The following is a 215,259-nucleotide window of genomic DNA, read 5'->3' on the forward strand; positions in this document are numbered from 1 at the left end:
AGGATGGAGGCGTTATCCGCCGTGCCGGTCATACGGAAGCGGGAATTGACCTTGCGCGCATGTGCGGCTCCGAGCCGGCAGCCGTTATTTGCGAGATCATAAAAGAGGACGGTACAATGGCCCGACTTCCGGATTTGATTGCTTTTAAAGAAAAGCACGACCTGAAGCTGATCACCATTCAAGGGATGATTGCTTACCGGAATGCCAAGGAGAAGCTTGTTGACCGCATTGTCGAGGTAGAGATGCCGACAGACTTTGGTCAGTTCCGGGCGATTGCTTTCTCCAACCAGGCAGACGGCAAAGAGCATATTGCTCTGGTCAAAGGCCAGATCAATCCGGAGAAGCCGGTGCTTGTCCGCGTTCATTCGGAATGTCTGACGGGGGACGTATTCCATTCGCATCGCTGCCAGTGCGGTCCTCAGCTGCAGTCGGCCCTCAAGCAAATCAATGAGGAAGGCAGCGGTGTCCTGCTCTATATGCGTCAGGATGGTCAAGAGCTTGTGAACAAGCTCAAGTCTTACGCGCAGCTGGATCAAGGCGTGGAAAAAGCCGATGCCAAGCCTAAGCTGGATCTTCGCGATTATGGGGTTGGCGCACAGATTCTTCGTGATCTTGGTGTCCGCCAAATGCGTCTGTTGACCAATAATCCGCGCAAGATCAGAGGGCTGGAAGGCCATGGAATCGAGATTGTCGAACGCGTGCCAATTGAGATTAATCGTTCGACGAAGTAAACAAGTAAGGCAAGATAATAGAAACAACAAAATGGAGATAACCAACTAGGAGGATTTATTATGCCAAACGTATTTGAAGCAAGCGTAGTATCGGAAGGACTTCGATTTGGAGTTGTTGTTGGACGTTTTAATGAATTTATCTCGGGCAAACTGCTCAGCGGCGCGCTTGACGGCTTTAAACGCCATGGCGCGAATGAAGGGGATGTCGATATCGCTTGGGTACCGGGGGCTTTCGAAATTCCGCTTATCGCGCAAAAAATGGCGGAGAGCGGCAAGTACGATGCGGTGATTACCCTTGGTGCCGTAATCCGGGGATCAACTCCTCACTTTGATTTTGTCTGCAACGAAGCGGCAAAAGGCGTAGCTGCAATCGCATTAAAAACAGGCGTTCCAACGATTTTTGGCGTATTGACGGTTGATTCGATTGAGCAAGCGATTGAACGCGCGGGTACAAAAGCAGGAAATAAAGGGTATGAAGCTGCTGTTTCCGCAATAGAGATGGCAAATTTGTCGAAATTACTGCATAATTAGAGTAATAGCTCAAATTATGCTGCGTTACTTGTTATAGGACGTCAGCCGTTTGCGCCACATGGCAGGGGGATCGTAAGAAGTGACGATGCACTACAAGTTGGAATCCTTTGAGGGACCGCTCGATTTACTGCTTCATCTTATCGATAAGTCAGAAATCGACATCCATGAGGTTTCGATTAGTGAAATAACGGATCAATATATGGAGTACTTGAATGCGATGAAGGAGCTCGAGCTGGAGCTTACGAGCGAGTTTCTTGTCATGGCGGCAACCCTGCTGGCCATCAAGAGCAATCAGCTTCTGCCCAAGCCTCCCGTATTTGAGGATTTCTTTGAAGAATGGCAAGATGACGGGCTTGATCCGAGAGACGAGCTCATTCAGAAGCTGGTTGAATATCGTAAATTCAAGCAAATTGCAGAGCAGCTTCGGGAGAAGGAACTGGAGCGCAGTCTCATCTATTCCCGCGAGCCGGATGATATGACGCCTTATATGAAAGAAGAGATCGTCAATCCGCTCGAGGGCTTGCATGTCTCCGACCTGATTGCCGCATTTCAGCGGGCGCTGCGCAGAGCGGCACGCCGTAACATTGTAGCAACCGTGCAGCGGGATGAAATCTCGGTTAAGGACCGGATTCGGGATATTGTTGACGTTCTGAAGCAGTTCGAGACCGTACGATTCTCCCGTCTGATCCGCGAGAACATGGGCAAGCATGAGATTGTGGTCACGTTCCTGGCTATTCTGGAGCTTATGAAGATGAAACATATTCGCTGCTTCCAGCATCAGCTGTTCGATGACATCGTCATTCACTGGAGAGGAGAAGCAGCGGACAATGGATTATCCGAAACTGAAATCGATTATTGAAGGCTTGTTATTTATGGCAGGAGACGAAGGGCTGAACAAACGTCAGCTTGCCGATATTCTACAGCTTGAGGCTGATTTGGCTGCAGATCTGGTCTATGATCTGCATCGCGATCTGGCTCGGGAGGAGCGCGGAGTTCAGGTAACGGAGGTAGCAGGTGCTTACCGGATGACAACCAATCCGGATCATGCGGCATATTTCGAACGCATGGCGTACACCCCAACCCGTTCCCAATTGTCGCAGGCTGCCCTTGAGACGCTGTCGATCGTCGCGTACCGCCAGCCGATTACCCGTATCGACATTGAAGAGATTCGGGGCGTTAAGAGCGACCGGGCGATTCAATCGCTGGTATCCAAGGATTTAATTGAAGAAGTGGGACGGGCCGAAGCCATCGGCAGACCGATCTTGTACGGAACAACGAAATCATTCCTGGATTATTTTGGCTTGCCGAATATAAAAGCCTTGCCGGAGCCTAAACAAGTCGATATTGATGAAGCCCTGGAAGAGCAGACGCAAATGTTGTTCGAACGCCTTGGCGAACGTCAGACGACAATTGATGAGTTTATCCCTGTGCACGAGAACAAGGAATCATAGAATTGTTAAGTTTTTCAAAAGAATGGTCAAAATGGTGAACGTTTGGTCCGTTATTTCCCGTTACAGCGGGATAACGGACCTTTTTACTTTTTTATCTAGTGACAATAGCGCTGAAAGTTGGTTATAATGGCGGTTGTTCTTTTTTTATAAGCAAAGGATGAACCTGTTCCTACAGGGGATTCTAGCAGTAATGGCATACGATGGATGGCAGGAGGTAATACCACTGATTGAGCTTCTAGACATAAGAAAAACATACGGCAGCAGCGTAGAAGCTGTTAAAAATATAAGCCTGACTATTCAGAAAGGCGAGATTTTCGGCATTATTGGACATTCCGGGGCCGGAAAGAGCACCTTGCTCCGCTGCGTAAATTTGCTGGAGCGTCCGACTTCCGGTTCGGTTAAGGTGGGAGACGTGGAGCTTACCCGGTTATCGACGAATCAGCTGCAGAAGGAACGCCGCAGAATCGGAATGATTTTTCAGCATTTCAATCTGCTCTCGATGGCGACTGTCCGCGATAATATCGCGTTCCCGCTGGAGCTTGCGAAGATGCCCAAAGCGGAGATCAAGCAGAGGGTAGACGAGCTGCTGAAGCTGGTTGGACTGGAGCAGCATGCGAGCAAATATCCCGCACAGCTCTCGGGCGGACAGAAGCAGCGCGTGGGGATCGCAAGAGCCCTTGCGAACAATCCGGATGTGCTGCTTTGCGACGAGGCAACATCGGCGCTTGACCCGCAAACGACAAACGCGATTTTGTCATTGCTGCTTGATATCAATCAGAAGCTTGGCATCACGATCTTGCTAATTACGCATGAGATGCATGTCATTCGTTCCATTTGCGATCGCGTTGCCGTTATTGACGGCGGCGAGATTGTAGAGATGGGGGATGTATTGGATGTCTTCCTGAAGCCGCAGCATTCGATTACGAAGGATTTCGTCAGCCAGATCGCCGATTCCTTCGATCCGCGCGAACTGATCAACACAAGGAGCGGCAGGCTTGTGAAGATCAATTATGTTGGCGAGATTACGTACGAGCCGCTGTTGTTTAACGCAGTGAAATCAACTGAGGTTCAGTTCACGATACTGCAAGGAACGGTTTCCCGCATGAAGAATACGCCATATGGACAATTAGTAATCGAATTTATCGGAGCAGACGGAGAGATTGACAAAGTGCTTGACGAGCTTCGGGCAAAAGGGCTGGAAGCAGGTGATTTGAAATGATGCTGAAAAATACCATTGATTGGAGCCAGGTGCGCTGGGAGGATATCTGGCCGGCCACCAAGGATACGCTGACCATGCTTGGCGTCTCTCTTTTCTTTACGGTTATTTTCGGACTGCTCATTGGCGTTGTCCTGTTTCTAACCTCAAGAAAGCAGCTGCTTGAACAGTCAGTTGTCTATTTCTTTATGTCCATTGTCGTCAACATTTTGCGCTCCGTTCCGTTTGTCATCCTTATGATTCTGATCATGCCTATGACAAAGGTGCTCACAGGTACAACGCTTGGCGTACAAGGAACGATCCCGCCGCTTGTTGTGGCTGCCGCGCCGTTCTTCGCCAGATTGGTGGAGACTTCGCTGCGCGAAGTTGACCGGGGCGTTATCGAGGCGGCACAAGCGATGGGTGCTTCCAGATGGGATATCGTAAGACGAGTCATGCTGCTCGAAGCTAGACCGGGCCTCGTGGCAGGGATTACCATTACCGCGGTTACGCTTGTGTCTTACACGGCAATGGCAGGCGTAATTGGCGGCGGCGGTCTAGGTGACCTTGCCCTTCGATATGGTTACCAAAGGTTCCAACTGAGCGTCATGATTGTTACGGTCCTGCTGCTCATCATTTTGGTTCAACTCCTGCAGATGGTAGGCGATCATTTGGTTCGCCGGTTCAGCCGGAAGTAAGGTGGACAACATAGAAGCAATATACAGAAGATGGAGGAACAGAAAATGAAGAAATTTGGTTTCATCCTGCTTGCGCTTACGCTTGTTATCGCATTATCCGCGTGCGGCGCAAAGAAAGAAGAAAACAACGCATCTGCGGGAAACGGCAATGACACGGTGAAAGAAGTCACTTTAAAGGTTGGTGCCACTCCGGTACCGCATGCAGAAATTCTTAATTTCATCAAGCCTGCATTAAAAGAACAAGGCATTAACCTTGAGGTTGTCGAATTCAACGATTATGTACAGCCTAACACGCAATTGTACGAGAAGCAGCTGGACGCAAACTTCTTCCAGCATACGCCTTATCTGGATCAGTTCAACAAAGATAAAGGCTACGACCTTGTAAGTGTAGCAGGCGTTCACATTGAGCCAATGGGCGCTTATTCGAAAAAAGTTAAAAGTGCCGATGAATTGAAAGACGGCGCTAAAGTAGTTATCCCGAATGACCCTACCAACGGCGGCCGTGCGCTTCAGCTGCTTGCTGCAAACAACCTGATTAAGCTTAAGGACGGCGTAGGCGTGGCCGCTACCGTTCATGACATTACGGAGAATCCGAAAAACCTGAAAATTACGGAGGTAGAAGCTGCTACTCTTCCTCGCGTTCTGGGTGAAGTAGATCTAGCCTTGATCAACTCCAACTTTGCCCTTGAAGCAGATCTTACGCCAACAAAGGATGCGCTCTTCATCGAAGGAAGCGACTCCCCATACGTTAATATCCTGGTGACTCGTCCAGACAACAAGGACTCCGAAGCCATTAAGAAATTGGCTGCCGCTTTGCAGACGCCAGACGTGAAGAAATTTATTGAAGACACTTATGCGGGTGCGATTGTACCGGCATTTGAATAAGCTATTGAAGGCAGGAAAACCGTTCCGATTATTGGAGCGGTTTTTCTTTTTGCAATTAATCCCATTATTCTTATAGGATAAATAAAAATTGGTGTTGTGGAACAAATTGGTACATGCTATGATCTTCTCGTAATCTACCTTATTGAATCTATTACAACTATTACAGCTATCACAGCTATTCGGGATTCAGAGCCCTTTCTGATTAGAAGCTAAATTTAAGGAGGAATGCATCATGTCGGTTGGACATTTTGATACGCAATGGAATTCGCGGGATGGGGAGCGTTCTCTCATTAATGTCACACCAAGCTCCAGACGCATTCAAGTTGTTATTAACGGCAAGATCATTGCGGACAGCAGACGGCCCCTTATCGTGCATGAAAAAGGGCTTGCTCCATGTTACTATTTCCCGGTGGAGGATGTCAGGATGGATTTATTGAAACCTTCCGAAACGATAGCCCGATGCCCTTATAAAGGTATTGCAACCTATTGGCATGCTAATGTTCTGGGCCGGAAATATTCGGACGTGGTTTGTAGCTACCGCAAGCCTCTTCCCGGGGCTCTTAAAATCGCCCGGCTTCTTTGCTTCTGCAATGAGCAGGTTGATGCCGTATATGTGGATGGAAGACGATGGATTCCGGAGGATGAGGACAGGCTGCCTTGCGGAGGTGCGTCGTAGATTGCCTCTTTGGTTTCTCTAGCAAGCAGTAACCCCTGGGATTCTTACATCCCGGGGGCTTTTTTGCATGAAATCCGTTTGCCAAGACATACTACTTATATCTATTTTCGGAAGTATGGAGGAAGCATGGAATGATCGGTTATCCGTATTTATGGGTACTTGCAGCCGGTCTCATTATTGTGCTTTTCCTGCTCATTATCTTGGTATCACCGGTTGAAATTCTTGGTGAATTGAGACGTGATGGAGAGAATGACGACATCGAGATCAAATTTAAAGCGGTCTTTGGTTTACTTCGCTATAAGATGAAGATCCGCTCGCTTGATTTCAGCGGCAAGGCTATCCGTCTGCACGAGCATTTAATGGGTACAAGCATCGGCATGAGCAGCAAGAATGAAAAAAATGATGAGATCGACACGCATCGAGTGATGGTTGGAATCGAGAAATATAAGCGCGCTGCGGCCCTAACCCATAACTTGTCTCATTGGGCTAAGCAAACGCTGGCCAAGGTCAAGCTGGAGGAGTGGAAATGGTCAAGCTCCGTTGGCACGGGAGACGCGATGTGGACGGCTATGGCTACCGGCTTATTGTGGTCGGTCAAAACGACAACCCTTGGCGTTTTATCTCAATTCGTTAAGCTGAGGGCAGAGCCTCGGGTTGAGGTGAAGCCTGTTTATACCCAGCCCTGTTTTACGACGGAATGGTCCTGCAGAGCCAAGATCGGCTTTGGCAATGCAATTATGTCCGGCCTGCATCTGCTCGTTCGGTTGAAGAAGGCGAAGGAAGGCGTGCAAGCCTGGCGGAGCCTTTTGTTTAAGTCTTAGCGTGCACAATTATGGAGTTGACGATTGGTTCCATACATAGTCCACCCCCGTGATGAGCACAATACCAAAAGTGTAGGCGAGTCCTCATCCATAACGCACAAACACAATTTAACTTCAGGAGGAGTCACAATGCCAGAACATCCAATTCAAGGCCTAATGCAGACCGCAATGGAAAACATCAAAGAGATGGTCGACGTAAATACGATTGTTGGCGATCCCGTTCAAACGCCGGACGGCAGCATCATTATGCCGATATCCAAGGTTGGCTTCGGCTTTGTAGCCGGCGGCAGCGACATTCGGTACGACGGATCTGCAACACACGAGCATGCATCGCCTTCTGACGGTCACAACCATCAATCCAGTGCTGTTGGACCATTCGGCGGCGGCAGCGGCGGCGGCGTCTCCATTACGCCAATCGCATTCCTCGTTGTAGGAACGCATGGCGTGAAGATCGTACCGCTTGATAATCAAACGCATCTGATGGAACGCATCATTGATTCCGCCCCTGTTGTATTCGACAAGGTACAGCATATGTTCAAGACGTCGGCGGCAGGTTCAAGTGACTATATAACAGGAAACGACACCCTCATCTAGGGAACTGCCCGCAAGGGCAGTTTTTCATTTCTGGGGGCAGGCATGTCTTAATCTGCTCTCAGGAAGCATATACTGTACAAGGTGAGGGCTGACGATAGGAAAGGAGCAACGAAAACGTGAAAGTTACTCGCCGGATAGGAATCGTACTATGGGCAGCAAGTTTGATTTGGGGGACAAGCTTCCCCGCATCCGTACAAGCGGCACCAAGGCCGTATCATACAAGTGCGAATGCTTCCGCGATTATTGACGTGAAGTCGGGAAGATTGCTGTATAACGAGAACGGAGATCAATCCATGCGGATTGCGAGTTTGACTAAGATTATGACAGCCATTGTGGCTATCGAGCACGGTAAGCTGTCGGACAAGGTAAAGACAAGCAAGAGCGCGGTTGGCAAAGAAGGCTCATCCATCTATCTGCAGCTTGGCGAGGAAATGACTCTGCTTAATATGCTTTACGGATTAATGCTCCGTTCCGGCAATGATGCGGCCACCGCGATTTCGGAACATGTGGGAGGCTCTGAAGAAGGCTTCGTTCATCTCATGAACGAGAAAGCGGAGATGCTTGGTCTAACGCATACGCAATTCAAAAATCCGCATGGCCTTGATGCGGAAGGACATTATTCGTCTGCCAATGATCTTGCTAAGCTGACAGCCTATGCGCTTCGAAATCCGGTGTTTGCCGAGATCGTGAGCACCAAGGTCAAGAGTGTCCCGAATCCGCATGAGAAGTGGAAGTACAGTTGGGCTAACAAGAACAAGATGCTCGCGATGTACGAGGGAGCGGACGGCGTCAAAACCGGTTATACCAAAAAAGCGCTCCGTTGCCTGGTCAGCTCGGCTACCCGGAATGGACAGCAGCTTGCGGCAGTAACCTTGAACGATCGCGATGACTGGATTGATCACCGTCAAATGCTGGACTGGGGCTTCAAAAACTATCCGCTGATGGAAGTGGCAAGCAAGGGTCAGACGATTGCCGGATACCCCTATGCGGTGGGTAATACGTTCTATTATCCTTTAGCCGAAGAGGAGCGGGGCAGTCTGCAGTCCCGGCTGGTCGTTCTTGACATAGCAACGATGAATTATAAGCTTGGGGAACGCGGAGCGCTGGAATGGTATTTGAACGACCAGAAGATTGGTTCCATTCCCGTGTATGATATCGGAAGCGCCAGAATGAGTCTGCCCGAGCGAAAGCCGATGTCGGATGCCGCTATGCTAGATTACAAGAAGGCGGTCAATGAGCGCGGCAGCTTTTTGCATGCGATTACTTCCGTTATCGGAGCATTATTTTGAAATATATGAAGTATAGGACGGCGCAGCCGTTTACTCTTGGCTAATCGGGGGAGGTAAGCCAATTATGGTGAACTGGATATGGTTGTTTTTTATTGTGATCAGTGTTGTTGTAGCGGCCATAAACGGCCGGATTGACGCGGTAACACAGGCGGCATTTGACGGTGCCAAATCGGGGGTGACGATCAGCTTCGGACTGATCAGCATAATGGTATTCTGGCTGGGGATGATGAGGATCGCCGAGGATGCCGGCGTGCTGAAGAAGCTGGCCAAGCTGCTAAGCCCGGTTGTCAGACGCTTGTTCCCTGACGTTCCGCCCAATCACCCTGCGATGGGCTATATTATGAGCAATTTGAGCGCCAACCTTTTTGGGCTAGGCAATGCTGCCACGCCAATGGGAATTAAAGCCATGCAGGAGCTGCAGAAGCTAAATCCTGACCAGCATACGGCAACGCCAGCGATGTGCACGCTGCTTGCGTTAAATACTTCAAGCATTACCTTGGTTCCTACGACGCTAATTGCAATCCGAATGAATTACGGTTCGGCGAATCCTGCGGAGATCGTCGGTACAACGCTTGCGGCAACCTTCGTTGCAACGGGCGCCGCCATTCTGGCAGACCGGTGGTACCGCAGGAAGTCGTCGCCGCCTCCGGGCAAGACGACCTTCCATCCCAAACAAATACCCGTCAATAAAGCGATAGATCCGCCTATGCCTGCATCTGCCTCACTCCGCAACAGTGGAGGTGGGGACATTGTTTGATCTGTTTACCCGAATATCGGCTTGGCTTATTCCTGCCATTATCGTATTTATTCCTTTGTACGCAGCGTTTCGCAAGGTTCCCGTGTATGAGACTTTTATCGAAGGCGCCAAAGACGGCTTTGGCACGGCGATTAACATCATTCCCGCTTTGGTTGGCATGATGGTGGCCATCAGCATGTTTCGGGCTTCCGGTGCCATGGATTTGATGCTTGGCGCGGTGCGGCCTATATTTGACTGGCTGAGCATACCGACCGAGGTATTGCCGCTTGGCATTCTCAGGCCTCTTACCGGTGCAGGGTCGCTTGCCTTTACCGCTGATCTTATCGCCACCCATGGACCGGATTCCATGATTGGCCGTATTGCTTCCACCATACAAGGCAGTACGGATACAACCCTGTACGTGCTGACCGTTTATTTTGGAGCGATTGGCATCCGCAAAACCAAATATGCCCTGAAAGTAGGCTTATTCTCGGATATGGTCGGATTTTTGGCGGCAATTATCATCTGTATGTACATATTCAAGTAGCCGGTGCTTGTGCTTTGCCTTCCATATCGTTATGATGGAGTTTGAGGTGAAAGCATTGGAACGTTTACAGAAAATATTAGCGCAAGCGGGCATCGCATCCCGTCGAAAATGCGAGGAGCTTATTCTGGCCGGTGCCGTTGAGGTGAACGGCGAGAAAGTAACAACGCTTGGAGTGAAGGCGGATCCGGCTGCAGACGAGATTACGGTGAATGGAAGGCCGATCCGCAGCGAGAAAAAGATCTACTTGATGCTGAATAAACCAAGGGGTGTCATCACAAGTGCCAAGGATCCGCAAGGGCGCAAAGTGGTGGCTGATTTTTTGCCTGGAATTAGAGAGCGCGTCTATCCGGTCGGACGTTTGGATTACGATACGGAAGGGCTGCTGATTCTCACGAATGACGGGGAATTTGCCAACCTGCTGACTCATCCGAGTCATCACGTACCTAAGACCTATTATGCAACCGTGAAGGGTGTTCCGCATGGTTCTTTGCTGGATCAGCTGAAGAAAGGCGTTATGCTTGAGGATGGAATGACAGCCCCGGCCGAGGTTGAATACCAGGATATCGACGAAGAGAACAATACGTCGACGATTCGCATCACGATCTATGAAGGCCGTAACCGCCAGGTACGCCGCATGTTCGATGCCATCAAGCATCCGGTGATCAAATTAAGACGTGTCAAATTCGGCGAGCTGGGCTTGCGGACACTGGCGAGAGGGCAGTTCAGACACCTCACTCCGGTTGAAGTGAAAGAGCTTAGAGACCAGGCCCGCAAGACACATAAAGTTCATAAAAAGTAAACGGCGGCAGCGGTTATTGCCGCCCATTTTTCGTTATAATGAATGTATTCTAAGCTGACATCAATGGTGAAATGTAGGTGATGGGACGGGAATGGGCAAGTATCGAAAAACGGTGCAAATTGTCATTCTGCTTGCCGTGCTTGTTGTAGGCGGATATGCCATTGGCAATACCCTATTCGCCGCTAAGGACGGGGGAATCCCGAAGATCGGGGAAGAGCCGCCCGATTTTGCACTAAGCGATTTGCAGGGCAATACGCACAATCTTTCCGATTATAAAGGCAAGGCCGTTGTCATTAACTTCTGGGGGAGCTTTTGCCCGCCGTGCGTGAAGGAAATGCCGGAGTTTGAGCGTCAGTTCGAGAAGTGGAAGGGTTCAGGTCTTGAGGTGTTGGCGATAAATCTAAGCGAAGACACGTTGACGGTGAACAATTTCGTGCACCGGTTCGATCTGAGCTATCCGATTTTGCGCGATGTGAACCGGAAGACGGAACGCAAATACGGGCTGGAATCCTATCCAACAACCTTTTTCGTTAAGCCGGACGGGACCATTCTTGACGTATTTGTAGGCGGAATGAGCGAGAAGGACATTGATTCTCGCGTTGATCAACTGCTTCAGTAAGAAGGACTTGCTATACTAGGGGGTTTCACGGTGTTATCGCTACATAACACGAAATGCGAATGCGGGCATCAGAATGCGGTAGGCACGGTGCTGTGCGAAAGCTGCGGCAAGCCGTTGATCGAAGACGCCGAGAGCGATGCCCCTCTTGAGATGCGCTACGACGGCGTAGCGCGCCGGTCGCAGAAGAGTAATCCGAATCCGATTGATAAGATTTGGAACTTCTTCTCTTCCGTCAAAATCGCCGTATACCTGATTGTGATTACGCTGGTCACGGCAATGCTGGGTACGATATACCCGCAGGAAGGCTCCTTCCTGAACAATTTCAAGCCTTCTGTGTACTACGAGGAAACCTACGGGCTGCCCGGCAAGATTTATTATAAGCTAGGCTTGTCTCATACATACGATTCATGGTGGTTCATTACGCTGCTCGTGATGATAGGCACTTCGCTCGTCATCTGCAGTCTCGACCGCGTGCTGCCCTTGTACAGAGCGCTCAGCAAGCAGCAGATCCGCAAGCACATGCGTTTTATCACAAGGCAAAAGACCGTTTACAACGGTCAGCTTGACGGTGATGCGGAAAAGTGGGTCAAAGAGTTCTCCTCGCATCTGAAGAAAAAGCATTACAAGATACATACAGACGGTACGGCGATGCTTGCCGAGAAGAATCGGTTCAGCCGCTGGGGACCTTATATTAATCATATCGGTCTGATTCTATTCCTGCTGGCCATATTGGGCCGAAGCCTTCCGGGCTGGCAAATGGACAGCTACGTGACCATTCCCGATGGGGACACGGTACAGATTGAAGGAACGAACTACTACGTGAAGAACGAGAAGTTCACCGTCGAATATTACGCGGATGAGGAGCTCCCGCCCGAGCTTCAGGGAACCGTTCGCGCGAAACGTTACGAAACCGCTGCCGTGCTGTACAAATGCACAAGCAACTGCGGAGACAATGCAACCGGGGAACCCGTGCTGGAGGAAGTGAAGAAGCAGGATATTCGGGTGAATCACCCTCTTAAGTACGACGGTCTCAAGCTGTATCAATTCGACTACGATGTTACGCCTAAGCTGAAGAGTGTAAATCCTATGTTGATCAACAAAGAGACCGGCGAATCGTACGGACCGTTTGAGCTGCCGATGAAGGATGCGCCGCTTGATTATACGCTTGGACCTTACAAAATGAAGCTGGCGGCCAATTACATGGAGTTTGGGATTGGCGAGGACGGAGAGCCGGTTACGCTCAGCCGCGATCCGAATGCTCCGGCCTTTATTTTCCTGATTACGGGTCCCGGTTTGCCGGAGAGCGGTCAGCCTTATATCTATTTCCCGATGCAAAAGGATAAAGAAAAGTTTGATCAGGACAAGCTTAATGCTTCTATCGCGGGCAAGCTGGAGATTAAAGTAGACGGCATGGAAAATGTGCATTTCGCTGAAGCCTCCACTTATCTAAACGTCCGCAAGGACAAAGCTCTGACTTACGTCTGGTATGGAGCTGCGATCTCGATGCTGGGCCTGCTGCTTGGCTCTTACTGGCAGCACCGGCGGATCTGGCTGCGAATCGACGACGGGAAGCTGTCGCTTGGCGCCCATACAAACAAAAACTGGTATGGCATGAGAGCGGATGTGGCCTACGCACTCCGGAAATCCGGAATAACGGTAGAACCCAAGTCGCTTGATAACGGAGGGAATAACGCGTGAGTTATGTCGATTTCAGCAGCGATGCCTTCATCGCCGCCTTTTTCTTATATTCCTTTGCATTCCTGTTCTATGTGGTCACGATTGCAGGGAAGAATTGGAGCAACCGCGACCCAGAAAAGCATGAGCAACGCTGGTCGCGGATCTCGTTTGTCACTTCGACGCTTGGACTTATTGCTCATCTGACCTTTTTCTTCACCCGCTGGTTTGGAAGCGGTCAAATTCCGACCAGTAACATGTACGAATTTATTACCTTCCTTGGCATGGCCATTATGATCGCGTTTACAATCGTATACGCGATTTACCGCAAGCCGCTGCTTGGAATGTTCGCGCTGCCGCTAGTGGTATTGGTTGTTGCTTATGCGTCGGTATTTCCGCAGGAAGTTCAACCGCTTATTCCGGCACTCAGCTCGATTTGGCTGAAAGTGCATGTAACTACCGCCGCGCTTGGCGAAGCGTTCTTCGCGGTAGGCTTTGCAGCGGGTCTGATGTACCTGCTTCGCGTGGTGGACTTCAAGCAAACCTCGAAGGAAGCTAGAAGAGATCAATTTTGGGTAGAATTCTCTTTATATACGATCGTGCTCGTTATTGGCTTCATTGCAGTCGTATTTATCTTCCGAGGAGCAGGCTATGAGGCTTCCTTCACCCAAGAGAATGTTACGATTGACAGCAAGGGCGTGGATCATTCCTCGACCGATACGGCGGAATATACGCTGCCGCCAATTGTCAAGCCGTATAACAGCACGGCTGATCATATGGATTCTTTCCTTGGCATGGATAAACCGCTGCTTGAGGCACCAAGCTGGTTGAACGGCGTGAATGCGGGACGTAAGTTAAATACGGTCATTTGGTCGATTATTGCCGGCTCGATTCTGTATGGGCTTATCCGTCTCTTGTTCCGCAAACGGATCGGTGCGGTTATTCATCCGCTTATGGGGGACATTGACCCTGAGGATTTGGACGAGATCAGCTACCGTGCCATTGCGATAGGCTTCCCGGTCTTTACGCTGGGTGCGCTTATCTTCGCCATGATTTGGGCCAATATAGCCTGGGGAAGGTTCTGGGGATGGGATCCGAAGGAAGTATGGGCGCTTATCTCCTGGCTTTACTACAGTGCTTATCTGCATTTCCGTTTATCCCGCGGCTGGCAGGGCAAACGTTCTTCGTGGCTTGCCGTAATCGGGTTTGTCGTTATCCTGTTCACGCTGGTTGGGGTTAACCTGGTCATCGCTGGTTTACACTCCTACGCAGGCGTATAATAATTCCTATGAAAATGATTTGAAAGGAGCAACACCGCATGTCCGACTATGCAAGCCGTATTCTGGTAGTAGATGACGAGGAACGGATTCGTCGTTTGCTGAAAATGTATTTGGAGAAGGAAGGCTATTTGATCGATGAAGCGGAAGACGGCGAGACGGCGCTTCGGCTGGCAACCGTAACCGACTATGCGCTCATTCTGCTCGACGTGATGCTTCCGGGCATTGACGGCGTGGAGGTGTGCTCCCGTTTACGGCAAGTGAAGGCAACGCCGGTCATTATGCTGACAGCCAAAGGCGAAGAGATGAACCGCGTGCAAGGATTTGAAGTTGGCGCTGACGATTATGTCGTGAAGCCGTTTAGTCCGCGCGAGGTGATCTACCGGGTGAAGGCGATTTTGCGCCGCTCGTCCGCTACGGCCTTTCTGACCAAAGAAGTGAATTCGAGCAACAACATTGTATTCCCTCATCTGGTCATTGAGCATGATGCGCACCGCGTATCGGCAGGAGGTCAGGAGGTGAGCCTCACACCGAAGGAATACGAGCTGCTGCATTATTTGGCGGTATCGCCGGATAAAGTTTTCTCGCGCGAGGAGCTGCTGAAGGATGTCTGGAATTATGAGTTCTTTGGCGATCTTCGTACCGTGGATACTCATGTGAAACGTCTTCGCGAGAAGTTGAATAAAGTATCGCCAGATGCGGCTTCGATGATTACGACGGTATGGGGCGTCGGCTACAAGCTTGAGGTGCCGAAGTAATGCGGCTGATCAAACGCTGGGGGCATTTTGCCCTGCATACGGTGGTCGGGAAGCTATGGTGGACGATTATGTTTCTCGTCGCCCTTGTCCTTGTTATTCTCGGGACGTTCCTGCTCCAGTATATTGATATTGCCTTTAAAGATTCTCAGCATCAGATTAAAGTATTGTTTATTGTGGTTGCGATACTAGGCTTTTTGCTTTCTACTTTCTTTGCCTTCTTCCTGTCATCAAGGATTCAACAGCCCTTGCTTCAGTTAAAGAGGGCAGCGGATTCCATTGCTGGCGGTAACTATAAGACGCGGGTGCAAATCCGGTCCTCGGATGAGATCGGGGATCTGGCCAAAACGTTTAACCATATGACCGAGCAGTTAGGTACGCTGATTGATGACTTGAATCATGAGAAAGAGCATCTGTCCAGCATTCTGAGGAGCATGGGGGACGCGGTTATTACGTTTGACGCGGATGGGGAAGTCATTCTGACGAATCCTCCCGGGCATATGCTGGTAAGCCGCTGGTCCGATCTGGAGATGGACATCGATTGGGAAGAGGAAGAAGCTCCTCCGTTCCATGGCGTGCCGGGTCCTCTGCGAGACACGTTCCAGCGCGTCATGCAGTCCGGCCGAGACTGCACCAATAAGGTGCAGGTCATTAACAATGCATGGTCGGTTGTCATGGCTCCGCTCCAGAACGATGGCATTGTCCGCGGCGCGGTAGCCGTTATCCGGAACGTTACGGAAGAGCATAAGCTCGAGAAGCTGCGCCGGGACTTTGTAGCTAACGTCTCCCATGAAATCAGAACACCGCTCTCCATGCTGCAAGGCTATAGCGAAGCGCTTCTGGACGATATCGTGGCTTCGCCGGAGGAGAGGAAGGAGCTCGTTCAGGTTATCTATGATGAGTCCCTTCGGATGGGCAGGCTGGTCAACGACTTCCTTGATATGGCACGGATGGAAGCCGGTCATGTTGAGCTTAGCTTGCAGGAATTCGATCTGAGGAATGTCATTCGCCGGGTTCACCGGAAGTTCCAGGTGTACGCGAAGGAACGTGATGTGAGCCTTATCGCTGATCTGCCTAACGAACCGCTTGCTGTTCGCGAGGCGGATGAAGACAGAATTGAGCAGGTGCTTACGAATCTGATGGATAACGCGCTTCGCCATACGCCGGCAGGCAAATCGATCAAGATTGCCGGTCAGCTGGCCACGATTACCAATCAGCATTATGTGAAGCTGATCGTGGCGGACGAAGGACAAGGTATTCCCAGCGAGGATGTTCCTTATATCTTCGAACGGTTCTATAAGGCGGACAAAGCACGCAAACGCGGAGCTTCAGGCGGTACCGGTCTTGGCCTTGCAATCGTTAAAAACATTATCACGCAGCATAACGGCCGGATCGAGGTCGACAGCGTCCTTGGCAAAGGCACAACATTTACGCTGCTGCTGCCTGTCGAATCGAATCAATAGTTGTCAGTACGCTCCCTTCGGGGAGCGTTTTTTTGTTGAATCGGGAGGATTAATCTTGTTGTTCGTGGAACATGGGGTGGTTTTTGTTGTTTTCGCTCGGAAGTGGGAGGGAGGGGCGGCGGTTTGTTTCGCTTCGCTTTGGTGGCTTGATGGCTCGAGGGACGGGGTAATGCTCTTTCGGCCGCTGTTGTCTGCCCATTGCCTTGGATTGGAATTGGTCTTGGGCAGGCAATGGACAGACAAAGGCGGACGCTCCGCTCCTCAAGAACATTACCCCCCTTACCCTCTCGCGAGCCACCCAGCTCAAAAGACAAATGCCTCACCATGTTGGCGTAAGGCGTGAAGGGCAGCCGTTCCATTACCCCTTCGGGCTCTCGCGAGCCCAAAGGAACATAATTCGGATCGGTATAATGACCGGAATTACAAACCCCTACCTACACCGTGAGGTGGGGTTATGTAAAAAATAGGAAGGGAAATTGTCCTCCAAGCTAGAATATATCTCTGTAGGTGTTTTATGATCTAGAAGAGACATGGGAGCGAATGAACAATGAGCGAATTTAGTCAAAGCTACCATCTCCGTACGGAGAAAAAAGAAGAAGTTATTACCTTACTCAAAGCCGCTGACCGGCATGGGTATGTTTTTGAACCAGTTAACGGATGGGTTGCTTTTACGATCAAAGATGCTAATTTTAATTTGGATGAAGAGGTAATGAAGCAGAACATGGGTCTTTTGGTTCATTATGTTTATTGTGAGGACCATGAATGGAGCCTTTCAGTCGTTGATAAACAAGAAATAGTCTTTGAATACAATTGTGACTGGAATGAGGATATTCTCATTCAACCGGAGCAGTTCGATTCAACTATTCTGCATCGATTGCCTACACAACCAAAACCGGAAATTGACCTCGATTCTCTTCTGTTCATTACAGATTTGGATCAAATATTTGATGCCGAAGCAAGTCCTGCTCATCAAATCGCGGATTACATCGGACTAACGCATTATGATTGGTTATCGGCTGATTATATCAGCAATGATCCTTCCTTTTATGAGGGAGTAATTGAAGTCTGATTTGGGAAATCATCCATTGATATTCTCAAAAGTTCTACTTCAAGTCTTACTACACAAAAACGCCGGACATCGAGGATGTCCGGCGTTTTATCTATTAGAACAATGTAATTTCTTTAGCCGTGTTCAGGTCAGGCAGGTTTGTCAATTGCTCGAGGATGTCTTTGCCTGCGTTTTTATCAACGGTCAGAACCATGATCGCGGAACCGCCAACCAGCTGACGACCTACTTGCATCGTTGCGATGTTCACGTCGTTGTTGCCCAGGAGCGTACCAACGCGGCCGATGATGCCCGGTTTGTCGTTATGCGAGATCAGGATCAGGTTGCCTTCAGGCGTAACGTCTACAGGGAACTTGTCGATTTGGACAACGCGTTCTCCATAGCCTGTGAGCAGTGTGCCTGCAACGATACGTTCTTCTTTTTTCGTACGGAGCGATACGGTTACCAGGTTCGTGAAGTCTTTGGAAGCCTGGGACTTTTGCTGTACGATGTTCACGTCGCGAACTTTAGCAAGGTGCATCGAGTTAACAACGTTTACTTGGTCGGAGCCAAGGTGATGGGACAACACGCCTTTGACAATGTAACGTGTCAGCGGCTGGGTATCAACCTCTGCAAGCTCGCCGGAGTAGCGTACTGTAATTTCTTGCACAGCGCCTTCGGTAATCTGAGCCACCAAGCTGCCGAGTTTTTCGCCCAGCGAGTAGTAAGGCTGCAGCTTGCTCTGCAGGTTAGCAGGGATAGGAGGCATGTTAACCGCGTTGCTGAACGGTTCGTTGCGCAGGATATGCAGCACTTGCTCCGATACGTCGATTGCAACGTTCTCTTGCGCTTCTACTGTAGATGCGCCAAGATGCGGTGTTACGATGATTTTCGGATGAGTCAGGAACGGATGATCTTCAGCCGGCGGTTCTACTTCGAATACGTCAAATGCAGCACCGGCAACGATACCCGCATCAACTGCTTCTACAAGCGCAAGCTCATCGATGATACCGCCGCGTGCGCAGTTAACGATACGCATGCCAGGCTTCATTACTTCGAATTGCTTCTTGCCGATCATATGACGAGTCTCGGGAGTAAGCGGCGTATGAACGGTCATGAAGTCTGCGTTACGAACGATTTCGTCTACGGTAGCCAGCTTAACGCCAAGCTTCTCCGCGCGCTCTTCCGTCATGAACGGGTCATAACCCATAATTTCCATTCCGAATGCTTTTGCGCGTTTCGCTACTTCGCTGCCGATACGTCCCATGCCCAGAACGCCAAGCGTTTTGTTGCGAAGCTCAACGCCGAGGAACGATTTGCGGTCCCAAACGCCGCCTACGGTTTTCAGGTAGGCTTGCGGGATGTGACGGGCAACCGCCATCATCATGGCAAACGTATGCTCGCAAGTTGTAATCGTGTTGCCGTCTGGCGCATTGATAACGATAATACCGCGTTGCGTTGCTGCTTCCAGATCGATATTATCCACGCCTACACCGGCGCGGCCTACAACTTTGAGCTGCTTGCCGGCTTCCATGATACGCGGCGTTACGCGCGTTTGGCTGCGCACGAGCAGGGCGTCGTATTCACCGATAATGCTTACCAATTCGTCTTCGCTGAGTCCAGGCTTTTTGTCGACTGCAACATCTTCTGCGTCTACAAGCTGTTGAATGCCCAGATCACTGATGGGATCCGATACTAACACTTTAAACATATGTAGATTGCCTCCTAAAATTTTTGTGAAGTGCCGACATATGGAGCAAACAAGCGGTCTGCCCGATATGTCGGCACTTCACGTCCATTTGTATTCTAAATAGATGGTCACTAAAACAAAAAACCTCGTCCCGGCACAGAAACGAGAGCGAGCCGGACGAGATGTTCGTCTGTAATACGGCAATCGTTGTTGTTGTTGTCCCTGATGTGTGAAAAAATGCACGCTTTATTATATGTCGAAACGTGATAAAACCGATATGGACAACCGTTACTATTTTATAGCATGGTGGTGGACAATTGCAATGTATAAACTTGATCAAATGTGAAATTTTCGTTATGATTCAAAGCATCACAAGAGATATGATCAGGTCAGGGGAGAGAGACGGTTATGAGTAAGTGGAAAGAATTGGAGCCTGCATTACTGCTGCAGCTGCTTGCGGACGGACAAATCGAGCCGGAGCAGGTTATTGACGTGCGCGAAAGTTTTGAATGGGATTTCTATCATCTGGAATCATCCCGATTAATACCTATGAATACGATCCCCTATAGTCTCGGAACCATTTCGGATGACAAACCGTTATATATAGTATGCGCGCATGGGGTGCGCAGTGCGGCCGTTTGCAATTATTTAGAAGAACAAGGCTATGGCAGCCTCCACAATGTTACCGGCGGAATGGCCGCTATAGCCTCGTTACAAGGATTTCAATATGATTGAGTGTGATTCCGTTTACGAGAAGAATGGGAGCTGAGGCAGCAGGGCCTGCTTATAGAGCTTCGAACGGTTCTCTGAAAAATCTCCGCTGCGCACGGCTTCCGTATCGATAAGCAGATCGGCGATCGCCGTTACCGACTTCAGATTCAGCTTCGCCGGCTGGCCAGAAGAGATAAAGTCATCGATTCGGCTCGTCAGATCCTGCGGATAAAAGACGGTAAGCTGCTCGCGGGAAGCGAGCTGGTCAGCCATAAGCTTGTTTTTGACGATTAGCGGAAGGTTTGACCATTTCTTGATTTCGATTACCTTTGGCATAGTATAATCAGTAGGGATGTTTGGCTCAACCGTTGCTCCCCATTTCATCATGGCGGCGTAATAAGCCTGTTGCGCGTCCAACGCCTTCCGTGCGGCAAGCCGGTAAGAGTCCAGTTGTTCAATTTTACTTTGCAGCTTGGAGACATCCGTTGATCTGGCGCCTGCAGCCGCTGCTCTCGCAGCCTGCTCGAACTGCTCCAGACTACGGATATAATTCGACTGGGCATCGCCCAGGAGCGGAGATTTCTGCATATCGAAGGATGCGGCTTCTGTTCGTTTCGAATGTGCAAGCTCAGCCAATTCCTTCAGCGTAGAGGATGCACTGCCCGGTTTGCCTTGAGCAAACTCGCTCATCGCAGCATCCCAATCGGATTGAAATTCACGGTAAGGCAAAAATACGGTATGATAAAAAGAGACAAGATCCTGCTGCTGGTAAGGACTGCTATCCGGAACCTTCGCAGCCTGCAGCTCTTTCATTTCGTATTTGGTTTCCGTTTTGGACGTTCCGAGCTTTACGCCGTAGAAGAATGCGCCAACGGCACAGACAAGCATAAAGACAAACCCCAAACTAAATATCATTGCGGAACGAGGTAAACGTTTCTCCATCACAAATCTCCTTCTATGGTATTAGATGATGCCGTCGTTTGTGCCCTATCAGTATAGGTGAAATGATCATAAAAGGAAATATGACCTACTTAGACAGGCGGGAAGCTATGAAAAAATTCGATCTCCGTAATATCCACGTGCGCCAATTATCCGTCGATGAGCTTGACGACCGCATGCTGCTAGTAAATCTTTACGTTACGCAAGCAATTACTATTATTATCGGTTTGGTATGGGCATTATTTCAGCGTTCCAATCCATTTCATTTGTTACAATTTCCCGATAATCTTTCCTTCTTATGGTGGGGGCTTGGTCTGGCGGCTGCTGTTATTGTCGTTGACCTGCTTATTTCCAGATGGGTTCCGGAGGAAGCAACCGATGACGGTGGCATCAACGATCGTATTTTCCGCAACAGGCCGGTATGGCATATTGTTGTTATTTCGTTTGTGGTTGCCGTCTGCGAGGAAGTATTGTTCCGGGGCGCAGTCCAGCATTCCTTTGGTCCGTATTGGACGAGCATCATCTTCGCAGCCATTCATGTCCGTTACCTGAAGCATTGGATTCCTACGGGTCTTGTCTTCTCGATCAGTTATGGGTTAGGCTGGATTTATATCGAGTCCGGTACTTTATGGGCGCCGATCCTTGCGCATTTCTTGGTTGATTTGATTATGGGATTAATTATCCGATTCAGGAGGGAGCAGACAGAGCAGTGATGAGCAGAGTGGAGAAATTCGGTAGCTCAAGAGGGAAACGACAACATGTGCAGGCGGCAGTTCAGCCTGGCAACGCGACCGACACGAATGCAGAGGCGCTGCCGCCTAGACGTAAGGTACACCCTTCCAGTGTGCAGAAAGTAACCAAATGGTATTATAATCTTTTATTTCTGTTATTCGTTTGTCTGGTGGCAGGGCTCTTCTATTACGGCTTGCGGTTTACGGAGTGACCTTAATCGTCTCGGGATCGATGAAGGTATACCCCTTCTCCTCGAGCTTTGTAAGCAGGTCGTCGAGTGCGGCAGCCGTCCATGTTAATTCATGCATCAGAATATTGGCCCCGGGATGAAGCTGCTCCAGCACGTTGCTGACCACTTTGTCCGGATTGCCGGGAGACTTTTGCTCCCAATCAAGTGAACCATTCGACCACGTCATGAACAGCATGCCGTGGTTTTTTGCCGTCTCCTTGACGGCATCCCCGCCGGAGCCGTACGGAGGGCGGAAGAACAAGGGTTCCTTGCCAATCAGCGCTTTTACCTCTGTTTGAACATCGGCGATTTGCGATTCGACCTTAGCAGGCTCTTCTTTCTTAAGATCGACGTGATCCCAGGAATGATTGCCGATCGTTTGTCCCCGTTCATGGATCAGCTTCAATAATTCGGGATGCTGCTTGACTCTGTAGCCGTTCACGAAGAAAATCGCCTTTGCTTTATGTTTATCCAGCGTATCGAGCAGACTATTTATAACTTCCTTATTGTGCGGAGCATCGTCGAAGGTAAGCAGAACCGCTTTTTTGGATGTTTTTGCTTCATCAAGAGGGACGAACCGGTATGCGCTTGTCATTTTGTACAGCGGTGTTTTTGCCTCGGGTGTTGGACTTGGCGTCGCTGGCGTTTCGGCTGGCGCTGTAGTCTTGGCGGATGCTTGGGCGGCAGGAGGAGATTGCGCGGCAGCTGTGCTTGCTGACGGCTCAATGCTTGTACCTGTGTTAGTTGCCTTGGTCGGAGAACTGCAAGAGGTCAAAAGTGCTGTAAGGGCAAGAACGGCACAGACAGTGCCGAGGTTAGCTTTGGTCATCAAATCTCCACCTTGTTGTCAGTAGTTTGGCTGCTTTATCCAATTTTAACATACGGTCAAAGGCGTTGCCCGTTTTCCTGAAATTGAGCAGGATGATGCTTGTTGTCGGGGAGAAAATAAATGGTGCAACTATCCCCGAAGGAGGAAACGCATATCATGAGAATCGGCGGGTTCATGTTAGGCGCCGCAGCAGGTCTGGCGGCAGCCGTATACGTATCACGCAAAAGACCCGGAATGGCGGCATGGGCATCCAGCTCGCTTGCGAGCGCATGTTCGTCCATCGGCAAAAGCGCGGCATCCATGATGATGAAAAGAGGGCTTAACAAAGCAGTAGAGGCATCAACGATTGCCCCAAAGCATTCAGACGATACCGCCGGAAAGCAAGGAGGAGGCTGGGAGCAGGTTGAGCAGTTAATCAACAGCGATCCCGGACTTAAGGAGCAGGCGAGTCAGATCATGGCGGAATCGTCTTTCAAACCGCATTAATGAAGCTGCATATGGAATCGTTGATGTACGCGCTTGTTACCGGCGCTGCATAAACGATTCTTTTTTTGCCTAATTTAGGTGCAATCCGGGGACAGACATGATAAAGTAATACATAGTACGATTTGATCATTTTGATCACATCTTACCAATAATTTCATACGCTGTTTACAACAGATGCTGCAGAGGAGGATCCTGTCATGAAAATCGAACGGCTTAGTCAGGACAAGATACGGATTTTCCTGACGTTCGACGACCTGCTCGAGCGGGGGATCCAGAAGGAAGACATGTGGCGCGAAATCCCTAAAGTACACGATCTATTCAGTGAAATGATGGAACAAGCATACAGTGAACTGGGTTTCGATGCCAGCGGCCCGCTTGCGGTCGAAGTGTTTGCCCTCCCCGCCCAAGGAATGGTGGTGATCGTCACCCGTGGCAAAATGAACGGTCAATCCGATGAACGGGCAACCGATGATGAAGACACGGAAGACGAGATATACGAAATGGAAGTTACGATGGAGCAGAGCGATATCGTAATGTATTCATTCAGGGATTTTGAGGATGTCATTAATGTATGCAAACAGCTGCAGGCAGCTTCGCTTACGGAGGATGGACGCTTGTATTCGTACAACGGGAAGTGGATTTTGGCGCTTGAGCCGGCACTAATCGAGACGGCACGCCATAATGCGGTAATTGCCTTGCTTGCCGAATACGGAGAAGCGACATCTGTCACCTACGCAATGCTGGAGGAGTACGGCAAGGTCATTATGCCGTCTCAAGCTGTGCGGGAAATTTGCACTCATTTCTATAATTGAGAAGCACATGGGATTAGAGCATCGGCAGACAAATAATTGTCTGCAGGTGCTCTTCTTGCATGTAATGGGGTGCTTTTGGAATATCGTGATGTATACACGCTCATATTACAAGTAGACAAAGGCGGGTGAACTTGAATTATGGCGGATAACGATGTTTTAAAGTCCACACAGGTAGTTATTGAAGAAGCCCTATTGAAGCTTGGCTATAAAGAGGATATGATTGAGCTCTTGAAGGAACCGATGCGAGTTCTAAGCGTCAGGATTCCTGTTAAGATGGATAGTGGCGTAACCAAGGTGTTCACCGGCTACCGGGCACAGCATAATGATGCGGTTGGCCCGACAAAAGGCGGTGTCCGTTTCCATCCGGCCGTAACGGAAAACGAAGTAAAGGCATTATCGATCTGGATGAGCCTGAAATGCGGCATTGCGGATCTGCCCTATGGCGGAGGCAAAGGCGGCGTCATCTGCGATCCGAGAAAAATGTCGTTTGGCGAGCTTGAGCGGCTGAGCCGCGGATATGTCCGCGCAGTAAGTCAGATTGTTGGCCCGACCAAAGATATTCCGGCTCCGGATGTGATGACCAACTCGCAAATTATGGCTTGGATGCTTGATGAATACAGCCGCATTAGAGAATTTGATTCTCCCGGTTTCATTACGGGCAAGCCGATTGTGCTCGGCGGTTCCAGAGGGCGAGAAACGGCCACGGCTCGCGGCGTTGTTATTATGATTCATGAAGCGCTTGCTCTTAAAGGAATTGAGCTGAATAAGGCAAGAATTGTCATTCAAGGCTTCGGCAATGCCGGAAGTTATCTTGCCAAATTCATGCATGAGGCCGGTGCGAGAGTAATTGGTATATCCGATGTGAACGGAGCGTTGTATAATGAAGATGGATTAGATATTCCTTACTTGCTCGATCGGCGCGATTCCTTCGGCAATGTAACGAATCTATTCCCGCAGACGATATCCAACAGGGATCTGCTCGAGCTGGACTGCGATGTGCTGGTCCCCGCTGCAATCGAGAATCAGATTACGGAGGATAACGCTCCGCGCATCAAAGCAACCATAGTTGTGGAAGCAGCGAATGGACCCACTACTCTCGAAGCGACGAGGATACTATCCGAACGCGGCATCCTGCTTATACCGGATGTACTGGCGAGTGCCGGAGGGGTTATTGTCTCTTATTTCGAGTGGGTTCAGAACAATCAGGGCTTCTACTGGGATGAACAAGAAGTGGATGACCGGCTGCGGGTTATGATGATCCGCGGCTTTAACCAAGTATACGAGATTCATAAATCAAGGAATGTCAACATGCGTCTTGCCGCCTATATGGCAGGCGTACGAAAAATGGCGGAGGCGGTGCGTTATCGCGGCTGGGTATAACCGGCGGCGGGAGCGCTCCGCCGGGTGCCTGGGAGGTGAAACATCGAATTGCTAATGTTTTCTGTGCTGACTGCCGCGGTGGCCCCTGGGGTTTCGCTGCTTACGTATTTGTATCTAAAGGACCGTTATGATGCAGAGCCGATTCATATGGTCGTTCGTATGTTTCTGCTCGGTGTCCTCATCGTCGTGCCGATCGTTGTCATCCAGCGCGGCTTGCAGCTGTGGTTTGGCGACAATCAGCCTGTTCTGTTCTCTTTTGTAGAATCGGCCGGAATTGAGGAATTTGTGAAGTGGTTCGTCTTGTATCACATGATCTATAACCATACGGAGTTCGATGAACCGTATGACGGAATCGTGTATGCAGCTTCGATCTCGCTTGGCTTCGCTACTCTTGAGAATGTATTGTACGCGATTTACTCGCCATCGACCTTTGGAACGCTGCTCATGCGAGCGCTGCTGCCCGTATCCGGTCATGCGCTATTTGGAGTGATGATGGGCTATTACTTAGGCAAGGCCAAGTTCGCTACAGCTTCGAAGCGCAATATTTATCTGACGATCTCTTTATGTCTTCCGCTGCTGCTGCACGGAGCGTATGACTATATTATGATTTCGTTCAAGACTAACTGGATGTTTGTAATCGTTCCGTTTATGGTGGCTCTGTGGGTGTGGGGTCTCCGCAAAATGAACAATGCCAATTCCCGTTCGCCTTTCCGCTTCATCAGCCGCGAGGATGAGGTTAAACTGTAAATCTTCCGTCCATAATGGTTAGTAATAATCATTATAATGACGGAGGCTGGAATGGAACCAAGGGTTAAGGTAACGATACGGTGCAATGTATGCGGCGAGAAGTTTGTTCTGCGCGGCAGACGCGATAAAGGAATGATCGACACCGGCTTCAAGCAATGCATTTGCAACAACATGAATGACCTCGATATTGAAGAACACAGCATTTGACACAGATGCATAAAGCTCCCTTCTGCAAACCAAACTAACGCTAGGTTTTGCAGAAGAAAGGAGCTTTTTTGTTATGTATAAACGACTAAGCGCGGTGTTGTTCCCGATCATGACGCTTTTTCTAATCGGCTCAGTATATTGGGGCTATCAAGAGCATCAAGAGAAAAACTCGATTCTTATAAAGGCTGAGAACCAGTACCAGCGTGCTTTCCACGATCTCACCTACCATGTGGAGCAGCTGCATCAACAGCTCGGGAACACGCTTGCCGTGAACTCCACCTCCCAAAGCTATCATCGCAAGGGGCTCGTGAATGTATGGCGTCTGACCAGCGAGGCGCAAAACGAGATTAACCAGCTTCCTCTGACGATGCTGCCGTTTAACGAAGCCGAAGATTTCTTGTCGCGCATCGCTAACTTCGCCTACAAGACTTCGGTTCGGGATCTGACTAAGCAGCCTTTATCCGAGGATGAGTTCAAGACTCTGAAAACCTTGTATGCCAAGTCGGACGACATCTCCAAAGATCTGTTCAGCATGCAGGAGAAGGTACTGAACGATCATTTGCGCTGGATGGACGTTGAGGTTGCGCTGGCAAAACAGAATTCGCCTAACGACAATACGATAATCGACGGGTTCAAGACGGTCGACAAGAAAGTAAGCGAATATCCTGAAATCAACTGGGGACCGTCCGTAGCAAGCATGTACCAGAAGCGTTCCATTAATATGCTGAGCGGCAAAATGGTTACAGCTGACGATATTAAGAAGCATGTATCGGAGTTCATAGGCGCGAAACCGGCTGAAATCCGCGTCGTGGAGAACGGCAAGGGTACCGAGTACTCCTCCTTCTCCGCCACTGTAACGGAACCGAAATCCGGTCAAAAAATGCAGATGGACTATACGCAAAGAGGCGGCAAGCTGATCTGGTTCATGGATTCCCGTGATATCGGGGAGAAAAAGATCGATCAGGGCAAAGCCCAGGCTTCCGCGGAAAAATTCCTGAATGACCATGGTTTTAAAGACATGAGGGCAGTCAGCTACAATATGTACGACAATACAGGGGCATTTACCTTTGTCAGCACGCAAAACGGCGTGCTTATCTATCCGGAGAAGCTAACCGTTAAGGTTGCGCTTGATAACGGGGAAGCCGTTGGCCTCCAAGCCAACGATTATGTATATGAGCATCATAAGCGCAGCCTGCCAAAGGCGAAGCTTGCCAAAGCGGAAGCCCGCAAGGCGCTTAATCCGGAATTCAAAGTAGCTGGCGAACAGATGGCGCTGATCTTGAATGAAATGGGCGAAGAAGCCTTGTGCCATGAATTTACCGGCAGGGTGAACGGCAGCGATTACCGGATCTACATCAACTCGGAGACGGGTGTCGAAGAAGCGATCGAGGAGCTGTCACCGCTCGACAAACGGACAAATTCCGGCAAATAACGATATAGCTCCCCTCAAATAGGCGTGTTATAATAAACACCAATATGGGAGGGGAGCCAATTGTTGCCTAGAGTAAACCAAATGTTGTTTTTCGAGATCGCTTCTGCTGATGAGGAAGAGGCAGCTGCCCAGTACAAAACCAGAATTGCAGATGAGCTGGAAGATGGTTTGCTTATCGAGAATCCGCTCAATACAGCAACAGGCCGGATGAAGCGGCTTTTTCTAGGGGACGAGCTGTCGGTCTATTATTTATCGGAAGACGGCATTAAACATTATTTCGATTCCCACGTCATTGGCTTCCGGGATGATGATGTTGTCAAGCTGATCAAGATCCGCAGACCGGACCCGGCCCGCATTACAAAGGTACAGCGCCGTCATTTCCTGCGGGTTGCCGCAGACCTTGAAATCGCGGTGAATTTATCCGGCAACATTCGTTTTGTTACGGTGACCGACGATGTAGGCGGCGGCGGCATTTCCTTTATTTGCGACGGCAAATGGTCGATTAAGGCCGGTATGGAGATGGACTGCTGGCTTCTGGTTCCGTATAAGAACGGCACGCTGGAGCATTCTTCCTTCAAGGCAGAGGTTGTTCGCGTCGTTGATCTCGTAACAGGTCGCAAGCAGATTATGAGTAAGTTTATTGCGATCAGCGACAGCGAACGGCAGAAGATTATCAGATTCTGCTTCGAGAGACAGCTGGAATTCAAAGGAAGATAAGCTTGTTTTTGATTGCATAAGATTGGACCTGCCTGCACATCCTATTCTGAAAAAACAGGAAAAGGCAGGGATTTCGGTGCGGATTACGGAAGATGAAGAAGAGTTGAAGAAGCAGATGGATGCCGTCTCGAAACGGCTGGTCAAGGTTGCTTTTATTCTTATAATCGGAGTGATTCTAGCGCAATTTATGCTCCAAAACGACAACATAAGACACTGGCTGACAGATGTTGAGCACTGGGAAGGTGAGGCATACCGCTAGGCTTTTAGCCCGGAGGGACAGCGTTTTTGGGCATCTGTCGTTTTTGCATCTGCGTTTATTGTGTGGTATAATTTTCACGATCGCAGGCGGTGCCTGCTTTTTTCTTGAATTCTAAGCTTTATAAGTCATATCTTATAAAAAAAGGCTTAGCATTCTCCGGAATTTATACATATTTCCGGTAATCTTTTGTTGGCAGCGGTTCATTAGAACCGGCCAAGCCGTAAATGCTTGAGAGGTGCATCAGCATTCGGCCATTCTTTCGATAAGCTTAGGCTATCGATGCAAGAATCATCACGAACAGCCCAAACAGGCTGCTTGTGTGTTAATTCTTTTGAGGAGGTAGGATGTTGGTGATGCAGCAAGACGGTGACAGCGACCGGATTAACATTGCGATAGACGGTCCTGCCGGTGCAGGCAAGAGTACGGTCGCGCGCAAGGTTGCCGAACAGCTAGATTACATTTATATCGATACAGGTGCGATGTATCGGGCCGTAACGCTCAGCGCCCAAAGGGCGGGAATTGAGCCGCGGGACGGCGAGAAGCTGGCTGAGCATGCCAGGACGCTGGATATTAGACTGGCGCCGGGCGAGAGCGGGCAAGCCGTTTTCTTGAACGGCGAGGATATTACGGATCTGATCCGTTCCCGGGAAGTCACGCTAGCCGTATCGCATATCGCAGCGAATGAAACCGTAAGAGAATTGCTTGGCAGACTCCAGCGGCAATTGGCAGAGCGCAAAGGCGTGGTCATGGACGGCCGGGATATCGGTTCGCATGTGCTGCCAAACGCGGAGCTGAAGATTTTCCTAACCGCATCCGTTTCAGAACGCGCGCAGCGCCGCTTCAAAGAGATTGCGGGAACGCAAACGATTACTTTGGAGCAGCTTGAACAGGAAATTGCGGAACGTGACCGGCTTGACGAACAACGAGAGATTTCTCCGCTTATTTGTGCCAAGGATGCTCTTGTCCTCGACAGCACATCCATGTCAATCGATGAAGTTGCGGCTTCAATTGTGAAATTAAGCCGAACCAAATTGGCGGAGGCGAAGTAAACTAATGTTATATGGCATTTTTAGAGCAGTGTTTAATTTCCTATACGGACTATTGTTCCGGCTTGAAGTTCACGGGCTGGGGAATATCCCGAAGGAAGGATCCGTTATCCTCTGCTCAAACCACATAAGCTTGCTGGACCCTCCTGCTGTCGGCATCAGAGTGCCGCGCAAGGTTCATTATATGGCCAAATCCGAGCTGTTTAAGATCCCGGTGTTTGGTCCTCTTATCCGGGCCTGGGGCGCTTTTCCGGTCAAACGGGGCGTTGGCAAGGATGCGATCCGTTCCGCGCTTAACCTTCTTGGCGAAGGGAAAGTGATGGGGATCTTCCCGGAAGGCACGCGAAACAGCGATGGTGCGGCGGCGAAAAAGGGCGCGGCGATGATTGCTTACCGCAGCGGCGCAGCGATTATACCTGTAGCGGTTGTGGGCAATTATAAGCTATTCCGTAAGACGAGAGTATACTACGGCACACCGGTTGATATTTCCGCAATCATAAATGAATCCTCACCGGATAAGCTGGACCGTATTACGGACGCCATTATGTCTCGCATTTATGAGATGATTGAGAAGAACAAATAAAGTTGTTTTAAATTCTGCGTTCCATTCGAGAAAGCAGATTTAAATAAAGTTGGGGTATGAATTGAGGAGGTTATTTCCATGTCAGAAGAAATCAACGTTCAAGACCAGGCAGCATTGGACAACTTTGTGTCCTTGAAAAAAGGCGATACAGTAAAAGGTACGGTCATCAAAATCGATGATAACCAAGCTTATGTAAGCCTTGGATATAAATATGACGGTGTGATTCCGGTTCGTGAACTTTCCGCGGTACAACTGGATAACGCAGGCGATGCCGTTCAAGTTGGCCAAGAGGTTGAACTGAAAGTTGTCAGCATCGACGACGAGAAGGAAAAACTCGTTCTGTCGAAACGTCTTATCGACGGCGAGAAAGCTTGGGACGTTCTGCAAAGCCGTTTCGAGAGCGGTGAAGTATTCGAAGTTGCCGTAGCCGATGTTGTAAAAGGCGGCCTTGTCGCTGACGTTGGCGTACGCGGCTTCATCCCGGCTTCCATGGTAGAGCGTCATTTCGTTGAAGACTTCAGCGATTACAAAGGCCGTACGCTCCGCGTGAAAGTGAAAGAAATCGACCGCGAGAACAACAAAGTCATCCTGTCGCAAAAAGAAGTGCTGGATGCTGAGTTCGAACAAAACAAACAACAAGTCATTGCCGGCCTGCAAGTGGGTCAACAGCTGGAAGGTACCGTGCAACGCCTGACTCCGTTCGGCGCATTCGTGGATATCGGCGGTATCGACGGTCTGGTTCACGTATCCGAGCTGTCGTGGCAGCATGTTGCTCATCCGAAGGATGTAGTATCCGAAGGTCAACAAGTAACGGTTAAAGTACTTAAAGTTGATCCTGCAGCAGGCAAAATCAGCCTGAGCATCAAAGCAGCTCAACCAGGTCCTTGGGAATCCGCTGCTGGCCAATTCAACGTTGGCGACATTGTAACAGGTACGGTTCGCCGCCTCGTTACTTTCGGCGCATTCGTTGAAATCGCTCCGGGTGTTGAAGGTCTTGTACACATCTCGCAAATCGCTCACCGTCACATCGCAACTCCTTTCGAAGTATTGAAAGAGGGTCAAGAAGTGCAAGCGAAAGTGCTTGATTTCAACGCTGCCGAGAAACGCGTAAGCCTGAGCATCAAAGAAACAGAAGAAGCTCCTGAACAGCCTGCTGCTTCCGAGCAAGCTCCAAGATCGGGTAAACCGCAACGTGAGCGTACTCCACAGGTTAAGCCGGAAGATTTGGGCAATAACCCGAATGTCAGCTTGAACAGCTCCAGCATGAGCTACTCGCTGGCTGAACGCTTCGGCGACAAGCTGAGCAAATTGAAATAATTTAATATTGATGAATGAGAGAGGCCATGCCTGATTGCAATTAATCAGGCATGGCCTCTTTTTCTGTTCCCGATTTGCAATAATCGGGAATAGCCCCTTTTATTTGGAGCATAATATGTCAACGAGAGGTGATCTTGCTTGTGAATGCCGGATATATTTCAATCTGGATTATGCTCATGGCTTTCATATTAATAACTACCGGATGGTCGAACCTTGTCGGACTATCCGTGAAGAACAGAAAATGGGTGTTTCTTGCTCTGGCAGTCTGCGCGGCGCTACAGCCGATCAAGGAGACCTTCCATATCGGGCAGGTTCAAATTCATGTCTTTGCGGGCACTATTCTTCTGATGCTCATCACCCTGCTTGCGATGCGAGGACCGTTAGTCTGGGATTCCAGAGGTTACCTTCTGATTTGTGCCCTGCTTGCGGGCATGATCTGGGGAAGCGTCAGGAAAATGTATAGCGTTGACCCTGTGTTTTTCTGGCTGGATCCTTTCCTGGACGGGCCGGTTGTCGCAGGTGTGCTGGCATCGGCTTTTTCCACGAAGGGCCAACATCAGTTTACCGTACTGCTGTTTGCCGGTGCTGCAGCAGAGCTGGTTCATGCCTTGCTGCAGCGCGGGGTGTATGAGGCATCTATCGGCTCCCTGCAATGGTGGGATAGCTTATGGATCGCTTTTGCTACTGCACGAGTCATCAGCCTTTTATTTCAGGCCGTCCGTACCGGCGTTGTCCGTTTTATAGCTATCCCATGGAGGAATAAAGGAGGAAGCTCACCCAAATGAACGCTTATCTAGTTGAGCACAAAATGTTATTAGGCGTGCTGCTCGGAATTGTATTCGGGATCATATCACGGCTTATTATGCTGACTACCGATTACAGGCAATACCCGACTTATCCTCACGGGCGGATTATCCACATCTCCCTTGGAGTTATTGCTGCGGCGCTCGGGGCCGTTGCGGTCCCCGCGCTTTACAATAAAGACTACACGGCGATTACCTTTTTGTCGCTTGCGGCGCAGCAGTTCCGGGATGTGAGGAAGATGGAGAGAGAGACGTTGACCAAGATCGACAGTCTGGAGCTTGTCAGCCGCGGTTCCACCTACATAGAAGGCATTGCCATGGTATTCGAGGGACGTAACTATCTCGTTATTATGTCGGCACTGGTGACTAGTCTGTTCGCGATTATCTGGAATATTTATTTAGGCATTGGCGGAGGAATTCTGTCTCTGTTGTTTGTCCGTTATCTGAAATCAGGCAAAACGATATCCCATATTTGCCGTACGGAAGGTGCCGCGGTGCGGGTTGACGGACCGGACCTGTTCGTCGGGGATATTTACATTATGAACGTTGGCTTGCAGGCCAATCAGGAGATTATCAAGAAACAGGGTATGGGCTTCATTCTGACGCCATATAACCCGAACGGGAAAGTAACCATCAGCAATCTGGGGCAAAGACAGGCGATTCTATATGACCTGTCGACTATCCTGGGCGTGTATAGGGACGATGGGGAGCCTGCTCTTATTCCGATGGCGAAGCTGGATATGAAGGACGGCAGGCTGGCTGTCTTTTTCCTCCCGCAGGAACTGGATATGACGAAAGCGCTCCAGGTCATTAACAAGGTGCCGATTCTGGAATCGGCCGTTCGCATGCCTACGGAAGCTTCGGTTAATAAGGAGGCTGCCAATAATGGCTAAGATTATAGCGGTTGTGGCAATAGAACATGAGAAAGTAGGCGGCGGCGCGCCTATTTTTATTGAGCCGGACGAGAAAGCGATGCAGCAGACCGCCTTTCTCCTCGAGAAAATATTGGATGCCAGCGCGCATGACCTGAAAAACGGAACGATTGTCATTGTAAACCATCATTAAAAGATGAAAAGTTAGCCAAGAACGTTGTTTTTTGCTATGATGATAGTCGTGAGTATTTCTGAAGGAGTGAGCATTGACCTATGGCAAGACCCGTTATTGCAATAGTTGGTCGCCCGAATGTGGGCAAATCCACCATTTTTAACCGGGTGGTTGGCGATCGGCTGGCAATCGTTGAAGATAAACCGGGCGTAACCCGGGACCGTCTTTATAGCCCAGGAGAATGGAATGGTAAAGCATTCAGCATCGTAGATACAGGCGGTATTGAAATCGATGGTGAAGACGAAATTATGAAATCCGTCCGGATGCAGGCTGAGCTTGCAATTGAAGAGGCGGATGTCATTATCTTTATGTGCGACGCGAAATCAGGCGTTACGCATGCGGATGACGAAGTGGCGCAAATGCTGTTCCGTTCCCGCAAGCCGGTTGTTCTGGCTGTCAACAAAGTGGACAACTTGAACCGCATGGACGAAATTTACGAGTTTTATGGCCTGGGCTTCGGAGAACCGATTGCGATATCCGGTTCGCACGGACTCGGGATCGGCGACATGCTGGATGCAGCCATTGAGAAGCTCCCTGAGCTTGAGGACGACGGTTATGATGAGGATGTCATCCGCGTAGCTTTGATTGGACGTCCGAACGTAGGCAAATCCTCGCTTGTTAATGCGCTGCTTGGGGAAGAGCGCGTTATCGTCAGCAACGTGGCGGGAACTACGCGCGATGCCATCGATACGCCATTCGAGCGTGACGGCCAGCGTTACGTGTTGATTGATACGGCGGGTATGCGCAAACGCGGCAAAGTTTACGAGTCCACGGAGAAGTACAGCGTAATGCGGGCACTGAAAGCTATCGAACGTGCCGATGTCGTGCTGGTCCTCATTAACGGGGAAGAAGGCATTATTGAGCAGGACAAACATATTGCCGGTTATGCGCACGAAGCGGGCAAGGCTTCGATCTTTGTCGTGAACAAATGGGATGTTGTCGAGAAAGATGACAAGACCATGCAGGATTTCACGCAAAATATCCGCGACCATTTCCTGTTTATGACCTACGCGCCAATCGTCTTTTTATCTGCGAAGACAAAACAGCGCTTGCATAAGCTGCTTCCAGTCGTGAACCATGTATCGGAGCAGCATGCGATGCGGATCCAGACGCATCTTCTTAATGATGTGGTGTCGGATGCGGTTGCTTACAATCCTCCGCCGACGGATAAAGGCAGACGCCTCAAAATCAATTACGTGACGCAAGTGGCAACCAAGCCACCGACGATCGTTATTTTCGTAAACAATCCGGAGATGATGCACTTCTCGTATGAGCGGTACCTCGAGAATAAGATCCGCGCGGCCTTTGATTTCGAAGGCACGCCAGTCCGTTTGTTCACAAGAAAGAAATCGGATGAAGATTAGGGGAGAAGACGCTTGATATACGCTGTAATCGCGGTTGTTCTGAGTTATTTGCTCGGCTCGGTATCGTTCAGCATCGTGATCGCCAGACTAGTGAAAGGCATTGATATCCGGGAGCACGGCAGCGGCAACGCAGGCGCAACCAATACAATTCGTGTCCTGGGAAAAGGACCGGGCCTGCTTTGCTTCGTGCTTGATTTCGGAAAAGGAATTGCCGCGGTCTTCATCGGCCGCTGGCTCGGGCTTGATGAAGGTGTCGACTGGACGCCCGCTATTTGCGGTCTCGCCGCCATTATAGGACATAATTGGCCGATCTATTTCAACTTTAAAGGCGGCAAAGGAATTGCGACAACAATTGGCGCGCTCGCCTCGCTTGCCTTTGTACCTGCAATTATCGCCGGAGTTGTCACGATTATCGTAATTGCCATAACCCGTTATGTATCGCTTGGCTCGCTTATTTTCGCGGCTTTGACCCCCGTACTTATTTCGATTTTCTATTATTCCGCTCCCGTCTTAACGGTCAGTCTCATTCTGTGCGTATTTGCCTTCGTACGGCATCGTACGAATATTGTAAAGCTGCTGCAAGGAACAGAGAACAAGCTTGGTGCTAAGAAAGGATCGTGATCGGAAGGATGTCGCAAGCAAAGTCGGAACATAAAAGGCGCGCGGCGGTACTGGTTGCAGGCAGCTGGGGAACCGCGCTTGCCGCTGTACTGGCCGGCAATGGATATGATGTACGGCTGTGGACACGGTCTGCCGAGCATGCGGAGCAGATGAATACGAGCGGGACGAACGAGAAGTATCTGCCGGGCGTCACTCTGCCGTCATCGCTTCATGCGACAACGGATATCGAGGAAGCGCTTAGGGACGCGGAGCTGGCTTTGTTCGTAGCCCCTTCATCAGCGATGAGGGCGGTAGCCAAGCAGGCGGCTCCTTATCTGGCTGAAGGCACTTTGGTTGTTCACGCAACAAAAGGCTTTGAAGCGGATACATTGAAACGGATGACAACCGTCTTGTCGGAGGAGCTGAACCGAACTGCCGAGAAGATTGTTGTTCTGTCCGGACCAAGCCATGCCGAAGAGGTGATCCGCAAGCAGCCAACAACGGTAGTTGTGGCGTCTGCGGAATTGAAAGCGGCCGAGCAGGCTCAGGACGCCTTTATGAGCACCTATTTCCGCGTCTATACGAATCCGGATGTAGTTGGTGTCGAGGTTGCGGGCGCCATTAAAAATATTATCGCGCTTGGCGCGGGGCTATCGGACGGACTGGGCTTTGGCGACAATGCCAAAGCGGCTCTGCTAACCCGCGGTCTCGCGGAAATCAGCCGGCTTGGTACGGCTATGGGGGCTAACCCGCTTACCTTTGCCGGTCTTGCGGGCGTAGGCGATCTTGTCGTTACCTGTACGAGCAAGCACAGCCGTAACTGGCGCGCGGGCTCCATGCTGGCCGACGGCACGCCGCTTGAGGAAGTGCTGGAGCGGATGGGCATGGTCGTGGAAGGCGTGAGAACAACCCGGGCAGCCAATGAGCTTGCGAAGCAATATGACGTGCAGATGCCCATTACGGCTGAGCTGTACAGCGTACTCTTTGCGAACAATTCACCGAAGTCTGCCGTTGAGAATTTGATGGGCCGTTTAAAGACGCATGAAATTGAACAGCTAGACTAAGACACGCGCCTATACCATTCATTTCCCCCTCTCATATGATGTTGCAAGGCGAATGCTTATAAGGTCCGCAGCGATATTGAAGGAGGGGAATGTAATGGCTAAAGATCTTTCCAAAGATGTTCTTAACGCAATAAACAAGAAAACAGGCAAAAACATTTCCGAGAATGCGGTAAAGAAGTTGGCAAACGGGGTTTCGGCATCTACGATGCAGAACGAGGATGAGCTCCGCAAGCTGATCAAGCAGGTTTCGGATATGGCTAAGGTTCCGGTATCGGATAAAACAATGAATGACATTGTTAAAGCCGTGAAAGCCAGCGGCATGAGCATAGGCGGTATCGAATCTCTGATCAAAATGATGATTAAGTAAGGATCTGGTCAAAAAAGTCTGCTGGGATTCAGCAGATTTTTTTGGCTTTTTTTGTCCTTTTTTATGCATGATGTTATAATGAGTGTTGCATTTATTACGGTTATCGACTAGGGAGTAGATTAGTTCATGGATCCAATGACGAAGATGTGGGTATCTTTAATCGGAATCGGGTTGATGGCGATCGCAGCCGTTATGATTACGTTTGCCCGCTTAAAGACCAAAGGCATTATAAAGTTTACGTTATCCTTTGTTTCCTTTATTCTGCTTGTATTTGGTTTTCTGTGCGGGCTGATAGCCATTATTTAATAAAGACAACCATACATAAGAACAGCTTGAAAGGAATACTAATCGCATGATTGAATTGAAGGGGAGAACCAAAACAGCGGTTGTTGAAGCCGAGATTGGCGTGACGCTGCTAAAGCTGGCGCTGAAAGCGAAGGTTGACTGGTCTTCGAATTGCACCCGCGGTACTTGTGCCAGATGCCGCTGCTTCATTGAAGAAGGAGGCGCCGCGCTAGAGGGGATAACGGATGCCGAGTGGGACCGGATGGAGCCGGAGGAATTCGAAGAAGGTTACCGTCTTGCTTGTCAAGCTATAGTCAAGAGCGGTGAAATGTCGATTAAGGCAATAAACAAGCCGTATTTCTAGAGTCCGATACGCTGGGGAAGGATGTGCAGTAATGAACCATCATACACCAATAGAGAACGCTCTTGCTGCCATCGTCCGGGCACTTGCGGGAGTGGAGGCTGCGTGGGTCCTGGGAGGCAGCAGCGGGCTGCTGCTGCGTGGAGTGCCGCTTCCCGCCATGCCAAATGATATTGATTTGTACGTAGATGACGATGACTATGATCAGATCTATGAAATACTGAAGCCCTTTGCTACGGATGCCAAGCTGCTAAGCGAGTGCGGCAATTATCGTTCGGTGCTGAGTCATTTTATCGTCGAGGGGATATCGGTTGAGCTTGTCGGAGGCTTCATCGTGCGGGCAGACGGCTCACGCTATATAACGGAGGTCAGAACCCTGTTAAATCCGCATTCGGAGAGCTTTGCTGTAAAGGATGCAGAAGGGGTATGGGATGTTCGAGTTGTTCCGCTTGCGCATGAGCTATGGTTCAACCTGCTTCGCCGCCGTGAGGATCGGATAGCGATGATTATTGACCATTATATGAAGGATGAAACCCGTCATGAGGAAGCAAGAAGACTTATCGAGAAACGCAATGTATTAACCGTTGAAGCGAGAAAACAAATGCATCAGCGGCTTGCTTACCGACAGGCAGGTGCCGTCAAATGAGCGCAAAGGTAACCTTCTGGCCCTCTGGAGTAGGCATCGAAGTGAAGCCGGGGACTTCCGTCCTGTCGGCGGCAAGAAAAGCAGGCGTACTGATTCAGACGCGCTGCGGCGGTAATGCGGCTTGCTTTATGTGTAAAGTGAAAGTACGTCCTGGCAGTGATCTGATGCCGATCGCGGACGAAGAACGGCGGAAGCTGGCCGGGCTTGAAGCAGAAGGCTACAGGCTTGCTTGCCAAGCGAAGGCGAGAGGACAGGTAGAGGTGGATGTTCCGCTTGATCCGCTTCGCGCAGCCGTTCAGAAGCTGCTTGCGAAGCAGGCGGAAGAAAACGATGATTTATGGTAGAACGAGGAGGAGCAGCAAGCGATGTTGGATAAGAAAAGGATGCGAATGACCGGAGCGGCGGGCCGCTTTGTTATGCTTGTTATTTTGACCGTGGCCGTGCTGTCCTTAAGCGGCTGCATGTATCCAAAGAGTGAACTGAAACAAAACCAGGCTGCGCCCAAGGAAGCGGTTCGCAACGTCCAGGCGGCCATCGAGCAGTATCAATCCGAGACCGGCATGCTCCCGATGAAGAACAGCGACGAGGATACGCCCGTCTATGAAAAGTTCCTTGTTGATTTTGCCCAGCTGAAGAACAAGGGGTATTTGAGCTCAATTCCGACAGCAGCTTTTGAGAATGGCGGCAATTATTACTTCCTAATTATTAACGAAGAGACCAAGCCGCAGATCAAGCTGATGAACCTGGTCACCTACCAGCAGATTAACGATATCCAAAGCTGGGTCAATGATTACAAAGGCAGCCATGACGGCCAATTGCCCAAAGGCGAGCAGGCGTATCCGGGCTATTCTTACATAGATTATAAGGCAATGAACAAGAAGTCGCCGGATCTGCGCAGCGAGTACTCTTCCCAGACTCTCGCAGCTATCATGGACGATACCGGCCGCGTCTATACGGATTATGGGATAGACATCATGCAGGCGGTCCAGAAGAAAGGCGATGCGGAGCCTGGTGCCGATGCCGACCTTCGCGCCGTCCTCGTCGATTCGGATATGTATGTCCCGGTAAAAGCCCCGGTCTATCACTGGGTTAATAAAGAGCCGCAGGCTGTTTCAACAGAGACTAAATAAGCCGGGAACGCTTCTGTTTCGAAGTCCTCATTACCGTCCATTACGGAGCGGTAATGAGGATTTTTTGGTATAGAAATCTTTACATCTTCATATAACTCAATCTTGGAAGGGCAAGAACGTGACGACTCAGGGAAAAATTGTGAAAGGATCGGAATAATCGGTAGGCTAGGACAATATGATATTACTAGTCCAACAAAGCTGTACGAGTTGCGTCGCTGGCCTGCCCTCTTGTCCGGTGGAAGGCGGCGAACCGGAAAATCAATTGGGAGGGGATATTCAGTGGAGAAAGTGGACATTTTCAAGGATATAGCCGAGCGTACCGGCGGGGATATTTACCTCGGGGTAGTAGGGGCTGTCCGGACGGGCAAATCAACGTTTATTAAGCGGTTTATGGAAACGGTCGTGCTTCCGAATATTGCTAGCGAAGCCGAGCGCGTCAGAGCCGTTGATGAACTTCCTCAAAGCGCCGCGGGTAAAACGATCATGACGACCGAACCGAAATTTGTGCCGAATCAAGCGGTGCAATTACGCGTCAGTGAAGGACTGGATGTAAACGTCAGGCTTGTGGACTGCGTTGGTTACGCCGTTGAAGGGGCGAAAGGCTATGAGGATGAGAATGGTCCTCGCATGATTACTACGCCTTGGTTCGACGAACCGATCCCGTTCCAAGAGGCGGCGGAGATCGGCACCAGAAAAGTCATTCAGGAGCATTCGACTCTTGGCGTTGTTGTTACAACGGATGGCTCAATCGCTGAAATTCCTCGTGCATCGTATGTAGAAGCCGAAGAACGCGTTATCAGCGAGCTGAAGGAAGTCGGCAAACCGTTTGTGCTTATCATTAACTCTACGCGCCCTCGCAGCGAAGAAGCGATTCAGCTTCGCGGGGAGCTGCAGGCCAAATACGATATTCCGGTTATTACGATGAGCGTCGCAACGATGGGCGAAGAAGAAGTAATGTCCGTCCTGCGCGAAGTGCTCTACGAGTTCCCGGTTCATGAAGTCAACGTCAATCTGCCAAGCTGGGTAATGGTGCTGAGCGAGAACCACTGGCTGCGCAGCAACTATGAGAACTCCGTTCGCGATACGGTGAAGGATATTCGCAGATTAAGAGACGTCGACCGCGTTGTCTCTCAATTCTCCGATTATGATTTCATTGCCAGAGCCGGCCTTAGCGGCATGAACATGGGGCAAGGCGTGGCAGAGATCGATCTCTTCGCGCCGGATGAGCTCTATGACCGCATCTTGATGGAGGTTGTAGGCGTAGAAATCCGCGGCAAGGATCATCTCCTCCAGCTGATGCAGGAATTCTCGCATGCGAAGCGGGAGTACGATCGGTTCGCGGAAGCGCTCGAGATGGTCAAAGCAACCGGCTACGGCATTGCGGCACCAACTCTTGCGGAGATGGCGCTGGATGAGCCGGAGCTTATCCGTCAAGGCTCACGCTTTGGCGTAAGGCTGAAGGCTACCGCACCTTCGATCCATATGATCCGCGTCGATGTCGAATCCGAATTCGCGCCGATTATCGGATCGGAGAAACAGACCGAAGAGCTGGTTCGCTACTTAATGCAGGATTTCGAGGCAGATCCGATCAAGATCTGGGAGTCCGACATCTTCGGCAGATCGCTTCATTCCTTAGTGCGTGAAGGCATCCAGGGCAAGATCGCCATGATGCCAGACAATGCGCGCTACAAACTGCAAGAAACGCTGGGCAGAATTATTAACGAAGGCTCCGGCGGACTCATTGCCATCATCCTGTAATGCTAGAATAGAGAACGGTTGAACCGGCTTTGCGGCCGGATCAGCCGTTCTTTTTGCGTGGAAAGGCTTTAATCCGCCAATGTAACAATTTATTCATTGCAATTATGCGTTGCGATTACTATAATGGCAATTATTGAACGTTTCGATCTTTTTCGACAATATTATTCGTCTTTGTCGAACAATTCCCATTTTCGTGAAATAATACTTAAATTCCGATTGACATACTTGGTAAAAATGATATGATTACAAATAGATTATTCATCTATCATTTGGTTAGATAAAAAGGGAGAGAAGAAGGACATGAAAAAATGGGGTAAACTTTCTTTGACGCTGCTTGTTGCGATCGTTCTTGTTATTGCATCGGCATGCGGAAACAGCAAAACGAACAACAATTCTGCTAACTCTGAACCTAGCAACAATGCTGCTAACGCATCAGAGACACCGGCAGCTTCTGGCAACAGCGAGCTTGACGCATTGAAAGGCAAGAAAGTCGCACTCGTTATGCAGTTTAATACAGGTACATTCTCTTCGCAATATGTAGAAGGCGTGAAAGAGCAAGTCGAGAAATTCGGCGGCACTGCGCAAGTATTCGCTTCGGACAACGACCTGGCGAAAATGTCCTCTAACCTAGATGCAGCAATCAACCAAGGCTTTGACGGCATTCTGATTGACCACGGTCAAGCGGGAGCACTCGAGCAAGGAATCAAGAAAGCAAAAGAAAAAGGCATCAAAGTTGTTGTATTTGACGCTGACGTGAAAATTGACGGCGTACCTGTTCTTCAACAGGATGACCAATCGATGGCTGAACTGACGCTTGAGCAGCTGGCAAATGACGCTGGCGGCAAAGGCAACATTGTTAAAGTATGGGTAGCGGGCTTTGCTCCAATGGAACGCCGCCAAGTAGCATATAAAGCATTCCAAGAGAAATATCCAGACATTAAAGAAATCGCAGCATTCGGTAACGCGAACAACCCGGCAATCGATACGCAAGCGCAAATGGAAGCTATTCTTAAGCAATACCCGAACAAAGGCGACATTACGGCTGTATGGGCAGCATGGGATGAGTTTGCAAAAGGCGCAGCACGCGCAATCCAGCAAGCAGGCCGTACAGAAATTAAAGTATACGGTATCGACATGAGCGATGAAGACCTGCAAATGATTCAAGACAAGAACAGCCCTTGGGTGGCATCGGCTGCTGTAGATCCTAAAGATATCGGCCGCGTTCAAGTCCGCACGTTGTACAAAGAATTCAAAGGCGAAGCTAACGATCCGCTTGTAGTCCTGAATGCTGTGTACGTACACCGCGATAAACTGCCGGCTGAGCAAGTAAGCACAACTCAACTGTCCCAGTACATCGAAGGATGGGGAAGCAGCACGCAAAACTATGAAGACTGGATGAAAGAGCTGGAAGCTGCTAACGGGAAGTAATCCTTAGGCTTGCGAAGCAAGAATTGCTTCGCAATTCTTTTTAAGGTAATGCTTACGAAGTAAGAATTGCTTCGCAATTCTTTTAAGGTAATGCTTACGAAGTAAGAATTGCTTCGCAATTCTTTTAAGCTAATGCTTACGAAGTAAGAATTGCTTCGCAATTCTTTTAAGCTCTAACGAAACGCTGGAGAGGTGCACAAGATGAGTGTTGCAAAGCAATTGCAAATGAAGGGGATCCGGAAAGCTTTTTCCGGCGTCCCCGCCCTCCGCGACGTCGATTTCAACCTGCTTAGCGGCGAGGTTCATGCGCTGCTAGGCGCTAATGGCGCCGGCAAGAGCACGCTGATGAAAATTTTATCGGGTGCATACAGCCAAGACGAGGGTACCGTTACAATCGACGGGCGACAGGTTCATATTGGTTCACCCGGGGATGCCAAACAAATGGGCATCCATTGTGTTTATCAGGAAGTTGATACGGCTCTTGTTCCTCAGCTGAGCGTTGCGGAGAATGTAATGCTCGACAGGATTTCAAGCAAGGGCAGCAGCTTATGGCTGAACTGGCGCAAGCTGGAGAAGCAGGCGGTAGAAACCTTGGCGAGACTTGGAGCTACGATCCCGGTCAAGAAAAAGGCAGGGGAATTGACGCTTGCCGAGAAGCAGCTTGTTCTGATTGCCAGACTGCTGACTGAAAAAGCTAAATACGTTATTTTTGACGAGCCGACCGCACCGCTTAGCCTGGAAGAAGCGGAGCGGTTATTCCGTGTTATTGGACAGCTGAAGGAAGAGGGGATCGGGATCGTGTATATCTCCCACCGCCTTCCGGAAGTGTTTCAGCTTTGCGACCGCATAACCGTTATGCGTGACGGCGAACGAGTCATGACGGAGCCAACCTCGGCCGTATCGATAGATGATGTTGTACAGGCTATGCTTGGCCGTGTATTCGAGGAAGAGTTCCCGAAAACGGAGGTTCCGATTGGAGGACCGCTTCTTGAGGTATCGGGCGTTACACGCGGCCATCATGTCCGCAATGTCAGCTTTCATGCGCGCAGCGGCGAAGTAGTGGCGGTTGTTGGTCTTGTCGGAGCGGGTAAAACCGAGCTGTCGAGAGTACTGTTTGGTGCGGATAAAGCAGACAAGGGCAGCGTTACGATTGCCAAAAAAGTGATCAAGAATATTGAACCGGCCGATGCCATCGCGGGCGGGATTGTGCTTGTGCCGGAGGAACGCCGGAAGCAGGGCATTCTTGTCGGGGAATCCGTTCAGAATAACTTGAGCTTGCCGATCCTGAAGCTGATGACGAGAAGCGGCTTCCTGTCGGGCAAGAAGGAGTCAAATAACGCGGCGGCGATTATCGGCAGGCTGGGAATCAAGACCTCTTCTTCCCAGCAGAAAACCGGCCAGTTAAGCGGCGGTAATCAGCAAAAGGTGTCCATCGGCAAATGGCTGCCGACGGGTGCGGAAGTCTATTTGTTCGACGAGCCGACTAAAGGCGTAGATATCGGGGCAAAAAGCGATATTTTCCGGATTATCGGCACACTTGCGGAGCAAGGAAAGGCTATTGTTTATTTAACATGTGAATTTGCAGAAGCGATGGGCATAGCCGACCGGATTCTTGTCATGTGCGATGGAGCAATCGTGAAGGAATTTGGCCGGGGTGAAGCCACGCAGGAGCTGCTGATGCTGTATGCGAGCGGCGGCAAGGAGGAGCAGGCATGAGAGAGAAGTCATTGGATTTCGTTTTTAAATTTGGATCATTACTTGTTATTGCCTTAGTCATCCTATTCTTCTCGATGTGGGATGAGCATTTCTTTACTTACGCGAACTTATCTGATATTCTGCGGTCGATCTCCATCACGACGTTTGTTGCGATTGGCGTTACCTTCTCTCTGACGGTAGACGGCTTCGACTTGTCCGTAGGCTCTACCGTATCGCTAACGACGGTTGTAACGGCAGCCTTCATGGTCTGGTATGAGCAGCCGTTAGTCGTCGTTATCGTAGTTGCGCTTCTGATAGGTGCTTTGGTAGGCTTGTTAAATGCGCTTCTGATCGTCAAGGTCCGCATTCCGGACATGCTGGCGACACTTGCTGTTATGTACATCGTTGGCGGTATTCACAAGACTTATACAAAAGGTTATTCGATCTACAACAATATGCCTATGCCTGACGGCTCTACGGCCCCGGGCAAGTTCAGCGAATCGTTCTTGTGGCTGGGACAAGGCAAGCTGTTTGGGGTTCCGGTACCCGTCGTGCTGATGGTTATTGCCGTTATTGCCGTTCATCTGTTCTTCAAATACACCAGATGGGGACGCCAAATGTATACGACCGGCGGCAACGAAGAAGCTGCTCGCCTCTCCGGCGTAAGAGTACGACGCATTCGTACGGCTGCCTACGTCGCTTCTGGCATCTTCGCAGCAATCGGCGGTATTTTGTATGCGGCGCGCGTAGGAACCGGTCAGATCGATGCTGGCGCTCCTATGATGATGGAATCGGTTGCTGCAGTCTTTATCGGGTACTCGGTGCTCGGAGCCGGCCGGCCGAACGTAATTGGCACTTTCTTTGGCGCCATCCTGATCGGGGTGCTGCTAAACGGAATGACGATGATGAAAGTGCAGTACTATGCCAATGACATCATCAAAGGCATTGTGCTCGTGCTTGCGCTGGCGGTTACCTTTATTCATTTGTCAAGAAGACGCAGCGGATAAGAAGAAAAATAAATGAAAGTGTCGCTAACCTCTACAGGCTACTTGAAATTGGAAAACGGCTGTATTACTATAAGTTTGTTTGATGTTGAGGTATATTTTTCAAGTTTTCAGTAAATAAGAGGGATAAGATGACTCTTCATTTGCCTTTAGGGGAGGTGAAACAAATGAACAAAACCGATCTGATTAACAAAGTGGCTGAATTGTCCGATCTGTCGAAGAAGGATGCAACGAAAGCTGTTGACGCAGTTTTCGAAGCGATTTCCGATGCCCTTCAAGGCGGAGACAAAGTACAACTGGTTGGCTTCGGTAACTTTGAAGTTCGCGAACGCCAAGCCCGTAAAGGACGCAATCCGCAAACAGGCGAAGAGATTGATATCGCTGCAAGCAAAATGCCTGCATTCAAGCCTGGTAAATCTCTTAAAGACCTCGTCTCCAATTAATTGCATGATTCTAGCGCCCGAACGCAGCCGCGTTCGGGCGCTTTCGTTATGCCTGCTGCCAAGTCTTGCATGTCGGCTCCGGTCTATAGTATAATCGAGCCCAGCAATAGGATGCTAGAGCAGTTCATTAAGCGAGTGCTTACGGCAATTTGGGTGATGATTCATTGAGCGCATGCTTACGAGGTAAGAATTATCACAACTGGCTTAAAGGCAGCCAATTGTGTGACAATTCTTTTTAGGATATGCTTTCGAAGCAATGAAGTCCTCACAATATGCCCCTTATTTAGGCAATTTAGGTGATGATTCATTGAGCGCATGCTTACGAGGTAAGAATTATCACAACTGGCCGAAAGGCAGCCAATTGTGTGACAATTCTTTTTAGGAGGGTTAAGATGGAGCCGACTCAAGGCGATTACATCGTTATCAAAGCGAAGGATCAAGGCGTTCAGGTAATTGGCCTCACGCGTGGTCAGGATACCAAGTTCCATCACACGGAGAAGCTGGACAAGAATGAAATCTTAATCGTTCAATTTACGGACCATACATCAGCGGTCAAAATCCGCGGCAAAGCTTCCGTTATGACCAAACATGGCATCGTGGAAACGGATCAATAAATATACGTGCGGACAAGCTCCCTTGCGCAGAACATGCGTGCAGGGAGTTTTTTTTGTGCATAGCTTGGCTTCTTCGGTTGTAAAATGAAATATATGGATCTATTTCAATCGGGGGGATTCCGTTATGCGTAAGGCATATTTGACGGCGCTTGGTGCAGCGCTTGCAGTAACGGCGGTAATCGGATTGCTGCCACATTCCGGGATTGGCCCAGGCAAGGGAAGAGGCGAGGTGGCTGTCTTTCGTCCCTCCGAGATGAAGAGGCTGACAAGCAGTAATCTGGTTGATGCGGTTATTGGCCTTCAGTTGACAGGCAGCGTAGGGAAGGTAGGGTGGAACCAGGCGGTCCTGACCGTCGAGATGCGCGCGGATGCCGAGATGCAGGCGGAGCGCTGGTACAGGGATATGGAGAAGCTTATCCGGCTGTCCTTCACCCAGATGGAGAACGTAAACCGGCTGCTGATCCGGTACGTGGATTCAAAGGAAAACAGCCGCATGCTGTTTGCGGCGGATATCCGCCGGACGGACAGCTGGCTGATGGACAATCTAAACGAATTGAGCGATGCGGATCCGCTGCATGATGAGCAGTGGAGAAAGCGTCTGCGGATAGCTTATACGTCATTTCTTGAAGAACGGCTTGGCCCTATTGATACTTATTCCACTGCGCCCCTTCCATCCTCCTGACAGACATGTTTCAAATTATTGAACAATTATCTGCCGGCAGCTTGTTTCGTATGCTCAATACCTAAAGTTGTGCTATAATAGTTTAGATTATTTAGCGGCAATATCTGTTCGGAGGCTTACCCCATGAAACCATATCGTATCAAAGAACTCGCATCCAAGTATGTCGAGTATGACATGATCCAAACTTACACCGAGCTTCCTGCCTTTCCGGATCCGAGGCTGCGGCTGTTACATGCTGTGCTGAATGAGCATGGAGCATTAGCGCCAAAGAGCGAGCTGTACTCGCTTGTAGTCTCTCTGGTACAACTGGGCATGGATACGCATGACCTGATTGATACGGAGGAGACAAGGCGCTCAGAGACCGAAATGAGGGCCAGACAGCTGAAAGTGCTGGCAGGCGATTATTTCAGCAGCCGGTTCTACCAGCTTCTGTCGCAAGCCGGGCAGATCAGCATGGTATCCAAGATTAGCGCCGCCGTGTGCGAAGTAAACCGATTGAAAATGGATCTTTACATAAAGATGCAGCAATCGCAGTTAAAGGCGGAAGAGTATTTGAACAAGCTGACTGAGCTGAAAAGCGAAATGTTCCAGCTGTTCACCGGAATGATGGAAGGTGCATTCGTGAAGCTTTGGCCGGAGATGCTGCAAGATGTCAGCCGCTGCGAGACGGTTCTGGACGAAATGGATCGATTTGATTCACCATCCCGGTTTTATCAAAGCTGGGCTTATTGGCATGTCATGCAGGAAGGCACGCCTGAGGAGCAGCAATGCCTCTCTAAGCAGCCGGAGCCATCTGTTATCTATGATCTGCGGGGGAAATATGAACTGCAGAGCAGGCTGGTCTCGAAGCTTAAGGCAGCGGCGGACAGTCTTCGCCATACAGCAGCCAAGCTGGAATCCGACCAGCTGAAGAAAGTCATTCAGGATCTGGCGGATTCATTCCTGGAGAAGATGGCAGCCCATACCCGGGCTTAATGAAATGAGGGAATAGACAGATGAACGCAAACTCTAACTCAAGCTCAAGCTCGAAGGAGCATGTGCACGCGCTCTTCGAGAATATTGCACCGAAATACGATATGATGAACGATCTGCTCAGCTTCCGCAGACATAAGGCATGGCGGAAGTTTACGATGCGGAAGATGAATGTGCAGCCGGGGCAGACGGCTCTGGATCTGTGCTGCGGGACTTGCGACTGGACGATTGCGCTGGCGAAGGCAAGCGGCAGCGGCCAGATCGCGGGACTGGACTTCAGTCAGAATATGCTGGATGTCGGGGCCGTCAAGGTTAAGAATGAAGGCCTGAACGAGCAAATCACGCTCGTTCAAGGCAATGCCATGGAGCTTCCGTTTGCCGATAACTCATTCGACTTTGTTACAATCGGCTTTGGTCTGCGGAACGTTCCGGATTACCTGCAGGTTCTGAAGGAAATGCAGCGAGTCGTGAAGCCCGGCGGCAAGGTCGTATGTCTGGAGCTGTCAAAGCCAATGTGGCAGCCGTTCAAGGGGATGTACTATCTGTACTTCGAGAAGATGCTTCCGATGATCGGCAAATGGGTGGCAAAGCGCTTTGACGAATATAAGTGGCTTCCGGATTCCCTGAAGCTGTTCCCTGATGCCAAGCAGTTATCCGAACTATTCCGGCAGGCCGGATTGCATGAAGTACAAGCCTATCCGCTGACAGGCGGAATAGCAGCGCTTCACATCGGTACAAAGGAGAAATGACAGCAATGATTCGCAAACTACGCATTATTCTTGAAATGATTAAGTTTGAACATTCCGTATTCGCGCTTCCGTTCGCCTTTATGGGGGCGGTACTCGGCACGCTAGCGGTAGAAAAAAGATTGCCGACCTGGGGAGAGATTGGCTGGATTGCACTTGCGATGGTTGGTGCCCGCAGTGCGGCCATGAGCCTTAACCGAGTCATTGATAAGGCAATTGACAAGGCTAATCCAAGAACGGCCCAGCGGGCGCTGCCGGCAGGCCTCCTCAAATCGTTTGAGGTCTTATTGTTTATTATTGTTTCGTTCGTTCTGCTGTTTGTCGCGGCGGCGAACCTCGACCCGATCGCGCTGAAGCTAATGCCGATTGCGGTTATGATGCTTGTTTTATACTCCTATATGAAAAGAATCACTTGGCTCTGCCACGTATTCCTTGGCCTCACGATCGCATTGTCGCCGCTCGGCGGCTGGGTTGCGGTAACGGGCTCGCTCAATGCAGCGGCATGGGTGCTTTACTTTACCGTAGCCTTATGGATTGCCGGTTTCGATATCGTCTACGCGACGCAGGACTACGAGTATGACCGTGATAACGGCCTTCATTCGATCCCTGCGCGTTTCGGTCTATCCGGTGCCTTATGGATTGCAAGAGGCTTCCATGTTATTACGGCAATCGGGTTCTTCGCTTTGTTCTGGATGACGGAGCTGAGCTGGGTCTATCTGATTGGGACAATCGTATCCATTCTGATGCTGTTCTATCAGCACTGGCTCGTACGCCCCAATGATTTGTCCCGCGTGCAAATTGCATTCTTTGGAATGAACGGAACGCTAAGCGTTGTGTTGTTCGTCTTTGCGATGTTTGACCTGCTGGTGGTGCACCAATGGTAGAGTCAAGCACTGGAGGAAGACCTAAACGCTGGGTCGTTGGCATCACCGGAGCAAGCGGGGCAATTTACGGCATCCGGTTGATTGAAGAATTGCTTCAGGCTGAGTATCTTGTGCACGTCGTTGTGACTGAAGCGGGTTGGCGAGTGCTCAAAGAAGAGCTGGGCTGGGATACGACGCGCCGCCAGGCGGCGCTGGAGCAGCGGTTTGGCGAAGCGGTAACGTCAGGCAAGCTGGTGTTCCATCCAAATGCAGATATAGGCGCCAGCATTGCCAGCGGTTCTTTCCGGGTTGAAGGAATGGCCATTGTGCCCTGTTCGATGGGGTCGCTTGCTTCGATGGCAAGGGGAATCTCGGACGATTTGCTTACCCGTGCAGCAGATGTCATGCTGAAGGAAGGACGCAAGCTCATTATCGTACCGCGCGAGACGCCGCTGCACGCGATTCATCTGGAGAACATGCTGACATTGGCGCGCCTCGGCGTAAGAATCATTCCGGCTATGCCGGCCTTTTATTATAAACCGCAATCCATGGACGAAATGATTAACTTCCTTGTCGGCAAAGTGCTCGATAGCATGACGATCGAGCATCATTTATTCAGAAGATGGGGAGATGATCTATCATGACGGGCAGACTGAATAATCCACTTCGCGTAGGCCGGATTGATTATGCGAATGCATGGCCGCTTTTTCATTACCTGGAGGACTATACCGAGCAAGCCGGCATAGATATTGTGCTAAAGGTGCCGGCGAAATTAAACCGGCTGCTGCGCGAAGGGGAGATACAAGTTTCGGCTGTATCTTCCTTTGCTTACGGGATGAATGATCAGGATTATATCCTGATGCCGCATTTATCGGTAGGGTCGGAGGGAAAAGTAAATTCAATCCTTCTGTTCCTGAAGGAACCGATTGAACAATCCCCGCCGGGCCGTATTGCGGTTACGACAACATCGGCAACCTCTGTTAACCTGCTCAAAATTCTGATGAAGAAGCATTATGAGCTGGATCCGGTGTACGAGCCGGCAGAGCCCGACCTGGAGCGGATGCTCGAAGGGGCTGACGGCGCGCTTCTGATTGGAGATCCTGCCATCCGGGAGTCATGGAAGAACAAAGGCCTTACCGTGATTGATCTCGGTGAAGTATGGAATACCTGGACCGGGCTCGCCATGACTTATGCCGTCGTTGCGGCACGCAAGGAAGCGGTGGAGACCTCGCCGGAAGCCTTCGAGCGTTTATACAAGGCGTTTACGACCAGCAAGGAACAAAGCTTAGCGAATCTTGCGCCGCTGATTAACAAAGCCTGCGAACAGCTTGGCGGTGATCCTGCTTACTGGCAAATGTACTTCACATGCCTGAACTATGATTTTGGACCTAAGCAGCAGGAAGGTTTGACCTTGTATTTCCGCTATGCCAAAGAGTTAGGCTTGCTTGACCATGAGGTAAGCCTGCATTTTTATAAAGAAGAATCTCTGCCGAACAGGTGAATGAATGAAACTATTAGACATTTTTGCAAAGTTAAAAGGCGATATGTCCCGAATTGAGCAAGAGCTGGAACGAAGCATATCGTTTGGCGATGAGCTGCTTAGCGAGACGTCTCTTCACCTGCTGAAGGCAGGGGGAAAGCGGCTGCGGCCAGTTTTCGTGCTGCTTGCGGGCAAGTTTGGGCAATACGACCTTGAAAAACTGACGAAAGTGGCCGTGCCGCTGGAACTTATTCATATGTCCTCCCTGGTGCATGACGATGTTATCGACGATGCATCGACGCGGCGCGGCCAGCTTACCGTCAAATCCAAATGGGATAACCGGATTGCCATGTATACGGGCGATTATATTTTCGGCAGGGCGCTCACGATTGCAACCGAGCTGGATAATCCGTTTATCCACCAGATGCTCTCGAAATCGCTTGTGCAGATGAGCATAGGCGAAATGGAGCAGATCCGGTATTTCTTCAATACGGAGCAAACCATCCGCGATTATCTGCTGAGGATCCGGCGCAAGACGGCTCTGCTTATCGCCATCAGCTGCCAGCTTGGCGCTGCGGCGGCAGGGGCGGACCGGGATACGGTGAATCGGCTGTACCGGTACGGGTATAATGTAGGAATGACCTTCCAGATCCGAGATGATATGCTTGATCTGTTTGGTACCGAGAAGCAGATTGGCAAGCCTCCGGGTTCGGATATCCGCCAAGGCAATATTACATTGCCGGTTATTCTTGCTTTGAAGGACGAGAAGGTGCGCGAGCCGCTGCTTGAGCAAATCCGGATTATTCGGGAGCATAACGGAAATGTGGATACGAAACCGGCTATTTCGCTCATTAAGAGCAGTAAAGGCATTCAGCTGGCGGATCAGCTGGCGAATGATTACACCAAAAAAGCTTTGACCGCATTAGAGGGATTACCGGCAATCGGAGCGAAAAAGAATTTGACCGACATTGCGCATTTCGTAGGAAAGCGCAATTACTAAGGGAAACGACGGATTCGCAGAGCCACGAAGGAAGAATTTCTTCGCAATTCTTTAAGCTGATGCATACGCAGCAAGAATTTCTTCGCAATTCTTTTAAGCTGGTGCTTACGATGCAAGAATTTCTTCGCAATTCTTTAAGCAAATGCTTACGATGCAAGAATTTCTTCAAATTTCTTTTAAGGAGGGTACCTAATGGAAAGAACATTTTTGATGATTAAACCAGATGGTGTACAACGCGGTCTTATCGGTGAGATCGTGTCCCGCTTTGAGCGTAAAGGCCTGAAGCTCGTTGCGGCCAAATTTATGGTTGTAAGCAGAGAACTTGCCGAGACCCATTACGCAGAGCACGAAGGCAAGCCCTTCTACGAGCCGCTGCTGAACTTTATTACAGCCGGCCCTGTCTTTGCGATGGTATGGCAGGGAGATAACGTCATCGCCTTAACGCGCGCGATGATTGGCAAGACGGATGCGGTAGATGCTCTGCCCGGCACGATTCGTTCAGATTTTGCCGTACATACGAATTTGAATTTAATTCATGGTTCGGATTCCCCGGAAAGCGCGGCAAGGGAAATTGCGAATTTCTTCGCTCCCGAGCAGCTGGTTGAATACGAACATACTGTGCAGCGCTGGATCTAAGCCATACTTACGCTGTAGCTACAACAGGAGGCGTCCATGTCGGAGGATCTGGATTTCAATCTTTTTATTCAAAGAATGAAGGCTAAGACCAATATTGATTTATCGCAATATAAGGAAGCCCAGATGAAAAGGCGTCTGATAACGCTCCGCCAGAAGCACGGTTATGAAACGTTTGAAGCTTACTGGAAGGCCATTGAGCAAAACCGGAGCCTGCTGAACGAATTTCTGGACCGGATGACGATTAATGTATCCGAGTTCTGGCGTAACCCCAACCGGTGGGAAGTGCTGCAAAGCCGCTTCCTGCCGGAAATGCTTCAGCGGGGCGAACGGCTCAAGGTGTGGAGTGCCGCGTGCTCGACGGGAGAAGAGCCCTATACGATCGCCATGATTCTGTCGGAGCTTGGTGCTCTTAACAAAGCGTCCCTTCTGGCCACCGACTTGGATGCCGTCGTATTGGATAAGGCCAAGGAAGGACAATATCTGGAACGTTCCCTGCGTGATGTACCGCAAGCCTACCGGCAGAAATACTTCCAGCCGGATCACGGGATGTATGCGGTATCGGACAAGCTTAAGAACGCCATTATGTTCAAGCAGCAGAATTTGCTCCATGATTCGTTTGACCAGTCCTTTGATCTCATTGTCTGCCGGAATGTCATGATCTATTTCACGGAAGAAGCCAAGCACTTATTATATCAAAAATTCGCAAAGGCGCTTCGTCCCGGGGGATTGCTCTTCGTCGGCAGCACGGAGCAGATTTTTTCCCCATCGCAATACGGTTTTGAATCGGCAGATACCTTCTTCTACAGAAGAATCGGGTAGCCCCGCCGGGATGTTGATGTATACCGTTTTCCTTCCGCTCCAATACTATGTACAACCGATACTTAATTGGAGGATGAAGATGGACAAGCGACAAGTGATTCATGCTTACCGAAGCGGGATCATATCCATTCAAGAATGCGCTCAAATACTTGGTCTCGACAGCCGGCAGCTGCCCAACCTGATGAGTCAGATGGCAGTGAAGGCGGAGCGGGAAACAGGCAAGCGCTTTGTGAACAGCTAACGCTTTCCATAGCCGCGGATAAGGCGGATGTTGAAGTCAGATATGGCTTTAACATCCGCTTTTTTTTTGCATGGCGCGGCTGTCTTGCGTTTCTTGTCAAAGCCTACAGCCTGTACTATAATGAGCAAAGATGTTTACACATAAGTAAAATGCCCGGAATATGAACAGTTAGGATGGTACAATCATGCGCGAACTGAAAGTTGAGCTTGGTGAACGCTCTTATCCCATTTATATCGGTGAAGGACTTTTGCAGGAGGCGGCCGCTTATTTCAAGAAGCATCAGATCAGCTTGAAATCGCCGCTGCTAATCATTACGGATGAACATGTAGCCCCTAATTATTTGGGATCGCTTGAGAATAACCTTCGCGAGGCGGGTTTTACAGTTGCGAGTACGGTAGTTCCTGCGGGCGAAAGCTCCAAGTCGTTGTCGATGCTGGAGAGTCTCGTTACGAAGGCGCTTGAAGCAGGTCTGGACCGAAAATCAACGATTGTTGCGTTAGGCGGCGGCGTAGTCGGAGATCTTGCCGGATTCGTAGCGGCATCTTATATGCGCGGCGTGAAGTTTGTGCAGATCCCTACGACAATATTGGCGCATGACTCCAGTGTTGGCGGCAAGGTTGCGGTTAATCATCCGCTTGCGAAGAATATAATTGGCGCTTTCCATCAGCCCGAGATGGTGCTGTATGATCTGAATACGCTGCAGTCGCTGCCTCCAAGAGACGTTAGCGCCGGCCTGTCGGAGGTCGTGAAGCACGGTCTGATCTGGGATGCGGAATTTACGGCCTGGTGCGAAGAGAATGCGGACCGTCTGCTAGCCCTTGAGCCGGATGCCCTTGGATACGCCCTGTATAAAGGCTGCAGCGTGAAGGCTGCCGTCGTATCCAAGGATGAACGCGAGAACGATCTTCGCGCGATCCTGAACCTTGGCCATACGATTGGGCATGCCCTAGAAGCGGTTGCCGGTTATGGCGAGCTGCTTCACGGCGAAGCCATCTCCATCGGCATGATTGGCTCAGCAAGACTTGGCTTGCGTTACGGCGCGCCCGAAGAGGTTTATACAACGACAAAACGCGTCCTGTCCAAAGTAGGATTGCCGGTTAAGCTTCCGGAGCATTTTGACGTGGATGCTATTATGGACGCGATGATGCACGATAAGAAATTCAGCGAAAGCACGATGGTATTCGTTGTGCCAACGGAGATTGGCAAGGTGGAGATCAAGAAGGATGTTCAGTCCGCTTGGGTGCGCGAGATCGTCGAGCAATTGAAACTGGAGGCGCAATAAGATGAGCGTAAGAGGAATTCGCGGGGCAATTACCGTTGAGGTTAACGAGAAAGAGCCTATTTTACAGGCAACCCTTGAGCTGTTGAATGAAGTCGTGAAGCAAAATGCCATCGTACCGGATGATATCGCAAGCGTATTTATTACCGTTACGCAAGATCTGGACGCAACCTTCCCGGCTATTGCGATCCGTCAAATGGGCGGATGGGATCTTGTTCCGTTAATGTGCGCGCTTGAAGTGCCGGTTAAGGGCAGCCTGGAGCGCTGCATCCGGTTTATGATTCATTTGAATACAGACAAAACGCAAGCTGAAATTAATCATGTCTATCTCGGCGGCGCGCGCGTGCTGCGTCCGGATTTGTCAAAATCCTAATTGACGTAAGCTGCGATCGGTAGTATATTGAGTACTAACAATAGTTTAGGCAAGAGAAGAGACACAAGACAACAGACAGGTTTTAGAGTTAGTTTAGTTGAGATTCTAAGGGTTTGTATGGGACTTGGAATTTTTTCCGGAGTGAAACTTGAATCGCCGTCAGAGGACGGTGCTGTCGTTTCATTTTGGGTAGCAGGCTTTTAGTTGAGTAGAGATGAGCAGAGTAGAGATGAGTTCAGAACAGTAGAGAATAGAGGCTTGTTATCCCAGCTAAGCGCAGGAAATGGCATGATGCTATTATGCGCCTTAAGTCTATTCCTTATTTGTTTGCAAGCTCATTTGTCATCATCTTTAAATTCAACGCCCCTGCTCCCAGCAGGGGCTTTTTTGATTTTAGAATTTAAGAGGAGGCAATACAATGACAAATGAATTGCAGCAAGTGACGAAGCTGGCCGACAACTACAACATCATTCCGATTGTACGATATATGCTTGCAGATACAGAAACGCCTATCCGGCTGTTCCAGCATTTTGCGAAAGAACAGCATGCTTTCCTGCTTGAGAGTGTGGAGGGCGGAGTGAAATGGGCGCGATATTCTTTTATCGGAACGGATCCGTTCATGATGCTTTACGGCAAGAACGGCAAGATGGTGCTCGAGCATAACGGAGAAAAACAAATCTTTGACGAGAAGCCGATTGAACTGCTGAAAGCACAGCTTCGCGGCTACCGCAGTCCATCGCTTCCGGAGCTGCCGCCGTTCACAGGCGGAGCGATTGGCTACTTCGGTTACGATCTGCTTCAATACTACGAGAACCTGCCGTCGCATCGCATTGATGACCTGCAAATGAATGATCTGCAATTTATGTTCTGCGACCAAGTTATCGTCTTCGATCACTTTAAGCAGCAGCTTCAAATCATCGGGAATGTTCATATCCCTCATGCGCCGACTAATCTGGATATTGAAAAGGCTTATAATCGTGCGGTTGCCAAGATTGAAGCAACGATCGAGCGTTTGCAGCAGCCGATTACCGTTCCGGTAACATCGGGCTCGTCGATTCCGACTGATCCGGAGCTTGGCGATGTGCAATCGAACCTGACGAAGGAACAATTTATTTCGAATGTGGAGCAGGCGAAAGAGTACATCCGCTCCGGAGATATTTTCCAGGTTGTCTTGTCCCAGCGCTTCAGCATCGAGACCGAGGTTGATCCGCTGCATGTTTACCGTGTACTTCGCACAATGAATCCGTCTCCTTATATGTATTATTTGAAAATGGGGGATGAGGTCATCGTGGGAACGTCGCCGGAAGCGCTTGTAAAGGTCGACGGCAACCGAAAAGTGGAGACTCGGCCGATTGCGGGAACAAGACCGCGCGGCAAGATGCCGGAGGAAGATAAGGCGCTTGAAGTGGAGCTGCTTGCCGATGAGAAGGAAAGGGCAGAGCATCTCATGCTGGTTGACCTCGGTCGAAATGATATTGGTCGCGTATCGGAATTCGGAACGGTCCGCTGCGATTCCTACATGGAGATTGAACGTTACTCGCATGTCATGCACATCGTATCGAACGTATCCGGCAAGCTTCGCGAGGACAAAGATTTCTTTGATGCCTTCCTGTCTTGCCTGCCAGCCGGTACGGTGTCCGGCGCTCCTAAGCTTCGGGCGATGGAAATTATCGCGGAGCTCGAGAACGAAGCGCGCGGCGCATACGCGGGTGCCATCGGCTATCTGGGCTTTGGCGGCTCGCTCGATACCTGCATTACGATTCGCACAATCGTATTCAAGAACGGCAAAGCCTACGTGCAAAGCGGCGCGGGAATCGTATGGGATTCCGTGCCGGAGAGCGAATATATGGAGACTGTCAATAAAGCGAAGGCAAGCCTTAAGGCCATTCGCGCCGCGGAAGCGATTTTTGGACAACGCAAGGGTTCGAACGGGCAAGCGGTTAATACGGACTACTATGTAACAAGCGGAGAGGTGTTGTAAAATGAGTTTGGTAACAGAACAGGTAACGATACAGGGAGCTTTAAACAAACTGATGAGCAGCACCGATCTGACTCGCGAAGAAGCCCGGGCGGTTATGGATATTATTATGAGCGGCAACGCAACGTCTTCGCAAATTGCGGGCGTAGCGACAGCTCTTCGCATGAAGGGCGAGACGAAGGACGAGATTACGGGGTTCGCCGAAGTGATGCGCCAGCATTCGAGCCATGTTCAGACCAAGCAGGAGGGACTGCTCGATACTTGCGGAACTGGCGGCTCAGGCATCCATAAGTTTAATATTTCGACGGCATCGGCGATTATAGCCTCGGCGGCAGGGATTCGCGTGGCAAAGCACGGGAACCGGGCGATGTCCGGCAAAGCGGGCAGTGCGGATGTATTGGAAGCACTCGGCGTACAGATCACTCTAACTCCGGAGCAGGCTTCCGAGTGTCTGAATCAGATCGGCATTTGCTTCATGTTTGCGCAGCTGTACCATCCTTCTCTCCGGCATGCGGCTGCGCCGCGCCGTGAGCTTGGCGTTCGTACCATCTTTAATATGCTTGGTCCATTGACGAATCCCGCTGGCGCCGACCGCCAATTGATCGGTCTGTACGACCGTGCCAAGACGTCCACGATTGCAGCAGTCCTAAACGAGCTTGGCGTGAAGCGGGCAATGGTCGTCAGCAGCGTTGACGGTCTGGACGAGATCAGCATCTCGGCGCCAACCCAAATCTCCGAGCTCCGGAATGGCGAAGTCGTATCGTATGAGCTGACGCCGGAAGATCTCGGGTTGTCCCGTTACCCGATCTCCGAAGTGATCGGTGGAGATCCGCAGACGAACGCTTCCCTTATCCGTTCGGTCTTCAGCGGCGAACAACGCGGAGCCTATCGGGATATCGTGCTTGCTAATGCGGGTGCTTGCATCTATGTGGGCGGTTATGCGGATTCACTCCGTGAAGGCGTGGCGCTTGCAGCCGAAATGATTGATTCGGGCAGAGCAAGCCAGCAATTGCAAAAGCTTATTCAGACGACAGGAGAGTTGACTCATGTTTCTTGATAAAATCGTAGTAACGAAGCGGGAAGAGGTTGCTCATCTCGCTTCAGGATTCCAGCTATCGGATTATGAACGCAAAATCGCATCGCTTCCCGAATGCCGCGGCTTCGAGCGCGCCTTGACGGCCAGCCGCAAGAGGGATATTGGATTAATCGCCGAAGTGAAAAAAGCATCTCCTTCCAAAGGACTTATCCGTCCCGATTTTCATCCGGCCGAGCTGGCTGCTGCTTATGAGCGTGCAGGAGCAGATTGCATTTCGGTCTTGACCGACCGTGATTATTTCCAGGGCTCGAACGATTACTTAACCCTTATTAAAGAGACGGTCGGCAATCCGCTGCTCCGCAAGGATTTCATTATTGATTACCGCCAGGTATACGAGGCTCGTCTAATTGGCGCGGATGCGGTACTATTAATTGCAGCAATTCTTACATCATCCGAGCTCTCCGAATTGTATGATACCGCAAAGTCGCTAGGCATGGACGTTCTTGTTGAGGTTCATGACCGCGAAGAGCTGGAACGCGTTCTTGAGCTTGATAAAGCAACCCTTATCGGCGTTAACAACCGCGACCTGAAATCCTTTGTAACCGATCTTCATACAACGGAAGCACTTATCGATCTCATGCCAAAAGACGTGACAGTCATTAGCGAGAGCGGGATTGCGGGACGGAAGGACATAGATTATCTTCAAACGGTGGGAGCCCATGGCGTCCTGATCGGTGAACACTTCATGCGTCAGGCGGATGCCGGACAGGCTGTCATTGATCTTATGGGACCGGTGACGCGGGCATGACGCCATCGCCAAGAATCAAGATCTGCGGATTAAAGGATACAGCTACTATTGAAGCGATGAACGGACTTCCTTTTCATGAGATCGGATTTGTATTTGCGGCCAGTAAACGTCAGGTTGACGGCGAGACCGCGGCTTCCTTGATTACTGCGGCGAAGAAGCTTCAGGCTGCTGGTGGCGAAGCACCGCAGACGGTAGGGGTCTTTGTTAATCCGGCTTTTGAGGGGCTGGAAGCCATTCTGGCCAAGGCGCCTCTTGACGTCGTGCAGCTTCATGGTCAAGAGACACCGGAATTTTGCCGGCTCGTAAAGAGCAGCCTTCACAAAAAAGTATGGAAAGTAATCTCCATCGGCAAAGACGGCCTTAGCGCGCGGGAGAGCGTATCCGCTTATGATGGAGCGGTAGATGCCATCCTGATCGATACAGCCGGTGGCGGTACGGGCCAAACGTTTGATTGGCAAGTCATATCGGCTTATCAGGAAGCGGCGGCAGCCATCCAAGTACCGCTGTATGTTGCGGGAGGCTTGCATCCCGGCAATGTGGAGGAGCTTCTGGCAGGCAACGCGGTTGACGGAATAGATGTATCGAGCGGAGTGGAAACGGATGGCCGTAAAGACATCGAGAAGATAAAACTATTCGTTAGAAAGGTGAATGAACGATGAACCAAGTACCAGACGAGAACGGGCGCTTTGGCAAATTTGGCGGCCGGTATGTACCGGAGACGCTGATGAACGCTTTGCTGGAGCTGGAAGAGGCTTATAAGCATTACTCGCAGGATGAATCTTTCAAGCAAGAGGTTCATGATCTTCTGCACAAATATTCGGGGCGTCCAACGCCGCTGTATTATGCGGAAAGGTTAAGCCAGCATCTTGGCGGCGCAAAAATCTACCTGAAGCGCGAGGATTTGAACCATACCGGCGCACACAAGATCAATAATACAATCGGGCAGGCCGTGCTTGCCAAACGCATGGGCAAAACAAAAGTCATTGCCGAAACGGGAGCCGGCCAGCATGGCGTTGCGTCTGCAACGGTTGCTGCTCTGCTTGGACTGGAATGCAAAGTGTTCATGGGCGAGGAAGACATGAAGCGTCAGCAGCTGAACGTATTCCGCATGCAGCTGCTTGGAGCGGAAGTGGTACCGGTATTGTCGGGCACGCGTACGCTTAAGGATGCTTGCAACGAAACCCTTCGCTACTGGGTGAGCCATGTAGACGATACTTTCTATATCCTTGGATCGGCTACCGGACCGCATCCATATCCGATGATGGTCCGCGACTTCCAGCGTATTATCGGGGATGAATCCCGCAAGCAGATTGTAGAAGCGGAAGAGCGTCTTCCTGATTATGTTGTTGCGGCGGTTGGCGGCGGCAGCAATGCCATCGGCATTTTCTATCCGTTTATTGGCGATGAGTCCGTGCGTCTCGTAGGTGTTGAAGCGGCAGGACGCGGCATTGATACGGAAGAGCACGCGGCAACGATGACTATGGGCAGCCACGGCGTATTCCAGGGCTCGATGAGCTACTTGCTGCAGGATAAATACGGACAGGTACAGCCTGCGCACTCGATCTCCGCCGGTCTCGACTATCCGGGGATTGGACCTGAGCATGCTTACCTGAAAGATTCTGGCCGCGCGAATTACTTCCCGATTACCGATGCGGAGGCGCTTGACGCGCTTCAGCTTCTGTCCCGGACGGAAGGCATTATTCCGGCTTTGGAATCGGCCCATGCGATTGCGCAAACAATCAAGCTGGCTCCAACACTCGATAAGGACAAAATTGTGGTTGTCAACCTGTCCGGCCGCGGCGATAAAGACGTGGAAGCGATTATGGGTTACCTGGGAGGTGCTTAAGGCGTGAATTTGATAGATGCTGCTTTTGCCAAATTGAAACAAGAAGGAAAGACGGCGCTTATCCCTTTCCTAACGATTGGGGATCCTGATATCCCGACATCCATCGCAATTATTCAAGAGCTTGAACAAGCAGGCGCCGATATGGTTGAGCTTGGCGTCCCTTATTCCGATCCGCTTGCGGATGGTCCGGTTATTCAACGGGCTTCGGAACGCGCTCTTCAGAACCGGATTTCCATTCTGGATTGTATCGAGACTGCGGCGCAAGCCCGTGAAGCCGGCGTGAAAATGCCCTTTATCTTGTTCACTTATTTCAATCCGGCGCTGCAGTTTGGCCTGGAAGCGTTCATGAACCTTGTCGTGGAAAAAGGGATCAGCGGACTCATCATTCCGGATCTTCCGATCGAAGAGGACGAGGAAGTCCGCCAGCTGGCGGAAGCGAAGGGCGTTCATCTCATTCCGCTTGTGGCGCCAACCTCGAAAGACCGAGTAGTCCGGATCTCCCGGAAAGCACGCGGCTTTGTCTACTGTGTGTCTTCGCTCGGCGTAACCGGCGTGCGCGCCGAGTTCCATAGCGGCATCGATGATTTCCTTGCTACCGTGCGCGAAGCAACGGAGCTGCCTATCGCGGTTGGCTTTGGGATCTCGAGCCGCGAGCAGGTAGAGCGCTTCGAGAAAACCAGCGACGGTGTTATAGTCGGCAGCGCGATTGTACGCAAAATCGAAGAAACACTGCCGCTTCTAAACGATGCAGCGCAGCGGGAAGCGGGACTTGCGCAAATCCGCAGCTTTGTTGCTGGTTTGAAAGGCTAATGCGAAAGGACAGAGCTTGCAGGCTCTGTCCTTTTTCTGTGCTCATGTTCCTATTTTGCAAGACGACCCTTTAAAACCTCGATAAGATGTGAGACAATAGAAAACATGCAGTTAGCCAATACGGCCAATAATACAAAGAGGTGAATGGCGATGCAGCCAAAAAGCAATATCGTGCATCTCCCCGTTTATCAGCCGGGGAAGCCGGTTGAAGACGTTAAGAGAGAGCTTGGATTAGAGGAAGTAATCAAGCTTGCTTCCAACGAGAACCCGTTCGGATATTCCGAGCAGGCGAAAGCAGCTATCATAAATGAATTAGGTCAAATTGCAGCCTATCCGGACGGCGCGAGCTTTGAATTGACTGCTGCTGTTGCGCAGAAGTACGGGGTAGAGTCTAACCAGATTATTTTCGGCACAGGCTCAAGCGATATTATACTTATGCTTGCGAGAACGTACCTTGCTCCAGGCGACGAGACGGTTATGGCCGACGAAACGTTCTCCCAATACAAACATAACGCGGAAATCGAAAATGCCCGCATTATTGAAGTGCCGTTGAAGAATGGCAAACATGATCTTCCGGCCATGCTGGCCAAAATTACGGACCGCACCAAGCTGGTTTGGGTATGCAATCCGAATAACCCGACGGGCACTATCGTCAAGGAAGACGAGCTTACGGCTTTCCTTGATCAGGTTCCAAATGATGTTCTGGTCGTGCTGGATGAAGCGTACTGTGAATTTGTGAACGAGCCTGGTTTCCCTGACGGAATTCAATTGCTGAAGAAATACCGGAATTTGATCGTTCTTCGCACATTCTCGAAAATTTACGGTCTGGCGTCGCTGCGGATCGGCTACGGCATCGGACATGCCGATGTTATCCAATACATGAACCAAATCCGCGAGCCGTTTAATACGAACCGTCTTGCGCAAGTTGCCGCAAAAGCATCTCTTGCCGATGATGATTTCGTTGCGTTCTGCCGCGAGCAGAACCGAGCGGGTATTGAATACCTGTACAGTCATTTCGACCGGCTTGGATTAAGCTATTTCCCGGCATACGGCAACTTTGTGATGGTGGATACGAAACGTCCGTCCGGTGAGATGTTCCAAGCCCTGCTTAGCAGAGGCTATATTGTTAGACCGCGCTGGACTTATTATCCGACCCATATCCGTGTGTCTGTCGGCACGCCTGAACAAAACGAGAAGTTTATCGCTGCCCTTGAGCAAGTTCTGCAGGAATCGGCGGTGCGCGGATAGCCTTATGACGAAGATCGCGATATTTGGAGTAGGATTGATTGGCGGATCGCTGGCGCTGTGCTTCAAAGGCAAGCCGGATCTTACCGTAGTTGGTTATTCGAACCGTCAATCCTCCGTCGAGAAATACATGAAGCGGGGAGTTGTTGATTATGCAACGACTTCCCTGCGCGAAGCTGCTGAAGGAGCCGATTTTATTTTCCTATGCGTGCCTGTTGGCATGCTCGAAGAATATGTTTCGGAGCTCAGCAAGCTGGAATTAAAGCCCGGCTGCATAATTACGGACGTAGGCAGTACAAAAGCATCCGTGGCCCAGTGCGGAAGAAGGCTGGAACAGAATGGCGTATCGTTCATTGGCGGACACCCAATGGCCGGTTCGGAGCGCTCAGGCGTAGAGGCTGCCTCGACGAACCTGTTCGAGAATGCTTTCTATGTTCTGACACCGGAAGAGACGACGCCTCCTGAAGCGCTCGACAAGCTCAAAGAACTGCTCGTGCACACTAGAGCGCATCTCGTTAGTGTAGATGCCAACTCGCATGACGAGATTGTAGGGGCGATCAGCCACCTTCCGCATATGATTGCCGTAGCGCTTGTTAATCAGGTACGGGGCTATAATGAACAGAACGGCTTATACGAGCTGCTGGCAGCCGGAGGTTTCCGGGATATTACGAGAATCGCTGCAAGTGACCCCGTCGTATGGCGTGATATTCTGATCAATAACCGCGAAGTGCTGCTTAAGCTTCTGAAGGATTGGAATGCGGAGGTTGAGAAGTTCGCGGTTATGCTGGAGTCCTTGAATGGCGATGCGATTGAGGAAGCCTTCCAGGCAGCAGGAGAGTTCCGCAGCAAACTGCCGGAGCGTCGCAAAGGCATGATTCATTCTTTATACGATTGTTACGTGGACGTTCCCGATCATCCCGGTATTATCGGCAATATTGCAAGCGAGCTTGGCAGCGCCAAGATTAACCTTAGCAATATCAATATTATTGAGAGCAGGGAAGATGTTCCCGGCGTGCTTCGCTTATCCTTCCGTTCGCAGGAAGATTTGGATCAGGCGATGGAGCTGCTAGGCAAAACCGGATATACGGTCCGTCAATAAAACCTCGAAAGAGGTTTTTTTGTTTTTATAATTTACCTCCCAATGCTGTTCAGCCTGACATGTAGGCTTGTCAAAAAAAGTTTAAGCGTTTTCAAAAAAGTGTTGACATTGTGGAAGCGTATACATATAATAAAAGTACAGTATGGTTTCTCTCCACTCCTATCCAAAACTATAGCGTTCAATATGAATGCTGACCACTCTTCGGAGTGGTTTTTTTTTGTTTATTTAGAGGTGGACAGGCATATCTCTGAATTCCGACAAATTCCTGCAAGTTGGAAATTAGAGTTTATTTATTTTTTGAGACTAATGGAAAGAGGTATGTTACAATACGTAAGGATAGTCTCGTTTGTTAAAATATGGATGAAAACCCTTTTTGTCGAAAGAAGAAGGAATTTGGCCTGTTCGAATCGAATTACATACATCGTATTTTATTGAAAAATTTTATGATAATGACCGCAACTTTTCGCTTCCGGTTCGGTACAATGATACATAATCGAACTGGGAAGAAGAATTCGCAGGTGAGGAGGATCGCCTGTCATGACTGATTCCCAATTAATACGAGAGATTAAGGACGGCAACATTGAGCTCTATTCGGAGCTGATGCGCCGTTATCAACGCAAGATACTAGCATTTATCTATCATATGTTGAAGAGTGCCAAGCTGGAGCTCCTAGCTGAGGACCTATGCTCGGAAACGTTTTATAAAGCTTACCGCAGCCTCCATTCCTTCCGCGAAGTGGATGCTTCTTTTTCGACGTGGTTGTATACGATTGCACGCAATACCGTACTTAGCGAGCTGCGCAAACAGAAGTCGGCTCATGTACCTTTGGATGATTCCAATATCATGCCGGCTGCGCCGCCTGACCAGGTACCGGAACAGCATGTACTGCGCAATGAACGGATGGCGATGGTTCGGGAAGCCATTAATAATTTGCCTGAGAAACAACGCTCAGCACTCATACTGCGAGAGTATGACCAGCTCGAATATCAGGAGATCGCGAATATTTTGGGCCAGACGGTCAGTTCCGTAAAATCGTTGTTATTCCGGGCTAGAGCCAGCGTAAAAACGCAGCTAGAGCCTTACTTTGGCGAGACGCCGATGATGGAAGAATACGAAGGGATGAACACACGATGAAATGCGATGACGTACAAGACAAGTTCGATATCTTCGGAGCTTTATCGGAGGAAGATACCGAACGGGAAGCGATGGAGGCCCATTTGCTCGATTGTGAGCATTGTTCTGAGCAATACCGCCTATGGGAAGAAAGCGAAGAGATGATTCGCAAGCTTTCGGAAGAGGATGAGGTTGTCAGCGCACAGATGGAGCATGTAAATCGCAGCGTCATGGATCGCATTTATGCCGAACAATCGTGGCTGATGCCCGTATCTCAGAAGAGTTACTATTTCTCGCCTGCTTTCCGCAGAAACTTGGCTATTGTACTGTCGGCTTGCCTGGCAGTGTTTGTTTGTTCTTTTATCTTTTTCATTAATGGCAATGACAAGGGGACATCGGAAGAAACGATGGCCCAAATTACCGGTCTGATGGATACGGCCAATGCTTCCGGAAGCGATTTTGTCGTGAGCGCAGAATTTGAAGTGCCGGTGGCAAGCGTAAGCGACCCCTTTGTGCTTCAGGTCGTTCCTACCTTTCCGCAGTATTGGGTAGCCCTCTCGATGCTCGGTATCGTTATGTCGTTATTAATATTGAATTGGCTGTCTAGAACACGCAACTAATGCACAAGCTTTACACAAACGGATATCCCAACGACGATAATACGAACCTCTAGCCGCGGTCGAGCTTCATCAAACGACCTCGATAGAGGTTTTCTCAAAATAGAAGAAAGAAACGTATGCCGCTCGTCCTTGGAGTGCAGCCGTCTACGCTTGTTTCAGTGTGAGAAAGGCAGGGAACATCATTGATTATAGGTATGGTACGGCATGGCAATACGGATTGGAATGCCTTAGGCAAGGTTCAAGGCCAGACGGATATCCCGTTAAATGAGCTTGGCAAAAAACAGGCAAACGCGCTGGCCGAGAGGTTAAGTCAAGACGAGAAATTGTGGGATGCCGTCATTTCGAGCGACCTGCAGAGAGCCCGTCAGACTGCCGCTGTTATTGCGGACAAGCTGGATATTCCGCTGCTGGATGGCGACCCAAGATTACGGGAGCGTAATTTCGGTGAAGTAGAAGGGCTAACCATGCCGGAGAGGATAGAGCGTTGGGGAGAAAACTGGCGTGAAGCTGCAGGCGGGCTTGAAAAGGATGAGGAAGTCCGCGCACGCGGACTAGCCTTCCTGGAGGATTGGCAGAAGCAGAAGCCGGATGGAAGACTGCTTGTCGTATCCCATGGCGGTTTTCTGGCACAAATGTTTGAAATGCTGTGTACCGATCTCGAGAAGCAGCAGCTTGGCAATTTGTCGTATTCCATTCTTCAGTTGAAGGACGAGCAATGGACTCCGCTTTTGTATAATTGTACTCGTCATTTGGAGGAATTAGCTCCGAAATGAGGGGATGTAATCGATGATAGGTCCGCTCAAGGGCTGCCACTAACGTGGCAGCCCTTTTTGCTGTTCCCGCCTTTGAATTTTCAAGGCCTAACAACTTCGAATCGTGGGAAACCGGAATCAACGGCGATCGGAAGAACATTTGCTGACGCAGCGGCTCCATTCCGCATAATGTGAAGCTTTTTCACACAACTAGTTTTAAAATTCAAATTTCTTCCCATAATGGTACTAATTATTGCTAGCGAATCAAATAAGCTCGCGAGGAAGACGCAGGCGGCGGGCAGTTGCGGAAAGGAGAGATACCATGAATTTGTCGGATATGCTGGGCTACGCAGATATTCAGCAGTTGAGCCGGATTGCTACCGTGTATCAATGTGAGTGCAATGGCCACTCCAAAAATGATTTGATTCAGTCGATTCTCTCAACCGTAAGCCGGAAAGACGTATTTGAGGCGCAGATCAGCAGTATGAAACTGGACGAAATGCGGTTCTTGAACTCCTTGTTATTTGAGTCAAGAGATTCTTTCAGCCTGGAAGAGCTTATTGCAAGAGTTCAGCAAAGCAAGTTTGGCGAGCTTGAACCGCCAGCGGAAGAACCGCCGCAGAAGAAAACAAAACGTACAAAAAAGAAACAAGCCGAGGCGGAAGCGCCAAAAGAAACAGGACCGCGGGAGATGATCTCCAGGTTCAAGCATCAAGGCTGGCTGTTTAACGGAGTAACGGGAACGAACCGCTATATGTTCCAGGTACCGCAAGATCTTAGAACGAGGTTCCGCGAGACGCTTCGAAGAAAGTTTGCGGCAGAGCTGCATTATACGGATGAGCCGCATATGTACCGGGATGAGCAGCTTCTCGTGCAGGAGGATATTTATCAGCTGCTTCATTATATTTATCACACCGAGGTGCAGCTGTCGGCGGATGGTTCGATGTACAAACGCTTCAGCGGACAAATTTTAGAAAAGCTGGCCATCGCGGAAGAGTTGCCTTCCAAAGGCGAATGGCGATTCGGATACGGCCGGCATTTTCATTATTACCCGAACCGAATGTCGCTCTTGTATGACTACTGCAGCTACATGAAGTATTTCGTGGATGACAATCTGCTGCTGACGTTATCAACAAACGGTGAAGAGCGGCTGCGCGGCAAACCGGCCAATGAAATGGAACAGCTGTATAAATTCTGGCTGAAGCTGTACAAAGGGCCAATCCCGAATGTGCATGCGCTGGTGCACTGGATGAACAGTCTGGCGGAGCAATGGGTTACGGTTGAATCTCTGCGCAGCGTGCTCATTCCTTTCATTAAACCGTTCTACTATGATACGGCGGATAAGGTGCTTGATATCCGGTTAATTGGAATGATGGTGCATCTCGGAATGCTTCGGATCGGAGAGCATCAGGAGCATGGAACGGTTGTGCGGATGACCAAAATGGGAAGGGCGCTGGTCGCGGGTGTTAGTCTCGAGGATCAGGATCGGATGTTTCTCTATTAGTTTTTCTATGAAACCAACTAGGCGATGACATATTAATTGGAATGGGGGCAATCGTACTTATCGGCGCGCAGAATGGTGAATATGCTTAAAGTAGGAGCCGGTTCGATTGTGACTGAGAATGACGAGTTGACCTATACTCTTTCACTTGAATCACCGCGTGACGATAGTCGAAGACGATAGGATCTCTTTAACGCCGGTTTGGAGGTGTATCCTATGGACAAAATGAAAGTTGCTTATGAAGCGATGCTAGGATTAGCTGCGGAGATGGTATTGGATGAAGCCGTTCACAAATTTCGCTCGGATCGGATTTACAAAGCGATTGATCAAGCGTTAGCCGTTGGGGACGAGGATACGTTCTACCGTTTAGCCGCTCAATTAAATCAATTAAAAAGCTAATTTACGCAAATAGAAACTTCCGCCCTATAATGGAGACGATTAAAAATCCATTGTAGCAGCGGGAGTTTTTTTGTTGCATGTCATTGGCAAGATTGTCCTTTATGGGTAACATAGAGGTTACGGATAAATTTCAACTTAGGAAAGGGAGCAGGAAATGAAATTCAGCGATATTGCAGAGGAACAATGGGACGAGCTTAGACCGTACCTCGATACGTGCTTGCTGCCGGTCACCGGCATGACGGGGCTTGAGCAGCCTCATGAAGCGCGGATAGCGCTTGAGCAGTTAAGGGATGTCATGGATCTGATCGAGATTCCGTTTAAAGGAAGAATTGTGACCTATCCGGCGATGCATTACTTTCATGAAGGGTCTGAAGGGAAGCTCGTATCGAGAACCTGTCGTTCATTGAAAGAGACGGGATTTCGGTTTGTCATTGTCATTTCGGCAAAGAACCAGGATGCTCTTGAATGCCCGGATGCCGATCTGATTATATGCCCGAATGGAGAGGGAGAAGCCCCTGCGGCAGCAGCTGTGTCGAAAGCCGTGCAGGCTTTGTGGAATCGCGGCGAATCGTAAGTGACGGTTAAGCGCTCTCATCTTGCAAACAGGGGTATTTTTGAATAAAAAAAATGGGATTTGGGGAAACAAAAGTTATGGCAAGGTTAATTGTGACAAATTGCCAACAAATTTATGAATGGCATTTTATAGGTAAACAAATCGCGAGCCATATTCTTGACGCTCCCAAGCACCTAGGCTATTATAGTTTATGTCCTAGTTCGTCAAGCGTTTTGCCGTGTGGCTGAACGCGAGAAATGGTTGGCAAAGGGGGTTAGAACAGAAGATGAGTAACCACGAACATCAAGAAACCGCGCATCGTCCGGTTCAACGCAAAGAGATGTCCCGGCGTCAATTTTTGTCGTATACACTCGGCGGTACGACTGCATTTATGATGGGTGGCGCGGTTTTGCCTATGGTGCGTTTTGCGGTTGATCCTCTCTTGGCAAAAAAAGCTGAGGGAACATGGGTTAAAGTAGTTGAAGAGAGCAAAATAACAAATGAGCCTCAAGAGTTCAAGTTCCAAATTCATCAGGTTGATGGCTGGTATGTAAGCGATCCCGAACTTTCTGCCTGGATTACGAAAGGCGCGAATAATCAGATTTTTGCGCTTTCGCCAGTATGTAAGCACTTGGGTTGTACAATCGGATGGAATACTTTAGGCCATAACGAGTATGATTGCCCTTGCCATGGTGCACGTTATACCGTTGACGGGAAAAACCTTTCGGTTGCCCCAAATCCATTAGATGAATATGAAGTGAAAGTTGAAAACGGTTTTGTATACTTAGGTCCAATCAAAGCGAACTCTCGTGTATAGGAGGCTAATAGCAGATGTTTAAATCGATGTACAACTGGATTGACGAACGTCTTGATATTACGCCGCTATGGCGGGATGTAGCCGACCATGAAGTTCCGGAGCACGTTAACCCGGCTCACCACTTCTCGGCTTTCGTATACTGCTTCGGCGGATTGACGTTCTTTATCACCGTAATTCAAATTTTGTCCGGCATGTTCCTTACCATGTACTATGTACCGGACATTATCAACGCTTATGCGAGTGTTGACTACTTGAACCATAAGGTTGCATTTGGCGGCATCGTTCGCGGCATGCATCACTTCGGTGCAAGTTTGGTTATCGTAATGATGTTCTTACATACCTTGCGTGTCTTCTTCACGGGTTCATACAAAGCTCCGCGTGAAATGAACTGGGTCGTGGGGATGCTGATCTTCTTCATTATGTTAGGCCTTGGCTTCACGGGTTACCTGCTGCCTTGGGATAACAAAGCGTATTTCGCGACGAAGGTAGGCGTACAGATCGCAGAATCTGTGCCGTATATCGGCCCTTACATCGGTGAATTCCTGTACGGCGGCGACATTGTAGGCGCGCAAACGCTCACACGCTTCTTCGCAATTCACGTATTCTTCCTGCCTGGCGCGCTGATTGCAATGCTTGCAGCGCACTTCCTGATGATTCGGAAGCAAGGCATTTCGGGACCACTTTAAGCGAAGGGAGGATTTATTATGGCGCATGGTCATAAATCGAACGAGAAGGTCGTTTATGTTGGCGATTCGCGGGTGAAGAAAAACAATCATCCAAACATTCCGCCAGATTATACGTCCTACCCCGGTAAATCGGAAGCGTTCATACCGAACTTTCTGCTTAAGGAATGGATGGTTGGCTGCGTAGTCCTCGTCGGATTCCTGACTTGGACAATCGCGGAAGGAGCACCGCTTGGTTACCCGGCGGATCCTACGAATGCATCCTTTATTCCAATGCCGGACTGGTACTTCTTGTTCCTGTATCAGTTTTTGAAATACCCATGGGTTTCCGGTGACTACATCGTACTTGGTACGATGGGCGTACCGGCCGTAATGTTTGGCGCGTTGCTGCTGGCTCCTTTCCTGGATACGGGTAAAGAGCGCCGCTTCTATCGCCGTCCGATTGCTTCATCACTGATGTTTCTTTCCCTTATTTCTTGTGTGTATTTGACGATAATCTCATGGAACCACTACACGCATGAGCTTGAAGCTACAAATACAATCCCAGAGCATCATGTCCGCGAGGAGAAAGCTCGGGAAGCACATGAGAAAGGCCAAGAGGCACCAAGCGCATCGAAGCCGGATGATAATAAAGCGGTTGCACTTGTTGACGCAAATGATCCAGCGATGGACATTGCGAAAAAAGCACAATGCGTATCTTGCCACGCTGCAGATCTGAAAGGCAACCCGCCGCAAATCCCGGCTTTGACTGGAGTTGGCGACCGGTTATCGAAAGAAGAGCTAGTTGAAACCGTTACGAATGGTCGCGGTGGCATGCCAGCCTTCAAGGATCAATTGTCAGCTGAAGAGATTGATCAATTAACAACTTGGCTTGCGAAGCAAAAAGCGCCGGCTGAATAACAGCACAATGGAAACCTGATCGTATTTATGCGATCAGGTTTTTTTCGAAGTTTATACGATAAATATGATTGAGCGGGAGGCGTACATACCAGTGGGCATGCCTTTATCTTGGTTCTGGAGCCGATCTTTTTTATTAAATCGCCTCTTCTTATGGTTGATGTTTATTTGTAATTTCCTGGGGACGGTCTACGGGTACATCTGGTATGGCAATCAGATTGAGGATACTATAAGCAATCATCCGCTATGGCAGGTTGTATTCGTGCCGGACAGTCCTACGGCAAGTTTGTTCTTTACCCTTACGTTGCTGTATTGGCTGTTTCCGCCGCGGGGGAATTCCCGGTTTGTTAACGGTGCACGAATGATTATTGAAGGTCTCGCGGTTGTTACTTCCATTAAATACGGTATCTGGGCGGTTTCCATGATTGTTGCCGGAAGTATGCAGGGGGATCCGCTGCAATGGGAGCATTGGATGCTGATGGTATCCCATACGGCCATGGCGGTCGAAGTATTGCTGTATGCCAGATTTATGAAGGCAGGAGTCTGGGCTGCCGTAATCGGAACTCTATGGCTTCTCCTCAATGATACCGTGGACTACACCTACGATGTATTTCCGTGGCTCTCGGATCGGCTTATGGATGATTTGACCGCAGTAAAATGGTTTACGTACGGCTTGACGGTCTTCAGTTTTATTGTTGGCGCTCTGGCGTTAAAGGCAAGAAAAGAGACATAAGTTAGGACATCCCTTCATAAAGTTGTCATAGCAGCAATTCTTTTTGGGAGGGATGTCCATGAAGATACGATTTGTACTGCCATTAGTGTTATGTATCGTCATGACCGTCTGTTCGGTTACGGCTGCCAAAGCCTTTCCTGCGGACCTGATCGGGACAGGCTATGCAAATGAATCGCGAAACGAGCTGCTTCGTTTAGACGAAACGGCTGCTGCTTTATATGAGGCTGCTTATTTGAATAATCGCCAAGCCGGCTATAAATATGTCCAGCAGCTGGAGAAGCTCATGAGCAAGAACGATATCAGACAAGCGGGACAAGCTGCGGGATGGGAGCTGATGGAGGATAGTATCTCTTCCATTACGTCTACGTTAAAGAACGGAAAAGTTGCTTCGGATTGGCTTACGGCAGCGGCTAGAATCCACCTGACAACAGATGCTCTGCTTCGCCCTGACCATGCGCTATGGCTGCAGTATGAGAAGGTGATGCTTGAGGATCTGGAACGCGTGAACCGCTCCTGGAACAGGCAGACGGATGACGGCGCAATAGCGGCGAGAGCGGCAATGAACAGCTTCAATCAACACTTATCGCGCATTGAAGCTGCTGCATCGATGCAAAGGCCAGCAGGACGGATTGACGAGCTGCGTGATCGCATGCATTACACGAATGTGCTCCTTGAAGCAGGGATGAAGGGGCAGACCAAGCAGGATTGGACGGATAACTCCATTCAGGACTTAGAGTTTGCGGTAAGCCGGCTATTCGATGATGGTCATTCGCAGGAAGAAGAACCGGTAGTTGCACCAATTGGCGAGGCAAATCCGATCAGCTGGATATTGCTCCTTGGTGCAATCATAATGGCGGTTCTCACGTATTCGGGCTGGCGGAAGTACAAGCAGCAGCCTTATGGGGTAAAGCCTCTTTCGTAGCCGTTTACTCTTCTTTAAACCCTTCACCAAGCACATCGTGAACTTCGCTGATGACCGTAAAAGCTCTGGGGTCGACACTGCGTATAATGTTCTTAAGACGGCGCATTTCTTGCCGCTGAACAACGCAGTAGACGACCTCTTTTGATTGTCCGGAAAAAGCGCCCCTAGCCGGCATCAAGGTAACGCCGCGGTCCAGTTCAGATGTAATTTGAGTGGCCATTTCCTTGCCATGCTCGGTAATGATGGAGAAGGACTTGGCTGCGTATGCACCATCCTGGATGAAATCGATCAGCTTGGAAGCGACAAAAACGGTAACCAGCGTATACAGTACTTTCTCGATCGGAATATAAAATAACGAAATCCCGATTATGACCGCATCCGACAGCAGAATAAATTGTCCCATGCTGAAGGCTTTGCGTCGTGAAGCAATTCTCGCGATAATGTCGACCCCGCCGGTCGTGCCGCCGGCACGGAATACGATACCCAATCCGCCGCCTAAAGTGACGCCTGCATACAGGGCGGCAAGCAGGTAATCGTGGGAGTTATGAAACGTTACAATCCATCCCTTCTCGATTAACCATTCCATTAGAGCAAGAAAGCCGGATAAGGACACTACGCCAACTAGCGTGTAGGCCATCTCGCCAAGGCCAAGCTTTCTCCAACCGATCAGGAATAGAGGTATGTTCAGAATCAATGTGGATATGGACAGGGGAATTCCGGCTGCATAGTTGAGCAAAACGCCAATACCGGTAACGCCGCCCTCCATTAATTGATTCGGAATAACGAAGTAATGAAGGCCAAAGGCATAGATGGCCGTACCAATTAAAATGGGCAGTACGGTTTGAAGCTGAAGCATGTATTTCCGCGGCATAGGTAAAACTCCTTTTAAGTTCTTGGACAGGCTATTCCTGTATTATAGCTTAACTGACGGCTCAAAAAACATTGTTTTCATCGCTTCTTTACGTTAACATAGGGGATATTAGCGTTATACATAAGGAAGAAAGGGTCACTCACAAAATGGCAGAAAAATCTTTAGCCGACATCCAACGCGAAGTGGATGCCTATATCGGTCAGTTTAAGGAAGGCTACTTCAGCCCGTTAGCCCTGATGGCGCGAATGAGTGAAGAGGTTGGCGAGCTCGCCAGAGAAGTTAACCACTATTATGGCGAGAAGCCCAAAAAGCCAAATGAAGAAGAAAACTCCGTCGAAATGGAGCTTGGCGATATCTTATTTATTTTGTCCTGTTTTGCGAATTCCCTTAATATTGACCTGACGGAAGCGCATAACAAAGTCATGAATAAATTCAATACCCGGGACGCTGACCGCTGGACGAGAAAAAACGCCGAACAGTAGAACGACCTCGAACATATGCTGTACCATCAACCTGTGTACAAGGAGGATGGGCAGATGGACGGGGAAAGCTGCGTGAAGAAGGCGTATGAGTTTATCCTTAACAGTGATTTTGAACAGGCGATTTATTGGTTCGAGCAAGCGATAGCGGCAGAACCTCTAAATGCGAGCTATAAACATAAATGCGCGGTTTCATGCGCCCGGAGCGGCAAATGGAGCAAGGCGCATCAATATGCGAAGCAAGCAGTAGAGCTTGAAGGAAATCATCCCGAATATCAATATCATTTGCAAACGATTGAATCGAGACTGTTGGTGGCGTCCGCCGAGCTTAAGCTTGCAGAACAGCCATCGCGGTATATGGATGCACTGCCCCTGCTGCAGCAGGCGGCCGATCTTGATCCTCTTAGCTTCGAGGCATTCTATTTGCTTGCTTTGACATACTCGGAGATGGGCAGGATAGAGGATTCGGTGATTAACGCCCGGGAAGCGATTAGATTAGATCCCGGACATTCCGCGGCGCGCCGCTTATTCGCCGATGTGAATCGGAAGCGCAGGATGCTGCGCAATCGGGTGATGGGCAAACAACAACAGAAGGAATAGGTGATCTTGGTGGCTATTAAGGTAGCAGTAATCGGAGCAAGCGGCCGCATGGGCCGGGAAGTTGTGAAAATGGTGCTGGAGGACGAGGCGCTCGAGCTCGTTGCTGCCGTCGCTCCTTCAGCAGGTCCTGTAGATGCCGGCGTATTCGCGGGTAAATCAGGAACTGGAGTTACCGTTAGCGCTACTATCGAGGAAGCATTGAGTCAAGTAAAGGCGGATGTAATGGTTGACTTTACAATACCCGCGCTTGCTTATCATCATACCAAAGTTGCTATTGAGCATGGCGTTCGTCCCATTATGGGCACGACGGGCTTTACTCCGGAACAAATCGAAGAGCTGGACAAGCTTTGCCAGGAGAAAGGCATTGGCGGTCTGATTGCTCCAAACTTCTCGATTGGTGCCATTCTGATGATGAAATTCGCTGCAGAAGCGTCTAAATATTTGCCGCATGTCGAGATTATCGAGTATCATGGCGACCAGAAGCTGGATGCCCCGTCGGGTACATCGATCAAGACAGCCGAGCTGATCTCGCAGGTTCGCCAAGAGCTTCGTCAAGGCAATCCGAACGAGGAAGAGGTAATCGAGGGCGCGCGCGGCGGATATTACAACGGCTTCCGCATACATAGTGTAAGACTCCCTGGTGTTTTCGCGCAGCAAGAAGTCGTATTCGGCGGTTATGGCCAAACGCTCAAGATCCGTCACGATTCCTATGACCGTGCAGGTTACATGCCCGGCGTTAATGTTGCCGTCAAAAAAGTGATGAACTACAGCGGCTTGATTTACGGCTTTGAACATATCATGGACTAATTTCTTATACAGCGTAGAGAGAGTGGGGAATATAGGATGTTGAAAATTTCTTTTATCGCGCATGACCGCAAAAAAGAAGAAATGGTTAATTTCGTTACCGCTTATGAAAGCGTCTTTGCACCCCATGAGTTATATTCCACGGGTACAACCGGTACCCGCATCATGGAGAAGACTAATCTGCAAATTCAGCGCTTTATGTCGGGTCCGCTTGGCGGAGACCAGCAGATCGGTGCCTTGGTTGCCCAAAATGAGATGGATCTCATTATCTTCCTTCGCGATCCGCTTATGGCACAGCCCCACGAGCCGGACATTATCGCTTTGCTTCGTCTATGCGATGTGCAGGGAATTCCGGTTGCGACCAATGTAGCAACGGCAGAATTGCTAGTACGCGCGCTTGCGCGCGGTGACTTCGCTTGGCGCGAGCTCGTCCATAAATATAAGCCGGGCGTTGATCAGCCATGAGTGGGATGAGTGAATCATTAGATATTCTCGTCTTTGGCGCGCATGCGGACGATGCAGAGATCGGGATGGGCGGAACCATTGCAAAGTACACAGCCGCCGGGAAACGGGTAGGCATTTGTGATTTGACCGAAGCGGAAATGTCTTCAAACGGCACCGTGGAGCTTAGGAAGCAGGAAGCTTCCAACGCTGCCTCGGTGCTTGGTTTATATTCCCGCAGTAATTTGGGACTGCCCGACCGCGGACTTGAAATCAGCAAGCCCCATATCGAAACAATTGTTGCTGAGATCCGGCGCGCACGACCTCGCATTGTATTTGCTCCTTACTGGGTGGATCGTCACCCTGATCATATTGCCTGCAGCAAGCTGGTAGAAGAGGCAGTGTTTAACGCCAAGCTCCGCCGCTATATGCCGGAATTGCCGGCGATACAGGTTGAGCAGCTGATTTATTATTACATAAATGATGTTGATAACGTCTCGTTGATGGTTGACGTATCCGATTATTATGATCAGAAGAGACAATCCTTAATGGCTTATCAATCTCAGTTTCAGACGGCGGCGCCTGGCGAAGACCGCGTTGCGACTCCTCTGACAGACCGTTATATCGAACGGGTCGAGGCGCGCGACAGTCTGCTTGGCCAGACCCGCAGCTGGAAATATGCAGAGGGCTTTGCGATTAAACGCCCCCATGCGGTGGAATGGTTTTAACAAAAGGAAAAAAGTTGTGACTTTCATAAGCCAGAACTTTGTCGAATATATAGATTATCAGCATGTTATACGAAAGGGTGGACGACTGTTATGGCACGTAAATTAAAAATTGGGATCACGTGTTATCCTACCCTGGGCGGTTCCGGCGTCGTTGCTACTGAGCTTGGAAAATTAATGGCCGAACGCGGCCATGAGATTCATTTTATTACCCATAGCATACCGTTCCGTCTCGGGAAATTTAATAAAAACATCTTTTTCCATGAAGTTGAAGTCAATGATTATTATGTATTCCGTTATCCGCCGTATGATCTATCCTTGGCAAGCAAAATGGCCCAAGTCGCTAAAATGGAGAAGCTTGATCTGCTTCACGTTCATTATGCCGTTCCGCATGCGGTCTGCGCCCATCTCGCGAAACAAATGATTGGCGACGGCTTCAAGACGGTGACAACGCTGCACGGAACCGATATAACCGTGCTTGCGCAGGATGAGTCCCTGAAGGACCTCATTCGCCTTGCCATTAACGAAAGTGATGCGGTTACTGCGGTATCGCAGGATTTGATTAATGAAACAAGACAGCTTGTGGATATTACTCGCCCGATCGATCTGACCTACAATTTTGTGGACAAACGCGTGTATTATCCTCGGGATGCGGCGTCGCTTCGAGCGGATTTCGCGGAGCCGCACGAGAAAATTCTTATGCACATTTCCAACTTCCGTCCGGTCAAGCGCGTAAGCGATGTCGTTGAAATATTCGAGCGTGTAGCTGCGCAGATTCCAGCAAAGCTGCTGCTGGTAGGCGAAGGTCCCGAGCTGTCCAAGATTCAATGCAAGATCAGGCAGATGGGATTGGAGGACCGCGTTCATTTCCTTGGCAAACAAGAAGATGTCGCGCAGGTTATCTCGATGGCCGATCTGCTGCTGCTTCCATCCGAGAAGGAAAGCTTTGGTCTGGTTGCGCTTGAAGCCATGGCATGCGGGGTGCCGACAATTGGATCTAATGCAGGCGGAATTCCGGAGCTGGTTACGCATGGCGAGACCGGTTATTTGTGCCCGATCGGAGACGTTGAAGGAATGGCTGCATATGCGACCAAGCTGCTGAAGGACGAGAAGCTTCATCAGTCGTTTAGAGAAGCCTGCTTGTTCCGTGCGCACCATGAATTCTGTAATGATGTCATTACGACGCAATATGAAAAAATTTATTACCGCGTGCTCGGAATGGAAGCCGATATGCCGGTTCCGGTATGCGAAGCTTAGGCTTTGAATGGAAAGGAAGTGCCGGGACAAATGGGAATACGCTTCACTCTGCCTCCTTTGATGGAGCAGGCATTGCCTGTACTCGAGAAGCTTGTTCAGCAGGGCTTTGAAGCGGTATTTGTAGGCGGCTGCGTAAGGGACACGGCGATGGGATTGCCGATTAAGGACGTGGACATCGCTACCTCGGCCAGACCAGAGCAGGTATTGTCCATCTTCCCTCGCTGTATCCCAACGGGGCTGCAGCATGGGACGGTTACCGTGCTGCATGACGATGTTCCTTACGAAGTGACGACCTACCGGACGGAATCGGAATACGAGAAGCATCGCCGCCCCCTGCACGTCGAGTTCATCGATCGTCTGGACGGCGATTTGCTGCGCCGCGATTTAACGATAAACGCAATGGCAATGGACTTAAACGGAGAGCTTTACGATCCGTTTGAAGGCATGGATGATCTTCACAACCAATTAGTCCGGTGTGTAGGCGATGCGGATGCGAGATTTCAGGAGGATGCGCTGCGAATGCTGCGTTCTATCCGATTTGCTTCGCAGTTTGCTTTTTCCATCGCCTATACGACCTGGAGAGCACTAATCAGGCACAGGGAGCTGTTGCAGCATATTGCGATGGAGCGGGTACAATCGGAGCTTGACCGCATGATTAGCGGAGCTCATCCTGAGCGGGCTTTGCATTTGCTTGCGGCCAGCCGGCTGCTGCGGCATTGCGGAACAGCTTTGCCTGCCGCAGACAAGCTGGCAGGAGCGTATGCCGCAACGGCTGCTCCGCAGGCGTTTTACCCGATTAGCACATTGAGCGAGGTAGAGGATCCTGATTCCAGATATGCTGCCTTGTTGATGACAGGAACCATAACGATCCCGGAAGCGGAGGAGACGTTGAAGGCTTTACGTTTCCCTACACAGCGATTACATGCCATTACAGCTGTTCTGCAGGTGCAGGAGGCTATGAAGCGGGAGCCGGAAGCGGAATTGCGCACGGTATGGACCAATGCCGTTCTCCAGTACGGGGAGGAAGCGGCCCGGACATGGCTGGCTCTTGTGCAATGGAACAAGCAGCATGTTCTGCATTATGCAACTGATCGTCTCCGCGCATGGATAGACGGAATGGCGGCAGTCCATTTGAAGCAGCTGAAGCTGAACGGCAGGCAATTGGCCGAAGGCTTCAGCAAAGAGCCCGGTACTTGGACGGGCCTGCTTCTGAAGAGGCTCTTAATGGAAGTTGCGCTGGACAAGCTGCCAAATGACAAGGAAGCACTGCTTAAGCAAGCTCAAATATGGAATATCGAGGATCGATAATGATGTCAACAAACCGATTGCTTGAATTGTTTGAACAAAATCCCGGAGAATACGTGTCCGGCGAAATGATCAGTCAGGAGCTTGGCGTCAGCCGTACGGCCGTATGGAAGCAGATTAAGAAGCTGGAATCCCTAGGCTATGTATTTGATGCCTCGCGGCGTTTGGGTTATAAGCTGATCTCTTTGCCGGATATCATCTCGGTACCGCAGCTGGTCAGCCAGTTGAAATCAAAGGTGTTCGGCAGCTCCATAGAATGGCATGAAGCCGTTGATTCTACTCAAAATTTGGCGCAGAGACTGGCGGAAGAAGGCGCTCCTGAAGGAACGCTGGTGATTGCCGAGCAGCAGAATAACGGTCGCGGCCGGATGGGACGCGGCTGGGTATCGCCGCAGGGGAAGGGCATCTGGATGAGTATGGTGCTTCGTCCGTCCGTTCCGATTCATTTTGCGCCCCAGCTGACCCTTCTGACTGCTGTAGCTTTATGCCGCAGCTTGCGCAGGGTTACTTCGCTTCCGATTGGCATCAAGTGGCCAAATGATCTGCTTATTGAAGGCAAGAAGATTAGCGGAATTTTGCTCGAATCCACCGCAGAGGACGAAAGACTGCGTTATGTCATTGCGGGGATCGGCATCAGCGTGAACCTGGAGAAGTCGGATTATCCGGAGGAGATACTCGATAAGGTGACTTCTCTTCGTATTGCCAATGGCGGTGAAGGATTTGACCGGACGACGATTATTTCCGACTTTTTGCAGGAGTGGGAGCAGCTTTACCTCCTCTATCTGGATAAAGGGTTTGGTCCGATTATTACGCTCTGGGAAGCGTTATCGGTATCCCTCAATCAGCCCGCCAGGCTGATTACCCCGCAAGGCATTATCGATGGGGTCCCGATTGGCTTGGACGCTAGCGGTGCGTTAACCGTTCGTAAGGAGGACGGAAGCACGGTTGTCGTGTTCTCTGCCGAAATGGGCGAGCCCGTACGCTAAGGGCGTTTACGGGCACGCCTTTTTTTGCTACTATAAAGGAAGCAGGCGGTATCTGGTAAGAGCTGCACTGCAAAGGGTAATAGATGTTGTAGATTAGCAAGGCACACTCTGCTCTGAGCCGTAGGGACCGAGACAGAAGGAAGCAAACAGTTAGCATACGTTTCCTTTTTAGTTCGGGAACCTTTTTAGCAGCGGCTAAAAGGTTTTTTTGTGTTTATCCTAAAACTTAAAAGGGGATGAAGCGTAATGAGGAAACGACTGACAATTACCAACCTCAAGAAAATGAAGCAGGACAAAAATCCGATCTCGATGCTGACCGCATACGATTATCCATCTGCCGTACTGGCGGAGGAAGCCGGGCTGGATGTCATTCTGGTCGGCGATTCGCTCGGAAATGTCGTTCTGGGCTACGATACAACGATACCGGTCACGCTGGAGGATATGATTTATCATACACGCGCGGTTGCGCGCGGAGCGAAGAACACCTTTATTGTGACAGATATGCCGTTCATGACGTATGGAATCGGACGGGAATCCACGCTGCGCAATGCCGCAAGGCTGATGCAGGAGGGCGGTGCCCAGGCACTGAAGCTCGAAGGCGGGGAAGAGATTGCGGCCGAAGTAGCAGCGCTGGTCAAAGCAGGCATTCCCGTAATGGGCCATATCGGTCTGACTCCGCAATCCGTTCACCAGCTTGGCGGCTACAAAGTACAAGGCAAGCTGGAGAAGGAAGCCGAGAAGCTGATGGAGGATGCCAAGGCGCTTGAAGCTGCCGGCGCCTTTGCGATTGTGCTGGAGCTTGTTACGGAGCCGATCGCTACGGCAATCAGCAAGGAATTGTCGATTCCGACCATCGGAATCGGGGCTGGCCGCGGTTGTGACGGCCAGGTACTTGTATATCATGACATTTTGCAATATTCATCTCCTTATATCGAGAAAAAAATGGTTAAAACCTATGCGGATATCGGATCCACGATCCGCAATGCCATCAGCAGCTACGTGAGTGAAGTGAAGGCAGGTGCATTCCCGGCCGAAGAGCATGCCTTTGGCGCGAAGCCCGAGGCTATCAATCATTTGTACGGGGCTGGCGAAGCTGCAAACCACAATAACGGCAAGCAGGCATCCAGAGAGGAGTCTCCCAAGCGTGATTTTGTGTCGAACCATAGCTGAACTTAAAAACGAACTTATCCAAATTAAACAATCCAATGACCAAGCCACGATTGGTCTTGTGCCAACGATGGGATTTCTGCACGAAGGCCATGCAAGCTTAATGCGCCAATCGGCAGAGGAGAACACCGCATCGGTATTATCTATATTCGTTAATCCCCTGCAATTTGGGCCAAATGAAGATTTCGAACGTTATCCGCGCGATGAGGCGAGAGATCTTGCCATTGCGAAGGAGAACGGTATTGATATCGTATTTATGCCGGACGTGAAGGAAATGTATCCTTCCAAACCCCGCACTTCGGTTATTGTGAGCCAGCTTACTGAACGCTTGTGCGGCGCTTCCCGGCCAGGGCATTTCGACGGAGTTGGCCTAGTCGTCAGCAAGCTGTTCCATCTGGTTCAGCCTGACCGGGCTTATTTCGGAATGAAGGATGCCCAGCAGCTTGCCGTGATTCAGCAGATGACCGACGACCTGAATATTCCGGTCGAGATCATCCCTTGCCCAATTGTACGAGAACCGGACGGTCTTGCGCTCAGCTCTCGCAATGTATATTTGTCCGCCGAGCAGCGGCAGCAGGCGGTTGTGTTATCCCAGTCGCTCAGCCTCGCCAAAGAGTGGGTTAAAGAGCGGGGAATGACTTCAGAGGATTTGATTGCGCGGGTGAAAGCCAAAATCAGTGAAGCCGGTCAAGCGGAGATCGATTATGTGGAGTGGCTGACTTACCCAACTCTAGAGCTTCCTGCCGGCAATGAGCCGATTGCCAATCACAAAGGAAAGTATATATTGGCGCTGGCTGTAAAATTCGGTTCCACACGCCTGATAGATAATGCCTTATTCGTACCAAATACAGAGGTGAATTGATCATGTATAGAACGATGATGAAATCGAAGCTGCACAGGGCAACCGTAACGGAAGCAAACTTGAACTACGTAGGGAGCATTACCATAGACGAGGATCTAATGGATGCTGCGGATATCTGGGAAAACGAGAAGGTGCAGATTGTCAATAACAACAATGGCGCGCGCTTTGAGACGTACGTCATTACCGGTAAACGCGGATCCGGCGTTATATGCCTGAACGGCGCGGCAGCCCGTCAGGTTCAGCCGGGAGATCAGGTCATTATTATTTCTTATGCCTCCATGTCCAATGAGGAAGCACGCGCACACAAGCCGATTGTGACCATTCTGGACAGCGAGAACCGCCCGCTCAAAAGCTTGTCCGAGGAAATTCACGCGACCGTTCTTTAAAGCGTTTTTCATCGCTCCAGTTCCAGCACTATGTAACGAATGGCATGGGGTATGAAAAGCACCCCCGAAACAAAGAATGAGCATAACACTCCTCAATTCTTTGGTGAAGGCGGGATGCGTAAATGTTTCAGCAAATGTTCGAAGCCATGAATGAAATACTGGATCACCTGATCGAGGCCTATCCCACTGCAACCGGCGAGCAGAAAGCGCAATTTGACGAGCAGCTAACCATGCTCAAGAAAATGAGTGATACCCTTGTGGAGCAGTGGATTGATTTCGAGGAGAAGTTTTCTTATTTTGTTGAGCAGCATGGAGGATCCTTGGAAGGCCCAGTGTCAAAAATGATTCCGCCGTCTCTGCTTGCGATGGAGAGCAGTGCAGAATTAGGCGAGCCGCAAGCAAAGACGGCACCAACGCCGGCATCTGCAGCAGCAACACCGGCTAAACCGCCATCCGAGCCTCCTGCCGTTAAGCAGACGGAAAAGCAAGAGCCAGTGACAGCCGAGGAAGCTTACAATGCGGAGCTTGACATGGAGATCCCGTATGAATACGCCATGATGATTTCGAAGGGGCAGGGATATTATAAATTATTTATGTTTTCCGATGCTGCCATTCATTTTCAATCTGCGGTCTCGTACCTTCCGGAATGTAATCTGGCGCGGCTTTATCTGGCAATGACGCATATGCATCTGCAAAACTGGAGTGAGGCGCAGCGGCATTTCCAATTGCTGGTTTCATTAACGGACTATCCGAAGTGGCGTGCTTTAGGCTATAATGCCCTTGGGTGCATTCAAGCGATTTATATGAATTTGGAGCAGGCGGAGCGTTTTTTTCTGAAGGCTTACGAAACCTGCCCAAGCTTCAAGGACCCTTTAAACAATTTGAAATGTTGTAAAGAAACGCCGCAGCAATTATCCTTATTTTTCGGCAGTACCGAGCTTTGCTGCTTATGAGGGGATAGGAAATTAATGAAATACGCAGTATTGGATTTGGAAACGACAGGGCATGGCGTCAGCGACGATATCTTGCAGGTAGGTTTAGCCGTGCTAAACGATAATCTCGAGATCGTTGAAACGTATAGCTCCTTTGTACGTCCTACAATAGAAATTCCGGCGTTTATTACACAATTGACCGGTATCGATGCCGACATGGTAGCGGATGCTCCGGAGCTGGATGAGGTGCTCATGCACCTCATCCCTCATCTGGAGGATGCCATACTGGTCGCTCATAACGTCAACTTTGACGCCGGCTTCCTGAACCAGGCGCTTGACCGCTGCGGATACCATCCGTTTATCGGCAGGCGTCTGGACACGATTGAGCTGTTAAGAATTTTATATCCGTCGATTACCACGTATCAGCTTGGCGCCGTCACGGAGCTGTTTGGCATTGCCCATGATCAGCATCACCGGGCGGACAGCGATGCGATTGCTACAGCACAGTTATTCGCACAATCGGTACAGAAGCTCAGACAGTTGCCGCTGCTCACTTTGCAGCGGCTATCCTTTCTTATAGACAACGGAAGCGATATGAGCTGGTTTATGGCCGAAACGTTGAAATACGCCGAGCTGCATACATCGATTGATAGGAATGCTTATCAGTATTTTAACCAGTTTGCGCTTAAAGCCGGGGAATGGACCGATGAGCAGCCTGCCCGCGCTGACCAGGAAGAAGATCCGCTGAAGGATGTTTCTTTCGAGCAATATTTGGACGGCATCAAGCAGCGTTTCATGGAAAAGTATCCGAATTATGAAGAACGCGAAGCACAGACGACCATGTTCCGCGAGGTCTACGATTCCTTGGTCAATGACCGGCATCTTCTTATTGAAGCGGGTACCGGAACAGGAAAATCGCTGGGATACCTGATTCCGTCGCTTTACTACGGCGTGCAGCAAGAAAGCAAAATCGTTGTCAGCACTCATACCATTAATCTGCAGGAGCAGCTTCGTCAACGGGATGTACCGCTTCTTCGCGAGATTTTACCTTTTGATTTCCGTGCCTCGATCTTTAAAGGAAGAGGTAATTATTTGTGCCTGAGGAAATTTGAAAGTAAAATAAATGCGAAAGATCTAGCTGCTCCCATTGATGATGCCATTACGGCTTCCCAAATGGTCGTCTGGTTAAGCGAAACGGAAACCGGCGATCAGGAGGAGCTTAACTTCGGCAACAAGGGAGCCGACTTCTGGTCCACGGTGGCAAGCGATGCAGATTCCTGTCTGAACCGGCAATGTCCTTGGTTCAAACGCTGTTATTACCATCGGGCGAAGCATGAAGCAAACATAGCGGATGTCTGCATAACGAATCATTCCATGCTGTTCACCGATGTTCAGGCGGATCACCGACTGCTGCCAAGCTACAGCCATTTGGTCATTGATGAAGCGCACCATGTGGAGGAAGTGGCAGGCAAGCATCTTGGCATGCAATTAAATTACTTCTCGCTGACTCATCAAACGACAAGACTGTTCAAGGATGCGCGTTCCGGCTTGCTGCCTGCTTTGAGGCTTCGGCTTCAGCAGGAGGATGACGAGCGGGTGCAGGCGTGGACGGAAACCATCGATACCGTTATTCCGATTTTTCAAGATGTGAAGGAGCATTGGGATAAGCTGTTCGAGCTGCTCTATGCTTTTGTTGGAGAGTCAGGGGAAGCCGGCAATGATAACGGGCAGGCGGTATGCCGTCTGCGCAGCGATACGCCACCCAAGGGCTGGGACGATGTTCTGACCATTGAGAACAATGTGCATACGGAGCTGAGCCGTGTTGTCAAGACCGTTGATAAAATGGCATCGGATATAAAAGACCGTCTCGATGACCAGACCATTCAAGGCCTTATCACCGATTTGAACGGCGTTGTTCGCGATTTGACGAGAGTGAAAGACGATCTGCGCACCTTCCTCAAGATGGAGCAGAACTCGGAAGTATATTGGATAGAAGCAAGCACCACTTACCGTTACCGGTCCGTTCATCTGTATGCGGTGCCGGTTGATGTCAGCAAGCAGCTTCAGCAATATTTCTTTGACGTGAAGGACAGCATTGTCCTTACTTCAGCAACCTTGTCCGTTCACAAATCGTTCCAGTATGCGGAGGAACAGCTTGGCCTGGAAGGCTTTGAGGAAAACAATAGACTTAAGACCGTGCAGCTGCCGTCGCCTTTCAATTACCGGGAACAGGCGCTGGTTATCATCCCCCGCAATTTCCCGACCTTAAAGGGATCTGCGGGCGATCCGCAGTTTATATCGATGTTAGTGGGCTCTCTTGCGGATGCAGCCGCAGAAACAAAAGGACGGATGCTGGTGCTGTTCACCTCTTACCGGATGCTGAAGCAGGTCTATGAACCGCTGAAGGAAGCCTTGAACGGTTCCGGCATTCAGGTCATCGGGCAAGGCATAGACAGCGGCAACCGGACCAAATTGACAAGACGCTTCACGCAGCAGCCGGAGACGGTGCTGCTTGGCACAAGCAGCTTCTGGGAAGGGGTAGACATTCCGGGCGAAGCTTTAACTTGCCTTGCGATTGTGCGCCTGCCATTCCAGCCGCCGAATCATCCGCTCGTCGAAGCGAAGTCGGAGCTCCTGCAGAAGCAGAAGCAAAATCCGTTCATGAAATTATCGATCCCTCAAGCGGTTATCCGGTTCAAGCAAGGCTTTGGAAGGCTTGTGCGAACAACAAAGGACAAAGGGATTGTTATTATCTACGACACGCGCGTCATTGATACGTATTACGGCAAGCATTTCCTCTATTCGCTGCCAGGTCCCAAGATCGAAACGATGCATATGGACCAGATGGTGCCGCGGATGCGGGAATGGCTGCAAACTTAAAGAGGGGGAACTCGGGTGAAGCAGGCGAAAATATCGGAAGCCGTCGTCAGACGGCTTCCCATCTACCTGCAAGTGCTAAACGAATTGTACAACCGGGAGGTTCAGACCGTTTCGTCGCAGGAGCTGGGGATAAAGCTGGACCTCAATCCCGCCCAAATTCGGAAGGATCTTGCTTACTTCGGCGATTTCGGCCGCAAGGGCATCGGATACGACGTCTCCTATCTGATCGAGAAAATTCAACAGATTCTGAAGCTTGACCAGCGGATTAACGTTGCGCTTGTTGGAGCAGGCAATCTGGGACATGCTTTATGCAATTACAATAAATACTCGAAAGACAACATGAAGATCGTCGCGGTATTTGATGATCATCCGACGAAGATTGGCACCATGATCAACAACCTGACGATTCAGCCGATGGACAAGCTGAAGGAGACCGTTCAGGAGCACAATATCCGAATCGGAATTATTACCGTCCCAGGTCATGAAGCGCAAAACGTTGCGAATCAATTCGTGGAAGCCGGTATCGAAGGAATTCTGAATTTTGCCCCGGCTATCCTGCGATTACCGGATCATATTCGCATTCACCATGCTGACTTCACGAGAGAGCTGCTCAGCTTGGCTTATTATTTGGAGAAGGAAAGGAATGAGCAAGAAAATGACGCAATTATGGATTGAGAACGGGCTGTTTGTGACGATGAACGGCACAAACGCGGTTTTCCGCGGCCATATGGTCGTTACGGATGATCGAATTACATATATCGGAGCGGAGGCTCCAACGGGACTGGATGAGCAGGCTGAACGCCTCGACGGCAGCAAGCTGGCTTTTATTCCGGGCCTTATTAATACTCACGGACATGCTGCGATGTCGCTGCTCCGCGGTTACTCGGATGACCAGAACCTGCAAGTATGGCTGGAGCAGAAGATGTGGCCGATGGAAGGCAAATACGTGGATAAGGATACGCGGGCAGGCACTGCGCTGGCTATCGTCGAGATGCTGAAGACGGGAACAACCGCTTTTGTTGACATGTATGACCGGATGGATCAGGTTGCGCAGATGGTTGAGCAATCCGGAATCCGAGGTTGTTTGACGCGCGGCGTCATTGGGTTGTGTTCGGAAGAGATCCAGCAGTCGAAGCTGACGGAAGCCATTGCATTCGCCCGGGATTGGAACGGAAAAGCCGATGGCCGGATTACGACGATGATCTCCCCGCATGCTCCGTATACCTGCCCGCCGGATTATATCGAGAAGTTTGTTCAGGCGGCCCACGATTATGATCTGCCTGTTCATACGCATATGTCGGAGACCCTTGCCGAAGTGGAGCAAAATGTCCGCGACTACGGCACGCGCCCGGTTGAGCATCTGGACAAGCTGGGCTTCTTCACGCGTCCGGCTCTTGTTGCGCATGCCGTGCATTTGAACGATGAAGAGATCGCATTGCTTACTGAACGCAACGTAGCCGTATCGCATAACCCCGTCAGCAATCTTAAGCTGGCAAGCGGAGTTGCGCGCGTGCCTGAGCTGCTTCGCGCAGGAGTAACGGTATCGCTTGGAACAGACAGCGTTGCAAGCAACAACAATCTGGATTTGTTTAAAGAAATCAAGTTTGCCGCATTGCTGCACAAAGGAATCTCCGGTGATCCGACGGTTATCCCTGCAATTGAAGCCTTGCGCATGGGGACTGTATACGGTGCCCGTTCGATTTGGCAGGAAGACAGCATCGGTCAACTGGCAGTGGGCAAAAAAGCAGACTTTATCGCAATCGATCTGGAACAGCCGCACTATTATCCGCTGACGGATATCGTATCCCATCTTGTCTATTCCGGTTCTGGCCGGGATGTTAAGCATGTGTGGGTCGATGGACGCAAGGTTGTTCACAATGGCGAATGCACGATGATGGACGAAGAAAAAATCCGTTATGAGGCACAGGCCAGCTTTGAGCGGCTGCTCAACGCAAAATGAGGGCGACAACGAGAAAACGTCAGCCGGTCATGAATCCGAAGCGCTGGCTGGCTGTTTCCTTTGTTGCCTTGATTGCTGTGATAGCCATTGTGATTATGTATTACAATACGATCCAGCAGCCGTTCTGGAATTCGGAGAACCCGATTCGGAAGCAAGCCAAGGAAGCAGCCGGTTTAACCGAGGTATCATCCATCACGAAACAAGTCTGGGATACGACATCTTGGATCGTGAAGGGCGAGAATGAAGCGGATGAAGAGATCTACGTATGGCTGATCGGGCCCGAGAAGACTGTTCAAGTGGTCAAAGCCTCGGAAGGAGCGGAGAAAGCCGAGATTAAACAAGCCGTGATAAATTCGAAACCGGATGCGAATATCAAGCGTATACAGCCGGGAACCTTTAACGGCAAGCTTGTGTGGGAAGTATTTTATTCGCAAGGCAATAGTCCCGAGAAATACAGCTACGATTTCTATGATTTCCGCACCGGTACGTACGTAACGGAGTACCATCTTCCTGCCAAAACAGCGAGCTAGCCCATGCGGCTGGCTCCGCTTCCTGTTTTTACACCACCTCTTTGATGCCTGTTTATGATATACTTTCGTATGGCAGAGTTGATATACGATAGTATATATAACGCGTACAGAGGAGGAAACTAAATAATGAAACTTCGAATCGTCCCGTTCGTGCTTTCCGCTGTGGCGACGGCCTTGCTGCTCTTTGGCGGATGGATGTTATATAAGCAATTTGCCGTTGTTTCTCCTTTTGAAAAGTCTATTGGACAAATTGAAGGCGTCGCTTCGGCGAATGCTCCCACTATAGATCAAGAGCGCGTTTCGGTGAAAGTAACGCTTAAGCCGGACGCGAATTTGAAAGATGTCTATGAATCCATTGCAAATGAAGGCAAAGATGCTATTGGCAGCCGTGAATTAACGCTTGATATTACGAACGCAGCTCCGAGCGAGCAACTAGAGAAGGTATGGTCTTCGGTTTTGTTTGACGTTGCGGAAGCCATGGAGAAGAAGAATTATTCGGACATTCCGAACGCGCTTGAGAAAGCTGCCGCTTCTAATAAAGCTATTAAATACGAAACGCAGCTTGATGAGAACAATGTCTATATTACGCTGAAGGATGGCAACTCGACGAAGTATGTTGTACTTCCACGCACTCCCGCAATGATGGAGGTGTCGGCTTATGCGTAAGTATTGGATAGAGATTACCTCAGGTTTTGTGCTTATGTTTGTTATATTCCTCGCCTATAGAGGAGTTAACATTGTTCCTGTATTGCTGCTTGCCGGTTTGGGAGCGGGCGTCTGGTTTTCGACTCGCGGCGGCAGAGGCCGCATGACCGCTCTGCCAGGATCTAAGCGCGGCAAGCCGCTTCATACGGTATCAATGAGCTTTGATCAGATCGGCGGCCAGGAGAGAGCCAAGCAAGAGCTTACAGAGGCTCTCGATTTCTTGGTTAAGCAAGATGAGATCGCTAAGCTTGGCATCCGTCCGATGAAAGGGATTCTGCTGACAGGCCCTCCGGGAACGGGTAAAACGTTGCTTGCGAAGGCAGCAGCCCATTATACGGATTCGATCTATCTGGCTGCTTCCGGCAGCGAATTTGTTGAGATGTACGTGGGCGTAGGTGCAGGACGTATCCGCGATTTGTTCAAGGAAGCACGGGAGAAAGCGAAGAAAGCGGGCAAAAGAAGCGCCGTTATTTTTATCGATGAGATTGATGTTATCGGCGGCAAGCGTGACGGCGGCCAGCATCGGGAATACGATCAAACGCTGAACCAATTGCTGACGGAGATGGACGGCATTCATTCCGACGAAGCGCCGCGTATCCTTATTATCGCCGCGACGAACCGGAAGGAAATGCTCGACAGCGCGCTGCTGCGTCCTGGCCGATTCGACCGTCATATCGGGGTCGATCTGCCGGATAAGAAAGGACGCCTTCATATTCTGCGTCTGCATGCTGCCAATAAGCCGCTAGACGAAACCGTTGATCTGGAGCGCATCGCATCCGAATCCTTTGGCTTCTCGGGCGCGCAGCTGGAGAGCGTGATGAACGAAGGAGCGATCTACGCCATGCGTGAGCAAAGCGGAACAATCCTGGAGCAGCATTTGGCCATGGCCATCGATAAAGTGATGATGGGCGAGAAAACGGACCGCGAAGCTACGGCTGAAGAGCGCGAGCGTGTTGCGCTTCATGAACTTGGCCATGCTATATCTGCCGAGCTTGTCCGTCCGGGCAGCGTGTCACAGGTTGCATTGTCACCGCGCGGACAGGCGCTTGGTTACGTCCGTCATAATCCGCAGCAGGACCGTTACTTGTATACGAAGGAGTTTCTGGACAGCCAGATCATGATCGCGCTTGGCGGCGCTGCCGCGGAAGAGATCTTCTACGGCGGGCGCAGCACGGGCTCGCGTGGCGACTTCGACCAGGCGATGAACATCGTCCGGACGATGGTGGAGTCAGGTCTTACGGAGCTTGGGATTATCGATGCGAATATGATGACCCCGGACAAATGGGCCAATATCACCCGCTCGATTCTGGATGAGCTGATGGCAGAGACCAAAGCGATGCTGGAAGCAAGACGGGACGTATTTACCCAGTCGCTGGACGTGCTGATTAAGGAAGAGACGCTTAGCGGCGATGATTTCCGCGCACTTCTTAACCGCTTGTCCAAAAGTGCATAATAGACAGACGGAATACTAAAAATGAACGGCAGTGAATGCTCCTGCCGCTCATTTTTTTGTGTGTATTTCACCATTGAACAAAATAGCATAATCCCGAAGAACATCTGTTCAAGCCTGTTCAAATGTTGTTCAAGAGGTGTTCAAGATCCTTTCACTTCTTAGCTTCATTCTTGGATTGAAAAAAGGTATAATGGATTTGTGGAAGAGAGAATAGTTCTCAATAACATCTAAAAAAAGAGAATATCTACGAGGAGAGAACCTACAAAATTATGGCAATCAAAAAAGTAGGCGTCATCGGCGCCGGAACCATGGGTCAAGGAATTGCGGAAATGCTTGCTTCTAAAGGGCTGGACGTGTATTTAATCGAAAGCTCGGAGGAACGCTTAACATACGGTATGCAGATGATCGAGCTCAATTTGGATAAGCAGATTGAGAAATGGGCTCTGACGCAGGCCGAGAAGAAACTGATTTTGAATCGTATCCATAAAGGCAAGGGCTATCATGATTTGACTTGCTGCGAGCTGGTTATTGAATCCATAACGGAGGATCTGGACAGCAAAAAACAAGTCTTCAAGCAGCTGGACGAAATTTGCGACGAGAAGGTTATTATCGCAAGCAATACATCCACTCTCAGCTTGACGGAGCTGGCCAGTGTTACAAGCCATCCGGAGCGTGTCATTGGCCTTCACTTCATATATCCCGTATCCAAGATCGACCTGGTCGAAATCGTGCGCGGTCTGAAAACCTCGGATGCTACCTTTGATGCGACGAAGGAATTCGTTGACGAGGTTATCCAGAAAAAAGGCATCATGGTATTCGAATCGCCGGGCTTTGTAACGACACGCTTGATCTGCCTGTTCATTAACGAGGCTCTTCATGTGCTTGAGGAAGGTGTTGCTTCCGCCGAGGACATCGACAGTGCAATGCGGATCGGGTATTCGTTCCAGAACGGGCCTTTCGAGATGGCTGACCGGTTTGGTCTGGACTCTGTCCTTGCGGCCCTTGACCGGATGTTCCGGGAGTACGGCGAGCTGAAGTACCGTCCGTCCATCGTCCTGAAGAAGATGGTTCGCGCAGGTCATCTCGGCGTGAAGTCGGGCGTCGGATTTTTCAAATATGACAAGGATGGGGACCGTATCTAAATGAAAGTACTAGTCATTAACGCAGGAAGCTCTTCGCTGAAATATCAGCTTTATAATATGGAGAACGAGACTGTGCTTGCGAGCGGCCGCGTGGAGAGAATCGGCATGGATTCCTCCATCGTAACGCATGAACCTCCGGGCAAGCCGGATGTTACTGAGGTAAGCGAAATTCTTGATCATATTACCGCCGTCAAAAAAGTAATCGATATGCTTACGCATCCCGAGCATGGGGTAGTATCGTCAATGGAAGAGATTGATGCCGTTGGTCACCGCATCGTCCATGGCGGAGAAGTGTTCAAGAACTCAGCGCTCGTAACGGCAGACGTGAAGCAGGAAATCCGCAAGCTGTTCGAGCTGGCTCCCCTTCATAACCCGGCTCATATGATGGGCATCAACGCGGTTGAAGCCAATATGCCGAATGTGCCGCAAGTCGTTGTATTCGATACGGCCTTCCATCAGTCGATGCCAAATACATCTTACTTGTATCCAATTCCCCGGGTTCTGTACCGCCGCCACAAAGTGCGCCGTTACGGCTTCCACGGCACCTCCCATCAATATGTGAGCCAGCAGGCGGCTGACTTCCTGGGCAAGCCCCTGGATTCGCTGAAGATGATTTCCTGCCACATCGGCAATGGCGCCAGCGCTACGGCTATTCTGGACGGCAAGTCCTTTGATACGAGCATGGGGATGACCCCGCTTGAAGGTCTGATGATGGGTACGCGCAGCGGGGATCTAGACCCGGCTATCGTTCCGTTTGTGATGAACAAAGAAGACCTGACGCTCAGCGAAGTCAATTCGATGCTCAATAAGCATAGCGGTATGCTCGCCATCTCCGGGATCAGCAGCGACATGCGCGAGATTGTAGAAGCGATGGGCGAAGGCGATGCCAATGCGAAGCTGGCGTTTGACATGTACACGTACCGCGTGCGCAAATATATCGGTGCGTATGCCGCGGCGATGAACGGCGTTGACGTGATTTTGTTCACGGCAGGGGTGGGCGAGAACTCGAATGTTCTGCGCAAAGCCGTATGCGAAGGCATCACGTTCCTTGGCGTTGAACTGGACGAGGAGCGCAACAATGTACGCAGCAAGGAAGTCCGCGAGATTTCGACGGATGCTTCCCGGGTAAAAGTGCTGGTTGTTCCAACCAACGAGGAGCTGTTAATCGCGCGCGATACGTACGCGATTGTGAAGGGCGACTCGAATTAATTGAATAGCAGTAGCGGAGGGGATCGTAACATGAGTAACGATGACATGTGGAAAGCCTATTCGCGGGGCATGGCGTCCGTCATGAACGAAGGGGGCGTGCATGTCTCCGCATTGCTACTCCGTTCTTACCGCCATTTGGATTTATCGGATACGGAAGCTATGCTGCTGCTGCAGCTGATGTTGTTCCGGGAGTCGGAAGGGATCGAATTCCCGACGATGGAGCAGCTGGCCGAGCGTACCGATTCTACAACAAGAATGATAGAGCAGACGATCGGCCGATTGATGAAGGAAGGCTTTCTTACGATTGACGAGCGGATCGATTCCATGACCGGTATCCAATCGGAGCAATATAATTGGAGCGGCTGGCTGCTCAAGGCTGCCGAATGGGCGGCCGAAGAGAAGCGGGAGACGCGGAGAACGGAGCAGCGCACGGTGAAGCGGGCTTCAGAGCCGGGCAACATGTTTTCTATCTTTGAGCAAGAGTTTGGCCGGCTGCTGTCGCCGATGGAATGCGAGACGATTACCGGATGGCTGGACCAGGACCGCTACGCGGACGAGCTGATCCGTTTCGCCTTGAAGGAAGCGGTCTTTGCGGGCAAGCTGAATTTCCGATATATCGACCGGATTCTGATCGAATGGAGCCGTAACCGGGTTACCAATGTGGATGAAGCAAGGGCGCATTCCCAGAAGTTCCGCGGGCCGCGCGGATAAGCACTTATCTGTTCATACTTAAGCCTTGTATTCTCTTAACGGGAATACAAGGTTTTTTTGCGTTTCCGTATAGGGAGGGAGCTCTATTAAAAAAGGAGTCAAGATAAGGTATAATAGAATATTATTCCACTGTCTATAAAGGAGCCTAGGAAACTGATGTCCAATCTTACAAAGCTGTTTATTAGCTCCGTTGCTCAGGATTCTCTTACTCCGCTAAGGAGCAGGACTTTTGATGAGTTTATTGCGCTTGGCCACCAGCCGGAAATGTATGAACGGACCTTCGGACCTTGGCCAATGGATATAAGCGGCGTTGAACATTGTTTAAACAAGGTTAGAGAAAGCGACATTTTCTGCTTGTTCATTCACAATAAGGGCGGCTCCATGACGGGAAGCGGTTATTCGGTTACGCATAGAGAGTTTTTGACGGCTCTGAACTCGAATAAAGTGCTTTTGCTCTATGCAGAGCCGACCGTTAGCAGGAGATATTTCTCTTCGGTCCGCCGAATGATGTACCTCTATATAGAGCAGTTTAGAAAAACCAATGGAAGAGACCCTTCCAACCGGGAGCTTATGGACTACCTTGAGCTGGCTTCTGAGACGAATGCGGCCGAAGTGCCAAGCAAGTATGAAGTTGACGTGTATGTCTGGGTGATGTTGTATGACATCATTGAGAAGCATGGGAAGTACCTCTTGGACATGCCAGTAGGGATTGGGCTGGATTGGAAGCCTATCCTGAGTGCGATTCTTAAGGAAGGCGCTTATTATTTTCCAAGGAAATCGGAATATCTGGAAAGCATCGATGCGCTTGCCGCCGTTGGAGAGTTCTCCGAATTCGTGCAAAAGCTGGCAAAGGAGCATTTGAATATCACGGCCATTCAGCATCCCCGGCTGATGCTTGCCCGCCTTCAGGCCGTTATTAAAGGCGCGGAGATAAAACAGCTTGCTAATGGGGACCTTACACTCGGCAAGGTGAAAAATTGTTCGGCCATCTGTTTGTTCCAGCACAATAATGATTATCTCGATAGCATCTATTCAGTGGGCGATACGGCCGGGGGCTTTCATTTTCCCGTCGATAAACACAAATATGTGACCCATACCTATAGAACGCAGCCGGCAAGAGTCCCCGTCCTCTATTATACGGAAGATAAACGAATGTTTTATCTCTTGTTCAAAATCGGAGAATACGTTATCTCGTACCATTTCCCCGAGGAAACGAAATGGCACCAAAATTTGTATGTTGACTACTCCGAGGATATAAAAAGTGGTATACTTATGGCACATTCCAATGTTATGATTTTCGAATTCATGAATTCAATCTTGAGGGGGCTGCAAAAATGAGCATGAACAATAAGAAATTGAGACGCGTTCAGACGACGATCCGCCCCAAATTTTCCATTCATCAAGGCTTGGCCCCGGATACCAAGGTTGTTATTGTAAATAAAGGCATTACGATCGGGCTGACGGGCAGCAAATTGCCCGATTTGCCGAAGGATGCCGTTCTTTTTGTCGATACGAAAAGCACGAACATTTATACCTCCCGCAACAAGCTCCAGCGGATGAGGGAATTAAATGAATCCTTGCGAATGCGCGAAGTAACTTGACTATAGCGGACAATTCAAATAAACAAAGCCTTGTATTCCCTTAACGGGAGTACAAGGCTTTTTCTGTTAGCCAGCCTGGCCAATGAAATAGAACACGTACCCGATAACGGCTGTCAGTACGATGGCAACCATCGCTTTACGGGCAGCGGGGCGTGGGCCGTCGCGCAAAACTTTTATGCCAAGCGGGATCCATGCGATACAAAGTCCGGCAACGGCAAGGATTGAGAAGGTGGTTGTACCCTTCAGTACTCCTAACGGAAGGGCGGACATAAAGGCGAGCGCGATGGATTGGCCCGCAGCTGATCGGGAAAGAAGAAGTGAAACTTGCTTCTGAGCAGGACTCCGGCAAGCAGAAGGAGAGGGCCTAGGATTAAGGTTAATCCGCCTATCCACCGGCCGGGAAATGGCTCATGTTTGGAGGAATTCATATTTTTCTCCTGTCTGTTTGATGTGAGCTACGGCTTGAATTGCTTTCGATACCTGAGCGGGGAAGTACCGGTATAGGCCTTGAAGCAGTTTGAGAAATAAGGCGCATGCCGGAAGCCTGTTTGATCGGCGATAACCGCAATGGACCATTCGGTCTTCACCAGCAGCAGCTTGGCTTGCTCCAGCCGGTATTGATGCAAATATTCCATCGGGGAGCAATGATAGATCTCCTTCATGCATCTGACAATATAGTTGGGATGAAAATGAAAGGCTTCGGCCAGCGCCGCATTGGTTAATTCCGATTGATAATGCTGGCGGATATAAGCCTCTGTCCTGCTTGCCAGCTTCATGGCGGGTGAATCGGAGTTGGAGCGGTCCCGTCTTTCTTCCAATAAACCAAGCAGCTCAATAAATAACTGCTGCTCCTGCCAATACACGCTTCGGCGATGCTCGACGGAGCAGGCTAGAAGCTGGCTTAAATGCCGTTCCGCCAACTTAAATTCGGGCGGGGCGGCATATTGGGGGAGTTGGATGAGATAAGGATTTTCCCAGGCCTGACGCATGGGCAGAGGGAACGAGGCAGAATCAGCTTCATGCTGCGCCCATTCGCCCTTGAAGTCAAAGTGAATCCAATAAAAGGCCGTTTCACGCTCGCAAGGCTTCGCCGAATAGTGATAGCGATCCGGCATAAGCAGCAGCGTCTCACCGGCATTCACTTCCCACTCTTTGTCTTCTTCCCCTATGTACAAGGTGCCCTTGATGACCCACAGGAGATCAAACACCCCAAGGTTCTGCCGGCTCGGATGTTGTTCGCCGGGTATATATTCGGTTAGGCCGGCTGCAATGTAATAGGGCATCGGAGGAAGTTTTAAGGTGATATAAGCATCATTTGGCATATGGAGACCTCGACCTTCAATAGTGTTATATTTTATAAAAAATTAGGTCGTTTTACTTGTAGTTTCCTTGTCTTTTCGAGAATAAACTAGAAATCAGCAAGAATCAAATCTTTTATTTTCGATCGGGAGGAACATATATGGCACAGCAATTAAACGGACAGCTTGGACGCAGCGAGGTACATATTGAGGACGCCTTTTGGAACCGCTTTACCGAACTGGTTAGGGAAACGGTTATTCCTTATCAATGGGAGGCGCTGAACGACCGGATTGCGGATGCGGAGCCCAGCTACGCTATACGTAATTTCCGTGTTGCAGCAGGACTGGAGGAGCATCCGTACTGCGGCATGGTGTTCCAGGACAGCGATGTAGCCAAATGGCTGGAGGCTGTGGGTTATTCCTTGGCGAATCATCCGGATCCCGAGCTGGAGCGCACGGCGGACGACGTCATTGATCTTATTGCGATGGCGCAGCACGAGAACGGATATTTAAATACGTATTTCACCATCAAAGATCCGGGCAAGCAGTGGACAAACTTATACGAGGCCCATGAGCTTTATTGCGCGGGACATATGATGGAAGCGGCAGTTGCTTATTACGAGGCGACCGGAAAACGCAAGCTGCTGGATGTGATGAGCAGGTTTGCGGATCATATTGACGAGGTTTTTGGACCTGAGGAAGGGAAGCTGAGGGGTTATGACGGTCATCAGGAGATCGAGCTTGCCTTGGTTAAGCTGTATCAGGCAACGGGAGAAGAACGCTATTTGAAGCTGGGCCAGTTCTTTATCGATGAACGCGGCGCTGCTCCGAACTTCCTCGTAGAAGAAGGCAAGCAGCGGGACGGGTACAGCTTATGGGCCGGAGGGAAAAGACCTATTCCGACCGTGGCGCAACTAGCCTATAATCAGGCGCACAAGCCGGTACGGGAGCAAGAGGCAGCGGTTGGCCATTCCGTTCGCGCGGTTTATATGTATACGGCGATGGCTGATCTGGCGAGATTAACCGGGGATAAGCAGCTGCTTGCGGCATGCGAACGATTATGGAACAACATGACCCGCAAACAAATGTACATTACCGGAGGCATTGGCTCAACGCATCACGGAGAGGCCTTTTCCTTCGATTACGACCTGCCGAACGATACGGTCTATGCGGAGACTTGCGCTTCGATTGGCCTGATTTTCTTCGCGCAGCGGATGCTGAAGCTCGAAGCCAAGAGCGAATACGCCGATGTTCTGGAGCGGGCATTGTATAACAATGTCGTTGGCAGCATGTCGCAGGACGGCAAACATTACTTTTATGTGAATCCGCTTGAAGTATGGCCGGAGGCATCCGAGCGCAATCCGGGTCGTCACCATGTGAAGGCGGAACGCCAGAAGTGGTTCGGCTGCTCCTGCTGCCCGCCAAACGTGGCGCGCTTGCTCAGCTCCTTGAACGATTATATTTACACGGTATCGGCAGCATCAAATACGGTGTATGCCCATCTCTTTATTGGCAGTGTTGGCGAGTTTGAGCTGGATGCCGGCACAGTTGTGATGAAGCAGCAGTCGCAGCTTCCGTGGAAGGGCAGCGCGCGCTTTGAATTCTCCGAGGTTCCGGGAACAGCGTTTACGCTCGCCTTGCGCATCCCTTCCTGGTGCGGAGGCCGTGCCGTGCTCAGCATTAATGGCAACGCGGCAGAATACAAGATTGAGAACGGCTATGCGCTTGTTCACCGGAATTGGCAGCAAGGAGATACAGCCGAATGGGAACTCGATATGACAGCCCAATTGACGGCTGCTCATCCGGAGATTCGGGCAAACGCAGGGAAGGTTGCCATTGAGCGCGGTCCGCTTGTCTACTGTCTGGAAGAAGTGGATAACGGCAGTCCGCTGGCAGCCGTCTCGATCGCAGCATCCTCGGAATTACATGCTTCCTTTGATTCGCAGCTCCTTGGCGGAGCGGTAATCATTGAAGCAGAGGGACGATTGGACGAGCAGGATTCCTGGCTGGAGGAGACTCCTTACCGCCCTTATGCGCAGCACCGGACATCGAAGCAAGCCCGGCTGAAGGCAGTACCGTATTACTTATGGGGAAATCGCGGAAAAGGCGAAATGACCGTCTGGATTCGGACATAAAGCTGATAGGCGGCGTTGTTAGAGGGAAGCATACGAGTTGTCGTATGCTTTCTTTTTTTGGGAAGGAAAAGATTGGGTTGTGGTGGTATGATAGAAAAGTAATGAATTAAACAGGAGGGATTTTATTGAAAAGCAATCACGAAATCGACTATTACATTCATGGCGATGATATGCAGTTTGTGGAAATTGAGCTGGATCCTTCGGAGACCGTCATCGCGGAAGCGGGAAGTCTCATGATGATGGATGACGGCATACATATGGAAGCGATATTTGGTGACGGGAGCGGGCAGTCCTCCAGCGGCTTCATGGGAAAGCTGATGAACGCGGGCAAGCGGATTCTGACGGGCGAAAGCCTGTTTATGACAGCCTTCACCAATGAAGGCGCGGGGAAGAGAAAAGCCAGCTTTGCAGCTCCTTATCCGGGTAAGATTATCCCGGTTGACCTGCATGCCGCCGGCGGCAAAATGATTTGTCAGAAAGATGCTTTTCTCGCAGCGGCGAAAGGCGTATCGGTTGGCATCGAATTCCAGCGGAAGATCGGAACGGGTTTCTTTGGCGGCGAGGGCTTTATTATGCAAAAGCTTGAAGGCGACGGTCTGGCGTTCATGCATGCCGGCGGCACCATTATTCGCAAAGATCTGAATCCGGGAGAGAAGCTCCGCGTGGATACGGGCTGTCTCGTAGCTTTTACGCCGAACGTCAATTACAGCATCGAGATGGTAAAAGGGGTTAAAACCTTCCTCTTTGGCGGCGAAGGGCTGTTCTTCGCAACGCTGGAAGGACCGGGCACCGTCTATATTCAATCATTGCCGTTCAGCCGTTTGGCAAGCCGGGTATTCGCGGCAGCCCCTCGGGGATTTGGCACCGGCGGCAAGGATGAAGGCAGCGCTGCAGGCTCAATCTTCAATATGCTGAAGGGCGACTAGAACGCCGCAAGGCTCTTCAAGACTCCGTCCCGAAGGGATGGAGTCTTTTTCCGCAGTTGCAAATCTGACATAGAGGTGATTCCCGTGAAATATGATTTTAATCGAGAGTGGTTAACGAGAAAATTCGAGGAGATTCAAGGTCGGATTTTGAAAGCGCTGGAACAGCTGGATGACGAGCAGGTGAATTGGAGTCCGTCGACGAACAGCCACAGTATATCGACCCTCATTCGCCATATGGAAGGGAATGCGTTGGAGCGCGTCAATAAAGGGATTCTTTACCAAGATATTTCTCGGGACCGCGATGCAGAGTTTAGGCACGTATTCAAGACGAAAGAGGAGTTGGTCCTAACGATCCGGAATTGCCTTGAAGGCATTACGGGCGCTTTGCGAAGCATATCAGACGAGCAGTTAGAGCGGACGCAGTCGGTCCGCGGCAAGGAACGTACCAACCTGGACATGCTGCATCAATGCGCGGCGCATTATTCCGAGCATATGGGCCAGATCTTTTATATCGCAAAGCAATTATTGAAAGAGGAGTATAAGTCGACTTCCATTTAATTCGACATTTATCCTTTACGCCGTTTGTAGAAAAACTCTCTTTCGCCGCATAGACAATTCCGCTCAGATTTGCTAAACTGATCGACGGCGCATTTTTATGGTAACCAACTTTTCACGGGAGAAGGGGACTGTATATGGACAAAACAGAGCTTGCAAGAGAAATTATCCAAACGTCAAGACTGACGGGAGAATTCAGGCTTCGCTCAGGGAAAACATCGAATCATTACTTCGATAAGTACTTGTTCGAATCCAATCCCGTACTTCTAGCTGCGATTGCCGAACAGCTTGCACCCCTTGTTCCAGAAGGAACAGAAGTTCTAGCCGGACTGGAAATGGGCGGTATTCCGATCGCTACGGCACTATCTCTTAAGACCGGAATTCCGGTTGTCTTCGTACGCAAGAGAGCAAAGGAATATGGAACCAGCAAGCTGGCGGAAGGTATGGATATCACGGGCAAGAAGATCTGCATCATCGAGGATGTTATAACGACAGGCGGGCAGGTGCTGCTAAGCGCAGCGGATTTGCTCTCGCATGATGCCGAGTTAAAAGACGTGCTCTGCGTCATCGAGAATGAAAAGGCAGGCAGAGCCAACCTGGAAGAGGCGGAATTTGAAGTCCACTCTTTATTCAAAATGGAAGAGTTATTATCCGCAGTCGGAGAGAGCGTATAAAATAAAAAGCTGGTCATACTCGTTACAAACGGGTTGGCCAGCTTTTTCGTTATTTTCGACCGTTCAGCATTTCCCAGCGGTACACGTATTCGAACAGGAACTCGAACGATTCGATATGGCGCTTCGCCTCGAAGGCATTCGCTCCCCATGCGTAAATGCCGTGCTTGCGGAGAATAATGCCGGGAATACGCTTGTCGAGACGCTCCGTAACCTCGGGCACGATACGCGGAATCTCGGCGAAGTTGGAAACGATCGGAATATCGATATGCGCTTCTTCTTCCCAGATGTTCAGGCCCTTGATCAGCTCAACGCCGTCTACAGGGACCGCTCTGCGTTCCCAGAACCATTCGGACATAACCGCGCTGTAAACGGAATGAACGTGGAAAATAGCGCCTGCGCCCGTTAAACGGTAGATCTCGTTATGAATCAGCGTTTCGGCGGAAGGTTTCAGGTTTGTCGCTTCGCAAGCCTTGCCGTCCTTGTCTACGAACAGATAATCCTCCGGTGTATGTACCGTCTTGTCCTTGCCGCTTGCCGTAATGGCGAAATAGAATTCATCCGGCTTGTAGTCGCCTACGCGAACGGAGAGGTTGCCGCTTGTTCCGGCAAACCAGCCGCGGGAAGCAAATAATTCTTTGACGCTGCGCAGATCGGCAAGCGCCTGCTGCTTGTGTTCCAGCTTAATATCGGAGAAGGCCATGTTAGATTAGACCGTCCTTTCTTTCTTGAGCTTATCCACAATATCGTGGAAGGTTGTAAATTCGGTATGAGGAAGTCCTAGCTCCTTGCATTTATCAGTCAGATGATGGCGGGAGAAGACCGTATCGGCGAGCTTGGCCCCTTCGAAGTCGGTTACGCTGTCGCCGATAATGATCCGCTCATATTCACCGGCCGGGAAGCGGCGCATAATGGTTGTTTTGCACATGCCGCAGTCATTCGTGCAATGTCCGTCACATGGATGAGGCCATGTAATTTCGATTTGCTCGCCGCTGAAATCGCTGCCGTTACAGTAGATATGATCCTCCGGAATGCCGAATCGGGCAAGTACCGGGTATACAAAGAAGTCGATGCCGCCGCTTGTTACATAGAACTCGATCTGTTCGTCTTTGCAATATTGAAGCAAATCGGCAAAGCCGTCGCGGATTTGAACATTATTGATGCCATACTCCACAACTTCCTTCTGAATGGAAGTTGGGAGGAGGCGGAACATCTGGCCAACGCCGTCGCGGATCGAGATCTGCTGGGACAGGACCGAAGTTGCGATCTCTTCCCAGCCCGGCGGGTTGAAATGCTTGATAATCGCTATGATATTATCGTTGACGGTAATGGTTCCGTCAAAATCACAGAAGATAATGCGTTTCTTAGCTGTTGTCATTCCTTAATCCCCCATGCATCGATAGCCGCCTTAAGCGGTTCATTGCCAGACTGCTCCGCCGCTTCGCGAAGCGGCACGCCGTTCATTGCTGCCGTAATGGCGCTGCGGAAAGCTTTGCCTCCCGCAGCGGTGCCCATAGGATGGCCGTGGATGCCGCCGCCCGCGTTTACGACAACATCGGTTCCGAAGTCGCGCAGGATGAGCGGAACAAGGCCGGGGTGAATGCCAGCAGACGGAACAGGGAAGCTTGTCCGGAGTGTATCCGAGGGTGCTAACAGCGCCTCTTTTACTGCCAAGTTCTCTTCCTTCGGCATAACGACCGAACCGTACGGGGAAGGGAAGAGAACCAGATCCGCGCCCGCAAGGCGCATCAGCTTGCCTAGAAGGACCGAAGCGCCGATGCCGTAATGCGGCGACGGATAAAAAGCGCCTGCCATGGCAGGATGCGCGGCGATAGGCACATTAATCTCCGGATTCTTGCTCAGCTCATGAAGAACATCATAGCCGTAAGCCAACACGTTGAACAGCAGAGCGTTTGCGCCTGCTGCAATGGCCTTGCGGGCTTGACTGGCCAGCTGGGATGTAGGACCGGTCAGGTTCACGGCGTACAGCAGCTGTTGACCCGTTTCCTGCTGGGCTTTGCGGGCTGCCTCCATGCAGACTTCAACACGCTTCTCGAGCGGTGTGAGCGGGTTCTCGAACAGAATTTCGTCATCCTTGATCAGGTCTACGCCGCCAAGCGCCTGCTTGTAGAACTGCTCCTGCAAGTTTGGCAGATCATGGCCAACAACGGATTTGAAGATGCTCATCAGAAGCGGGCGGTCGTGAACGCCTAACAGCTGGCGCACGCCTTCAAGGCCGTATTTGGGTCCCGGGAAGGCGGATTGGAATTGCTCCGAAACATCCAGGTCGATCAGCTTGATTTTGCCGTCCATGGACAGCTTGCCGAAGATGGTAACCAGAAGGGCGGGAATATCCCGGCTGAAGTTAATGTCAGGGTAGGCGATGCGGATATCCGCATAACGTTCGCTGCCTGCTTGTTCATGCACTTCAACGGACAATACTTTGCCAAGATGCTTCTCCATCTCGGCTTTGCGTGCTTCAGGGAGCTCCGTCCAGCTGCCGACCGTTAAACCAACGGCGATGGACAATGCTTTTTTATCAAAATCCGCTTTCTCGTCAAAGCAGCGGTAAGTGGCAACACACATCTGGTTCATCAGGCCAACGTGCTCCTTTCAATATCTGCTCCGATTTCGCCGGCGCGTTCAGCGGAACGCAGCATGCCGCGTACGACGGCTTCCGTTAATCCGCTTGCCGCCATCGATTCGATAGCCGCTTGAGTCGTTCCGTTGGGAGAAGTCACCTTGCGGCGAAGCTCCGCAGGCTCTTCGCCCGTCGTCCGCACCATCTCGGCTGCGCCAAGAACGGTTTGTACGATCAGCTCTTTGGCTTGCTCAGCAGGAAGGCCAAGCTTTTCGGCAGCCTCCATCATCGCTTCCATGAAGAAATAGACATAAGCCGGACCGCTGCCGGATACGCCAACGATGGAATCCTGCAAATTCTCTTCAACAACCGCATGAATGCCGATAGAAGCAAACATCGTTTCGGCAAGCTTGCGTTGTTCTTCCGTTACGCTTCCGGAATAGCTGATGCCGGTAACGCCAAGTCCGATTGTGCTCGAGGTGTTTGGCATCGTCCGCACGATTGCGGCCGGTCTGCCGAGTACACGCTCCATGGAGGAGATCGATAGACCGGCAATAACCGATACGATCAGCTGATTATCCGATAGCAGATGCTTAATAGAAGAGATAGCCGCTACTGCATCTTTTGGCTTCATCGCGAGGAAGATAATGTCCGCATCTTGAATAAACTGTTCGTTCGTCGAGCCGTTTAATACGGTTTGAATGCCGTAGCGCTCGGTTAACTCATTGAGCCGGTCGGCGTTCTGGCGGTTCAGCATGGAGATTTGCTCCGGCTTCGTCAGCTTTTGATTAATAAGTCCGCGCACGATAGCTTCCGCCATCGAGCCTGCGCCGTAGAAGCTGATTTTTAACGCTTCAACATTGGCGCTGGCATTTGTTTGTTCCATGGATAACATATCTTTCACCCTCCAACCCGTTTCCTCTATCTTAACCGCGGATTTGGCCGTTGCCGTAAACGCGGAATTTCGTTGATGTAAGAGCCGGCAGACCCATTGGCCCGCGCGCATGCAGCTTTTGCGTACTGATGCCGATCTCAGCTCCAAAGCCAAATTCAAAGCCGTCTGTAAAGCGGGTAGAGGCATTATGATACACGGCAGCCGCATCTACCTCGATAAGGAAACGCTCCGCATTGGCTGCGTTTTCCGTTACAATGCACTCCGAATGTTTGGTGCTGAACTTTAGGATATGGTCAAGCGCCTCATCTAAGTTTGCTACAATACGAATATTTAAAACATAATCGTTATATTCCGTTGCAAAATCCTGCTCGGTTGCAAGCTTCGCCTGCGAGATGCGTTCTGCCGTTTGCTTGTCGCCGCGCAATTCAACGTTCGCAGCGAGGAAACGGTCAGCGATTTGCTGCAGATGGCGTTCGGCGAATGCTTCATGCAGCAGCAGCGTTTCCATCGAGTTGCAGACGGAAGGGCGCTGTACCTTAGCGTTGAAGGCGATGCGTTCCGCCATGTCATAATCCGCGCTCTCGTCCACGAACGTGTGACAGATGCCGGCGCCAGTCTCAATAACGGGAACCGTCGCATTTTCCACTACGTTACGGATCAGGGCTGCGCCGCCGCGTGGAATAACAACATCCAGAAGCCCGGTTAATTTAAGCATTTCATTAACGGAAGCGCGGTCGGAATCTTCAATTAGCTGGATGGCATCCTGCGGCAAGTCGGTTCTTGCAAGTGCTTCGCGCAATACTTCAACTATCCGGCGGTTCGATTCGAGGGCAGCGGAGCCGCCGCGAAGGACAACGCAGTTGCCGGTTTTGAGGCACAAGCCAACAGCATCCACCGTAACGTTCGGACGGGCTTCGTAAATCATGCCGATAACGCCAAGCGGCACGCGGGATTTTTCCACGCGAAGACCGTTAGGGCGGTCAAATTGCTCAAGAAGCTCTCCTACTGGATCAGGAAGCTCCACGACTTCACGCAGTCCATCCGCGATGGCGGCAACGCGCTCTTCATTCAGGGCAAGGCGGTCCAGCAGGGAAGGGCTGGTGCCGTTCTCCCGGCCGCGCTCCAGATCCTTTGCATTTGCATCCATAATAGATGCCTGGTTCTCGATTAGGGCATTAGCCATTGCAGTAAGCGCGGTATCTTTCTGCGCGGTCGTCATTTTGTTCATGATACTCGCGGCAGCTTGAGCTAAGGTTGCTTTTTGTCTCACTTCGCTTGTCATTGTTGATTCCTCCTAAAAAGAATGACCACCCAATAAGCTGGAAAACAGCCTATTGTGGTGATTCTTGCATCGAAAGCATTGACTTAAAGAATGACCACCCAATAAGCTGGAAAACAGCTTATTGTGGTGATTCTTGCATCGAAAGCATTGACTTAAAGAATGACCACCCAATAGGCTGGAAAACAGCCTATTGTGGTGATTCTTGCTTAACGCAGGGATACCCATTCGTCGCGGTGAATGACTTCGATTTGTCTGACGTCAACCCGGCGCTTGACCTCTTCCGTACTGAGTCCGGCAACCGCCTGAATCTGCCAGGCTTCATAGTTCACGACGCCTCGGCCGATCGTTTCTCCCGTCAGATTATTTACTTCCACAACGTCGCCGGAATGAAAATCGCCCTGGATTTCTCGAATGCCGGCTGGCAACAGGCTCTTCCCGCCAACGAGCAGGGCATGCTGCGCGCCATCGTCCACAATGATCCGGCCATGAGGCATGGAGTGGAAGCCCAGCCATTGCTTCTTCATTGGCAGGCTATGTAATTGGGTATCGAAATAAGTGCCTTTTCCGGTTCCGTCTACAGCTAATTGCAAATCGCCCGGCTGCTGAACCTTGCCGATGAAAGCCCGGACGCCACCTCGCATGGAGATACGCGCAGCCTCGATCTTGGAGCGCATGCCTCCGGTACCTACCGCAGAGCCTGCGCCGCCAGCAAGCTGCATAATTTCTTCCGATATCTGATCGACGCGCTCGATCTTGACAGCCTCCGGATTTTTCCGCGGATCCTCCGTATAGAGGCCGTCCATATCGGTAATCATGACAAGCTTGCTCGCTTTCGTCATAGCTGCAACAAGGGCGGACAGCTTATCATTATCGCCAAACTTCAGCTCAAGCTCATCCGTGGCTACCGTATCGTTTTCATTAATAATAGGTATAATGTGCAAACGAAGCAATTCCTCGATTGTCTTCAGCGCGTTCTGAATTCGCTTGCGGTTGGAGAAGTCTGCGCGCGTCAGCAGAATTTGCGCAACGCCAATGCCATACTCGCCGAAGGCTTCCTGGTAAGATTGCATGAGCAGGGCCTGACCAACCGCAGCCGCCGCTTGTTTCTCATGAACCGCTTTTGGCCTTGATGCGTAGCCGATCTGGCGGAATCCCGCGGCCACTGCGCCGGAGGTGACAAGAATAACAGGGCAGCCCCGCTTATGCAAATCTGCGAGTTCGGCTGCGAAATAGGTGATGCGTTCACGGTTTAAGCCGCCTTCTTCCGAGGTTAAGGAGCTGCTTCCGATTTTGACAACGATTCTCTCCGACATCTTCTCATCCCATTTCATGACAAAATAAAAAGACCTCCGTCCATAAAGGACGAAAGTCTATAGCTTCCGCGGTACCACCTTTGTTGACCGAACGGCATACTTGCGCATCCAGGTCCATCTCAAGCCTCATAACAGGAGGCGCTGTCCGGCTCTCGCCGGCCGCTCGGGGGTTGGATTCAGCAAGGAACCGAGGCAAATCTTGCAGCCTGATGGATTTGCTCTCTGAACACGGCCATCTCTCGCTTACTAGTCCCGTCAACACGTTACATCTTTAGTTAATGTTAGCATATCATGATCAATCCTTGCTGTAAAGCAAGGCAATCGCCATAAAACATGCGGCAGACCGGGGATTAGCCGGTCTGCCGCACAGGTTAAAAGATGCCGAGCTTTCCGATCCGCTCGATCGCTTCAATAAGCCGTTCTTCGCTGGTCAATAGGCCTAGTCGGACGTAGCCTTCGCCATGCGTGCCGAATCCGTTGCCCGGCGCCACAACAACGTCAGCCTGCTCGAGGACAAGATCGGCAAAGGACTCCGAGGTATAGCCTTCCGGAACAGGAAGCCAGCAGAAGAAGGAACCGCCTGGACGGTCAGCCTTCCAGCCGATCCGATCCAGTGCGCCAAATACCGCTTCACGGCGGCTCTCGTAACGGGCGGTAAGTTCGGCAACACAATCCTGTGGACCGGTAAGGGCAAGAGCGGCCGCTTCCTGAATACCGCCGAACAAGCTGCAGTAGTAGTGGTCTTGGATCAGATTGATCAGCGAAACGATCTGAGCGTTGCCAATTGCAAAACCAACGCGCCAGCCGGCCATATTGTACGTTTTGGAAAGGGTATAGAACTCGACGCCCACTTCCTTGGCTCCCGGCGTCTGAAGGAAGCTGACCGGCTTCTTGCCGTCAAAGCCGATAGCCCCATAGGCAAAGTCGCTCGCAACAACTACGCCCGTACGGCGCGCGAATGCTACGGTTTCTTCATAGAACTTGGAGTCCGCAACAGCGCCCGTCGGGTTATTCGGGTAATTGATGAACATCAGCTTGGCGCGCTTCAATGCTTCCTGATCAATGGCGTTATAATCCGGAAGGAAGCGGTTATCCGCAGTCAGCGGCATGAAGCTCATCTCGGCGCCGGAAAGCGCAACGCCAGACCAATAGTCCGGATAGCCCGGATCAGGTACCAGGCAGACATCGCCAGGATTAAGAAGGCATTGGCTGATTTCCACCAGGCCTGTTTTGCCGCCAAACAAGATAGCAACTTCGGTAGCAGGGTCGACCTCAACGCCATAATCTTCTTTATAACGGTGAGCAACCGCTTCTTTCAGGAACGAATAGCCGCTGAATGGCGGATAACGATGGTACATCGGATTCGCTGATGCTTCCTGCATTTTTGCTACGATATGGGGAGGGGTAGGCTGATCGGGATTGCCTTGCCCCAGATTAATAACGTCACGGCCTTTAGCCGCCTGGGCATTCGCCTTGCCGACAAGCTTGGCGAAAAACTGCGTAGGCAGCGCCGTCATGCGGTCTGCCGGTTTGATTACATGCTCACTAACTTGAGTCTCCATTTGCTCACACTCCACACATAATTGCTCTCTAATCGATAGTACGACATTTATTTAAATGTAGCATGTCAAAACCTCTTATGTCGAGCTATTTAGTCGGCATGGAATGGGCAAGATGGCTTTTATTATTCGGCCGGAATTCCGATTTTCTTAATAAACGGTTTAATGTCTTCCTTAAAGAGCAGAAGGAAAGGTCTGCGCTGTTCGTCGAAGACAAGAAGAAGCGGCGGTTTGCCGTCGCAATAGAACAGGAACACATCATCGGCCAGCAGCTTCGTGCCGTTCACCGTAATGGTGACGGGCTTCTCGAGCGGGACGCGGTAGACATAGTTGCAGCTGTCGTCATTCGTAAGCTGCGGGGCAAGTCCGGTGACGGATGCAATCCATTTGTTCGCAAACTCCTGATATTCCTTGTCGTTTGGCGTAGTAAAGATCACTTTGCCGGCTTTAACGTCAAATACCTGCACAGGCTTAAAAGGCTGATCCTCCGGCGAAGCCGCGAAGGCGGAGGATGAGGCGAAGGCAAACATGAAGCACAAGGCGAGCAGCATGGCTGCTAATCGTTTCTGGCGCATGATCTTAGTCTCCTTTTACGGGAATGAATAACTCTTCTCCATTAATCTGTCCATCTTGACACAGAACCATGAGAAGGTATCATTAGGGAAAAGCTCATACTAATGAAGCAGGATTGACTGCAAACGGCATATTTGCCTTATTGTGCAGCCATTTTTTGGAGGAGGAATACAGAAGTGACACAACCATTGCGAATTGCGTTATTGCAAATGAACATAGAGATAGGACAGCCGGACGCGAATTTCGCCAAGCTGGCCAGCATGCTGGAGGAGGCGGCTTCCCAGCCCAATAAGCCCGATGTCATTGTATTTCCTGAAATGTGGAATACAGGCTATGCCTTGACCGAGATTACGGAGCTTGCGGATCCTCAAGGCGAGCGCACGATTGCGTACCTGTCGGACTTCAGCCGTAAGCACGGCGTTCATATTATTGCCGGATCTATTGCTGAAGGCCGCGAGGACGGCGTATACAATACGATCTTTGCCTTTGACCGCGACGGCAACCAAACCGGGGATTACTCGAAAATTCACTTGTTCCGCTTAATGGACGAAGAGAAGTATTTGGCGGCGGGCGATAAGCTTGGCAGGCTGGAAATTGAGGGAGCAGGCGCGGGCATGATGATCTGCTATGACATCCGGTTCCCGGAGCTGGCCAGAAAGCTTGCCTTGGATGGAGCTAAGCTGCTCTTTGTTCCGGCTGAATGGCCGCATCCAAGACTCCATCACTGGCGGACGCTTCTGACTGCACGGGCAATCGAGAACCAGATGTTCGTTATTGCATGCAACCGCGTAGGCGTAAGCGGAGATACTCATTTCTTCGGCCATTCCATGATTCTTGACCCTTGGGGCGAGACGATTGCGGAAGCGGGCGAAGAAGAGACGATCGTATATGCCGAGATTGACTTGTCTCTCGTAGATACGGTACGCGGCAGAATCCCGGTATTCGAGGATCGCAGACCTTCCTTATATTAATAAGTTACTTGTATTGACTGATTGTCTTATTCATCGTTTCGATAAACGCCACGGCCGCTTTGGACAAATATCGTCCCTTGCGGCTGGCGATAATCAAGGTCCGCGAAGGACGGTCCTTAAGCGATAAATAAACAGGCACGAAATCGCCGCCAGCCGCCCGGGTCAGCATCTTCGGGACAAAGGTGACGCCCATGCCGCCCGCAATAAGCGATTGAACCGTCTCAATGTTGCTGCTCTCAAACACGATATTAGGCGTAAAACCGGCCTGCTGACACAAATTCACGAGAATTTGCCGGAAGCCCTGGCCTTTTTTCAAGCCAACAAACGGCTCATCCCGCAGCTCCTCAATCGAAATCTCATCCACGCGTCCGGCAAGGCGATGGCTGGGAGGGACAGCCAAGCAGATTTCTTCTTCCATTAGAGGCTCCCATTCCAGCGTCTGGTCGACGAGCGGAAGAGTGAGAAGGCTTATATCCGTCCCCCCGTTAGCCGTAAGCTGCTCCAGCTTGACGGTCGTGTCTTCTACCAAGATAACCTCGATCTGAGGGTATAGCTCGCCGAAGACCGGAAGCACAAGCGGCAGAATATGCGATCCGGTAATAGGCAGGGTTCCGACTACAAGACGTCCTCGCTTCATCTGCGCCATATCGTCCATTTCTTGCTTTAATTGTTCAATGGCATCCAGAATCGACTGGGATTTGTCCACAAACACTTGGCCGGCCTGCGTCAGCTCGACGGAATTGGTTGTGCGGCGGAACAACAGAACGCCAAGCTCCTGTTCTAGCTTCGACAGCTGCTGACTGAGCGAAGGCTGAGCAATGTGCAGCTTCTCGGCAGCGCGCGAAAAATTTTTCTCAATGGCGATTTGTATCACGTATTGAAGTTGTCTAAGTTCCATTACCAGCATTCCCCTTATAGTTCAAATGAGAATAGTTATCGTTATTTTATAGTTATTGCCTATAACCATTATAGATATTATATCTTGGTTGAATCAAGAAGGAGATGCTATGCTATTAACATCTAATAGAGCAAAGCGATGAATTCGCTTGAACGATGGGGTGAATATAATGACGAAAAGAACACTGTTTGAGAAAATCTGGGATAATCACGTCATTCATCAGGAAGAGGGCAAGCCAAGCATTATTTATATCGACCTGCATCTGGTGCATGAAGTAACATCGCCGCAAGCATTCGAAGGACTCCGCATGACGAACCGCAAAGTTCGCCGTCCTGACCTGACATTCGCGACAATGGATCACAACGTTCCAACGAAGGACCGTTTCAATATTAAAGACCCGATCTCCAAACAACAGATCGATACGCTGACGCAAAACTGCGCGGACTTCGGCGTTAAATTGTTCGACCTGAACAACATCGACCAAGGCGTCGTGCACGTTATGGGTCCAGAGATTGGCCTCACTTACCCGGGCAAAACGATCGTTTGCGGCGACAGCCACACTTCGACGCACGGCGCGTTTGGCGCACTTGCTTTCGGTATCGGCACATCCGAGGTTGAGCACGTTATGGCTACGCAGTGTTTGCAGCAAGCAAAGCCTAAAACAATGGAAGTCCGCTTCAACGGTTCCCGTAAACCAGGCGTAACAGCGAAGGACTTGATCCTCGGCGTTATCGCGAAATACGGCACAGACTTCGCAACAGGCTTTGTTATCGAATACACAGGCGAAGCTATCCGCACTCTGACAATGGAAGAGCGTATGACCGTCTGCAACATGTCGATCGAAGGCGGCGCACGCGCAGGTCTGATCGCACCGGACGAAACAACGTTCAACTACCTGAGAGGCCGCGAATATGCGCCTGCTAACTATGATGAAGCGGTGGAAGACTGGAGAAAGCTTACAACGGACGAAGGCGCGGCATACGACGTTGTTGTTGAATTCGATGTGGATTCCCTGATTCCGCAAGTAACTTGGGGCACAAGCCCGGGCATGGGTACAGACATCACTTCTTCCGTTCCGTTCCCTAAAGACCTTCCAACTGAAAACGAGCGCAAAGCTGCGGAAAAAGCGCTTGAATATATGGATCTGAAACCGGGTACGCCAATGTCCGAAATCGAGATCGACTATGTCTTTATCGGTTCCTGCACAAACGGCCGTATCGAAGACCTTCGTGCCGCTGCCGAGATCGCGCGCGGCTACAAAGTAAGCGAGAAAGTAACGGCAATCGTTGTTCCGGGCTCCGGACGCGTTAAGCTGCAAGCGGAAAAAGAAGGCCTCGACAAAATCTTCGTTGAAGCTGGTTTTGAATGGCGCGAAGCGGGCTGCTCGATGTGTCTTGCAATGAACCCGGACGTTCTGGAGCCAGGTCAACGCTGCGCGTCGACATCCAACCGCAACTTCGAAGGCCGTCAAGGCCGCGACGGACGTACGCATCTGGTATCGCCGGCAATGGCAGCTGCCGCTGCAATCAAAGGCCGCTTCACCGATGTGCGCGACTGGAATGTGAAATCCGAAGTGTTGAACTAATTGAACGTGTGAGAGAGGGGTATTACCGATATGGAACCATTTAAAAAACTGACGGGCATCGTTGCCCCGGTCGACCGCGTAAACGTCGACACGGACGCTATCATCCCTAAACAATTCTTGAAACGCATTGAGCGCAGCGGCTTTGGCCAATTCTTGTTCTATGAATGGCGTTTCCACAGAAACGGCGAGGTAAACACGGAGTTTGAACCAAACAAACCGCGTTACGAAGGCGCTTCTGTCCTGATCTCCCGTGCCAACTTTGGCTGCGGCTCTTCCCGTGAGCATGCGCCTTGGGCAATTCTCGACTATGGCTTCAAAGTGGTTATCGCTCCGTCGTATGCAGACATTTTCTACAACAACTGCTTCCAAAACGGCATCCTGCCAATTAAGCTGAGCGAAGAGCAAGTCGAAGACCTGTTCCAACGCACGGCGAAGCATGACGGCTACAAGTTAACAGTTGATCTGGAAAACAAAAAACTGACTGACGAATACGGTCTTGATCTTGCGTTTGATCTTGATGAGCACCGCCGTCAATTCTTGCTTCTCGGACTGGACAATATCGGTCTGACGCTGCAGCATCAAGACGAGATTACAGCATACGAACAAAAGCGTCCTGCCTATTTGGGTTAATAGATAGCGTAAACGGCTGCTCCGTTCTTGGGAGCAGCATGCGTTTCGCAGGAGAAATATAAGCCTCGGTATAAAGAAAATTTATACTTTCTTATATTCGGAAGGAGGGCAGCTCTTCAATAGAAGAAGAGTTGCCCTCTTTTTTCCTCTGCACGCAACTTTTTCTGACAAAATGCGTCTAATAATTCGTCTAGCAAAGTCGAATGATCTCACATTCGATGCAGGCAATTTCAGTCATCGAGGTGGAAAATGAAGAAGAAGTTTGTACCTATTTTGTTGTTTATGGCGGTTCTGTTTACTTTGTTCTCCGGAGTGGGACAAGCTGCATCAACGCCAGTCGTCCCGAAGCTTTACCTGAACGATCAATTGCTTAAGCCGTATGATGATCCCCAGATCGTGAACAACTATACGCTTGTTCCGATTAGGGTTGTATCGGAGAATATGGGCTACGAGGTCAATTGGTCGGCATCAACGAAGACAGTCACCATACATAACGGGCAGAACGAAATCATACTTACAATCGACAACAACATTGCGCTGGTCAATAACCAGCAAGTGCAAATGGACATGTCTGCCAAGCTTCAAAAAGGCAGAACGACCATGATTCCCGTTCGGTTCGTAAGTGAGCAGCTAGGATTAACCGTGAAATGGGAACAAACCTCGCAATCGGTATTTTTGTACAACGCAGCTCCCGAAGATCCTTCAACAAATCCTGTAGAGACAAGCACAATTACGTCCATACAGTATGACAGCAATTTCGGCATAATTATCAATTATGAAGGTAAGATGGGAACCCTTAAGCCGTTCAAGCTTGACAGTCCAAAGCGTATTGTCATTGACTTCCCGAACACGGTTTACTCGGATGTGCTGTCTTCCCAGTTCATGGGTGCGGAAACGCGGATTCCCGTAACGGATAATCCGTATATCTCCATGTTCCGCTACTCGGTATTTTCTACGAATCCGGCTACTGCTAGACTAGTGCTTGATTTGAATACGGATACAGATGCAGACACGGCGATTCAGGATAATGGAGCAGGGGTATTAACCATTGGGCTCACTGATCCTGCAACAACGCCGCCTGGCGACCCGACGCCTCCGCCGGTAACCACCGATCCGGGGACTAAGGTCTATAACGTTGTTATTGATGCCGGACATGGCGGAACCGATCCGGGCGCGAAGAGCATTAACGGACGTTGGGAGAAAGAAGTCAATCTTAGTCTGTCGCTTAAAGTAAAAGCTTTGCTGGACAAGGAAAAGTATATCAAGCCGCTGCTCAGCAGACCGGAAGATAAATTTGTAACGCTTGCAGACCGCGTAACGTTCGCCAAGAACAATAAAGCGGATATTTTCATTTCCATTCACGCGAACAGCAACCCTACTTCGAGCGTAACGGGAACGGAAACCTATTACACCCGCGATAGCAGCAAAGCGCTTGCCAATATCGTTCATAAGCATCTGGTGAAAGGCACGGGGCTGAAAGACCGCGGAGTGAAATACGGAAACCTGCATGTAACGAGAGAAACAACGATGCCTGCCATTCTGCTCGAAACCGGATTTTTGTCCAACAAAGGCGATTCCGACGTTCTGTACAGCGATGCTGCGCAAAACAAGATGGCAGCAGAAATCGTGGCTGGAATCAAGGAGTACCTGAAACTTTCTTAAATTCTAAGAGAATCAGAACTTATGTCTTAAAAATAGGGCATAGAATTCACCGGAATGATACACGCTCTGCCGTCTAAGTACGGCTAAGGCGGTTTCACCTTAAGAAAGCGAGGAATTCGATCGTGAGAAAACCGGCATTCATCATTCTATTATTTGTCATTCTACTTACTGCAGCAGCATGCGGAAACACGAATAAGCCGGATGGTCAGTCCGGAAGCGAGGGAAGCGGCAATGCCCCTTCTCCAAGCCCGTCGATAGAGACGGTTGCTACAGAGGAACCATCGCAGACTCCAACCCCAACAGACGAACCAACTATGGGGGCGGAACCTGTAAATCCCATTAAAATTTACTATGCGAATACGGAGCTCGAGAAGCTGATCACGAAAGAAGTTAAGGTAGAGTTTGATTCCGGTGAAGATCTGATCAAGAAGGCTTTGGACGCCTTGAAGCAGGACGGACCAGACGGAACGGTATCCTTGTGGAAGCCTATTCCAATCAAATCCGTTACGCTTAAGGATAACGCCGTGACTATCGACATCGAGCTGCCGGACGCTGCGCGTCTTGGCGCACCGGGAGAGCAGATGCTGCTTGATTCCCTTGGGCAGACGCTGTTCCAGTTCGATTTCGTGCAGTCCTATGATCTTCTGGTGGACGGACAAGCCCTCGAGAGCCTGATGGGGCACTTCGATCTTGATCATCCAACGGTTCGCCCTACATCGAAATAATGAAATAATGAATTGAGGAGGATATTCATCTATGCCAAAGCACTCATCCCGTTCCAAACTACTTGCCGGCGCCTTAGCTTTCTCCTTGCTTGCCGGTGGCACCTCTATTGTTGTTCCAGCCCCGTCTGCTTTTGCGGCAGCTGTAACGAACAGTCCGTTCGCCGATTCTATCCCGGCATGGGCTCAGAAGCATGTTACAAAGCTGGCTCTGCAAGGAATTATTAATGGTTACAAAACCTCCAGCGGTAAGACGGAATTTCGTCCGCTAAACAGCGTTTCTCAAGAAGAAGCGGTTGTTATGGCCCTTCGTTTTGCCGGACTGGCCGATGAAGTCAAGCCGGATGATATTATCGCTTACCCGGAATCCTTCAAAGTAAGCAATTTCGCGAAGCCTTATATTATTGTGGCTTTCAAGAATGGTCTCCTTGATCAGAACGATGAATACGCAAACGCGGCTGCAAACTCGAAACAGGCTTGGGGTACAACGCCAGCGACGAGAGAATGGGTAACAAAGCTGCTTGTGAAAGCAATCGAAAAGAAAGATTTAGCGGTTGAACTCGGCAAGACGCCTTCAACCTTTGCTGATGGCAGCCAGATTACGCCTAAATATCTGGGTTACGTCAACGCGGCAGTATCCCTCGAACTGGTGAAAGGCGTATCCGCAACAAAGTTTGATCCGAAGGCTCCGGTTAACCGGGCAAGCCTTGCAACCTTGTTCAGCCGTGCAGAGAAGCAGTACGAAGTGCCGTACGCTGGACAGGTAAGCGGTATCGTTACCTCTCAAACTGCTACGTCGATTACCCTTTACAGCGGAGGGAAAGAGACGGCTTACACGCTGGACGCTAATTCGTTGTTCTATAAGGCAGACAGCGACAATGCGATTACAGCCGGCGATATCAAGCTCTATACGGATGTTGCGCTTATCAGCAGCTCGGGCAAGGCCCAGTATGTTGAAGCACAAGGTACCGAGCAGCATGTCAAAACGACGACAGCGAAGCTGGACCGCGTGAATGCAACGGACCGCTACTTCTATGCTTGGGTGAATGACGAGCCAGTAAAATTCACCTATGGCAGCGCGGTAACGATAAAAGACAGCACCGGCAAGACCTTGCAGATTTCAGATCTGAAGCGTGATGCGAATCTGACGATTGTTCAAGATACCTTCCGCAGCGCACCTCAAGTGGTATCCATTACAGCAGAGGTACAAACGGGCGCTAATACGGTTACCGGACAATTCTATTCAGCGGGCAGCGGCTTGATTAACTATATGGTTGACGGCAGTCTGCAGTCCAAGTTCTTGGCTGATAACGTGACAGTTGTCATTAACGGTATCGAAGCACCTACGGTGAGCGATCTCCTGAAGGATGTCGATAATATCAAGCTCACTTTGAATGATGAGCAGAAAGTTACGCGTATCGAAGTCGTTAACCGCAATGTTTCGACGATCGAATCCGCGACGGTTGTTAACTATAGCGGCGACAACAAGCTGCTCACGGTATTTGATCCCGCCACTTCCAATGCCAATGCATTGTTCCTGACGGACTCAACCAAAATCGATTACAGCGGATCGTCCATTACCGTGAGCCAAGCAAGGGCTTATCTGGTTGCGAATCGCAAGGTTAAAATCACGTATTCGGGCAATCGGATTGTTTCTTTGAGCTTTATCTACAAACAGACGGGCACGCTTGTTTCGGTAAACACATCAGACAAGCTGCTGTCCGTTAAGCTGGACTCCGGCGAGAAGGTAAGTATTCCTTATGTATCTCCGCTTCTTCAGATTCCGGGCGTAGCCTCTCCCGTGATCGGAAGTCTGCAGGCTGGCGATACCGTTACGGTCTTGCTGGATTCGAATCAGGAGAAAGCGGCAACGATTCAGGTGCACAAAACGCTGCAGTATCAGGTTGTCTCGGCAAATACGTCGACCAAGCTTGTGACGGTAAAATCGGCGGATAACTCGCAAAGAGAGATTTCGCTTGTGAATGTTCCAATCACGGACGAGAATGGCAATTCGATTACGATCAGCGCTTTGACAAGCGGCACGATCATTAATGTCCCTTACATCGGCAGCAACATTCTTTCCGTGAAGACGATTAACATGAAATATGGCACGGTTTCCGCCGTTTCTTCCAGCAGTCTTAACGTCACGGAACCAAACGGCACGACGTCAACGGTATCGCTCTCCAAAGGCGTTAAGGTGATCAAAGGTACCCAGACGACTTATTCGTCCTCGGCGATTGCTTCAGGCGATATTGTCCAGGTCTATAAGGACGAGAACGAACAGACGATTGTAACCGTTGCGGTAGGCGATAAGCGCACGTACTGGAAGTATGACGCACCAAACGCAACCTTGTGGACGTATAAGAATACTTCGGAGGATAACGGTAACTTCGCCTATATTACTTCGGATACCAAAATCTTGTACAACAACGCTTCTATTCAAATCAGCGCCCTGAAGGATGGGGATACTATCACTGTATATGCCTTCAATAACAAAGCGCTGAAAATCGTAAAATCGTAAGACTGCTGTGAAATATTTGGGATATTTTAAGCAGATTACAGGCTAATTTCTTATATTTTGTGAAAAAACCGCCCAAATGGGCGGTTTTTTCTGTATTTACGGCCGAATAAGGTTGCTTCTCGTGACAAATTTCGCTACACTTTGAACGATAGTGTTTGGGATTAGGAGAGAGACGATGAATGCGAAGCAGAAGATGCGACATATATTGGATACGTTGGCGGAGATGTTCCCGGATGCACATTGTGAATTGCATCACAGCAACCCGTTCGAACTGACCATCGCCGTCCTGCTGTCGGCACAATGTACGGACGAGACAGTGAACAAAGTAACTGTCAATCTGTTTCAGAAATATAGACGGCCGGAGGACTACTTGGCTGTGCCGCTGGAAGAGCTGGAGCAGGATATTCGCCGTATCGGACTATTCCGCAGCAAGGCATCTAATATTCAAAAGCTATGCCGCATCCTAATCGATAAATACGAAGGGGAAGTTCCTTCGAGGCATGAGCAGCTTACCGAGCTGCCCGGCGTGGGCCGCAAGACCGCTAATGTAGTCGTTTCGAATGCGTTTGGCGTTCCTGCTATAGCCGTAGATACGCATGTGGAGCGGGTATCGAAACGGCTTGGCGTGGCTAAGCTGGATGATACCGTACTGGAAGTTGAAAAGAAGCTGATGAAGCTTGTGCCCCGTGAGGAATGGACGCTCACCCATCACCGGCTTATTTTTTTCGGCCGCTATCATTGCAAAGCTCAAAACCCGCAATGTCCGATTTGCCCGCTGCTTGATCTATGCAAGGAAGGCAAACAGCGTATGAAGCCGGGTGGACAAACGAAGACTAAAATTAAGGCAACCAAACCGAAAAAAGCCAATGAAGGATGATGACAATGAAATGCATTTCCGTGTATACAAACAATTTTGAACTGTTCTCCGATATTTTTGAACAGGTTCTCGAATCACCTCCGCAAGAAAACGAGGATATTCTGGTAGAAGGCGTAACGGTAAGCGGCTCCGGCGACGTGCCTGACCAATACATCGAGCGCATGCGCCAAAAGCCCGAAGTGGTTGTGATGAAAGAGAAAGAGCGCAACATTATGATTTTGCAGCATGGTAACGTATTTGAAATTTGCCTGCCTGCCGAAGAGGAAGCTGTATAGAACATGATGGAAACGACAGTACGAGGCATGACGGATGCATTGTCCCATGCCGCAGCAGAGATGCAGGCGGCTGGTGACGGTCTGCACGCGAAGCAAGTATTGGAGCTCTACAGTAAGCTGGCCGAAGGCCGGCTTACTGTTGCATTTTGCGGGCATTTTTCAGCAGGGAAATCAACGTTGGTCAACCGGCTATGCGGGGCGCAGCTGCTTCCTTCCAGCCCGATTCCTACAAGTGCCAATGTAGTGGCTATTCGCGGCGGAGAGACGGCTAAGGCAAGCGTTGTCAGCATGAATAACGGAGAGCATATGAGCGTGGATATTCCGCTCGAACAGCTGGATGCGTATTGCAAGGACGGCGATAATATCGAGTCTGTCTCCATTTATTATCCTACGGAACGTCTTGGCAATCATACGGTTCTTCTTGATACTCCCGGTATTGACTCTACGGATGATGCCCACCGAATGTCGACCGAGTCGGCGCTCCATTTGGCGGATGTTGTTTTTTATGTCATGGATTATAACCATGTCCAATCCGAGATTAACTTTGCGTTTGCGAAGCAATTGAAGGACTGGGGTAAGCCCTTATACTTTATCGTAAATCAGATTGATAAGCACCGTGATCGTGAATTATCGTTCGAGCAGTACCGGAAGAGCGTAGAAGAAGCGTTTCAAGCCTGGCATTTGGAGCCGGCGGGAATCGTTTATTTGTCGTTGCGCCAGCCGGATCATCCGAACCAGGAATGGGATCAGCTGGAGCTTCTGCTGACCAAGCTTGCCGAAGAAAGAGTACCTCTCGCGGCTTACAGCGTGGATGCCTCGCTGCGGCATCTTGTAGCCGAGCATCAGAAGTGGTGGGATATGCGAGATGAGCCGGAGCGCGAACGGCTTATCGCGGAGGCCGGCGGCGAAGAAGCCGCGGCCAAGGTGAAGGAAGAGATGGCGCAGCTGGATGCGAAGAAAAGCCGGCTTGCCGAGGAACCGGAGCGAGTGCGGGTAGAACTCAGGCGGAGCGTTCAGTCTCTGCTGGATAATGCGATTATTACGCCTGCTCCACTGCGTGACAAAGCGCATGTCTTCCTGGAAAGCCGGAAGCCTGGATTCAAGACGGGGCTTCTGTTCTCCGGAGCAAAAACAGCTGCCGAACAAGAGCGCAGACTGGATGTATTCCGGACGGAATTTGCTTCCCAGGTCAATGCGGCAATTGATTGGCATGTGAAGGATCTGCTGCGCCGTGCGGCAGAGCAGGCCGGATATCCGGCTGACCGGATGGAGCAGGAGCTGACAGCCGGTCTGACATGGCAGCCAGAGACTGAGTGGCTGGTGGAGAAAGTAAATACCGGGGCAACCTTCGGTAATGAATATACGATGGTGTACAGCCGCGAGCTGGCTGCGGAAGTGAAGTTGATCTACCGCAAGCACGCGTTCGAGATTATCGACGTGCTTGTAGAGCATGCTGCCGCTGCGAGCAAAACCGCGGCAGACGCTGTGCAGGCGCAGCTGGACGCGCTGGGCGAGCAAGCCGGCGCTCTGGCCCAGCTCGCGGCGCTGGCACAGCGAGCTGCGGCGCACGCGGCCCAGCTGGCCGCTGCGCTGCCGCCGCGTGCGCCGCGCCCGGCGCTGCCGGCGCCTCGCGCCGCGCATGCGGCCGCGGCTAGCGCAGCAGCTGCGCCTAGGGGCAGCGCCGCAAGCGCCGGCGCGCCCGCGCAGCCTCGCGCCGCGGGCGCCCGCGCAGCCGCGCCGCAGGCCGGCGCCGCGCTAGCCGGCGGCGCAGCGCTCGCGCAGCAGCATGGCGCTGCCACGCGGCTTGAGCGCGCTGCCGCGCTGCTCGCGCCTTACGCGCCGCTGACCGCCAGCGCGGACGCTATGCGCGACAAAGCCAACCGGCTGCGGGACAGCCGCTTCACAATCGCGCTGTTCGGAGCCTTCAGCGCGGGCAAATCCTCGCTCGCCAACGCCTTGCTCGGCGAGCCTGTGCTTCCGGTGTCGCCGAATCCGACGACCGCGGCGATCAACCGTCTCGTGCCGCCGACGGCTGAGCACGAGCATGGCACAGCCCTTGTCGTCATGAAATCCCGTGACGCCATTATCGAAGATTTGCGCTATTCGCTCGCGCTGCTTGGCGAAGACGCTTCCGAGTCCGCATTGCCGAATGCGTCTGCGATTATGCTTGCCATCGACATGTTAACGCCGGATGCGATCCATTCGGGCGGACGCCCGCATTACAGCTTCCTTCGGGCGGCACGCAAGGGGTGGGAAGCGCATGAAGCGCTGCTTGGCACGCAAATCTCCGTCTCGCAGGATGAATACGAGAAGTTTGTAGCCGAGGAATCCCGTTCCTGCTTCGTCAGCGAGATTGAACTTCATTACGATTGCCCTCTGACGCGTCAAGGCATCGTGCTTGTCGATACGCCGGGGGCGGATTCTGTGAACGCCCGCCATACGGGCGTAGCCTTCAACTATATCAAGAACGCGGACGCTGTCCTGTTCGTGACCTATTATAACCATGCCTTCTCGCAAGCCGACCGTCAGTTCTTGATGCAGCTTGGCCGCGTGAAGGATCAATTTGAGCTTGATAAAATGTTCTTCCTCGTCAACGCGGCCGATCTGGCTGCGGATAATGAGGAACTCGAGGGCGTATTGAGCCATGTCGAGACGAATCTGCTTCAGCATGGCATCCGTAATCCCCGTTTGTTCCCGGTATCCAGTCTGCAAGGCTTGGATGCGAAGGCAGACGGCAACATGGAGCTGCTTGCGCAGTCGGGAATCGAGGCCTTTGAGCAGTCCTTCCTGGGCTTCGTGCAGAACGATCTTGGCAAGCTGGCTATCGATGCCGCGGAACAGGAGATTACAAGAGCTTCGTCTACTGTAGCGGGCTGGCTGAAAAGCGCTGCGGGGGATGCCGCGTCGCGTCTCGCGGAAAGCGAGCGTCTTGGCAAGCTTCAGGTTGAAGCGAATGCATCCATCGGTGCCTTCCAGGACAATGATCCGCCTGCGCAAATGCTCCAGGAGCTGAACGAGCTGCTGTATTACGTTGTACAGCGGATTCAGCTTCGCTTCGGGGAGTTTTACAATTATGCGTTTAACCCGTCAACGCTGCAGGATGACGGCCGCGATCTGCGCAAAATGATCTGGACCGCATGGCTTGAGCTTCAGCGCCAGGTACAGACTGAGCTGTCGCAGGAGCTGCAGGCCACGACTCTTCGGATGGACCGCAAGGTGAACAGCCTCTTGAAGAAGCTGTACACCGCTCTGACTGAACGGCTGGAATCCTTGATTGACGGATACAGCAGTGCAGCATACTCCGCCAAGGATCTGCCGACGCCGGATGCCGTATCGGAATGGAGAATGTCCGGCGTGGATGCCAAATGGTTGTGGAGCCGTTTCAAATCCCCTCGCCACTTCTTCGAAGGCGACGGAAAGGCAGCGCTGCGCAAGGAGCTGGAGACTGCCATCTCGCCGGCTCTGCAGGTCTGGATGAATGAGCATATCGACAGCTGGTCGGGCTTGTATACGGGGCTGTGGAGACAATCTGCGAAGGAAACGGGCAAAGCTCTGGCCGATGATTTATCCCGTTATGTCGTAGGCATGCAGACATCGTTGTCCGACGAAGCGGATACGGAGCAGCTAAGCAGACTGCAAGAGCAGATTATGGAGCTTCAATCGTCAGCGACCGCATAAGGTTTATTGCATTTATCGTGTATGTGCCCACAACGGCTTTAAGAAGCCGTTGTGGGTTTTTTATTACAGCGAACTGGTTCCAAGGACTTTCGATCGTCTGCTGCGAAGGAACTATGCTTTTCGGAAAACAATCCTTCCGTAGAGGGATGCCCGCCAAATGAAGGAGGAACAAACCTTGGACGTCACCTCCTGAAGTCGGTTTTTTGAAGAAAAAGCACGGTTATTTGTATGGGAAATGTCCCCTTCTTAACTATAATGAAGATGTTGATTTCCAGTTTTTATCTTTTATAGGAAGAAAGGAGGGCTTACGTTTCATTCGATTTTGTAAGCGTATCCAAACCTTTGTATTTATTCGGGAGGAATAAGTTAATGACAAAGCGTACAAAAAACGGGAAAGCCATTCGTACCATGATGGCTGGCGTTCTGGCCTTATCGCTCACGATGACGGGATCTGCATGGGCTTCGCCCGCGGAGCAGGCTTCCGTCAGTCAGACGGAAGGGAGCAAAGGAAGCGTGCAATTGGAATACTTGGACCGGGGGCTTGTGGCTGCATCGACGTCGCAGGGCGTTTTTGTCAGCTGGAGGCTGTTGTCTTACGAGGTTACGGGGAGTACGGAGAATGGTCTCACTGGGCCGGCGTTTAACGTCTATAGAGACGGGGTGAAAATCGCAACCGTCACGAACAGCACGAACTATTTGGATCCGGCGGGAACTACGGCCTCCAAGTATTACGTCGCTGCCGTAACGCAAGGGAAGGAGACGGATCAAAGCGCTGCCGTCCAGCCATGGGCACAAGCTTACTATGATCTGATGCTGAACAAGCCTGCCGACGGGGTAACGCCAAAGGGCGAGGCGTATACTTATTCCGCTAACGATATGAGCGTGGGGGATGTAGACGGAGATGGCCGATATGAGTTTTTCGTCAAATGGGAGCCCTCCAATTCGAAGGACGTATCACAAAGGGGCTATACAGGCAAAACCTATATCGACTGCTACACGTTTGAAGGCAAGCTGCTGTACCGGATCGATCTGGGCGTAAATATTCGCTCCGGAGCCCATTATACGCAGTTTCTGGTCTACGATTTTGACGGAGACGGCAAATCGGAGATGATGTTCAAGACGGCTCCCGGCACGAAAATATTGAAATACGGAGCGGACGGCAAGGTTCTCTCGGAAAAATATATTACGATGCCCAAAGCGGATATTCAGGCAGGTTACAGCAATGAAGACGATTACCGCCTGAGCGCACAAGGCTATTATGATCATGTAGTGAACATGTTTATGGGCTGGAGCGACCGGGAAGAGGTGAAGAACGGAAGCTGGCCGAAGACGCTGGAAGAAGCTTTCGGGATTGTGCCGAAGTACAGCTACCCGCTGTCGCTTGCGGATGCCCGCAGCCTGACCGACTATTTCATGGATGTGTACGCGCCAAGCCGCAGCGTTAATAACAAGCTGCGCGAGTTTGAAGGCTTTATCGTGGACGGGCCCGAATATCTCACCGTATTCGAAGGAGAGACGGGCAAAGAGCTGGAGACTATTCCTTTCAAGACAGCCCGCGAGGATGACGGTCTGTTATGGGGCGACTATGCCATGGGCCGGATCGAGCCTGCTAACCGGGTAGACCGTTTCCTTGCCGGTGTGGCTTATCTGGACGGCCAAAATCCTTACGCCGTATTTGCCAGAGGTTATTATACGAGGTCTACTCTTGTCTCCTATGCTTGGGATGGCCACCATCTGAAGGAGAACTGGTATGTGGACAGCGGCTGGACGCCAATGACCAATCCGTTTAACGACGGACCGCATGGCCGGGACGGTACGGATCCGCAGTTCGGCACGCTGACTACGCAAGGAGCGCATTCGTTAAGTGCGGCCGATGTAGACGGCGACGGCAAACAGGAGATTGTATACGGCTCCGCAACGATTGATCATGACGGAAGTTTGCTTTACAGCTCCATGGATGTGATGCCTCCTCAAAGCGCAACTCCTGGCGTGACGGCAAGGCTTGGACATGGCGATGCCTTGCACGTAACGGATATTGATCCGAACCGGCCGGGCCTTGAGATCTTCATGGTTCACGAGGGCGGCACTTATGCGCCTTACGGATATTCCTTGCGCGATGCCAAGACCGGAAAAGTTCTGTACGGCGGATACACCGGCAAGGATACGGGGCGGGGGATGGTTGGCGATGTTGATCCGGCGAATCCTGGTCTTGAAACGTGGGCGGTTGGCCTCTGGTCGGCAGACGGTCAAAAGCTGGGAAATACGGCGCCCGGCACGAATATGAGCATCAAATGGGCAGGAGACATGACGACGCAAATCGTAAACGGCGCCGTTGATGTTACGCCTACGATTGACGACTGGAAACGAGGCAATCTTCTGAGGGCAGCGGGTACGCTGACGAATAACTACACGAAAGGCAACCCTTCTCTGGTGGCGGACATTTTTGGCGACTGGCGCGAAGAGCTGCTTGTACGTACAGCTGACAGCAGCGCAATCCGTATCTACGTAAGCACCGAGCTGACGGACCGCAAGCTGTATACGCTCATGCATGATCCGCAGTATAGAGCCGAAGTTGCCCGTCAGAATACGGCCTACAATCAGCCTTCGTATACAAGCTTCTATTTTGCTTCGGATACGAATTTTAAGAATGTCCCGGTTCCTCATGCCACGCTCCCGGGGCTCTTGGGCAATCTGCAAAACAAGCTGGACGGCTACATTGAAGATGGTAGCGTAAGCGGTGCAATCGCCAGTCAGCTGACCAACTCCTTGAAGCAGGCGCAGCACCATTATGACAAAGGCTCACTGGACAAAGCGTCTGATTTTATCGGCAAATTCTTATCCCAGCTGGAGAAGCGTTCCGGTAAAGACAAGGTATCGGAGGCGGCGGCCAAAAATCTGGCCTCCCAGGCGAAGCTTCTGCTCTCGCAATGGTCTAAATAATATCGCAAAAAAAACGGCATCCCTTACGAGGTGCCGTTTAATCATATCCGCCTACAGCCGCAGGGAGCGCTTTATAGTTGTCTTTGCTTTCAACAAGATGCCAGATATAAGCTCTCAACTCCTTCAACTGCTCGGCATCCTTCGTCATATCGCAATATTCGTTTGTCCATGCTAACGATTTCGTTTCGCCGTTGACGGTAACCTTCCAGCTGTCTATGTTGCTGGGAGTCTGCGAACAGCTTTTCTGGACCGGGAATTGCTTCTCTCCCATGATATTTATGCCTTTCATTTTGTTATAAATCGTTTGAAGTTCATCATCGCTGAAAGTCAGATCCGCCGTGGCGGTTCCCTTCGTAATAAGATCCTTCGTTACGGTGTCATTATAGGTGTTTATTTCATTTTTGTTTATATCCCCGTACCCGAAGCTGACCGAGAAATTGAAATCCTCCGGCATCCGTTCGGGCATCTGAATCTCTTTCTCCTGGCTGCACCCCGCTAGAAACAGGAAGGCAACGCTTATCACGACAAGGATCCGGATCATATCATTCCCCCTTGCATGGTTAACGTGTTCCAGGCGGAAATTGTTGCGTTTGTTTACCTTAAAAGATCTTGATAATTCGGAGGGAAGTCCTCTTTATTTGGTCCCTTCAAATGCTCCAATTGCAGCAGCTTCACGTGAGCGACCGGTGATATTTGATAAGTGAACCGATCCTCGCCAACCGGAATATGAGGACCAACGGTAGGAACGGCTTGAAGGGTGATCCGAAGATCAAATCCTCGGAAACCGTTAACTCGATCCGTCTTGATAACGTCTACAAGATAGGGGTATATCTCTGGATTAACGGTCAAGACATCCTTATACACATCAGCCAGCTTATCATGCATGTTCGGCAATAACTGCAATACAAGCATATCTTGAATCTGCAGCTCTCTAGAGTCATGTTCCGGTTTTGGATTCAAGTTTATGAACTCCGCTGCATGCGCCTTATTTATACAAAGCATCGAGAGAACCAGAACAATCATTGACCGCTTCAACAAGACAAAAACCTCCCGTTTTTGTCTTACTATACCCACATGAGAACGATATTTGCCTGTTACTGAGGGTACTATACTCGGGCCTGAAAAGCCACAATAGTGCGGATCAGCGCAAACAGCCTGTTTTCGCCAATAAAGAAGCGTCCATTTGACCGGATGGACGCTTCTTTATTATTAACTTAATAATGTTTAGTTTGACCTATTTACATATACTTGTGTGTTTCTGTGCAAAAATGGAGGAATTGCCACACATCTGGGATGATTATTGATTATTTAGGAGGATACCCCGTTAATTTTTTCTAATTCGCCATAATCGGCTGATTCAGCTAAATATACGTGATTATCTACTGTTTGCCGCTTCTCGCCGTTACTGCTAATATTCACACATGCTTATAAAACTTAAAAATAAAGAACGGGGAGATGGATTTACTTGGACGTCTTTAGGCAATTGAAACGGTTTTATTGGGTTGAGCGAAAATATCTGCTATCATCAATTATTTGTCTGATGTTTGCGACTGCGCTTGGTCTGGTTTACCCGAACTTGCTGCGTTACTTGATTGATGATGTAATCAAGCCAAAAGACTTTGACAAAGTGCCTATGCTAGCTCTGTCCGTCGTAGCGGTCGTGACCTTAAAAGGGCTCATGCAATTCCTGCACGGATTTTTTGGCGGAAGGCTCGGCAACCGGGTTACCTTCCGTATGCGCAACGCCTGCTATGACAAACTTCAAACGCTTTCATTCCAATACTATGATAAGGCGAAAACCGGCGATTTGATGTCCAGGTTGACGGCAGATCTTGAAGCGATCCGCCAGTTTATCGGCTTTGGCTTTGCTCAGATTCTGAACGTGGCGCTGATGATTGTTTTCGGCGGAGCCATGATGATGTCGATTGACTGGAAGCTGACCTTGATCACGCTTGTCACTATCCCGTTTCTTGCTTTTACGGCGATCCGTTTCGAGAGCAGAATCCATCCGGCCTTCCGCGAGATGCGCAAAGCGATGAGTAATCTGACGACGGCGGTTCAGGAGAATATTACGGGGGTAAGAACGGTCAAATCCTTTGCCCGCGAGCCGCATGAGGTTGATAAATTCTCCAAGCGCAATGAGCAATACCAGGCGAATCAGATTGGCGCATCCTCGATCTGGGCGAAGTTCTTCCCGTCGATGGAGCTTCTGGCCAACCTCAGCGTCGTGATACTCCTGATTGCGGGGGGCACGATGGTTATCCGGGGATCGTTATCGCTTGGTGAACTGGTAGCGTTCTTCAGCTTGATTTGGTACATTATCGGACCGATGTGGGGCATCGGCTTCCATATTAATAACTACACCCAGTCCAAAGCATCCGGCGAACGGGTGATGGAGCTGCTTAATACCCATATTCATGTCCAAAGCATAGAAAATGCGGTTGAGGTAGAAAAAGAAATGGTCCGAGGCCATGTACGCTTTGACAATGTGACCTTTAATTATCCGGATAAGGCTCCTGCCGTAACGAGTATCAGCATTGATGCCCCAGCCGGCAAAGTCGTTGGCCTGCTCGGTGCGACAGGCTCGGGCAAATCGACGATAATTCAGCTCCTAATGCGAGCCTATAATGTAAAGCTGGGCAAGATTACTCTCGACGGCATCGATATTCAGAATCTGGACGTGGAAAGCCTGCGCAGCCAGATCGCGCCGGTCTTCCAGGAGACGTTCCTGTTCTCCGCTTCGATCCGCACCAATATCGCTTACGGCGTGAGAGACGTGACGGATGAGCAGATCATCCGCGCAGCCAAGCTTGCGAAAGCGCATGATTTCATTATGGAGCTGCCCCTTGGATACGAAACGATTGTGGGCGAGAGAGGCATGGGCTTATCCGGCGGACAGAAACAACGGATCGCCATTGCCCGCGCGCTGATCCGCAATCCTCGGATTCTTATATTGGACGATGCGACAAGCGCGGTTGACATGGAGACCGAACACGAGATTCAAGCGGGCTTCAAGGAGCTGATGGCAGGGCGCACAACCTTTATTATTGCGCACCGGATATCATCTCTTCGCCACGCGGACGAGATTATCGTACTTGACAAAGGACACATCGTTCAGCGCGGCACGCATGATGAGCTGATCGCCCAGCATGGACCGTACCGTGAAACCTATAACATTCAATATGCCGATCGGCCGCTTGCCGACCTGGATCCTTCGGTACCGCAGCGGAAAAGGAGCGTTGTTCAATGAGCAGTTCCAATAAAGAGCTGAAAGACAGAATCAAGAACGCCAGCGACAAGAAAGAACGGTTTATTTACCAGGATGATGACGCGATCGAGAAGCCGTTTAACTGGGCGCAGATGCGGCGCTTGTTCTATTATATGAAGCCTTACACGCGTCAATTGATTCCCGTTATTATTACCATGATTATCGGTACGATTACGAGGCTCACCATACCGGCATTGACCATTCTGGCCATTGACCAGGCGATAGAACCGGCAAATGGCGATACCAGCTACGGCAAGCTCTATTTAATAGCCGGAATCATGGTTGCCTTGTTCATTATCCAATGGGCAACCAACCAATACCGGATAAAGTACACGAACATAATCGGGCAAAAGGTCATTTACGATCTCCGCCATCATCTCTTCCAGCATATCCAGAAGCTCTCGTTCCGTTTCTATGACAAGCGTCCCGCGGGTTCCGTGCTTGTACGGGTAACCAATGACGTTAACGCCTTGCAGGACTTGTTTACGAACGGGGTAGTCAACTCCCTGATGGACTGCGTTCAGCTGGTGGGCATCGTCATTATCCTGCTCATCTGGAACTTCAAGCTGGGCCTAGCCGTCATGATTACCGTTCCGATTATGTTCCTTGTGTCGTCCACGCTTCGCAAACGAATTCGGTTTGCCTGGCAGGATGTTCGCAAGAAGCAGTCGCGCATCAACTCCCACTTGAATGAAAGCATTCAAGGGATGAAGATTACGCAGGCGTACGTGCAGGAAAAAGAAAACATGCGTTTCTTCGACAACATGAACGCGGTGAACGTAAAGGCCTGGAACAAGGCTTCGGCGCTTAACCAAACGTTTGGTCCGGTCATTGAGATTACATCGGCCATCGGTACCTTTATCCTGTTCTGGTACGGTTCTTATTTAATCGAGCATCAAGAGATTACCGTTGGTCTTCTCGTCGGCTTTGCCAACTATGTCGGCAACTTCTGGGATCCGATCAACCGTCTCGGCCAGGTCTACAACCAGCTTCTTGTCGCTATGGCTTCGTCGGAGCGCATCTTCGAGTTTATTGACGAGGAGCCTACGGTAGGCGAGCTGGAGTACGCGAAGCCGCTTGCGAGCATCCGGGGCGACGTGCAGTTCGACAATATCGTGTTCGAGTACGAGAAGGGGCGGCCCGCGCTTCACGGCATCAGCATCAATGTGAAAGCGGGTCAGTCCATCGCGCTTGTTGGCCATACCGGCTCCGGCAAAAGTACGATTATCAACCTGCTATGCCGCTTCTACGATCCGGTGCAGGGCGCGGTTCGGATCGACGGTCACGATATTCGCAACGTTACGCTTGATAGTCTTCGTTCGCAGGTTGGTCTGGTTATGCAGGATACCTTTATCTTCGCAGGCACGATCCGTGACAATATTCGTTACGGCCGATTAGATGCGACGGACTATGAGATTGTAGAGGCTGCAAAAGCGGTGCATGCGCATGATTTCATCATGTCGCTGCCAGACGGTTATGATACGGAAGTTGAGGAACGCGGTAACGTTCTGTCGATGGGGCAGCGCCAGCTGCTCTCCTTCGCCCGCGCTTTGCTTGCTGATCCGCGCGTCCTTATCCTGGATGAAGCAACGGCGAGCATTGATACCGAGACGGAGCTGAAGATTCAGGAGGCGCTCAAGACGCTGCTGAAAGGTCGCACGTCGTTTATGATCGCCCACCGCCTGTCCACGATCCGCAATGCGGACGAGATTATCGTTCTTGACCATGGGCGGATTGTCGAGCAGGGCAACCATGAAGCTTTGATCAAGAAAAATGGCATTTATAACGGTCTGATCGAGGCTCAATATCGATTCTTGTCGGCCTAGTATTGATTTTTGGGGAAAGAACCTCCACAATGGAAGAAAAATAAACCAGACCTCGAGGGATATATTCTTTACATCTACCTCGCGGCTGGATTCTTCCGGGAGGTTCTTTTTTATTATGTATGGATCACCATTGACAACGAATGCACGCAAGCTTCTTCTGCTTGGCTCCGGAGAGCTTGGCAAGGAGGTTGCGCTTGAAGCACAGCGCCTTGGCGTAGAGACGATTGCGGTTGACCGCTACGCGAATGCGCCGGCTATGCAGGTTGCTCATCGTTGCCATGTTACGGATATGCTTGACGGTGCCGCGATCAGACGAATTATTGAAGATGAGAAGCCGGACTTTATCGTGCCGGAGATTGAAGCGATCGCAACCGAAACCCTGCTGGAGCTTGAGAAGGAAGGCTTTAATGTCATTCCAACGGCACGCGCGGCACGCCTGACCATGGATCGTGAAGGCATTCGCCGTCTGGCTGCCGAGACGCTTGGCTTGCCGACTGCGCCGTATCTATTCGCGGATTCCCTTGATGAACTTAAGGCTGCCGTCAAAGAGATTGGTCTGCCTTGCGTAATTAAACCGATTATGAGCTCGTCGGGCAAAGGGCAAAGCGTATGCAAGACGGAAGCTGATATCGAGAACTGCTGGAATTATGCCATGGAAGGCGGACGCGCGAAGAAGGCCCGGATTATCGTGGAAGGCTTTATTACGTTCGAATCCGAGATTACGCTTCTGACGATCCGTTCCGTATCCGGGACAAGCTTCTGCGCGCCAATCGGACATGTTCAGAAGGATGGGGACTACATCGAGTCGTGGCAGCCTCATGACATGACTCCGGAGCAAATCCAGCAAGCGGAAGAGATCGCTCTGCGCATTACGGATGAGCTTGGCGGATTCGGCTTGTACGGGGTAGAGCTGTTCATTACGCAAGACGGCGTGTTGTTCAGCGAAGTGTCGCCTCGTCCGCATGATACGGGCATGGTAACGATGGTTACACAGGATTTATCGGAGTTTGCTCTGCATGTCCGCGCTATTCTTGGCTTCCCGATTCCTACGATTCGTCTGCTTACGCCTGGGGCGACGCATACGCTGAAGGCCGACCGCGAGTCGTCTTCCTTCCGCATTGGCGGAGTTCAAGAAGCGCTTGCGCTTCCGAACACGCAAGTACGCGTATTCGGCAAACCGGAGACTAAGATCGGACGCCGGATGGCGGTTGCGCTAAGCTCGGCCGGCAGCACGGACGAGGCGCGGGATCTGGCCCGCCAAGCCGCGGAATCCCTCCATATTCAGTACGATTGATCAGTCATTTCAGAGGCGGCTTCCCTTGTGCGGAAACAAGGAGAAGCCGCTCCTTTTTTTGATCCGCATGAATGGAACTTGACGATTACGTGCATGAATAATTTAGCGTGGGACGCGAATTTATGTTATTCTGTTAATCCATCGAGCGCTTTAACCGATATTGATAAGGGCACAAACTTCATAACATCCGTTACCACTCGTGTCTTTACTAATCGGGACAAGTTGAATTAAAATAGCTTGAAGATATGGAAACGTGAAGCTTCGCAAAATTTAGGAGGCATACCCATGGCAGAGCAAGTAGATCTTTTCGCAAAAACAGCGGCCCCGGATCGGAATTACGAGGCTGATGATATACAGGTGCTCGAAGGCTTAACCGCTGTACGGAAACGGCCGGGCATGTACATTGGCAGCACGAGCAGCTCTGGCCTGCATCATCTGGTCTGGGAAATCGTTGATAATGCCGTGGACGAGCATTTGGCGAAATTTTGTACGGCGATTGATGTAACGCTGCACAAGAATGGCGCGGTTACCGTACAGGATAACGGGCGCGGCATTCCGACAGGGATGCACAAGACAGGAATCCCAACGCCGCAGGTCGTGTATACGATTCTGCATGCTGGCGGCAAGTTCGGCGGTGGAGGATATAAGAAATCGGGCGGCCTGCACGGCGTAGGCGCTTCGGTAACCAATGCATTATCCGAATGGCTTGAAGTGGAGATTTTCCGTGACGGGAAAATACATAAGATGCGCTTCGAATATTGGGTGGATGACAAAGGCAAGGAGCATGTCGGCGAGCCGGTAACGGGCCTTGAGATTATGGGCAATACGAACCGGACAGGCACGAAGGTGACATTTAAGCCGGACGCCCGTGTTTTCCAAGGCGGGACATCGCTTAACTACGATACGCTGGCAGAGCGTCTGCAGGAAATTGCGTTCCTGAACTCAGGCCTCAAGGTGACCATCAAGGATGACCGCAGCGGCAAAGAGGACGTCTTCCATTACGAAGGCGGCGCGCGCCAATTCGTGCAATACTTGAACGATGACAAGACCGTTCTCCATGACGTGGTTCATTTCATGGGGGAGAAGGACGAGATTGAAGTGGAAGTTGCCCTTCAGTACAACGATGGATATACCGAGACGATCGCATCCTTCGTGAACTCGATCCCGACACGCGGCGGCGGCACGCATGAGACCGGTTTCAAGACCGCGTATACGCGGGTTATGAATGATTATGCCCGCAAGGCAGGCATGCTGAAGGAGAAGGACAAGAATCTTGAAGGCAATGATCTGCGCGAAGGCATGATGTCGGTTATTAACATCAAGATGTCCGAGGTTGAATTCGTCGGCCAGACGAAGGACCAACTGGGCAGCGCATCGGCACGGAGCGCCGTGGACGCTGTAGTCTCCGACAAAATGCAGGTATTCCTCGAGGAAAATCCTCAAGTGGCGCAGATGCTCCTGAAGAAGGCCGTTCAAGCCTCCAGAGCAAGAGAAGCGGCGCGCAAAGCGCGGGAAGAGATCCGCAGCGGCAAGAAGAAGAGCGAGAGCTCCAATCTGAACGGCAAGCTGACACCGGCACAATCGAAGGACTTTTCGAAGAACGAGCTGTTTATCGTCGAGGGCGATTCCGCGGGGGGGTCGGCGAAGCAGGGTCGCGATTCGAAGCATCAGGCGATTCTGCCGCTGAAAGGCAAACCCATGAATCCGGAGAAAGCCAAGCTGCTGGACATTCTCAAGAACGATGAGTATAAAGCCATCATTGCCGCGATTGGAGCGGGAGTTGGCCCGGAATTTGATGCGGATGAATGCAATTACAATAAAATCATCATTATGACGGACGCGGATACGGACGGGGCGCACATTCAGGTACTGCTGCTGACGTTCTTCTACCGGTATATGAAGCCGCTGATCGACACCGGACGGGTCTATATCGCTCAACCGCCCTTGTACAAGATTACACGCAAATCAGGCAAGCTGGAGACGATCCGTTACGCTTGGACCGATGAGCAGCTGCAGAATTACTTGAAGGAATTCGGCAAGAACTTTGAGCTGCAGCGCTACAAAGGACTTGGCGAGATGAATCCCGATCAGCTGTGGGAGACAACCATGGATCCGGAGACCCGCACGCTGCTGCAGGTTCAAATCGAGGATGCGGCTAAGGCTGAGCGCCGTGTATCCGCGCTTATGGGCGATAAGGTTGACCCGCGGAAGCGCTGGATTATCGAGAATGTGGACTTCACAGAATATGTAGAATAGGAGGTAACGGCATGGGCATGCTGGAACAGTTTTTACCGGCGTATTTGGAAGAGGTCGTAGGAGACCGCTTCGGCCGATATTCGAAATATATTATTCAAGACCGGGCTATTCCCGACGTTCGGGATGGACTTAAGCCGGTTCAACGCCGCATCCTGTATGCGATGTACGATTCGAACAATACGCCGGACAAGCCATACCGCAAATCGGCGAAAACCGTCGGTGACGTAATGGGCAATTACCATCCGCATGGCGACTCTTCGATCTACGAAGGCATGGTGCGCATGGCGCAGCCTTGGAAGATGGGACATGTGCTCGTAGACGGACACGGCAACTGGGGATCGATGGACGATGACCCGGCAGCGGCAATGCGTTATACAGAGGCGCGTTTGTCGCCTATCGCCATGGAGATTTTGCGGGATATCGATAAACGGACCGTCCAATTCAAAGATAACTTTGATAACACGACGAAAGAGCCGGTTGTTTTGCCGGCCCGTTATCCGAACCTGCTTGTGAACGGCACAAGCGGGATTTCGGCAGGCTTCGCAACGGAAATCCCGCCGCATAACCTGAGGGAGACGATTGATGCCTGCATCGCGGTGATGGCACGTCCGGATATGCCAGTGGAAGAGCTGATGGGAATTGTGAAGGGACCTGACTTCCCGACCGGCGGCGTTATTATGGGCGAGGAAGGAATCCGGGAGGCTTATTCAACGGGCAAAGGCAGAATTTACATTCGTTCGAAGGTCGAGATTGAGGACGTACGGGGCGGACGCCAGCAGATTACGATTACGGAAATTCCGTATCAGGTCGTCAAATCACGTCTGGTGAGCGCGATGGAAAACATCCGTCTGGAGAAGAAGGTAGAAGGCATCTCCGAAGTTCGAGACGAGAGCGGCCGGAACGGACTGCGTATAGTCGTGGAACTGAAGAAGGAAGCGGATGCTAACGGGATCCTGGCTTATTTGCTGAAAAAGACCGATCTTCAAGTGACGTATAACTTCAATATGGTTGCAATCGTAAACAAAGCGCCTCAACAGCTGGGCATTAAACAGATTCTAAGCGCTTATATTGACCACCAGAAGGAAGTTGTCACTCACCGCACGCAATATGAGCTGGAGAAAGCCGAAGAGCGTGCGCACGTGGTAGAAGGCCTTGTGAAGGCTCTGAATATCCTCGACGAAGTCATTGCAACGATCAAAGCCTCGAAGAACCGTGCGGACGCGCAGAACAACCTGGTTGCCAAATACGGCTTTACCGAACGGCAGGCGGACGCGATTCTGACGCTTCAATTGTACCGTTTGACGAATTTGGAGATTACATCGCTTGAGAAAGAGCTTAAGGAAATGCAGAAGCGCATTGCTTACCTGCGTTCCATTCTGGACAGCGAGAAGAAGCTTATTGGCGTAATCAAGGATGAACTCGTTGAAATCCGCGACAAATACGGCATTGACCGCCGTTCGTCCATTCGCGGCGAAGTGGAAGAGCTGAAGGTGAACCTTGAAGTTATGGTTCAATCGGAAGACGTGATTGTTACCCTCAGCGAAGAAGGCTACATGAAGCGGACAAGCCTAATGTCGTTCACCCGTTCAGGCGGGGACTTGCAAACGGCCGGAGTAAAAGAAGGCGATGTAATCAGCAGCGTCTATGAAGTGAACACCATTGACAACTTGCTCTTATTCACCCGTAAGGGTCAATACTACATGCTTCCCGTCCATCAAATTCCGGAGTTCAAGTGGAAGGATACGGGGACGGCTGTCGTCAATATCGTGCCGATTCCGAAGGATGATTCGATCGTAGCCGTCATTCCGGTCAAGGACTTCAACCAGCCGGCAGTATCTCTTGTATTCGTGACGAAGCGAGCGCAGGTGAAACGCACGGAGCTGAAGGAATATATGACGACTCGTTCTACCGCAATCGCAGCTACGAAGGTTGCCGACGGTGACGAGGTTATCCGTGTTATGCAAAGTGAAGGCACGCAGCAGCTGCTGCTTGTAAGTAAGCTGGGCATGAGCATCCGTTTCAATGAGCACGAAGTAAATCCGATGGGACGGGTTGCAGCAGGCGTACGCGGCATGCAGCTAAGAGAAGATGATGAATTGATTGCAGCCGAGTGGGTTGCTGACGATGAAGGCGAAGTGCTGGTTGTGTCCGATTTGGGCTATGCCAAACGAACGCTGCTTCTGGATTATCCGCTGCAAGGCAGAGGCGGCAAAGGGCTGCAGACCTTTGAATTCAAGGAAGGCAAGCGCGTCAAGCCAAACGGCAATGCTCTGGTCGCGGCTTTATATTGCAAGGAAGAGATAGGCATTATAGCGCTTACATCCTCAGGCGCGCAGCTGGCGGCGTCTACGGAGAAGGCACCGATTGAGGACCGGAAATCGATCGGAAGAATTCTTCTGCCGGTTGAGAAGAATGATGTGATTACGACGATCTTTGTTAAACCAGATTTATCTCCTCAGTCATAAGGCCGGTTAGGCGGGTCAAACCGTTCAATCAACCGGATGATGGCATCTAACATGACCCACATTGGCACCAGCTCATCCGGGCGGTCGAGCCATTGTGGGTCTTTTATGATGCCGTAGGCTTTTATCTTGCGAATGATTTCTGCTTTCTGGTCATCCATGGGGATCACTCCTTCACGCATCATTTCGACGAATAGGTGAGGCGCCTATGCCCATTGTATGTCTACTCCTGTCATAATGTTCGAATTTATAGCGATTAATGACTCAAATTATTAATTGGGTTAACCTTTTATTCGACATTTGCGAATGTTATAATTGGTATAAATGAGAAAATTGGACAGGAAGCGGGTGCCCATATGGTTTCTGAAGAATTTACTCGATTATGGACTAAGATGACAAGAGAATGGAAGGATAGTTTGGAAGAGGGGCTTGCGCCTCTGACAGAAGGGCAATTGAACGTGCTGGACATTTTGCTGCAGCATGAGCCGATGAAGCCTTCAGAACTGCTGCAATATCTTGCAACAACGCCGGCCGCGATTACTACATTGCTGGACCGGATGGAGCGCAACGAGCTAATTGTACGTACAAGAGACAATCAGGACCGCAGAATTGTGTGGGTGTCTGTATCGGAGAAAGGGAGAAATGAGGCCCAGCGCGGAACGGAAGTACGTTCTAAGCTAATTGGCGAATCGCTGGACCGTATCTCTTCCCATAACCAGCAGCTGCTTGTATATCTGCTGGGCAAGGTAGCTAATGCTTAAATAATGATTATTGCGGATCTGTATTCAACATGGATCTTAGACGGTTGCGAAGCACCTTCAGCGTTTGCTTCATGGAACTGTAATCGTTCTCGGTTAACAAGCTGTCACTGGCAGCCGTGATCGTCTGTTCTACCGGCAGGATACGATATCGATAATAGCTGTCCGGCTGGTAACGATGCACATAAGTAGGAGTTGACTCAATATCCGATAGCTCAATGGAGCCGTCGGATTTATTTTTTCGTACGGTTACTTTGAAGATAACGCCATAATCCTTCGTTTCGTCGCGTTGAGCAGAAATAAAATTACCCATAGAATAAATAATTAGTCCCTGTCTTGCGCGGCCATTGTCGTCTGTCGTTTCCAATACCTCATAAGGCTGAACCACATGCGGATGAGCGCCAGCGATAATGTCTGCTCCTTCAGCAACAAGCTTGCGGGCCAGCTGCTTCTGCTCATCACTAGGCGTCGTTTGATATTCAATGCCGAAGTGAAGAGCTACCGTCACAAAATCCGCGCCAATCTCTTTTAAATGTTGGATATCTTTAATCATCTTTTGTTCGTCAATCATAGATACGGCGTAAGGCTTGCCTTTAGGGAGCGGGATGCCGTTGGTTCCATACGTGTAAGCGAGCAGCCCCATCTTGATGCCGTTATGCTCGATGATGACCGGAGCGTCAGCTTCTTCCTGGGATTCGGCGGTCCCCTTGAGCGCGAAAGGGTATTCCTTCAAATGCTTCAAGGTCAGCATGAGCCCTTTGTCACCCTTGTCTAGCGAGTGGTTATTGGCATTGGTCAAAATGTTAAAGCCTGCATACTGCAGCGCGTCCAGCAGCTCCACAGGGGCGTTAAAGCTCGGATAACCGGTATAGCCGTACGCGGCGCCGGCTACGGGCGTCTCCAGATTCGCCATTACCCAGTCCCCTTGCTCGAGAATCGGCTTTACTTCTTCAAAGAAATAATTAAAGTTATACTTTTTCGTCTTGCTGTCGTACGCGCCCGGAAGCTCCGGCTTATGCATCATGATATCGCCGACGGCTATCCATACCGCTTCGTCATATTGCGGTGTTGGAACCGGAGTCGGCGTTGGCTCGGGCGTTGCTGTAGGAGCAACGGTTGGCGACAGAGTTGCCTCAGGCAGACTGGACTGCGTTGCTTCAGGTTGACTTGCTGTATCCGTCCTGTTGGAATCCTTGTTCAAGGTTGCTGTGATGATCAAAAAAATTCCTGCAGCTGCGATCAGCAGTAGAGTGAAATGAACGGTCAGGCGCTTCTTGCTTCGCTTTCTGCGCATGAAGGGCAATCCCTCCCAAAAAGAATTAATTCTTATTCAATATATATGTTGGACGCTTCCTCCAGCTGTTCGCTTCTCCACCAAGACCAAGCTGCCGAGCCATACGGAACGGAGCGGAAGCATTGGCGTTCCTTCGTTACCGGATGCGGAGCCTCAACCGATGTCGACCAAAGCGCAATATCGGATACGGATGTGGTGCCAGGAGCACCGTATTTGCGGTCTGCGACAAGCGGACAGCCGATATAAGCCATTTGGGCTCGAATTTGGTGAGGCCTGCCGGTATGAAGCTTAACGGCGATAAGAGAGTAACCTCCCGCCTCTGCGCATACCTTGTATTCCAGAATTGCCTCCTTGGCGTCGGGAGACGGTTCTTTGAATACGGTTACTTGATTGCGTTTGGCGTCTTTCCAAATGTAATGGCGAAGACGGTCCTGCTGCTTCGCAGGTTTGCCGTGAACGACGCATACATAGGTTTTGCCAAAGGTGCGGCTCCGTACCGCTTCGGATAAGCGGGATGCGGCCTTGGAGGTCTTGGCAAACAACATGGCCCCTCCAACCGGCCGGTCAAGCCGGTGAACAAGGCCGAGGAAAACATTCCCCGGCTTGTTATGGCGGATTTTCAGATCCTGTTTGATTAACGTTAGCATGTCAGGATCCCCGGTCTCATCCTCTTGAGACGGGATACCGGGGAGCTTGACTACGGCAATGATATGATTGTCCTCGTACAGCACCGGAATTACCGGGCTGTTCGGCTCATGACCGGCAGCCATTATTCGGACTCCCAGCGTCCAAGAATGCCGCAAGGCAGATGCAGGCCAGACTGGGTGATCGGCAAGCCGATTTCGCCGCAATTAATCATTCCGCCAAATTTGTTCTTCATTGTATTATGAAGCAAATTGTGGAGGACGGTTGGAGAAAGTCCGGTCGTATAGGAGTTAATCAGCAGGAAGAGCGGGTTATCCGACAGAATCGTTGTACAGAACTCAAGGAACGGATACAGATTCTCTTCCAGCTTCCAGGTTTCGCCGTTAGGGCCCCGTCCATAAGATGGCGGGTCCATGATGATGGCATCGTATTGACGGCCGCGACGCTGCTCGCGCTGCACGAATTTGAATACGTCATCCGTGATATAACGGATAGGAGCGCTTTCAAGGCCTGACAGCTGCGCATTTTCTTTGGCCCACTGTACCATGCCTTTTGACGCGTCCACATGCACAACTTCCGCGCCAGCCGCTGCGGCAGCCACTGTAGCGCCGCCGGAGTAGGCGAACAGATTCAGTACGCGGACAGGACGTCCAGCGGAACGGATCTTGTCCATCATCCAGCTCCAGTTAACCGCTTGCTCCGGGAACAATCCCGTATGCTTGAAGTTTGTTGGTTTGATATGGAATTTGAGCTCGCCATAGGAGATGGTCCACCGTTCGGGCAGGCTGGATTTGAACTGCCATTGTCCGCCACCCGAGGAGCTGCGGTGGTAATGCCCGTCTGCTTGCTTCCAGGCACCGGTTTCATTTGCGATCGGCCAAATAATCTGAGGATCCGGACGGCGGAGAATGTACTGGCCCCAGCGTTCCAGCTTGTCTCCGGCTCCAGTGTCGATAACCTCGTAATCGGTCCATTTATCTGCTACATACATGTTATAGTAATCCTTCCTTGGTGTATAATTTTCGTTGTATTATAATGAAGTCTTCGACTATTATAACGAAGCGCACAAGATGAAGCAATTAGGTTCATGCTTGTGAAGTAAGAATCGCCACAATAGGCGTGTGACATTTCTTAGTAGGAGGGGCTTATTATTCGAAAACAAGGATGGTTAATTGGATCGACGGCGAGTCTGCTGATTTTTATCGCTGCAGCAATGCTGGCGGCACGGAACAATGCCTCGAGGCTTGACGAATCGGTTGCTGATTGGTTTGCAAGCATACATAACGGCACTCTAACCGATCTATTCAAAGTCATGACGACGCTTGGGTCAACGGTTGGCATTATTGCGATTACGCTTGTACTTGCTGTTTGGTTCGGATGGAGGCAGGGGTGGAGGCGCACAGTGCTGCTTATTGCGGGGGTAGCGGGAGCTTATCTTGTAAATACGCTCGTGAAATCCGGATTTGACCGTGCAAGACCAGCGATGGCTTGGGGAATTGAGGCGGACGGGGCAAGCTTCCCTAGCGGCAATGCAATGCTGGCGATCGTCATGTACAGCCTGGCGGCGATCTGGATTGCGACGGACAAAAGCATTCACCGCGCAGTGAGATGGACTGCGGCTGCTATCGCCGTGCTTCTGATTATATTAATGGGAGTATCCCGACTTTATTTCAGCGTGCATTATGCCACGGACATCATTGGCGGATACGCTGCCGGATTTGTCATCGTATGCCTGCTGATGGCGCTTGCAAGGGGCAAGAGGCTTAATAGCCGCTAGTCCTGTGGACTGCGGCTAATTAAGACTCCCGGATCGCGTCCAACATTTTGTCGATTGATTCCTTGCGCTTGTCTTCGTCCATGTTGTTGAGCAGCCGAATGATCTCAATGGTATCTGCTGCAACTTGAGGCTCCGTGCCGCGTGATTCACCATCGATAATATAATCCGTGGTGACTTCAAAAAACGAGGCTAGCTTGATCAGAGTCTCATACACGGGCTGCCTGTTGTTAATCTCGTAGTGGCTGTAAGCGGATCGCGTTATGCCGATGGATTGTGCAACTATTTCTTGCGATAAGCTTCGTTGCTGTCGCAACTCCTTAAGTCGATCTCCCATCGTCAAGGTCATTCGCTCCTCACATTGGTAATCAATTTGGCGGTATGTTACACTCACTACTAGTAATTTATGATACAAATCGTATCATTGTCAAGCTTAATATGAGAAAGTTACTAATAAAATAGAAATATTTAGGAAAGGTGTTGATTAGCGATGGTTTTAACCTTCGAATGCGAATGCGGCAATAAAACGGGGGTATTTGCAACGGGAGACCGCGACGAAACCGGCCGTGAATTTATCGAGCTTGAAGACGATGACCGTTTAACCTACATCATAGGAGAAGACGGTATTTTGTTTAAATGCAAATTCTGCGGATATACATATCGTTTGGATAAGTTATAAATAGCGTAAATTACAAAATGGATATTGAAATCCGTTCCTGTTCGGAGTAGTATAGAGGATAAGTTGTACGTACAACTTATCCTCTATTTTTATGGAGCATGGTCTTGATGTACGTACAAATTCATCCCAGCTAGGAGGAATTATGGTGTTATCCATTAAACCTTATCAATTTTGGTTTGTTACGGGCAGTCAGCATTTGTACGGACCTGAGACGCTTGAAGAAGTAGCGGTCCATTCGCAAAGCATTACGGCAGGATTAAATGAATCTTCTAATCTTCCATTCGAGATTGTATACAAACCGGTAGTAACAACGCCGGAAGAAATCTATCAGGTGTGCCTGGATGCGAAAGCGGATTCAAACTGTGCTGGCGTTATTGCCTGGATGCACACCTTCTCGCCAGCGAAAATGTGGATCAGAGGGCTTTCCGAGCTTCGCAAGCCGCTTCTGCATCTGCATACACAATATAACAGCAACATTCCATGGGATACGATCGACATGGACTTCATGAACACGAACCAGTCTGCTCATGGCGACCGTGAATTCGGTCATATTTTTGCCCGTCTGGGAATCGACCGCAAAGTGGTTACCGGACATTGGGAAGACGGAGAAGTCCAAGCCCGCGTAGGCGCTTGGATGAATTCCGCTGCGGCGTACATGGAGAGCAAAACGCTTAAGATCGCAAGATTCGGTGACAATATGCGTCAAGTAGCCGTTACCGAAGGCGATAAAGTGGAGGCTCAAATCCAGCTTGGCTGGACAATAGATGGATACGGCATCGGCGATCTGGTAGCTAGCATGAACGAAATTAGCGATGCGGAAGTTCAAGATCTGCTCAACGAGTACAGCGAACGTTATGAGATTGCAAGCAGCGTACGCGATAATGCCGATTCCTGGGCAGCCATTGAAGAGCAGGCCAGAATCGAGCTTGGCATGAAGCGTTTCCTGCAAGCAGGCGGTTATACCGCATTTACAACAACCTTCGAAGATCTGCACGGCATGAAGCAGCTTCCGGGTTTGGCTGTGCAACGCCTGATGGAGCAGGGTTACGGCTTCGGCGGCGAAGGAGATTGGAAGACTTCCGCGCTTACTCGCATTATGAAGCTGATGGCCGGCAATATCGGCACTTCCTTCATGGAAGACTATACTTATCATTTGGAAAAAGGCAATGAAATGATTCTTGGCGCTCATATGCTTGAGGTATGTCCAACGATCGCGGAGAGCAAGCCCCGCATTGAAGTACATCCGCTTGGTATCGGCGGCAAAGCTGATCCTGCGCGCATTATTTTCGATGGCAAAGCAGGCGAGGCGGTTAACGCTTCTCTGGTTGATCTCGGCAACCGTTTCCGACTGATTATTAGCGAAGTTGACGCTGTTAAGGTAGAAAAGGATATGCCTAATTTGCCTGTTGCCCGCGTTCTGTGGAAACCGCGTCCATCGCTTCGCGATTCGGCAGAGGCATGGATCTACGCAGGCGGCGCGCATCATACGGTGCTTTCGTACGTTGTCACGACCGATCAGCTTGTTGACTGGGCCGACATGCTTGGCATTGAGGTTGTCGTGATCGACAGCAACACTACAATCCGCCAGTTCCGCCAAGAACTGCGCTGGAATGAGCAGAGCTACGGCCGTCGCCGCTAGCATAGGAAAATGAAAGGCCACGGTTCTTAGGAACCGTGGCCTTTTTTTATTAGTTAAACAGAATCTCATGATCTATTCCTGCGGCTGCGAATTGAAGCAGCTTCTCGCCTTCTGCGATCAGATCTTCCTGTTCTTCCTTGGTGAGCGGTCGGAAGGGATCGATGATGAGGACAGCCTTCTGGCTGCTCCTTTCGATTGACCATATTCCTTCAATATATCCATTCAAGAGAATGGTTGAGCGAAGGATGCCGTTCGCCGTAAGGATCCGTTTGCCATATGCAGTGTCCATGAACCGGGAGCGATCGGCTATGCCAAGCAGCATTTGATCGAATTCTCCTAGGTAACGGGCAGGCGGAGCAAGATCAGCCTCCGGACGAGGAGCGTCCGGCAGATCAAATAACTCATTGCCCCGTTCATCACGGAAGACAACAAGCTGCGGCCGAAGTTGTTCGAAATATTCCTTCAGGCGGGTAAGACCGGACCAAGCTTGCATATCCTTGACCGTTGCCGGTCCATAAGCGGCCAGGTATCTCCGTACAAGCTTTTCGATATCTGGTTGTGCATGCAGGGGCTGTTCCAGCCATACCTCAGCGGAGGTATGGGTCGCTTGACCGCTTTCCCCCCATAATCCGCGCGGCGGAATTTGAATGAGGGGGACAAAGGTACGTACAGCAGCAGAAAGTGCTTCCTGGTCCGTATCTGGCCAAGCTTGCGCCAGCAGCTTGCCGAGCTCGTTGAACGTGCGAGGCTGTTCCTCGACAAGCCTTCTGCCTTCAGCCGTCAGGGAGGCAAGATCAACGGAGGCAAGACGTTTGCCGAAGCTTCCGTTGAGCGCGCGTTCATGTAAGGTCTGCACCCAAGGCCTAAGGAGCAGGCAGTCGCTTGCGGATACCAAGTGGAGAGTGGACCGCATAAGGGCAATCCTTACCGCCCGGCGACCGGAAATCAGCGCAGATAATTGAGATTGTTCAAATCCCTCTAGCCTTGTCCAAAGCGAATAATAAGGAGCATTTGGTGCTTGTGCCTGCAAGCCGATAAACCACTCCAACGTATCCAGAACCGGCATGTCCGAACGGGAGAGCAGCATTTGCCTGGCTAATAATGCTCGGTTAAGCTCAAGTGAGCTTATGTTTTGTGCCTCATACGCCATATTCGTCAGCACCTCGCGGCAAGAATCTATTTCCAATTAGAGTAGCTTTCTTTGAGGCAACTTACAAGTCTTGATTGTAAGAGAGAACAGGAGAAGAAGGGGATTCGCACAAACGTATAGAATGCTGTAATTAGTAATTTTTATGTGATTGGAGCGCGAATCGATGAGTTCAATACTTGAACTAAAGAGGACAAGCCAATACTCAAATTGGCTGAGAAACTTTAGAGTGTTCTTTAATGGCATCGAGTACGAGAAAATCGCTAATGACGAAACGATCAGATATGAGCTGGTACCTGGGGAATATGAGCTATTTGTAAAGATAGACTGGTGCGGAAGCAATCGATATGATTTCACCATTGGGGAGAATGAAATCATCCAATTGGAGTGCGGATGCCCGATTATAGGCTGGAAGCTTTTCGTACAACCGTTCATTATGCCGTACTATATCTTCTTTAACACGAACAAGTATTTATATATCAAATAGAATAAGCCGGCTGCGCCGGCTTTTTTATCATGATCGGGAGGATACTGCCGTATTCTCACGGGCTGCTGCCGGTACGGATGCTTTGTTCTTCCTGCCTGCAAACAGGCTGACCAAATAAACAAGCATAAAGATCACCATCGCAACCGCGGCGTAGCGGTACATCACCGAGTAGCTTGTAGCTGAAGCGATGATGCCAAGCAGCATCGATCCGGCAGCTACGCCTAGGTCAATCGTATTGTAATATAAGCTGTTTGCGAAGCTGACTTGATGAGGCGCAGCCTCTCGCAGCATCCAAGCTTGCGTGGTGGGCTGAATCGCGCCAAAGCCAAATCCGTACAGCAAGGCTGACACGATAATTAAAGGAAGCGAGTGGGCATACGACAGGATGATCAGACTAGCAATAACGACAAGCGCTCCCGGGATAACAATCGGCATAGGACCGCGGCGGTCGAACAGCTTGCCGGAGATTGGACGAATAACAAATACCGTAAATACAATAAATAAGAAGAACAGGCCGATCTGGTCAATATGGTTCTGTGCGCCGTAGAGGGCGATAAAGCCAAGAATACCGCCGTAAGTAACGGACATTAATACATTAAGTAAAGCGGGGACCATCATCCGAGCGGCGGATGTTCCGGAAGAACGCTCACTTGCATTTGCAGCATTAGCCTTCTGCGACGAATCCGCATGATCCGGCTGCTTTGGAATACTGCGCGTAACAAGCAGTAACGGGATAATAAGAACGAGAGCAATCGTGCCGATCATGGCAAGAGAAGTAAACCCGAATTCCTTAATGACAGACAGGCCGATCATTGGACCAAGAGACATGGCAATACTTGTAGAGAGACCGAAGTAGCCGATCCCTTCGCCCGTTCTTTTCTTGGGAATAATCTGGGATACCAGGGTTGGGATAATCGTGCTTGTCATCCCGAAGCCAACGCCGAATATCGCGCGCAACACGAGCAACGATGTCATGGAGCCTGCGAACGGATAGAGAACAGTTGCGATTGCAGCCAATACCAATCCAACAAATAGGATGACATTGCGGTGAACCTTGCGAAGCAGCGCCGCCGTAACGAATCGGGTTACGATTGCCGCAAGGGCAAACAAGCTGGTCACAAGACTAAGCGCAAAGTTATTCGGATGAAATTGTTCTTTCGCATAAGTAGGAAATGGAGAGAGCAGCATCTGCAGGCTCAGGAACAGCAGCAAATAGCTGACCGTCAACGTTACAAAGGTCCGGCTCCAAAGTTTGTCTGGTTGTATGTTCATGATGGGTCATTACTCCTTTTCTTGCTCCAATAAGCTGGCGGTATGATCATTTAATCTCTTCAGCAGGCTTGTCATTTGCTCGTACTCCGCAGCGGACATGACCTGGGCGATTTCGGCAATCATGCCATATTCAATCGGCTCAATAGCATCCGCCGTTAATCGGCCTTGCTCGGTAATGTATACCTGGAACGAACGCCGGTCATGCTCGCTGGCACGCTTGGTAACGAAGCCTTTCGCCTCAAGCGAGTCGAGAATTCTTGTCGTTGTAGGCTTGTCCTTGCCGGCACGGTCCGCAATTTCCTTCTGAATCAAGCCGTCTTCCTCGCGTACGCGGAACAGCACCGCCCATTGCTCCGGGGTTAATCCGTATTCCTTAATGCGCGCAGCAAAGAAATTCGTCAGCTTCCGGTAAGTCGCTCCGAGCAGGAAACCGATCGAATGATCCAATCCTTTCTGATGCATTATTCATCACGCTCCAAATTAGTTGTCTTAACAACTATATGCCTAACAACTATTTTTGTCAAACCGAAAATATAGGATTGGAATGACATGAACAGGGGAAAATAAACGGACTACACATAGAGGAGAATAGCGAGGAATGAGAAAACAATCATCGTGGATCCATTCATTCTGGATCGCAGCCGTACTGTCTTTATTGATTGCCCAGCATCCGGCTGAGGCATTGCAGGGACCGTTTCATTTTGGGTTCAAGAAAAGCGTGGGCGGGCAGCTGCCTTCGATTAACGAAGAAGGCTTCAAGGATATCGTCATGAAGCATGGGGCGATTTTTCTTGGGGATACATCGAAAAAAGAGCTGTATCTGACCTTCGATAACGGCTACGAGAATGGGTATACGCCGAAGGTACTCGATGTGCTGAAGGAAAAGCAGGTGCCCGCGATTTTCTTCGTAACGGGACATTATGTGAAGGATCAGCCGGAGCTGGTTAAACGGATGGCAAGCGAGGGTCATCTGGTGGGGAACCACTCCTGGAGTCATCCGGATATGACTCAAATCTCCTCCCAGCAAATTCAAACGGAGCTGGAAAAGGTAAGGGAGCAGGTCAATGCGTTGACCGGTCAGCAGGCCATGACTTATTTGAGACCGCCAAGAGGCATCTTCAGCGATAATGTGCTTGCCGTAAGCAAGGAGTCGGGATATACGAATGTATTCTGGTCCGTTGCCTATAAGGATTGGGATGTTAACGCGCAAAAAGGAGCGGGCTTCGCCTTTAATCAAGTCGTCGCACAGCTTCACCCCGGAGCGGTTATCCTGCTTCATACCGTATCCAAAGATAATGCTGCCGCGCTCGGCTCAATAATTGACGAAGCCCGCAAGCAAGGCTATGAATTTAAAAGTCTTGACCAGATGACGGTCAAGACTTATGGAAATTAACTATTAACGCGAGATCAGATGCTCGGAAGGCTCCAGAACAACGGACCAGCCGAACGTATCCTCCACTGTGCCTCTTTGAATACCGGTCAGCGTGTCGTACAGCTTTTGCGACAGCTCGCCGGTATTTCCTTCGTTAATGACATACCGAGTTCCTTCCCAAGTCAATTCCCCGACCGGAGAAATAACGGCTGCCGTACCCGTACCAAACGCTTCAACAAGGCGGCCTTCCTGATGGGCAGTAATGACCTCGTCGATCGACAGCTGTCTTTCTTCAACAGGCACGTTCATATGCTTGAGAAGACGGATAATCGAATCACGCGTAATGCCGTCCAGGATACTGCCGTTCAGGGCAGGCGTTACCACAGTGCCGTCGATGTTGAAGAAGACGTTCATGCTGCCAACTTCCTCAATATATTTGCGGTGAACGCCGTCCAGCCACAGAACCTGGGAAGCGCCTTGCGCATAAGCCTCTTCCTGCGCTTTCAAGCTTGCCGCGTAGTTGCCCGCTGTTTTCGCATTGCCCACGCCGCCGCGGACAGCGCGAACGTACTGTGATTCCACGTGAATTTTTACAGGATGAATGCCTTCCGCGTAATACGAGCCTACCGGAGACATGATGATCATGAACATGTATTGCGTGGACGCATTAACGCCAAGCTGGGCTTCCGTCGCAATAACGAACGGACGCACATACAGGGAAGTTTCGGCATCGGACGGGATCCAATCGCGGTCAGTCAGAATAAGCTGCTTCAGTGCTTCAAGCGCCAGTTCCTCGTCCACTTGAGGAATGCTTAGACGCGCGTTGGAGCGGTTGAGACGCGCCATATTTTGCTCCGGACGGAACAGTCGGATTTTGCCATCACTGGTCAAGTAAGCTTTCAGGCCTTCAAAGATCGTCTGACCATAATGGAACACTTTAGCCGCGGGATCAAGCGAAATCGGCTGATAAGGCACAACGCGCGGGTTATACCAGCCAGTAGCCGCATCATAGTCCATGATGAACATATGATCCGTATAATACTTGCCAAATCCGAGCTCGGATGCTTTCGGTTTTTGTTTCTTGTTCGTAGAAAGTTCTATTGTGATGGTCTGATTCATCGTCTTTGATCTCTCCTTGTTGCTAGTTATAGTTGAATCGTACCATGACAGTCGATATATTTAAAGTATCTGTTTTATCGTGTACGCATACCGAAAAGGTATATTGGAGGCTGGTAATGGATATTCGACAGTTGAGGTACTTTTTGGCGATTGCCAAGGAAGGACAAATTACCCGGGCAGCAAAAGCGCTCAATATGGAGCAGCCTCCGCTTAGCCGTCAGCTAAAGCTGATGGAAGACGAGCTTGGCGTCACCTTGTTTGACCGGAGCGGGAAGGGGCTTACACTGACGCATGCCGGCGAACTGCTGCGGAACAAGGCGGAGAAGCTGCTGCAGGAATTTAATGAGACCATCCACGAGGTGAAGGAGCTTGATGCGGGACTTCACGGCACGCTGGCAATTGGCTCCGTTGTATCCTGTATTTCGCTGCTTCCGAAGCCCATAGAGCAATTCCGCAGGCTGTATCCGAATGTCACGTTCAAAATATGGGAAGGTGACCACTTCATCCTCGGTAGCCTGCTGGAGAAGAGGGATATTGAGCTGATCGTAGCGAGGCTCCCGTTTGAATCAACTCTACATACACAGCCATACTCCGTCCTGCCGCTTCCTTCTGACCCTTATGTTGCTGTCCTGCCGACTGGCTGGGTAAGCGACCCGGATAAAAACACGATGCTCATGTGCGAGCTTGCGGATATGCCGTTCCTGACCCTCAAGACGGACAAAACGATCGGGATGCATCACCGCGTGATGATTGAGGCGAGAGCGCATGGCTTCGAGCCGAGGGTCATCTGCGAATGCTCGAGCGTAGCCATTATCGTCGCTCTGGTGGCAGCCGGCATCGGGGCAACCGTATTTCCGAAGTCCGTAATGGCTTCCTTTCCGCTTCCGACCATAAAAATGCTCGCGATCTCGGATGCGGATTTTCAATCGGATGTCGGCATAATCTGGCTAAAGGACAGGTATCTGTCGAAGAGTGCCCGCAACTTCATCCGTTTGTTCGAAGAATGAAAAAAAGGATGCAGCATCGTATGCTGCATCCTATTCTTTACGAACTTGCTTTGATCTCAAGAAGCTCATATTTGATGACACCAATCGGCGCATCCACGCTAATCGTAGCTCCGACGGTTTTGCCCATAAGCGCTTGACCCATCGGGCTCTCGTAGGAGATCTTGTTCTCGAATACATCCGCTTCCGCCGGTCCAACCAGGCGGTATTCGATTTTCTCCGATACTTCAATGTCGTTCAGCACAACGATCGAGCCTACGCCTACTTTTGTTGTGTCTGCCGAATTGGATACGCGTGCCGTCTTCAGCATTTTCTCCAGCTGCGAAATACGCGTTTCCATAAAAGCCTGGTCATCCTTGGCCGAATGGTATTCGCTGTTTTCCTTCAGGTCGCCATAGCTGATGGCTACTTTCAGACGATGCGCCAATTCGGACCGTTTGACCGTCTTCAGCTCCTCCAGCTCATCCTCTAATTTCTTAAGACCTTCAGGGGTTAAAATAATTTCGTTTTTTGCCAAGCTCGACAACTCCTACCGTTGATATCATGTGATTCGCTTCCTACATCTTACACTATCCATTAGGGAAAAGAAACTTGGGCAAGGCGCCCAGCAAGAGTCTAAAACTAACAAATATCTAACTAAAAAGCAATCGAAAACTCAAATTTATAGTGTAGGATAAATCGTGCTGGCATCATGTAAAATTTTTACTTGGAATGATCTCGCGCAATATCCGGTAAGATCGCCGGACTTGCTTCCTTTAAGCTGAGGTCTTTTTGCCGCGCCGACATTCAAGAGAGGGTGCATAATTAGAAATGAAGAAGAGGTTCCAATTCACCAAGATTTTTCAGACGCGCAAAATTGCCCATCGTGTGTTGATCACGACGTTTGTTATTGCAATTGCGATTGTTGCGTCCATGTCTGCGGCATTATTTCTATCGAACTCTTCCTTGTTCAAAAGCCAGATCAAGAAGGATCTCGCTCTGCAGGCGGATGTCATTACAGCAAGAATGGATGAAGAGCTGCAGACGAAAGTGTCCAAGATCAACGCTCTTGCGGGCGTCGGACAATATTATGGCCAGGATGCGCAGAAGCATCTGGAGTTGATTCAGCATTTTATAAAAGAAAATCCGGAGTTAATGTCCCCCGGTTATTCCTTGGATATGACGGGCAAAAGCTTTGTCGTTGCGGCATCGGGCGACAAAATAGACGTATCGGAGAGGCCTTACTTCAAATCCTTGTCGGAGGGTAAGTTAACCGTAAGCGATCCTCTCGTGAATAAAGTAGACCCTTCCAAGGTATCGATCGTTATTGCGGCACCGCTTATGCAAAACGGCAAGGCTTACGGATTCTACATATTTGGTTATGAAATAAATGCGGCAGCGGCAATCGTTCGGGATACGAAGGTTGGCGAGACCGGGTATGCCATTCTGCTGGACAGCAACGGGCTTGTCGTCAGTCATCCCAGCTCGGATCTGGTCATGAAGAAAACGGTATACGACATGAACATGCCAGAAACGGTAAAAGCGTTTGAGCTGGCAAAGGAAGGTAAGGATACGAGCTATTCTTATACCTTTAACGGCGTGAAAAAAATCGGGTATGCTGAAGCGACGCGTAACGGTTATGTGATTCAATTGTCCATTTCCGAAGATGAAGCGATGCAGCCCGTTGCGAACATGCTTTGGAAAACAATTGCCGTTGCCCTGATCGTAACCCTGCTGGCGCTTGTCGCTACTTATTTCTCCGCAAACCAAATGGCGAAGCCGATCGTTTATATCTCGAATGTCATCAAAGTGCTCGCAAGCGGCGACTTAAGGCCAAGACTGGAAGTGAAGGCGAAAAACGAGCTTGGCCAGCTTGCAGGCAACATGAACGATATGCTGGATTCGTTCTCCGGCACCATTGGCAAAGTAAGCTCCGCCGCGGAACAGCTTGCCGCTTCCTCCGAGGAGCTGACCGCCGCATCCGTCGATTCCGTCGATATTTCAAGCCGCATCGGAGATGCGATACATAACGTTGCGACGGCCGGAGAGAATCAAATGATCTCTGCCGAGCAGACCTCGACCGCCATGGAAGAGATGGCATCGGGCGTGCAGCGGATTGCGGAATCTTCCTCCGTTGTCGCCGAAGCTTCGCAGACTTCGCTCGACGAGGTTCAGCTTGGCCAGGTTGCCGTCACGCATGCCGTTGAGCAAATGAAGCTAATCCATCATTCCGTAGGCAAATCCGCTGAAGAAGTTCGGGAGCTCGAGCTCAAATCGAACCAGATCGGCAATATCGTGTCCGTCATTCAGGAAATTACGAATCAGACGCAGCTGTTGTCGCTTAATGCCTCCATTGAAGCGGCCAGAGCAGGAGAGCATGGCAGAGGCTTTGCCGTTGTAGCCAATGAAGTGAAGAAGCTTGCCGAGCAGTCGGCTCAATCCGCCGCCGAGATTACAACGCTGATTAAGGAAGTCCAAGGCACGACCCTTCGTGCAGTACATGCGATGAATCAAGGCGTTGGCGATGTGGAGATTGGTTCCGAGCTCATTAACGAAGCGGGCGAGGTGTTTGGGCGCATGACGGCAACGTTCCAGGAAATCTCGAGTCAAATTCAGGAGGTATCGGCTGCATCGGAGCAAATGTCCGCGGGTACGGAAGAGGTTACGGCCTCCATGACCGAGATCGTAACGATGACGCAGTCTACGCATACCCATTCCCACAGCATCACGCAAGGCTCTCAGAAGCAGCTTGCTTCCATGAAGGATATTTCGGCATCGGCCGAGGATCTGAGCCATATGGCGCAGCATTTGCAGGAAGTGCTGTCGAAATTCAAGACAACTTAGAAGCTTTTGATTATTAAGGCCGAAAATGGTACAGTATGAAAGGATATCCATCCGCGATTTCATATTAATCCTACGAGGAGAGATCAAGATGTCAGTTGATGCTTATTTGAATTTTGATGGAAATTGCCGAGAAGCGGCGGAGTTTTATGCAGAAGTATTTGGTTTGGACAAGCCAAAGCTGATGACTTTTGGCGAAGTGCCTCCGCATCCGGATTACCCATTGCCCGAAGAAGCGAAAAACCTGATTATGCACACTCGTCTGAACATTGGCGGGAGCAACGTGATGTTCTCCGACGTATTCCCCGGCATGCCTTTTATTGTTGGCAACAACATTACGCTGGCTTACGTAGTGGATAACGAAGATCAAATTCGTTCCGCCTTTGATCAACTGAAAGTTGGCGGCACAATCGTGATGGAGCTGCAAGAGACGTTCTGGAGCAAATTGTACGGCCAAGTGACCGATAAATTCGGCATTCAATGGCAGTTCAACCTCGGAATGAGCGAATTCTAATAGTAATCTAACAAAAATAGCGGGAACCAGTCGTCTGTTAGGACAGACACTGGTTCCTTTTTTGTCATCGGTTAAGCGTGGTTTAGAAGGGAGTAGATATACGTATCATGCGGCGTATCGTTCTGAACCATATAATCCCGCAGAATTCCTTCTTGTTCAAATCCCATCTTCGCCAGTAATTGAGCGGAAGCTTTGTTCTCCGTAAAAACAACAGCGCCAATTCGATTAAGCCTGAGCTCATTAAATCCGTATTTAATCACCTGTGCTACGTACGGCTTCAGACGTATAACCCATTCTCCAATAATCGGGGTGGACTTCATAACCTAGTTCCGCCCGTCTGTGTTTGGGGGAGAGGAGATTAAATCCGATCGTTCCGATTAAACCGCCGGTTTCTTTTCTTTCGATTCCCCAACGTATCCCGCGTTTTTCTATGTAGCTTGCGGAGAAGAAATCAATAAGGGCTTGTGCCTGGCCGACCTGCTCAAAAGGTTCTTGTCCGTAATAACGCGTAACATGCGCATTCGAGAAACAAGCAAAGACGTCATGAACATCATCGCTGGTCAATTCTCTCAAGAGCAGCCGGTTTGTTTCTAAGACAGGAAACATGCTTTTCCCCCTCTGTACAGCGAATAGTTAACCCAAATGAAGTGTATCACACTTTGCAAAACAGGAACAAATGTTCTATAATAATCGTATGACTACGACTAAGAGATTATCGAAGAGAGGTACTCCTTTGGCTGAGCCGTTAAAAGATATGTATGATGAGGCCTTCCTGCGGCAATTCGCGGATAAAGTGCTGGCCGTATACCCGGCGTTTAATCAAGAAGCTTTTGTATCCGACGTATTAAATGATGAATGGGAACAATTACAGCTGAAAGGGAGAATCCGGCAAATCTCCACTGTTCTTGGCAGGCATTTGCCGTCAGACTATATGGGAGCCCTTGATGTCCTATATGCGATATGTGAGCAATGCAGCGGATTCCCGTATTTGTTCTTCCCCGATTTCGTAGAGGTGTATGGCGGCGCCGAGGAGCATTGGGAGTTATCCATGCAGGCGCTGGAGAGATTTACGACGAAATCATCGGCCGAGTTCGCCGTGCGCGTGTTTCTGATCCGGGATCCCGAGCGGATGATGCGCCAGATGCTGGCATGGGCCAGTCATCCGAATGAGCATGTGCGAAGATTGGCAAGCGAAGGCTGCAGGCCGCGTCTACCCTGGGGACAAGCTCTTCCCGTATTTAAGCGGGACCCTTCGCCGCTTCTTCCCGTGCTGGAGTTGTTAAAGGAAGACCCATCCTTGTACGTCCGCAAGAGCGTCGCAAATAATCTGAACGATATTGCCAAGGATCATCCGGATGTGGTGTTACAAATAGCGCGCCGCTGGCAGGGACATCACGCTTATACGGATTGGATTATCCGCCATGCTTGCCGCAATCTGGTCCGTCAAGCAAATCCGGAGGCACTGGCGATTTTTGGTTATGCGATGTCGGAGGATTCCGCTCCGATTGTCATCTCTGCGGATCTTCAGGCCAGGCCGTCCGCCCTGGAGATCGGGGATAGCTGCAGACTGGAATATGCCATTCAGGTCCAGGAGGGAGAGCCGCTGCATATTCGGATCGAGTACGGAATAGATTTCGTGAAATCCGGAGGCAAGACGTCCCGCAAATTGTTCCTGCTATCGGACAAAACCGTTCCGGGTGGCTCGTCGTTATCGGGCAGCAGAGTCCACCGGTTCGCAGATTTATCCACCCGCCGCCATTATGCGGGAGAGCATCGTATCGTGTTAATGGTAAACGGTGTGGAAGTCGCAAATACGGCAATTGACCTGCGTGCAGCAGCTTCGGAATAGAAGGAGAAGAGCTATGCTATGGCCTTAGGCCTTGGCATAGCTCTTTATTTCGAATTGGTAGAAGGCTGCAGGGTACGTCTCCATTGCAAGTCTCTCTCGGACCAGCGTGAATCCATGCTGCTCGTAAAATTGCCGGAGAGAGGTTCGGTCTGCTGCACAATCCAGCTTCAGATAACGTTTATGCAAGGCGTGTGCGGCATTCTTGGCATAGGCAAGCATGTTGCCGGATAAACCGGTTTTGGAATATTCCCTTCTAATGCACAGCTTGTGAAGATACAGGGCATCGTTCAGATGATCCTCCGGCCAGAAGAAGCTGTCCTCTTCCTGCAAAATCATGACGGCAGCGATTTCTCCGTCAATAAAAGCCCCGTAAAAGTTGTCAAGGGTCAGACCATCCATCAGAAGATGCGCTTGGAGGTCGGATTCATCCCACATCGGAATTTTGTTAGCGGCAATCCATTTTGCTCCTTCGGTCAGAACATGAATAAAAGGTTCCAGCTCGGAATCTCGAATGCTTCGAATAGTAATTTCCATTAGGGTTAACCTCTTCCGGCATGATTTTAAAAGGAAATCATTCCGCCCCGTTCATCAAATACGGCAGTAGGATTCCACGCGACTTCCCACAAATTATTTTCCGGATCCGCGAAATACGCCGTACGGCCTCCCCAGAAAGCATCGCTTGGCTCGCGGAAGATTGTTCCGCCAATCTCAGAGATTTGTTCGATGACAGAGTCTACTTGCGAAGGCTCGTCTACATTAATGGCATAAGAAACGGCTCGGTAGGCTTGTTTGTCCTGCGTGAAAGTTACTCCGGCATCCTTGGCTAATTCCTCAATCGGGAATAAAGACAAAATGACGCCTGCCGTCAGAAAGGCAGCATAGTTATCTGAGCTGGTCTCCGTTTCTTTCCACCCTAACTTCTGGTAGAAAGCACGAAGCGAAGGCAAATCATAAGCTCCAATCGTTATCAGGCTAACTCGTTGAGGAATCATTGGGAGGACCTCCTAATCAGAATGATCAAGCTTTGGACTCTTAAATGGAATATGGCTCCAATTATATCTCCTCGGATTTTGCAGTGGCAATAGGGAAATCCGATCAAACAGTTATGTTAAAAAGCTTTACTACGTAAATATATAGGTGGTAGACACAGGAGCGTTCGTTACGTTAAGCCTTGATATGTTCAAGATGTGCGGGGAGGTGAGAATTTTTTGAAACGCCGAAAGACAAGCAGAGGCGGTTCGGGAACCTCGAGAACGAACAAAGACAAAATAAAAGGCTTTGGTGAAGAGACAGGTACGGTTCTGCTGTTGCTCCAAGAACTAAGGGCTATTATTCCTTATGTGCTGCAAGAAGGTGCACCTGAGCAGGTTATGGCGCTTTTTCGTGAGATTACAGGCAAACTGTTGGAAATATCGGAAGACTCGAGAATAAAAAACGCGAATAAAGCCCGGCTCGAAGCCCGATTAGAACGACAGGCGCTACTGGTGTGACGGGAGTTACTGGAGTAGGGGCAACTGGAGCCATAGGTGCGACAGGAGCGACGGGCGAGACGGGAGCAACGGGTGCAACAGGACCAACGGGAGCAACAGGTGCAACAGGAGCGACGGGAGCAACGGGAGCTACAGGTGCTACAGGTGCTACAGGAGCAACGGGAGCTACAGGTGCTACAGGTGCTACAGGAGCAACGGGAGCAACAGGAGCCACGGGTGCAACAGGAGCGACCGGGGTAACAGGAGCGACGGGTGCAACGGGAGTAACAGGAGCAACGGGTGCAACAGGAGCGACGGGCGAGACAGGAGCCACAGGAGCCACGGGAGCAACGGGAGCAACAGGGGCAACGGGAGAGACTGGTGCAACAGGAGCGACGGGAGCCACAGGAGTGACAGGAGAGACCGGGGCAACAGGATCGACGGGAGCAACGGGAGCTACAGGTGCTACAGGTGCTACAGGAGCAACGGGAGCTACAGGTGCTACAGGTGCTACAGGAGCAACGGGAGCAACAGGAGCCACGGGTGCAACAGGAGCAACGGGCGTAACAGGAGCAACGGGTGCGACAGGAGCAACGGGCGTAACAGGAGCAACGGGTGCAACGGGCGTAACAGGAGCAACGGGTGCAACAGGACCAACGGGAGCAACGGGAGCAACAGGAGCGACGGGAGCAACGGGAGCAACCGGGGTAACAGGAGCGACGGGAGAGACCGGTACAACGGGAGCGATGGGTGCAACAGGAGAGACTGGTGCAACAGGATCGACGGGAGCGACGGGAGCCACAGGAGTGACAGGAGAGACCGGGGCAACAGGATCGACGGGTGCAACAGGAGTGACGGGCGAGACAGGAGCCACAGGAGCCACAGGAGCCACAGGAGCAACGGGAGCGACGGGCGAGACAGGAGCCACAGGAGCAACGGGAGCAACGGGAGCAACCGGGGTAACAGGAGCGACGGGCGAGACAGGAGCAACGGGAGCCACGGGAGCCACAGGAGCTACGGGTGCCACGGGAGCGACTGGTGCAACGGGAGCGACGGGGGCAACCGGTGCTACGGGGCCAAATATATTGGCTGAAGGGTTCTCGGGATTTATAGGTACGCTCAATTTAGCGGCTAGTCAGCAGCTAACCAATTGGTCGACGGCTGCTCCATATTTTCCAAGCGCGAGCTTTAATGCGGCTACAGGGAATTATACGGTTCCCGCTACGGGCAGATACGAGATTTTGGCTACGATTAACTACTCGACTACCGCGGCCATAACGTTATCGCTAGGAGCAGGCGTCAATCCGGCCTTTGCCGTTCAGCGGACTTCTCCTACGGCAACAATACTTATCAGCGGATTATTCCCTCTCCTCAACATCAATGTAACCCTTCTAAACTTAAGGGCGATCCTGGGCAACGGAACCGTTACCTTATCCGGGGATGTTACCTTAAACGCTGGAGATGTGGTCGGGTTGTTTTATAACGCTGATGGTCTAGCCATTTCATTGATATTAGGCGGGGCCAACTCCGGAGGTATTGTATGGAGCATGCACCGCATAACGTAAATTTGAAAAAGCAGCAACAGGACTAACATCCAAAGTGCTACTTTTTTTGTCCAGTTTAGCTTTATCGTAATACTTTTGCCATGTTCGTACATGGGGATATATGTGAAAATCCGGTTATAAGTCGTTGATGAAAAGGGGATGAACCAGAATGGCAATCATGCAGTTAAAATCCACAAATCCGAAATTCTCTTATTTGATAAAGAAAAATCCAGGTGCCGGCATGCAAATTCGATCCATTCGAAAAGGAATTGCTTACGGCTGGTATACCGAAGACTTGGCTTACAGCATCTACTTCAAGGATGCAGATAACGAGGTTTCCTATAAAGAAAATGAGCAGGAGCAATTCGAATATTTGAATGTTTCCCGTTATAATACACAACTCTTTCCCTTAAATGCGATAAATGAATTTTTCTCTGCTCCCTATAAAACCCGCCATGAGCAAGATACGGAGGGATATGAGCATAGCTTCCATATCAACATGATCCATGTGGAATGGATCCGTTATATCGATCTTTTCGAGAAGCATATGAGGGATTGCCGATTCGAGCGCCAGCTTTTATCCAGCAAGAGCTATTCGCTAACGATTACAACGGAAAATAGCCTCTATCATCTGCTTCATGTGGTTAGCGTACTATGCTTATTCCTTGCGATGTCCGGCAACGAGTATACCGATATTAACGATGAGGTCCTGGACAAATACATTTCCAGCATTCAAGTAATTGATGCTCCCTTCTACATTCGCAGCATGTTCGCAAGAAGCTTCCTGACATCCAAGACGAAATTCTGGAAGTATAAAAAGGCTCTGGAGAGCACGGACCGATATGCTATTGATTTCGAATTTGGCGGAACGGCGTTCCAGAGAAGAAATTACATCGGCAGTTCCCTGAAATTTGATAAGTCTGTTGTGGATATCGGCTGCGGGGAAGGCTTTTATGCTATCCCGTTCGCGAAAAAGACAGAGGGCAGCTATTATGCAATCGATATTAACGAGGAATTGCTTGAGATTGTAGGAAGAAAAGCTGGCGCGAAAGAGATCGACAATATTGCGCTCTACCGGTCCGTTGCCCATTTTCTCGAGGAGTACAACGGAGAACGGGTCGACATTATCTTGACCGAAGTAATCGAGCATATGAGCGAGGAAGAAGCGAAGCGATTCATCCAAATGATCTGTACCCATATCGATTTTGACCAATTTATCATTACGACGCCTAATGCCGACTTTAATTCCTATTACGAGCTCCAGCACATGAGACATGACGATCATAAATGGGAGATGGGGCAAGAGGAGTTTCGGCAATGGTTTGCGGATGTAATGGTAGAGGTTAAATGGGATGTTGAATTTATCGCGATTGGGGATGGCGTGAACAGCATCCGAACAACACAAGGCGTTATTTTGAAGAGAAAGGGAGCCTGACCATGGAAATCTTAACAAAAATGCATACCATCTTTCTGATGGTTGGTTCGACGGAATGCGGGAAGTCAACGTTTGCCAATGAGATCTTAATACCCGGCCTGCAGTTCCAAGATAAGGAAAGGGGCGTTAAATCCAATATTCAATATTTGTCTTCCGATGCCATTCGGCAGGAAGTACTGGGCTTTGACTATGACAAGTATGACCGGATTATGATGGAGGCAAGCGATCAGGCGTTTCAATTGTTGTTTGCCAAGCTGAAGCTCGTGACCTCATTCCCTGTCAATGCGGAGTTTGTCATTGTAGATACAACGGGATTGGCCGATGATTTCCGCGCAAAGGTAAGGGATATTGCGCATATGAACAATTACAATGTTGAAGTTATTCTATTCGACTACAGAAACCGTGCCGATTACTACGCCTCCGAGCGATCCAAGAAGCTGATTACCGCGCATATCAATCGTCTCAAAACAGAGGTTCTGCGATCCTTATCCAAAGAAGGCTATTCCGCTGTCCATAAGATCAGGGCGAAGGACTTCTACTGCGCAGCGGAAAAGAAAGCCAATCAGGATTACCGAGTTACGATTGAGAATTTGAATGAATATCTAACAACCGCGCTGCCTGACCGGCACAAGTATATTGTTGTGGGCGACATTCACGAGTGTCTGGATACGTTCAAAAGCCTGCTGCTCAGCCATGGCTATCAGATTGAAGGAAACACGCTAACTCCAACGGACCGCGTGAAAAATACGAAAATCGTGCTTGTTGGAGACTGGATTGATAAAGGGAAACAAACCAGGGAAACGATACAGTTTCTGTATGCGAATCAGGAGCATTTCTATTTTGTGCTGGGCAATCACGAGAACTTCGTCCATAAATATTTGAAAGGGGATGTGCATGGCGTTGACGAGGAGCTGCTGCATACGTACTTTGATTCTACTCAGGTATTGGCAAATGATCCCGAATTGCTTAAGCAATTTCATCAGCTGGTAGCCGTTTCGAAACCGTTCTACCGTTCTGTCGGGACAACCGGAGCTTCCTTTTATGTTACTCATGCCCCATGCCGTAACAAATATATCGGCAAGCTGGATGCGAATTCGGTCCGTCATCAACGGAATTTCCGAATGGACCGCGAGTTGGACTTAGAGCCCCAGTTAGCCTTCCTGGAGGAAGACGCGGTGAGCAATTACCCGTTCCACGTATTCGGACATGTTGCGGCCAAGAATGCTTTCCGGATAAAAAATAAAGTCCATGTGGATTCGGGCTGCGTTCACGGTAACGCTCTGACTTCCGTGAGCCTATCCTTTAAACCTTTCTTCAAATCCCAAGCTTCCGAGCAGGCTTATATGACAGAGGAACTCAAGCCATTATTTGTTTCGGAGCGAAAAGTAGCGATTCAGGATTTGGGTGAAGATGAGATGCGCCGCCTCCGTTACGCCAGCCGTAACAAGATCAACTATATTTCAGGGACGATGGCCCCGGCAGATAAGGATGATGCGGCTGGCCAGCTGGAATCCATCGGAAAAGGCTTGCAATATTATGCGGACCGGGGCGTGAAGGAAGTTGTTTTGCAGCCGAAATATATGGGTTCAAGATGCAATATTTATCTCTATCCAAATGCGGAACAATGCTTTGCAATTAGCCGTAACGGCTACAAAATCAACAAAGTAGATTTAACCGGAATCTATTCCGATCTGCTTGGCAAATTCGGTAGCTACATGAAAGAAAACGATATCGAAATGCTTCTGCTTGACGGCGAGCTTCTCCCGTGGGAAGCCATGGGAGAGGGGCTCATTAAGCGGCAGTTCAAGCCTATTGAAAAGGCGCTGGAGTCCGAGCTGGCTTTTTTACGGAAGAACGGATTTGAAGCCGCTTTTCGCCAATTAACGGATGAGTATCGCGAAAGCGGATTCGAACAGGATCAATATCGCATGCCAAAGGCGGGTCTAAGCGAAAAATACGGCTCATCAACGTATCAGAACTATAAATATCTGCATTCAGTTATCGACGCTTACATGCCATTAGAGGTTCATCAGCAGGCATACGAGACTTATAAACAGCAGATGGAGCTTTACGCGGAGGCTGGCGAGCTTGCTTATAAACCGTTCGCTTTGCTGAAAATCATCTACGCTACAGGACAAGAAGAGATCCCCAGCGGAAGAACCTCCGAGATGTACCGCTTCCTCTCCAATGACGAGTTCTTGTTAATTGATTTGAATGATGCGGAGGCAGTTCTTCAGGCGGAAAACTTCTTCTCCAAGCTGACGGTGGAGCAGAAGATGGAAGGGGTTGTCATCAAGCCTGAAAGCATGCAGGAAAACGTTGTTCCGTTCATTAAGGTTCGTAATGCCGAATATTTATCCATCGTTTACGGGTATGATTACCGGTTCCCTCATAAATACAAAAAGCTGATGAAGCAAAAGAATGTCAGCCAGAAGCTCCGTACTTCGGCCAAGGAATATCGGATCGGCCGGCAAATGCTCGCAATCCCGTATGTTGAAATATCGCCGGAAAACGCACGCTACAAAGAAGTCGCGGCAAGTCTGTTGTTTGAAGTGGCCAAGGAGAAGGAGATGGATCCAAGGCTATAGGATGGAGCATAGCCTAAAGCGCACCCAGGCGGGTGCGTTTTCTATTTCTAATGTACAGACAAGCTGCCTTTCCCATTTATATAATTTAGTAGTAAATGATAGAAGGGTGAAGCGACATGAGCGATGGATTAACGGGTTATACGGGACTTACGGGGATGACAGGCCCTCCAGGGCCGCAAGGTATTCAAGGTCCGCCGGGACCAACCGGCTTAACTGGAAAAACGGGCGCAACAGGTCCGGCTGGACCGACGGGCCCAACGGGGTTAACCGGATTAACAGGACCAAGAGGACCGCAGGGGATACCCGGCCCGTTTGGGAGTCCTTTTACTAGCTTTGGAGATGCGGGAGTCTCGGAGGTTAAGCTGGTGGCTGGTGAACCGCTTGAGGTTACAGTCATGTATGAATGGGAGAATGCAGATCTGGAGGACGGCTCCCTTGTTGTTCCTGATGCAGGCTTATATCTCCTGTCGTACTCCGTTAACGTTACGGTGCCGCCGGTATCGGAAGTGACTTTTATTCTGGCCGTAAACGGAGAGTTCATAGACAAAACAAGAGGACGACTGGCCAATGGGGAAAATAACGATATTATTACGGTTGGAGTGAGCAGAACGCATGTATTGACGCTGCCGGGGAACTCCGCTATAGCTTTAACCGTCGAGAGTATAACCGGCAGCATTGCAGCGTTCGAGCCGGTTATTACGGTTATCAAGCTTAGAGAAGCTTAAAGGATTTCCAGTATTTTATAATTAGCTCGCTTGTGCTATTCTCTTGTTATCATGCACGATAAGGATGAAGCAGATGGCGGTGCCTGAAATAGCGCAAGAGATTACGGATCATTACCTGGCCAGAATCCAGAAAGAATTGCCTGACATTTTGACAGCCTTCTATCTGTTTGGATCGGTATCGCTCGACGCCTTTCAGGAAGGATTAAGCGATTTGGATTTTGCGGCTGTTACAAGTCGGAAGCTTACGAATCAGGAAGTGCGGATTTTGGAGCTGATTCATCATGATCTGGAGATCAGCTTCTCGAAAATCAGCATGGACGGCAGATATGTATGGGCGGTAGATTGGGAGAACCTGGGAGACATGGCCTGCCCTTATTATTACTTTAATGGCGGCAAGCTTGTTGGCGTTGAACAATTGTATAAAGATTCCGTGGATGCCTTTCAAATCAAACAATACGGTATTCCCATTCTTGGCCGCGATCCCCGTACCTACAGCTATTTGGTTGATTGGAGCGTATTAACCAGGAACATGAAATCCAATCTCGAGCATTATTGGCTGAATTGGAAAAGAAAAGCGGAGAAGTTTCCATCCAAGCCTTATTTCGGGATGTTCTTTAAAGGCTGGATGATCGAGTGGGGAGTACTAGGCGTCTCCCGTATCTATTATTCGATAAGGGAACAAGACCTGACCTCGAAGACGGGAGCAGGTCACTATGCTTTGCAGCATGTCCCGAAGCGATGGCACCGTATCTTGCGGGAATCCATTAATCTGCGTGACGGTACCCGAAAATCCCTGTATCGATCTGCCATCAGGCGCAGACAGGATGCCTTAGCCTATATGGACTACATGATTAAGGAGTGTTTGAATGAATAAGATTACTGCCATCATCTTTGACCTGGACCAAACTTTATTGGATAAACATGAATCCTTAATCCGCTTCGCAAATCATCAGTATGAGGCTTATGCGCTGGAAGCTTTCCGTATAGACAGAGAGGATTTTGTTCAGAAGTTTACTGAAATGAATCATGTCGTCCGGCCGAAGGAAGAGGTATATAAGGAGCTAATCGAGATTTTCGGCATCGACAGCTCTCTGCTTGCCGTTATGCTCGAGGATCTGAACCGGAACTTTTCGGACTATGCCATCGGCTATCCGGGCCTCGTAACCATGCTGAGCGAGCTAAGAGATGCCTCGTTCAAATTGGGAATGATCACGAACGGAAGGGCCTTTTATCAACGGAGCAAAATCCGTGCTTTGGGGATCGAGAGTTATTTTGACGATATTGTCATTTCGGAAGCGGTTGGTTTAAGAAAACCCGATCCCGCCATATTTCAATTATCCTTGTCTAATCTGAAGCTGGCTGCAGACCAGGCTGTATTTGTTGGAGACAATCTGAAGGCAGATATCATGCCGGCAAAAGAGCTTGGGATGAGAACCATATGGAAGCAAAGGGGAACCGGCCATGAGCATGCGGATATGGTCTGCGATGATTTGTCAGCGCTTCCTGAGCTGATTCAACATTTGATGCAAACAAAAACCGGGTAACACATGCGTGTTCCCGGTTTTTTCTATGCCTTCGGCTTATTGGCAGCCAAGAACTTATCCATCTCTTCGCGGTTCTCATTGTCATCGGAAGGCACCGTGTTCGTTACACCCCAATAATCCCGCTGGACCGTATCTTTGTTAGGGAATGCATATAAGTCCAGATCGTGCAAAATACGGTGCATGAAGCGAAGCGCTTCCGGATCATGCTTCTCTCGGGCGATATTGGCAAGAGCGGTTAAGTTGTTCATATCGATCTGCAAGCCTTGAACGCCTGTCAGAGTTTTTCCGATTTCTTCGTAATTTTTCGTATCGAACACTTCTGTCGCCAGGAACTCATCCCAGGCCGTATCCATTTCGGCCTTGAAATTATCCAGGCCGCCGCCAGTTACCTTGAGATCAAAGGCAGCGTGATATTCCTTTATTTTGGCTATCGCTTTGCCTTCTGCGGAATCCGCGGCAAAATCCACCTTCGGAACCTGAAGAGGCTGACCCTTTACGGTTGAATCTGTTGCTGTATCGGACGCTTCAGTCTTGTCTCCATCCCCCATGGCTTTAAGAACATAATTAGCGCCAATGGCACCAGCTCCGCAAATGAGAACAAAAGCGATAGCAGCGCCAATGAGATTTTCTTTAACTCGCAATGTATAAATCCTCCTTAGCTGACTGTGTCGATTGTAACGTTTAGTGTACCAAAATATGATCTCGTATGGAAATATACCGAAGTGTCCAATCCTTCTGCCCGTCAAGCCAAAATATCGGCTCCGAAATAGGCCATAAGAGCGATAAAGAAGGAAATGATCATAGTGACGATGCCGCCTAGCTTGCAGGTGAAGTAATAAAAATCGCTCGGCTCCGCATCAGCGGAATAAACGGAACAACCTTATGTGATGGTAATTGGAGTAAGCCGCCTTTACCAGCATGTCAGGCGTATACAGCTCTTCATTGCTGCCTAGTATTCGTTCTCCATTCGAGTAAGCCATTACGCTTGCGTAGACAGGTTCGCCATTGTCATCGAATTGATAAATATCCCCGGCAATATCCTGAACGGTATACACTTTACCGGTGGGGTAGCTAAGCTTATATTCCTTGATACCGCCCCCGTCAATTCTTGTAATCACATAATCGGCTGCCTGGATGGTTACAATCCGGTCCAAACCGTTCAGCTGCACCTCGATAGGCGGTCCGCTCCAACTGCGATAAGTAATGACATTCCCCTGTTTGCTATCGAAGGAGTATGTTTTGTTGTTCACTTCGAATATATGCTTCGTAAAGTACGGCCAGGATAAGACGGTCACAATGACTAGCAGGGCAAGCACTTTATATGTCAAACGGCGTGTGGATGGCTACTGGCTTTTGAACCAAGTGATCATAGAAATAATCTTCCCATCTTCCTGATTTATACAATTGTACGTATTTTTTACGGGATGGTTGCGGTGAGCTTGCGATAAAAAGGGAGGACCTCAGCTATCCGCTGAGGTCCGTTTGCTTGATGAGTTAGGATTCCGGGTAAAACCGGAATGATTTGAAGTTAAATTGACTGCCCGGCAAGAAGATGAAGGTGACCGTCCGGAGACCGGTAATACGCTCCAATGCGTACTCTCTATCGCAATAGTCTTCCGAGTATGCAAACTCTACAAGCTGCTTCGCATCGCCGTCAGGTCCGCTGAACAAGACATGAATCGTATTGTTGTCGATTGGGGATTGACCGCAAATAACAAGCTTGCTGGTACCTGTAACCCCGAAGTCCATATCCCGGAACACCAGCGAGACGTTGTTGCCGATGTTCTCAATCGCCGTACCCGTCAAAGTATACGTATCCCCGTAAATCTGATTGTTCTCCAGTGCCTCCAGATGTTCGAATGCCCGGATGGCTTTCTTGAACTGGAAACCCTTCAGATGGATTTTCCGCTGCAGGACAAAGCTCAGCGATGTTATTCCTTTGAGACGCCGAGGCAGGCGGTAGGTTTCCTCCTGATAGACATTCCATTTGGTTGGCTTTTGATAGGTTAATTGCGTAAGCAAGGAAGCAGTTGGCTCGCCCGGAACGCCTTCCCAGACCGCAATAGTGAAGCGCTCGCTGTCAAGTGAGAAGATCGGTAACGTGATCTCGTCTGTCCCGTAACTTCCGAAGTCAATAGGTTCAAAGCAAATCCAGCTCTCTTCGTCTCTGCTTGTCGCCACGCCACGTTCGTTGCCGTTGGTCAGATTGCGGCTGTTCTCGCTGTGGTAGCCCGCAGACACAAATTCATAGGGATTAAGAAAGGCTTGACCAATTCCGTCAATCCGAAATTCCATCAAGGAGTACTGTTGTATGTTGTCCGAGCCGTTTCGGGTTGCGCAGCGGATATAGAAATCGCCGTCGCTTAAAGCGGATACTTGTGCTTGATGACCGGCTGCTTGAAGACTCGCGATATTCGCATCCACTCCGGCTGCGTTCGTTACCCGCCATTCAACCTCTTGATAAGTGGCATTGCTTGGATGAATGACGACTTGAACGGGCACGCTGCGATTATCCGATGATAAGGCATGACCCTCGGGACAAATAATCTCCAGCTTGCGCACGGGAATTTCATCGGACACCGGAGATGCAGCCGCGGTCGCAAATGCAGCCTGCCTTGGCGCATAAGAATAAAGAGTATACTCATCGCCTGTTGCTGCTGGAGCGGGCGGGACAGAAGTGAGCGTTACTTCGCCTGTTGTTAAGCCTTTGGATAAGCCGCGGACAATAATGGCTCCGCTCTCCAGCGTTGGTGCAATGACAGCCAAAAGCTTGCCGCTGAACAGGCGGCGGTTCGTGCCCTTGTACGAATCGTAATCGGTGCTGTCTCCGTTATCGAGTCCAACGAGCCGTCCGGGGCCTTCAACGGTGACATGGATGCGATTGCTCGCGTTCGCTACGCGAAGTCCGTCTTGGTCAAGAGCCGAGATCTCGATAAAGATCAGATCCGAGCCGTCTGCCGTGAAGGTTGTTTTATCCGGAGACAGATGGACAACGGCAGCATCTCCAAAGGAGGATTGAATATCCGTTGCTATCGCTTTGCCGGATTCATCGTATGCAACGGCCCGAAGCACGCCTTTGGCATACGGGATCTGCCATTCGCCAAGCAGCTGCTGGCCATGGGCATGATCAATGTCATACGTTCCTAGGGAGTTATCATTGAAGAAAAGCTCAATCCTTGGCGCATTCGAGCAAACGCGAACATCGATGAGCTGTCCTTCGGAAAAATCCCAATACGGGAAAATATGGACCATCGGCCGCGCTATATAATCCGTCCACTCCGCTTGGTAAATGTAGAAGGCATCCTTTTTGAAGCCGGCTGTATCGATCTGTCCGAAGTAAGAGTTTTTTGTATGATAAGGCGTCGGCTCGCCAATATAGTCAAAGCCGGTCCACAGAAATTGTCCAAGCGAGAAGGCGGAATCGCGGTCTGCAATGATGCAGGCTTCCGTGCTTCTCGCCCCCCAGCTGGTAGAGCTGTTGCCAAGCGATGAGCATTGCTCATCGTCATCCGCGAGGACGGATTGGGCGAGGGGGAAGTGATAGATGCCGCGGCTTTGTACCGTCGAGCAGGTCTCGCTGCCATAGATGAACCAATCCGGATGCTCCTCATGATGCTGCCGATAATACTTGTCTCCATAGTTATAGCCCGCGAATTTCACCAGCTCGGCGCATTTCTGAGCATTCTCCCAAGGCATATAGTTGGAGCCGATCGTTACGACGGCGTTGCGCTTCGGATCATGGTCATGCACCTTATCCCTGAGCCGGGCGGTCAGGATCTGACCGCGTTCATCAGCATGCGTATCATAGATTTCATTGCCGATGCTCCACATCAGCATGCTTGGATGATTGCGATCTCTGCGTACCCAGCTGGCAATATCTCTTTCCCACCAGTCCTCATAAAATCTGGCGAAATCATAAGGCGTCTTCGACCGCTCCCACATGTCGTACGCTTCGGAGACAATAAGCACGCCCATCTCGTCGGCCAGCTCCATCAGTTCAACGGCCGGCATATTATGGGCGGTGCGAATCGCATTGACGCCCATCTCCTGGAGGAGGGCAATTTGTCTTCTTAGAGCCGTTTTATTAACGGCAGCACCAAGGGAGCCAAGGTCATGATGCTGGCATACCCCTTGAAGCTTGACGTGGCGGCCGTTCAGGAAGAAGCCTTTTTCCGCATCAAAGTCAAAGGTGCGGAACCCGAAGGTCTGCTGCTCGCGATCGATAACCTCTCCACCTCGGATAAGCTCGGTTTGGAGCTTATAGCAGTTAGGCTGTTCAATATCCCAAAGCAGGGGATGAGGAACGGCAAGAACCTGATTAAAGGTTACGGTTGTGCCGTGTTCCGACTGCACAATGGCTTCGGTCTGCCCTATGGCAGCTGCGCTGGAATCCAGAATCGTATGGCGAAGCTTATATTCCGATGATGGGCCGCCTTGGGAGAAAACAACCTCGGTATCGATATCAACCGACCAGGTATCACCGCTGTTCTTGTTGGCTGAAATATAAATTCCGTCGGATGCCAGATAGGTATCCGTTGAGGTAAGCAGCCATACAGAACGGTATATGCCCGCGCCAGAGTACCAGCGGGAGTTAGGAGATTGATGAATGACCTGGACAAGGATTTCATTATCGCCGGCTGCTAGATAGGATGTCATATCAATCTCAAAGGTGGAGTAGCCGTTTTTCCAAGCACCGGCAGCACGACCGTTCACGTAGATCGTCGAGTTCATGTAAACGCCTTCAAATCGCAGCGCAATTCGAGTGTTCGAGTTAAGCTCGGCAACTTTAATCGTTTTGCGGTACCAGCCTACGCTGTTCTCATAAAGGTTGTTGGAATCATAGATTAGCCAATCATGCGGCAGGGTTACGGGCGACCAATCAACAGGATCTTCTATAATGGAATCGAGCTCCGTACCAAGCGGATGCTTGGAGAAATACCAGTCATTATTGAGCTTTTGTTTCTTGCTCATGGGAGAACTCCTTTCGGTCTTGGGATTCTAATTCGATAGTGGCATTCGATGATCTGGAGCGCAATGAAAAACAAAAAGAAGTAATATATTTGAAGGAAGTCATTTAATTCTCAAAGTAAATTTCAAGCAGATGATAGAATGGTATAATACTTAATGTTGCTTTAAAATTAATCAATAAGCCCCATTTTTGTATAACTATTGGAAGAACTCCGATGACAGAAGGGGAGATGAGAAATATGACTTCCATTCGATTGCTCTTATTGCATGCGAAAATTGCCCAGCAGGTTGTGGCTGTGCTCACAAGCGACGGGAAATGGTGGAGCGGGAAGGTTGAGAAGATTGAGGATTACCATGTGCAGCTGCGACTGGAGACGAACATCCTGATTCATGTGCCTATCGCCGTGATCGAGGAAGTAAGCAATCCCAAGCAGGCCAGCCGTTAATATTGTGCATGAAATGTCGGATAGGCAGGATCGGCTTTTGTTAATCTAGTGCTGAGGAAAGGAGGTAAGCGATGAATACGCTGGACAGCATGAATAAGGCCCTGAAGTATATCGAGGATCATCTGGCCGAGGAGATAGATCTCAAGGAAGCGGCTAAACGGGCGCACTGCTCGGAATATCATTTTTCACGGATGTTTTCTTTCCTGGCGGGAGTCACATTATCGGAGTATATCAGGCGCAGACGGTTAACGCTGGCGGCCTTTGACCTCATGAATTCATCCTCCCGGGTGATCGACGTTGCGGTCAAATATGGTTATTCCTCGGCGGATTCGTTCAATAAGGCATTCCAGGGTATTCACGGAATTACGCCGTCCGAGGCGAGGATGCAGGGGCAGCCTTTGAAATCTTTTCCTCGGATGTCCTTTCAATTATCGATAACAGGGGGAGACGAGATGAATTACCGGATTGAAGAGAAGGAAGCCTTCAGCGTTGTTGGCTTGATGAAGCGGGTGCCCATTGTATTTGAAGGAGTGAATCCCGAGATTGCCGCAATGTGGCAAAGTCTGAACGTAGAACGGATTAATAAGCTGAAGGCCTTGTCCAATGTAACCCCGAAGGGATTGTTAAGCGCATCGGTTAACTTCTCGGAAGGGCGCATGGAGGAAAAAGGGGAGCTTGATCATTATATCGGTGTTGCAACGACCGCGGCTTGTCCCGAGGAATTAAGCGAATTGAAGGTTGCGTCGGGAACCTGGGCTGTATTCGAAGCAGTAGGTCCGTTCCCGGCGACATTGCAAAACGTGTGGGGACGTATATATTCGGAATGGTTCCCTTCCTCGAATTATGAGGCGGCAGAAGGGCCTGAGATGTTGTGGAACGAACACAAGGACATTACGTCACCGACGTACCGAAGCGAGATCTGGATACCTGTTAAGCAAAAAGGATAGATCATGGAGAAAAGAAGGGGATCAATCCTCTTCTTTTTTCTTTACACGGGAACATATGTTTGCTAATCTGGTATTGGGTGTTATTTCCATATCTAGGGAGTGAACAAGCAATGAATAAGGCAAAGATCGAGAATTCACTTACTGTCTTGCTGGTATCGGATTTAGCTAAATCTCAAAGATATTATGAGGAAGCATTGGGCTGCGAGGTGAATGAGTACTGGGTCGTTCGGGATGATTTTGGCTTGGGATTTAAGCTTATTCAAGCGGAAAATAAACAGGATGTCAGGCCTAACAAGGGAGCTTGGAATACTTACGCTTACGTGCAAACCCAGCAGGATCTGGATGTGTTGTATGCGGAATTGCAGGCTAACGGGGCGGACATTGCCGCAGAGCCTGTTGTTACCGAACATGAATGGGGAGTATGGAAGGAGTTCTCGGTGCAGGATCCGGACGGTTATATCATCGGGTTTGGCTCCGGCAATAAGAAATAGCTGTAACAGGGAAGAACGGATGGGGCGAGAGGCTCCATCCGTTCTATGCTTATAGCAGCAATCCCCGGCTCTCGCAATCGGCGATAGCCGGGGATTGTGAGGTTAACCCTGCTTCAAACGAAGCATCATCGTCCAGAGATCGGAGGTCTCATAGCCGAGCCGCCAAGCGGCAACGCCGGCGAGGTCATATTTTTTCGCAAGGTTGATACGCGCTTGCACGGTGTTTGCATTCTCTGCCCAGAATACGTAGGTGAAGCCATCCTTCACGTATTTGTATTTGGTTTGGCCCGGAGTGGCCGGGTCAGAGACGCCAACGGCATTCGTATCAGCGATCAGTTGAGGAATCGCGCTCATCAGGACGGCACGGTTGCTGACGAGATTGCCCGATCCGTCTATTTTCCATTCCCGTACATAGAACGGGATACCGAGCATAAGCTTGCTGCGCGGTACGCCGTAAGCGAGGAATTGCTGAACGCCTTTTTCCACCCACGGCAGGCTGGCCACGGAGCCCGCGGTCGAGCTTCCGCTCCAATGCTCGTCATACGCCATAATGATGATGGTATCGACCGCTTTAGCAAGAGAGGCATGGTCGTAGGCGGTCAGATGATCCCAAGCCACATCGCCGCGAGGCAGGTCAATGGATACCTTCAACCCTTTGGCATGCGCTGCTTTCGAGAATGCCGTTACAAAGGCGGTATATTCATCCCGGTCTGTGCCGGCGATTTCTTCAAAGTCAATATTAACTCCGTATACGCCAAGAGCGGCAAGCTTGGCAACGAGACTTGAGATGAACAGCTGCTGCGCTTTCGAATCCGCAAGAAAAGCGGTTGTCATCTGCTTATCGAAGTCGTTGGACACAAGCGGCATCACTTGAATGCCTTGCGACTTCAGAGTGGTCACGATAGACGGATCTGACAGATCCGTTAATGCCCCGCTGCTGTCCTTAAGCTCGAACCAGGAAGGCGAATCAATGGATAAGCCTTGCGTGTTCGCTGTCTGGCTCAGTATCGTCTGGCTGTTGGACGAACCGTTCCACGCCAGATAGACAAGGCTCTTTGAATTGCTCCATAATTTACGGCCATCTGCGTTCATGACATAGCTGTTGGAGAATCCTTTTGCATAAGCGACGGCCGATGACCGGGTGAAGAAGGATTTCAGCTTGCTGTCTCCTTGATAGACCGACAGATAGGGAACGCTGGTCCACCAGGTTGCTCCGTCACGCTTGACCTCGGAATTGCCGAAATATTTGGCGTATTGCAAGGCCGGCTGCAGAGCAACAAAGGATTTAATCGTTTTCCCGCTTTGCTGCACGTCATAGGTCGGCACATTCGAGTGCACAACCAGGCCGGAAGCATTATTGACGACGGTGCTGCCCGGAACAGCCGCGGCTGCTTTTATGGCATCGTACAGAAAAGCATACGTTTTTGTCCCTTCAACCTGGACGTTATCTACCTTAATGGAGTAGATAGCGCTGCCGCTGCGTAATTTTTTCTCCGTTGCTTCCGTCATGTTGTCCCAAATCCAGCTGTTTGAGCCGAGTTCGATAATGTGGGAATTCGTCCAGCGCTTTGCTTCCTGCTTAGCTGCATCCAGGGTCGTAAAGCCCCAGCTTGCGTTCGTTTTGTCGCCTTGATAGAGCTGATAGTTCGGATAGGATTGATAAATCCAGCCCGGGCTTTCCAGGTCCCGGATATGTACGCCTTTCATCTTCTTGGCTGCGGCCAATGCCTCGTTGTACGTACGGTACTCCCATTTCATGCTGGAAGCTCCGCCTTGATAAATCTTGTACTTGGGAAAGTTGTCCCAAACCCACGCACGGCCCGTAATCGCTTCCACGTGACTGTACTCAAAACTTGACGCGTAAGCAATCGCCTGTTTATCGGTAGCAAATTCACGCAATGCACGATCGTTCTGATAGACGCGATACTTGGTCATTGTGCCGGAAACCGGGCTAGCTGCCATGCTGATCGCAGATGCACCAATCACTTGGGCAACGAACAGAAGCAGAATTGCCGCCGATAGTTTTTTGAACATGCTCCTCTATCACACTCCTCTCAAATTCTATTAATTAGACGCAATTGAGAGGGATAGGTTGCGATTATTTTCAGCTGGCTTTCAGGTGTAAATTATGGGAATAAATCATTGGGCCCGATTCAGATGGATAAAAGAGGTGGAAAAGAATAACAATAAGGGCATGCAGGAAAAAGCTGGATGAGGTGATGGGATGGCACAGCTGTTCGAGCGGCTGAATCTGAAGGAATGGCTGGACGGAGATGGCGTGGAGCCTTTGGAGCTTGAGAAGAGCCTGCGGGAAGTATGGGGCGTTAACCGGTATTTAGGCGGTAATCCGGCCTTGTTTGTTCATCTGCAGAGGATGATGCGAAAGCTTGCGCCAAGCGAGCCTATCCGAGTATTGGATGTAGCGACCGGTCTTGCGGATTTGCCGGTTGCTTTTATAGATTGGTGCAAAAAAAGAGGCAGGGACGTCTCGCTGGTGGCCGTGGACAACCATCCGCAAATCGTACAGCTGGCCGCCCGGCGGACGGATAAGTATCCTTCGATTGAGGTTATGCTTGCGGACGGCACGGCGCTGCCTTTCGAAGACCAAAGCTTTGATCTTGCCTTCTGCAATCTCGCGCTGCATCATCTGGACGAAGAGTCTGCGGTGAAGCTGCTGTCCGAAATGGCCCGAGTGACCCGTACGGGCTGGGTCGTAACCGATCTCGAGCGGCATCGGCTAGCTTATCTGTCGGCCAAGCTGCTGGCGAGGTTCGTATGGAAGAGCCCGGTAACCAGGCATGACGGACCGCTCTCGGTTCAGCGCTCCTTTACGCCGCAGGAAGCAAGGCAGCTGGTTGCGCGGGCGGGAGTAAATGCTGCCGTGCATAAGCATTTTCCATTCCGTCTTGCCGTGGTGGGTCATGAACGGGTATGACGTCATTGTGGTGGGAGCGGGACCGTCCGGAAGCGCTCTGGCCAAGCTGCTTGCCGCAAGCGGGGTGCGCGTATTGATGCTTGATGCAGAAGCATTCCCGCGGCGGAAGCCATGCGGGGAATCTCTAAATCCGGGCGCTGTAGCCGCACTTGGCAGAATTATGGGACATCCGCATGCGGAGGAAAGCTTTGATTTCCCGCATAGTCCCATAGAAGGCTGGAGAGTTATTAGCGGGCGAGCTTCTCTGGAAGCCGCTTATCCGGCAGGGCAATACGGAGTTGGCTGCCGAAGGGAAAGAGTCGATCAATGGCTGGTTGAACATGCGGTCAGAGCGGGTGCGGCATTTGAGCAGCGTACCCGCGTTGAACGTCTGATCTGGGAAGGGGAACGTGTAGCCGGCGTGATTGCACGCTCTCCGGAAGGCAGGCCGATATCCCTTCGTGCTTCAATCGTTGCAGGCAGCGACGGGCTGCGGTCGGTTGTCGCTAGACATGCCAAGGTGAACCGTTACGGCTCCCTTCGCAAAGCCGCATTCACGACGCGCTTAAACGGCGTGAGCGGGTTAACCGGAAGAGTCGAGCTGTTCACGCCCGGGGGCGGCAAGGTGATTGGCCTCGCTCCGATCGGCGGCGGACAGGCGAATATGACGGTTGCCCTAAGCCATGCTCATGAGGCGGCGCTGGCAGGCAAAGACCGCTCCGGTTATGTCCTTAGGGAAGCCAGAGCTGTCCCGGAGCTGATGGAACGGCTGCGGGAGGCTGAGATCGAAGGGGATATCATGGCATGTGGTCCGTTTGACCGGCCGGTATTGCCGCATGATATAGCAGGAATGGTGCTGCTTGGGGATGCCGCGGGTTATTACGATCCCTTAACCGGACAAGGGATTTACCGTGCGCTTCGAAGCGCGGAGCTTGCGGCACCTGCCATCGTAGAGACGCTTCGGACGCGAAGCCCGGATCCGATCCGGCGGTATGGAAGCGCTCGTCAGGAGGAGTTTGCAACGGGCACCAGACTGCAGCACATCATAGAACGGATAAGCAGGCAGCCGCTGCTCTGGCGGACCGCGCTCCGAATGATTGGCGCTTCTTCGCTGCTGACTAACAAGCTTGCCATAGTGATTGGAGATTGTCCGAAGGAGGCGAAAACATGTATACCCGTAATGAAATCACCATAAATTGCGATAAAAACACGGCTTTTCGGTATGCGCGGCAGGTCGAACAATGGCCGGCGCTGCTCCCGCATTACCGAGGCGTTCAATTCGAGCAGGGCAGCAGCGACCAAGGCGGGCTTGTCATGATGCGGGCGGTAAGACCGTTCAAGCCGTTCAAATGGCCGGTCTGGTGGGTTAGCGAAATGAGGGTGGACGATCAGCAATGTTCGGTTTATTACAAGCATGTCCGAGGCGTAACATCGGGGATGGAAGTCGAATGGCAGATCGAACCGCATGGACATGAGAGGCAAGTGAAGGTGATCATTATTCACCGGTGGCTGCAGCCGCCGTTTGGCAGAAGGCTTGCGTCGGACATGATTGGCGATTTATTCGTCCATGCCATCGCAGACCGGACATTGCAAGGGCTGAAAGAGCAGATCGAACTGCAGGATGTACAGAAAGAGGTGGGCTGAAATGGCAGAGATCAGAGCAGTAGTAACGGGAATTGGCTGCGTAACCCCCATTGGCATTGGGGTCGAAGCATTATGGGCTGGCGTGCAGCGCGGGGAAAGCGCCGTCAAACCGATAGACCGGTTTGTTCCGGAAGGACTTCGAAGCCGGATTGCCGCGCAAATTCCGCATTTTGACGCAACCGCATTCTTGGACAAGAAGCGAGCGCACCGGATGGACCGTTATTCCCAGCTGGCAGTAGCCGGAGGCATTATGGCTCTGCGCGATGCCGGACTGGACGCGGGAGATCTGGAGACGGAGCGGGCCGGCGTCTTTATGGGATCGGCTCTTGGCGGAATTGCCTTCGCCGAGGAGCAATGCGGTCAGTTCATGCAAGGCGGCTTCCGTTCCGTGTCTCCAACGCTTGGCTTCTCCGTATTTGGCGGAGCAGCCTCCTGCAATCTGGCGATGGAGTTTGGATTTACCGGACCCAATGAAACCAATTCGATGTCCTGCGGTTCCGGTGCGGTTGCTATTGGACGGGCCCTCCAAGCGATCCGGCGGGGTGAAGCCGATGTGGTTATGGCAGGGGGATCGGAAGCCCCATTAGCCCCGTTATCCTTCGGTGCGTTCGATATGCTGCGCGCGATGTCGACCCGGAATGAGGAGCCGTCAAGCGCCAGCAGGCCGTTCGACCGGAACCGTGACGGCTTTGTAATGGGAGAAGGCTCGGCCATACTTGTCATAGAAGCCGAGCATCATGCGCGTGCCCGCGGAGCCCGAATTTATGGCGAGCTGGCAGGGTTTGGACTAACGAATGACGCGCATCACATGAGCGTGCCTCTGCCATCCGGGGAACAAGCGGCACGGGCGCTGAAGCTGGCTCTCTCGAGCGCGGACATGTCACCCGACGATGTGGCATACGTGAATGCGCACGGATCTTCAACGCTGCTTAATGATGTGACCGAATCCAAAGTGATTCGAAGCGTATTTGGCAGCCGTCCGGTTGCGGTCAGCGGTACGAAAGGGCTGTATGGGCATCCCCTCGGGGCGTCCGGCGCCATCGAAGCCGCCATTACGCTCTTATCCCTGAATAACGGATGGCTGCCGCCTACAACGAATTTGAACGAACCGGATCCTGCGGCGGAGATTGATCTGGTCTCCCGGCAAGCAAGAGAGGTTAAGGCAGAAGCAGCCGTTTCGAATTCATATGGCTTTGGCGGAGTTAATGCCGTGTTGGCATTCCGCAAGGCTTAACGAGAAAAGGTCATCTCCCCATGAACGGGAGATGACCTTTTCTCGTTAAGCAACTCGTCATCACTTGCCCGGAAACGAATACTGTAATAATAGGAAAGATGGAGTCGAAGCGGTAAATTCTGATTGGAAAGGCGGGGACCAGCATGGAGATATCCGTTTATCGCCCGCAGAACCATGTAAGATTTATTACGGCAGCCGCTTTATTTGACGGGCATGATGCATCAATCAACATTATGAGGCGGATTCTTCAAGCATCGGGAGTCGAGGTTATTCATCTTGGCCATAACCGGTCGGTACAAGAAGTAACAAGCGCAGCCATACAAGAGGATGTGCAGGGAATTGCGATCAGCTCCTACCAAGGCGGGCATATCGAATATTTAACGTATATGTTCGATGTGCTGAAGCAGGCTGGCGCGGGACATATCAAAATTTTTGCTGGAGGGGGCGGCGTTATCATCCCTTCCGAGATTAATGCTTTGCATCGTTACGGCATTGCCAAAGTCTTTTCCCCCGAGGATGGGCGCAAGATGGGATTGCAGGGAATGATCAATCACATGATCGAATCCTGTGATTATCCGACTCCAAGACAGGCTGAGCTGGACTTGAAGCTTCTGAAGCAGCGCAATTGGGGAGCCGTCGCAAGGCTGATCTCGGCGGCGGAGGATTTGGCAGACGATGCCTGCATTGATGATTGCAGCGAAACTGCCCTTGTGCAGCTTAGGGAACAAATACCCGGCGTTCCGGTCCTTGGCATTACGGGAACGGGAGGCGCTGGCAAAAGCTCGCTGACTGACGAGCTGGTGCGCAGGTATCTGGATTTTTTTCCGAATCGTACGATCGCGGTTATTTCGGTTGATCCGACCAAGATGAAGTCCGGCGGCGCATTGCTTGGCGACCGTATTCGAATGAACGCCATACATGATCCAAAAGCGTATATGCGAAGTATGGCGACTAGAAAGTCAAAGTCAGAGATTAGCGATGCGACAAGCGATGCTATCGCGGTTGTGAAGCACGCGGGGTATGACTTTGTGATCGTCGAGACAAGCGGAATCGGTCAAGGAGATGCTGCCATCGTTGAGCTGTGCGATATTGCCATGTACGTGATGACAAGCGAATACGGCGCAGCCAGCCAGCTGGAGAAAATAGATATGATCGATTACGCAGACATCATCGTCATTAACAAGTTTGAGCGGCAGGGATCAGAGGATGCCCTAAGAGACGTCCGCAAGCAATATAGAAGAAGCAGGCGGCAGGATAGCGTATCCAATGAGCAGGTTCCCGTGTTCGGAACGATGGCCAGCCAGTTTAATGATCCTGGCGTGACGATGCTTTTCCAGCATGTAATGAGGTCGGTCGAAGAGAAGATTGGCGGGAGCTGGCCGGTAAGGCGGGAAGAGTCCGGCTCTAGAGCGACGACGAGGAACATGATTATTCCGCAGGAGAGAACCGGGTATCTCCGGGAGATCGTTCAGACGGTACGGCAATATAAAAAGTTTATTGAGGATCAGGTTGCGGTCGTTCGCACGATTACCCAGCTCAAAGGGACCAGGCAGCTGATTTATGCGAATCAGGGGCGGCTGCTGTCGAGAGAGGAAACGACCCATTTCGCGGATAAGCTGGATGCCATGGCGGAGGAATGGGAAGCTCAGCTGCATCCGAGCTGCCGGAAGCAGCTGGCGGATTGGCCGGCGACCCGCCAGTCGTATCGGCCCATCGTCTTGGAATCGCTTTCGGGCAGCGCGGTGCCAAGAGTCAGTCTTCCTAAATTCCATGAGACGGGCGAATTGCTCCGCTGGCTGCTGAAGGAGAATTTACCGGGATACTTCCCTTATACGGCAGGGGTATTTGCGTTCAAGCGTACCGACGAGGACCCCAAACGTCAATTTGCAGGGGAAGGCACGCCGGAACGGACGAACCGCAGGTTTCACTATCTGTGCCGGAACGATGAAGCGAAGCGGCTGTCCACCGCCTTCGACAGCGTTACCTTGTATGGGCAGGATCCAAGCGACAGGCCGGATATTTACGGGAGAATCGGAAACAGCGGCGTGAATGTCTGTACCGTTGAGGACATGAAGAAGCTGTACGAGGGATTTGATCTCTGCCATCCCTCCGTCAGCGTATCGATGACGATTAACGGGCCGGCGCCTATTCTCCTTGCCATGTTCATGAATACGGCTATTGAGCAGCAGGTAGACAAATTCAAAGCCGAATACGGCCGGCAGCCAGAGCCAGCCGAGTGTCAGAAGATCAAGGCAGCGACGCTCCGATCCGTTCGGGGTACGGTGCAGGCAGATATTCTGAAGGAGGATCAAGGCCAGAATACGTGTATTTTCAGTACGGAATTTTCGCTCAAAATGATGGGCGATATCCAGCAATATTTTATTGATCACGGAGTACGTCATTATTACTCGGTCAGCATAAGCGGCTATCATATTGCCGAGGCAGGAGCTAATCCGGTTACACAGCTTGCCTTCACGCTCGCGAACGGCTTTACTTATGTCGAATATTACTTGGCCAGGGGCATGCATATTGATGATTTCGCGCCTAATCTATCCTTCTTTTTCAGCAATGGCCTTGATCCCGAATACAGCGTGATGGGACGTGTGGCGCGCCGGATCTGGTCAACCGTCATGAAATACAAATACGGGGCTAACGAGCGGAGCCAGAGGTTGAAATACCATATTCAAACATCGGGACGCTCCCTGCATGCGCAGGAGATGGATTTTAACGATATCCGCACAACGCTGCAGGCGTTAATGGCGACATATGATAACTGCAACTCCCTGCACACGAATGCTTATGACGAGGCGGTGACGACGCCTACGGAAAATTCCGTGCGCCGGGCGATGGCGATTCAGCTAATTATTAACCGGGAATTTGGGCTTGCGAAGAACGAGAATCCGCTTCAGGGCTCTTTTATCGTGGAGGAGCTTACGGACTTGATGGAGGAGGCCGTCCTGCAGGAATTCCAGCGTATTCATGAACGCGGCGGCGTGCTTGGCGCCATGGAAACGCAGTATCAGCGAGGTAAAATCCAGGAGGAATCGTTATTTTATGAACAAAAAAAGCATGCGGGCGAGCTCCCGATTATCGGAGTAAATACATTCCTGAATCCCAAGCCTGAGGAAATCCATTCGGACACGGAGCTGGCCAGATCTACGGAAGAAGAGAAGCAGGCGCAAATAAGGCAGCTGCAGGCGTTCCAGATAAAGCATCAGCAGGAATGCGCGGGAGCACTGGAGGAGCTGAAGCTGGCAGCCGTATCCGAAGGCAATCTGTTTGAAGCATTAATGGAGGTTGTAAAAAGCGCGTCAATCGGGCAAATCACGAATACGTTATTCGAGATCGGCGGGCAGTATAGAAGGAATATGTAGTTAGGTAATAGAAAATAAAGGAAATACGTCAAATTGCCGAAGCGGGATATAACGCAGGAAGCGATTGACCGGGCATGGGCGAATGACAGGAAGCAGCGGGAAGAGAAAAGCGAGTGAAAATATGCAAATTTATTTGACATTAAAAGCTGTACGGGGAGTTATTCTTTCTGTACAGCTTTTTTGAGCCGAGAATACCATTGATCCGAAAAAAGCTTGAAGATAGAGCTTGGCACAGGCTTATCACTCTGAGCTTGGCGGTTCCGGCGATCCGAGCCGGCAGAAGAAGCGGTTAAAAATGGAGGGATTAACTTCACGGGAAAAGTGTTAATCATTGGCGGAACGGGAATGATCAGCGAAGCGATCACCACGCGGCTGCTCGCACAGGAAATGTCCGAAGTGGTTCATCTGAATCGGGGCAGCAAGCCTTCGCCGGATGGCGTCCGCCGCATTCACGCGGACCGCGGTCTTCTGCAGGCCATGCTGCCAAAGCGGGTGGAATGGTGCGCCGAGAATTTCAGGAATGTGACGATCTTCGATAATACGGCAGCCCGCAAGGAGGTGGGCTACCGGTACACGATCCGCTGGGAAGACGGCAGCCGGGCTGTTATTCGCGAGCTGGATCAACGGGGGCTGATCGCAAGAAGCGGGGAGCTTCCCTTTTACGACCGGTTGCTGGAACGCTGGGAAGAGCATGCGAGCAGTCTCGTTCAAGAGATTCGTCCTTATGATCAATAAGGAAATGCCTAACCATTTTTTATCCAAAGTCAGACATAACTCCTGCGCATCTGATGGAAGCTCTCGAGGTACGACAACATCTCTGCTTAGCAGGAATGCGTGCCTGCTCCGGAATTGAAAAGGTTAGCGGCAAGTAATAAAATAACGGAAACGATTACAAGTAGGACAACCCTTCAACGAGATCTACTGTGCCAGCAAATTCGCCGTTGAAGGTTTGATGGAGAGCCTCGCTACCTACTACAAGCCGCAATTTAATATCGATATTACATTACTTGAACCGGGGGCGATCGCAACGAACTTCGTTCCAAGCGCAATAAGCCATATCCAGAACACCGGAGGCTTTCTAGACGATGAGTATAAGCCGATTTTGCAGGCTTATCTGGACACCTTCGCCAAGCGCAACTCCGTTCCACAGACCGCCGAATCTGTCGCTGACGTGATGATGGAGCTTGTGAACATGGAAGCGAAGCCCCTCCGCTTGCGCATATCGGAGAGTGCAGACAAGTTCACAGCCTTCAAAACGTCGGATGACCCAACAGGTTTGAAAGGGATACAGAATACGCGCAGCCTGCAACTGGGACTCTAAGATCCTCGGATGTGAAGGGAAGGCGCTGGTGATCGGAGAACGATTCCGCCTCGCATAGGGACTGCCGGAAACGGACCGTTTCAGAATGGAGGGCAAAAAAAATGACAGCTTTGCCAGATATGCGCTCGCTTCAAATTCATTGCATCGGAGATCTATGGGTGCAGTCGGGCTACACGCTTGGTCCGCGAACGATCTCCGATTTCGAACTCGTCTTTTTTCCTGAGGGTACGGGTACCGTTTATACGGCTCGCGGCAAGCCATCTGCTCTAGCGGAGCCGTGCATTCTAGTTACAAGGCCCGGGGAAGAGCATAGCTACCGCTTTGATTCGGAGAGTAACGTTCGTCATATGTTCATTCATTTCGAATCCATGTCCTTAAGGAACCGGGAGGTAGGATACGAAAGCTTGTTCGAAGGCGATTCCGTCTATCCGGCTGATCAGTTCCCGCTTGTTCCCGGCTTACTGAAAAAAATGCTGTGGATCGCAAACCGTCAGCCGCCTCATTGGCAAAGAAAATTGCTGGCGTTCATGCAAACCATATTGGAGGAGCTGGCTTCACCGGATGCTTATGCCCTTCAAGCGGCGGAGCTGCTTCCGATTCCGGTACAGCAAGCGATTGAATTCATGTCCCGGGATCTGTCCAAGGCGATCAGCATAGACGATATCGCCAGCCGCTCGGGCTGGTCGCACGGGCATTTCACGCGAATGTTCACCGACTGCACCGGAATGTCGCCGAAGCGGTTTCTGCTGGAGCTCAGGCTGCGGAGAGCGGAGGAATGGATGTTAAGAGGCAAAGGAACGATCAAACAAATCTCTTTCCAGGTCGGCTTTTCGGATGAGCATCATTTCTCAAAAATGTACAAGAAAATTCGCGGCATCACGCCATCTGAATATATCAAGCGTTCTAATGCCCCATTATTTCGTCATACGGCTGAACCTCTTGCGATGGGTACCTCTGTTCATTATCCGGCAAACCGGTTAGTCATCGTTCAAGAAACGTACATCAAATAAATACATCATTTATACGGGTTGCCCCATGGAGGAGATGGCAGACCTTCTTTTAAAATAAAAGTGCAGCGATATGATAAAGGAGGCACTTTTAATGGGGAAATTCTACTTTCCGAAATCAAAGCACCGGGACGATCGATATTTGGTAAGCGTGGAGCAGTATAAGCAATACCATAAGGAAGGATATCTTATTGTACGGGGTTTGCTAGATTCGGAGCAGGTTGCGGAGCTGTACGAGCTGGCGGAAGAATCGAGGATGAGCAGGCTTGATCCAAGCAAGAAAGCCGACGAGAATAACCGCGATCCGTTAAAAGAAGAATTCGCCGCCGCGACGAGAATTCATATGTTATCCCGCGTAAATGCAGCCGCTGAGCGCGGAATGCTGAATCCCCGCCTTCTTGACGTGACGGAGGCTCTTATTGGCCCCGATGTCTATGCCTTGCAATCCATGATGTTCTTGAATCCTCCCGGCAAAGGCGGCCAGGGCTGGCATCAGGATTCCTGCTACATCCGGACGCATCCGGATACGCTGCTTGGCGCTTGGATTGCTCTGGAGGAGGTCGATGAAGAGAACGGCTGCCTCTGGGTCGTGCCGGGTTCGAATCATGAACCGGTGTATCCTCCCGACGGAATGGGCGGAGGCAATATTCATGCGCTGGACGCGTTCGCCGATCTGCACGGCGTTCAAAACGTCAGTCACTTGGACGATGAAGTGAATACGCTTTCCAAGGTGGTTGCAAACTATCCGCCGCCTATTCCCGTGAAAATGAGCGCGGGGGACGTCCTGTTCTTCGACTCCCATTTGTTCCATCGCTCGTATCCCAACCGCACGACGGACAGGTATCGCCGTTCGTACGTCTGTCATTACTGCAACGCGCGTTCCTGGGTACCGTGGGACCATGACGGTTTTGAGGGGGACTCGGGCAACTATCGCCAGATTTTGGCCAGAGGGAGCACGTCGCAGCCATATGCCGAGCCTGCCTTCGGAACGGAAGTGTATTTGACGAGCGAGGAAGAGGCAGGCGAAAGCGTCGCGATGATGGGAATGGATAACGGCATGATGATGCCTATGGGCATGAAGAAGGAATAAATGAGTAACGGCGCTGCAAGAGTGAGTATAGTCTGCTTGCTGCATATATCAAAAAGCCTCCAATCCCATGGATTGAAGGCTTCTTTTTTTCTAACTAACCTACTCTGCGATATCCGCCCACATTTCCTCTTCGTCCACATCCAGCTTGATGTTGGTACGGAAAACGCGGAGGTTGTACTGACGGTACATATATTGCTCAATCGCCTCGAGCAGATTTGCTTCGATAATATATTGGCTCCGACCTTTAACCCATACCTCTGCGGTGAAGCCGTACTCTTCATCCCAAGCCAGCTGCACCTCCACGTCCGAAGGTTGCACGCCTCTTCGATCTGCCATATGCAGACAAACGGCATTAATAATTTCGTCCGTGTAGATTCTTGTCATTTAGTAAGGTCTCCGTGTATCGGGATTATTTTTCTTCTTGAACATGCGGAACAGGGAAATCACGATTCTAACAAGTACAAAGATCGCAATCAGGTTGATGAGTAGACCGAAGAACTGACCCATCCCGCCCATGTTGCCAAGCAGACCGCCGAACAGCATGCCTGCGAGACCGCCGATGAGCATACCTTTCATAAAGCCGCCGCCGCTGAAAAAGCCCTTGTTAGTTGTAGCTGCGCCTGTTTTGGTAGTTGCTGCACCGGTTTTGGTTCCGGTTGTTGACTCCTGAACGTTTGCTTGCTTCTTAGGCGTTTGCGTAAAGCTTTGCTTAGGCGATTTAAAACCCCCGCCGCGTTTTGCCGCATCTGCTGAACCAAGACCAAAAGTCAGGAACAATGCAAATGCCATGATGACCATTAACCCTTTTTTCATTGTGTACGTCTCCTCCTGCTTCGATGTGTAGCGCTTTCGTTGCTATGATACACATTTACGGCTAATATAAACGGAGGTTTCAAAATATTTTTGTACACAATGTTCCAAATCATATATATGCAGAGGAGAGATGCCATATGACGTATCCATCCGCTTATATTTCTTATCTGGTCGAGTTCAACGGAACGAGGGATTTCTTCGAATGCCATGAGCTGCTCGAGGAATATTGGAAGGAGCATCCGGGTGATCCGAGAGCCGCCATATGGGTAGGACTCATTCAATTGGCGGTTGGTCAATATCATGAGCGACGGTCCAACTTGAAAGGCGCGGTCAAGATGTATGAGAAAGCGCTTGATAAGCTGGATTCGCGGTCGCTTGAGGAATTAGGACTGGATGGTTCTAGCGCTTTGGCCGAACTCAATGCCAGATATCAGTCATTACAGGATGGAAAAGAACTTCCTTATCGGGATTTGACGCTTATCGTAACGGATCCTGAGCTTGAGAAGCGGTGCATTCATTTATGCAACGCACTAAATGCAAAGTGGGGAAGTTCCAGCCCCATGGAGCTGGAATCCCTGATTCACCGTCATAAATTGCGCGACCGCAGTGATGTGCTGGCGGAGCGGGCAGCAGCCATTGAAGAGAAAAAAAAGAACCGGACCGTGGAATAGCCACCGATTCGGTTCCTTTGTTATGTTCTTTATTTTTGATAGCCGTCAACAATCAGGTCAAGCGCGCCTGTGTCCGGATGAATGGCAAGGCCGTGTACAGGAGTGTTCGGCGGCAGAAGCGGGTGATTGCGCACGATGCTGACGCTCTTCTCAACGCTGTCGCGCAGGTTGTCAAAGCCGGTCAGCCAACGGTTCAAGTCGACGCCGGAATGGCGGAGCGTATTGATCGTTTGCTCGGAAATGCCGCGTTCCAGCATGTGGCCGACAACAGTCTCCGGATCGATTCCCGTCATGCCGCATCCATGGTGGGCGATAATAAATACTTCGTCCGCTTTCAGCTCGTACAGAGCAACAAGAACGCTGCGCATGATGTTGCCGAAAGGCTGCGTAATAATCGCGCCGGCGTTTTTAATGATTTTCGCGTCGCCATTTTTCAAATTGAGTGCTTTAGGAAGAAGTTCAACAAGACGGGTGTCCATGCAAGTGACAACAACGATCTTGCGGTTAGGGAACTTGTCCGTTAGAAACTGCTCGTATTCTTTGTTTTCAACGAAGGCTTTGTTGTGATTAAGAATTTTTTCAAGGTTGTTCATTCGAAAATCCTCCTAAAAATGAATTGCCGCAAAAAAAAAGTAAATCATGAGCCGGATACCGAAAAAATTAGCTCTTCAAAAAACGCAGGTCGAGCGTATAGATTTGGCTGTCGCTCTTGAGACTGTACGCATTGCTTTGGGCATTATAATCAATGCGCAGCTCAGGCTCGAAAAAGACTTCATGGCGAGGCTCATACCAAAAAGGCAGAGGATTGCCTTGCGCAAGCCGGTCATCCGGACCGTCTTGCCCGATAAGCTGAAGAGTCGGAATGCCGCTGACCACACAGCCGCAGCCTTCGGTGTCATACAGCAGCTTGAGCTGTTTGGTACCGTCCTCCAAATAAGGGGTCAGAGCCTCAACAGCCGCAGGAGTAAACGAAATATTCATCGTAGGTTCCTCTCTTTCTCTTTACTCTACTAATGATAAAAAGGTTAAAGTTGATTATACGTTTTGTAATCGGTAAGATCAAGTTAAGCTCTGTAGAAACGAGCAAATTGGAATAGGGAAGGTGGATGGAACAATGACGGTACATAACGAAACCACAACAGCAAAGTTCATGGAGACGATCCGTAAAATTAAAAGCTACGAGGAAGCGCTTGGCGTCCTGTATTGGGATCTTCGGACCGGCGCGCCGCGCAAAGGGATGGACACCCGTTCTGAAGTCATCGGCGCCTTGTCCGGCGACATGTTCAAGCTGTCAACGTCGCGGGAGCTTGGCGAATATTTGAACGAGCTGGAGCAGCCTGCCGCTCAGGAGAAGCTCTCCGACATAGAGCGCAAGCTCGTCAGCGAAACTCGCAAGGACTATGATCGAAGCGTCAAAATTCCACCAAAGCTCTATCAGGAATACGTTGTGCTCGCTTCACAAGCAGAATCCAAGTGGGAGGAAGCCAAAGCGAATAACGACTATGCCAGCTTCCAGCCGCTGCTCGAGAAGGTTATTGATTACACGCAGCAATTTATTGATCTGTGGGGACCAAAGGCAACCCGCTATGATACCTTGCTTGACCAGTATGAACCAGGCATGACAACTGCCGAGCTGGACCGCGTGTTTGGCGGACTTCGAGAGCAGCTGGTACCGCTCGCTTCCGCGATTGCGGCATCCCCGCATCAGCCGGATACTTCTTTCCTGGGGCAAAAATATGACAAGCAGGCGCAGAAAGCGTTCAGCTTGTTTATTTTGAACCAGATGGGCTATAACTTCGAGGCTGGACGCCTGGATGAGAGTGTTCATCCATTCGCAACGGGGCTTAACCCCGGCGATGTCCGCATCACAACCCGCTACTTGGAGGATGATGTGACAAGCGCTTTGTTCGGCACGATTCATGAAGGCGGACATGCCTTGTATGAACAAAATATTATGTCTGAACTGATCGGCACTACGCTATGCACCGGCACATCGATGGGCATCCACGAATCGCAATCCCGCTTCTGGGAAAATGTGATCGGCCGCAGCAAGCCGTTCTGGGAGCAGTACTTCGGCAAGCTGCAAGAAAAATTCCCTGGTCAGCTGGATGTATCCGCAGAACAATTCTACCGCGGCATTAATGTCGTTCAGCCTTCCCTGATCCGGATTGAGGCGGATGAACTGACTTACAACCTGCACATTATTATTCGTTATGAGATCGAGAAGATGATCTTTAATGAAGGAGCTAAAGCAGCGGATCTGCCGGCCATCTGGAATGACAAGTACAAGGAATACCTGGGCATCGTTCCTCCTTCCAATGCTGAAGGCGTGCTGCAGGATGTTCACTGGTCCGGCGGAGCGTTTGGCTACTTCCCGTCGTATTCGCTCGGCAATATGTACGCGGCTCAAATCGCTGACACGATGGAGCGGGAGCTGGACGGGTTCTGGAATCTGGTTGGACGGGGCGAGCTTCTTCCGATCAAGGAATGGCTGACAGAGCGGATCTATAAATACGGCAAGCTGAAGTCTCCGGCGGAGTTAATCCAAAGCGTAACCGGCAAGCCGCTGGATCCCCAGCATCTGGTCCACTATTTAGAGCGGAAGTATAAAGATATTTATAAGCTGTAAGTTGTAAGAGTGTGGCGCCGCAGGAGATTGTTCCTGCGGCGCTTTTTCTATGCCGCAGCATGGAAATTAACTGCTAATCGCGCACGGCATGCCCTCTAATCACCTCGAACCAAGCTGTAACAGGGGAATTGCCTGCTATTAATGCACGACAAGCCATCCAAGTACCTCGGAGTAAGTTGTAACACGGAAAATACCTGCTAATCGCGCATGTGATGACCTCTAATCACCTCGAACCAAGCCAGCTGCAGCAAGGAAAATACCTGTTCATAAACATTTGGCTTTAACAGGACATTTGGCGGCATGATTATAGTTCGGAATTCACCCTATGCTAGGCTCCTGCATAGGCTATTGTACTTACTTTACTTAAGTATTAACGGGAGGTTTACAAATGAAGAGAAAGCTATGGCTGTCGCTGCTCCTCATTGTGGCGCTGACGACAACGGCCGCGCTCGCCGGCTGCGGCAAGGGAGGCTCGGAGAAAACAAGGCTGACCATCGGCGAAGTAACGCGGTCAGTTTTCTATGCTCCGCAATATGTGGCTCTGGAGAAGGGCTTCTTCGCCGATGAAGGGCTTGACGTCACACTGACTACTACGGCAGGCGGAGACAAAACGATGACCGCACTGCTGTCCAACACGATTGACGTGGCGCTTGTCGGTTCGGAGACGTCGATCTATGTGTACCAGCAAGGCTCGGATGATCCGGTCATCAACTTTGCTCAAGTCACGCAAACCGACGGCACGTTCCTGGTTGCGCGCAATGATGAGAACTTTGATTGGAACAACCTGAAAGGCTCGACTTTCCTTGGTCAAAGGAAAGGCGGCATGCCGCAGATGGCAGGCGAATTCACGCTGAAGAAGCATGACATTAACCCGCAGGCGGACCTGGAGCTGATTCAGAACGTTGATTTTGCCAATATCGCACCGGCCTTTGCGTCCGGTACAGGCGACTATGTTCAATTGTTTGAACCTACGGCATCCGTGTTCGAGAAACAAGGCACCGGCAAGGTTGTAGCATCGTTTGGCGTAGAGAGCGGGCATTTGCCTTATACCGTCTTTATGGCGAAGCAAAGCTATATCAAGAAAAATACAGCTGTCGTCCAATCGTTTACCGATGCCATTCACCGCGCTCAAATCTGGGTACAGGAAAATGACGCTGCCGCAATTGCCGATGTTGTTGCACCTTACTTCGAAAACGTGGATAAAGACATTCTCATCAGCTCCATTGACCGTTATAAGCAGCAAGGCTCTTATGCAACCGATCCGGTTATTGACGAAGGGGAATGGAATAACCTGCTTGACGTGATGACCTCGGCAGGCGAGCTCCAAGAACGTACGGAGCACAGCGCTATCGTCGATAACAGCTTTGCAGAAAAAGCAATTGATGACGTAAAAAAATAAGCTATTCCTTACCGAGCAAGAATTAATACAAACGAGCCTTGTAATATGGGCCGTTTGTTTTCAGGAGGGATTTTCGATGGCTGGCGAAGATAATCGGCTGGAGCTAAAGGACGTCTCCCATGTCTACGTGAACGAGAAGGGTGCATCCTTGGCCGTCGAGAAGTTGAATTTGACGGTTCGGCGCGGTGAGTTCGTCAGCCTCGTCGGTCCGAGCGGCTGCGGCAAAACAACGATTCTTAGCATGCTCGCTGGTTTAATGCCTCCAACCGGAGGACAGGTGCTCCTTGCGGGAGCGCCTGTTCTTGGTCCTTCCAGGCTGGTCGGCTATATGCTGCAGCAGGATTTCCTGTTTCCGTGGCGGACGATCCGGGATAACGCGGCAATCGGGCTGGAGATCAATGGCGGGAAGAATGCTGCCGCGTTGAAGGAAGTTGACCGCCTGCTGACGGAGCTGGGCCTGCCGGGTTCGGGCAGCAAGTATCCGCATGAGCTTTCCGGCGGCATGCGGCAGCGCGTGGCATTGGCGCGCATGCTGGCTACCAATCCGGAAGTCATGCTGCTGGATGAACCTTTTTCCGCGCTGGATCTTCACATCAAGCTTCAGCTTGAGGACTTGGTTGATGAAACGCTGAAGCGCCTTGGCAAAACAGCCGTTCTTGTGACGCATGACCTGGCTGAAGCAGCAGCTATGAGCGACCGTGTCATTGTGCTTGCCGCTAATCCGGGCAGAATTGTGAAGGAGCTGGTCATACCGGATGAGATCCGGAAGGCAACTCCCATGGAGGCGCGCAAGCTGCCGGGCTTCCAGGATGTATTCGATCAGCTGTGGGCAGAGCTTAACCGGGCAGAAGGGGGAGGCGGGCATGCCTAAGAATGAACATTCCTATAAGAAGGCTTTATTATCCGGCTTGCAGGAAGACCGCGAGAGCGGAATGAAGGAGCTTCATGCGCAATACAAGCAGAAGGCCAGACGGATTACGGCAGCGGTCGGGACAACGCAGTTCACGATATTATTGCTGTTCCTCGCTCTTTGGGAAGCGGCAGGCAGACAGAAATGGATTGATCCGCTGCTGTTCAGTTATCCGACGAAAATTGTCAATCAGCTGTGGAATTCGATGGCGGACGGCTCGATCTGGCCCCATATCGGAATGACCGTGTCCGAGACGATTATCGGTTTTATCCTCGGTACCTTGGTCGGAACAGGTCTTGCGGCGTTATTATGGTGGTTTCCTTTTTTGTCGAGGGTGCTGGATCCTTATCTGGTTGTGCTCAACAGCATGCCGAAGGTGGCGCTTGGTCCGCTCTTTATCGTGAGTCTCGGACCGGGCTTTAATTCGATTGTGGCGGTAACCTTGTCCATAACGGTTATTATCACAACGATTAATATATACAACCGGTTCATTGAGATCGAGGCCGGTTATATCAAGGTTGTCCGGCTGTTTGGCGCGAGCAGGGCGCAGCTGTTCCGGCTTGTTATTTTGCCCGCATCGTTTCCGGTCATTATTTCCGCGCTGAAGGTCAATGTGGGCCTTGCCTGGATCGGAGTAATTGTCGGCGAATTCCTGGTCGCGAAGCTTGGACTCGGCTACTTGATGATATACGGGTTCCAGGTGTTCAATTTCACCCTTGTCTTGTCAACATTGATCGTCATTGCCGTCGTCGCAACGATTATGTATCAGCTTGTGGCAATATTGGAACGCAAGTTGACGTCAGGCTGGCGGGAGCGTTAGGATAATCGTATGAAACTATCCGAACGTGAGGGAAATAAGTGGGCATTCGCATTATCAAAACAGCATTAGCAGCCATTATCGCCATTTATTCGGCCGCATATTTAAATTTGGAACCACCTCTTGGTGCGGGTATACTTGCTATTCTCGGTGTAGAAGTCAGCCGGATGAAAGGGCTGAAGAGCGCTGTCCAGCGTTTCGTTGCTTCTTCGCTGGGACTTTTTTTTGCCTCATTGGTATTTACAATCTTTGGCTTTCATATTTGGGTAGTGGCGTTATTTATCCTGATGACTTTCCCGGTGCTCGCAAGATTTCAATTAAAGGACGGAATCGTAACAAGCGCGGTTATCGTGTTCCAGCTGTTTAATCATGGCGAAGTCACGGTTGACGTCTTGGAAAATGAAGTGCTTCTCATGATTTGCGGCTTTGGCTGGGCGACGATCATCAACTTCATCTACATGCCGAAGGATCAGCATCTGCTTGAGTCGACCAAAGCCTCCGTGGAACGGTTATTCGGGGTGATTTTTACCGAGATGGCCTTAACCCTGCGGAACCCGTCCCATATCTGGAACGGAAGCGAGCTGCTGGAGGTTCATAGCATTATAGACGAAGGCGCGCGGCGGGCGGTATTGAATAAAGAAAACCGTTTATTCGGCCAGGAGCATTATTGGTCCACTTACTTCGAGATGCGGCGTCTTCAGCTTGAGTCGGTGCAGGCTATGCTGGAGGAGCTTGCGCTCGTCTACGAGAAGCTGCCTCAGAACGAACCGCTTGCGGAGATCCTGGAGCTGTTGACCGAAGAAGTGAAGTCCGATGTATACCGCGGCATTACGGAGCATCGCTTGTCCGATCTGAAAGAGATGTACCGGTCGATGGAGCTTCCGCGTACGCGGGATGAATTCGAGGTTCGTGCCGCCATTCTCAAGATGAGGATGGAGCTCGAAAGATATTTGGCCATTGCCAAACGATTAAAGAAAAGAAATGTCATGTTAGACAAAGCGGAGCCATAAAATAAACAGGGAAAAAATTCGTGGCGGCGCGGGAAAGATTCAGTCACCCTAGACGAATGACCTGCATACACTTTAAATGAATGATTGTATGGAGGAGGTTAAATCGATGACATTTGCAGATAAACAGCTTCAAGGTAGAGAGATTATAACGAAAGCTGTCTGCGGGAAAGGTCGTAAGTTTTCCACTGTCTCTCATACCGTAACACCGCCTCATCACCCGACCAGCATATTGGGTGCGTGGGTTATCAACCACCAATATGAAGCGGTTCGATCGGGCGACGGAATTGAGGTAATTGGTACTTACGATCTCAACATTTGGTATTCGTATAGCAAAAACTCGCAAACCGACGTAGCAAAAGAAACCGTACATTATGTTGAGCATGTGCCTCTTGCGTACCTGGATCCGAAGCATCGGTCTTCTACGGAAGAAGTTTCTGCCGATTGCATTCAAGAGCCAAATTGCATTGAAGCTAACATCTCATCAAGCGGTTCAGGCGTTGTCGTTCGCGTTGAGCGCGAGTTTTCGGTTGAAATGATCGCCGAGACAAAAGTATGGGTAGCCTGCTTCCCGGGCGGCTACGATGACGGCAAAGAACTTGAGTTCGGTCTCGGCGACGGTGACTACGAGGATCTGGATCCCGACTTACTGGACGACGATCTGTAAGCCGGAAGCACTTATCCGCTTCTGTACTGTAAGATATGCCGCTAAGGCGGCAAATTCGAGGGCGAAAGCCCTCTTTTTGTTTAATTCCTAACATTTGGGCATTTGCCTCGCGAGAGAGGGACGGCAGATAAAATGTAGAAGAAGGTGGCGGTATGGCTGGCAATCGGCTGGACCGGCCGGAGAAGCAGATAGAAGCAGAACTGACCGATCAGGAAATGCGGGCCAGGTGGCAACGCGCTGGTCTTTATCGCGAGATGCAGGAGGATGAGCGGTTATATCGCGTTAGCGCAGCAGATCTTGCGTTTGCGGAGCTGAAGCGGATTAACCGGAACGGACGGCCGTTAAGCGGTGCTGAACCGATTGCAGCTTCAGCAGGAGGCGTTGCGCCAGATTGGCCGCTTGATCCCGTGCTCCGCCGGGTAATTCGCAGGGCAATCGCCGGGCTGTATGCGGTTGGCATCGATATAGGCGATGCGGATGTTGCTCTTGGCACCGACGGACGCGTGTCAATGAGAGGGGCACGGAGGAGAAGGCTAGCTCCTTTGCAAATGCCGGAGGCTGAGGTGCTTCAGCAGGATGCGAAGCTGCTTATCGGTGCGGATCCGGAGTTCGTGCTGATCCGGCCGGACGGCAAGGTGGCCCCGGCCTCCCGGTATTTGGGGGAAGGCGTCGGCGGGGCAGCAGGCAGCGACGCCATGCTGGTTGGGCGGCGGCTGGTATATCCCGTCGCCGAGCTCAGGCCTGAGCCGGCCGAGGGTCCGGCCGGGCTCACGGCCAACATCCGGCGGCTGTTGCTTCGCGCCGCCGGGCTTGTCCGCGACCCAAGCCTCCGCTGGGCCGCGGGTGCCATGCCCGTGCCGGGGCTTGCGCTCGGCGGGCACATCCATCTCAGCGGCGTACGGCTGACGCCGCGCCTCCTGAGACTGCTCGACAGCTACGCGGCGTTCCCGCTGGCGCTTGTCGAGGACCCCGCCGGCCGCGGGCGGCGCCCCCGCTACGGCGTCCTTGGCGATTACCGCCAGCAGCCGCATGGCGGCTTCGAATACCGGACGCTGCCGAGCTGGCTCGTGTCGCCGGCAGCGACCAAAGCCGCCTTCGCGCTTGCTCTCCTCTGCGCGCGCGAGGCGGATGCGCTGGATGACATACCGGCTCTTGACGAGCGGTATGTCGCCGCTTACTACGCCGGCGACCGCGCGGAGCTCGCCGGCTGCCTGGAGCGCATAGCCGCCGCGATGTCGGCGACTGCAAGCTATGCCGCGCTGGCGCCCTATATCGAGCCTTTGCTCGATGCGGCGCGGCGCGGCGCAACCTGGGATGAGCGGGCTGACATCCGCGTCAAATGGCGCATTCCGCGCTCGTAGCTCCTAATGTTAGCTTCACTGCTTTCCCATACCCCAAACGACGGCTGCGCCTCACTAGGAAGGCGCAGCCGTTTACGCTTGCTCTTTAATAATGCCGTGCTTCTTCAACGCTTCAAGCATGCTGCGCGCCCGCTCGGTGTAGGAATGCCGTTCAATGGCAAGCCGTCCGTTTTTTCTGGCCTGCTCCCGTTCCTTCGGGTTAGCCAGGTAATGCCGGACCAGCCGCAATGTCTCTTGCGGGGAAGACGAGAGGGCGGCATCCCTGCCAGACTTCAGGAGCTTTCTCACTCCGCTTGTGCTGCAGGTGAGCAAAAATCCGCCGGAGCCGACGATTTCATAAGTCCGCTGTGTCGCCATATCCCTGTAATTCTGCAGCCCAAGCATTATTTTGGCGGAGCTGTAGACCTGATTGGCATTTTTGTAGGCGATCGGTTTCTTGATTGAACGGGCAGGCAGAGAACGGCCGAGATAAGGCTTCATCAGATGCCAATTACGACCGTAGAAATGAATCCGGTAGCCCGCTTTGAGAAGAGGTTTGATCAAAATGTCAATCGCTTTGCGGCGATAATGACGCGGGTAACGCTTCAACACGTCGGGATACGCATTGGCGACAACCGCGATATCGGCTTTGTATTTTTGAACGGGAGAAACGCGGTGATGGACATTGGGATGAAAAGCGAAGTCCATGTAATCGCTCGCATAGCCCATAATTCGGAAGGTTTGGACGGTCTTGGCCGAAATGGTGAACACATAATCCGGCTTCATTCGCTCTATTAAGGGGATGGTGAATACTTCCGTAAAATTGGGATCCTCTGTCGACCAATAGATAAGCGGAATCCCGTATTCGGTCGCCAGAGTGCGGATGAGCAATTGCTTGGCGGGCGTATGGTCATAACCCCAGCCGACATAGAGAAGCAGATCGGGCTTCCAATCCTGGATCTGGCTGATGATTGAGCTTCGGATAACGGGACCGGATATCCTTACTTCATGTCCCAAATCCCTGAGTCCGTCCGGAAGACCGTACCGCCAAATCCCTCCTCGTTCCAGAAAAAGTATCCTCATGCGGCTCACCTTCTCTCCATTACTAACGTGGTTCAACCAGATCTGATTTATAATTCAATATTTTTTCTTCGCTAAGCTTGCGAAGCATATAGTCGGCCCGAACGGTATAGGAGTGCGCGGCAGCGGCAATGACGGCATTTGCCCTGATCTGCTCCCGGAGTTCGGGCCGTTTATTGTAATAAGCCATTAATCTGGCGGTCTCCTCTTCGGAAGAAGTAACCAGAAGGTCGCGGCCGGGAACAAACCACTTGCGAACCTCGGGCGTGTCATCGGTAATCAGTAATCCGCCGGAAGCCAGTATCTCGTAAGTTCGCTGGGTCAGCCGGTCGGTTGCGTTTTGCGGGCCCAGCACATAATCGACGGAGCTGTACACCTTGCTTGCATCCTGATAGGGAAGATAGTCATGGATGCGGGATGCAGGGATCGGTTTGCGGAAAATCCGCTTCATAGTCTTCCAGGACTGTCCGTACAGGTCGGTCTTGATGCCGGAGGACAGGAACGGGTTAACCAGCCTGCGCAGCGATTGAAATCTGTAATTGCGAGGATTTTTCCGGTACAGCCGGGAATATCCGTTTGCCACAAGAGCTGCCGCTCCTTTATATTTCTGAAGCGGCTTTAACCGCCTGTGCACGCTAGAATCGCTGCCAAAATCCAAATGGGCTGCGCGAATGCCGAGCTGTTGAAACCGCTCAACGGTTGGCCGGTGAATCGAGAAAACAAAGTCAGGCTTTGTTCTGGCGATCAAAGGAAGGGATAACCGTCTCGTATAACCTGGATCTTCCGTTGACCAGTAGATATAAGGTACTCGCGCGTATTGAACAAGAGCGGCAATCCGCTCTTGTTTTTTGGGTCTGTCATTGGAAGGGGTCCAGCCTATTGCGATAATCAGATCGGGTTTGAACCGATCGATGGCTGAACGGGTCATGGATTGCGGCAAGCAGGTTTTCACCGCATGACCCAGCTTGCGGAAGCCGTTTGGAAGACCGTAAATCCACATCGGATGATTTTCCAGGAACAGGATGCGAAGCTTGCTTGTGCTCATCGTTCACCCTCGATTTCAGCTCTAGATACTGGTCATTCTATTCATTAAAAGGATTAAGGTATAGGCTTCATCCCAGCCGTCACGGGCTTTTTCAAGCAGTGGCCGGCATGTCGGCCGTCCGTGCAGGTTGGCGCGCCGCATTTGGCTTGGTATAATAGCATAATGACGTTTTACAATGCTATGTACCTGGGAGGGGCAACAGTGGCTGGCTATACCCCGATGATTCAACAATATCTCGCAATAAAGGAACAAGCGAAAGACGCGTTCCTGTTTTTCCGTCTCGGCGATTTTTACGAGATGTTTTTTGACGATGCCATTAACGCATCGCGCGAGCTTGAAATTACATTAACGGGCAGAGAAGGCGGCATATCCGAGAAAATTCCGATGTGCGGCGTCCCTTATCATTCTGCCGAGAACTATATTGCAAGGCTGGTAGAAAAAGGCTACAAGGTTGCGGTCTGCGAGCAGGTCGAAGACCCGTCGGTTGCCAAAGGCGTTGTACGCCGCGAGATTGTCCGCGTTATAACACCGGGCACGGTGATGGAATCGAAATCGCTTGCCGATAAATCAAACAATTTTATCGTCTCGGTCGGATCCGTTTCTACGGCTTCCATCGGAATGGCGGCTTGTGATTTGTCGACGGGCGAGCTGTACGTAACCTCGCTTGCGTTTAACATCGATACCTTAATTGACGAGATTAACGTCTATCAGCCCGCAGAGATTGTTGGCGATGAGGCGCTGCTGGCGCAGCTGCGGGAGCAGGCGGTATGGAACCGTCCGGTTCTGCTGACGGTCCGCGTGCCGATGGAAGAAGACAAGCTCCGTCAGCAGTTCGAAGCGGCTCAGCTGGAGGGACTGAATGAGGCGCGCCACCGCGCGGTCAGCCTTTTGACAGGTTATCTCGAGGAGACGCAAAAACGCTCGCTTGGCCATGTGCGCACGATCCGTACATATGAGCCGAACCAATACATGATTTTGGATCACTATACCCGCCGCAATCTCGAATTGACGGAGACCGTTCGTGACAGAAGCAAGAAAGGCTCGCTTCTATGGCTGCTGGACCGTACTCAGACCTCGATGGGAGCAAGGCTTCTGCGCCGCTGGATTGATAAGCCGCTGCTGAACCGCTCGAAGATTGAAGAGCGTTACGAGGCCGTGGATGCTCTTTACCGCAATTTGATTGCGCGCGACGATATCCGCACGGAATTGAATCATATTTATGACCTGGAGCGTCTGGTTGGCCGATTAGCCTTCGGAAGCGCGAACGGCAGGGACATGAATGCGCTGAGAAGCTCCATCCGCCGTACCCCGCAGCTCGTTGATCTAGCGCGTCAAGCAGGCTCAGAACGGCTTCGTCAACTTGTTGACGGGCTTGACGACTGCTCCGATCTTGCAGATATGATCGAGACGGTTATTGTGGACGAGCCGCCCGTATCCATTCGGGAAGGCGGACTTATCCGTGCCGGTTACGATGATTATCTGGATCAGCTGCGCGAAGCCAGCACGAACGGCAAGAAATGGCTTGCCGAGCTGGAACGGCAGGAGCGGGAAGCTACGGGGATCAAGACCATCAAGATTGGTTTCAACAAAGTATTCGGCTATTATCTCGAGGTATCCAAGGGCAGCTTGTCGCAGCTGCCGGAGGGCCGTTATGAACGGAAGCAGACGCTGGCCAATGCCGAGAGGTTTGTAACACCGGAGCTGAAGGAGAAAGAACGGCTTATTCTTGAGGCCGAGGACAAAATGGTCGATTTGGAGTACGCGCGCTTCATCGAGCTCCGTGATCATCTAGCCCTGCAGCTTCACCGATTGCAGCGACTTGCCGAAGTCGTATCCGAGCTGGATGTCTATCAATCGCTGGCGACGGTAAGCGCGGAAAGAAGATTCGTCCGCCCGGTCATTACGGATCAATATGATCTCGTCATTGACGATGGCCGTCATCCGGTTGTTGAGGCCGTCATGGAAGGCGTGCCGTTTATCTCCAACGCAACAAATCTTCGCCGCGAGGAGCAGTCGATGCTGCTTATTACCGGACCGAATATGGCGGGTAAAAGCACGTATATGCGGCAGGTCGCCTTGATCTGCATCATGGCGCAGATCGGCTGCTTTGTACCGGCGAAGACGGCGGAAATTCCGATGATTGACCGCATCTTTACCCGAATTGGCGCCGCGGATGATCTGATTGGCGGCCAAAGTACGTTTATGGTCGAGATGAAAGACATTCAGCTAATGACGGAAAAGGCGACAGCAAGCAGCCTCGTTATCATTGACGAGCTCGGACGCGGAACGTCAACCAGCGAAGGAATGGCGATTGCGCAGGCGGTTATTGAATTTGTTCATCATCATATCGGCTGCAAAGCGCTTGTCTCCACGCATTTTCACGAGCTGTCGCATCTGGAAGCTTCGCTGCCTTCGCTTGCGAACGCCTGTATGGCGGTTCAGGAAAGCGGAGATCATGTTACCTTCCTGCGCAAGCTGATCCCGGGGGCGGCAAGCACAAGCTACGGGATTTATTGTGCGAGGCTTGCGGGCTTGCCGAATTCCATTATTGACCGTGCGTACGTGCTGCTTGAGCATCTGGAAGCCGATGCTTCCGACAATCAGAATTCTTCGGCGGTCATTCCTGCAGCAACAGCAGCAGAAGCTCGGATATCTCCGTCTTATATGGCAGTTCCGGAACCGGAGCTCGTATTCAAGGAAACGGCTGCCGCCGTTCAGCTCTCGATCTTTGACGAGCCGGGGGCGCCGGTTGTGCATCAGCCGGAGTCGGGACGCCGCAAAGCGTCGCCGAAGGCCGAGCAGCTTGCGGATCAGCTGAAGAAGCTGGATTTGTTCAACATGACGCCGATGCAGGCCATGCAATGGCTGAACGAGATGAAGCAGAAGCTGAACGATTAGTAGTCTTATGTAAGAAAAGGAGGGCTGGGCATGGGTAAAATCCAAGTGCTGGACGAGCAGCTTGCCAACCAGATCGCAGCCGGCGAGGTTGTAGAGCGGCCGGCTTCCGTCATCAAGGAACTGGTCGAGAATGCCATAGACGCCGGAAGCTCCGTTATCGATATTACCATTGAAGAAGGCGGGTTATCGTTTATACGGGTCACGGACAACGGCTCGGGCATCGAGCCCGGGGATATGGAAACCGCGTTCCAAAGGCATGCGACAAGCAAAATTTCGTCAAGCAGCGATTTGTTCAAGATCGCAAGTCTTGGCTTCCGGGGCGAGGCGCTGCCGAGTATCGCGGCCGTGTCCCGGCTGGAATGCGTGTCTTCCATGGATTCGACGGGCTTGGCGCAACGCCTTTCCATTGAAGGCGGGACCGTCATGGCAAATGAACCGGCGAATGCTCCGCAAGGCACGGACATGTCGGTGCGGGATTTATTTTATAACACGCCGGCAAGGCTGAAATATATGAAAGCCATCCAGACCGAGCTTGGCCATATTACCGATTATGTGTACCGCATTGCCCTGGCGCATCCGGGTATAGCCATTACGCTGAAGCATAACGGTTCGGTTCTTCTCCGCACGCTTGGAACGGGAGACCGGCTGCAAGTTATTGCGGCCGTGTATGGAACGAATACGGCTAAGGCGATGCTGAAGGTGGAAGGCGAGACTTCGGATTATGATTTGCGAGGTTATATCTCGAAGCCGGAGCTGACGAGGGCGAACCGCAACGGCATGACGGTTATCGTGAATGGCCGGTATATCCGCAGCCATGCGGTAAATCAGGCGATACTTCAGGCCTACCACACCCTGCTGCCCATCAACCGCTTCCCGATTGTGGTGCTCGAGATTGGCATGCATCCAAGCCTTCTGGACGTGAACGTCCATCCGTCCAAGATGGAGGTCCGGTTCAGCAAGGAGAACGAGCTGCGCACGCTGGTGGAGCAGGCCGTTAAGGAAGCGCTTGGGCAGGTACGCCATATTCCCGGACCGGCAGAAAAAAAGGAACGGGAGAAGCCGTTATTCGTTCAGGATGCCATCTCCTTCCATCGGCCGGATCCGATGACTATGCCTTGGGGACAGGATCGCGGCTCTTCGGCAGACCCTAACGGAGCCGGCGTTTCCGGCACCGGAACGGCTTCGTCTGGCAGCAGCTTTGCTGCAAGCAAGCCAACGGGCTCACCGGCTGCCCATACAAGCTCCGCCTATAGCTCGTATTCGTCGTTTCCGCAGCCGCCAAAGCGTGATTATGTGCCAAAGGACGCGACGGAAAGACTGTATAAGCCTGCCGAACAGCGGGAGATATCCGTAAGAGAGGCGGCAGCGCCATGGGAGCAGGCTGCTCCTGCGCTACAGCGGGCGGAAGAGAGTGCTCCGCCGCCGCAGCTTGAGGATGCAGACGCGTCCGTAAGCCAGCAGGAGCAGGGGGAGCGGCTTCCGGAAGGAACGACCGCTTTTCCGGAGCTGTACTGGATCGGTCAGCTTCATGGGACGTATATTGTTGCGCAGGCTGAAGAAGGTTTATATCTGATAGACCAGCATGCGGCCCACGAACGGATTAATTACGAGTATTACTATCAGAAGTTTGGCAATCCCCAGGCGGCCAGCCAGCAGCTTCTTGTTCCGCTGACACTGGAATTTACATCCGGGGAAGCGGAGCAGCTCCGCGGAATGCTTGATTTATTCCGGGAGGCCGGGGTAGAGCTTGAATCATTTGGACCGCAGACTTTTCTAGTCCGTGCTTATCCCGAATGGTTCCCGCAGGGAGAGGAACAGGCGATTATCGAGGAGATGGCTGAACTGCTGCTCAGCGAGCGCAAGTCTATTCATATTGCAAAGCTGAGGGAAAAAGCGGCGATCATGTGCTCCTGCAAAGCTTCGATTAAAGCCAATGACCGGAAGACCCGGGAGGAAGGCGAAGTGCTGCTGGCCCGTCTTGCGGCGTGCAACCAGCCTTACACTTGTCCGCACGGCCGTCCGATCGTCGTTCATATTTCGACCTATCAGCTTGAGAAAATGTTTAAACGGGTGATGTCATGATTGTAACAACCTCCGACAAGCCGTCGCAGAAGGCATTGGCTACTGCCAAACGGCTTGCGGGAGAACTATCTGCTCCGTACGTTGCGCGGGGCAGGCAGACGCTTCGGCAGATGGGAGAGAGGATGGAGATCATACGGCTCGTCGTCGTCACAGAAAAGGAAGTGCGATTTTACGACGGGCAGACGGAGTCTCCTCTCTATTTTCATCCCAGCATGGCGTTTGTAAGAGTGAAAAGGCTTCGCCGCGGGGAAAGCGATCCGCTGGTTGAATTGACGGGCTGCGAGCCGGGGGACCGCGTGATTGACTGTACCGCGGGTCTTGCCTCGGATTCGCTCGTTTTCTCCTATGCGGCGGGAGAGTCGGGGGCAGTCACGGCAATCGAAAGCGAGCCGATCCTGTGCGCCGTCGTTCGCGAAGGGCTGGCGGGTTATCAGTCCGGTTTGCCGGATGTTGACGCGGCAATGCGCCGCATCGACATGATTAACGTCAATCACGCGGATTATCTGGCCGCACTGCCGGACAATAGTGTCGATATCGTATACTTCGATCCGATGTTCCGCCAGCCGATTCATGAATCGAATGCCTTGGAGCCGCTGCGCAAGCTGGCTAACGACAGTGCGCTGACTTCGGAAGCGGTTAATGAAGCGATACGGGTCGCGCGCAAAACGGTCGTTATGAAGGAGCATCGCGAGAGCGGAGAGTTTGAAAGGCTTGGATTTGAACGGCGGCATGTGAATACGTCGAAAATAGCTTATGGAGTGATAGAGGTTGCAGGAAGCAGCAAGTAAGGAACGCAAGCAGCCGCTGCTTGTGCTGGTGGGGCCGACGGCTGTAGGCAAGACGCAGCTCAGCCTCGATCTCGCCAAGGCATGGAATGCGGAGATCATATCCGGAGATTCCATGCAGGTGTACAAGGAGATGGACATTGGCACGGCAAAGCTGCCGCTTGCCGAGCGTCAGGGAGTTGTCCATCATCTGATTGATATATGCGAACCCGAGGAGGCCTATTCGGTCGCGGATTTTCAGCAGCATTGCAGAGATTCGATTATGGATATTGCGGCAAGGGGCAAGCTTCCTTTTATAGTAGGAGGAACTGGGCTGTATATTGAATCCGTCTGTTATGGCTTCGAATTTAACGAGAACGGCTCGGATCCGGTTTTCCGGGACGAGCAGCAGCGTTACGCGGAGGAGAACGGGGCGGAAGCGCTCCATGCCAGGCTTGCGGAGGTAGATCCGAAGTCCGCCGAGCGGCTGCATCCGAATGACCAGCGCAGAATTATCCGGGCCCTCGAGATCTACCATCTTTCCGGCGAGATGATGTCAGCCCAGCTGGAAAGACAGAAAAAAGAATCGCCGTACGAATTGTGTATATTAGGCCTTACCATGGACAGGAAAGTGCTCTACTCTCGTATCGAGCAACGGATCGATCTCATGCTGGAGGATGGTCTGGTCGAGGAAGTAAGAGGGCTGCTTGATCGTGGCGTGACATCCGACTGCATTGCCATGCAGGGGCTTGGCTATAAGGAGATTGTGATGTACCTGCGCGGCGAATGCACGCTCGAAGCGGCTGTAGAACTGCTGAAACGGGATACAAGACGGTTCGCCAAACGCCAGCTTTCCTGGTTTCGTCACATGAAGGATATCGAGTGGATCGACATGGGGGAAAATTTTCACAACAATTTACGGCGGATTCATGATATAATAGCAGGAAAGTTTCAAGTCAATCTTGAATATACTTCTAATCAATCTTTTTTAGACGGGGGTAACGTCCAATGAACAAATCGATCAATATTCAAGATACTTTCTTGAACCAACTGCGTAAAGACAACATTCCGGTTACGGTTTTCTTAATGAACGGCTTTCAAATCAGAGGCGTTATTAAAGCGTTCGATAACTTTACGATCATTATCGACAGTGAAGGTCGTCAGCAAATGGTGTACAAGCACGCGATCTCGACGTTTACTCCACAACGTAACGTATCATTGATGCAGGACAACAGTGCTTCGGAAGCATAGAACGTAACGTTATTTGTGAAACCTTCTACTCGCAGGTAACGTTTAACTTGATAGCGGAAGGCAAGAACAACCCGCTCCAGCAGGGTTGTTCTTTTCATTCCGGGGTATATTGAAGGATAGAGAAACAGATATTGGAATTACAGGAGGGAGCCATATGGCTGAACAACCAAGACGAAGCAAACCAAAGGAGCAGTCGCGCGGGCCGGTAAAGAAAAAGAAAAAAAGAATGACGCCGCGCAAATGGTTTTTTGCATTCTTCTTTACCGTCGTGTTTGCCGTAGTCTGCGGAATCATCGGATATTTGTTTATTACACTAAACGGCGAACGGATTTTAACGGAAAAAGCAGATATGCTTGTACTTGGCGAAGCGTCGATTATATATGATGGGAACGGCAATGAGGTTACGAAGCTGTACGACGCAAGCGCGAACAGGGAGAATGCCGAGTATGACGAATTCCCGAAACAGCTGCTCGACGCATTCGTCGCAACGGAGGACCAGCGGTTCTACGAGCATTCCGGGATTGATTTCTTCTCTATCGGACGCGCTGTTGTCAAGGACGTTATCGCAAGAAGCAAGGTGGAAGGGGCCAGTACTCTAACCCAGCAGCTTGCGAAAAATATATTTCTAACCGCAGACAAAACGTTCTTCCGTAAAGCAACGGAAGCTTCGATAGCGATAGCATTGGAAAATAAGTATTCCAAGCAGGAAATTCTGACGATGTACTTGAACCGGATTTATTTCGGCAAAGGTATTCACGGAATCAAGGCTGCTGCGGAATATTATTTTGATACAGATTTGAAGGACCTGAAGCTTTGGCAGATGGCGACGCTTGCGGGTATGCCTAAGGCGCCAAACCGGTATAATCCGATTAATGATCCGGAATCCTCCATGTCCCGCCGCAGCGTGGTGCTGAAGCTGATGTTTGACCAGCACTATATTACCCAGCAGGAAATGGACGAGGCGAAAGCGGTTGTCTATGAGCCGCCTGCGGATCTGGAAGATAAACAAACCGACCCTTATAAAGCTTATGTTGATTATGTTATCGAAGAAGCTTTGAAGGTAATGCCGGGTATTACCGAGGAAGAGCTTCGCGTTGGCGGCTACCGGATTTATACATCGCTTAATACGACGGCGCAGCAAGCTGTAGAGAAAGAATTTGCCGATGACAGCAACTTCGAGAAGAGTCCGGATGAGCAGAAGGCGCAAGGCGCCATGATCATTATGGACCACCGCGACGGCACGATCCAGGCGATGTCCGGCGGACGCGATTATGTCCGCAAGGGCTTGAACCGCGTAGAGGTGAAACGTCAGCCCGGTTCGGCGTTTAAGCCAATCGTGTCTTACGGTCCAGCTCTAGAGTCAGGGGATTTCTTGCCTTGGACGGTACTTAATCAGGATTCGCAAAAATGCTTCGGCAACTATTGCCCAAGGGATCCTCATGGCGCAGGACCGGTAACCATGCAGGAGGCAATCAAGGAATCCCGCAACCTGGCTGCCGTATGGACGCTTAACCAGGTTGGAATCAGCAACGGTATAGCTTTTGCCAAGAAGCTTGGCATTGAGCTGTCGCCGGATGACCGCAACCTTGCGATTGCACTGGGCGGTCTGACGGACGGGGTAACTCCGCTGCAAATGGCGGAAGCATACAGCGTGTTTGCGAGCGGAGGCAAGTCGGTTGACCCGCATACGATCACGAAGATCGAGACGGCGGCCAACAAGAAGGTATTCACGTACCATGCTCCGCAGTCCAAGCAGCTGATGAAGCCGGAAACTGCCTGGTATATGACGCAAATGATGCAAACCGTCCTTGAGAAAGGCGGCACGGGCACGGGAGCCCGCATCGACCGTCCTGTTGCAGGCAAGACGGGGACGTCACAGCATGGTATCCCTAACTTTAATTCCAGTGCGAACAGGGATGCCTGGTTCGTCGGTTATTCACCGGAGTGGACCGCAGCCGTCTGGATGGGCTACGATATTACCGACAAAGAGCATGTCATCAAGAAAAGCAGCTCGCAGGCTGCAGCCATGTTTGGCAAGGTAATGAAGCAAGCGATGAAGAATGTGCCGAAATCCTCCTTCAAGCAGCCAAGCGGCATTAAGCAGGAAGTGAAGGAACAAGCACCGGTTACTAACTTTAATGCGGTGTTCCTGGCCGATCAGGCGAAGGTTCAGTTAACCTGGACAGCGCCGGAGAACAGCGAAGGCGTAACGTACCGAGTGTACCGCAAGGACTCGTCCGAGTCGGAGTTCTCCGTATTTGCGGATGCCGTTAACCCTACAACGGACGATATGAGCGTATTCCCGGGCATGACGTATCAATACTACGTGGTGGCTTACAACGCGGAAGAGGATAAGGAAAGCAAGCCTTCCGATACGATCACGATAGAAGTGCCGGAGACAGAGGTCGACATTCCCGAACAGCCGATGGAGCCGGATCAGCCAAGTGACGGCGAACTTCCCGGACAGCCGGGAGACGGAAATAACGGAGAAGTATCGCCTCCGCCATCCGTAGATCCGAATCAGCCGGTAGAGTCGGAGACACCTCCCGGTGACGGAGGTACCGTTTCTCCGGGACCGGGTAATGGCAACGGAAACGGGAACGGCAACGGCAACAACGGGAATGGCAATGGCAGCGCGGATCCTGGCCAAGGCGTCGACGGTCCGGTCGAATCGACCGATCCCGGTACGGGAGGCCCTCTGTAATCGGTAGAGGGGACTATTGATAAAAACGAAGCCGGAATTGCAGGCGCATAGCGTAAGGAGCTGGACGTAACACATGGGCAAGCTCAAGAGGTTAGGCTGGAGCACGATCATTATCTTAACAGCCGTGGCTGTGTTATTAAGCGGCTGCGGTAAATCCGGGGATTCCTCCCAGCAGAAATGGGATAAGATGCCGGAAATGGCGATAGATCTGAACAAGCAGTATTCCGCGAAATTTACGACGAGTAAAGGCGACTTCACCGTAAAGCTTTATGCGGCGGAGTCGCCGGTAACGGTTAACAATTTTGTTTTTCTTGCACGTAACGGCTATTATGACGGTCTTACGTTTAACAGCATTATTGAAGCGTTCATGATTCAGGGCGGCGATCCGAAAGGCAACGGCACGGGCAATCCGGGGTATTCGATCCCGGATGAATTTGATACAAGCATCAAATTCGAGCCCGGCGTTGTGGCTATGATGAACAGCGGTAAGCCGAATTCCGGCGGCAGCCAGTTCTTTATTTGTACGGGCCCCGACTCCGTGAATTTGAATCAGACACCTACTTATTCAATCTTCGGTAAAGTGGACAGAGGGATGGATACGGTTCTGGCGATCGCCAAGTCACCGGTGAACGATAAGCATGTACCGAAGGAAAAGGTCATTATTAATACCGTGACCATTCTGGAAACATAATTTGGCTTGAATAGCAGAAGCTACGGGAGAAGGCGGTTCGTCCGCTTTGTCCCGTTCTTTGTTTCACGCTTAAAAAGGGTTCTACAGCTTCTCCGCAAGAGCCATTTCATGCCGGAAGCTTGGTTTATTTTTCATGCGTGCTGGAGAAGAGCGTTAAGTTATGGTAAGCTTTTTACAACGCTATCCATCATCATCGAAAGCCAAGCATCAAAGGCTTATCTCAACGGAAAGGTACGTTCCGTATGAAACGAAAATTTTCGGACCGGGCAAACTGGCGTCGCATTATACGCAAAAGCTATAATTGTCTGGCGCTCGACAGTGATGAGTTCAAAGGTCTCGTTACGTTTTACCGGATTCATGAGTTGCGTGAGCCGCTTTGGAAGGAATATAACGGGCGGCGTTTATGTCTGGCGGACCGCGGGTATTTATGGATGCAGCATTTTCCCCGGGGTGAGCATTTTGTCGTGACAACAATGTTTGACGATAAGGGCCGCGTAGTGCAGTGGTACATCGATATTTGCAAAACGCAAGGGCTGACAGATCAACATGTGCCTTGGTTTGACGATTTGTATCTGGACGTGGTTGTTCTGCCAAGCGGGGAAGTTTTCCTGCTCGATGAGGATGAGCTAGAGGATGCTCTTCGTGATGGAGAGGTAACCGGGAAAGAAGCGGCATTAGCCCGCAAGACGGCGGGGAGACTGCTGTCCAGCATCCGGAACGGTCGGTTCCGGTATTTCACGCTCAGCTTGAAGCATCGCAAAAGCTTGACGGAGAGAGAGCTTAGAGAATCATGAAAAGTATTGTTCAAACGAGGAGCAAGTCACGCAAACGCCGCGGGCTGCTCCTGTTTCGTATCTTTATTGGTTTATGTCTCATAGGTGTGTTGTATTGCGGTTATTTGCTTTGGCTTGTTAACAGCTATGACGACTCTGCCCCTATTGAGCAAGCCGATGCCGCGATCGTGCTTGGCGCCTCCCTTTGGTCGGACAAGCCTAGCCCTGCGCTTAAGGAACGGCTCGACTTTGCGGATAAGCTGTATAAAGACGGCAAGATAAACATGCTGATCCTAAGCGGCGGTCTTGATCATAACGGTTCGAAGCTGACGGAAGCGGAAGGGATGCGCGTCTATCTGCTTGCGAAGGGGATTCCTGGCGAGAAGATGCTCCTGGACAATGCAGCAAGAAGTACATACGAGAATCTGTTGAACAGCAAAGTGATTGCTGAAGAACATCATCTGAAGAAGCTTCTGATCCTAACCCACGACTACCATGCGCCAAGGGCGATGGAGATGGCCCGTTATCTAGGCTACAAGAACGCGCAGGCTGCCGCTTTTCATTCCGAGGTATTGAGCCCGTTCAAGAATCAGTCTCGCGAAGTACTGGCTTATGGGAAATGGAAGGCGGATGCCGTTCTCCTGCATTTCGGATACCGTTCTCCCGACTATCCTTAAATAAAATCTGTTAATATGACCGATTCCGCTAGAATACACTTGTTAGAAGCGGGATATGCCGGGCTTATCTTATCGGCATGTGCGCGCTAGTGACGGTGCGAAGGATAGGTGATGCGATAGATGAGCGGACATGTCATATCGGGATCGAATAATGGAGCGAGGCCGTCCCGTCAAATTAACGTAGTGCTAAGAAGCCAGGAGCCGGTTCAAATGACGGCTTCCGCGCCCGTGGTCGATAATGAGCCGCTGCCGGCCGTAAAGCCGCTCCCGCCCGGTGATCATTTTGCCGATATACAAAAAGAGCTGGAGCCCATGGTGGGCATGGATACTGTAAAGGCCCTTATCTATGAGGTCTATGCGCTTTTATATATAACCAGGATGCGTTCGGAAGCGGGCTTGTCCGGCGGTTCCCATGTCTATCATATGATTTTCAAGGGAAATCCGGGGACCGGCAAGACCACCATTGCCAGAATTGTGGCGAAGCTGTTTCAGAAGATGGGGGTGCTTGCGAAGGGGCATCTGATCGAAGTGGAACGGGCTGATCTTGTTGGGGAATACATCGGGCATACGGCTCAGAAAACACGGGATATGGTGCGCAAGGCGATTGGCGGCGTCCTGTTCGTGGACGAAGCGTACAGCCTTGCGCGTGGCGGAGAGAAGGATTTCGGCAAAGAGGCGATCGACACCCTAGTCAAAGCGATGGAGGATCACCGCAATCAGTTTGTGCTGATTCTGGCCGGATATCCAGCCGAGATCGATCATTTCCTGCTTACCAATCCGGGACTGCCTTCCCGCTTTCCCATCCAGATTGATTTTCCGGACTATTCGATTGATCAATTAATTCAAATTTCCGAGCTGATGGCGAAGGACCGGGATTATAATTTAATGCCGCAGTCCATATTTAAGTTAAGGCAGCATTTAATTCAAGAGAAGATGAGCGACATTTTCTCGTTCAGCAATGCGAGGTATGTTCGGAATATGATTGAGAAGGCGATCCGCTACCAGGCTGTCAGGCTGCTTAATCAATATGCGAACAGCATTCCTCCGAAGCAGGAACTGATGGCGATCAAGCCGGAGGATTTCAAATGGGAAATGAAATAAATGAAATAATACCGAAATAACCACACTCTAGAAGGAGAACCCATGCAAAATAAAACATTTAATACGACAACCGCCATGCAAGAACGCGCCGTGCTGGTCAGTCTGGTTACTCCCAGCGTGAAGCGGGGCATTAGCGATCCGGAGCATTCGCTGGAGGAGCTGGTTGCCCTTGCGGAGACCGCGGGGACGGAAGTATTGACTACGATCACTCAAAACAAGGAAGCGCCGGACACCAGATGGTTCATCGGCAAGGGCAAAGTGGAGGAGCTTCGTGCTGTAGCCGAGGAGCTTGGAGCTACTACCGCAATTTTTGATCAGGAGCTTTCCGGGGCGCAGGTACGGAATCTGGAAGAAACGCTGGATTTGAAAATTGTTGACCGTACGCAGCTTATTCTGGATATCTTTGCACAACGTGCGAAGACCCGCGAAGGGATTATCCAGGTTGAACTGGCCCAGCTCAGCTATTTGCTGCCGCGGCTGTCCGGGCATGGCAAGAACCTGTCGCGGCTTGGCGGCGGTATAGGCACAAGAGGTCCGGGCGAGTCCAAGCTCGAAACAGACCGCCGGCATATTAGAGGACGGATCTCCGACCTTAAAGCACAGCTTGACGAAGTGGTCCGCCACCGGAAGCTTCACAGGGAAAGACGCAAGAAATCCGGTGTTATTCAAGTCGCTCTGGTTGGTTATACGAATGCCGGAAAATCTACGCTGCTGAGGGAGCTGACCAGCGCTGACGTCTATGTCGAGAATCAGCTGTTCGCCACCTTGGATCCGACTTCCCGCACGCTTGAGCTGCCCAATGGCCGCGAGGTTGTTCTGACGGACACGGTTGGATTCATTCAAAACCTGCCGCATGATCTTGTCGCGGCATTTCGCGCGACGCTAGAGGAAGTTCTGGAGGCTGATCTGGTGCTTCATGTGGTTGACGGAAGTTCTCCGATGCGCGAAGAACAGATGGCTGTCGTAGAGCAAATACTTGGCGATCTGGGAGCAGCGGGAACACCAAGCTTAACGATTTACAACAAAAAAGACCTATGCGAAGCGAATCAGGTTGATTTGCCGACAGCGGGTCCGGATACTCTGGTAATCAGTGCTTACGAAGACGATGACTTGACGTTGGTTCGGAATAAAATTCAGGATAAACTGACCGGAGATACCGTGACGTTTGCTCTGCCGGCTGACCGCGGTGATTTAATCGCACTTGTCTATCGCAGCGGCGAAGTGGTGGACAATGAAGTCAGCGAGGACGGCGAGTCTTTGCGTCTGACCGTTCAAGTAAGCCGTCAGGCATATGAATTACATGGGCATAAGCTCGAATCTTATATAGAATAGTGAAATTGGGTTACGCTACTAAAGGGAGAGACAGGCTGGAATGAGCTACAATCAACAAGAAGATAATCAAACGATTTGGAACGACCTCGAGAAATTAGCGGATGAAGCGGAGGAGCTGGCTGCCGGGCAGCTCCGTTCCATTGACCGGATTGCGGAGAAGAACCAATGGAAAGTCATCCGTGCGTTTCAGCGGCATCAGGTGAGCGATTTTCACTTTACCGGTTCAACGGGTTATGGCTATAATGACCGGGGCCGGGAAGTGCTTGATCTTGTTTACGCAGATGTATTCGGAGCAGAGGCGGCGCTTGTTCGCCCGCATTTCGTATCAGGTACGCACACCATCGGGTGCGCGTTATTTGGCGTGCTCCGGCCCGGTGACGAATTGCTCTATATTACGGGCAAGCCCTACGACACTTTGTACAAAGTGATTGGCAAGCCGGGGGACGGGACAGGCTCCTTGCAGGACTGGGGCATCCGCTACAATGAAGTGGATCTGCAGGAGGACGGAAGCCTGGATTGGGCTGGCATCGAAGCCAGCATTAACGAACGTACGAAGGTCATTGGCATTCAGCGATCAAGGGGCTACAGCTGGAGAGCGTCGTTTACCGTTTCCGAGATTGGAGATATGGTTCAGCGGGTAAAACAGATTAAGCCGGATGTTCTTTTTTTCGTCGATAACTGCTACGGCGAATTTACCGAGCTGATCGAGCCAACACAAGTAGGCGTAGATCTGATGGCAGGCTCCCTTATCAAGAATCCGGGCGGCGGACTGGCTTCGACCGGAGGATACATTGTCGGAACTGCCGCTGCCGTGGAGCAGGCAGCTTTTCGTCTGACTGCCCCTGGTATCGGAGGCGAGGTTGGCGCTATGCTGGACACGCTCCGTGGAATTTACCAAGGGTTATTCTTAGCTCCTCATTTGGTTGGACAAGCAGTAAAAGGAAGCGTGTTTGCTTCCGCTCTGTTCGAGCAGCTTGGTTTTGAGACGAAGCCCCATTGGTCGGAGCCTCGCACGGATCTTATTCAAGCGGTCAGATTCGGAGGAGCCGAGCAGCTGATCGCATTCGTGCAGGGCATTCAGCAGGCAGCAGCGGTAGATGCCCATGTTGTGCCTGAGCCTTGGGACATGCCGGGATACGAGCATCCCGTCATTATGGCGGCCGGAACCTTTATTCAAGGCGGAAGCCTGGAATTATCCGCGGATGCTCCGATCCGCGAACCCTATATCGCTTACATGCAAGGCGGTTTAACGTTTGCCCATGCGAAGTTTGGTGTACTCACAGCGTTACGTCGACTCATCAAGAACGGTCTAGTCACAATTAAACGTAATTAAACCTAACACGACTTGACACGTTTTTGGTAGGGAGTTATTATATACGTATAAATGAGCGACTGGAAGGTTGATGCGACATGGGTGACGATATTCGTAGAAACATGGCCTTATTTCCGATCGGTATCGTAATGAAGCTGACGGATCTAACGGCGCGTCAAATTCGTTATTATGAGCAGCATGAATTGATTGTTCCTGCAAGAACGGCAGGTAACCAGCGACTGTTCTCTTTTAATGATGTAGAACGGCTATTAGAAATTAAGGCATTGATTGAAAAAGGCGTAAACATCGCCGGCATTAAGCAAGTCATGAATCCGGTTTCAAAAGAATCGGACGACGCGACGATTGTAAGCGAGCAATCCGAAGTGAAGCGCAAGGAGCTCTCCGATGCGCAGCTGCACCGCCTTCTGAAGCAGCAATTGCTTGAGAAACGTCCTGGCCAGGCTTCGCTTATTCAAGGCCAGCTCTCGCGTTTCTTGAACAAGCGCTAGTCATTCCTAATAATTAACGAACAAGCACAAACAGATGCTTAAGAAGCAAGAAATTCTTTTAAAGGAGATGAATGGTGTGAGCTACACAAAAGAGGATATTAAACGCATTGCGGAGGAACAAAATGTTCGATTTATCCGTCTTCAATTTACCGATTTGCTTGGAACGATCAAGAACGTTGAAATTCCGGTAAGCCAATTGGACAAAGCATTGGATAACAAGATGATGTTCGATGGATCTTCCATCGAAGGTTATGTTCGTATCGAAGAATCTGACATGTACTTATACCCTGATCTGGATACTTGGGTAGTCTTCCCATGGGTTGCGCAAGATCGTGTTGCCCGTCTGATCTGCGATATTTATATGCCTGACGGAACTCCGTTTGCGGGCGATCCGCGCGGCATTCTGAAGCGTGCGCTGCAAGAAGCGGAAGAAATGGGCTATAGCGCAATGAACGTTGGTCCGGAGCCGGAATTCTTCCTGTTCAAAACCGATGATCGCGGCGAGCCAACTACTGAACTGAACGACCAAGGCGGTTATTTCGACCTTGCTCCAATGGATATGGGCGAGAACTGCCGTCGTGAAATCGTACTTACGCTGGAAGAAATGGGCTTCGAGATTGAAGCTTCCCACCATGAGGTAGCTCCTGGCCAGCACGAAATCGACTTCAAATATGCAGATGCAATCAAAGCTGCAGACCAGATCCAAACCTTCAAGCTTGTTGTAAAAACAATTGCAAGACAGCATGGCCTGCATGCAACCTTTATGCCTAAGCCGCTGTTTGGCGTGAACGGTTCCGGCATGCACTGTCACCAATCGCTCTTCCAAGGCAGCACGAACGTATTCTACGACGAGAAGGATCGTCTTGGTCTTAGCCAAACAGCACGTTATTACATGGCCGGTATTCTGGAGCATGCCCGTGCGATGGCCGCTATTACGAATCCTACGATCAACTCGTACAAACGGATGGTGCCAGGCTATGAAGCGCCTTGTTATGTAGCTTGGTCGGCGAGCAACCGTTCGCCAATGATCCGTATCCCGGCATCCCGCGGTCTCAGCACGCGTATCGAGGTTCGTAACCCGGATCCTGCGGCTAACCCGTACCTGGCTCTTGCGGTTATGCTGAAAGCAGGCCTCGACGGCATCAAGAACAAAACGCCGCTGCCGGCTCCGGTAGACCGCAACATCTACATCATGACAGAAGAAGAGCGCCTGGAATCCGGCGTGCCAAGCCTTCCGTCTGACCTGAAGGAAGCGCTCGACGAGATGCTCCGCAGCGATGTTGTCTGCGACGCGCTTGGCGAACACGCACTTGCTCACTTCTACGAGCTCAAAGAGATCGAATGGGATATGTACAAAACCCAAGTTCATCAATGGGAACGCGATCAGTATCTGACGCTGTACTAAGATAAGAGAGTAAAGAGGCCGTCTCAAAAGGTGATCGCTCACTATAAAGACGGCTCGCATAGGTAAATATAAACGTTTTTTCATGAAAATATCGCTGCAGAGGGTTACCCTTGCAGCGATATTTTTGCTCTTGCTGCT

The 215,259-nt window shown here is 50.8% G+C and carries 215 protein-coding genes and 2 pseudogenes (1 of these 217 only partly in view); 176 read left to right on the forward strand and 41 right to left on the reverse strand.

Annotation, left to right across the window (positions count from 1 at the left end; genetic code table 11):
- The 20 genes from ribB to M3194_RS08565 form a co-directional block, all read left to right on the forward strand.
- Positions 1-731 carry the 3' portion of a 3,4-dihydroxy-2-butanone-4-phosphate synthase gene (gene ribB / locus M3194_RS08470; protein WP_285889166.1) on the forward strand. 424 nt of this gene lie to the left of the window's left edge, so only the last 731 of its 1,155 coding nucleotides appear in the window; its start codon lies off the left edge, out of view; the stop codon is at positions 729-731.
- Positions 732-791: 60 nt separating this feature from the next.
- Positions 792-1,262, forward strand: coding sequence for a 6,7-dimethyl-8-ribityllumazine synthase (gene ribH, locus M3194_RS08475; RefSeq protein WP_251652977.1), 471 nt, complete (start codon positions 792-794; stop codon positions 1,260-1,262).
- Between the two features lie 79 nt (positions 1,263-1,341).
- Positions 1,342-2,121, forward strand: coding sequence for a segregation and condensation protein A (locus tag M3194_RS08480; RefSeq protein WP_251652978.1), 780 nt, complete (start codon positions 1,342-1,344; stop codon positions 2,119-2,121).
- The gene (gene scpB, locus M3194_RS08485) at positions 2,090-2,713 is read left to right on the forward strand and encodes an SMC-Scp complex subunit ScpB (protein WP_251652979.1); all 624 of its coding nucleotides are present in this window, start codon (positions 2,090-2,092) and stop codon (positions 2,711-2,713) included. Before M3194_RS08480 ends, scpB begins: the two co-directional genes overlap by 32 nt.
- A gap of 223 nt (positions 2,714-2,936) precedes the next feature.
- Positions 2,937-3,932, forward strand: a complete 996-nt coding sequence (locus M3194_RS08490) for a methionine ABC transporter ATP-binding protein (protein WP_251653206.1) — start codon at positions 2,937-2,939, stop codon at positions 3,930-3,932.
- On the forward strand, positions 3,929-4,606 hold the full coding sequence (locus M3194_RS08495) for a methionine ABC transporter permease (RefSeq protein WP_251652980.1): 678 nt from the start codon (positions 3,929-3,931) through the stop codon (positions 4,604-4,606). Before M3194_RS08490 ends, M3194_RS08495 begins: the two co-directional genes overlap by 4 nt.
- Before the next feature lie 45 nt (positions 4,607-4,651).
- Positions 4,652-5,491, forward strand: a complete 840-nt coding sequence (locus tag M3194_RS08500) for a MetQ/NlpA family ABC transporter substrate-binding protein (RefSeq protein ID WP_251652981.1) — start codon at positions 4,652-4,654, stop codon at positions 5,489-5,491.
- Positions 5,492-5,723: 232 nt separating this feature from the next.
- Positions 5,724-6,167, forward strand: coding sequence for a DUF427 domain-containing protein (locus M3194_RS08505; protein WP_251652982.1), 444 nt, complete (start codon positions 5,724-5,726; stop codon positions 6,165-6,167).
- 131 nt (positions 6,168-6,298) lie between these two features.
- Positions 6,299-6,988 carry a DUF2953 domain-containing protein gene (locus tag M3194_RS08510; protein WP_251652983.1) on the forward strand — a complete coding sequence of 230 codons (690 nt, stop codon included), beginning with the start codon at positions 6,299-6,301 and terminating at the stop codon, positions 6,986-6,988.
- A 129-nt stretch (positions 6,989-7,117) separates the two neighbouring features.
- Positions 7,118-7,582: a GerW family sporulation protein gene (gene ytfJ, locus M3194_RS08515; RefSeq protein WP_251652984.1), complete on the forward strand. Its 465-nt coding sequence runs from the start codon at positions 7,118-7,120 to the stop codon at positions 7,580-7,582.
- A gap of 164 nt (positions 7,583-7,746) precedes the next feature.
- Positions 7,747-8,871, forward strand: a complete 1,125-nt coding sequence (locus M3194_RS08520) for a D-alanyl-D-alanine carboxypeptidase family protein (protein WP_251653207.1) — start codon at positions 7,747-7,749, stop codon at positions 8,869-8,871.
- Between the two features lie 64 nt (positions 8,872-8,935).
- Complete coding sequence (locus tag M3194_RS08525; protein ID WP_251652985.1) at positions 8,936-9,628, forward strand: nucleoside recognition domain-containing protein; 693 nt, start codon at positions 8,936-8,938, stop codon at positions 9,626-9,628.
- Positions 9,621-10,154 (forward strand): spore maturation protein, encoded by a 534-nt coding sequence (locus M3194_RS08530; protein ID WP_251652986.1) that lies wholly within the window; start codon positions 9,621-9,623, stop codon positions 10,152-10,154. The genes M3194_RS08525 and M3194_RS08530 overlap by 8 nt, the downstream gene beginning before the upstream one ends.
- Positions 10,155-10,209: 55 nt before the next feature.
- A complete protein-coding gene (locus tag M3194_RS08535; RefSeq protein ID WP_251652987.1) occupies positions 10,210-10,953 on the forward strand; it encodes a pseudouridine synthase in 744 nt (247 codons plus the stop codon).
- 91 nt (positions 10,954-11,044) lie between these two features.
- Entirely contained in the window at positions 11,045-11,572 is a 528-nt protein-coding gene (locus M3194_RS08540; protein WP_251652988.1) for a redoxin domain-containing protein, read from the forward strand.
- 30 nt (positions 11,573-11,602) lie between these two features.
- Positions 11,603-13,270, forward strand: coding sequence for a cytochrome c biogenesis protein ResB (resB, locus tag M3194_RS08545; RefSeq protein WP_251652989.1), 1,668 nt, complete (start codon positions 11,603-11,605; stop codon positions 13,268-13,270).
- Positions 13,267-14,526 (forward strand): cytochrome c biogenesis protein CcsA, encoded by a 1,260-nt coding sequence (ccsA, locus tag M3194_RS08550; RefSeq protein WP_251652990.1) that lies wholly within the window; start codon positions 13,267-13,269, stop codon positions 14,524-14,526. The genes resB and ccsA overlap by 4 nt, the downstream gene beginning before the upstream one ends.
- Before the next feature lie 38 nt (positions 14,527-14,564).
- Entirely contained in the window at positions 14,565-15,281 is a 717-nt protein-coding gene (locus tag M3194_RS08555) for a response regulator transcription factor (protein WP_015843966.1), read from the forward strand.
- The gene (locus M3194_RS08560; protein WP_251652991.1) at positions 15,281-16,741 is read left to right on the forward strand and encodes an ATP-binding protein; all 1,461 of its coding nucleotides are present in this window, start codon (positions 15,281-15,283) and stop codon (positions 16,739-16,741) included. The genes M3194_RS08555 and M3194_RS08560 overlap by 1 nt, the downstream gene beginning before the upstream one ends.
- A gap of 547 nt (positions 16,742-17,288) precedes the next feature.
- Positions 17,289-17,810: a hypothetical protein gene (locus M3194_RS08565; protein ID WP_251652992.1), complete on the forward strand. Its 522-nt coding sequence runs from the start codon at positions 17,289-17,291 to the stop codon at positions 17,808-17,810.
- A gap of 94 nt (positions 17,811-17,904) precedes the next feature.
- Here M3194_RS08565 and serA read toward each other — a convergent pair whose 3' ends face one another.
- On the reverse strand, positions 17,905-19,497 hold the full coding sequence (gene serA, locus M3194_RS08570; protein WP_251652993.1) for a phosphoglycerate dehydrogenase: 1,593 nt from the start codon (positions 19,495-19,497) through the stop codon (positions 17,905-17,907).
- Between the two features lie 387 nt (positions 19,498-19,884).
- Here serA and M3194_RS08575 point away from each other — a divergent pair, with 387 nt between their 5' ends.
- Positions 19,885-20,211, forward strand: a complete 327-nt coding sequence (locus tag M3194_RS08575; protein ID WP_251652994.1) for a rhodanese-like domain-containing protein — start codon at positions 19,885-19,887, stop codon at positions 20,209-20,211.
- Between the two features lie 12 nt (positions 20,212-20,223).
- On the opposite strand, the gene M3194_RS08580 is transcribed toward M3194_RS08575, so the two are convergent.
- Positions 20,224-21,129: a hypothetical protein gene (locus tag M3194_RS08580; protein ID WP_251652995.1), complete on the reverse strand. Its 906-nt coding sequence runs from the start codon at positions 21,127-21,129 to the stop codon at positions 20,224-20,226.
- A gap of 107 nt (positions 21,130-21,236) precedes the next feature.
- Here M3194_RS08580 and M3194_RS08585 point away from each other — a divergent pair, with 107 nt between their 5' ends.
- Positions 21,237-21,839 (forward strand): CPBP family intramembrane glutamic endopeptidase, encoded by a 603-nt coding sequence (locus M3194_RS08585; protein WP_251652996.1) that lies wholly within the window; start codon positions 21,237-21,239, stop codon positions 21,837-21,839.
- Positions 21,836-22,069 (forward strand): hypothetical protein, encoded by a 234-nt coding sequence (locus tag M3194_RS08590; RefSeq protein ID WP_251652997.1) that lies wholly within the window; start codon positions 21,836-21,838, stop codon positions 22,067-22,069. Before M3194_RS08585 ends, M3194_RS08590 begins: the two co-directional genes overlap by 4 nt.
- Here M3194_RS08590 and M3194_RS08595 read toward each other — a convergent pair.
- A complete protein-coding gene (locus M3194_RS08595; protein ID WP_251652998.1) occupies positions 22,059-22,916 on the reverse strand; it encodes a polysaccharide deacetylase family protein in 858 nt (285 codons plus the stop codon). The genes M3194_RS08590 and M3194_RS08595 overlap by 11 nt on opposite strands.
- 120 nt (positions 22,917-23,036) lie before the next feature.
- Between M3194_RS08595 and M3194_RS08600 the strand changes: the two genes are divergently transcribed.
- From M3194_RS08600 to M3194_RS08895, 60 genes are all read left to right on the forward strand, one after another.
- Positions 23,037-23,402 (forward strand): hypothetical protein, encoded by a 366-nt coding sequence (locus M3194_RS08600; RefSeq protein ID WP_251652999.1) that lies wholly within the window; start codon positions 23,037-23,039, stop codon positions 23,400-23,402.
- Positions 23,403-23,599: 197 nt separating this feature from the next.
- Positions 23,600-24,214, forward strand: coding sequence for a genetic competence negative regulator (locus tag M3194_RS08605; RefSeq protein WP_251653000.1), 615 nt, complete (start codon positions 23,600-23,602; stop codon positions 24,212-24,214).
- Positions 24,215-24,352: 138 nt separating this feature from the next.
- On the forward strand, positions 24,353-25,594 hold the full coding sequence (locus tag M3194_RS08610) for a Glu/Leu/Phe/Val family dehydrogenase (RefSeq protein ID WP_251653001.1): 1,242 nt from the start codon (positions 24,353-24,355) through the stop codon (positions 25,592-25,594).
- A gap of 48 nt (positions 25,595-25,642) precedes the next feature.
- A complete protein-coding gene (gene prsW / locus M3194_RS08615; protein WP_251653002.1) occupies positions 25,643-26,341 on the forward strand; it encodes a glutamic-type intramembrane protease PrsW in 699 nt (232 codons plus the stop codon).
- A 51-nt stretch (positions 26,342-26,392) separates the two neighbouring features.
- Positions 26,393-26,548, forward strand: a complete 156-nt coding sequence (locus M3194_RS08620) for a hypothetical protein (protein WP_251653003.1) — start codon at positions 26,393-26,395, stop codon at positions 26,546-26,548.
- Positions 26,549-26,621: 73 nt separating this feature from the next.
- Positions 26,622-27,980 carry a germination protein YpeB gene (gene ypeB / locus M3194_RS08625; RefSeq protein WP_251653004.1) on the forward strand — a complete coding sequence of 453 codons (1,359 nt, stop codon included), beginning with the start codon at positions 26,622-26,624 and terminating at the stop codon, positions 27,978-27,980.
- A gap of 60 nt (positions 27,981-28,040) precedes the next feature.
- Positions 28,041-28,697 (forward strand): flagellar brake protein, encoded by a 657-nt coding sequence (locus M3194_RS08630; protein ID WP_251653005.1) that lies wholly within the window; start codon positions 28,041-28,043, stop codon positions 28,695-28,697.
- Positions 28,698-28,773: 76 nt separating this feature from the next.
- Positions 28,774-28,956 carry a hypothetical protein gene (locus M3194_RS08635; RefSeq protein WP_251653006.1) on the forward strand — a complete coding sequence of 61 codons (183 nt, stop codon included), beginning with the start codon at positions 28,774-28,776 and terminating at the stop codon, positions 28,954-28,956.
- Between the two features lie 344 nt (positions 28,957-29,300).
- Positions 29,301-30,005: a (d)CMP kinase gene (gene cmk / locus M3194_RS08640; protein WP_251653007.1), complete on the forward strand. Its 705-nt coding sequence runs from the start codon at positions 29,301-29,303 to the stop codon at positions 30,003-30,005.
- Between the two features lie 4 nt (positions 30,006-30,009).
- Positions 30,010-30,585 carry a lysophospholipid acyltransferase family protein gene (locus M3194_RS08645; protein WP_251653008.1) on the forward strand — a complete coding sequence of 192 codons (576 nt, stop codon included), beginning with the start codon at positions 30,010-30,012 and terminating at the stop codon, positions 30,583-30,585.
- Between the two features lie 78 nt (positions 30,586-30,663).
- Positions 30,664-31,902, forward strand: coding sequence for a 30S ribosomal protein S1 (gene rpsA / locus M3194_RS08650; protein WP_251653009.1), 1,239 nt, complete (start codon positions 30,664-30,666; stop codon positions 31,900-31,902).
- A gap of 140 nt (positions 31,903-32,042) precedes the next feature.
- Entirely contained in the window at positions 32,043-32,687 is a 645-nt protein-coding gene (locus tag M3194_RS08655) for a YphA family membrane protein (RefSeq protein WP_463674783.1), read from the forward strand.
- Positions 32,684-33,598, forward strand: a complete 915-nt coding sequence (locus tag M3194_RS08660) for a YIEGIA family protein (protein WP_251653011.1) — start codon at positions 32,684-32,686, stop codon at positions 33,596-33,598. Before M3194_RS08655 ends, M3194_RS08660 begins: the two co-directional genes overlap by 4 nt.
- On the forward strand, positions 33,591-33,770 hold the full coding sequence (locus M3194_RS08665) for a capping complex subunit for YIEGIA (protein WP_251653012.1): 180 nt from the start codon (positions 33,591-33,593) through the stop codon (positions 33,768-33,770). Before M3194_RS08660 ends, M3194_RS08665 begins: the two co-directional genes overlap by 8 nt.
- An 80-nt stretch (positions 33,771-33,850) precedes the next feature.
- The gene (gene der / locus M3194_RS08670) at positions 33,851-35,173 is read left to right on the forward strand and encodes a ribosome biogenesis GTPase Der (RefSeq protein ID WP_251653013.1); all 1,323 of its coding nucleotides are present in this window, start codon (positions 33,851-33,853) and stop codon (positions 35,171-35,173) included.
- A gap of 12 nt (positions 35,174-35,185) precedes the next feature.
- Positions 35,186-35,794: a glycerol-3-phosphate 1-O-acyltransferase PlsY gene (gene plsY, locus M3194_RS08675; RefSeq protein WP_251653014.1), complete on the forward strand. Its 609-nt coding sequence runs from the start codon at positions 35,186-35,188 to the stop codon at positions 35,792-35,794.
- A gap of 8 nt (positions 35,795-35,802) precedes the next feature.
- Positions 35,803-36,837: an NAD(P)H-dependent glycerol-3-phosphate dehydrogenase gene (locus M3194_RS08680; RefSeq protein WP_251653015.1), complete on the forward strand. Its 1,035-nt coding sequence runs from the start codon at positions 35,803-35,805 to the stop codon at positions 36,835-36,837.
- Between the two features lie 94 nt (positions 36,838-36,931).
- Entirely contained in the window at positions 36,932-37,204 is a 273-nt protein-coding gene (locus M3194_RS08685; RefSeq protein ID WP_251653016.1) for a stage VI sporulation protein F, read from the forward strand.
- A 126-nt stretch (positions 37,205-37,330) separates the two neighbouring features.
- On the forward strand, positions 37,331-37,510 hold the full coding sequence (locus tag M3194_RS08690; protein ID WP_251653017.1) for a DUF2768 family protein: 180 nt from the start codon (positions 37,331-37,333) through the stop codon (positions 37,508-37,510).
- Between the two features lie 46 nt (positions 37,511-37,556).
- Positions 37,557-37,853: a 2Fe-2S iron-sulfur cluster-binding protein gene (locus M3194_RS08695; RefSeq protein ID WP_251653018.1), complete on the forward strand. Its 297-nt coding sequence runs from the start codon at positions 37,557-37,559 to the stop codon at positions 37,851-37,853.
- 31 nt (positions 37,854-37,884) lie between these two features.
- A complete protein-coding gene (locus tag M3194_RS08700; RefSeq protein WP_251653019.1) occupies positions 37,885-38,496 on the forward strand; it encodes a hypothetical protein in 612 nt (203 codons plus the stop codon).
- A complete protein-coding gene (locus M3194_RS08705; RefSeq protein WP_251653020.1) occupies positions 38,493-38,840 on the forward strand; it encodes a 2Fe-2S iron-sulfur cluster-binding protein in 348 nt (115 codons plus the stop codon). The genes M3194_RS08700 and M3194_RS08705 overlap by 4 nt, the downstream gene beginning before the upstream one ends.
- A gap of 21 nt (positions 38,841-38,861) precedes the next feature.
- Complete coding sequence (locus M3194_RS08710) at positions 38,862-39,626, forward strand: hypothetical protein (protein ID WP_251653021.1); 765 nt, start codon at positions 38,862-38,864, stop codon at positions 39,624-39,626.
- Between the two features lie 279 nt (positions 39,627-39,905).
- Positions 39,906-41,384: a stage IV sporulation protein A gene (gene spoIVA / locus M3194_RS08715; protein WP_251653022.1), complete on the forward strand. Its 1,479-nt coding sequence runs from the start codon at positions 39,906-39,908 to the stop codon at positions 41,382-41,384.
- A 300-nt stretch (positions 41,385-41,684) separates the two neighbouring features.
- Entirely contained in the window at positions 41,685-42,812 is a 1,128-nt protein-coding gene (locus M3194_RS08720; RefSeq protein ID WP_251653023.1) for a sugar ABC transporter substrate-binding protein, read from the forward strand.
- A gap of 201 nt (positions 42,813-43,013) precedes the next feature.
- Positions 43,014-44,528, forward strand: coding sequence for a sugar ABC transporter ATP-binding protein (locus tag M3194_RS08725; RefSeq protein WP_251653024.1), 1,515 nt, complete (start codon positions 43,014-43,016; stop codon positions 44,526-44,528).
- Positions 44,525-45,514 carry an ABC transporter permease gene (locus tag M3194_RS08730; RefSeq protein WP_251653025.1) on the forward strand — a complete coding sequence of 330 codons (990 nt, stop codon included), beginning with the start codon at positions 44,525-44,527 and terminating at the stop codon, positions 45,512-45,514. Before M3194_RS08725 ends, M3194_RS08730 begins: the two co-directional genes overlap by 4 nt.
- 164 nt (positions 45,515-45,678) lie before the next feature.
- Positions 45,679-45,954, forward strand: a complete 276-nt coding sequence (locus tag M3194_RS08735; RefSeq protein WP_251653026.1) for an HU family DNA-binding protein — start codon at positions 45,679-45,681, stop codon at positions 45,952-45,954.
- Positions 45,955-46,346: 392 nt separating this feature from the next.
- Complete coding sequence (gene mtrB, locus M3194_RS08740) at positions 46,347-46,568, forward strand: trp RNA-binding attenuation protein MtrB (RefSeq protein WP_251653027.1); 222 nt, start codon at positions 46,347-46,349, stop codon at positions 46,566-46,568.
- 124 nt (positions 46,569-46,692) lie between these two features.
- Positions 46,693-47,250 (forward strand): hypothetical protein, encoded by a 558-nt coding sequence (locus M3194_RS08745; RefSeq protein WP_251653028.1) that lies wholly within the window; start codon positions 46,693-46,695, stop codon positions 47,248-47,250.
- 123 nt (positions 47,251-47,373) lie between these two features.
- Positions 47,374-48,225: a heptaprenyl diphosphate synthase component 1 gene (locus M3194_RS08750; protein ID WP_251653029.1), complete on the forward strand. Its 852-nt coding sequence runs from the start codon at positions 47,374-47,376 to the stop codon at positions 48,223-48,225.
- Between the two features lie 20 nt (positions 48,226-48,245).
- Positions 48,246-48,971 (forward strand): demethylmenaquinone methyltransferase, encoded by a 726-nt coding sequence (locus M3194_RS08755; protein WP_251653030.1) that lies wholly within the window; start codon positions 48,246-48,248, stop codon positions 48,969-48,971.
- 5 nt (positions 48,972-48,976) lie between these two features.
- Positions 48,977-49,852 carry a UbiA-like polyprenyltransferase gene (locus M3194_RS08760; protein ID WP_251653031.1) on the forward strand — a complete coding sequence of 292 codons (876 nt, stop codon included), beginning with the start codon at positions 48,977-48,979 and terminating at the stop codon, positions 49,850-49,852.
- Entirely contained in the window at positions 49,846-50,475 is a 630-nt protein-coding gene (locus tag M3194_RS08765; RefSeq protein ID WP_251653032.1) for a UbiX family flavin prenyltransferase, read from the forward strand. The genes M3194_RS08760 and M3194_RS08765 overlap by 7 nt, the downstream gene beginning before the upstream one ends.
- Positions 50,472-51,332, forward strand: coding sequence for a menaquinone biosynthesis protein (locus tag M3194_RS08770; RefSeq protein WP_251653033.1), 861 nt, complete (start codon positions 50,472-50,474; stop codon positions 51,330-51,332). The genes M3194_RS08765 and M3194_RS08770 overlap by 4 nt, the downstream gene beginning before the upstream one ends.
- 4 nt (positions 51,333-51,336) lie before the next feature.
- Positions 51,337-52,311: a polyprenyl synthetase family protein gene (locus M3194_RS08775; protein ID WP_251653034.1), complete on the forward strand. Its 975-nt coding sequence runs from the start codon at positions 51,337-51,339 to the stop codon at positions 52,309-52,311.
- Between the two features lie 192 nt (positions 52,312-52,503).
- Entirely contained in the window at positions 52,504-52,947 is a 444-nt protein-coding gene (gene ndk, locus M3194_RS08780) for a nucleoside-diphosphate kinase (RefSeq protein WP_251653035.1), read from the forward strand.
- A 36-nt stretch (positions 52,948-52,983) separates the two neighbouring features.
- Positions 52,984-53,766, forward strand: a complete 783-nt coding sequence (locus M3194_RS08785; protein WP_285889167.1) for a CheR family methyltransferase — start codon at positions 52,984-52,986, stop codon at positions 53,764-53,766.
- A 79-nt stretch (positions 53,767-53,845) separates the two neighbouring features.
- Positions 53,846-54,007, forward strand: coding sequence for a hypothetical protein (locus tag M3194_RS08790; RefSeq protein WP_251653036.1), 162 nt, complete (start codon positions 53,846-53,848; stop codon positions 54,005-54,007).
- Between the two features lie 184 nt (positions 54,008-54,191).
- Positions 54,192-55,289, forward strand: coding sequence for a 3-dehydroquinate synthase (aroB, locus tag M3194_RS08795; protein ID WP_251653037.1), 1,098 nt, complete (start codon positions 54,192-54,194; stop codon positions 55,287-55,289).
- A gap of 1 nt (position 55,290) precedes the next feature.
- Positions 55,291-55,659: a chorismate mutase gene (gene aroH / locus M3194_RS08800; protein ID WP_251653038.1), complete on the forward strand. Its 369-nt coding sequence runs from the start codon at positions 55,291-55,293 to the stop codon at positions 55,657-55,659.
- A 418-nt stretch (positions 55,660-56,077) separates the two neighbouring features.
- Positions 56,078-57,640 (forward strand): anthranilate synthase component I, encoded by a 1,563-nt coding sequence (gene trpE, locus M3194_RS08805; RefSeq protein WP_251653039.1) that lies wholly within the window; start codon positions 56,078-56,080, stop codon positions 57,638-57,640.
- Position 57,641: 1 nt separating this feature from the next.
- Positions 57,642-58,694 (forward strand): anthranilate phosphoribosyltransferase, encoded by a 1,053-nt coding sequence (gene trpD, locus M3194_RS08810; RefSeq protein ID WP_251653040.1) that lies wholly within the window; start codon positions 57,642-57,644, stop codon positions 58,692-58,694.
- The gene (trpC, locus tag M3194_RS08815; protein WP_251653041.1) at positions 58,684-59,481 is read left to right on the forward strand and encodes an indole-3-glycerol phosphate synthase TrpC; all 798 of its coding nucleotides are present in this window, start codon (positions 58,684-58,686) and stop codon (positions 59,479-59,481) included. The genes trpD and trpC overlap by 11 nt, the downstream gene beginning before the upstream one ends.
- A complete protein-coding gene (locus M3194_RS08820) occupies positions 59,478-60,140 on the forward strand; it encodes a phosphoribosylanthranilate isomerase (RefSeq protein WP_251653042.1) in 663 nt (220 codons plus the stop codon). Before trpC ends, M3194_RS08820 begins: the two co-directional genes overlap by 4 nt.
- The gene (trpB, locus tag M3194_RS08825; RefSeq protein ID WP_251653043.1) at positions 60,137-61,327 is read left to right on the forward strand and encodes a tryptophan synthase subunit beta; all 1,191 of its coding nucleotides are present in this window, start codon (positions 60,137-60,139) and stop codon (positions 61,325-61,327) included. Before M3194_RS08820 ends, trpB begins: the two co-directional genes overlap by 4 nt.
- Before the next feature lie 3 nt (positions 61,328-61,330).
- Entirely contained in the window at positions 61,331-62,137 is an 807-nt protein-coding gene (trpA, locus tag M3194_RS08830; protein ID WP_251653044.1) for a tryptophan synthase subunit alpha, read from the forward strand.
- A 150-nt stretch (positions 62,138-62,287) separates the two neighbouring features.
- Complete coding sequence (gene hisC, locus M3194_RS08835) at positions 62,288-63,385, forward strand: histidinol-phosphate transaminase (RefSeq protein WP_251653045.1); 1,098 nt, start codon at positions 62,288-62,290, stop codon at positions 63,383-63,385.
- Positions 63,386-63,389: 4 nt separating this feature from the next.
- Positions 63,390-64,481 (forward strand): prephenate dehydrogenase, encoded by a 1,092-nt coding sequence (locus M3194_RS08840; RefSeq protein ID WP_251653046.1) that lies wholly within the window; start codon positions 63,390-63,392, stop codon positions 64,479-64,481.
- 537 nt (positions 64,482-65,018) lie between these two features.
- Positions 65,019-65,615 (forward strand): RNA polymerase sigma factor, encoded by a 597-nt coding sequence (locus M3194_RS08845; protein WP_251653047.1) that lies wholly within the window; start codon positions 65,019-65,021, stop codon positions 65,613-65,615.
- A complete protein-coding gene (locus M3194_RS08850; protein ID WP_251653048.1) occupies positions 65,612-66,214 on the forward strand; it encodes an anti-sigma factor in 603 nt (200 codons plus the stop codon). The genes M3194_RS08845 and M3194_RS08850 overlap by 4 nt, the downstream gene beginning before the upstream one ends.
- Before the next feature lie 182 nt (positions 66,215-66,396).
- The gene (locus M3194_RS08855) at positions 66,397-66,987 is read left to right on the forward strand and encodes a histidine phosphatase family protein (RefSeq protein WP_251653049.1); all 591 of its coding nucleotides are present in this window, start codon (positions 66,397-66,399) and stop codon (positions 66,985-66,987) included.
- 301 nt (positions 66,988-67,288) lie between these two features.
- The gene (locus M3194_RS08860; protein WP_251653050.1) at positions 67,289-68,470 is read left to right on the forward strand and encodes a hypothetical protein; all 1,182 of its coding nucleotides are present in this window, start codon (positions 67,289-67,291) and stop codon (positions 68,468-68,470) included.
- Positions 68,471-68,683: 213 nt separating this feature from the next.
- Complete coding sequence (locus tag M3194_RS08865; protein ID WP_015844028.1) at positions 68,684-68,866, forward strand: IDEAL domain-containing protein; 183 nt, start codon at positions 68,684-68,686, stop codon at positions 68,864-68,866.
- A gap of 154 nt (positions 68,867-69,020) precedes the next feature.
- A complete protein-coding gene (locus M3194_RS08870; RefSeq protein WP_251653051.1) occupies positions 69,021-69,440 on the forward strand; it encodes a DUF2487 family protein in 420 nt (139 codons plus the stop codon).
- A gap of 265 nt (positions 69,441-69,705) precedes the next feature.
- Entirely contained in the window at positions 69,706-70,236 is a 531-nt protein-coding gene (locus M3194_RS08875) for a QcrA and Rieske domain-containing protein (RefSeq protein ID WP_251653052.1), read from the forward strand.
- A 14-nt stretch (positions 70,237-70,250) separates the two neighbouring features.
- Complete coding sequence (qcrB, locus tag M3194_RS08880; protein ID WP_015844031.1) at positions 70,251-70,922, forward strand: menaquinol-cytochrome c reductase cytochrome b subunit; 672 nt, start codon at positions 70,251-70,253, stop codon at positions 70,920-70,922.
- 18 nt (positions 70,923-70,940) lie between these two features.
- A complete protein-coding gene (locus tag M3194_RS08885; protein WP_251653053.1) occupies positions 70,941-71,819 on the forward strand; it encodes a menaquinol-cytochrome c reductase cytochrome b/c subunit in 879 nt (292 codons plus the stop codon).
- Positions 71,820-71,916: 97 nt separating this feature from the next.
- Positions 71,917-72,549, forward strand: coding sequence for a DUF1405 domain-containing protein (locus M3194_RS08890; protein WP_251653209.1), 633 nt, complete (start codon positions 71,917-71,919; stop codon positions 72,547-72,549).
- A 58-nt stretch (positions 72,550-72,607) separates the two neighbouring features.
- The gene (locus M3194_RS08895) at positions 72,608-73,471 is read left to right on the forward strand and encodes a sporulation protein YpjB (protein WP_251653054.1); all 864 of its coding nucleotides are present in this window, start codon (positions 72,608-72,610) and stop codon (positions 73,469-73,471) included.
- A 4-nt stretch (positions 73,472-73,475) separates the two neighbouring features.
- On the opposite strand, the gene M3194_RS08900 is transcribed toward M3194_RS08895, so the two are convergent.
- Positions 73,476-74,342: a YitT family protein gene (locus M3194_RS08900; protein WP_251653055.1), complete on the reverse strand. Its 867-nt coding sequence runs from the start codon at positions 74,340-74,342 to the stop codon at positions 73,476-73,478.
- 146 nt (positions 74,343-74,488) lie between these two features.
- Here M3194_RS08900 and M3194_RS08905 point away from each other — a divergent pair, with 146 nt between their 5' ends.
- The 23 genes from M3194_RS08905 (at position 74,489) to M3194_RS09015 (ending at position 96,477) form a co-directional block, all read left to right on the forward strand.
- Positions 74,489-74,824 carry a nucleotide pyrophosphohydrolase gene (locus tag M3194_RS08905; RefSeq protein WP_251653056.1) on the forward strand — a complete coding sequence of 112 codons (336 nt, stop codon included), beginning with the start codon at positions 74,489-74,491 and terminating at the stop codon, positions 74,822-74,824.
- A 54-nt stretch (positions 74,825-74,878) separates the two neighbouring features.
- Positions 74,879-75,421 carry a tetratricopeptide repeat protein gene (locus tag M3194_RS08910; RefSeq protein WP_251653057.1) on the forward strand — a complete coding sequence of 181 codons (543 nt, stop codon included), beginning with the start codon at positions 74,879-74,881 and terminating at the stop codon, positions 75,419-75,421.
- Positions 75,422-75,469: 48 nt separating this feature from the next.
- Entirely contained in the window at positions 75,470-76,228 is a 759-nt protein-coding gene (gene dapB / locus M3194_RS08915) for a 4-hydroxy-tetrahydrodipicolinate reductase (RefSeq protein ID WP_397334298.1), read from the forward strand.
- A gap of 36 nt (positions 76,229-76,264) precedes the next feature.
- The gene (gene mgsA / locus M3194_RS08920) at positions 76,265-76,690 is read left to right on the forward strand and encodes a methylglyoxal synthase (RefSeq protein WP_091189042.1); all 426 of its coding nucleotides are present in this window, start codon (positions 76,265-76,267) and stop codon (positions 76,688-76,690) included.
- A 5-nt stretch (positions 76,691-76,695) separates the two neighbouring features.
- Entirely contained in the window at positions 76,696-77,394 is a 699-nt protein-coding gene (gene bshB1, locus M3194_RS08925; RefSeq protein ID WP_251653211.1) for a bacillithiol biosynthesis deacetylase BshB1, read from the forward strand.
- 90 nt (positions 77,395-77,484) lie between these two features.
- Positions 77,485-78,648 (forward strand): N-acetyl-alpha-D-glucosaminyl L-malate synthase BshA, encoded by a 1,164-nt coding sequence (bshA, locus tag M3194_RS08930; RefSeq protein ID WP_251653058.1) that lies wholly within the window; start codon positions 77,485-77,487, stop codon positions 78,646-78,648.
- A 30-nt stretch (positions 78,649-78,678) separates the two neighbouring features.
- Positions 78,679-79,956, forward strand: a complete 1,278-nt coding sequence (locus M3194_RS08935; protein WP_251653059.1) for a CCA tRNA nucleotidyltransferase — start codon at positions 78,679-78,681, stop codon at positions 79,954-79,956.
- 2 nt (positions 79,957-79,958) lie between these two features.
- Positions 79,959-80,939 (forward strand): biotin--[acetyl-CoA-carboxylase] ligase, encoded by a 981-nt coding sequence (locus M3194_RS08940; RefSeq protein ID WP_251653212.1) that lies wholly within the window; start codon positions 79,959-79,961, stop codon positions 80,937-80,939.
- Between the two features lie 246 nt (positions 80,940-81,185).
- Complete coding sequence (panB, locus tag M3194_RS08945) at positions 81,186-82,109, forward strand: 3-methyl-2-oxobutanoate hydroxymethyltransferase (protein ID WP_251653060.1); 924 nt, start codon at positions 81,186-81,188, stop codon at positions 82,107-82,109.
- Complete coding sequence (gene panC / locus M3194_RS08950; RefSeq protein ID WP_251653061.1) at positions 82,084-82,968, forward strand: pantoate--beta-alanine ligase; 885 nt, start codon at positions 82,084-82,086, stop codon at positions 82,966-82,968. Before panB ends, panC begins: the two co-directional genes overlap by 26 nt.
- 2 nt (positions 82,969-82,970) lie before the next feature.
- Positions 82,971-83,354 (forward strand): aspartate 1-decarboxylase, encoded by a 384-nt coding sequence (gene panD, locus M3194_RS08955; protein WP_251653062.1) that lies wholly within the window; start codon positions 82,971-82,973, stop codon positions 83,352-83,354.
- A gap of 122 nt (positions 83,355-83,476) precedes the next feature.
- A complete protein-coding gene (locus tag M3194_RS08960) occupies positions 83,477-84,307 on the forward strand; it encodes a tetratricopeptide repeat protein (protein WP_251653063.1) in 831 nt (276 codons plus the stop codon).
- 15 nt (positions 84,308-84,322) lie between these two features.
- A complete protein-coding gene (gene dinG, locus M3194_RS08965) occupies positions 84,323-87,166 on the forward strand; it encodes an ATP-dependent DNA helicase DinG (RefSeq protein WP_251653064.1) in 2,844 nt (947 codons plus the stop codon).
- Positions 87,167-87,181: 15 nt separating this feature from the next.
- Positions 87,182-87,841, forward strand: a complete 660-nt coding sequence (locus M3194_RS08970) for a redox-sensing transcriptional repressor Rex (RefSeq protein ID WP_251653065.1) — start codon at positions 87,182-87,184, stop codon at positions 87,839-87,841.
- Positions 87,810-89,126 carry an amidohydrolase gene (locus M3194_RS08975; RefSeq protein ID WP_251653066.1) on the forward strand — a complete coding sequence of 439 codons (1,317 nt, stop codon included), beginning with the start codon at positions 87,810-87,812 and terminating at the stop codon, positions 89,124-89,126. Before M3194_RS08970 ends, M3194_RS08975 begins: the two co-directional genes overlap by 32 nt.
- Complete coding sequence (locus M3194_RS08980; RefSeq protein ID WP_251653067.1) at positions 89,123-89,656, forward strand: cell wall elongation regulator TseB-like domain-containing protein; 534 nt, start codon at positions 89,123-89,125, stop codon at positions 89,654-89,656. The genes M3194_RS08975 and M3194_RS08980 overlap by 4 nt, the downstream gene beginning before the upstream one ends.
- A gap of 126 nt (positions 89,657-89,782) precedes the next feature.
- Positions 89,783-90,322, forward strand: coding sequence for a hypothetical protein (locus M3194_RS08985; protein WP_251653068.1), 540 nt, complete (start codon positions 89,783-89,785; stop codon positions 90,320-90,322).
- On the forward strand, positions 90,315-91,814 hold the full coding sequence (locus tag M3194_RS08990) for an AAA family ATPase (protein WP_251653069.1): 1,500 nt from the start codon (positions 90,315-90,317) through the stop codon (positions 91,812-91,814). The genes M3194_RS08985 and M3194_RS08990 overlap by 8 nt, the downstream gene beginning before the upstream one ends.
- Positions 91,815-92,083: 269 nt before the next feature.
- On the forward strand, positions 92,084-92,956 hold the full coding sequence (locus M3194_RS08995; protein WP_251653070.1) for a 3-hydroxyacyl-CoA dehydrogenase family protein: 873 nt from the start codon (positions 92,084-92,086) through the stop codon (positions 92,954-92,956).
- Complete coding sequence (locus tag M3194_RS09000) at positions 92,957-94,165, forward strand: acetate/propionate family kinase (RefSeq protein ID WP_251653071.1); 1,209 nt, start codon at positions 92,957-92,959, stop codon at positions 94,163-94,165.
- A gap of 30 nt (positions 94,166-94,195) precedes the next feature.
- Entirely contained in the window at positions 94,196-94,876 is a 681-nt protein-coding gene (locus M3194_RS09005) for a DnaD domain protein (RefSeq protein WP_251653072.1), read from the forward strand.
- 156 nt (positions 94,877-95,032) lie between these two features.
- Positions 95,033-96,214: a DUF4062 domain-containing protein gene (locus M3194_RS09010; protein WP_251653073.1), complete on the forward strand. Its 1,182-nt coding sequence runs from the start codon at positions 95,033-95,035 to the stop codon at positions 96,212-96,214.
- Complete coding sequence (locus tag M3194_RS09015; RefSeq protein WP_251653074.1) at positions 96,211-96,477, forward strand: hypothetical protein; 267 nt, start codon at positions 96,211-96,213, stop codon at positions 96,475-96,477. Before M3194_RS09010 ends, M3194_RS09015 begins: the two co-directional genes overlap by 4 nt.
- A 66-nt stretch (positions 96,478-96,543) precedes the next feature.
- Here M3194_RS09015 and M3194_RS09020 read toward each other — a convergent pair whose 3' ends face one another.
- Positions 96,544-96,747: a hypothetical protein gene (locus M3194_RS09020; RefSeq protein ID WP_251653075.1), complete on the reverse strand. Its 204-nt coding sequence runs from the start codon at positions 96,745-96,747 to the stop codon at positions 96,544-96,546.
- Positions 96,748-96,932: 185 nt separating this feature from the next.
- Positions 96,933-97,799 carry an AraC family transcriptional regulator gene (locus M3194_RS09025; protein ID WP_251653076.1) on the reverse strand — a complete coding sequence of 289 codons (867 nt, stop codon included), beginning with the start codon at positions 97,797-97,799 and terminating at the stop codon, positions 96,933-96,935.
- Between the two features lie 137 nt (positions 97,800-97,936).
- Between M3194_RS09025 and M3194_RS09030 the strand changes: the two genes are divergently transcribed.
- The 4 genes from M3194_RS09030 to pyrE all read left to right on the forward strand — a co-directional run bounded on the left by M3194_RS09030 (position 97,937) and on the right by pyrE (position 102,065).
- Positions 97,937-99,910, forward strand: coding sequence for a glycoside hydrolase family 127 protein (locus M3194_RS09030; RefSeq protein ID WP_251653077.1), 1,974 nt, complete (start codon positions 97,937-97,939; stop codon positions 99,908-99,910).
- A 125-nt stretch (positions 99,911-100,035) separates the two neighbouring features.
- Positions 100,036-100,836 carry a TIGR00266 family protein gene (locus tag M3194_RS09035; protein WP_285889169.1) on the forward strand — a complete coding sequence of 267 codons (801 nt, stop codon included), beginning with the start codon at positions 100,036-100,038 and terminating at the stop codon, positions 100,834-100,836.
- Between the two features lie 84 nt (positions 100,837-100,920).
- Entirely contained in the window at positions 100,921-101,394 is a 474-nt protein-coding gene (locus M3194_RS09040; RefSeq protein ID WP_251653078.1) for a DinB family protein, read from the forward strand.
- A 134-nt stretch (positions 101,395-101,528) separates the two neighbouring features.
- Complete coding sequence (pyrE, locus tag M3194_RS09045) at positions 101,529-102,065, forward strand: orotate phosphoribosyltransferase (protein WP_251653079.1); 537 nt, start codon at positions 101,529-101,531, stop codon at positions 102,063-102,065.
- Between the two features lie 49 nt (positions 102,066-102,114).
- Here pyrE and mtnB read toward each other — a convergent pair whose 3' ends face one another.
- From mtnB to M3194_RS09085, 8 genes are all read right to left on the reverse strand, one after another.
- The gene (gene mtnB, locus M3194_RS09050) at positions 102,115-102,765 is read right to left on the reverse strand and encodes a methylthioribulose 1-phosphate dehydratase (RefSeq protein ID WP_251653080.1); all 651 of its coding nucleotides are present in this window, start codon (positions 102,763-102,765) and stop codon (positions 102,115-102,117) included.
- Positions 102,766-102,771: 6 nt separating this feature from the next.
- A complete protein-coding gene (locus M3194_RS09055) occupies positions 102,772-103,440 on the reverse strand; it encodes a 2-hydroxy-3-keto-5-methylthiopentenyl-1-phosphate phosphatase (protein WP_251653081.1) in 669 nt (222 codons plus the stop codon).
- Positions 103,437-104,657, reverse strand: coding sequence for a 2,3-diketo-5-methylthiopentyl-1-phosphate enolase (locus M3194_RS09060; protein WP_251653082.1), 1,221 nt, complete (start codon positions 104,655-104,657; stop codon positions 103,437-103,439). Before M3194_RS09060 ends, M3194_RS09055 begins: the two co-directional genes overlap by 4 nt.
- On the reverse strand, positions 104,657-105,538 hold the full coding sequence (gene proC / locus M3194_RS09065; RefSeq protein WP_251653083.1) for a pyrroline-5-carboxylate reductase: 882 nt from the start codon (positions 105,536-105,538) through the stop codon (positions 104,657-104,659). Before proC ends, M3194_RS09060 begins: the two co-directional genes overlap by 1 nt.
- A gap of 31 nt (positions 105,539-105,569) precedes the next feature.
- The gene (locus M3194_RS09070; protein WP_251653084.1) at positions 105,570-106,820 is read right to left on the reverse strand and encodes a glutamate-5-semialdehyde dehydrogenase; all 1,251 of its coding nucleotides are present in this window, start codon (positions 106,818-106,820) and stop codon (positions 105,570-105,572) included.
- A 206-nt stretch (positions 106,821-107,026) separates the two neighbouring features.
- Complete coding sequence (proB, locus tag M3194_RS09075) at positions 107,027-108,133, reverse strand: glutamate 5-kinase (RefSeq protein WP_251653085.1); 1,107 nt, start codon at positions 108,131-108,133, stop codon at positions 107,027-107,029.
- 371 nt (positions 108,134-108,504) lie between these two features.
- Complete coding sequence (locus tag M3194_RS09080) at positions 108,505-109,695, reverse strand: pyridoxal phosphate-dependent aminotransferase (protein ID WP_251653086.1); 1,191 nt, start codon at positions 109,693-109,695, stop codon at positions 108,505-108,507.
- Positions 109,696-109,817: 122 nt separating this feature from the next.
- On the reverse strand, positions 109,818-110,267 hold the full coding sequence (locus M3194_RS09085; RefSeq protein ID WP_251653087.1) for a hypothetical protein: 450 nt from the start codon (positions 110,265-110,267) through the stop codon (positions 109,818-109,820).
- A gap of 174 nt (positions 110,268-110,441) precedes the next feature.
- Here M3194_RS09085 and M3194_RS09090 point away from each other — a divergent pair, with 174 nt between their 5' ends.
- Positions 110,442-111,236 carry a carbon-nitrogen family hydrolase gene (locus M3194_RS09090; protein WP_311290187.1) on the forward strand — a complete coding sequence of 265 codons (795 nt, stop codon included), beginning with the start codon at positions 110,442-110,444 and terminating at the stop codon, positions 111,234-111,236.
- A 4-nt stretch (positions 111,237-111,240) separates the two neighbouring features.
- On the opposite strand, the gene M3194_RS09095 is transcribed toward M3194_RS09090, so the two are convergent.
- The gene (locus tag M3194_RS09095) at positions 111,241-112,134 is read right to left on the reverse strand and encodes a LysR family transcriptional regulator (RefSeq protein WP_251653088.1); all 894 of its coding nucleotides are present in this window, start codon (positions 112,132-112,134) and stop codon (positions 111,241-111,243) included.
- A gap of 169 nt (positions 112,135-112,303) precedes the next feature.
- Here M3194_RS09095 and leuC point away from each other — a divergent pair, with 169 nt between their 5' ends.
- From leuC to M3194_RS09140, 9 genes are all read left to right on the forward strand, one after another.
- Positions 112,304-113,719: a 3-isopropylmalate dehydratase large subunit gene (gene leuC, locus M3194_RS09100; RefSeq protein WP_251653089.1), complete on the forward strand. Its 1,416-nt coding sequence runs from the start codon at positions 112,304-112,306 to the stop codon at positions 113,717-113,719.
- Between the two features lie 30 nt (positions 113,720-113,749).
- Entirely contained in the window at positions 113,750-114,349 is a 600-nt protein-coding gene (leuD, locus tag M3194_RS09105; protein ID WP_251653090.1) for a 3-isopropylmalate dehydratase small subunit, read from the forward strand.
- A gap of 249 nt (positions 114,350-114,598) precedes the next feature.
- Complete coding sequence (locus M3194_RS09110; RefSeq protein ID WP_251653091.1) at positions 114,599-116,011, forward strand: N-acetylmuramoyl-L-alanine amidase family protein; 1,413 nt, start codon at positions 114,599-114,601, stop codon at positions 116,009-116,011.
- Between the two features lie 122 nt (positions 116,012-116,133).
- Positions 116,134-116,736 (forward strand): GerMN domain-containing protein, encoded by a 603-nt coding sequence (locus M3194_RS09115; protein ID WP_251653092.1) that lies wholly within the window; start codon positions 116,134-116,136, stop codon positions 116,734-116,736.
- 31 nt (positions 116,737-116,767) lie between these two features.
- Positions 116,768-119,254 (forward strand): S-layer homology domain-containing protein, encoded by a 2,487-nt coding sequence (locus tag M3194_RS09120; RefSeq protein ID WP_251653093.1) that lies wholly within the window; start codon positions 116,768-116,770, stop codon positions 119,252-119,254.
- A 175-nt stretch (positions 119,255-119,429) separates the two neighbouring features.
- Positions 119,430-120,131, forward strand: a complete 702-nt coding sequence (gene nth / locus M3194_RS09125; RefSeq protein ID WP_251653094.1) for an endonuclease III — start codon at positions 119,430-119,432, stop codon at positions 120,129-120,131.
- 5 nt (positions 120,132-120,136) lie between these two features.
- The gene (locus tag M3194_RS09130) at positions 120,137-120,406 is read left to right on the forward strand and encodes an NAD/NADP transhydrogenase alpha subunit (protein ID WP_251653095.1); all 270 of its coding nucleotides are present in this window, start codon (positions 120,137-120,139) and stop codon (positions 120,404-120,406) included.
- A gap of 3 nt (positions 120,407-120,409) precedes the next feature.
- Positions 120,410-124,084, forward strand: a complete 3,675-nt coding sequence (locus M3194_RS09135) for a dynamin family protein (RefSeq protein ID WP_251653096.1) — start codon at positions 120,410-120,412, stop codon at positions 124,082-124,084.
- Positions 124,085-124,453: 369 nt separating this feature from the next.
- Complete coding sequence (locus tag M3194_RS09140; protein WP_251653097.1) at positions 124,454-127,024, forward strand: rhamnogalacturonan lyase; 2,571 nt, start codon at positions 124,454-124,456, stop codon at positions 127,022-127,024.
- A 37-nt stretch (positions 127,025-127,061) separates the two neighbouring features.
- On the opposite strand, the gene M3194_RS09145 is transcribed toward M3194_RS09140, so the two are convergent.
- Complete coding sequence (locus M3194_RS09145) at positions 127,062-127,565, reverse strand: hypothetical protein (protein WP_251653098.1); 504 nt, start codon at positions 127,563-127,565, stop codon at positions 127,062-127,064.
- A 53-nt stretch (positions 127,566-127,618) separates the two neighbouring features.
- On the reverse strand, positions 127,619-127,984 hold the full coding sequence (locus tag M3194_RS09150; RefSeq protein WP_251653099.1) for a DUF3888 domain-containing protein: 366 nt from the start codon (positions 127,982-127,984) through the stop codon (positions 127,619-127,621).
- Positions 127,985-128,489: 505 nt separating this feature from the next.
- On the opposite strand from M3194_RS09150, the gene M3194_RS09155 reads away from it, so the two are divergent.
- From M3194_RS09155 to gyrA, 5 genes are all read left to right on the forward strand, one after another.
- Positions 128,490-130,274 carry an ABC transporter ATP-binding protein gene (locus tag M3194_RS09155; protein WP_251653100.1) on the forward strand — a complete coding sequence of 595 codons (1,785 nt, stop codon included), beginning with the start codon at positions 128,490-128,492 and terminating at the stop codon, positions 130,272-130,274.
- The gene (locus tag M3194_RS09160) at positions 130,271-132,118 is read left to right on the forward strand and encodes an ABC transporter ATP-binding protein (protein WP_251653101.1); all 1,848 of its coding nucleotides are present in this window, start codon (positions 130,271-130,273) and stop codon (positions 132,116-132,118) included. Before M3194_RS09155 ends, M3194_RS09160 begins: the two co-directional genes overlap by 4 nt.
- Before the next feature lie 115 nt (positions 132,119-132,233).
- Positions 132,234-133,412, forward strand: a complete 1,179-nt coding sequence (gene purT, locus M3194_RS09165; RefSeq protein ID WP_251653102.1) for a formate-dependent phosphoribosylglycinamide formyltransferase — start codon at positions 132,234-132,236, stop codon at positions 133,410-133,412.
- A gap of 285 nt (positions 133,413-133,697) precedes the next feature.
- A complete protein-coding gene (parE, locus tag M3194_RS09170) occupies positions 133,698-135,668 on the forward strand; it encodes a DNA topoisomerase IV subunit B (protein WP_251653103.1) in 1,971 nt (656 codons plus the stop codon).
- 11 nt (positions 135,669-135,679) lie between these two features.
- Positions 135,680-138,133 (forward strand): DNA gyrase subunit A, encoded by a 2,454-nt coding sequence (gyrA, locus tag M3194_RS09175; RefSeq protein ID WP_251653104.1) that lies wholly within the window; start codon positions 135,680-135,682, stop codon positions 138,131-138,133.
- Here the strand turns inward: gyrA and M3194_RS09180 are convergent.
- Positions 138,124-138,291, reverse strand: coding sequence for a hypothetical protein (locus tag M3194_RS09180; RefSeq protein ID WP_251653105.1), 168 nt, complete (start codon positions 138,289-138,291; stop codon positions 138,124-138,126). The two genes, gyrA and M3194_RS09180, sit on opposite strands and share 10 nt — an antisense overlap.
- A gap of 195 nt (positions 138,292-138,486) precedes the next feature.
- Here M3194_RS09180 and M3194_RS09185 point away from each other — a divergent pair, with 195 nt between their 5' ends.
- Entirely contained in the window at positions 138,487-138,891 is a 405-nt protein-coding gene (locus M3194_RS09185) for a MarR family winged helix-turn-helix transcriptional regulator (protein ID WP_251653106.1), read from the forward strand.
- A 7-nt stretch (positions 138,892-138,898) separates the two neighbouring features.
- On the opposite strand, the gene M3194_RS09190 is transcribed toward M3194_RS09185, so the two are convergent.
- From M3194_RS09190 to M3194_RS09200, 3 genes are read right to left on the reverse strand one after another with little or no spacing between them, the layout of a single operon-like run.
- Positions 138,899-140,182 (reverse strand): CapA family protein, encoded by a 1,284-nt coding sequence (locus tag M3194_RS09190; protein WP_251653107.1) that lies wholly within the window; start codon positions 140,180-140,182, stop codon positions 138,899-138,901.
- Between the two features lie 32 nt (positions 140,183-140,214).
- Entirely contained in the window at positions 140,215-140,952 is a 738-nt protein-coding gene (locus M3194_RS09195) for an RluA family pseudouridine synthase (protein ID WP_251653108.1), read from the reverse strand.
- Positions 140,952-141,818 carry a class I SAM-dependent methyltransferase gene (locus M3194_RS09200; protein ID WP_251653109.1) on the reverse strand — a complete coding sequence of 289 codons (867 nt, stop codon included), beginning with the start codon at positions 141,816-141,818 and terminating at the stop codon, positions 140,952-140,954. The genes M3194_RS09195 and M3194_RS09200 overlap by 1 nt, the downstream gene beginning before the upstream one ends.
- 222 nt (positions 141,819-142,040) lie before the next feature.
- Here M3194_RS09200 and M3194_RS09205 point away from each other — a divergent pair, with 222 nt between their 5' ends.
- Positions 142,041-142,604: a phosphatase PAP2 family protein gene (locus M3194_RS09205; protein WP_251653110.1), complete on the forward strand. Its 564-nt coding sequence runs from the start codon at positions 142,041-142,043 to the stop codon at positions 142,602-142,604.
- A 19-nt stretch (positions 142,605-142,623) separates the two neighbouring features.
- Here the strand turns inward: M3194_RS09205 and M3194_RS09210 are convergent, their stop codons facing one another.
- Positions 142,624-142,917, reverse strand: a complete 294-nt coding sequence (locus M3194_RS09210; protein ID WP_397334293.1) for a helix-turn-helix domain-containing protein — start codon at positions 142,915-142,917, stop codon at positions 142,624-142,626.
- Between the two features lie 174 nt (positions 142,918-143,091).
- Between M3194_RS09210 and M3194_RS09215 the strand changes: the two genes are divergently transcribed.
- On the forward strand, positions 143,092-143,280 hold the full coding sequence (locus tag M3194_RS09215) for a hypothetical protein (protein WP_251653112.1): 189 nt from the start codon (positions 143,092-143,094) through the stop codon (positions 143,278-143,280).
- Between the two features lie 145 nt (positions 143,281-143,425).
- Positions 143,426-144,919 carry an L-arabinose isomerase gene (gene araA, locus M3194_RS09220; RefSeq protein WP_251653215.1) on the forward strand — a complete coding sequence of 498 codons (1,494 nt, stop codon included), beginning with the start codon at positions 143,426-143,428 and terminating at the stop codon, positions 144,917-144,919.
- Positions 144,920-144,968: 49 nt separating this feature from the next.
- Here araA and M3194_RS09225 read toward each other — a convergent pair whose 3' ends face one another.
- Complete coding sequence (locus tag M3194_RS09225) at positions 144,969-146,105, reverse strand: winged helix DNA-binding domain-containing protein (RefSeq protein WP_251653113.1); 1,137 nt, start codon at positions 146,103-146,105, stop codon at positions 144,969-144,971.
- A 127-nt stretch (positions 146,106-146,232) separates the two neighbouring features.
- Here M3194_RS09225 and M3194_RS09230 point away from each other — a divergent pair, with 127 nt between their 5' ends.
- On the forward strand, positions 146,233-146,553 hold the full coding sequence (locus tag M3194_RS09230; protein ID WP_251653114.1) for a hypothetical protein: 321 nt from the start codon (positions 146,233-146,235) through the stop codon (positions 146,551-146,553).
- A gap of 27 nt (positions 146,554-146,580) precedes the next feature.
- Here the strand turns inward: M3194_RS09230 and M3194_RS09235 are convergent, their stop codons facing one another.
- Both M3194_RS09235 and M3194_RS09240 read right to left on the reverse strand, forming a co-directional pair.
- A complete protein-coding gene (locus M3194_RS09235; RefSeq protein ID WP_251653115.1) occupies positions 146,581-147,825 on the reverse strand; it encodes an MFS transporter in 1,245 nt (414 codons plus the stop codon).
- Positions 147,826-147,834: 9 nt separating this feature from the next.
- Positions 147,835-148,287: a MarR family winged helix-turn-helix transcriptional regulator gene (locus M3194_RS09240; RefSeq protein WP_251653116.1), complete on the reverse strand. Its 453-nt coding sequence runs from the start codon at positions 148,285-148,287 to the stop codon at positions 147,835-147,837.
- 136 nt (positions 148,288-148,423) lie between these two features.
- Between M3194_RS09240 and pdaA the strand changes: the two genes are divergently transcribed.
- Complete coding sequence (pdaA, locus tag M3194_RS09245; protein ID WP_251653117.1) at positions 148,424-149,218, forward strand: delta-lactam-biosynthetic de-N-acetylase; 795 nt, start codon at positions 148,424-148,426, stop codon at positions 149,216-149,218.
- 3 nt (positions 149,219-149,221) lie between these two features.
- Here the strand turns inward: pdaA and M3194_RS09250 are convergent, their stop codons facing one another.
- The gene (locus M3194_RS09250; RefSeq protein WP_251653118.1) at positions 149,222-150,316 is read right to left on the reverse strand and encodes a branched-chain amino acid aminotransferase; all 1,095 of its coding nucleotides are present in this window, start codon (positions 150,314-150,316) and stop codon (positions 149,222-149,224) included.
- A gap of 116 nt (positions 150,317-150,432) precedes the next feature.
- Between M3194_RS09250 and M3194_RS09255 the strand changes: the two genes are divergently transcribed.
- The gene (locus M3194_RS09255; RefSeq protein WP_251653119.1) at positions 150,433-151,323 is read left to right on the forward strand and encodes a LysR family transcriptional regulator; all 891 of its coding nucleotides are present in this window, start codon (positions 150,433-150,435) and stop codon (positions 151,321-151,323) included.
- Positions 151,324-151,360: 37 nt separating this feature from the next.
- Here the strand turns inward: M3194_RS09255 and greA are convergent, their stop codons facing one another.
- Positions 151,361-151,837, reverse strand: a complete 477-nt coding sequence (gene greA / locus M3194_RS09260; protein WP_251653120.1) for a transcription elongation factor GreA — start codon at positions 151,835-151,837, stop codon at positions 151,361-151,363.
- 293 nt (positions 151,838-152,130) lie between these two features.
- Here greA and M3194_RS09265 point away from each other — a divergent pair, with 293 nt between their 5' ends.
- Together M3194_RS09265 and M3194_RS09270 are read left to right on the forward strand one after the other, a co-directional pair.
- Positions 152,131-154,143, forward strand: coding sequence for a methyl-accepting chemotaxis protein (locus M3194_RS09265; RefSeq protein ID WP_251653121.1), 2,013 nt, complete (start codon positions 152,131-152,133; stop codon positions 154,141-154,143).
- 88 nt (positions 154,144-154,231) lie between these two features.
- Positions 154,232-154,654, forward strand: a complete 423-nt coding sequence (locus M3194_RS09270) for a VOC family protein (protein WP_251653122.1) — start codon at positions 154,232-154,234, stop codon at positions 154,652-154,654.
- Positions 154,655-154,725: 71 nt separating this feature from the next.
- Here M3194_RS09270 and M3194_RS09275 read toward each other — a convergent pair.
- Positions 154,726-155,260 (reverse strand): annotated as a pseudogene (locus M3194_RS09275) (GNAT family N-acetyltransferase).
- 127 nt (positions 155,261-155,387) lie between these two features.
- Here M3194_RS09275 and M3194_RS09280 point away from each other — a divergent pair.
- Positions 155,388-156,503, forward strand: a complete 1,116-nt coding sequence (locus M3194_RS09280) for a DNA alkylation repair protein (RefSeq protein ID WP_251653123.1) — start codon at positions 155,388-155,390, stop codon at positions 156,501-156,503.
- Positions 156,504-156,527: 24 nt separating this feature from the next.
- Here the strand turns inward: M3194_RS09280 and M3194_RS09285 are convergent, their stop codons facing one another.
- The gene (locus tag M3194_RS09285) at positions 156,528-157,037 is read right to left on the reverse strand and encodes a GNAT family N-acetyltransferase (RefSeq protein ID WP_251653124.1); all 510 of its coding nucleotides are present in this window, start codon (positions 157,035-157,037) and stop codon (positions 156,528-156,530) included.
- Between the two features lie 26 nt (positions 157,038-157,063).
- On the reverse strand, positions 157,064-157,495 hold the full coding sequence (locus M3194_RS09290; RefSeq protein WP_251653125.1) for a VOC family protein: 432 nt from the start codon (positions 157,493-157,495) through the stop codon (positions 157,064-157,066).
- A gap of 216 nt (positions 157,496-157,711) precedes the next feature.
- On the opposite strand from M3194_RS09290, the gene M3194_RS09295 reads away from it, so the two are divergent.
- The 7 genes from M3194_RS09295 (at position 157,712) to M3194_RS09325 (ending at position 165,808) form a co-directional block, all read left to right on the forward strand.
- Positions 157,712-157,993 (forward strand): hypothetical protein, encoded by a 282-nt coding sequence (locus M3194_RS09295; protein WP_251653126.1) that lies wholly within the window; start codon positions 157,712-157,714, stop codon positions 157,991-157,993.
- On the forward strand, positions 157,990-159,537 hold the full coding sequence (locus tag M3194_RS09300; RefSeq protein ID WP_251653127.1) for a hypothetical protein: 1,548 nt from the start codon (positions 157,990-157,992) through the stop codon (positions 159,535-159,537). Before M3194_RS09295 ends, M3194_RS09300 begins: the two co-directional genes overlap by 4 nt.
- A 148-nt stretch (positions 159,538-159,685) precedes the next feature.
- Entirely contained in the window at positions 159,686-160,951 is a 1,266-nt protein-coding gene (locus tag M3194_RS09305; RefSeq protein ID WP_251653128.1) for a class I SAM-dependent methyltransferase, read from the forward strand.
- 2 nt (positions 160,952-160,953) lie between these two features.
- On the forward strand, positions 160,954-163,539 hold the full coding sequence (locus tag M3194_RS09310; protein WP_251653129.1) for a metallophosphoesterase: 2,586 nt from the start codon (positions 160,954-160,956) through the stop codon (positions 163,537-163,539).
- A 116-nt stretch (positions 163,540-163,655) separates the two neighbouring features.
- Positions 163,656-164,264 (forward strand): hypothetical protein, encoded by a 609-nt coding sequence (locus M3194_RS31220; protein WP_285889171.1) that lies wholly within the window; start codon positions 163,656-163,658, stop codon positions 164,262-164,264.
- A 73-nt stretch (positions 164,265-164,337) separates the two neighbouring features.
- Positions 164,338-165,138, forward strand: coding sequence for an aminoglycoside adenylyltransferase domain-containing protein (locus tag M3194_RS09320; RefSeq protein ID WP_251653130.1), 801 nt, complete (start codon positions 164,338-164,340; stop codon positions 165,136-165,138).
- Positions 165,131-165,808 (forward strand): HAD family hydrolase, encoded by a 678-nt coding sequence (locus M3194_RS09325; RefSeq protein WP_251653131.1) that lies wholly within the window; start codon positions 165,131-165,133, stop codon positions 165,806-165,808. The genes M3194_RS09320 and M3194_RS09325 overlap by 8 nt, the downstream gene beginning before the upstream one ends.
- 23 nt (positions 165,809-165,831) lie before the next feature.
- On the opposite strand, the gene M3194_RS09330 is transcribed toward M3194_RS09325, so the two are convergent.
- The 3 genes from M3194_RS09330 to M3194_RS09340 all read right to left on the reverse strand — a co-directional run bounded on the left by M3194_RS09330 (position 165,832) and on the right by M3194_RS09340 (position 170,779).
- Positions 165,832-166,449, reverse strand: coding sequence for a hypothetical protein (locus M3194_RS09330; RefSeq protein WP_251653132.1), 618 nt, complete (start codon positions 166,447-166,449; stop codon positions 165,832-165,834).
- Positions 166,450-166,665: 216 nt separating this feature from the next.
- Positions 166,666-167,136, reverse strand: coding sequence for a hypothetical protein (locus M3194_RS09335; RefSeq protein WP_251653133.1), 471 nt, complete (start codon positions 167,134-167,136; stop codon positions 166,666-166,668).
- 166 nt (positions 167,137-167,302) lie between these two features.
- Complete coding sequence (locus M3194_RS09340; protein WP_251653134.1) at positions 167,303-170,779, reverse strand: sugar-binding domain-containing protein; 3,477 nt, start codon at positions 170,777-170,779, stop codon at positions 167,303-167,305.
- 236 nt (positions 170,780-171,015) lie between these two features.
- Here M3194_RS09340 and M3194_RS09345 point away from each other — a divergent pair, with 236 nt between their 5' ends.
- From M3194_RS09345 to M3194_RS09355, 3 genes are all read left to right on the forward strand, one after another.
- Positions 171,016-171,222: a hypothetical protein gene (locus tag M3194_RS09345; RefSeq protein ID WP_251653135.1), complete on the forward strand. Its 207-nt coding sequence runs from the start codon at positions 171,016-171,018 to the stop codon at positions 171,220-171,222.
- A gap of 71 nt (positions 171,223-171,293) precedes the next feature.
- Complete coding sequence (locus M3194_RS09350) at positions 171,294-172,169, forward strand: AraC family transcriptional regulator (protein WP_251653136.1); 876 nt, start codon at positions 171,294-171,296, stop codon at positions 172,167-172,169.
- A gap of 110 nt (positions 172,170-172,279) precedes the next feature.
- Positions 172,280-172,660: a VOC family protein gene (locus M3194_RS09355; protein ID WP_251653137.1), complete on the forward strand. Its 381-nt coding sequence runs from the start codon at positions 172,280-172,282 to the stop codon at positions 172,658-172,660.
- 102 nt (positions 172,661-172,762) lie between these two features.
- Here M3194_RS09355 and M3194_RS09360 read toward each other — a convergent pair whose 3' ends face one another.
- Positions 172,763-174,694, reverse strand: a complete 1,932-nt coding sequence (locus M3194_RS09360; RefSeq protein ID WP_251653138.1) for a glycosyl hydrolase family 18 protein — start codon at positions 174,692-174,694, stop codon at positions 172,763-172,765.
- A gap of 190 nt (positions 174,695-174,884) precedes the next feature.
- On the opposite strand from M3194_RS09360, the gene M3194_RS09365 reads away from it, so the two are divergent.
- The 9 genes and pseudogenes from M3194_RS09365 (at position 174,885) to M3194_RS09405 (ending at position 185,244) form a co-directional block, all read left to right on the forward strand.
- Positions 174,885-175,595: a methyltransferase domain-containing protein gene (locus M3194_RS09365; protein WP_251653139.1), complete on the forward strand. Its 711-nt coding sequence runs from the start codon at positions 174,885-174,887 to the stop codon at positions 175,593-175,595.
- Positions 175,534-176,769, forward strand: coding sequence for an NAD(P)/FAD-dependent oxidoreductase (locus M3194_RS09370; RefSeq protein ID WP_251653140.1), 1,236 nt, complete (start codon positions 175,534-175,536; stop codon positions 176,767-176,769). Before M3194_RS09365 ends, M3194_RS09370 begins: the two co-directional genes overlap by 62 nt.
- Positions 176,742-177,218: an SRPBCC family protein gene (locus M3194_RS09375; protein ID WP_251653141.1), complete on the forward strand. Its 477-nt coding sequence runs from the start codon at positions 176,742-176,744 to the stop codon at positions 177,216-177,218. The genes M3194_RS09370 and M3194_RS09375 overlap by 28 nt, the downstream gene beginning before the upstream one ends.
- 1 nt (position 177,219) lies before the next feature.
- Entirely contained in the window at positions 177,220-178,452 is a 1,233-nt protein-coding gene (locus M3194_RS09380) for a beta-ketoacyl-[acyl-carrier-protein] synthase family protein (protein ID WP_251653142.1), read from the forward strand.
- 143 nt (positions 178,453-178,595) lie between these two features.
- A complete protein-coding gene (icmF, locus tag M3194_RS09385) occupies positions 178,596-181,826 on the forward strand; it encodes a fused isobutyryl-CoA mutase/GTPase IcmF (RefSeq protein WP_251653143.1) in 3,231 nt (1,076 codons plus the stop codon).
- 345 nt (positions 181,827-182,171) lie between these two features.
- Positions 182,172-182,561 (forward strand): hypothetical protein, encoded by a 390-nt coding sequence (locus tag M3194_RS09390; protein WP_251653144.1) that lies wholly within the window; start codon positions 182,172-182,174, stop codon positions 182,559-182,561.
- A 172-nt stretch (positions 182,562-182,733) separates the two neighbouring features.
- Positions 182,734-183,147: pseudogene (locus tag M3194_RS09395) on the forward strand (SDR family NAD(P)-dependent oxidoreductase); the annotation flags it as partial.
- 101 nt (positions 183,148-183,248) lie between these two features.
- Positions 183,249-184,157, forward strand: coding sequence for an AraC family transcriptional regulator (locus tag M3194_RS09400; RefSeq protein WP_251653146.1), 909 nt, complete (start codon positions 183,249-183,251; stop codon positions 184,155-184,157).
- Between the two features lie 91 nt (positions 184,158-184,248).
- Complete coding sequence (locus M3194_RS09405; protein ID WP_251653147.1) at positions 184,249-185,244, forward strand: phytanoyl-CoA dioxygenase family protein; 996 nt, start codon at positions 184,249-184,251, stop codon at positions 185,242-185,244.
- Between the two features lie 99 nt (positions 185,245-185,343).
- On the opposite strand, the gene M3194_RS09410 is transcribed toward M3194_RS09405, so the two are convergent.
- A complete protein-coding gene (locus tag M3194_RS09410; RefSeq protein ID WP_251653148.1) occupies positions 185,344-185,628 on the reverse strand; it encodes a YxcD family protein in 285 nt (94 codons plus the stop codon).
- The gene (locus M3194_RS09415) at positions 185,629-186,057 is read right to left on the reverse strand and encodes a hypothetical protein (RefSeq protein ID WP_251653149.1); all 429 of its coding nucleotides are present in this window, start codon (positions 186,055-186,057) and stop codon (positions 185,629-185,631) included.
- A gap of 137 nt (positions 186,058-186,194) precedes the next feature.
- Here M3194_RS09415 and M3194_RS09420 point away from each other — a divergent pair, with 137 nt between their 5' ends.
- Positions 186,195-186,728, forward strand: a complete 534-nt coding sequence (locus tag M3194_RS09420) for a DUF309 domain-containing protein (protein ID WP_251653150.1) — start codon at positions 186,195-186,197, stop codon at positions 186,726-186,728.
- Positions 186,729-186,757: 29 nt separating this feature from the next.
- Here M3194_RS09420 and M3194_RS09425 read toward each other — a convergent pair whose 3' ends face one another.
- Positions 186,758-187,321, reverse strand: coding sequence for a beta-class carbonic anhydrase (locus M3194_RS09425; protein ID WP_251653151.1), 564 nt, complete (start codon positions 187,319-187,321; stop codon positions 186,758-186,760).
- 67 nt (positions 187,322-187,388) lie between these two features.
- Positions 187,389-187,709 (reverse strand): iron-sulfur cluster biosynthesis family protein, encoded by a 321-nt coding sequence (locus M3194_RS09430; protein WP_251653152.1) that lies wholly within the window; start codon positions 187,707-187,709, stop codon positions 187,389-187,391.
- Positions 187,710-187,842: 133 nt separating this feature from the next.
- On the opposite strand from M3194_RS09430, the gene M3194_RS09435 reads away from it, so the two are divergent.
- From M3194_RS09435 to M3194_RS09460, 6 genes are all read left to right on the forward strand, one after another.
- The gene (locus M3194_RS09435; protein WP_251653153.1) at positions 187,843-189,357 is read left to right on the forward strand and encodes a carboxypeptidase M32; all 1,515 of its coding nucleotides are present in this window, start codon (positions 187,843-187,845) and stop codon (positions 189,355-189,357) included.
- A 388-nt stretch (positions 189,358-189,745) separates the two neighbouring features.
- The gene (locus M3194_RS09440; RefSeq protein WP_251653154.1) at positions 189,746-190,756 is read left to right on the forward strand and encodes an ABC transporter substrate-binding protein; all 1,011 of its coding nucleotides are present in this window, start codon (positions 189,746-189,748) and stop codon (positions 190,754-190,756) included.
- A 76-nt stretch (positions 190,757-190,832) separates the two neighbouring features.
- Positions 190,833-191,627, forward strand: coding sequence for an ABC transporter ATP-binding protein (locus tag M3194_RS09445; protein ID WP_251653155.1), 795 nt, complete (start codon positions 190,833-190,835; stop codon positions 191,625-191,627).
- A gap of 61 nt (positions 191,628-191,688) precedes the next feature.
- Positions 191,689-192,486: an ABC transporter permease gene (locus M3194_RS09450; RefSeq protein WP_397334299.1), complete on the forward strand. Its 798-nt coding sequence runs from the start codon at positions 191,689-191,691 to the stop codon at positions 192,484-192,486.
- Between the two features lie 38 nt (positions 192,487-192,524).
- Positions 192,525-193,493: an aromatic acid exporter family protein gene (locus M3194_RS31450; RefSeq protein ID WP_251653157.1), complete on the forward strand. Its 969-nt coding sequence runs from the start codon at positions 192,525-192,527 to the stop codon at positions 193,491-193,493.
- 106 nt (positions 193,494-193,599) lie between these two features.
- Positions 193,600-194,157, forward strand: coding sequence for an outer spore coat protein CotE (locus M3194_RS09460; RefSeq protein WP_251653158.1), 558 nt, complete (start codon positions 193,600-193,602; stop codon positions 194,155-194,157).
- Between the two features lie 244 nt (positions 194,158-194,401).
- Here M3194_RS09460 and M3194_RS09465 read toward each other — a convergent pair whose 3' ends face one another.
- Positions 194,402-194,650, reverse strand: a complete 249-nt coding sequence (locus M3194_RS09465; protein ID WP_251653159.1) for a hypothetical protein — start codon at positions 194,648-194,650, stop codon at positions 194,402-194,404.
- A gap of 55 nt (positions 194,651-194,705) precedes the next feature.
- Here M3194_RS09465 and M3194_RS09470 point away from each other — a divergent pair, with 55 nt between their 5' ends.
- Positions 194,706-195,518 (forward strand): putative amidoligase domain-containing protein, encoded by an 813-nt coding sequence (locus tag M3194_RS09470; protein WP_251653216.1) that lies wholly within the window; start codon positions 194,706-194,708, stop codon positions 195,516-195,518.
- 72 nt (positions 195,519-195,590) lie between these two features.
- Here the strand turns inward: M3194_RS09470 and M3194_RS09475 are convergent, their stop codons facing one another.
- Both M3194_RS09475 and M3194_RS09480 read right to left on the reverse strand, forming a co-directional pair.
- Positions 195,591-196,580 carry a CgeB family protein gene (locus tag M3194_RS09475; protein ID WP_251653160.1) on the reverse strand — a complete coding sequence of 330 codons (990 nt, stop codon included), beginning with the start codon at positions 196,578-196,580 and terminating at the stop codon, positions 195,591-195,593.
- A gap of 22 nt (positions 196,581-196,602) precedes the next feature.
- The gene (locus M3194_RS09480) at positions 196,603-197,622 is read right to left on the reverse strand and encodes a CgeB family protein (protein WP_251653161.1); all 1,020 of its coding nucleotides are present in this window, start codon (positions 197,620-197,622) and stop codon (positions 196,603-196,605) included.
- Positions 197,623-197,823: 201 nt separating this feature from the next.
- Between M3194_RS09480 and mutS the strand changes: the two genes are divergently transcribed.
- The 14 genes from mutS to glnA all read left to right on the forward strand — a co-directional run bounded on the left by mutS (position 197,824) and on the right by glnA (position 215,121).
- On the forward strand, positions 197,824-200,520 hold the full coding sequence (mutS, locus tag M3194_RS09485; RefSeq protein ID WP_251653162.1) for a DNA mismatch repair protein MutS: 2,697 nt from the start codon (positions 197,824-197,826) through the stop codon (positions 200,518-200,520).
- Positions 200,521-200,550: 30 nt separating this feature from the next.
- Positions 200,551-202,602: a DNA mismatch repair endonuclease MutL gene (mutL, locus tag M3194_RS09490; RefSeq protein ID WP_251653163.1), complete on the forward strand. Its 2,052-nt coding sequence runs from the start codon at positions 200,551-200,553 to the stop codon at positions 202,600-202,602.
- Positions 202,599-203,390, forward strand: a complete 792-nt coding sequence (locus M3194_RS09495) for a class I SAM-dependent methyltransferase (RefSeq protein WP_251653164.1) — start codon at positions 202,599-202,601, stop codon at positions 203,388-203,390. The genes mutL and M3194_RS09495 overlap by 4 nt, the downstream gene beginning before the upstream one ends.
- Positions 203,371-204,378 (forward strand): tRNA (adenosine(37)-N6)-dimethylallyltransferase MiaA, encoded by a 1,008-nt coding sequence (gene miaA / locus M3194_RS09500; protein ID WP_251653165.1) that lies wholly within the window; start codon positions 203,371-203,373, stop codon positions 204,376-204,378. The genes M3194_RS09495 and miaA overlap by 20 nt, the downstream gene beginning before the upstream one ends.
- Positions 204,375-204,617, forward strand: coding sequence for an RNA chaperone Hfq (hfq, locus tag M3194_RS09505; RefSeq protein ID WP_015844208.1), 243 nt, complete (start codon positions 204,375-204,377; stop codon positions 204,615-204,617). The genes miaA and hfq overlap by 4 nt, the downstream gene beginning before the upstream one ends.
- Positions 204,618-204,771: 154 nt before the next feature.
- Positions 204,772-207,321, forward strand: coding sequence for a penicillin-binding protein 1A (locus tag M3194_RS09510; RefSeq protein ID WP_251653166.1), 2,550 nt, complete (start codon positions 204,772-204,774; stop codon positions 207,319-207,321).
- A 73-nt stretch (positions 207,322-207,394) separates the two neighbouring features.
- Positions 207,395-208,012, forward strand: coding sequence for a peptidylprolyl isomerase (locus tag M3194_RS09515; protein ID WP_251653167.1), 618 nt, complete (start codon positions 207,395-207,397; stop codon positions 208,010-208,012).
- 242 nt (positions 208,013-208,254) lie between these two features.
- On the forward strand, positions 208,255-208,806 hold the full coding sequence (locus tag M3194_RS09520) for a ribonuclease FAU-1 family protein (RefSeq protein WP_091189194.1): 552 nt from the start codon (positions 208,255-208,257) through the stop codon (positions 208,804-208,806).
- Positions 208,803-209,462: a SanA/YdcF family protein gene (locus M3194_RS09525; protein ID WP_251653168.1), complete on the forward strand. Its 660-nt coding sequence runs from the start codon at positions 208,803-208,805 to the stop codon at positions 209,460-209,462. The genes M3194_RS09520 and M3194_RS09525 overlap by 4 nt, the downstream gene beginning before the upstream one ends.
- A 120-nt stretch (positions 209,463-209,582) precedes the next feature.
- Positions 209,583-210,563: an AAA family ATPase gene (locus tag M3194_RS09530; RefSeq protein WP_251653169.1), complete on the forward strand. Its 981-nt coding sequence runs from the start codon at positions 209,583-209,585 to the stop codon at positions 210,561-210,563.
- Positions 210,564-210,605: 42 nt separating this feature from the next.
- Positions 210,606-211,895: a GTPase HflX gene (hflX, locus tag M3194_RS09535; RefSeq protein WP_251653170.1), complete on the forward strand. Its 1,290-nt coding sequence runs from the start codon at positions 210,606-210,608 to the stop codon at positions 211,893-211,895.
- A gap of 40 nt (positions 211,896-211,935) precedes the next feature.
- Positions 211,936-213,228 carry a methionine gamma-lyase family protein gene (locus M3194_RS09540; RefSeq protein ID WP_251653171.1) on the forward strand — a complete coding sequence of 431 codons (1,293 nt, stop codon included), beginning with the start codon at positions 211,936-211,938 and terminating at the stop codon, positions 213,226-213,228.
- A 77-nt stretch (positions 213,229-213,305) separates the two neighbouring features.
- A complete protein-coding gene (locus tag M3194_RS09545; RefSeq protein ID WP_015844216.1) occupies positions 213,306-213,716 on the forward strand; it encodes a MerR family transcriptional regulator in 411 nt (136 codons plus the stop codon).
- Between the two features lie 76 nt (positions 213,717-213,792).
- Complete coding sequence (gene glnA, locus M3194_RS09550; protein WP_251653172.1) at positions 213,793-215,121, forward strand: type I glutamate--ammonia ligase; 1,329 nt, start codon at positions 213,793-213,795, stop codon at positions 215,119-215,121.
- Positions 215,122-215,259 lie beyond the last annotated feature (138 nt).

It is taken from the genome of Paenibacillus glycanilyticus (assembly GCF_023715145.1).
GTDB classification, from domain to species: Bacteria; Bacillota; Bacilli; order Paenibacillales; family Paenibacillaceae; genus Pristimantibacillus; species Pristimantibacillus glycanilyticus_A.

Coding starts and splice junctions, on each gene's coding strand:
- nth (WP_251653094.1), top strand. CDS start 119,430: ATGAATGCGAAGCAGAAGATGCGACATATATTGGATACGTTGGCGGAG.
- M3194_RS08905 (WP_251653056.1), top strand. CDS start 74,489: ATGGCAGAAAAATCTTTAGCCGACATCCAACGCGAAGTGGATGCCTAT.
- M3194_RS31220 (WP_285889171.1), top strand. CDS start 163,656: ATGAGCGATGGATTAACGGGTTATACGGGACTTACGGGGATGACAGGC.
- mtnB (WP_251653080.1), bottom strand. CDS start 102,765: ATGGCCTTCTCCGATATTAAGCTGGAACACAAGCAGCAGGCGCTTGCC.
- M3194_RS09425 (WP_251653151.1), bottom strand. CDS start 187,321: ATGAACAACCTTGAAAAAATTCTTAATCACAACAAAGCCTTCGTTGAA.
- M3194_RS08500 (WP_251652981.1), top strand. CDS start 4,652: ATGAAGAAATTTGGTTTCATCCTGCTTGCGCTTACGCTTGTTATCGCA.
- trpB (WP_251653043.1), top strand. CDS start 60,137: ATGAACCAAGTACCAGACGAGAACGGGCGCTTTGGCAAATTTGGCGGC.
- M3194_RS08775 (WP_251653034.1), top strand. CDS start 51,337: ATGAAACTATTAGACATTTTTGCAAAGTTAAAAGGCGATATGTCCCGA.
- M3194_RS09215 (WP_251653112.1), top strand. CDS start 143,092: ATGGTTTTAACCTTCGAATGCGAATGCGGCAATAAAACGGGGGTATTT.
- M3194_RS09415 (WP_251653149.1), bottom strand. CDS start 186,057: ATGAAAAAAGGGTTAATGGTCATCATGGCATTTGCATTGTTCCTGACT.
- M3194_RS09190 (WP_251653107.1), bottom strand. CDS start 140,182: ATGCGCAGAAAGCGAAGCAAGAAGCGCCTGACCGTTCATTTCACTCTA.
- cmk (WP_251653007.1), top strand. CDS start 29,301: ATGTTGGTGATGCAGCAAGACGGTGACAGCGACCGGATTAACATTGCG.
- M3194_RS09435 (WP_251653153.1), top strand. CDS start 187,843: ATGACGGTACATAACGAAACCACAACAGCAAAGTTCATGGAGACGATC.
- M3194_RS09340 (WP_251653134.1), bottom strand. CDS start 170,779: ATGAGCAAGAAACAAAAGCTCAATAATGACTGGTATTTCTCCAAGCAT.
- mutL (WP_251653163.1), top strand. CDS start 200,551: ATGGGTAAAATCCAAGTGCTGGACGAGCAGCTTGCCAACCAGATCGCA.
- M3194_RS08875 (WP_251653052.1), top strand. CDS start 69,706: ATGAGTAACCACGAACATCAAGAAACCGCGCATCGTCCGGTTCAACGC.
- M3194_RS08760 (WP_251653031.1), top strand. CDS start 48,977: ATGATTCGCAAACTACGCATTATTCTTGAAATGATTAAGTTTGAACAT.
- trpC (WP_251653041.1), top strand. CDS start 58,684: ATGTTTCTTGATAAAATCGTAGTAACGAAGCGGGAAGAGGTTGCTCAT.
- M3194_RS08940 (WP_251653212.1), top strand. CDS start 79,959: ATGTCAACAAACCGATTGCTTGAATTGTTTGAACAAAATCCCGGAGAA.
- M3194_RS08770 (WP_251653033.1), top strand. CDS start 50,472: ATGACGGGCAGACTGAATAATCCACTTCGCGTAGGCCGGATTGATTAT.
- M3194_RS09000 (WP_251653071.1), top strand. CDS start 92,957: ATGAAAGTACTAGTCATTAACGCAGGAAGCTCTTCGCTGAAATATCAG.
- gyrA (WP_251653104.1), top strand. CDS start 135,680: ATGGGCATGCTGGAACAGTTTTTACCGGCGTATTTGGAAGAGGTCGTA.
- M3194_RS08580 (WP_251652995.1), bottom strand. CDS start 21,129: ATGGAGAAACGTTTACCTCGTTCCGCAATGATATTTAGTTTGGGGTTT.
- qcrB (WP_015844031.1), top strand. CDS start 70,251: ATGTTTAAATCGATGTACAACTGGATTGACGAACGTCTTGATATTACG.
- M3194_RS08510 (WP_251652983.1), top strand. CDS start 6,299: ATGATCGGTTATCCGTATTTATGGGTACTTGCAGCCGGTCTCATTATT.
- M3194_RS09005 (WP_251653072.1), top strand. CDS start 94,196: ATGAGTAACGATGACATGTGGAAAGCCTATTCGCGGGGCATGGCGTCC.
- M3194_RS08705 (WP_251653020.1), top strand. CDS start 38,493: ATGAGCGCAAAGGTAACCTTCTGGCCCTCTGGAGTAGGCATCGAAGTG.
- M3194_RS09010 (WP_251653073.1), top strand. CDS start 95,033: ATGTCCAATCTTACAAAGCTGTTTATTAGCTCCGTTGCTCAGGATTCT.
- M3194_RS08555 (WP_015843966.1), top strand. CDS start 14,565: ATGTCCGACTATGCAAGCCGTATTCTGGTAGTAGATGACGAGGAACGG.
- M3194_RS08565 (WP_251652992.1), top strand. CDS start 17,289: ATGAGCGAATTTAGTCAAAGCTACCATCTCCGTACGGAGAAAAAAGAA.
- M3194_RS09290 (WP_251653125.1), bottom strand. CDS start 157,495: ATGATTCCTCAACGAGTTAGCCTGATAACGATTGGAGCTTATGATTTG.
- bshA (WP_251653058.1), top strand. CDS start 77,485: ATGGCACGTAAATTAAAAATTGGGATCACGTGTTATCCTACCCTGGGC.
- M3194_RS09430 (WP_251653152.1), bottom strand. CDS start 187,709: ATGAATATTTCGTTTACTCCTGCGGCTGTTGAGGCTCTGACCCCTTAT.
- M3194_RS09235 (WP_251653115.1), bottom strand. CDS start 147,825: ATGAACATACAACCAGACAAACTTTGGAGCCGGACCTTTGTAACGTTG.
- M3194_RS09160 (WP_251653101.1), top strand. CDS start 130,271: ATGAGCAGTTCCAATAAAGAGCTGAAAGACAGAATCAAGAACGCCAGC.
- M3194_RS09540 (WP_251653171.1), top strand. CDS start 211,936: ATGAGCTACAATCAACAAGAAGATAATCAAACGATTTGGAACGACCTC.
- M3194_RS09095 (WP_251653088.1), bottom strand. CDS start 112,134: ATGGAACTTAGACAACTTCAATACGTGATACAAATCGCCATTGAGAAA.
- M3194_RS09230 (WP_251653114.1), top strand. CDS start 146,233: ATGAGTTCAATACTTGAACTAAAGAGGACAAGCCAATACTCAAATTGG.
- mtrB (WP_251653027.1), top strand. CDS start 46,347: ATGGAGCCGACTCAAGGCGATTACATCGTTATCAAAGCGAAGGATCAA.
- pdaA (WP_251653117.1), top strand. CDS start 148,424: ATGAGAAAACAATCATCGTGGATCCATTCATTCTGGATCGCAGCCGTA.
- M3194_RS09020 (WP_251653075.1), bottom strand. CDS start 96,747: ATGTCCGCCCTTCCGTTAGGAGTACTGAAGGGTACAACCACCTTCTCA.
- M3194_RS09055 (WP_251653081.1), bottom strand. CDS start 103,440: ATGACAACAGCTAAGAAACGCATTATCTTCTGTGATTTTGACGGAACC.
- ribH (WP_251652977.1), top strand. CDS start 792: ATGCCAAACGTATTTGAAGCAAGCGTAGTATCGGAAGGACTTCGATTT.
- M3194_RS08995 (WP_251653070.1), top strand. CDS start 92,084: ATGGCAATCAAAAAAGTAGGCGTCATCGGCGCCGGAACCATGGGTCAA.
- M3194_RS09515 (WP_251653167.1), top strand. CDS start 207,395: ATGGGCAAGCTCAAGAGGTTAGGCTGGAGCACGATCATTATCTTAACA.
- M3194_RS09250 (WP_251653118.1), bottom strand. CDS start 150,316: ATGAATCAGACCATCACAATAGAACTTTCTACGAACAAGAAACAAAAA.
- M3194_RS08755 (WP_251653030.1), top strand. CDS start 48,246: ATGAACGCAAACTCTAACTCAAGCTCAAGCTCGAAGGAGCATGTGCAC.
- M3194_RS09285 (WP_251653124.1), bottom strand. CDS start 157,037: ATGGAAATTACTATTCGAAGCATTCGAGATTCCGAGCTGGAACCTTTT.
- M3194_RS08785 (WP_285889167.1), top strand. CDS start 52,984: ATGTCGGAGGATCTGGATTTCAATCTTTTTATTCAAAGAATGAAGGCT.
- M3194_RS08680 (WP_251653015.1), top strand. CDS start 35,803: ATGTCGCAAGCAAAGTCGGAACATAAAAGGCGCGCGGCGGTACTGGTT.
- M3194_RS08840 (WP_251653046.1), top strand. CDS start 63,390: ATGACGAAGATCGCGATATTTGGAGTAGGATTGATTGGCGGATCGCTG.
- M3194_RS09355 (WP_251653137.1), top strand. CDS start 172,280: ATGAATAAGGCAAAGATCGAGAATTCACTTACTGTCTTGCTGGTATCG.
- M3194_RS08575 (WP_251652994.1), top strand. CDS start 19,885: ATGAGTAAGTGGAAAGAATTGGAGCCTGCATTACTGCTGCAGCTGCTT.
- der (WP_251653013.1), top strand. CDS start 33,851: ATGGCAAGACCCGTTATTGCAATAGTTGGTCGCCCGAATGTGGGCAAA.
- hflX (WP_251653170.1), top strand. CDS start 210,606: ATGCAAAATAAAACATTTAATACGACAACCGCCATGCAAGAACGCGCC.
- M3194_RS08885 (WP_251653053.1), top strand. CDS start 70,941: ATGGCGCATGGTCATAAATCGAACGAGAAGGTCGTTTATGTTGGCGAT.
- M3194_RS08975 (WP_251653066.1), top strand. CDS start 87,810: ATGAGCAAGAAAATGACGCAATTATGGATTGAGAACGGGCTGTTTGTG.
- M3194_RS08645 (WP_251653008.1), top strand. CDS start 30,010: ATGTTATATGGCATTTTTAGAGCAGTGTTTAATTTCCTATACGGACTA.
- proB (WP_251653085.1), bottom strand. CDS start 108,133: ATGTCGGAGAGAATCGTTGTCAAAATCGGAAGCAGCTCCTTAACCTCG.
- M3194_RS09325 (WP_251653131.1), top strand. CDS start 165,131: ATGAATAAGATTACTGCCATCATCTTTGACCTGGACCAAACTTTATTG.
- hisC (WP_251653045.1), top strand. CDS start 62,288: ATGCAGCCAAAAAGCAATATCGTGCATCTCCCCGTTTATCAGCCGGGG.
- M3194_RS09365 (WP_251653139.1), top strand. CDS start 174,885: ATGGCACAGCTGTTCGAGCGGCTGAATCTGAAGGAATGGCTGGACGGA.
- M3194_RS09345 (WP_251653135.1), top strand. CDS start 171,016: ATGACTTCCATTCGATTGCTCTTATTGCATGCGAAAATTGCCCAGCAG.
- M3194_RS08620 (WP_251653003.1), top strand. CDS start 26,393: ATGGAACCAAGGGTTAAGGTAACGATACGGTGCAATGTATGCGGCGAG.
- M3194_RS09460 (WP_251653158.1), top strand. CDS start 193,600: ATGACATTTGCAGATAAACAGCTTCAAGGTAGAGAGATTATAACGAAA.
- M3194_RS09265 (WP_251653121.1), top strand. CDS start 152,131: ATGAAGAAGAGGTTCCAATTCACCAAGATTTTTCAGACGCGCAAAATT.
- M3194_RS08665 (WP_251653012.1), top strand. CDS start 33,591: ATGGCTAAGATTATAGCGGTTGTGGCAATAGAACATGAGAAAGTAGGC.
- M3194_RS09060 (WP_251653082.1), bottom strand. CDS start 104,657: ATGAACCAGATGTGTGTTGCCACTTACCGCTGCTTTGACGAGAAAGCG.
- M3194_RS08990 (WP_251653069.1), top strand. CDS start 90,315: ATGCGTAAGTATTGGATAGAGATTACCTCAGGTTTTGTGCTTATGTTT.
- M3194_RS09070 (WP_251653084.1), bottom strand. CDS start 106,820: ATGACAAGCGAAGTGAGACAAAAAGCAACCTTAGCTCAAGCTGCCGCG.
- M3194_RS08860 (WP_251653050.1), top strand. CDS start 67,289: ATGAATTTGTCGGATATGCTGGGCTACGCAGATATTCAGCAGTTGAGC.
- leuD (WP_251653090.1), top strand. CDS start 113,750: ATGGAACCATTTAAAAAACTGACGGGCATCGTTGCCCCGGTCGACCGC.
- M3194_RS09320 (WP_251653130.1), top strand. CDS start 164,338: ATGGCGGTGCCTGAAATAGCGCAAGAGATTACGGATCATTACCTGGCC.
- M3194_RS09310 (WP_251653129.1), top strand. CDS start 160,954: ATGGAAATCTTAACAAAAATGCATACCATCTTTCTGATGGTTGGTTCG.
- M3194_RS08745 (WP_251653028.1), top strand. CDS start 46,693: ATGCGTAAGGCATATTTGACGGCGCTTGGTGCAGCGCTTGCAGTAACG.
- M3194_RS09270 (WP_251653122.1), top strand. CDS start 154,232: ATGTCAGTTGATGCTTATTTGAATTTTGATGGAAATTGCCGAGAAGCG.
- M3194_RS09440 (WP_251653154.1), top strand. CDS start 189,746: ATGAAGAGAAAGCTATGGCTGTCGCTGCTCCTCATTGTGGCGCTGACG.
- M3194_RS09110 (WP_251653091.1), top strand. CDS start 114,599: ATGAAGAAGAAGTTTGTACCTATTTTGTTGTTTATGGCGGTTCTGTTT.
- M3194_RS08525 (WP_251652985.1), top strand. CDS start 8,936: ATGGTGAACTGGATATGGTTGTTTTTTATTGTGATCAGTGTTGTTGTA.
- bshB1 (WP_251653211.1), top strand. CDS start 76,696: ATGAGTGAATCATTAGATATTCTCGTCTTTGGCGCGCATGCGGACGAT.
- M3194_RS08935 (WP_251653059.1), top strand. CDS start 78,679: ATGGGAATACGCTTCACTCTGCCTCCTTTGATGGAGCAGGCATTGCCT.
- icmF (WP_251653143.1), top strand. CDS start 178,596: ATGGAGATATCCGTTTATCGCCCGCAGAACCATGTAAGATTTATTACG.
- M3194_RS08605 (WP_251653000.1), top strand. CDS start 23,600: ATGAAAATCGAACGGCTTAGTCAGGACAAGATACGGATTTTCCTGACG.
- M3194_RS08735 (WP_251653026.1), top strand. CDS start 45,679: ATGAACAAAACCGATCTGATTAACAAAGTGGCTGAATTGTCCGATCTG.
- parE (WP_251653103.1), top strand. CDS start 133,698: ATGGCAGAGCAAGTAGATCTTTTCGCAAAAACAGCGGCCCCGGATCGG.
- M3194_RS08610 (WP_251653001.1), top strand. CDS start 24,353: ATGGCGGATAACGATGTTTTAAAGTCCACACAGGTAGTTATTGAAGAA.
- M3194_RS09495 (WP_251653164.1), top strand. CDS start 202,599: ATGATTGTAACAACCTCCGACAAGCCGTCGCAGAAGGCATTGGCTACT.
- panB (WP_251653060.1), top strand. CDS start 81,186: ATGAGGAAACGACTGACAATTACCAACCTCAAGAAAATGAAGCAGGAC.
- M3194_RS09370 (WP_251653140.1), top strand. CDS start 175,534: ATGCTGCCGTGCATAAGCATTTTCCATTCCGTCTTGCCGTGGTGGGTC.
- M3194_RS09025 (WP_251653076.1), bottom strand. CDS start 97,799: ATGCCAAATGATGCTTATATCACCTTAAAACTTCCTCCGATGCCCTAT.
- trpD (WP_251653040.1), top strand. CDS start 57,642: ATGAGTTTGGTAACAGAACAGGTAACGATACAGGGAGCTTTAAACAAA.
- M3194_RS09240 (WP_251653116.1), bottom strand. CDS start 148,287: ATGCATCAGAAAGGATTGGATCATTCGATCGGTTTCCTGCTCGGAGCG.
- M3194_RS09140 (WP_251653097.1), top strand. CDS start 124,454: ATGACAAAGCGTACAAAAAACGGGAAAGCCATTCGTACCATGATGGCT.
- M3194_RS09375 (WP_251653141.1), top strand. CDS start 176,742: ATGTATACCCGTAATGAAATCACCATAAATTGCGATAAAAACACGGCT.
- M3194_RS08595 (WP_251652998.1), bottom strand. CDS start 22,916: ATGACCAAAGCTAACCTCGGCACTGTCTGTGCCGTTCTTGCCCTTACA.
- M3194_RS08660 (WP_251653011.1), top strand. CDS start 32,684: ATGAACGCTTATCTAGTTGAGCACAAAATGTTATTAGGCGTGCTGCTC.
- M3194_RS09200 (WP_251653109.1), bottom strand. CDS start 141,818: ATGTATGTAGCAGATAAATGGACCGATTACGAGGTTATCGACACTGGA.
- M3194_RS08960 (WP_251653063.1), top strand. CDS start 83,477: ATGTTTCAGCAAATGTTCGAAGCCATGAATGAAATACTGGATCACCTG.
- M3194_RS09380 (WP_251653142.1), top strand. CDS start 177,220: ATGGCAGAGATCAGAGCAGTAGTAACGGGAATTGGCTGCGTAACCCCC.
- panD (WP_251653062.1), top strand. CDS start 82,971: ATGTATAGAACGATGATGAAATCGAAGCTGCACAGGGCAACCGTAACG.
- M3194_RS09530 (WP_251653169.1), top strand. CDS start 209,583: ATGAGCGGACATGTCATATCGGGATCGAATAATGGAGCGAGGCCGTCC.
- proC (WP_251653083.1), bottom strand. CDS start 105,538: ATGTTATCCATGGAACAAACAAATGCCAGCGCCAATGTTGAAGCGTTA.
- rpsA (WP_251653009.1), top strand. CDS start 30,664: ATGTCAGAAGAAATCAACGTTCAAGACCAGGCAGCATTGGACAACTTT.
- M3194_RS08850 (WP_251653048.1), top strand. CDS start 65,612: ATGAAATGCGATGACGTACAAGACAAGTTCGATATCTTCGGAGCTTTA.
- M3194_RS08720 (WP_251653023.1), top strand. CDS start 41,685: ATGAAAAAATGGGGTAAACTTTCTTTGACGCTGCTTGTTGCGATCGTT.
- M3194_RS08685 (WP_251653016.1), top strand. CDS start 36,932: ATGGCTAAAGATCTTTCCAAAGATGTTCTTAACGCAATAAACAAGAAA.
- M3194_RS09510 (WP_251653166.1), top strand. CDS start 204,772: ATGGCTGAACAACCAAGACGAAGCAAACCAAAGGAGCAGTCGCGCGGG.
- purT (WP_251653102.1), top strand. CDS start 132,234: ATGTATGGATCACCATTGACAACGAATGCACGCAAGCTTCTTCTGCTT.
- M3194_RS08560 (WP_251652991.1), top strand. CDS start 15,281: ATGCGGCTGATCAAACGCTGGGGGCATTTTGCCCTGCATACGGTGGTC.
- pyrE (WP_251653079.1), top strand. CDS start 101,529: ATGGACAAAACAGAGCTTGCAAGAGAAATTATCCAAACGTCAAGACTG.
- M3194_RS09480 (WP_251653161.1), bottom strand. CDS start 197,622: ATGAGCACAAGCAAGCTTCGCATCCTGTTCCTGGAAAATCATCCGATG.
- leuC (WP_251653089.1), top strand. CDS start 112,304: ATGACGAAAAGAACACTGTTTGAGAAAATCTGGGATAATCACGTCATT.
- M3194_RS08710 (WP_251653021.1), top strand. CDS start 38,862: ATGTTGGATAAGAAAAGGATGCGAATGACCGGAGCGGCGGGCCGCTTT.
- M3194_RS08980 (WP_251653067.1), top strand. CDS start 89,123: ATGAGGGCGACAACGAGAAAACGTCAGCCGGTCATGAATCCGAAGCGC.
- M3194_RS08540 (WP_251652988.1), top strand. CDS start 11,045: ATGGGCAAGTATCGAAAAACGGTGCAAATTGTCATTCTGCTTGCCGTG.
- M3194_RS08865 (WP_015844028.1), top strand. CDS start 68,684: ATGGACAAAATGAAAGTTGCTTATGAAGCGATGCTAGGATTAGCTGCG.
- M3194_RS09130 (WP_251653095.1), top strand. CDS start 120,137: ATGAAATGCATTTCCGTGTATACAAACAATTTTGAACTGTTCTCCGAT.
- M3194_RS09015 (WP_251653074.1), top strand. CDS start 96,211: ATGAGCATGAACAATAAGAAATTGAGACGCGTTCAGACGACGATCCGC.
- M3194_RS09390 (WP_251653144.1), top strand. CDS start 182,172: ATGATCAGCGAAGCGATCACCACGCGGCTGCTCGCACAGGAAATGTCC.
- M3194_RS09410 (WP_251653148.1), bottom strand. CDS start 185,628: ATGACAAGAATCTACACGGACGAAATTATTAATGCCGTTTGTCTGCAT.
- M3194_RS09350 (WP_251653136.1), top strand. CDS start 171,294: ATGAATACGCTGGACAGCATGAATAAGGCCCTGAAGTATATCGAGGAT.
- ytfJ (WP_251652984.1), top strand. CDS start 7,118: ATGCCAGAACATCCAATTCAAGGCCTAATGCAGACCGCAATGGAAAAC.
- dapB (WP_397334298.1), top strand. CDS start 75,470: ATGGGCCGGGAAGTTGTGAAAATGGTGCTGGAGGACGAGGCGCTCGAG.
- M3194_RS08900 (WP_251653055.1), bottom strand. CDS start 74,342: ATGCCGCGGAAATACATGCTTCAGCTTCAAACCGTACTGCCCATTTTA.
- M3194_RS08890 (WP_251653209.1), top strand. CDS start 71,917: ATGCCTTTATCTTGGTTCTGGAGCCGATCTTTTTTATTAAATCGCCTC.
- hfq (WP_015844208.1), top strand. CDS start 204,375: ATGAACAAATCGATCAATATTCAAGATACTTTCTTGAACCAACTGCGT.
- M3194_RS08750 (WP_251653029.1), top strand. CDS start 47,374: ATGAAACCATATCGTATCAAAGAACTCGCATCCAAGTATGTCGAGTAT.
- M3194_RS09445 (WP_251653155.1), top strand. CDS start 190,833: ATGGCTGGCGAAGATAATCGGCTGGAGCTAAAGGACGTCTCCCATGTC.
- M3194_RS09195 (WP_251653108.1), bottom strand. CDS start 140,952: ATGGCTGCCGGTCATGAGCCGAACAGCCCGGTAATTCCGGTGCTGTAC.
- M3194_RS08700 (WP_251653019.1), top strand. CDS start 37,885: ATGAACCATCATACACCAATAGAGAACGCTCTTGCTGCCATCGTCCGG.
- mgsA (WP_091189042.1), top strand. CDS start 76,265: ATGTTGAAAATTTCTTTTATCGCGCATGACCGCAAAAAAGAAGAAATG.
- M3194_RS09080 (WP_251653086.1), bottom strand. CDS start 109,695: ATGGAGACTCAAGTTAGTGAGCATGTAATCAAACCGGCAGACCGCATG.
- M3194_RS09475 (WP_251653160.1), bottom strand. CDS start 196,580: ATGAGGATACTTTTTCTGGAACGAGGAGGGATTTGGCGGTACGGTCTT.
- M3194_RS09120 (WP_251653093.1), top strand. CDS start 116,768: ATGCCAAAGCACTCATCCCGTTCCAAACTACTTGCCGGCGCCTTAGCT.
- M3194_RS09255 (WP_251653119.1), top strand. CDS start 150,433: ATGGATATTCGACAGTTGAGGTACTTTTTGGCGATTGCCAAGGAAGGA.
- M3194_RS08790 (WP_251653036.1), top strand. CDS start 53,846: ATGGACAAGCGACAAGTGATTCATGCTTACCGAAGCGGGATCATATCC.
- M3194_RS08985 (WP_251653068.1), top strand. CDS start 89,783: ATGAAACTTCGAATCGTCCCGTTCGTGCTTTCCGCTGTGGCGACGGCC.
- M3194_RS08495 (WP_251652980.1), top strand. CDS start 3,929: ATGATGCTGAAAAATACCATTGATTGGAGCCAGGTGCGCTGGGAGGAT.
- M3194_RS09405 (WP_251653147.1), top strand. CDS start 184,249: ATGGGGAAATTCTACTTTCCGAAATCAAAGCACCGGGACGATCGATAT.
- dinG (WP_251653064.1), top strand. CDS start 84,323: ATGAAATACGCAGTATTGGATTTGGAAACGACAGGGCATGGCGTCAGC.
- M3194_RS08870 (WP_251653051.1), top strand. CDS start 69,021: ATGAAATTCAGCGATATTGCAGAGGAACAATGGGACGAGCTTAGACCG.
- aroB (WP_251653037.1), top strand. CDS start 54,192: ATGCGCGAACTGAAAGTTGAGCTTGGTGAACGCTCTTATCCCATTTAT.
- M3194_RS08820 (WP_251653042.1), top strand. CDS start 59,478: ATGACGCCATCGCCAAGAATCAAGATCTGCGGATTAAAGGATACAGCT.
- M3194_RS09185 (WP_251653106.1), top strand. CDS start 138,487: ATGGTTTCTGAAGAATTTACTCGATTATGGACTAAGATGACAAGAGAA.
- M3194_RS09085 (WP_251653087.1), bottom strand. CDS start 110,267: ATGCGCCAGAAACGATTAGCAGCCATGCTGCTCGCCTTGTGCTTCATG.
- M3194_RS09400 (WP_251653146.1), top strand. CDS start 183,249: ATGACAGCTTTGCCAGATATGCGCTCGCTTCAAATTCATTGCATCGGA.
- M3194_RS09450 (WP_397334299.1), top strand. CDS start 191,689: ATGAAGGAGCTTCATGCGCAATACAAGCAGAAGGCCAGACGGATTACG.
- M3194_RS09180 (WP_251653105.1), bottom strand. CDS start 138,291: ATGGATGACCAGAAAGCAGAAATCATTCGCAAGATAAAAGCCTACGGC.
- M3194_RS08910 (WP_251653057.1), top strand. CDS start 74,879: ATGGACGGGGAAAGCTGCGTGAAGAAGGCGTATGAGTTTATCCTTAAC.
- M3194_RS08690 (WP_251653017.1), top strand. CDS start 37,331: ATGGATCCAATGACGAAGATGTGGGTATCTTTAATCGGAATCGGGTTG.
- M3194_RS08695 (WP_251653018.1), top strand. CDS start 37,557: ATGATTGAATTGAAGGGGAGAACCAAAACAGCGGTTGTTGAAGCCGAG.
- M3194_RS09520 (WP_091189194.1), top strand. CDS start 208,255: ATGAAACGAAAATTTTCGGACCGGGCAAACTGGCGTCGCATTATACGC.
- ndk (WP_251653035.1), top strand. CDS start 52,504: ATGGAAAGAACATTTTTGATGATTAAACCAGATGGTGTACAACGCGGT.
- M3194_RS08725 (WP_251653024.1), top strand. CDS start 43,014: ATGAGTGTTGCAAAGCAATTGCAAATGAAGGGGATCCGGAAAGCTTTT.
- M3194_RS08765 (WP_251653032.1), top strand. CDS start 49,846: ATGGTAGAGTCAAGCACTGGAGGAAGACCTAAACGCTGGGTCGTTGGC.
- M3194_RS08845 (WP_251653047.1), top strand. CDS start 65,019: ATGACTGATTCCCAATTAATACGAGAGATTAAGGACGGCAACATTGAG.
- M3194_RS09135 (WP_251653096.1), top strand. CDS start 120,410: ATGATGGAAACGACAGTACGAGGCATGACGGATGCATTGTCCCATGCC.
- M3194_RS08585 (WP_251652996.1), top strand. CDS start 21,237: ATGAAAAAATTCGATCTCCGTAATATCCACGTGCGCCAATTATCCGTC.
- M3194_RS09360 (WP_251653138.1), bottom strand. CDS start 174,694: ATGTTCAAAAAACTATCGGCGGCAATTCTGCTTCTGTTCGTTGCCCAA.
- M3194_RS09030 (WP_251653077.1), top strand. CDS start 97,937: ATGGCACAGCAATTAAACGGACAGCTTGGACGCAGCGAGGTACATATT.
- trpE (WP_251653039.1), top strand. CDS start 56,078: ATGACAAATGAATTGCAGCAAGTGACGAAGCTGGCCGACAACTACAAC.
- aroH (WP_251653038.1), top strand. CDS start 55,291: ATGAGCGTAAGAGGAATTCGCGGGGCAATTACCGTTGAGGTTAACGAG.
- M3194_RS09205 (WP_251653110.1), top strand. CDS start 142,041: ATGCTGGCGGCACGGAACAATGCCTCGAGGCTTGACGAATCGGTTGCT.
- scpB (WP_251652979.1), top strand. CDS start 2,090: ATGGATTATCCGAAACTGAAATCGATTATTGAAGGCTTGTTATTTATG.
- M3194_RS09145 (WP_251653098.1), bottom strand. CDS start 127,565: ATGATCCGGATCCTTGTCGTGATAAGCGTTGCCTTCCTGTTTCTAGCG.
- M3194_RS09305 (WP_251653128.1), top strand. CDS start 159,686: ATGGCAATCATGCAGTTAAAATCCACAAATCCGAAATTCTCTTATTTG.
- ypeB (WP_251653004.1), top strand. CDS start 26,622: ATGTATAAACGACTAAGCGCGGTGTTGTTCCCGATCATGACGCTTTTT.
- M3194_RS08505 (WP_251652982.1), top strand. CDS start 5,724: ATGTCGGTTGGACATTTTGATACGCAATGGAATTCGCGGGATGGGGAG.
- M3194_RS09470 (WP_251653216.1), top strand. CDS start 194,706: ATGCCGGAGGCTGAGGTGCTTCAGCAGGATGCGAAGCTGCTTATCGGT.
- M3194_RS09420 (WP_251653150.1), top strand. CDS start 186,195: ATGACGTATCCATCCGCTTATATTTCTTATCTGGTCGAGTTCAACGGA.
- M3194_RS09545 (WP_015844216.1), top strand. CDS start 213,306: ATGGGTGACGATATTCGTAGAAACATGGCCTTATTTCCGATCGGTATC.
- M3194_RS08600 (WP_251652999.1), top strand. CDS start 23,037: ATGGTGCAACTATCCCCGAAGGAGGAAACGCATATCATGAGAATCGGC.
- serA (WP_251652993.1), bottom strand. CDS start 19,497: ATGTTTAAAGTGTTAGTATCGGATCCCATCAGTGATCTGGGCATTCAA.
- M3194_RS08895 (WP_251653054.1), top strand. CDS start 72,608: ATGAAGATACGATTTGTACTGCCATTAGTGTTATGTATCGTCATGACC.
- M3194_RS09525 (WP_251653168.1), top strand. CDS start 208,803: ATGAAAAGTATTGTTCAAACGAGGAGCAAGTCACGCAAACGCCGCGGG.
- M3194_RS08730 (WP_251653025.1), top strand. CDS start 44,525: ATGAGAGAGAAGTCATTGGATTTCGTTTTTAAATTTGGATCATTACTT.